A 230,686-nucleotide genomic window follows, 5' to 3' on the forward strand; every position below is an offset into this window, starting at 1 on the left:
ACAATACGCCACCGGATGTCGAAGACAATACGCCACCGGATGTCGAAGACAATACGCCACCGGATGTCGAAGACAATACTCCGCCAGATGTCGAGGATAATACTCCACCGGATGTCGAGGATAATACTTCGCCGGATGTCGAAGACAATAGGCCACCGGATACAGATGATAATACTCCACCCGGTTTAGTAGATAATGATGCACCTGGTTTAATCGATAATCCTGCACCACCCCTGCCTTAATGGGAAGTCCACACAGCCAAGTAGAACAACAAGAGGCTAACTAGAAATTCATTACTGGAATTATATTCAAGGGCTAAATAACAATTTATTTGCCCGCATCTTCAAAGTCTGCTAACGCGTAAGCAAACTCGCTAAAAGCTGTTTTAATTAAAACCTCTTTCATGCTTCTTTCCAAGCGAGAGTTACGGATGAGTTCTGTTAACTCGATAAATAGCAAAGAAAACATATAACGGTCTTGGCGGTCAACTTGTTTTAAGGAAGAGAAAATAAAATCATAAAGTTCAGTCTGTCTGGCTTTGGTTTGTTCGTCCCATATCTGAAAACCAAGCCGGAAAGTTTTTAAGCGGATTTCATTACTGTTGTAGGACGTATCTTTGTAGCGAATTGATACGCGCTGGGGTATGTCCATAAATTTTAGGCGTGGGAGTTTGATATAAAACCTTATTCATTGGTTTCTAGCTTAATCCGGACAAAACACTTTATAGCAAAGTGCTGTAAAGCTCTGCGGGCATAGCTGCGCTTACATCAAGTTTCATGTATTTGAACCACATTTGTCGTCAGGGCGCAAGGCCTTGCGCCCCTACCGCGTGGTTTATGTCCTAACCTCCTTGACGGTTGCTATCAAATTTTTGATGCTGCCAAAGGTGGAAAATATTATTTGTTATTCACTAATCCTACACGTAACGCGACGCGTTTATACTTGCTGGCATCGTAGGGAATACCAGCGTGCATCACTTGCGAATTGTCCCAAACCACAAGATCACCTGGTTGCCAAACATGAGTATAAACTGGTGTACGTTCCAGAACAGTTTCAAACAAATCTTGCCAAAACTGTTTTGCCAAATCTAATTTATCCTCCATACCAACAAGAATAGATGTATCTGAGCCTAGATATAATCCTTTCTTTCCAGTTACCTGATGAGTGGAAACAATAGGATGTCTTTTCATCGGCACATCATGTCCTGGCTGATGGTTTCTTGGTGGCAGATGATACATAGACATTTGCTCTAGTTGCTGCTGATGCTCCGGTTCGAGATTATTGTAAGCTTCTATCATGTCGAGAAAAGCTGTTGTGTGGGGCTGTCCATCGATTCCCTCTGGGGGTATTTCTACGCCATAAAGCATCACCACATACAAAGCATTCATATCCAGACCTGCTGTTGTGGGAAGTAAATCTTTGTCATGATGCCATTGCCAAGCAAACTTACCGACAATTTCCTGAGTATGCGCTTGTGGATTTCCTAAAATAGATACTCCAACACTTTGTAAATCGGGATCAATATTTGGATCAAGGGGCTTAGGTGGATAATTAATATTAGACTCCCCAAAAGTTTTGTAGGCAAATTCTTTTAACTGTAATGCAGTTAAATGTTGATTTTTTACAACAACCACACCATGCTGCCAAAGAGCTTGTTTGAATGTATTTATCTGTTGGTTTGTAACTTCTTTAAGCTGGTATTCTTGTAATATTTCTGTGCCAAGTCGAGAATGTTTCTGCACCGTCTGAAATTGCATAGTCAAAACCCTCTTAAGGTTACTCCTTCTTATTCTCTGCGTCTTTACGCCTCTACGCCTCTGCCTGAAGTCATGCCAAAAAATTGCTCACTAATCATTGCTCAAAGTGAGTATAAGAGTATTGCAAGTGAGTTTTTAACTTTTCAGCCACAACCGCCAACCCAACCGATACCAGAGCAGCAGAAACCAGGATAATAGTACTCAGCCCATCTGTAATGATTGCCAAAGCTGCCAGAGCGATCGATGCCTACTGCGGCAAGCCACGCATCACCCACAAAGGAGCGCTTGTCAAGTGGCTTGTTTGAGGAAGTCATTGTCACCAATACGATTTCCATACCAGAAAGTAATTGCGTTCCGGAATTAGTAGTGCTTTTGGTCGCTAATCTGTTAAGGGAAACCATTTAGCATCTTCATGAAGAGACTTCAGTAAGTAGTATGTTCCACTAGTAAGGACAAGACTGTTTTTGTAGTTATAATTAGGACGCAAAGGAAAAAACAAAGATTATAGCGGGTATCCCTACTAAAATGAAGGTGTGAATTTGAGGTTGTATTACGGCAGATTATTCATGTACAAAAATTAGTCTAGGAGTATTTGCTGATGGCACTTTCGACTCAGGTAAATTACCACCTTTCTCTGACAGAATTTCTGCAATTATCAGAAACTAAACCAGCTAGTGAATATATCAACGGCAGCATCTATCAAAAACCAATGCCCCAGGGAAAACATAGCAGAATTCAAACTTGTTTATCAACCAATATCAATCAGGTGGGTGAACCCCAGCAAAAAGCGTTAGCATTAACCGAGTTACGCTGCACCTTTGAGGGACGTTCTTTAGTTCCAGATATTGCTGTGTTTGAGTGGTCACGCATCCCCACTGATGCAGATGGAGAAATTGCCAATAGGTTTGAAAGTTATCCAGATTGGACTATTGAAATTTTATCCCCTGATCAATCTCCTAATCATGTAATTAATAAAATTATTTTTTGTATTAACCAGGGGACTAAATTAGGTTGGTTTATTGACCCTAACGATAAATCTGTGATGGTATTTCAACCGCATCAATTACCTGAAGTTAAATACAATACTGATAGATTACCTGTTCTCGATGTGTTGACAGATTGGCAGTTACAAGCAAAAGATATATTTAGTTGGTTGAAGGTGAAATAATCAAACTTATATTGAATGGTTTAGAAAAATCAAATAATAAAAGGACTAAAGATTACACTGTCTCACTCTTGAGGCTAAAGCATATACTCGACTCAGATCACCATCCCAATAATTACCAAACCACCCTGACTTCCATACAAAGCCTAAAAATTCTAGATATGCTGGTAAATGTCCTTTTGAAGCATCAAGACTGAAGGTAAATTGAGAGTATTTAATCCATGATTTATTCACACGCCAACCAACACTATTACCAAATTCATTTACATTTCCTTTCACACGCTGCCAAATAAGATTTTGGACACTAAAGCCAAAAAGTCCATTGCTGTAGTGTATCCAAAGTTGATCAATTATACGTAAATCTTCACAGGGAATTCTTTTTATTGATTCCGAGTCAAGCCAGCGTCCGTTTCTGGGACAAGCTATAGAAACCAAGAGATTGCTAGTTTCTATATTTGCACCTATCCAGTTACCATCTGCCAGTAAATTTTGCAGCTTATAATAATCAAAATTCAGCGATGAAATTAATGGAACTGAAGTAGTTTTTGTTGATGATGGTATAGCAGGAATTGTGGGATTCAAATCTAACAATTTCAACCATTCCTGTACTGACTGAGGGCGATTTTCTGGTTTTAACTCCATCCCTTTGAGAATTGCTTGATTTACGCGATCGCTAATACTAAAATTAATCTCTTTTGGTGCTGTTAATTGCGTACCAATCGCCCTAATGGGAGAGATTGTAGGCACTTCTTCCGTTAACATAGAATATAGCGTTGCAGCTAAGGCATAAACATCAGTGTAAGCACCTCGTTTTGCTCGCTGATCATATTGCTCAATTGGCGAAAAACCAGGAGATAAAAGTTCTGTATGTGTCTGTGTCAAATTTGGGCTAAAATCCCGCGCAATGCCAAAATCAATTAACACTGCTTCTGATTTACCAGAACGCAACATAATATTTTGTGGTTTGATATCCCGATGCAGTAAGCCATGATTATGAACTACTATTAGCGCTTCGCCAATTTGCTGAATGTAGCGTAATGCTTCGGCTTCAGACAAAATACCTTGATTCTCAACCAGACTAGCTAAATCTTCCCCATCAATATATTCCATCACCATGCACCACAGCACATCCTCATGAATCACTTCATCCATCCGCACAATATGAGGATGACTGCATTTAGCTAATTTGATGGCTTCATTTAAAAAATCTTGCTGAAACTTGGCAAAATCAGGACGGTGTTGCACTTGCTCATTCAAGGTTTTAATTACAACCAATCGCCCATTATTATCTTTAGCACGATAAGTTATTCCAAATCCACCTTTTCCTAATTCTTGCTCAATGACGTATTTACCACCCTGCAATTGCTGTCCTGATACCCAAGCCATGATTCACTAATTCACAAAATTGGTGTTAATTGTGACACGTTTATAGAAAAAATGCTCAAAAAAAATATTTATTCTGGGATAGCCTGAAGAAAACCCCCCGGAATTGTGTAGATTAGGCTAGAATTGTTAAAGGTTCTTTACAGAAATTGCTAATCATAAACAATTCTGTTAAAGCAACTCAGCATTGAAAATTAAATCTGAAAACCCCCTCTTGAGTTCACTAAAAGCTCCTATGACGCTCCCAATTCGCAACGTCGCCATTATCGCCCACGTTGACCACGGCAAAACTACCCTGGTTGATGCGCTCCTCAAACAATCTGGTATTTTCCGAGAAGGTGAAGACGTTCCGGATTGTGTCATGGATTCCAACACCCTAGAACGGGAGCGGGGTATTACAATTCTCTCGAAAAATACAGCCGTTCGTTACAAAGAAACCTTAATCAATATTGTTGATACCCCAGGACACGCGGACTTCGGCGGCGAAGTTGAACGGGTGCTAGGAATGGTTGATGGTTGTCTGTTAATTGTCGATGCTAACGAAGGCCCTATGCCCCAGACACGCTTTGTCTTGAAAAAAGCGTTGGAAAAAGGATTGCGCCCCATCGTCGTCATTAACAAAATTGACCGAGGTCAAACTGACCCGCACATTGCTGTGGATAAGGTTTTGGATCTGTTCCTGGAATTAGGCGCAGATGAAGATCAGTGTGATTTTACCTACCTGTTTGCTTCCGGTATGGGCGGTTTCGCTAAGGAAAGCTTGGAAGCAGAATCGGTAGATATGCAACCCCTGTTTAATGCGATTCTGCAACACGTTCCACCTCCTGTCGGCGACATCAACAAGCCCCTGCAATTGCAAGTTACTACCTTAGATTATTCTGAATATCTGGGACGAATTGTGATTGGTAGAATCCACAATGGTACAATCCGGGCTGGACAGCAAGCGGCTTTAGTAACAGAAGATGGCACAATTGTCAAGTCCAAAATTACCAAATTAATGGGATTTGAAGGACTGAAGCGGGTGGACATGGAAGAAGCCACCGCCGGATATATTGTGGCTGTGGCTGGTTTCGCGGATGCTTACATTGGGGAAACAATTACTGACCCCAACGAACCCCAAGCTCTACCACTAATTAAAGTGGATGAACCAACCTTACAAATGACCTTCTGGGTAAATGATTCACCTTTTGCTGGTCAGGAAGGTAAACTGGTAACATCAAGACAAGTACGCGATCGCTTGTTCCGTGAATTAGAAACTAACGTCGCCCTCCGAGTCGAAGAAACTGATTCTCCCGATAAATTCCAAGTTTGCGGTCGGGGTGAATTGCACTTGGGGATCTTAATTGAAACCATGCGCCGAGAAGGTTTCGAGTTCCAAGTATCTCAACCACAAGTAATTTACCGCGAAATCAACGGTCAACCTTGCGAACCTTTTGAACTTCTAGCGTTGGATACTCCCGAAGATGGTGTTGGTAGTTGTATTGAACGCCTGGGACAACGCAAAGGCGAAATGCAAGATATGCAAGTTATTGGGAATGGACGGACTCTATTAGAGTTTATTATTCCCGCCCGTGGCTTGATTGGTTTCCGGGGTGAATTCATGCGGATGACTCGTGGTGAAGGAATCATGAACCACAGTTTCCATGATTATCGTCCCCTATCTGGTGACATTGAAGCCCGGAACAAAGGCGTTCTCATTGCTTTTGAAGAAGGTGTTTCGACTTTCTACGCCATGAAAAACTCGGAAGATAGAGGAGCATTCTTTATCACTCCAGGTACTAAAGTCTATAAAGGTATGATTATTGGAGAACATAATCGTCCTCAAGATTTGGAATTGAATGTTTGTAAGACGAAGCAGTTAACCAATCACCGCGCTTCTGGTGGTGAGGAATTGGTACAATTGCAAACACCAATAGACATGAGTCTAGAACGGGCTTTGGAGTATATCGGACCTGATGAATTGGTGGAAGTTACACCGGAATCGATTCGTTTACGGAAAGTAGCGAAGAAGTTCGCTAAACGGTAAGAACCTCACCCCCAACCCCTCCCCGCAAGCGAGGAGGGGAGTTTTTTTTGATAGCTAAACATGGATAAATTATCTGTGTTCATCTGGGGACGAAATTTTCTTAAATAAAAGAACCTCACCCCCAACCCCTCTCCTTACTAAGGAGAGGGGAGTTTTTTTTGCTAAACTTTGGCTGTGGCGGGATTTGGTAAACTGATTTTTAAGCGATGTAACATTGCTGAACGGGCTTGTAAGGCTAGACTATCATCTAAGGGTGATAAGTATATGGCTTGCTGATATTTTAGCCGCAACGCTGTTTGAATTAACCAGTCAGCGACGAAAGGATTTTTGGGTAATAGCGGACCGTGGGAATAAGTGGCGATCGCATTCTGATAAAATGCTCCCTCAGTACCATCTTCACCATTATTACCCAAGCCATAGACTACACGCCCCAAAGCTTCTACTTTCCCTAACTTGGTGCGTCCACCGTGATTTTCAAACCCGACTAAATAAGGTTTACTTCCCGTCATCTCTTCTAGTTCCCGCGCCAGACGAGAAGCTGTAACTTCAATTACCAAGTTACCAATACAGCGCTTAGTATTTTCACCAGGATGCACAGAGACTAAATCAAAAATTCCTAAACCTTCAATGCGTTGTCCCAAAGCAGGTTCATAATATTTTCCTAGCAGTTGGGGAGAACCACAGGTAAAAACTCCTGGTGTGCAATTTTCGATTTTATCACGCATAGCATCAGCTTTTGCGCCTTGCAAATCACGCATGACAATTTCTTGCTGACGGTCTTGTGCGCCACCACCAACTATAATATCTACAGCTTTAATATCAGCCGCTGTGGCATTTTGATCGAGTGCGACCACCTTGACATTATACCCCCGCCACTGGGCGCGACGTTCGATAGTAATTACATTACCGCGATCGCCATAAGTACTCATCAGCGTGGGATATAGCCAACCAATAATTAATTCTAAATTTTCCGAACTCATAAAACCTCACTCATAACTAATAATTTTTATCAACTTATAGTTTAATTATCCGGTGTATATCTCCAACTGTGCCATTGGCTAAAGTATTATACTCTGCCCACATCTAAAACTGTGGAATCACTATCTCATACCTTTGAGGATTTTGTATTTTATATAACAGTTTTCTGGTAACATATTCACCATACTGAAAAAGTATATAATTTATTTTGCATTTGTTTTACACTACTAAAATCAGTAAAACGTTGATTTTACTAATATTTCCTAATTATTAATTTTCCCCAACAACTCTAAATGGAGATGATGTATGCAGGTTATTGAAGCTCCTAATATTGCCGTAATTGCTTCGGAAAATGCGGTTTCTATTTCGGAATTACCTCCTATATGGCAAGATATAGCCGCAGGAATCGCAAATGTAGGAATCGAGAACCCACAAAGTTATGTGGAAATAGCGCAATTGTTCCAATATAAACTGGCGCAGGGTGATGTAGACTTATTTAGTGAACGTCCAGAATTAGCTCATTTTAAATCGGCATTTTCTCAGCTATTTGGACAACTAGGTTATGAAACCTTAGAATTTTATGGACATGATTTTTTAATTGATAGCTATCCCAATTTTGCCCAAATTCTTCGAGATGTGCAATCAAAGGGAATAGAATATGCAGATGAGGTAAAAGTCGCCCTAATTGGGATGGATCTTTTTAATGAATTTGGCTATGAATTACCTGCTAGTTTTTATCATGTACATCTAGCCCCAATTTACCGAGACCATGTATTTGAAGAACGGGCTTTGCGTTTTGATAAACGAGATATAGTACACAAGCGTTCTTGGGATGCTATATTACACGCCGGAAAGGTTTTTGCTATCCAAATGAAAGTGCAAAGCATCGCTTCTAAATACGGTTTTACCTATCATCATGGTTGTGGTTGTAATTCTCATCTATCCTCTATTGATATATCTGAGGGAGAATTTAACTATAAAATCAGTCCTGAAAAATATCAAAGATGGATAAGAAGTTTTATCTGGACTGCTTGGTATGAATATGCTTTCTTTCCCATAGTTCCGAATACGAGTTATTTGGTATAAGGAACCTCACCCCCAACCCCTCTCCTTATCAAGGAGAGGGGAGAATATGAACCCAATATCGTGTTAAAGAATTTTTCTACCTGTGAGGACTTCGCGCACTTCTAACATGGCGGAATAGGTGGGGAGAACGTGGAGGGTTTCATTTTCTGGGGTATGCTTTAACGCAGTAGCGATCGCCTGACGCAAATCTTCTTCTACAATTAAATTGAGGTTACTCTCACCCGCATTTTCACTATACCGCAGACGTAACGCCATATCATAGACGCGATCGCCACTCACAACTAAAGTTCCTCCCCGTTGGACTAACTTTTCTGTATCTACGTCCCAAATCCATGATACATCAGTACCATCAGGCGTGCGATCGTTTAAAACCAATAATGTAGTTGTATCGCTGCTTTCAGTCACCACGCGAATGGTTTCATTTGTTCCTACCGGATTTTTTGATAACAAAATCCGCACCCGTTTATTGTTAATTACCAAATCTTCCGCCCGACCAAAAGCCGCTTGAAAATTGTTAACCGCATCTCGAATTATCGCTTCATCAACGCCTAACTCTTTTGCCGCAGTCACAGCCGCTAAAGTATTATATTTGTTATATAAACCCACCAAAATTTGTGACCATTCGCTGCTTTCTAGAGTCGGTTGACTTTTGCTAAAACCACACTGGGGACAAGTAAAATCTCCCAAATGGGACAAATATACACCTTGATAATCGAGAGAATGTCCACAACTAGGACAATAAATTGAATCCACAGCGTGAGGAATAGCTTCCAAATAATGTTCTGGTTCATTCATCCCAAAGAATGATACCTTTTGCGGTAACTGCTGACCGAGATAAGATAAAGTCGGGTCATCAGCATTGGGAATCACTACCGTTTCCAGTGGAAGAGTAGAAATCACCTTTGTCCAGCGCTTACTAATGCTGTCTACTTCCCCATACCTATCCAATTGGTCACGAAATAAATTTAAACAAAGAATAATTCTCGGCTGGAGAGGCTTTAAAACTCTTGGTACAATATTCTCATCTACTTCCAGAATGGCATAATCAACCTTCAGCGTCCCCAGCAAGCTAGTATTTTCTATCAACGCCGTCATCAAGCCATTTTCCAGGTTTGCGCCTGTAGAATTATGGGCGATACGATAACCTTGGCGTTCTAAAATTGTACATAAAAGCAGCGCTGTAGTAGTTTTGCCATTAGTCCCAGCAATGAGAATTACCCCATTTTTAACTTGCTGACTCAATAATTCCAACAACCGGGGTTCAATACGACGCGCAATTGACCCTGGTAATACACTAGCAGCACCGAGACGCAGCGATCGCACTATAAACGTCACACTTTTAGCCACTGACACCGCGAAACCGAGTCGCAGTCTATCTATAAGTTGAATTTTATTTCCCACATCCGTACCCTAATCTTCTGGCGGTTTCTAATTTATAGTCTTGAATTTACAAATTTAATCGACCTAATACAGCACAGAGTCAATAGCACAATTATCTAAAATTAACGGAAAGCCTATATTATCAGCTTTTTGACTTTTGACCCCTTCGGGGTTCGCCAGTCGCTCATGGGGGAAACCCCCAAGACCGCGCTGGCTCACTTTTGAGTTTTGACTTCCGCCTTGCGGATTCCCCATTCCCATACCTGTAAGCGTTATCTTAAAAGATAGTGCTTGAGTGTAATTACATATCCAGCCCAGTTTGACAAATTCAGCACAAACTGATGACAATTAATAGCTTGCAAGGTTCCGTTTGATGAAAAGCATAAAGTTTCTTTTTTTAGATAAAACAATTGCTGACTGGCGGCGAAAGCTGTCCCAATGCTTGTTGTTGCTTGCTTGTCTATTGATGATAAATATACAACCTGCACTTGCTGGTATTGAAGATGATCTGTACGATGGTAACATTTTCGTGATTTATGCCGGCAATGGTTCGCTGGTTCCGCCCAGACAGAGTTTAGCAAAAGCTTTAGAAGAACATAAGCCTGTATTCTTGGCGTTTTATGTCGATGACAGCAGTGATTGTAAAAAATACGCAATTTCGATTTCACAGGTACAGGAATTCTACGGACGAGCCGCAGAGATTATTCCCATAGATGTGGATACTATCCCTGTTAAAGAAACTTATGAACCCACTGAACCAGGATACTATTATTCTGGCGCTGTGCCTCAAGTTGTAGTCTTTGATAAGTCAGGTCAGGTAGTTTTAAATAAAACCGGTCAAGTACCTTACGAAGAAATAGACGATAAACTCCGGAAAGCGTTTGATTTGTTACCGCGCAAGGAATCTTTGCCATTACAGCGACGTTCATTCAATGAGTTTAGTAGTGAGTTAGCTGAATAACTTTTAGGCAGGACTTACGCAACAATTACCAAAAATCTTGATTTATCGAACCGCCAAGCCGCCAAGAACGCCAAGAAAACGTAGATTATGCGTAAGTCCTATTAGGGTAGGCCAAATTGGTCTACCCTGATTTTTAGTTTGATATGATACTGCATTTCCCTGGAATAAAAGCGATAATATTAAAATTAGTGAACATTAACATTATCAGACCTATAGTACAGTGTGCTACCCAGGGATGAAATTGATAACTGAGAAATTTCTGCCTGAAACATCTACCATCTGATAACAAGTTAGCAGTTAAGTTAATCCCTAGTCCATAGTTCACTGCGAATGACTAATGACTAACGACTAATGATTACTAGAGTGTGTTCTGATGTCAAAGGTTTATACTTCCGAAGAGCTAATTCAAATTTTGGCAGATGAACGCCAAGCTTGCCTTAAAGGTAAACGCCTAAAATTAGAGGTGACTGTTTCTGGTAATCCTGTAATTGACCAGTTTATCCAAACTGATGGGCTGCAAAAGTTCACCGCCTATCAAGATTTTAAAGCTGCCATTCACGATTATCAAAGAGAAAATCAAGTATCAGGTATTGTTTGGCGAGAGATGACTGTCAAGGGTAAAACCTTACGCTATCCAGAAGTTGATACCGAGTTAATTGCACTTAGCACAGACTTGGAAATAATTCAAGCTACAAAAAATTCCATATTAGAATTTTGGTATGAAGTCACTGCGGAGATGGATTTGTACTTGAGTTTTAACAATAATAAACAACACCAAAAAATTCTCCAGCCTGATGTGGAGAGGATTGCTCAAACCACAGAATGGGCAAGTTTGTGGAAGTGGGAAAATTCAAACTTCTTGGAAATGATTTTGCAATTAGGATGGGGTCAACCAGAAGAAGCACGCTACAAACGCGGAAGACCGCAATCAGGTAGTGAGCAAATTCACGCTGTAAATCCCGGAAATCATCCCATTGGTTAATTGCAAAGTGCTGAGTGCTGAGTGGCTAGGGGCGGTTTTACAGATATGCTAAATTCCTAATAATAATTTGAATAAACCCGCCCTTACATCAAGGCTTTCAGTAACCAACAATGTCCTCATCTGGTTGGCGGTTGCTATAACTTGAGTGTTTTCTAGTTTTACGCTTGCAAATCTACCAGAAATATGCTATGGTTTACTTCTGGATATGGGTGACTAGCTCAATGGTAGAGCATCAGACTCTTAATCTGCTGGTTCTGAGTTCGAGTCTCAGGTCACCCACTGCTTTTCACGCTTTTTCAAAATAGCCATTGACTAGATATTGCCTAGATTGGTGATAACCTTCATCAGATATTGTGTCAAAGTAAAGGCATCTACACCTAATTCTGTACGTTCTTGGGCTGCTAAAATTCCAGCTTGGGAATGCCACCAAGCCGCAGTTGCTACAATATTCTCTACAGGAATTTCTTTAGTTGCTGCTTGTGCTAATAATCCGCCGATTAACCCTGTTAACACGTCGCCACTACCACCACGGGCTAAAGCTGGGGTGCTTTCAGGATTAATCCAAATTGCACCTTGGGAGTTAGCGATCGCAGTTCTTGCTCCTTTTAATAATACTACAGCCCCACTCTGCACAGCCGCGTCTTTTACTGCTTTTACTCTGTCTTCTTTGGGGTCAGCAATATCAGGGAATAATCGCTGAAATTCCCCTGTGTGGGGTGTGAGAACCGTTGGCGCTTGACGTTTTTGTAATGTGGGGATGGTTCCCATTTGTGCCAAGATATTCAAGCCATCAGCATCGAGAATTAAAGAAGATTCGCTTAAAATCACTTCTTCGACAATGGGCGTAGCATCTAATGTTAAACCAGGACCACAAGCGATCGCATTAAAGGAACTCAAATCAGTTTTGTCTGGTAATTGCAGATGTGCGATCGCTCCCGTTTCCGTCTCTGGACAACCTATAATTAAAGCCTCCGGTAAATGAGATACTAAAAGCGGCTTTAAAGATTCTGGCACAGCAATTGAAAGCATACCCACACCACTAGCACGCGCACCCAAAGCCGTTAAAATTGCGCCCCCCGCATAACGACGGGAACCACAAATCAGCAGTAAATGACCTTCCTTATATTTGTGGGTGACTGGTGGACGAGGTAAAGGTAAAGTTAATTTTACTGTTCCTGGGGTAATGCGTTTAATTCTGGGTGCATCCCCTAAAACAGCTTCCACATCAGCCACAGGAATATCAAAATCAATTAATTCAGCCTTGCCGATATATTCTAAAGCGTGGTCTTGTAAAAAAGCCAGCTTCCATAAACCGAGGCAAAATGTGTGAGTCGCCCGAATAGCAGTGCCTAATACTTCACCTGTATCGGTGTGAATACCTGAAGGGACATCGATACTAAAAATCGGCTTACGCCATTGATTTAGCTGATTAATTGCCAAAGCGATCGCATCAGTAATTGGTCTTTCTAAACCAAAGCCAAACAACCCATCAATCAAAAAATCACAATCAGGCAATTCTGCGAATTCTTGATAACACCGAATACCTAAACTCTGAGCATATTGTAAATGCTGTGAAGTTAACTCCTTCAACTTGCTAAAAGGAGAATATAGCCACACCTCATAACCACGAAAATGTAACTCACGGGCGACCACCAAAGCATCGCCCCCATTATGACCAGGGCCAACTAAAATCCCGACACGAGATCCTTCTGCTTGCTGAACCCGAACAGCAATAAGTCCCGCCACCTTTTCCATTAAAGCCGCCACAGGCATTCCCGCCGCAAATATCCGGGCTTCAATATCCCGCATTTGCCCAGCCGTGACTATAGCTTGTGAAACTTGTGCTTGTCTATCTGGCATCAGTCTTGAGTCCTCAGCTTCGAGTACAGAAATTTACAGCTATTTTCAGGTCAATAGACCACGTGGTAGGGGCGCAAAAACTTGCGCCCCTACAACTCGAAAACTGCTGTAATTCACCTACCGTAATAAACTCTAGAGTTACCATATCCTAATTTTCGCAGATAGTTGTTCCATTCCTCTGCATCTTTCCGGGTTGGAAATGGACCGACAGCCACGTGTGAACCTAGTGGTTCTTGCCTGACCAATACGACACCATACTGTCCACTAGTGCGCCTAATATTGTCTGCAATTAAAGGTAAACTTCTCGCATCACCAGGAATTACAGCATAATAGCTAGACTCTTGTCTCCGATTGGGGAGAGTTGACATTGACTGTTGTCCAGGAGTGACAAAACCAGTTTCCCGTCCATCACTAAAGTTCATGATTTGTGCATTATTGATGCCGGATGACTGTAATTCTCTGACCCGACTTTCAGCATTAAATAGTTGACTAAAAATTCCTGCCTGAATCACAGAACGTCCTTGATACTGACGAATATAAGCATCAGGTTCAATTCGGCGTATTTGCTGCAAAGTCTGAGTGTTACTACTATTAACCAATACTAAGTAACGCTGAAAATTCTGGCTATATTGATTAATCTGTGTTGGTTGGAAGGGCTGAATGTTTGGCTGATACCCAAATTCCACTCCTCCTATTGATGGAGAATTATTTACTGGCGGTAAACTTCCGAAATCAGTTGGTTGTCCAGTACCAAAGCCAACCATTTGTGGATTAACAATTTGTGCATTATTGATACCGGATGAGCGTAATTCTCTAACCCGATTTTCTGCATTATCTCTTTGACGAAAAGTTCCTGACTGAATCACAGAACGTCCTTGGATCTGACGAATATAAGCTGTAGGTTCAATCCGGCGTACTTGGCTCAAAGTCTGTGTGTTACTACTAATAACCACTACTGAGTAACTCTGAAAATTTTGGGTATATTGATTAACTGGTAATGGTTCGTAGGGTTGAAAATCTTGCTGAGACTGAAATTCCACTGCTGGCATTGATTGAACATTAGGTACTGGCGGTAAAATCTGAGCCACCGTATGATTAACCCGTATTTGTGCCAAACTACTTTGGGGAATCAACGCCAAACAGCTTCCCAAGAATAAGGGCAGAATCCCAAAGGCAGTAAATTTACCTGATATGTGATTGTACATAGTAGTAACAAGATCCCTAGATAATTTCTTTCAGGAAGGAATAAATGCAGTATCGTAGCAGTTATCTTTTTTATAGTGTTAGCTTAAAATGTAGTATGTTCAAGTGGCAACAAATACATTAAAAATTAGGTGAAATTTACGGTTGGTTTACTAACGAACTGAAGTGCTTGATTAGCAAGGCTTTGAAGATATCTGTGCTACAATTGAGCAGTCCCGCAACTGTAGTGTGGCTGGGATTGGATTAAACTGTAGGTAAAAAGTAAAATTAATATTTTGCCATCAAGCTGTTGAAAATGGATTTCTATTAACAGCCAATAGCTTAAGAAGATTTAAGTATATGAAAAAAGTCGTCGTTGGTCTTTCGGGTGGTGTTGACAGTTCCACCGCCGCAGCTATTCTGCATCATCAGGGCTATGAAGTGATTGGTTTGACCCTTTGGCTAATGAAAGGTAAGGGTCAATGTTGCTCTGAAGGAATGATCGACGCGGCTGATATCTGTGAACAGTTGGGGGTTCCCCATGAGGTTGTGGATATTCGTGAGGTGTTTCAAACCCAGATTGTCGATTTCCTGGTGACTGGTTACAGCGCTGGAATTACACCTCTGCCTTGTTCTCAGTGTAATAAAACCGTGAAGTTTGGGCCTATGGTGCAGTATGCTCGTGAAAAGTTAGACTGCGATCGCATTGCTACTGGTCACTATGCTCAAATTAACTATGATGAACTTACTGGGCGTTATCAGTTATTAAGGGCTGTTGACCGTAACAAAGACCAATCTTATTTTCTGTATGATTTGTCTCAAGATTTACTAAAAGCTACAGTATTTCCTCTAGGACAACTAGAAAAAGCCGACACCCGCCGTATTGCTGCTGAATATGGGTTAACCACTGCAAATAAGCCAGAAAGTCAAGATTTGTGTTTGGTGGAAAGCAACGGTTCCATGCGGGCATTTCTGGATAAATATCTTGCACCCAAACCGGGGGATATTGTGGATGTCGCTGGAAAAATTTTGGGACAACATGATGGTGTCCATCATTACACTATTGGACAGCGTAAAGGTTTGGGAATTGCGGCTGCTGAACCTCTGTATGTAATTGAATTAGATGCAGTTAATAATAAAGTGGTAGTAGGCGATCGCACCAAGGTAACTCAGCCAGAATGCACAGTCAATCAAGTAAATTGGGTTTCTATCGCTGAACCATCCACCCCCATTCGCGCCGAAGTGCAAATTCGTTATCGTTCTCACCCCACACCAGTGACAGTGATTCCTCTGGAAAATTCCCGTGTGCATTTGGTGTTTGATGAACCCCAAGTCAGCATCACTCCTGGACAAGCTGCTGTCTGGTACGACGGCGATAAAGTTTTGGGTGGCGGGATTATTGAACAATTTAGTTAAGCAGAGGTAAACAATGAAACAAAATTCATTATTTACTAACCGCATAGCCGTGCTAGCAACAATGCACCAAAAAGAAAAAGCGATCGCTCCTATTTTAGAGGCAGAATTAGGCATTCATGTTACCGTGCCTAAAAATTTTAATACAGATAGTTTCGGTACATTTACGAGAAAAATTAACCGGATAAATACTCAAATTGCCACAGCTAGATTAAAAGCGGAAAAAGCATTAGAATTGACAGGTGAAACTCTAGTAATAGCGAGCGAAGGTAGTTTTGCACCTCACCCTAGTACACCTTTTCTGGCTAGTAATAGAGAAATTGTGATTATGTTAGATAAAAAACATAATTTAGAAATAATTGGAGAAGAATTTTCCATAGAAACTAATCATAATCATATAGTTGTAGAAAGTGTAGAACAAGCATTTGAGTTTGCTGATCAAATATGCTTTCCTGAACATGGTTTGGTAGTTATGTTTAGTGAATATCCGCCATCTAGCCAACAAATTATTCAAGGCATTATTACACCAGAACAACTTGTAGAAACTGTAAATTATGTTCTAGAAAATTCACCAACAGGTAAAGCACATCTGGAAACAGATATGCGGGCAATGTATAACCCTACACGCATGAATAATATCGCCAAAGCTACTCAAGATTTAGTCAGAAAAATTAACAGTCTTTGTCCAAAATGTTCTGCCCCTGGTTTTGCAATTACCCAAAAAATTCCGGGTTTACCTTGTGCAATCTGCCACTCTCCAACTCTTGTAACGCTAACTGTGATTTATCAATGTCAAAAATGCGGTTTTAGTCAAAAAAAACCATTTCCCCATACAAGTCAATATGCTGACCCAGCACAATGTATGTATTGCAATCCTTAATATCATTGGTTTTATAAAATACTTTTATCCACCTGTTCTGCAAACTCTTCTAAAGCTTGCACAGTTCCTACTTGCCAAGACCTTTCCACAGTGGCAGGTATAATTTGTGTTAAAGGAATATGGGGAAAATTAGGACTATGATCAGATTTTATATAATGCCCGTTTTCGAGTAAATAAATAGTCAGCTTACTATTATCGTAAATCCATAACTCAGGAACTGCGATACGGCTTTAGCCGTTAGCTACGCTATCGCCTGATAAGCATCGAGGGTTGTTTTAGAAGTGACATCCATCTCAATTGCTAAATCGGGAGGAGGATCATCAGGTTCCAATTTTCTGCGGCTAATCATGCTTTGGTAATTCTGGATATAAAAGCAAGCATCCGGTTCTACCCCTGCGATATTTTCCCGTTTGAAGGTGGTTGAACCAAAGGGTTCGTATTTTCTCCCAGTCCTCTTGAGTAAAATTTTGACAATATCGGAAAGTAAATCCTTTGGCTTTTCGTGTTCAGGTAGGGGAACCATGATTTCTAAGGTTGACTGACTATAAGCAACTCGTGCTGATCGCTTTTCGCCCAACTCGCCTAAAATGGACTCAAACTCCTCCCAACTTACATCCTGGATAGTCACTGTACTACCAGGTGCTAACCGTAATTGGCTAACTGGTTTCACAACAGGGGATACAGCCGTCATATTTCACAGCCTGTAAATTACATTAACTCCAGCCTAACTTAACCCCTCTTGTACAGACGCGATTCATCGCGTCTCTCCCCTCATCTCCCTATTCTCAAACTCTTTGTCATCTGCGTACCAGCATTTTGGTAAGTTAGTACATAGTTTGAAACAATTGCAGTTAAATCAAAGAGGGGATTACGTTGAGTCAACATCCAGATGCCATTGCACCCCACGGTGGACAATTGGTGAACCGTATCGCTACACCAGAACAAAAGGCAGAATTTCTCTCAAAAGCCGACTTTTTGCCCCGTGTGCAACTTGATGCGCGGGCGGTTTCTGATTTAGAGATGATTGCTATTGGCGGTTTTAGTCCACTCACGGGTTTTATGAACCAGTCAGACTACACCCGTGTCGTCAAAGAAATGCGGCTTGCTAATGGACTGGCATGGTCAATACCGATTACACTATCAGTAACAGAAGAAGTAGCCTCCCCACTCCAGGAAGGCGGCCTCATCCGTTTGGATAACGCCAATGGTGAGTTTATCGGAGTTTTGCAACTGACGCAAAAGTATGTTTACGATAAAACTCAAGAGGCGATTAATGTTTACCGTACTGATGACGCTAAACATCCAGGTGTGCAAGTAGTCTACAATCAAGGTTCTGTAAATCTTGCAGGTGACATTTGGTTATTACAACGTGATCCCCATTCCCAGTTTCCCACCTACCAAATAGATCCCGCCGCTTCACGACAGATGTTTAGAGAAAAGGGTTGGAAAACTATCGTTGGTTTTCAAACTCGTAACCCCATCCATCGCGCCCACGAATATATCCAAAAGTGTGCTATGGAAACCGTCGATGGTTTATTCTTGCACCCGTTGGTAGGAGCGACAAAAGAAGATGATATTCCGGCTGATGTGCGGATGCGCTGCTATGAAATTTTGCTGGAACATCACTATCCCCAAGACCGAGTGATTTTAGCAATTAATCCAGCCGCCATGCGTTATGCTGGCCCAAGAGAGGCCATCTTCCATGCCTTAGTCCGGAAAAACTATGGTTGTACTCACTTTATTGTGGGACGGGATCATGCTGGTGTGGGCGATTATTACGGCACTTATGATGCTCAATACATCTTTGAAGAGTTTGAGCCTGGTGAATTGGGGATCGTGCCAATGAAGTTTGAACACGCTTTCTACTGCACACGCAGCAAACAAATGGCTACAACTAAAACTAGCCCCAGCAAGCCAGAAGAACGCGTTCACCTGTCAGGAACTAAAGTCAGAGAAATGCTGCGCCGGGGTGAATTACCACCACCAGAATTTTCCCGTCCAGAAGTGGCCGCAGAATTGGCACGGGCGATGCAAAATCAGTGAACAGTTAACAGTGAACAGTTATCAAGGCATAAGGTGGGGGATTTAGACCGTGAACAGTTATCACGCTGATATAGTCAGGGATTCAACCCAATTATGTCTCTTAACTGATAACTGATAACTGTTAATCAGCGAATCGTATAAACTTTAACTTTACACTACAGACTTCAGCCCTATAAGCTGTTAGCTGACGGGCTGAGGACTGATGGCTAATTATGAAGCGTCGGACTTTTTTACAACGGATTGGTTCCATACTCGCAGTATTGGGTGTGACTGAAGCTCAGTGGTTGGCTTTAAGCGATCGCTATTCTCAAGCTTTAGCACAGCCTAGTCAACGTAAATTAGCATTATTGATTGGCATTAATCAATACCAAAAAAGTCCTGCATTGGGTGGTTGTCTCACCGATGTAGAACTGCAAAAAGAACTGTTAATTCATCGTTTTGGCTTTCTTTCCTCGGATATTCTGACTTTAACTGAAGAAAAAGCTACCAGAAAATCTATTGAAGAGGCTTTTTCGGCACACCTGGGACAGCAAGTTAAAGCTGGTGATGTGGCTGTATTTCACTTTAGTGGCTATGGCACACGCATCAAATCGGGTAGATTTATCGATACGGTGCAGAATGCTTTAGTTCCAGCTAATCCTCAAGATGCACAAAAAGATGAAATAGTCAACTATATATTAGAAGAAACAGTACGGCTATTATTGCGATCGCTCCCCACAGACCGGGTAACAGCTGTATTGGATACGAGCTATAATGCTCCGACCAAAGTCCAGCCCACAGGTTGGCGAATTCGCGTCCGTCCAGAATCAGCAGAAGCACAACTAGCAATTGAGGAACTGGAGTTTTTACAACAACTCCGAACTCAAAACTCCAACCCGAATAATGCAGTGGTGTTGTCTGCCACTTCTGACACTCAACAGTTGGCTAGGGAAATCTTATTTTCTGGGTTTAGTGCGGGGTTATTTACCTACGCCTTGACGCAATATTTGTGGGAAACGACACCAGCAACAACGATTCAATTTAGCCTTTCCCATGTGGGAAGCTATATGCATAAGCTGGGGAGCAATCAGCAGCCAGCATTGTTGACTGACGAGAAAAATCAACCCAAATCCTTAACGGTTGAGAATTTACTCTTGCCCATCCGCAAAGTTGGGGCGGAGGGAGTAATTCGACTTATTGAAGATGATGGTAGAACAGCCCAGCTATTTTTAGCAGGTTTACCGCCACAAGTATTAGAAAACTATGGAGTGAATTCCCGATTTACCCTATTAACAGGAGAGCAGTTAATATTGCGATCGCGCACTGGGTTAACCGCCAAAGCCCAAATCTCTAAAATTAAACCAGAAATCCCTCTACAAGTGGGGCAACTATGCCAAGAAGCTGTGCGGGTATTACCCAGGAGTGTGAATTTAATCGTTGGTTTAGATACGGGATTAGAAAGAATTGAACGCGTAGATGCAACAAGTGCTTTCGCCGCCATTGACCATGTTTCTACTGTCGTCGCCGGAGAACAACCAGCTGATTGTGTATTTGGCAAACTCTTAGAAACTCCCAGTCGCTATGGTTTATTTACTCCTGGAGGCAAACTTATTCCCAATACATCTGGGGAACCTGGGGAAGCTGTGAAATTGGTAGTGCAAAGGTTAATGCCGATATTACCCACTCTGTTAGCAGCAAAGTTATGGCGACTCACAGAAAATGAAGGTTCTTCCCGCTTACCAGTTAAAGCCACTCTGGAGATCATTAATAACTTGTCACCTCGCGTCGTCATGCAACGCGAAACCACACGCACTTTGAGCATAGAACAACTGCAAAGTAAATCACTGCTCACAGCCCTAAGTAATCCTACAGTACCTATTGGTAGTCGAATGCAGTACAGATTGCAGAATCAGAGCGATCGCCCCGTGTATTTAATGCTGCTAGGATTAAAAAATAATATCAATGCGATCGCTTTCTATCCTTGGGAATCTGCCGAAGAATCTACCTTTTTTAACTCCAAACCCCTGTTTCAACAAGTAGTTATTGCCCCAGGTGAAACCCTGTTATTACCAAAAGGTGTGACTGCTTCAGAATGGATGATACCAGGGCCAGCTTATGAATGCGAACACCAAATGATTCTCAGTACCATCCCCTTTAGGGAAACACTAGGATATCTCGAAAAATCCAAGTATCCCATCACCGATCAAAGACCCTTCGGGGCATTATTGAAACCTTTAGAAATTGCCCAAGTGCTGTTGCAAGATTTGCATAATGCCAGTGCAGTCAAATCAGAGGTTAGCAGTATATCCACTGATTCTTATGTATTAGATGTCAAAAATTGGGCTAGTTTCAACTTTGATTTTCAAGTAGCTTGAGGAGTCCTGAGTGCTGAGTGGGTAGGGGCGGGTTTAAGCAGTCAGTCTGTGGTTCGTCGAAATCCTTAGTAAACCCGCCCGCACAGGAATGAAAAGTGGTGAGTGCTGAGTCAAAAGAATCTCAGTAATTGATCACTTGGTAAATGCCCAATCCGGCTGATATCTCCACCTAACATTCCTATAGGTGGGGACTTATCCCGATTCGGTTACAAATACTTCTGCAACAATAACCCCAATTTTTCTTTCGTCGCCGCAGGGGCTTGATCCAACTGAGTTAAAATCGCATATTTCAACGCCGAATGAGCGTCACTCACAGGGGGATTTTCACTCAAACGCCGCACAGTTTCTTGAATCACCTTTTGAGCATTAACTGCGTTGCGCTGCAAATTACCAATGATCATTTCTACCGTTACACTATCATGATCTGGATGCCAGCAATCATAATCTGTTACCAGCGCTAACGTTGCATAGGCTATTTCCGCTTCCCTGGCTAACTTCGCCTCTGGTAAGTTTGTCATTCCAATCACTGTTGCACCCCAACTGCGGTAAAGATGGGATTCCGCCTTTGTGGAAAAAGCGGGGCCTTCCATGCACACATAAGTGCCGCCACGATGCAGACCCACATCTGGTAAATTTAGAGAAGCGATCGCATCTGCTAACACCCCAGCTAAATTTTGACAAATCGGATCACCAAAGGCAATGTGAGCCACAATTCCTTCACCGAAAAACGTCGAAACCCGATTTTTGGTTCTATCAATAAACTGATTTGGGATCACCATATCCAATGGTTTAGCTTCCGCTTTTAAGGAACCCACCGCACTAGCCGAAATTAAATACTCTACACCCACTTGCTTCATCGCATGGATATTGGCGCGAAACGGCAACTCAGAAGGCAATAAAGTATGATTACGACCATGACGAGCTAAGAATGCTACTTTTGTGTCTGCCAGTGTCCCCAAAATCAAAGCATCAGAAGGTGAACCAAAAGGAGTTTCAATTTGTACCTCTTCCACATCCTTCAGGGCTGCCATTTTGTATAGACCACTACCACCAATAATCCCAATACGAGCTAGTACCATGATCTTTAAATTCTTAATTTGTTCCCAAGTCATTCTACCGGAAAGAAGCAGTAGAAAGGGAGATACAGCACTTCCTTCTGCTATGAGGTACACATAGCGGGCAAGATGCCCGCACCACAAGAGTTTTATCATTAATATCTGTACCTCATAACACCGGGAACTGCTGTAGGACAGTAACAATCAGCTATCGGACATCTGCGACTAAAAATGTAGGCACAATTCATGAGTGATTCCTAGACAGGGTTTGAAACCGACAGATTTCAATTAGATCAATGTCTGTTGTGTATTCTTGAGTAAAGCTATGTATGTGGTGAATACTCATTTATCTAGCTCAGTAAAAATCAGAAATTTGAAAGGATTCAGTAGTGCTACTAAGGGAATATTTGCTGAAAAGTTGTATATTAAAACCCAGAAGTTATAAAGTTTTCAAATTTTTTCATAAAGAATATGCAAAGTACCAGTTCTTCCACCCAAACATCCTTAGATAATCTCTTAAAGCACATCTTTACCATTGGCAGAATTACGCGCTACGATCAGCAGCTACTAATGTCCACACTGCTATCTAAAGAAGGCTTTAATGAAGAAGAACGGCAGCAAATCAGCCGAGTATTTGATTCTGTACAAAGAGGATTATTGAAAGTAGTAGATTAGGATTAGTGCTAATTCTGCTCTTATATTTGGGCGGATTTATCGTGGTTTTTTCGATCATTTTTTTCAAAAAATAATCTATTCAGGGAGTAATACTCAATTATGGCAAATTGCAACTCCAGAACACATCACCAAGTATGATCAAACAGTGGCACAGCCATGTCCTCAGATGACAGGTAAAATCCGCATTCAAAAAAAATAAAAGTCAAAATATCGACATTTTCAACTACAGTAAATAATAAATACTAGTTTATAGCGGTTCTCGGTTGAGTGAGATACAATGTCTTGACCACCAATGCCGTCAGCGAAAACCAAGCTGTATAGGTAAGTATCGCCAGAGAAAGATTTAGGTTTCGGAAAGACTCCTGCCCTTGGAAGGAATGTAAGACCAAAAAACTATGGAGTTTTTCAGGCTGTTAACGATGAATTGGGAAGCTCCGACTCCAGGCGCAGGTAAGTCTGAGTAGTTCACTTAGTCTCTTTAATTTGTAGCCCCACAGAAGTGGGATTGAAATTTTGGGGAAAATGGGTGCTGCGATCGCAATCTGCTTTTTCCAGTTTCGCTCCCTGAAGATTAGCTTGACGCAGATCAGCCGAAAACAACAAAGCACCCCGCAGATCAGCATCTTGTAAATTAGTTTGACTAAGATTTGCAAAACTCAGATCACAGCCTCTGAGATTAGCACCATTGAGATTAGCTTCACTCAAATCAGCATAGCTCAGGTCAGAGCCTTTGAGATCCACACCTTGTAAGTCAGCATCACCCAAGTTGGCGCTACTAAAATTGCGTTTCCCTTCTGCATACTTTTCTAAGAGAGTCACAGCAGTATGAATAATCTCTTGAGAGTTTGTTTCAGACATAGAACCACCTCACAGTTTGCCTCATGATTACTGTACACCCATTAATCATAAGACTGCTGATACCCAAATTGGCAGACAATCAATAATTGGGCGATCGCCTATCCTTTTAGCAGTAATTACCACACTATGGCTGCTCATTTTCAGTATCATTTCCATCGTGTAATTGATGTCCAACCTTAATCGCATTCGCACACATCCAATCACTGGGCATAATTGCCGGCCATCCCCTACGAACTGCTTCGGGACAAATGGTATAAATTGTTAGTTGACAGTCAATTAATTCTAAACCCGACTTATCCACCTGTTTCAATGCTTGCTTAAAGATAGAATTATTTTCAAATTCAATTGTCATATTGCATTGGGCGCAAACCATGTGATGATGATGGTGAGGAGAAGCTGTATTGAGTTCGTAGTGTTTATGTACTTCGGCTAACTCCAACTCCCGCAGAATACCCATGCGTGTCATCAGCTTCAGTGTGCGGTAAATTGTAGACAGACTAATGTTTTCTCCACGTTTTACCAGCAAATCGAAGACATCTTCTGCACTCAAGTGTTTACCACGCGTCAGATTCTGAAACACTTGTAGAATTATTTCTCTCTGGGGAGTTAGCCTCCATCCCTTGGCGTTGAGTTCAGATTTTAAGGAATTTGCATTATACATAGCTACAAGCGGTTTTTTTTGATAATGATAATCTCTATCTTAGAGTCTCTTTTTGAATATAACGAATTTATTGAGAATAAGTTATTGAGAATAATATCATATAACTTGCTATGCTGAAGTTATAATTTTTCGGATATTTTTTGGTTAAAATCTATTTATTCAGCATATTCAGCCATTAGCAAGAAGCTATATTATAGAGAATATTTCTAATTAATATTATTGCGATCGCTAGCCAGCATTGTCTTTATTGAAATCCTGCATTTCTAGCTATAGGGATTGCAGACATTTAAAAAACTTTGACGACTACAGATCCTCATCAATGGGTTCAGTTCCAAACTGCACTTGTCGGTACAAATCAGCAATGGCTATTTCTACATCCACTGATTCCAGTTGCAATTTATCATCTAAATTATACTCAGATAACACCCATTGCCCCTGTTGGTTGCGCCGAAATACTTCCACAAATGGTTGAGTTACTTGTACTAAAACATATTCTTGTAAGGTGGGAGATTGACGATATTTGGCAAACTTTTTGCCTCTATCGGCTGCTTCTGTGGAAGGTGATAGCACTTCGATGATTAAGCAGGGAAATTGTATTAATTGTGGATCGCGATCGCGCTGATCGCAAGTCACTACCACATCGGGATAAAAATACTTCTGCCCCTGTTCTACCTGGACTTTCACATCTACAATGTATACTTCACAGGAGCGGTCTGCTAAGGCATCATCTAGAAGTCTAAAGAAATTTCCGGAAACCCGATTATGGTTGCGTGTACCACCACTCATAGCCACAACTTCGCCATCCCAATACTCGTAGCGTTGCTCTTGGGTGGGTTCCCACAGCAGATACTCCTCTGCACTCATTGAAAGATAATCGGGTAAAGCAACCATCGGAGCAATCGGGGAATGATTTACCTTTCTAGGATAGCGAAAATAGGGCGATAAGCTAATCTGCAATGGCTTGTTTTTTCTCTTTAATGGGTCGCCTTCCCCAAGGCTTTAGAACCGATATTCCAATGATGAGAATAAGAAAGATAACTTGAATTAAAGATCCAATCAATACTCCTCTGGTATCAAACCCATAAATTTGATTTTTCAAGGCTTGTAACCCGGATTGTGCGGAGATATCTTCTGCAACATTTCCCCAAGGAAATAGCCAGAATGTACCAAATACCACTAATCCAGTGGTCAAAATCCACTTGACAATCACCCAGTAAAATTTGGTGAATCCATAGTTGGTTGTCCAGCAAAGAAAAGTTGCTGTAATGACTGAACCAATTGCTGAAGGAATCACAATATAGTCATCAAGCAAATTAATCGCTGAGTTAAGGGCATAGAGCGCATCCCCGTTATCTGCGTTCCTGTTCCTTAGTGACAGGAGAAACATACTTAAGACTGTTCCTGTCCAAAGTGCCGCAAAAGTAACGTGGGCTGAAAGTAACCAGTTTTTCTGTTTGATACTCAGTTTCGGCATTTTTCCTCCTAAATTGATGTGCTGAACTGCAAACTTTACACATGAAAGTAATGCTTCCCAAGAAGCCGCTACGAGATCCCTTAGCTTCCTGTCCATAAATAATTTATGTGTTGATAGTTAACATATTAAGTAATTGCCAAAAAAGCAACCTTGAAAGGTTGGAATTTTTTAAAGAAGGTTGTGGACGATTTGCTCCAATGTTTTCAATACAGCTTCTTGTTCTACCTCTGAGATGCCTTCAGTGGCTTTATTAATCGTTTCTGCACCTACAGACGGTAAGATTTTCATCAGCCGTTTTCCTTCTTCGGTGAGCCAAATTCGGACAATACGGCGATCGCCAGAATCACGCTCTCGATAAACCAGGTGACGCTCCTCCATCCGATCCACTACTCCGGTGAGCGTTGCGCCCAATTGCTTAAGCTTGTCAGCGATTCCAGACGTAGAAAGACCATCCTCTTCCCACAAACAGCACAAGACAAGATAGTGAAATGGAGTCAACCCATAGGGTTCTAGCCGCTCTAGGAAATCCCGATACATCAACTGGGATACCAGTTTGACTTTGTAGCCTAAATTGTAAGGCGCTAGGGCATTTTGCCATTGTTGCAGAAAATCAGCATTTGGGGATGAGCTAGGCATTTCAAAACAGGGTGGATTGCTCAATCAGATGGTTAACATATTAACTATTTTATAACGGATGATTAAGCTTTAATTACTAAAAATACGCCCACAGCAATCATTACACATAAAAACCATGCTAATCAAGTGCATCATATAAGGTCACGGGCATTTGTTAACTTGAATTTAATTGTTATGCATAATTTTTACGCTATTCCAAATCTGCTTCAGTCAGTCGAGCATCTTTCAAGATGCTTTTTAAAGTCCCTTTCGGCAAATCACGATTACTATGAACTGGAATAGAAAGGATGACCTCAACACCCGTTTTTGCATAAATGTGATGGCTGCCAGTAATTCGTTTTAACTCCCAGCCATGTCTTTCCACAATCTTGCAAAGTTCCTTACCAGAAACAGCTTTCATAGAGATATCTCAACCAATTGTTTTTCTGGTTCACTCGTCTCTCGCTCACTGGCAACATCTAACCAACCTTGGACAGCATCTTGTAGCATTTCCAGTAAATGTTCGTAGCTGTCTCCCCAAGTATGACAACCTGGGAGAGCCGGTACAGAACCACACCAAATACCATCTTCCTGCCAAATCAAAGCTTTGATTTTCATAACCTATGCTCAAAATATTGTCATGCCTACATTTTAGTAGATTTGACAGGTTTAAAATAGTGAAAACACTTTTTCTATCTACCACAAGTAAACACTAACGCCCTAGTATTTTATCGCGCAGATGCTTGATGCGATGCCTGCGGCGAGCGAAGCTATCGCCAGTTTTGCAGCCTAGCGGTTTCTATTCCAATAACCTTAACCAGCTAACGAATAATCCAGCAATTTGCAAGTAAATGAAGTACACATCTTAAGAGTGTATTATTCGGTTTTAGCTTGAGTTTTAAACTTTAACCTCATCACCAAAAACTACATTTTTCAAGGTAGACGCGGTTGATGTTAAAAAAATTCATTTTTCAACTCTTTATTAAGAACTTTTTGGACAGTTTGACTCAATGCAGATATCTGTTTTGCTTCTATCCTGCTTTTTATCTTTGCCCTAATAGGAATATCAAGCATTACATAAAATAAATATTTACTTGCAATTACCAATTTTCCATTTTTAATCAGGACAAAAATTTTATAAAACGAAAGAACTGCTTCTTTGTATATCATCTGATTATGGTAACTCAGTTTATCCCCATTATCTTTTAAAGGAAAACATTGAATTATATATATAATTCCTAGCATCAGAGATTTATAATACTCCAAGAGAGAATTATTCTTAACTTTTTCATAAAGATAATTAAGGTCTCCTCCTATACCTCGCAACGGTCTATTTTTATGAAGAGCTTGATAGTGATTTGACTTTGCTGTATCAAGCTTGATAATTTTAATTTGTGCTTTTTGAACTCGTCGCGCAAAATCGTGTTCCTCACATACATAGGTTTTGAAATAACGAATATTAGTGTCAAACTTTAAGTGATTTGCCACTATCCGCCTAAGAGAAAAGAGGCTACCAGAGCCAAATGTGAGTTTATTTCTATCATGCGAACCATGACATTGATACACCCCTCCCCAAATAAAGCCAACTTCTGCATATTGCATATATGCTTTAACAATTTCATCTAAACAATCAGGAAAGAGACTAACATCGTCATCGTTGAATACAATAATTTCTCCTTTAGCATTTTCAAGAACTCGATTTCTTGAATAAAGAACTCCCCGATTTTTTTGATTTCGTAAAATATATAAATTTTCAATTTTATCTTTATATTCATAGAGAATTTGCTGAGTTTTATCAGTTGAGCCATCATCAACAATAATGACTTCATAGTTGGGATAAGTAAGCTTTTCTATGGCAGAAAGGCTGTGTGTAGATAAACTTTCAGCCCTGTTATTTGTGCAAATTCCAATTGTGACTAATGGTTTAGCTATGTTCATCCTCTTCACTCAGATAATCTAACGGTAAGTAAGTTGGTGAGAAAAATTCAATGTAGAAATGTAAATTATTTGTAGTACGCTAACGCACCTTGTACCTGGGATTTTTGACGTTGGGTTGTGCTGCGCGACAACACACCCTACATTTTGTTTATCTTTACATAGTTATCAATATAAATATTTATACTTGCCTAATTAAGTAAATATGAGACATATAAACTACTGATAAATTTTCTGGCAACTTTATAGACAATCCTCAAGTATCTTTATTACCAACAGATCAAGCAATATGACTGTTTATTATACGGAACCTTTCTATATATCAAAATAATAAATTTAGATATATAGAAGATTAGAAGGATTTTAGGGTTAAAATCCAAAAAAAAATTTATTGGATATTATGAATATCCAACTATATGTACACAATTATACTGTATACATATCTTATTTGGTGTATATACATTGATAATTTTTCTATAGGAGGGGGAGAATCAGGGCGAACGCATAATGTCAATAAAAGGTTAAGCACTTGCCTAACTTCCAACCATGGAGCAGTTTCAACTTCGCTGCTTCCTGGAACAGGAAAATCTATATCTGTAAGTTCACGATAAACTTCTTCAGGAATAATGGCTTTATTATAGAGTTGAGACAGAAGTTGTAATGCCAAATGAAAACTTTGATTTTCATAACTGATGCTCAAAATATGTTCATGCCTACATTTTAGTAGATTTGACAGGTTTAAAATAGTGAACACACTAACGTCCTAGCATTTTATCTCGCAGGTGTTTGATGCGATCGCGCAATTTTCCCGCCTCTTCAAATTCCAATTTCTTCGCTGCATCTTTCATTTGTGCTTCTAACTTGCCAATCAACCCTGGAATTTCTTCTAAAGGCAGTTCATCTATATGTTCATCGACCACTTTTAAATCAGTCGCATTTAATCGCCGGGAAACATCTAAAAAAGATAAAATTGCATTACTCGATCTCTTGATAATCGGTTGCGGTGTAATGCCATGCGTCCGGTTGTATGCCATCTGAATTCCCCGCCTTCTATCGGTTTCCTCAATGGCTCTAATCATGCTGCCTGTCATATTATCAGCATACATAATTGCTTGTCCCCGAATGTGCCGTGCTGCTCTCCCAATAGTTTGAATTAAAGAACGTTCGGCGCGTAAAAAGCCTTCTTTATCTGCATCCATAATCGCCACTAAGGAAACTTCTGGTAAATCTAAACCTTCCCGTAGCAAGTTCACACCCACCAAAACATCAAATTCACCTGCACGTAAATCTTGCAAAATCTCGATGCGCTCAATAGAATTAATCTCTGAATGCAAATAGCGGACTTTTATACTGTGGTCTTGCAGATATTCAGTCAAATCTTCCGCCATGCGCTTCGTTAATGTGGTAATTAACACTCGCTCTTGACGGTCTACTCTGTCTTTAATTTCCCCTAATAAATCATCAATTTGTCCTTCTGTGGGACGCACGGAAATTTCTGGATCAATTACCCCAGTCGGTCGAATTATTTGATCAGCAATATGACCTTCAGATATTTCTAATTCCCAATTTCCTGGTGTGGCGGAAACAAAAATGCACTGATTCACCTTTTGCCAGAATTCCTCTGCTTGTAACGGTCGGTTATCAGCAGCACTGGGAAGACGAAATCCATGCTCAATTAAAACTTTTTTCCTGGCTTGGTCGCCGTTATACATTCCGCGAATTTGGGGGACAGTAACGTGAGATTCATCGATAACTAATAGCCAATCTTTAGGAAAATAATCAATTAAACACTCTGGTGGTGCGCCGGCTTCTCTTCCTGCTAAGTGGCGAGAATAGTTTTCTACGCCATTACAGAAACCAACTTCGCGCAACATTTCCAAGTCATAGCGTGTGCGTTGGTCTATGCGTTGTGCTTCTAATAATTTTCCCGCTTGTTCTAGTTTTGCTTGTTGCTGCTTTAATTCGGCTGCAATTTCATCACAAGCTATCTCTAAGCGTTCCTGTGGGGTGACAAAGTGACGCGCTGGGTAAACGTTGACAGCTTCTAAACTGCGGAGAATTTCCCCTGTCACTGGGTCAATATAACGAATCGCGTCTATTTCATCGCCAAAGAATTCTACACGAATAATCCGGTCTTCGTAGGCGGGACCGATTTCTAAGACATCACCCCGGACGCGAAAACGTCCCCGACCCATTTCTATGTCGTTGCGGCTATACTGCACTGATGCCAAATCTCGTAAAATTTGACGTTGGTTGACTTCCATCCCGATCTGGAAAGGAATGGCGGCTTTGAGATATTCTGAGGGAATCCCCAAACCGTAGATGCAGCTAATGGAAGCAACTACAATTACATCACGACGTTCAAACAGCGATCGCGTCGCTGAATGCCGTAACATATCTATTTCATCATTAATCGAAGATGTTTTTTCAATATAAGTATCGCTCACCGGAATATAGGCTTCTGGCTGATAGTAATCGTAATAGCTGACAAAATACTCAACTGCGTTATGAGGGAAGAATTCTCGCAATTCGTTACAAAGTTGGGCTGCCAAAGTTTTATTATGGGCTAGTACCAAAGTCGGTCTACCCACTTTTTCAATGACTGCGGCTATGGAAAATGTTTTACCGGTTCCCGTCGCGCCGAGTAAAGTTTGGTAACGATTGCCAGATTGGATACTGCTGGTTAGTTGTGCGATCGCCTGTGGTTGGTCGCCTGTGGGAATAAAGGGAGCTTGAAGACAAAATCCTGTCATACAGTTCTTTTCAATCTGTTGAAAATACCATATCTCATGGTAACGATACTGTTGCGCCCCTGCTGAAGTTAGGTAATCAAACTAATAAATAGCAATATTATTTTACAAAATTTTACAATTTAAATTTACTTATGTATCAGTTTTAAAGATACTTATATATTTACACGCTTTTTTCAGGTTACACTCTTTATGCGTGGAAAAAAAATTAATTTTTCCTTCATTATTGTAAAATTCAGTTAATAAACCAGAGGTATCGGTTTATGAGTATCAGCAGTACTGGCGAAGAAATCGATCCTCAAGAACAGGATACCAAGCTAAAGGGAGAAAATACAGTGGAAGTTGAAAATAAGCAGGATAATAGTTTGAATACAGATAAAACCGAAAAAAGCTCTGATCTCCCAGTGAAGAAAGACGAAGGGAAGCTAGCCGTTGCAGGAGTTCGTCCCATAGGTAGCAGTGGTCTACAAATTGCTGGGACAGTTCAAATTTCTGGAATTCGCCCTATTGGTATCAGTACTTTGGTAGTAGCGGATACCGTTAATATTATGGGAATTCGCCCCATCGGTGGTCATACATTTGACATTGTTGACACGATGAACTTATCTGGTATTCGTCCCATTGGTTCCAGTACACTAGCAATTTCTGATAGCTATTCCTCCTTCGGGAACCGTCCCACAGCACCCAATGATGTTGATGAGTCAGAAGTTCTGATGGGTTTTCTCGATTAATCTCTCAAAATACTATAGCTACCATTACCCGGTTTGATAACATGACCGGGTTTTTTATGAAATAAAATATTCAACTTACTTTGATAATCACTCTTTTTATATAGATAACTAATGTACCTTATGGCGGAAGAGAATCATGAAAAATTTAACTACAGTATAAGGGTAAGAAAAAACAGTTTTTAAAGCTAAATCATAGTTTTGAAGCTAATTGTTGATCTAATTAGGAGTGCAAAATGAGCATAGAAGATCGCGCCAAAGCTACTGGCAAAAACATTGAAGGTAAAGCTCAAGAAGCACTGGGCAATGTTACTGGAGATCCAGAAGATAAAGCCAAAGGTAAAGCCAAACAAGCCGAAAGTGAAGTGCGTCACGGAATAGAAGACGCGAAAGATAATGTCAAAGAAAAACTAAATTAGATATTGTATTTTTTGGCAAATATCTAGCGATATTACCGGGTTAAATCTGATTCTGCCAAGATGAAAATAGTGGAAAAATCTTGGCTAAATCATTTTTCTTGGTGATTAAAGAGAATTTAGAAGTTATTAATCTTTACTTTGCTTTTTTGCTGGCGCATAGAATGTAGTAGTAATGAGTTTTTTGTAATTCAGCGACCAAATATTTTTTTATAGTTATATCTACACCAAACCCCGTTAATCAATTAAGTGTTTTTTTGGTTCATTTGAATCAAATTTCATAGTTGCTAACTATTTTACTACGAGAGGTAAAACATGAATCTGCTTGAGCAGGGCCGCAAGATTGCGATGGCTTTCATATTGGTTTTAGTGTTAACAATCACTACCGCTTGTGGTGGTGGTACTGTAACCGAAGTTGATCGCACTGCTACCCCACCCATTGGACGTGATGTCACTTATGCACAGCTAGAGCGAGGTAATACCCCATCCGGGCAAAATTTTGGTGACTGGGTTGTACAAACATCTGGCGGACTAATTAAGGATGCTTATGTCCGCGATAACAATAAGTTAGGTGTGGTCATTTCTCCTGAAGTTAGCCCTAAAGATGTGCGACCTCTAGCAAAATCTTTAGTTCAAGGTTTTGAGAAAAACTTTCCAGGACAAAATTTAAGCGTTTTGGTATATGGGCCAGACAAACAGTTAATTTTAACTACTCAGTATGACAGGGCGACTAATCAAATTCAGTATAGCTAATTTGATCAGACTCAACCTTTCAGGTGATGGAAAAAAAAGGAGTTAAGTAAAGTGACAAGTAGCGAAGAGTATAGACGGCAAATCATGAGAGATTTGTCTGAGGGTAATGTAGAATCTCTCGATGATGTTTCCTACGACAACTTCGATGATTTTGCCCAGAGGACAACACCTGATCAACGTCGTCAATTATTTGGTAAGTCTGCAACTCCTGAACGGATACCTGCTAGCCAAATGGAGCCAGAATTACAAAAAGCGATCGCACAAATCAAACCCAATGAACGGGATGATGTCGCCAGGGCTTTTTTCAAAGAATTTAAATCTAGAAATTTAGACGACAAACGCTTAGAACAGCAATTAAATCTTTCGACTCGCAATCCTAACCGCATGAGTGCTGATGATGTGAGTAAACTTGCATCTTTTGCTTATCACAACCACCCTGATATCTTCCGTGAGGTATTAGCGGAACAACCGGCAATTATGAAGTTTCTCAGCAATCCGGTTGTCGCTGGGCTAATTGGGATTGCGGCGGCTAAGTGGTTAGGTAGTCGCAAGTAAGTGGGAAACTTGGGTTACGCTGCGCTTTAGCGCAGCCATGCCCCCTAGGCTATACCCACCTACAATTTTTGGGTAATTTATTTTTTGGTGTTCCCTAATGAGTATGTCCTAAGTTGAAAAAACCTATTCAAGTATATACACTTGTAGTCAAAATTCTACAGGTGTTTTAATGTTTCATCTCGAATTTGCTCAAAAAATTGGTGTCTGTGTTAAAACCTGGCAAAGGTGGGATGTGGGAAATTCCCGACAATCGACAATACGGATAGAGTTCTGCTGATTCCAATGATAGAAACTGGTTATCCTGCAATCTAGTTGAATCTGATATTATGAAATTATTAAGCAATTCTTAACAGTTTTCAGAATTAAGGAGTTAGATCATGAAATTAACTGCCACAAGATTCTTATTTGTCGGTGTTGTCATTCTGGCATCTGTACCAGCAATTGCTCAAAATCAAGGTAATTCCTTTTCTGGTAGAGTTCAGCGAGTTTGGGAAGATGGATTTCGCTTAAACACCAGTGGTCGTTCCATCGCAGTTGATACTTATGATATCTGTGGAGATAATACTACCCGTTATATATCTGCTGGTGATCAAGTAACCATAACCGGTGAATTTGAGGTAGGCGAATTTGATGCCTTCTCTGTTACTAAAGCTAATGGTAAAAGTGTTTGCCAGTAGTTCAAATTACTAATTTTGGATAAAATAATAGAACCTCCCCAATTAAATTGGGAAGGTTTTAAACCTACTTATTTAGCTAGCGAAATAGTTATACCTTTGCGAATTCTTGTGCAGGACGCTTACTGTTACGAATAGATGACACAGCTTCAGCGTAATCTGGGGCTTTAAATACAGCTGAACCAGCCACGATTGCATTAGCACCAGCTTCTAAAACTTGCCAAGTATTATTAGCTTTAAGTCCCCCATCAACTTCAATCCAGGGGTCTAAACCACGTTCATCACACATTTGGCGCAATTGGCGAATTTTTGGCAATACACCGGGAATAAAGCTTTGACCGCCAAAACCGGGGTTAACACTCATAATTAGGATTAAATCACACAGTTCTAAAACGTGTTCAATTAGCACTAAAGGAGTACCGGGGTTAAGCACAACGCCAGCTTGCTTTCCTAGTTCCTTGATTTGTCCTAATGTCCGATGCAGGTGGGGTGAAGCATTATGCTCGCAATGTACGGAAATAATATCAGCACCCGCCTTAGCAAAATCTTCAACATACTTCTCTGGTTCCACAATCATCAAGTGGACATCCAGTGGTTTGGTTGTCACTGGGCGAATCGCCTCCACAACCAGAGGACCGATTGTAATGTTAGGTACGAAACGACCATCCATTACATCAACATGAATCCAATCGGCTCCAGCAGCATCTACAGCCCGAATTTCGTCGCCCAGACGACTAAAATCGGCCGATAAGATAGATGGAGAGATCACAATGGGCTTTTGAGATGGTTTTTGGGTCATGGTTAGTGGGTTTTACAGCGTTCTCTTCTGTAGGCATTGTAACAAAATATTGACCAAATGCTGATAAGTTTGATCCCGTCCTGTTTAGGCTGCAAAAGAAATACTCCTGAACAGGGAAGCAAAAAAAATTATCTTGATAAAGAATAATTAATAACAACTCATTACTAACAACTCAACAATGGGCAAAAAACTCAGCTGGATAGTTTGGGGGTTGAGTGCTTCTTGTTTAAGTGCGCCTGTTTTGGCTTCAGCTTTACAAACTCCTTTAGGCACTAATGGTATTGATGCTTTGAGATTACACCAACCTCCTTATAATTTATTGGGTCGCAAAATTGCTATTGGTCAGGTGGAAATCGGTCGTCCGGGAATGTATGGCTGGGATAAAGCCGTATCTCGAAATCGTGCTATATCGTTAGCGGGTGTGTTTATGCGCGATGGGCCAGCTAAATCTAATACTGGTGTGGACTCTCACGCCTACAATGTTGCTGGCGTTATGGTTAGTCGAGACAAAGCTTTACCAGGAGTCGCCCCCAAGGCGCGATTGTATTCATCTGCGGTGGGTTCTACAAAAAGTATGGGACAGCCAGAGGAGTGTTTGACGGCACAACACATAGCTTTACAAAATGGTAATGATGTCCGTGCGATTAATTTCAGCTTTGGCGAACCTCTGAGCCGTGATCCGCGTCCTGATGCCGTTTTAGATGGTAATGCTTTACTAACTTTATGTCTTGACTGGTCTAGTCGCGTTCATAATGTTTTGTATGCGATCGCTGGAAACCAAGGCAAAGGTGGTATTCCTATTCCTACAGATAATTATAACGGACTCAACGTTGCTTTTTCATCCCCCAGAGGAGGTATTTTTAATAAAGTTGACGTTTCCAATTTGGCGGCTAGTAACCAGGGTGCTACGGCTCGGTTGGCTGGTAAGGAGTTTAATATTGATGGTCGTCGTTCTATTGGTTTGGTTGCACCAGGAAGTAATATTCCCATGCTGAATCCAGATGGTAAGTTGAATAAGGTAACAGGGACAAGTTTTGCAGCTCCTCAAGTTACGGCGACTGTGGCTTTGTTGCAAGAGTTTGGGGATCTACAACTACAGAATCAACAACGCAATTGGAGTGTTGATGCTCGCCGTCATCAAGTGATGAAGGCTGTATTGTTGAATTCCGCCGACAAGCTGCAAGATAGTGGTGATGGTTTGCGCCTGGGAATGACTCGCACGCTGATTGATAAACAAAATCAAAACTGGTTGAAATCTGATGCTTATCAAGACCCCCAAATTCCTTTGGATGCTCAAATGGGAACGGGTCATTTAAATACGTTTCGGGCTTATCAGCAATTTAGCGCTGGTCAATGGCGACCATCCAGTACACTCCCGGCTGTTGGTTGGGATTATGGCACTGTGGCTGTGGGATCTACTGTGGATTATGCCTTAGCTAAACCCTTAGAAAAAGACAGTTTTGTGAATATTACTCTGAGTTGGAATCGCTTAGTCGAGTTAAATGATACAAATAAAAACCAGAAATATGATGTGGGTGAAACTTTTAGCGATCGCGGTTTGAATAACCTTGACCTATACTTAATCAAGGCAGATGCTCAAAATTCAGATGCTGGCGTTGCTTGCTCCTCAGTCAGTGGAATTGACAGTGTAGAGCATATTTTCTGCCCCGTTCCGGCTACTGGTAATTATAAAATCCGTGTCCAGTTTCGCCAAAAAGTCAACGAAGCTACTCAATCCTATGGTTTAGCTTGGTGGAGTGTTGCCAAATCTGCTTCAGATTAAAACGGGAATAATCTCAGTAGCGGACTGACAAAGCTAACTTTGGACACTATGGTGGGATTCTAGCCAGCCCAGAACTGGAAAAATTACCATGTACTATTTTATTCCCGTCATACTACATTGGCTACTGAGTAAGGTTTGGGATGATGAGATCATTTGTGTCCACATGGTCTCTCGGTCACAAAGAGAGTAGAGTTTTAATGGCTACTAAGCACAGTGCATTATTTATAACTAAGGTCAGTTCATAAACTGTCACGAAGAAAATGTTCGATTTTATCCTAGAAGAGCTACTATTGATATAGTGCAAGGAGTGCTACCACTTCACACGATGTTTGTTACAAGTAATTCTGGCAATGCTTATCGTCAAGAAATCTTGCCGTTTTCCAATGTGGCATCAAACAAGTGAACTGGTATATGCTTTTACAAAAAAGTACTTGAGTAATCCAAATTCTCAAGTGCTTTTTTGTGTATAAAAACTCTCATAAAAACATTTGTTATTGTTTGTAGGTTGCTTTGATATCCAGTGTTTCAACGCAAACCAAGTATTGCGAAAAAACCCATTTAAGGTCAAATATCATTCCAACGTCAGCGAACTAATATATTTAAACTAACTTAAAAAACATGGGTGGCAAATTAATTGTATTTGAAGGGGTGGAAGGCTGCGGAAAAACTAGCCAGATGCAGCTTTGTTGTGAATGGTTGCAAAATTTAGGTGTCTCCGTGGTGATGACGCGTGAACCAGGAGGAACAGAGTTAGGCTTACATTTACGCCGTCTGTTACTAGATAAGGTCGAAAATGAACCAATTGCTGAGGTGACAGAATTATTATTGTATGCTGCTGACCGGGCGCACCACGTGGAACAAGAACTGAAACCCAATTTAGCAGCCGGAAAATATATATTGTGCGATCGCTATACTGATTCTACCACTGCCTACCAAGGTTATGGTCGGGGTTTGAACATGAGCTTAATTAATCAACTCAACCATATTGCCACATCTGGGTTAGAAAGCGACTTAACTATTTGGTTAGATGTGGATGTCGAAGTGGGACTAGCTAGGAAACAAGGCGATAAGTTTGATCGTATTGAGCAAGAGACAATGGAATTTCATCGGCGTGTGCAGCAAGGATATGCAGAGTTAGCCGCATCTTATCCATCTAGAATTATACAAGTTGATGGTAGTTTAACTCCAGCAGCAGTGCAAGAAATAATTCAGGGCATTTTGCGGGAAAAGTTGGAATTATGAAATTTACAGGAATATTTGGTCAATTAAACAAATATTTTTGGTTTCACGCAAAGGCGCATCAGCGAAGCGTTCGCGTAGCGTGCCGTAGGCTCTAGCACGAAGTGCGTTAGACGCAAAGGAAGAAATACTCAAAATAAGAGTATGGTTTTATTAACAGCGCTGTAATTGTGTTAGGAGGACGACAATTTCATCCATTGATTGGCGGACAACGCTGGCGGGTTGTTCAGAATGATTGACAATTATACTAAAAGCTAAGGGCTGATAATTGGGTGCATTCACATATCCTGAGAGGGAAACTACACCTGTCATCGTACCTGTTTTTGCTTGGACAATTCCTACAGCCGGGGTATCACGCAAGCGATTTCTTAATGTTCCGCTAACACCCGCAACAGGTAGAGAAGCCCGAAAAATTTCTGCTTGTGGTGATTTTACCATAGCCTGTAAAGTTTGCACCAAAGCTTGGGGACTAATTAAGTTTTTGCGAGATAATCCAGAACCATCTACTAATATGTAGCCTGTGGGATCTACTCCTAATTTAGTTAAACTAGATTTGACAACTTCTAAACCTGCATCAGCCGTAGTTTGATTAGTTTTTATGGGTTGTTTAATCGCTAAAGCCCTTAATAAAGCTTCAGCATACAAATTATTACTATTAATATTGGTCTCTTTTAACAACTCAGATAAAGGTGGTGATTCAATTACTGCTAGTTCTGTTTCATTTTTTCCACTAGTACCGTATGACATCTGACTCACAGTAATTCCTGATTTCACCAAAGTCTGGCGGAAGTGACGCAAGAAATTTTGAACTGGGTCAAAAACAGCGATCGCCCTCATAGTAGAATTAGAATCTACAGCCATCTGTCCTTGAATTCGCAACACAGGCCCTTTTAAACCCCGGCTAACTGCAACAAAACCCGATTCATTTTTTTGAGTAGTTACAGAATTATTTTCCACTAGCCACTGATATGCTTCAACGGGTTCATTCCATTTGAGTTGTAATGGTTTTCCTATAGTTTGGGGCGAAACTGTAAATAGAGAAGCATTTTCATTGACAATTAAACTGTTAACTGGTGCGCCATAATAAGCGGCTAAGTCTTCCCATTCCCAACTGGGATGAACAATTTCTCCTTGAAAATAACTATCATCGGCAATCAATTGGTTAACTTGAGTAATACCTTGCTGGCGTAACTGCTGGGCTAATTCTTGTAGTTGCGGAACCTTTAAACTGGGGTCTCCCCTACCGACTACGCGCAAAATACCATCACTATCTTGATAAACAGAAGTACGAATGCGAAAATCTGCACCCAATTGTTGTAAAGCTGCGGCTGTTGTTAGTAATTTGGTATTAGAAGCTGGATTAAAATATTTTTCAGCATCGCGACTATAAAGAGTTTGTTCATCAGCCATATTTTTGACTAAAATCCCCCAACGCACCCGACTAAATTCCGGGCTGTTTGTGATGGTGTCCACTGCTGATTTTAATTGGGCGGGACAAATTGTTTTTGTGGTGCTTGTCGGTGTAACAGGTATTTGTGCTTTGGCTGTTTGTTGGGTGACAGCGATTTGAGTGCTTAGAAACAGCGACAGTAAGCCAATAGTGATTTTTTTAGACATTAATATAATTCGTAGTTCGTAATTCGTAGTTCGTAATTCGTAATTTTTTTCTATGACAAAAAATGAGAATATTTGTTCCTATGCTGATATCTTTATAAATAGATCCCCGACTTCTTGAAGAAGTCGGGGATCTGAACCTATGCAAAGTTATTTCTGGAAAATTCCCTATAACTTAGTGCCACACTCAGAACAAAAGTTGTGTGTAGGAGGGTTGGTTGTACCGCAATGGCTGCAAGAAACTGGTTCAACTACGACTTTTGGTGGCTGTATGGGTAAACCAATCATTTGAGCGTTGCTTTTACCTGGGGCTACCATTGGGTAACAGTTTTCGTCTCTGGTGACTCGGACATCCATGACAACGGGTCCATTGTGTGCTAGCATTTCGGCGATCGCACCTTGTAATTCCTCACGAGTCCGAACTACCATGCCCTTAATGCCATAAGCTTTAGTCAAATGCTCAATGTCTGGCATCCCTACTTCCATATTTGAGGATGAATAACGCTCACCATAGAAGGCTTGTTGCCATTGGCGCACCATTCCCTGCCAGCCGTTATTCATAATTACGGTCTTGACATTAATACCATACTGTGCTAGGGTTCCCAATTCTTGCAAGCACATTTGGAAACTAGCATCACCACTGATACAGATAACTTCTTCATCAGGGAAAGCTACTTTTGCACCCATAGCCGCCGGGACACCAAAACCCATCGTTCCTAAACCAGCACTAGAAATCCAGCGTCTGGGTCCATTCTTCAGGAATTGCGCTGCCCACATTTGATGTTGACCTACATCTGTGGTGTAAAAAGCGTGGGGGGCTTGGCGACCAACTTCCACAATTACCTCTTGAGGTGAAATGCTGTCAGCATAGTGAGGCACTTCTAGGGGGTAGTTTTGCCGCCAACGGTTAATTAAATGCAACCACTCTTGATTTTTGTGTGGGATGTTCTTAATTCCTGTTTCCTGACAGCGACGCAACAAGTCAACTAAAACATGACGGACATCGCCCACAATTGGAACTTCAGGAACTCGGTTTTTACCAACTTCTGCGGGGTCAATGTCGATGTGAATTACTTTGGCATGAGAAGCGAATTCATCTAATTTACCAGTAACGCGATCGTCAAATCTCGCCCCAACGCAGATTAATAAATCGCAATCTGTCACCGCAAAGTTAGCGTAAGCAGTACCGTGCATCCCCAACATTCCCACAGACAGGGGATGATGTTCATCGAATGCACCGATACCCATTAAGGTTGTGGTGACGGGAATATTAAATAATTCCGCTAGTTCTTTAACTTCTGCGTGGGCGTTAGATGCGATCGCTCCACCACCAACATACAATAAAGGACGGCTACTGTTACGAATTAACTTCATTGCGGCGTTGATTTGCCGAGGGTTTCCCTTAACAGTGGGACGATAACCCCTTAATTTCACAGTTCCCGGTGCAACCGGTACATAGTCACATTCTTCTAAAGCCACATCTTTAGGCACATCAATCAAAACTGGCCCTGGTCGTCCAGTACTGGCGATGTGGAAAGCTTCAGCCACAATACGCGCCATGTCTTTGGGGTCGCGCACTACATAGGAGTGTTTGACTACTGGTAGGGTAATTCCGTAAATATCGGTTTCTTGAAACGCATCCGTACCAATCGATGCCCGTGGCACTTGTCCTGTCACCACAATCATGGGGATTGAGTCCATGTAGGCTGTAGCGATGCCTGTGACTAAATTTGTTGCCCCAGGGCCAGAAGTACCAAAGCATACTCCTACTTTGCCAGTGGCACGGGCATAGCCATCGGCAGCGTGAGCAGCGCCTTGTTCGTGCCGGACTAAAATGTGTTTAATGGCACCAGTTGCTTCTACTTTGTATAGGTCATCGTAAATTGGCAGGATTGCCCCACCAGGATAACCAAAAATATATTCAACTTCATGGCGGACAAGACTGTCAAGCAAGGCAAAACCACCAGTTTCACGCTTGGGCGCGACGACTGGCGATTGAGTCACACCAGACTGATTGTGATTTTCTATTTGTGGGGGATTAGTTAAGGATGGCAAGCGCACGGTCACGGTCAAACCTCAGACGATAGCTAAGTTAACGCGTCAATTCTGTATTTAGTATTCCATTTTAATGGAAAAATTGAATTTAATTCTGCTATTTAAATATAAAGTTTGACATAAACGAAGAATTGCTGTGATTTCGCAATGCAATTGCCTAAGAAAACCAACTTACAGCACTTTTCATGTATTTGAAGCACATCTGTTGTAGGGGCGCAAGGAGTTGCGCCCCTACCGCGTGGTCTATTTGCCTGAAAATAGCTGTAATCCAATCATAGCTAATTATCATCCATGTCTTTCGATAATCTCTGCAAACTGCTATCAGAAAAACATCCAGAAACATTCGCCAGTTGGGTATTAGGAACACCGCAAACAGGTGTCACCGTCCTGAAAACCGAATTGAGTATTGAACCCATCCGCGCCGATTACGTCACCTTTTTACAACTAGAAGGCAGGATTTTACACTTAGAATTTCAAACCAAACTGGAATCCACACCGCCCCTACCTTTGCGAATGTTAGATTATTGGGTGCGGTTGTATCGGTTGTATCGCTTACCGATCACACAAGTGGTAGTATTATTGCTGCCACCCAAAGATGAGATTGAAATTGCTACAGCCTTTACGGTGGAAAACACCCGTCACGAATATCGGGTAATTAAGATGTGGGAAGAAAACCCCGAACCGTTTCTTCAAGACTCAGCCTTGTTACCTCTAGCATCGTTAACAGCCACTAATCAACCCCCAGTCTTGCTAGAACAAATTGTGCAGCGAGTCAACCAAGTCCAGACAACACAACGACCGGAAATTTCCGCTTACACCCAAATCTTAGCGGGGTTAAAATTTAAAAAGGATTTGATTAGAAGATTATTTCGGGAGGGTATGATGCGCGAGTCAGTAATTTACCAAGAAATTCTCGAAGAAGGCGAACAACGAGGGCGACAAGAAGGACGACAAGAAGGGGAACGCAATCTGGTTTTGCGTCAACTAACTCGCAAGTTAGGAGAATTACCCCCAGGGATGCGTGAACAATTGGAAATTCTATCGTTGGAACAATTGGAAAATCTGGGTGAGGCTTTATTGGACTTTAACACTTTGTTGGATTTGGAGGCATGGTTAGCCAATAAGTAAAAACTTAACCCCAAGCAAACTAGGGATTCTTGGGGTTCACTCAGTTATTATCCAGAAAGTTATCGTATAAAGTACGACAAAAAAATCCCAAGGCATATCTTATATTGCCTATCCTCCCATCTATTGCTAAATTATTGCAATAATTATAATTATTTGTTAGATTACTTTTGTATAAATCTATTACCTCCGACATCAGGCTGGCTTGTGGGAAATTTATTCTCCTGCGCCTTTTTCTGATTCGACAAATTTCCACAAATTCCACTAGCTATTGATTTTACTGTCAATAACTAGATTTGATAAATTTCAAATTTAGCAACGCTGATAATTAAATAAAATATGAGTGATTGCCCTTGCTGTAACGGAAAACTACTGCAACATATCGGTAGTAGTAGAATTTACTGGTTTTGTCCCGATTGCCGCCAGGAAATGCCAAATATGAGTTCCGTCGTTCATAGTAATTGTCTATCATCTGCCAGACAGTCAGCGAAAATAGCAGAAAAACCGCTCTAATGCTTGCAGTCACAATACTCGCATCATTAAGCACCCATAAAATATGAGATAATTTCTCAAGAAAGTTGAGAAATATTGTATTAACGAACATGACCAAAATTTATACAGATGCGGACTGGGATGAACTATGGGACGAGGGTTTACAAGCGGGAGAGATTACCCGCCATTCTAATGATGTGGAAATTGTAGAAAACTGGCAGCATCCACTCAGAAAAGGTTTAGTTAGTAACATTCCACTTTCTCAGGGACTCCGTACAGATATCTCAAATTTTGAGTATCCAGAAATTTATGATCATGATTATTATGGTAATGAAGATTACCCCATGACTCTGGTTTTTCGGAGTACAGGAGTTCTCAAAGAGCAAATATTTGGTATAAATGAAGATGCTTGCGAACACCCCGGAGAAAGCTATCTATTCTACTATCCCGCAGGGACGCGAGAAATTGAAACCAGAATGCCGGGACGCAATATAAGTGTCAGAATCCGTTTAGAACCGCATCTGGTGAGATTATTAAGTAAAGGTCAGGAAGAATATTTACCTTGTTTACTTAAACCCTGCTTAGAAACTGATGCACCGCCTCCATTTTATCAATCACTGGGTAAAATGACTCCGGCAATGCACATAGCACTGCATCAACTGCTTAACTGTCCCGTGCAAGGAATGATGCGCCGGACTTATATCGAAGCTAAAACTCTAGAATTAATCACTTTACAATTTGCTCAAATGTTGCAGGATTGTACACCCCAAAGGCAGTTGATTAATTTTAAAGGTGATGATTATGAGCGGATTTATCAAGCAAGAGATATTCTGATAAAAAGTATTTCTAACCCTCCATCACTGATCAATTTAGCTCGGCAAGTAGGATTAAATGATTTTAAATTAAAACAAGGATTTCGGCAGATTTTTGGGGCTACAGTATTTGGATATTTACATAATTATCGCTTAGAACAAGCACGGCAATTATTAGAAAACGGTGAGATAAAAGTGGGTGATGTGATGCACAAAGTAGGATGGCGCGATCGCAAGCATTTTGCCGCAGCTTTCCGAAAAAAGTTTGGACTTAACCCTCGTGACTTCAAAATCAGGGTTTCTTGACACTTTTACAGACCAGACTGAAATTGAGAAAATCCCTCTAGCCTGCAAAAAAAATCCGTTGAGCCTGCAATTCAACTTTAATAATTACTCTCAAAACATATATTCTTCTTGATAGAAGTTCTTATCTGAACTAAGTAAAAGCGGTTTCCGGCTCTAGTCTAGGGGTTTTTTGCAGTGAATCAATTATCAGGTGTGGAAAAGCAGGTACAATTACTGTTAAATTTATGGTTAGTAGGGCTAGTAACGACTATTCAACCTGCACGGGCAGAAGATAAAATCGCTATAGTTCCAAGTCTAAATGAATCAGAACAACCTACAACTATTGCCAGAAATAGGCTATCTCAAACACCTCAAGCTCCGATTATTGTGAATGAGGTGCAGATTAATTCCACCGAGCAAGGTGTGGAAGTGATTTTACAGACAACTCAAGGGGAACAACTGCAAATTACAAATCGCAATACTGAGAATAGTTTTATTGCAGATATTCCCAATGCTCAACTGCGTTTACCTAGTGGGGATGAGTTCACATTCAATTCCCCTAACCCAGTTGCGGGGATTACGGAAATCGTAGTTACTAATTTTGATGCTAATACTATTCGGGTGACAGTGGCGGGTGAGGCGAGTTTACCTGTTGTGCAGTTGTTTGACAGTCCAGAAGAAGGTCTAATTTTTTCGATAGCAGGTGCTATGGCTTCCACACCGTCACCACAGCCTGAACCAGAGGAACCTGAGAGTGAAATTCAAGCAGAACAACCGTTACCTGAAGATAATCAACTGATTGAATTAGTAGTGACAGGTCAGCAAGATGGGTATCGTGTCAGAGAAGGTTCAACAGCGACAAAGACAGATACACCTCTACGGGATATTCCCGCTAATATACAAGTGATTCCGCGTCAAGTGATTGAAGACCAAGGAGCAGTTCGCTTGGATGAAGCGCTGCGTAACGTCGGTGGTGTCAACTTCTCCAGTTCTTTTGGTAATCGCGGACAAGATTTTAGAATCCGGGGGTTTGGTGCTACAAATTACAGAAATGGGTTGAGAGAAGATACTGGGGGTGGCGCTTCTTTTAACAATCGGACTGCTCAAGAAACGGCGGATGTAGAACGGATTGAAGTTCTCAAAGGGCCAGCTTCTGTTTTGTTTGGACAAGGTGAACCGGGAGGTATCATCAACCTAGTTTCTAAAAAACCACTGACTACGCCTTACTACAATATCGGCTTCACGGCAGGAAGTTTTGACTTCTATCGCTCAACATTGGATTTTTCCGGGCCTTTGACTGAGGATGGTTCACTCGCTTATCGCCTGAATATTGCTTATGAAAGTGCAGGTAGTTTTCGAGATTTTACCGATTCCAGGCGTTACTTCATAGCTCCTTCTTTGGCGTGGACAATTAGCCCCAATACAAAGCTGACTCTAGAAGCATCTTATCTTCAAGATAGACGGACATTTGATCGAGGTTTGCTTGTACTCAATGGTGCAGATCGCCCGGCGGATTTGCCCTTGAGTAGAGCTTTGTTTGACCCTAATTTCTCTCAGGCTAATTATGATGAAACACGAGCTTATGTGTACCTTGATCACAATTTTTCTGATGATGTGTCTTTGCGTAGTGCATTCCGCTACACGACGAGCTTTGAATCTGACCGCGAAGGATCATCAAGTGGCAGTTTGCGAAACGATAACCGCACTTTAGATATTGAAGCTTACTTTGGCGATCAATTTTTTGAGACGTATACTTTCCAAAACGATTTAGTTTGGGAGTTTGACACAGGAGCGATCGCTCACAAGCTTTTGTTAGGGTTTGAAGTCAGAAACTCCTTTGCGCGTTATGGTTCTCAAGCCCCGGCGGGACAGCAAGCCTTAACTGGAGGATTGCTCGATATCTTTGAACCAGATTACAATGCCATTACTTATACCGGGGGTTATGATTTCTTCTTTGAAGGCGATCGCAAAGAGGAAAAACTCTTTGGTATCTACTTACAAGACCAAATTACTTTATTGGATAACCTCAAACTGGTGATTGGCGGTAGGTTTGATAGTGTTACCTCCAAGCAGCGTTTTGGAGACTTTCGTGAAGATATAGATGATAGTGCATTTTCTCCCCGTTTTGGTCTGGTTTATCAACCTAGCGAAACTCTATCGCTCTATGCCAACTACTCCCGTTCTTTTGTTCCAGTAGGAGGTCAGAATGCCACAAACACTCCTTTTGAGCCAACCAGGGGAACCCAGTATGAAATTGGCGCTAAAGCTGATTTCCTAGATGGTCGTCTTTCTGCGACTATAGGTGCATACGATATCACCAAAAGTAATATTACGACTGCTGACCCTGACAACCGTAATTTTTCCATTCAAGTTGGCGAACAAAGAGCTAGGGGTATTGATATAGATGTAGCTGGCGAAATTTTACCTGGTTGGAATATTATTGCTTCCTATGCACTCATTGATGCCACCATTACTCAAGACAACCGCTTTGAGGTTGGTAATCGCCTGAATAATATTCCTCAGAATGCAGCTAGTTTGTGGACGACATATACCATGCAATCTGGAAACTTCAGAGGAGTAGGTTTTGGTGCAGGAGCCTTTTTTGTAGGTGAACGAACGGGAGATTTAGACAACAGTTTTACACTACCAGGATATACTCGTTTTGATGCCGCAGTTTATTACAATCGTGATAATTTCCGGGCAGCATTAAACTTCAAGAATTTGTTTGGTACAGAGTATTTTGCAGGTTCACAAAATCGGCGTGCTGTCGTTCCTGGCGCACCTTTTGAGGTACTAGGGACTGTTTCTTGGCAATTTTAGCGATGTGTTAGAGATGATAAACCATTCCCAGGTAGTCCATGAAGATCCCATTGGTACTGGTGTACATAGACAATGCTTTGTATTGATTGAATGTCCACCTCCCTGGAAAGCCAATGAATTTACATCAAAAGCTGTTCCTGAGAATTTGCGATTATTCGAGGAGGAGTTTTACGAAATCCAACCAGATGGGATTTTACTATTCATCCACAACGAAAAATTACGCCGTGAGGGACTGACGCGCATCCTAATTTTTACCCCGGTGTCAGGTTTTACTCAGGGATATGCCAAGCAGGAAATTCATGTTCCTAGTCTTGAGGATGTCGCCACAGTTTTGAAAAATTGGTTAGCGGGTAAAGATGTCGGCGGTACAGAGATAAATCCTCATGTTCGAGATATCTTAATTTGTACCCACGGCGCTCATGACAAACGTTGTGGTAAATGTGGCATTCCTTTTTTTCGCCAAGCTAATGCAGTTGTAGCTGACTTAGGAGTGGAATCTGTTCGCGTTTGGCAATCGAGCCATTTTGGTAGTCATCGTTTTGCCCCTACAGTATTAGATGTGCCGCAATGCAGATACTACGCTTGGCTTGATGCCTCAAGTTTTGCCGCTATTCTTACCTACAATGGCGATATTAACTGCTTACAATACATTTATCGTGGTTGGGCAATTTTACCCTATCCCGCCCAAGCGATGGAGAGAGATTTGATTTTTCAACATGGTTGGGAATGGTTTACTTACAAAGTAACTTGCCGCATAGTTGAAAAAAGTGAAGATGAATGCTTTCACCGTATTAAGTTGAGTGCAGTAATTGCTGACGGTTCTATCAAGTGCTATCAGGCTGATGTCGTCACAGGTGAAAACCTGATTAGAAGTGATGATGGGACTAAATTAGAACCGATTCCCAAGTACACAGTGAGTAATCTTATCGAAGTAAAATAAATGAAGTTTTGGTTCAGGCATATTAAACTGTTGCTACTATCACTGTGTACATTGATTTTAGTTGCAGCTTGTAATAGCAACACACCTCAATTACAGAGTCGTGAAACTCCCGAAAATATAGCATCCGATTGTCGTGTGATTCAGCATGACGGTGGTGAAATTAATATTTGTGGACAGCCGCAAAAAGTTGTTGCCCTAAGTCCACCATTATTAGATATTCTGCTGTCGTTAGGGGTACAACCGGCTGGTTATGCAGAAGTGGATTTGTTAAACACTAAAGTATTTGATAACCCTAGTCAGCAGATTCGGTTTTTGGGCGATCGCATCACGACTCAACCTGTGAATTTAGGCGATCGCCATAATCCCTCTCTAGAAACATTAGTGCAACTTAAACCAGATTTAATTTTAGGTGAAAAATTTCAACTAGAGACAAATTACAAATTATTCTCTAGCATTGCACCAACAGCATTTTTCGACACTGGGGGCAAAACTGGATGGAAATTTGCGATGGAAGCGATCGCACAGGGGTTAAATCGAGAAGAACAGGCAAAACAGGCGATCGCATCCCATAATCAACTGGTGAAAACAGTCAAAAGTCAACTAGCGCCTGTAATATCAGGACAAACCATAATTGTGTTAGGCTGGCAACAGTTTGTCAAGGAATCATTTATCTTTGCGCCTGATTTTATTACCGGATTGTTAGAAGATTTAGGCTTTCAAGTGATTGTCGGAGAAGTAGACAGGCCTAACATTTCAATTGAAGCCGTAGCAAACATTAAAACCGACCACATTTTAGTGATGCCAACTGGAGATAACACCATTGAGAATGCCAAACACCAATGGCAAAATGACCCGATCCTACGTTTAATTCCCGCAGTCCAAGCTGGAAAAATTTATTTTCTAGACTATCAATTAACCCGCATTCGGGGACCAATTGTGGCTGAGATATTTATCAATCAAATTCGGCAATTATTGCAGCCGTAGGTATCAGATTTTTAATTCTCCATGAGATAATAACAAGGCTTGATAAAATAGGTATCTATGATCAATGTCCTTCGACAATCTCTGTAAGCTGCTATCAGAAAAACATCCAGAAAAATTCGCCAGTTGGGTATTAGGAACACCGCAAAAAAGTGCTACAGTTCTGAAAACCGAATTGAGTATTGAACCTATCCGCGCCGATTATGTCACCTTTTTACAACTAGAAGGCAGGATTTTACACTTAGAATTTCAAACTAAATTAGAATCCTCACCACCTCTACCTCTGCGAATGCTAGATTATTGGGTGCGGTTGTATCGGTTGTATCGTTTACCAATCACGCAAGTGGTAGTATTATTGCTGCCACCCAAAGATGACATTGAAATTCCTACAGCCTTTACACTGGAAAACACTAGACACGAATATCGGGTAATTAAGATGTGGGAAGAAAACCCCGAACCGTTTCTTCAGGACTGGACATTATTACCTCTAGCATCCTTAACAGCCACAAATCAACCCCCAGTCCTGCTAGAACAAATTGTGCAGCGAGTCAATCAAGTGGAGACAACCCAACGACCGGAAATTTCCGCCTACACCCAAATCTTGGCAGGGTTAAAATTTAAGAAGGATTTAATTAGAAGATTATTTCGGGAGGGTATGATGCGCGAGTCAGTAATTTACCAAGAAATTCTCGAAGAAGGCGAACAGCGAGGGGAACAGCGAGAACGAAATCTGGTTTTGCGTCAACTCATTCGCAAAGTGGGAGAATTACCCCCAGGGATGCGTAAACAATTTGAAACTCTGACTTTGGAACAATTGGAAAACCTGGGTGAGGCTTTATTGGACTTTACCAGTTTGTTGGATTTGGAGGCATGGTTAACCAATAAGTAGAAACTCAACCCCAAGCAAACTAGGGATTCTTGGGGTTTACTCAGTAACATCCGAGAACAGAGAAAATTGTAGGTTGGGTAGAACGAAGTGAAACCCAACATTTCCATGACTTTGTTGGGTTGCGCTGCGCTTAACCCAACCTACGTAGACGTTGACTTTTAGGTTTAACTGAACTGTATTGGGATTCTTGGGGTTCGCTCGGTTATTTATCATAAAATTATCGTATAAAGGACGACAAGAAGGTTACAAAGCCAGAACGCTGCTCCCTTGCCCATGTATTAAAAATGTACCCAAAAAAGATAAGATAAAGTAACTAAAATGCACCTATCATGCCAAAACGTCTTTTAGTAGTTGAATCCCCCGGTAAAGTCAAAAAACTTAGTCAGATTTTGGGTACGGATTGGATTGTTCGTGCTAGTTGCGGTCACATCCGAGAACTTAGTAATGAGGGTGATGATTCTCTGGGATTTAATATTGATGGTGGCGTAGTAAAGTGTCATTATGTGCCTCGTGATCAACGGGCAAAAGAAACTATCCAGAAACTTAAGTCTGCGGTCAAACAGGTTGATGAGGTGATTCTAGCAACTGACCCAGATAGAGAGGGCGAAACCATTGCTTGGCATCTCAAGGAAGTGCTGGGATTGAAAGAACCCAAACGAGTGGTTTATACAGAGATTACGGCATCGGCGGTCAGAAGTGCGATCGCTCATTCTAGAAAACTTGATTTAAACTTGATAGGTGCGGGATTATGCAGAGATTGTCTAGATAAGTTAGTGGGTTACAAAGGCAGTCCCCTGGTTTGGGCATTAAATAACGGTGCGAAAAGTGTTGGTAGAGTCCAAAGCGCTACATTACATCTGATTTGTCAGCGAGAAAGGGAAATTCAAGCTTTTGTCCCTCAAGATTACTGGAATGTTTGGGTAGATTACGCAGAAGGATTTCGGGCTTTTTACAAAGACACAGCTAATTCTCCCTCAGATATTCCACAGCCAGAAACTGAAACTAATGATGACGCAGCTACGGGTAATAGCAAGGAGAAACCAGAATCTAAACGTGTTTTATCGGAAGCTGAGGCGACACGATTAGTTGCAGAAGCCCGGTTGCATCCTCACAAAATTATCCAGGTGGAAGGGAAAACCGTCAATCGTCAACCACCTCCGCCTTTTATTACTTCCACACTCCAACAAGCCGCAGGTTCCAAGCTGAGGCTTTCTCCAGATAGAACGATGCAGGTTGCCCAAAAGCTCTATGAAGCTGGGTTAATTACATATATGCGAACAGATTCGGTGATGTTGAGTCCGGAATTTTGCGCTAGTGCGCGTCAGTGGTTAGAACAAAATGACCCGCAGAATGTCCCGCAGCAACTAGCCAAACATCGGAGTAGTAAATCGGCGCAAGAAGCCCATGAAGCTATCCGTCCTACAGATGTTTTTCGTCCCTCAGTGGAATTGCGCGCAGAATTGCCACCTGATGAGTTTAACTTGTATGTAATGATTTGGAAACGGGCGATCGCATCTCAATGTAAATCCGCCCAACTCCGCAAAACTCAAATCATCGCCCAGTCAGGAAACCTGTTATGGCAAGCTAGAGGACAGGTAATTGAGTTCTACGGTTACGCTCGTTACTGGAACAATCTCAGTAAAGATTCAGATTTACCTGCTGTAAAACAGGGACAGGTGCTGACGCTAGAAAATGCCGGACATGAGCAAAAGCAAACCCAGCCACCACCACGCTACAGCGAACCAAAGCTAGTACAGGTAATGGAACGCAAAGGTATTGGTCGCCCCAGTACCTACGCCCCCACTGTCGCTACTCTCAAAAAACGGGATTATGTGCAGTTAATTAAAGACAACCTACAGCCTACAGCTTTGGGGTTAGAGGTTGATGATTTTTTACAAAAGGCTTTACCTGATTTACTAGAGGCAGAGTTTACAGCTAAGATGGAAGATGCTTTAGATGCGATCGCTGATGGCAAACAAAGTTGGCAGCAATATCTCAGTGGTTGGAATCAGGATTATTTTATACCTGCATTATCCAAAGCCAAGACCCTGGTTACAGGTGCATCAAATAGTAAAGCTTTTCCCCAGCGTCAGTTGGAAACTTCTAGAACTCGTTGCCCTGAGTGCAACAATTGTATGTCGAAAGTTCCTAGCACTAAAGTGAAGAAGAAATATTTTCTTAAGTGTACCAGTGGCTGTGAGAATGTGGTCATGTTTTGGAGCGATCGCTCTAAATCTTGGTCAGCACCACGCAATCAAGATAATGAACAAAAGCCGCCAGCCAAGATAAGTTCACATCCCTGCCCTGTATGTAAAAAGCCTTTGGAAGAGTACAGTTATACAAAGGATGGACAACAGAAAACAATGCTGCGATGTTCAAATCCTCAATCTCGCCAGGATAAAAAACATAAGGACGTAGCCTATTTTAACACAGCTAAAGGGTGGTGGAGTCCTAAGTTTGGCGACTTAAAAAGCTAGATACTAGAAAATAGTTGCTGAGAGTAATTATATTTATGACTCTCTAGGAGATAATAACAATACTTAATGAAATAGCTATGTATTATCAATGTCCTTCGACAATCTCTGCAAGCTGCTATCAGAAAAACATCCAGAAACATTCGCTAGTTGGGTATTAGGCACACCGCAAACAGGTGTCACCGTCCTGAAAACCGAATTGAGTATTGAACCCATCCGCGCCGATTACGTCACCTTTTTACAACTAGAAGGCAGGATTTTACACTTAGAATTTCAAACCAAACTGGAATCCACACCGCCCCTACCTTTGCGAATGTTAGATTATTGGGTGCGGTTGTATCGGTTGTATCGCTTACCGATCACACAAGTGGTAGTATTATTGCTGCCACCCAAAGATGAGATTGAAATTGCTACAGCCTTTACGGTGGAAAACACCCGTCACGAATATCGGGTAATTAAGATGTGGGAAGAAAACCCCGAACCGTTTCTTCAAGACTCAGCCTTGTTACCTCTAGCATCGTTAACAGCCACTAATCAACCCCCAGTCTTGCTAGAACAAATTGTGCAGCGAGTCAACCAAGTCCAGACAACACAACGACCGGAAATTTCCGCTTACACCCAAATCTTAGCGGGGTTAAAATTTAAAAAGGATTTGATTAGAAGATTATTTCGGGAGGGTATGATGCGCGAGTCAGTAATTTACCAAGAAATTCTCGAAGAAGGTGAACAGCGCGGGGAACAACGAGGAAGACAAGAAGGACGACAAGAAGGGGAACGAAGTCTGGTTTTGCGTCAACTCACTCGCAAAGTGGGAGAATTACCTCCAAGGATGCGTGAACAAGTGGAAACTCTGACTTTAGAACAATTGGAAAATCTGGGTGAGGCTTTGTTGGACTTTACCAGTTTGTTGGATTTGGAGGCATGGTTAGCCAATAAGTAGACACTCAACCCCAGGAAAAATAAGGTTTCTTGGGGTTGGCTGGGTTATTTATCATACAATTATCGTATAAGATTTCAAAAAAATTCGTCAACGCTGATAATTTTGGCTAAATTACGTCTTGTAGAACTCCGCGAGTGTTTTTCCAAGCCCAAATACCAACAGTTGCTACTACTATACTCATTCCTACCAAAACAGTTCTTAAGCCGAGAAAATCTGTTAAAGGACCAGTAATTGCTAAGGGTGCAGATAAGGCAATATTGACGATATGATTTTGAAAGCCAAATACTTTCCCGTGCATGGCGGGTGGTGTGTGCTGTTGAATTAAAGTTTGCATGGGTACGCCAATTAAAGCTGCACCTATGCCTAAAAAGGCACTTAGTCCTAAAGCTAGAATGAGATTATGGGTAAAAGTAAACACTCCTAAAACCAGAGACATAATCAAAAATCCAATTAAGGGTAAGGGTTTGTGATGCAATTTATTACCCCAATGACCCAAAATTGCCGCGCCAAATACCATACCCACACCGGCTGCGGCTAAGAAAAAGCCAAATTGTTTTTCTTTCAAACCAAAGTCTGCGGCTAATCTAATCGTCAACACCATCAAGGCGGCAAACACACAGTATAAAGTGGTGAGTTGCAACATGGCATTTAATATCAAACGATTTTTAGTGAGGTAGCGCAAGCCTGCTTTAAAGTCAACCCAAGGATTAATTCCTGGACAGGAATCATCGCCAGATAATTTGTTTTCAGTACCGAAGTTAATCGGCTGTACGGCTAATCCAGAGAATAGGTATAGTACACCAACCACCACTTCTTGACCATAACCTGCTCCTAACCAAGATTTTGCTAAACTTAATATTGGCTCTCCAATGGCAAAGCCCACAATTAACGCGCCCATCATGGTACTGCTGTACACCGCATTAGCTGCCATAAAATTCTCTCGTTTCACTAAAACGGGAATAGCAGCCTGTTGAGCCGGAGTAAAAAACTGGGCTAAGGTGGAAATACCAAAAGTCAGTACCAATAACATGAAAAAATCCCTGGGTAAAAATGCGAGGCAGAGCATTAATACAGTTTGAATGTAGTTGGAAACAGTTAAAACCAACTTTTTAGAGAAGCGGTCAACAAAGATACCACCCGCAGACCCGAACAAAATTGCCGGTAATGTGAAAGCCAGCATCAAAATTGAGTACATGGAGTTTGGGGCTAACCCCGCAGGGGGTTGATAATTCTCCAGTAGAGCAACCATTAACACAAAGAAAATTTTATCTCCCAACTGGGACAACAGCTGCCCAATCCACAGGAGCATAAAGCCACGATTTTTTAGCAGGGCGCTAAATCCGTTGTTGACAGCAGCTGGTTCAGTGGGAAACATTTAGATACTGGGGATTGGGGAGTAGGGATTCGGTAGGGGCGGGTTGAAGCAAAGAGTCTGTGACTCATCGAAATTTTTCATAACCCCGCCCCTACAGGAGTAGGGAATAAGCAAATTAATATTTTCTCTGATCCTCCTCATCTTCTGATGTTCATAATTTGGCAATGTTTAATTTGGAATTGTTTAATCTTCACTCCCGCTTACTGATGCTGTTTTCCGGATTAATGTTGTTCATAACGTTTTAATAGTAAGTGTAAAAATTCAGTTGCAGTCAAGGAAACTGGAGGTTGAGAAACTTCTACATATCGATCTACCCACCAACCTTTGACTGTTTGGGGCGATCGCCATATTGATAAATGCTCAACTGCTGGTTCTGCATAAAAATTATCATGTCCACTACCCAACAAGGAAGAACTCCAATGGGTAAAATAATCATGACTCAGGCGATGTATGGGAAAGTTTCCCGCTAGTGGTACTCCCCAGCCATCGATCGCAATAAAGGCTTTAATATTACCTCCTAAGAGTTGCCAGGAACAGGCTGCACCGATTGCGCCGACGACACCAGCACTAAAGCTAATGAATACCACTGGCGATTTTAGATCATTTTGCAAGCGATCGCTTAAAAACTGCAAAATATGAAGTGATGATAAAGCTAATAAAGTTTCACCCGGAAAAGTCAGTATATCGCCCCATTTTTCCGCGTTTAAACGATAAAAATCTGAAGATAAGCATTCTGATACAAACTTTTCAGTTAGTGCTGGCTCATGAATTCCAGGGCAAATAATTATACTCATTAGTTTTAAGTAATAACAGTTTTTCCGTTATTTTTAAGAATCCTTGTATTTAATCAGACATCATTAGCAGTAATTTAGAGTAAACAAAGTGCCAACATAAATTTACTCAATAACTCAAGCTTGCCTTTAGGATATATGAAAATTTGACTCTCACACAAATCAGATGTGAAAAAGACAGTCCTAAAAACTTAATTTTTCAATACTCAGTAAGGAGTAATAACCCCAGTATGCCTTTTGATATATTATTGTTAATCTAGTAACAAACCTATCCCCCTGGATGGGATAATAAACTACGAGTTAGCAGACCAATAGAGTTATTCCCTAACTTAATTAGTTCTCAACTCTGGTTTATATAGATTTATATTGAGGAAATCATTGTGGTTGCCACCCCAGAAAAACAGCAACACACTCACGAGCAGTTATCAGGTAAAGACAGAGTTGCCGTCTTACTCATGGGCTACGGTGAAGTTGAAAGCTATGAAGATTTTGCTAACTATAACGAACAGGCTTTAAATCTACTGACTGCAAAATTCGCACCAGTACCAACATGGATTTATCCCCCCTTAGCAAAGCTATTGGCGTTATTTGATCGCCATGAATGGGGACATACGCACCATGATTTTATTTCCCCACACAATGCCATCTTTGAACAGCAGCGCGCTGGTATAGAAAAGAACTTACAAGCCAAGTGGGGCGATCGCATCCAAGTTTTCAAAGCCTTTAACTTCTGTGCGCCTTACCTACCGGATCAGGTTCTCGCAGAAATTAAAAACCAAGGCTTCGAGAAAATCCTCATTTACCCCTTATTGGTGGTTGATTCCATCTTTACCAGTGGAATTGCCGTTGAGCAAGTTAATAATGCTTTAGCTGAGATTCCTGATGGAGAAGAACATTGGGTAAAAGCACAGCGTTACATCCCCTCCTTCTATAACGAACCAGCCTACATCGATTTGATGGCTAATTTAGTTCAGGAGAAGATTAGCGCCGAAGTTGGTGCAGCATACCTACCTTCTCAAATCGGCATTGTCTTGATGAATCATGGCTGTCCCCACAAAGCCAAAGGATTCACCTCTGGAATTACCGAAAGTCAGACACTATATGATTTAGTCCGGGATAAGTTAATTAACCGCTATCCTTTAATTTCTGTAGGTTGGCTGAACCACGATACACCTTTAATTGAATGGACATTGCCAAATGCCGAGCAAGCTGCTAATAACTTGATTCAATTGGGTGCAAAAGCCATCATCTTTATGCCCATTGGCTTTGCGACAGAAAACCACGAAACTTTATTAGATGTACACCACATCATTCATGATTTGGCGAAAAAGCATCCCAATGTGAGTTATGTCCAGATGGCCTGTGTCAACGACAAGCCAGAATTTTTGGAAATGGCGGCTGAATGGGCAAATGCTCATATTGCTGAGTTAATGAATCAGGAAGCTATGGCGGTTAATCCCCAGTTGGCGGGAAGTCACCATCACCATCATCATCATTAGGTATCTCCGACAAAGAATGTAGAGACGTTCAATGGAACGTTTCTACAACGGTTCTGTGATAACGCATATTTTATTTTCACCAGATGTCTATTAGGATCGACCGCATTTAACCCTTGTAGAGAGTATGCAACATCTCTACATTTTTTGTCAATAGATGTAATGTATATTAGGTAAAGGCGTATACCAATGATTTTTGACACCACCATACTCCCTCCTCGCTGGTTGGCGGGGAAGGGTGATGGGTAGGATGTTATAGCAAAGTGCTGTAAAGCCCTGCGGGCATGGCTGCGCTTAAAGCGGTAGAGGGGCGTTTAGCCCGTAGAAACCAAGTAGGGACGGGTTTACAGATATGCTCAATTACTAATAATAATTTTAATAAACCCGCCCTTACATCAAGGCTTTGGGCAATCAACAATGTCCTAAACCCCTTGGCGGTTGCTATATGACACAAAAGAAAATTTCCCGACTTGTGTGTATACGGTGGTTCCTTGCTAGGGAGAAGAATTGAGGATGAGATTCTTAAGAAAATATCTCAAACAAAGCATCATCTAAGTCATAACCAAGCATTTGCGCCATAGACTTTAACCGCGATTGGCTGGGAATCCCTTGTTGCTTTAGCCAATCACCTAAGATAAAAATTTTGTGCATCAGAAATATTTCTAAAGCTTCAGGGTTATATTGAATACCTTCTTTAGCACTGAATTGGTGTGGTACAAGCATGGCAGTATAACGAGCAAATTCTCCAGATTTCCAATCTAGTAAAAATGGCAACCAGGGATATTTAGCATCCAAACGCACAAACCACAGGCGTAACTCTGGAATTTCCGAAAGTTCGCGAGGATCTCCAGGTTCTAAGGTATATTTTATATCAAAGTTCAATTGCTGTTCGTGAGATGCGATGGTCGCGTTCTCATCCAGCAGTTGCGAAATCACCGTTAAGGCAGGTGAAATATCTAGATTGTTAATGCAGTCAGTATCGAGGGTAATTGTGATAGTCATTGATTCGACAGGTACTTTCTCTATGCTTAACAGTAGGGTCGAGAATACAGACTATCAGCTTTCAGGGTTGGATGCGACATTTACTCCATTTATAGCAAAGTGCTGAGTAGAAACCAAGTAGGGGCGGGTTTATTAAAATTATTATTGGTAATTGAACATATCTGTCATAGCTTGCGTGGCGTAGCCATACCCGCCCCTACTTCCAGGCTTTGGGCAATCAACAATGTCCTAATATCCTTGGCGGTTGCTATAACTCCCTAATATATCTGTATTCACCTAAATTTTGCAGACATAACACCTGCCTAGAGATGGACATTTGCCACAATTTTAAGTTAAAGTTGTAATGAGTTTGTTTAAGATTCAGAATGTCATCAAGCAAACGCCCACAAGCACCAGACAATCATCACCTTAAACATTAAATTCCGCAGCAGCACAGTTAGGGGCAAAGTAATTAATGTAATACTAATACTTTTGTCATATCAAAAGAACCAATAAACACTAAAACGGGAAAAACCCCTTAATAGTTAACAAATTTAACTATGCAAAATCAATCGATAACGACTAAATCCATTCGTTCCCTAGAAGATGCCTTAGAACGGTGTCAACAGCTAGGGATGCGCGTCAGCCGCCAGCGTCGCTTTATTTTAGAATTGCTGTGGGCAGCCAATGAACATCTTTCTGCTAGAGAAATTTATGATCGCCTCAGTCAGCAAGGTAAAGATATTGGACATACTTCTGTCTATCAAAATTTAGAAGCTTTATCTACTCAGGGCATCATTGAGTGTATTGAACGCTGCGACGGGCGTTTATATGGTAATATCAGTGATTCTCATAGTCATGTCAACTGTATTGATACTAATCAACTTCTGGATATCCACATAGAACTGCCAGAAGAATTGCTCCGTCAAGTGGAAGAAAAAACAGGAGTACGGATTACAGAATACAGTATTAACTTTTATGGTTATCGCAATTCCCCAGACAAACCATAAGTCTTAAACCATATAAAATCATTGGTTCATCTTCCATATCAATATTTGTGGTGGGTTACGCGATCGCTCTAGCGTAGCCATACCTCCAGGACGATAACCACCCTACTGATTTTATTTTTGATCAGATAAATTATGCAATTGGCGAAAACAGGTGACAATGAGGGGGACTAAGTTTCGCATCACAAAGTCTTTGTGACTGTAAAAAACAGCCGTTGTGTATTTGTTGAGACTATGAGCAATAGACCCCTAAAATTATTGTTAATTGACCAAGACCCCATATTTAGGCTAGGACTAAGGGTAGCATTGTCAGCATTACCTGACATTGAAGTGGTAGCGGAAGCAGAAACAGAGACAACGGCTTTGCAGATATTAGCAGAACTAGCTCAACAAGATCCCCACCAAGTGAATTTGGTAGTTTTAGAATTAGGCAATGGTCGCTCTATTTCTAGTCAGCAGCAAGGGTTACAACTTTGTCAACAACTAAAAATTCAATACCCTCAATTACCAGTCTTGCTACTTAGTGCAGTTCAAGAACCAGGATTACTGTTAGCAGTTCAGGCGGGTGGTGTTAATGGCTATTGTTCTAAAGGTACTCCGATTTCCGAATTAGTCGCTGCAATGAAAGAAGTAGCAGATGGTGGTGCTTATTGGTTTCCCGAAAAGCACAGCGTAGAACCAACTACTCATCACCCCATTGTGTCACCATCTAGTCTACCCTTGGCTAGGTTGCGGAAAAATTGGTATTTGTCAGGAATTGGCTATCTTGAGGCGACTTTAGCTGAAGTTACGGCGCAATTACAAACCCCAGGATTACCATTAATAGATCGAGCCGTTTTTGCGGGACAACGACGAGAACTGTTAGCATCTCGTTGGTTACTGACTCGGTTATTAGTTTCACCACAGGAAAGACAAGAGGAACAAACAATTGCGACTCAGAAACCTTCTGTCCTGCCGTCTTTAAGTAGTGTCATTGTGCCATTAGTGTCACCACAGCCAGAAACTTCGCCGCCTCTACTTAGTCCGCGATCGCTTCAATCTGATTTATTCTCATTATGTGTCACCAAATTGCAATTATCTTTACAAAATGTCACAGATGTAGCCTTGGAAATTGATATTTTTCGTGAAGATAAAAAACGGGAATTACTGTATCTCATATTGCAAAAACTGGCTCAAAAACTGGATGAATTGCGTGTCCCGCAAGTGAGAATTGCTCAACTGGAAACTTTAAAAGACAGCATATTATATGATTTATGGCAAGTAGTAATTACAGATTTCTTTGGTAAATTTTATCGAGTGCAGGTAAGTAAACAGGATATAGAAGTTGTTAATTTACTGCTGCAAAATTATCGAGTTATCCAAACAGAGATTTTCAATAAAATTCCCTTGGTTGTAGAATTATTTTCTTATTTGGTATTTCAGACAGACTTGCACATTGATAATACTTGCTATGATGTCGGTAGCGCTGAAGCGAAATCCCAAGCATTAATAATTTTAGAAAATTTATTAATTCAGGTAGCCAATGGTGTAGTGCAACCACTGCTCAACTCTTTAGCAGATGTGGAAGAAATTAAACAAAATTATTATGACCGCCGATTAATTTCCACCAGAGAAATAGAACGCTTTCGCAATGAATTGTCATGGAAGTACCGTTTAAACAAGTATATCAATGAGCCGAAAGCCATCTTTGAAAGTAGCTACGAACTATTTGTATTAGCACCGCGCGGGATTGCCAAAACTTCACTTTATGCCCCCCGTGGACAGGAATTAGCGCAACTGTCTGGGATTCCCCTATTAGTCACATTAGCACTAGAATTTCGAGATGCGATCGCACCCCGTTTAAAATCATTATTAGCAATTGTTGGTAGCAGTATTGTGTTTCTACTCACAAAAATAGTTGGTCGGGGCTTAGGTTTAATTGGTCGTGGAATCCTCCAAGGAATTGGCAGCGTCTCCTTAACAGAAAAAAATTTCAAGCGCAATGGTGAACGACCAAAGTAAGAAGAGGCAGGGGGGAAGAAACTTACTCAGCACTTTCTTGTCTCAAAACTTTCCCCACTCTCTTGTACAGACGAGATAAATCGCGTCTCCCCACTCAACACTTTTACCGGATGCGGCGTTCAAATAACTCCTTAATTACCAGAGTGAAAGCAGCCAACCCAGCTAGCACCACCGAAGCGGCAAAGGCACTTTGAGAATCGTAATTGCGATAAGCTCCTTCCACATACAAAGTCAAAGTCTGGGTACGGCCAATTAAATTACTAGAAACAACAGCAATAGCACCATACTCTCCCATTGCGCGGGCAGTGGTGAGAATAATTCCATAAAGCAATGCCCAACGAATAGAAGGCAGTGTGACGCGCCAGAAAATCTGCCATTCTTTCGCACCCAAGGTTTTCGCAGCTTCTTCTTCCTGAGTCCCAATTTCTTCCAATACTGGAATTACTTCACGAGCCACAAAGGGCATCCCTCCAAGCATCGTCGCCAAAGCAATGCCAGGGAAAGAAAAGATAATCCTGATATCGAGGAATTGTAGTAAGGGGCCAAGTAGCCCATTGCGTCCATAGAGAGAAACCAGCATTAAACCTGCCACAATGGGTGAAATTGAAAAGGGCAAGTCGATAATACTTAGTAGCAGGGTGCGCCCCCGAAATCGATGGCGGGCAATTACCCAAGCTGCACATAACCCAAAAACGACGTTGAACGGTACAGCTATACCGACCGCCATTGCCGTCAGGCGCAGGGCTTGAGTAAAGTCCCGGCTGGTGAGGGTGGCGAAAAACGGGGCAATACCTTTGCTAAAGGCTCCAATGAACACATAAAGGGTGGGCAGCAGCAAAACTAGTGCTAAATAGGCTGTCACCGCCGCAATCAAGGCAACTTTTCCCCACTCTCCAGCTTGTTTCGGCCTGACCCCACCTGATGCTAGAGACTGGTTAGATTTAACTTCAAGCGGCATAGCGTTGCCTCCAACTTTGTAATACATTCACTGCTAGTAGCAGCACGAGGGAAATCAGCAGCAGCACCGTGCCAATAGCTGTCGCTCCAGCCATGTCGTTTTGTTCGAGGCTCTGGAACACTAAAATGGGTGCAATTAAGTCTTGATAAGGAATATTAGCAGCAATCAAGACCACTGAACCATACTCTCCTACCGCCCTAGCAAAAGCCTGGGTTGTACCGGTGAGGATGGCAGGTACAAGGGGCGGTAGCACCACCCGCCAAAAAGTTTGCCATCGGGAAGCTCCCAGCGACCAGGCCGCCTCTTCGATGTTATAGTCTAGCTCTTGCAATACTGGCTGCACAGTCCGGACAACAAAAGGCACGGAAATAAACACCATTGCCACTGCCACCCCCAACCTAGTAAAAGAAACCCTAATGCCCAGAGGAGTCAGAAATGAACCAATCCAGCCTTGCTCGCTGTAAACTGTGGCGAGGGTGATACCTGCAACTGCTGTGGGTAAGGCAAAGGGCAGGTCAATCACAGCATCTAAAACCCGTTTAAAAGGAAAATCATAGCGCACCAGCACCCAAGCTGTGGCAGTGCCAGCCACGCAGTTAATAGCGGCTGCCAAGAAGGCTGTGCCAAAAGTGATGTTGTAGGTTGAGAGAGCCACGGGGGCAGTAGCCAGCCGCCAGAACTCTTGCGGTGATAGGGTTGCAGCCCGCAGTATCAAGGCAGATACAGGCAACAGTAGGATAATGGAAATATAGGTAATAGTTACCCCCCACGGCAAAGACAAGCGCTTTAGCAAATTTTGGAGCGCGATGGGGAAGGTAGACTGTGTTTTGGAAACTGTCATAGTTCAGGAAAGGGGGCAGGGGGCAGGGGGCAGGGAGCCGGGGAGCGGGGGGGCAGGGAGCCGGGGGGAAGAAACTTACTCAAAACTTTCTTCACTCAAAACTTTCCCCACTCAGCACTCAGCACTTAAGAATCCTAGCGTCGGGCTATATTGGCTTGGATGTCGTCAAAAATTGCGCCGTCGGCAAAGAATTTGGGGCTGACTTGATTCCAACCGCCAAAATCGTCGATGGTGAACAGATTGGAGATTTGGGGATAAGTATCAGCAAATTCCGTCACTACTTCTGGTATTACTGGTCGGAATCCCACTTTGGCGAACTCGCGCTGGGCTTCGGGGGTAAAGAGAAACTGGACAAAGGCTTCTGCTACTTCGCGATTACCTCGCTTATCAACATAGGTATCAACTATCGCTATGGGGTTATCGATGGAAATATTAATTTTGGGAACTACGTAAGGTAGATTCTGCCCCTGCTGTTTAGCTAAAATGACTTCGTTCTCATAGTTAATTAGTGCATCTCCTTGTCTTTGGGCGAAGAATGCATCAGTGGCTTCACGGGCATCTCTTGGTAAAACTGGCACGTTTCTGTAAACCTTAGTTACAAAATCTTTGGCTTGTTCTTCCGTGCCGCCTGTTTTGGTAACATTCCCCCACAAGGCCATGTAATTCCAACGAGCGCCACCGGAGGTTTTGGGATTAGCGGTAATGACGCTGACATCATCACGGGCTAAATCATTCCAGTTTTGAATATTTTTGGGGTTGCCTTCGCGGGTAACAATTACACCTACTGAACGGTGGACAATACCATCACCGTTGGGTGTCTTTTTCTCCCAGCCTGGTTGAATCAGTCCGGCTTCCTGAATTTGCAAAGTGTCTGCTGATAGTGCTAGGGCTACTATGTCGGCATCTAAACCGTCAATCACTGCACGGGTTTGAGAGCCTGAGCCACCATAGCTTTGAGCAAAGTTGACAGTCTGTCCAGTTTTTTCTTCCCACTGTTTAGTGAACAAAGGAATGATGTTTTCATAAGCGGCACGGGTGACGGCGTAGCTCACTAAGGTCAGTTCTTTTGTTTGTGAAGCGCTGCCAGTATTATCAGGAGAAGGAGAGCAGGCAGATATTACTCCAATTAAACTGACTCCTAGCAAAAACAACGAAATAAAGCTTTTTAAAGATGTGCCTTTCCACCGATTCCAATTATTCTGCCACATACCGACCTTATGCTCCTGAATTTAAATCTACTGTTAATCTATCAAGTTATAGTATTTTAGGCTTAGTCCTAGATATTACAGATAATTAGATGAAATAGCAATACATTCACCATATTCTTGATTGAGATTATGGTGATTACGTAGAGTGCTGAGGGCTGAGGGCTGAGTGGGGAGACGTGATAAATCGCGTCTGTACAAGAGAGTGGGGAGAGTGCTGAGTAGAAATTTTTCAATTGTTCGACTTAATCTAGTATTCTGTCAAAAAATAATTGAAGGATATATTTTCTGTAGAGACGGCGATTTATCGCGTCTCTCCAACCGTCAAAATAGTTTTGACAAACTAAACTACTAGTTCTTAGACATTCCAATTGCGGCGGAAGTGAAAAAAGCCTTCGAGAAAGTCTTGTAAAGCAGAATTACTATTTAACTTGTGCTGACCCCACTCTCTGGCTGTATTTTCGATAATCTCTGAAAAACTGGGATAGACAGCAGATAAATTTGCTAACTTTTTAACTGGGATTTTTTGGGACATCGCTAAAGCAATTAAATTAATTAACTCCCCAGCTTCAGCCCCCAGTATTGAACTTCCCAAAATTTCTCCATTGCGTAGAATAATTAATTTACATATACCTGTGGTTTCGTCCCGCAGTTGGGCTGCTGTGACTGATTTATAATATTGTCGCAAAATTAAAACTTCATCTGGTTTAAATTGGCGTTTTGCCTGCGCCTCTGTTAAACCGACTTCAGCTAACCTGGGATGAGAATTTAGCCCCCAAGGAATGCAGCGATAATTGACTGCTAATCTGGGAAAAAACAGGGCATTTTTAACGGCAATTCTAGCTTCATAATTAGCAACATTAGAAAAGTCATAACCACCAATTACATCACCACAGGCGTAAATGCGGTGGTTAGTTGTTTGTAATTTATCATTCACAACTAAGCGACGCTGCCGCCATTTCACGCCCACAGCCGCTAAATTTAGAAACTCAACATTTGGTTGCTGTCCAGTTGCTACTAAAATTTCATCAGTTTCAATTGCCTTATCTCCGGCTTGAACCCACTTTTGACCCTCAATTAGTTTGACTTGAGTAACTGGTTTCTGGGTGAGGACACGCACACCATCAACTTCTAACTGTGCTTGCAGCAGGTGGGATGTCTGTGGGTCAGCGTATGGCAGAATAGATGCAGATTTGACTGCTAAGGTTACATGACATCCCAACCGCGCCAAAGTTTGCGCGATTTCAATATTTTGGGGAACACCGCCAATAATTACCCAATTTTTAGGTAAAGTTGGTTGCTTGAGCGATCGCCAAACATTAGCTAAAGTTAAGTAGTCTGTGGTTTGCAATCCTTCAATTTCTGGAACCGTTGGGACAGAACCACTAGCTAATAAATAGGTACGCCCCCTTAGCAGGCGTTGATTTACTGCAAAGGCTAAATGGGGTGACGATTGAAATTGACCACTGCCAAGAATTACATCGACACCCAGGGCGGCTAAATTGGCGAGTGAGTGCTGTTCTTGGATATTGGAGACAACGCCCTGAGTATACAGATGGGCTTCTTTCCATGTCACGGATACTTGACATTTGTCGGCAGTATCAGCTTGTGTAGGGTGAATTCCCAAACTAGCTACACCATTCATGCTGTGAACAATTTTGCCGATTTCGCTCAAAGCCTGGTGTTGACTAAACCCATAATTTACTTCAGACTCTACTAAAGCCACAGTAGCCTTGAGTTGGGTTGCAAGCAGGGCTGCATAGCGTCCGGCTAAAGTGCCACCAATAATTACTAAATCGTAATCAATTGTCATTGGTCATTGGTCATTGGTCATTGGTCATTGGTCATTAACAATATCAATATGTATCTTCGTTCAACCCTTGTAGAGACGTTGCGTGCAACATCCCTACATTATTTGTGGGATATCAGTCAACCTTCATCAGTTATTGAAGATAAGGCTGTTAATAAACGTTGATTATCTGACTCAGAACGGACGGCTACTCGGAAAAAGCGATCGCCTAATTCTTTAAAACTCAGGCAATCACGGATTAAAATTTGGTGATGCTGGAGTAATTTTTTTTGTAACTGTAAAGTTGATTGTTCTGATTTCACCAGTAAGAAGTTAGCAGCGCCTTCTAGGGGCTGTAAACCTGGAATGGAGGCTAAACCTTGAAAAAGTTGGTTTCGTGCCGGTGCTAACCATTTCCAGGTCAATTCTTGAAACTCTTGGTCTTGGACGGCTGCAATTGCTGCGGCTGCCGCTAAGGTATTTACAGGCCAGGGGTCTCGCCATGATTGCCATAAAGCAAGACGGTCAGGGTGCGCGATCGCATATCCTAATCTCAGTCCTGGTAGACTGTAAAATTTCGTTAGCGATCGCAATACTACTAAATTTGGATATTCCTGCACCACCCCAATTAGACTTTGTTCGGCATCGGGGGGTACAAAATCCATAAACGCCTCATCCACAACCACCAAAGCGTATTCATCCAAATAAGGCAAAATCGCCTCTCGTGAGAATAATCTGCCTGTGGGGTTGTGGGGATTATTCAACAATAATCCAGAACTTACGGCAGGGGGAAGAGGCAGGGGGGCAGGGGGCAGGGGGGGAAGAAACTTCTCCGTCCCATTTTCCATTTCCCAGCTTGCACTGAGCGTAGCCGAAGTGTCCCCAGCGTCTAAAGAAAGGGGAAACTCCAGAATTTTAGCGTTGTATGCCGTGAGTGTACGGTAATAATCGCTAAAGGCTGGAGTAATTAAGGTTGTTGCGGATAATGTTGATAATTCTCTACCTGCTAGAGTAAGTAATTCTGCTGAACCATTGCCCGGCAGAATCCACTCAGAAGATATTTGATGAAAGCGACCTAGAGCTAGTCTTAGGTCACTGTAATCTGGTTCAGGATAGTGTCTAAGATTACCAACTTGAGAATAAATAGCTGCGATCGCACTATCAGGTGGCCCCAATGGACTGATGCTGGCAGAAAAATCCACAATAGCTTCAGGTGGACAGCCAGCTAATGCTGCTGCCCAAACTAAATTTCCGCCGTGAACTGGTTGCCGCATCAATAAGAGGTTCCCTAAAATGTGATCTATTCTTTTACTTCTTTTGGTTCTTTTGGGGGTGCAACCTTTTCTCTAAACAGCTTACCAGCAGAGAAAGCTGGAACCCTGGTGGCAGGGATTTCCATCTTTTCGTTGGTTTTGGGGTTACGACCTTCACGCGCCTTGCGTTCGCGTGATTCAAAAGAGCCAAATCCTACTAGCGTGACTTTATCGCCAGAGGAAACAGCTTCGACAATCGTTTCCAAAGCAGCAGTTAAGACAGCATCGGCTTGTTTTTTGGTAACACTAGCCTTTTCAGACACAGCATCAACTAATTCACCCTTGTTCATATCAAACTCCTTGATGTTTACTTGAGATTCTCTACTGTTACACCCCGTGGCATCTTTAATTAATTCTCCAAACAGAGAATTACAAAAGTCGTCCTTTGGGAGTATTTACATAAAAAATGGCTGTACATCCCATCGGCTCGACTTTTCAATGAATCATTCTAAGGTGTTGTAGCCTGATGTGGATAGATGAAACCATTAATTTATATAGATTTCAGGATTTTTTGTGCTTTTTCAGTGATTTTTTACAACAAATTATACATAAAATTAGAAAAATACTGATAAAATGCCCTAACTGTCAAATTCAAATTTCAAATTTCAAAGTTCAAAAAGAAGAAATCAAATCAGAATTGTCAGCAAAATCAGTAATGAGAAACCGCATCTACACAGACAAGACGCGTAGCGGTTTTCCGGTGGGAAGGCCGCCGACGCGGGTTTAAAATTCTTAATTTTCTCTTAGTGTATGGATGCGACTTCTAATCACCAGGGCTGTTTATCGATTAGGCGCACTCAAACCACGACGCTCAAGCATTTGCCGTACCTCTGGGCTAGGGGTGTAGTTATAGCCATAAGCCGAGTTCTCAGAGTCATCCATAACTTGAGGTGTAAGTAGCACAATCACCTCATTGCGCTGATTCTCTCTGTTTGTTCTTCTAAATAGTGAACCAATTAGAGGAATATCACCCAGAATAGGAATCTTAGAAACAGTTGTGCGATCTGAATCTTGAATAATTCCTGAAAGAATTAACGTTTGACCATCTCGTAGACGAACTACACCAGAATTGAGAGAGCGTTCAGATACTAAAAATATTTGTTGACTACCACCACCACCAACGTTAATACTAGCTGGAGCTACAGGTGCTTTGACTACAGGAGCAACTGAGAGGGAGACAAAACCATTATCGTCAATTCGTTCCACTCTGACCGCTAAAGTTAAACCTACTTGCTCTTTTTCAGCTGAAATTGTTTCTGTAGCCAGATTGGCATCACGAACGATTTCCCTGGTAATGTTACCAACAACTTCCTGTGTCAAGTTCACATTAGCGGTTTGACCTTCTTGCACAATTAAGGTCGGGTCAGTCAAAATCTTCGCATTGCCATTTTGTACCTGAGCCTGTAAATTAGCGAGAAGTCGTTTGGGAAATTGGAATAAACTAGGTAAACCGAAAGTATAGGTATCTGGAGTTGCAGGGGTAGTTTGAGGCACTAACCTAAAGTTAGTAGGTTCACCTGTCACAGGATCAATTGCACTTGGTACAATTTCAAATGTAGTTCTTCCTGGCTGTCCAGGAGTAAAATCTGTGATCCCAGGTTGTGTCGGGTTGCCATTGGGATCTAACGGTGGACTAGCAGATGGCCTGCCAGTTGCTGGGTTGAAAAAACCTTCCCTCAAAAATGGTTCTCCCGTAATCGGATTAGCAATGACTGGCGTATTAGTTACACTATTTCTGGCTTCCGTACTAGTAGCTGGTCTAGAACCACCAAAATTCAATGTAGCAGCACCACCGTCATTGCTAAAGAAGTTATTACCAATCCCAAAGGAAAAACTGGAGTTCTGGTCTTGGGTGTTCAAAAGGTTAACATCGATAATCCTGACGTTAACTGCAACTTGACGACGGCGGATATCAAGCTGACTCATTTGAGCCATTGCCATCTCAACTATCCTGGGTGTGCCAATTAAAGTCAGAGAATTGGTGCGCTCATCTCCTAATGCTTGTAAACCTCTTAGTAACGGCTTTGAATCTGTGAAATTAGCCCGTTGAACTTCTAGTCTAGTTTCTGTGGTTGTCTGTGTTTGGGTGATGGGAGCAGCTCCAGCACCTACAGGTACAGCATTCACACTGGTGACTTGTCGTTCCCGGCTGACGGCTGTTTCAGCCCCCATACCCACCAAGTAGTTGAGGGCAACTCCCACAGTTACCTGATTAAGCCGCAAGCTACGCATTACCACATCGCGGGTGGAATTGGGTAGACTAGCCCCGACAAAAATTGTGCGTCCACTGCGATTAGCTTCTAAACCACTAAGGCGCAAAACGTAGTTAAACACATCTTGCACTGGCTCATTTTCTATATCTAGGGAGATTGTTTGAGAAGTTGCTTGACCTTCAGCAGCAGCACCTCCAGCCGCTTGCTCACCTCCCACATAAGCCAAATTCATCCCAGCCGCACGAGCCAGTAATGATAAAACCTCGCGCACTGGTGCATCTCTTAAAACCAAACGGGGGACACGTTCCTGAGTGCCTAAGTCAATGCTACTGGGAGACGCATCTGTATTAGAAATAGAAATATCTCCTACAGGTGGGGCGACGGCTCTAGGTAAAAAAGGAGGTGCTTGATTTCGAGGTTGACTAGGAGCAGCAGGTGGCGCAGGTCTGCCGTCAATAGAGATTTGTGGGTTAGGAACCAGAACATCTGGAGTCCTTTGGGGTGGGGTAGAAGCAGAGGGTGCTATGGCGGTTGTAGATGGGGTAAAGCTGAGAGTTAATTCATTGGGCTTTCTCACCACAGGTTGATTTGTGGGGATGCTATTACTACCAGTTACTATGACTCGAATACTATTGGCATCAAGTTGCACAACTTCAACTGAGGCAATTCCCGCAGCCGGGTTATCTTGGCGAAAATTATTCCCTTGCGGTAAACGCAATTGAGTATTAATAATATCTGAGACTAAAGCGTTATTTCTTTTCGTTGTAAAAACTTGGGGACGTGACCCTGAAGAAGTTTGCAAAACCACGCTAACCCCTCCATTAACTGGATTGAGCTTCACCCCAGTTACTTGAGCAACTTGGGCTGAGACTGGTTGAGCTGCTATGAACGCAAAAGCAGCAGCACCTAAGATTACACCATTACCGTGAAATTGTTTCACCGTTCATTCCTCACTATATAAAACACCCGGTCACTAATTATTTTTGAGTAGTAGTATTGGTCTTTCCACTCAACACTTTATTTCTTTGTTGCTGTCTGTGTTGCAGCTTCAGCAGCCTTAGCCGCAGCAGCAACTTCCTCTGGATTACGTGGCATTAATGCCTGTATTTCAAAAGATGTAGTAATGGGTGCTGGCCCTACTCTCCTGATTACTTCTTCTCCATCTGATGATTGAGTAGTCGGTTCAGGAGACAATCTGGCTTGATAATCTTTAACTATTAACAAAGGCTGCAAACGCTCAATATTACGCATAATGGATTGCGTTTGTTCAAAAGTTCCCTCAAGTTCGATAGTAATGCTACTGCGTTTCAATTTACCATCGACTATTGGTCCGAGAGAGCCATCATTAATTGGTTCTGATTGCTCTGAAGCCGGGACAAATCTTGTTAGTTTCGCTCTAACTGCATTAGCTGCAACCGGAGAATTAGTAGCCTCAACTAAACGATTAATATCCAGTAATAGGGTATCTAAGGTGTTTTCATTAGCAAACAAACTTAAAACCTGGATATTTTGCCTCTTTGCTTGCGCTAAGTCAGCTTTTACTTGGTCAATTTCTTTAATACTGGCTTTTTTTTGCTCCACTTGGCTTTGCAAATTTTCAGCTTGTCCTTGTTTTTGCTGATAAGTTTCCCATGCTGGCATGACCATGTTGAGCAGCATATATGCTGCTCCAGCAATTCCCAATACACCCACCACAATGCCAATAACTTTGGGTGTAAAAGTAATACCAAAAGCAACCGGGTAGGATGTTTCTGAACTGAATTCCCCACCTTGATCACTAAACTGAAAATCTTGACTCATTGTCATTTTGAAATGACTCCTATTTCTTGGATACTGCGAATTCTAGTTACTAATCCCACTGTGCCTTTTTGCTCTAATTCTCTGATTAACTCAGAAGCTGGAACATCACTTACACTGGATTCAATGGTGTATCTCACTACTTGGGGTAATTTAATTGGCTCACCATTACCAGATTGATTACTACCCGGTGGTAATGGTGCATCTACTAAGGTAGCTGTGGTAATTCTGCTTGTCGATGATGCCAAAAATTTAGATTCTTGCAGAGTTAATAGAAAATCATTGACATCATTAAAAGAACGTGCTATGCCAGTAACTTCCAATGCTCCAGCCCGACTGCTGGCTGTCTGTCCTTGTGCTGCGGTACTGGGTTCAATTTGCTTGACGGTTTCGATTTGTACGGTTGCTGGTATGCGATCGCGCAAATCTTGTAACATAGCAGACCAAGGGCGAATCTGATCAAATACAGTCACTAAACCCTGTGTTTCCGCCTGTACTTGTTTTGTCTGCTCACGGATTTTATTAATATTGCCAATCTCAGCTTCTAACTTCTTGTTTTCTTGGTCTAATTGTGCAATTTCCTGATCTAATTGATTATTTCTCGCCCCTAAGAACCACCAACCAGCCCCAAAGAAAGCTGGTAAACACAGACCAATAGCCAATCCCACATACACTGGTGTAAAATCCCCAGTAGGCAGTTGAAATCGTGGCTTTGTTCCCGGCGTGTTGCTTTGGTAGCCTGAACGATCTTTAAGAAAATTAACATCTAAACTGTACATTCTTTCATACCTCCCGCATTCCAAGACCAAGTATTATCCCTAAGCCAGAACGTTGTGCTAAAGGGTACTTTTCCTCATCAACTTGCAAAGACAAAGCCCCAATGGGATCAATTTGGGTAGTTGGTAAGCCCAATCTTTGAGTCACAAACTCATCTAGTTGTTGCAGTCCGCCTCCTGGACCGGCTAAGAAAATCTGCGCTACTTCCAGATTTTCACTTTGATTTAAGTAAAAATCGATAGAACGGCGCAGTTCATCTGCGAGTTCTCCCAACACTCTCAACAAAGCCGCCATACCGGGATTAACGTCTGTAACCCCAGTTTGTCCGCCATCCATTGGATTGGTGGGAATTACCATTCCCTGTAACAATTCCATGTCTCGTGATGTAGGTAAACTCATAGCCCGACAGAGCGCCATTTGCATTTGATAAGTACCAATAGGAACGCTACGCGAAAATTGTGGCACTCCATTAATTACAATAGCTATCTCTGTACTGTCGAACTCGATGTCAACTAATACAGCCGCTTCTTGCAGTCCGAATTGCCGCAGTTGATCACGAATTGTCCGAATCAGAGCAAAACTGTTAATCTCTAAAATATCGATTTGCAATCCTGCCTGTTCAAAAGTATTAAGATAAGTATCAGTTACCTCCTTACGGGTGGCAACTAATAATACCTGTACTTTCTCAATACCATCCTCATCTACAAAGTACCCAAGTTTTTGATAATCGACATCAGCTTCTTCACGGGGATAGGGTAAATACAACCCTGCTTCATGGTTTAACACCATCTCCCGTAATTCTTTGTCGTCTAACTCAGCTGGTATGGGTATCACACGGACTATAGAATCTCTACCGGGGACACCAGTAGCCACACGAGTAGCTTTGATTTTACTTTCAGCTAGTGCTTGCTGAATTAATTCAGCCATTGTTGAAATGTCAATAATTTGACCATCAACAATTACCCCTTCGGGAACCGGTAACGACGTGAGGGATTCTAATTTCAAGCCTTGGCGCTGCTTGCGTAGCTGAACTACATTCACCCTTTCCGGTGCAAGTTCTATCCCCACTCTTGTATTAGATTTGCCGAACAGATTATTGAAGCTTTTCACCACACTTATGCCTGGTAGACTGCTAAATGAAAAATTTACCTGATACTAAAGAATTTTTTGAGGACACCGCTAGGCGTTCGTCAAAAATCAAAAGTCAAAAATTACCAATCAAAAGGCTTTTATTTGGAAATTTTGAACTTTTTTAAATGAAATGCCTATTTACACTGTGCTGTACTAGGTAACTGATTTAGCCTATAATTTCGACAATTCTCCATAACTTTATCACCCCGATCAAGCGTAATAATACTGCTAAGATGATGCAATTGCGAAAATTCAAACAACTAGCTACTTGGGCATTAATTGGCTTGTTAACCAGTTGGATGGTAAGTTGTAGTGCGGCAAATGTTAGTACAAATACACAACAGTCTGCTTCGGGAGAGGCCACTGTTGAGTTCTGGACAATGCAACTCCAACCTCAATTTACTGATTACTTCCAAAATCTGATTACAAATTTTGAAGCTCAGAATTCTAGTATAAAGGTTAACTGGGTGGATATACCCTGGTCGGCGATGGAGAACAAAATTTTAACAGCTGTTTCAGCGAATACGCCTCCTGATGTTGTCAATCTCAATCCAGTATTTGCTTCTCAACTTGCGGGAAGAAATGCCTGGTTAGATTTAGATCCAAAAGTCTCAAATCAAGAACGTTCCTCCTATCTACCGAATATCTGGAAAGCTAGCACCCTCAATGGCAAGACTTTTGGTATTCCCTGGTACCTCACCACAAGGTTAACTATTTATAACACTGATTTATTAAAACAGGCAGGTATCAGTCAACCACCAACTACCTTCGGAGAATTAGCAAATGTGGCGCAGCAAATTAAAGATAAGACGGGGAAATATGCTTTTTTTGTGACTTTTGCACCGCAAGATTCCGGAGAAGTGTTGGAATCATTTGTGCAAATGGGTGTCACTCTAGTAAATACCGAGGGTAAAGCGGCGTTTAATTCTCCAGAAGGTAAAGCGGCGTTTCAATACTGGGTAGATTTGTATAAAAAAGGGTTACTTCCTAGAGAAGTTTTAACCCAAGGACATCGCCATGCAATTGATTTATATCAATCTGGACAAACGGCTTTTTTAGCTTCTGGGCCAGAGTTTCTCAAAACTATTGCTACTAATGCGCCTCAAATTGCTGAAGCTTCAGCCATAGCACCCCAAATGACTGGTGATACTGGTAAGAAAAATGTGGCGGTGATGAATGTAGTTGTCCCCCGTGCTAGCAAACACCCAGATGCTGCGGTAAAGTTTGCTTTATTTCTCACTAATGATGAAAATCAGTTAGCTTTTGCCAAAGCTGCTAATGTTTTACCATCTACAATTAAAGCCCTGGGAGATAGTTACTTTAAAAATGTTCCTAATACGGCTTCAACGGTAGAAAGGGCGAGAGTTATCAGTGCTGAACAACTGCAACAAGCGGAGATTTTAACCCCAACTTTGAAAGATTCTAAAAGATTGCAAAAGGCAATTTATGAGAATTTGCAAGCAGCAATGTTAGGTCAAAAATCGGTAGATAAAGCCTTGGAAGATGCGGCGCAAGAATGGGATAGTCGAGTGTAAGAACCTCACCCCGAACCCCTCTCCTTACCAAGGCTACGGTGTACACACAAGTGATCTGATCCCCCTAAATCCCCCTAAACCCCTTCGGGGATGCGCCTTCGGCGTAGAAAAAGGGGGACTTTAAGAAATTTCCCCCCTTCTCAAGGCAGGGCTGTTTCATTCCCTCAAAGGCTTATAATGTCAAGGGATATTTAGAGCGATCGCTTTAAATATCCTGAGCAAAATTTGAATTTTTTGGGTTGAAATGTAGGTTTTCCATAAGTTCTGTCCCAAAAATTATCCCTAATGATATTGACAAATCCTCCCTCCTTATCGAATGAAACAGCCCTGCTTCTCAAGGGGGGTTAGGGGGGATCGAAACGCTCTTAGGCAACTTGATAAGACTTGTGTGTACACGGTAGCCTTACCAAGGAGAGGGGAGAAAGAAGGAGAGGGGCGATTTTGAGAATATGATATTACGGTGAAAGTGTGAAAAAATGCCCGATTAAGTAGAGGGAACCACACAAGACAACTTGATTATTTGTTTGATTAAAAGCTGTTTCTAGGGCTGATGATAAGTCTGGACACGTTTCACAGATGGATAATTCTGGACAAATTTCACGCGCTATTTTGGCTAATTCTAGTGGGTTGGCTGAACTATGATCTGGTACTGGTACAAGATATAATTGGTCATGCGATGGGCTATGCCCCGCCTTTGGCGAACGCAACAAAGTTTGAAAAATATCTCTATGCTCTTTGGTCGCCAGCATTCCCATTATCCAAGTTATTTTAGGGGTATCTAAACTATCTATATAATCTCGCAGTACTTGGGCTGCACCTGGGTTATGCGCGCCATCAATTAATAATTTTTGCTGGTTCCAATTCACCCATTGCATTCGCCCCGGCCATTGGGTTTTACTCATCCCATTCACAATAGCCTCTTGACAAATCTCCCATCCTGTATTTTGGAGAATTTCTACAGCAGCTAAAGCCAAAGCGGAATTAGTTAACTGAATTTGCCCATGTAATGGTAAGGGATATTTAATGATGTGGGAGGTTTTAATAGTTTTATACTCAGCCCATCTGGGAGATATTTGATGGGCAGGTTGAGGCTTAATATATGAGCATTGTAATTCTTGAGCGCGCGATCGCACCACATTTTCCGCATCTGGTGGCAGTTGCCCCACCACCACTGGACATCCTGATTTAATAATACCTGCTTTTTCCCTAGCAATATCAGCCACAGTCGGGCCTAATTGCTGCCAATGTTCACGGCTAATTGATGTAATTATGGTCACTAATGGCTGGTCACAAACATTAGTCGCATCTAAACGCCCGCCTAAACCCACCTCTATCACTGCGACATCGACTTTAGCTTGAGCAAAATACAACCAAGCGGCGGCGGTAATCACTTCAAACTGAGTCGGATACTCATCATCAGGTTGAATCGCGTCTTGGACTTGTAAAATTAATTGGCTGAATTCCTCAGAGGAAATGGGCTGTTTGTTGATGCTAATGCGTTCTGTCCAATGGACTAAATGAGGAGAGATATAACATCCTGTACGATAACCAGCCTCAGTCAGTATAGAGTTGAGATAAGCACAAACCGAACCTTTACCATTAGTGCCGGCAACGTGAATTACTGGGACTTGGTGGTGAGGGTTGCCAAGATTTGCCAACAGTTTGATAATGCGTGACAGTCCCAGATTAACGCCGAAATGCTGAAAGGGTTTGAGTAAAGAATTGATATCCACAAGCAGAACAGGCAGGGGGGCAGGGGGCAGGGGAGATGAGGCAGGGGGGCAGGGGGCAGGGGGGAAGAAACTTACTCAGCACTCAGCACGGGCTAAACGCCCCGCTACCGCTTTAAGCGCAGCCATGCCCGCAGGGCTTTACAGCACTTTCCCCACTCAGCCCAATGAATAAAACCGGCTACCCTTGATTAGGGAAACAGCCGGTTTTACATGGATGATTTTAATTAAATTTAGGCTTCTTTGTTAAAAAAGCCTTGGAATTGTCTTAAAGCTGCGGCACCAATGTTAAACACAGCCCAACTAGCAGCAATAGCAATTGGTGCAAGAACAATAGCAATACGGTAATCGATATCCATATTTAGAACCCCTCTTTTAAGTGAAAATTAAAGTTTTATCAACTGTTCTCATTTTTATTTTTAGCTGAATTGGTGAATTTTTCCAATCCATTTGCAAAAAATATGTTACCTCTTACCGACGCTGATTTCCAGCTAAGGTGGATATCCCCATGATGGTGAGCATCTCAACCTTGAGGCTAATTAACAAGATATTGTTATATTACAATATTTTAAGCTATTTCTTGGGGTGAAAGCCGATATCGTTTCCTTTTCCAGCATGAACCAAAGCTAACTTTTTGTAACGTTCAGCGTGTTCAATCAGTTCTGCGGCTTCTGCTGCTGAAATTTGGCGCGAGACTCTACCGGGAACACCCACAACTAAGGACAAAGGAGGGATATTTTTAGTTACGACTGAGCCAGCACCAATAATGCTACCATGACCCACTCTGACCCCATCTAAAATAATTGCACCAATGCCAATCAAGCTGCCATGTTCAATGTGGGCTGAATGAATCACAGCGCCATGCCCGACAGTGACATGATTTTCTAAAATTGTGGGTAAACCTGGATCACCATGTAAAATTGCCCCATCCTGAATATTTGTACATTCGCCAATATCAATTCGTTCCACATCTCCCCGAACTACCGCACCATACCAGATGCTCGCCCCGGCTTGAATGTTTACTGAACCAATGATGACAGCGTTGGCTGCAATGAAAGCAGCTTGAGAAATATCGGGAGATGGCCAGTAAGAAGGTGTAGACACGATAGAATATGAATATGGTACCCAGGAACACTGGAGAAACTCTAAACTTTGAGGCTGGTTGCACAACCAGAATATCACGGTGTCATGTCTCTTAACTGAGTTCGATGCTAATGAAAATTGTTCAATCTGTAACTCCGTTTCTTTGCAGCAACGAGCAAACCTCCAATATAGAGGAGCCGAAGTGTAAAATCCAACTCACTGGTGCTGGTGAAGACGAAACTATGTTTGTACGCACTTCATGATGAATCCAGGCTTGCAGTACCCAATATTTGGCCCTGACATTCAGTGTCCCCACTGTCGTCAGACTATTCCGGCTTTGACATTAACAGATACCTATTTGTGTCCCCGACACGGTGCTTTTGAGGCTGACCCTAAAACTGAAGAGTTAGTTCATCTACAGTCGGGTCGTCATTGGCGACGCTGGAATAATGAATGGTATAGACAGCATACGCATCCTGATGGGATTCGCTTTGAAATCCACGAGGCACTGGATAAACTATATACCCAAGGTTACAGAGCAACACGGGTAATTATTGCTCTACGTTATCAGGAAATGATGAGTGGCTATTTGGAACGCAGTACACCTTGGCGTTCTGGACAGCCGGAAACTACCTATGCACGATTATACGGCTTACCTGTAGATTTTAGCCCAGATGGTGCGGAAGATCCTTGTTGGGATGTGATTAATTTTGATTTGGAAAAAGAGCCTGGTGTCCCTGTACGCTATCCTTATTTCCGATTATTTGAGTAAGTCAAAATTGGTGAGACATATTTGAGCAAAAATGTAGGGACAATTCATGGATTGTCTCTACTAATGACCAATGACTAATGACTAAATTATGCACCATGCTTCGATTCGGACTGCGAACATTCATCAAGCGATCGCCTTTTATGAACAGTTAGGGTTTATAGTTTGTGAACGCTTCACCACAGGTTATACTCTGGCTTGTTGGATGGAAGGGCTAAATGGCAGAATTGAATTAATTCAAATTCCTGAACCAAAACCCGCCCCGGATGCTTTTGGCGATGAACATTATGTGGGCTACTATCATCTATCTTTTGATTTAACTGAAATTACATCAGATTTACCTAGCTGGTTGACAAATTTACAATTACGTGTAGATGCGGTGGCAGATTTACCACCCCTGAAAATACTATTAGAACCCACACAGCAGCAAATAGGCGATCGCATCTGGGAGGTGGCTTTTATTGCTGATACTGATGGTTTACCTTTAGAATTTATTAGGTGTTTGGCTCAACTCGGTTAGTTATATACTCATAAATATTAAGCAAAACTGGCACTAACCGAGGTGGTTTTTGAGCGTAGCTAAACTAGCTCTTCAATATTTTGTTGTACATCTACAGGTGCTTCACTAAAGACTTTTAAATAAAACCATCCTGCCAAAATAGCACCCAAGATAGGAGCTACCCAAAATAGCCATACTTGGGAAAAAATTTGTGTCCCAGCAAATATAGCAACTCCAGTACTACGAGCAGGATTTACAGAAGTATTGGTTACAGGAATGCTAATTAGGTGAATCAAGGTGAGTGCCAACCCAATTGCTAGTGGTGCAAACCCTTTGGGAGCAAGACGGTCAGTAACACCGAGAATAATCAGCAAAAACATGAAAGTCATCACAACTTCGGTTATAAAGCAAGCAAACAGATTGTAACCACCCGGAGAATGAATACCGAAGCCATTAGTTGCCAATGGATTAGAGCCTGTGAGGACAAATCCCGCTTGTCCACTAGCAATAAGATAAGTCACGGCTCCACCGAGAGTTGCACCAAGCACTTGAGAGGCTATGTAAGGTAGTAAGTCTGAACCAGGAAAGCGCTTACCGACCCAAAGTCCAAAGGAAACAGCAGGGTTGAAATGACCACCAGAAATGTGACCGAGTGCATAAGCCCCGGTGAGTACAGTTAGCCCAAATGCCAAAGATACACCCACTAATCCGATACCTAAAGGAAAAGAAGTATTGACACTAATTTTTGCACTTTCGGTTGTGTAAGCTGCGGCTAAAACAGCACTACCACATCCGCCCAATACCAGCCAAAATGTACCAATAAATTCGGCTAAACTACGTTTGATCAGAGACATTAAAAAATCCTCATTCTATTTCAAAAATTTAAATTTTACACAGCAGTAAAAAATCAACTCTGCTAACTTCAATAAAGTTGGAGTTCAATTAGCTTCGACCAGCTTTATATTACGAATGATTGTCATTGATTTTCATCAATCCAAGTAGGTAGGCGGTAAAATTTATTAAAGAAGTATATATGTCGTTGCTGTAAGTGTTTGCGAAGCGTGCCGGAGACTTTAGCCATGCCCAAAAAGCTTTGTAGAACTTTCACAGAGCGTAACGTTGGTCATAGAATAGGCAAGGTGGCTTTTTGTAATTTGTTACCACAATTTTTGTTAGGGCTATTGATAATAATGAAGGCGTTATTTACAAAAGAAAATCATAAATTATACCTTTTTTTACAGGTAAGACTGCGACTAATCTGGAGAACTGTTGTAGCATTTTTGTTGGTATGTATTGGTTTTGGGATTAATGAGCGGGCGATCGCAGCTAATTTTACAGACAATTTATTGAAGCAACCAGCTACAGAAATTACAATTAGTTTAGGTAATTCTGCTAACGAACTTAAGTTTGAACCCGATCATTTAGAATTTGAGCCGGGTAAACGCTATCTACTGCGCCTGCATAATCCCAGCCAATTGAAGCATTATTTCACCGCCAAAGACTTTGCCGATGGTATCTGGACACAAAAAGTCCAAGCAGGCAAAGTAGAAGTTAAAGGCGCAATTCATGAACTCGAACTCAAGCCTGGTGGTGAGGCGGAATGGGTGTTCGTACCGATGAAACCAGGAAGTTATAATTTACACTGTTCCATACAAGGACATACAGAAGCAGGTATGAGTGGTGAAATTGCTATCCGTTAGTCATTGAGAGACATTGAGAGACGCGATTCATCGCGTCTCTACAAGGGAGGTATTTTCTATATCCCATATCCGATGCCCCATCAGCGTGTGGGCAAAAATAAGTTAACTTAAATATAGATATTGTTTTTCAATTAAGAAAGAATATTGCGGCTGTAGTAGTAAAACGCCAGTAATTATTAATTCCCCATGAACATTCTCAGTAACTTGCTTTCTCAAAAAACTCAGGCTCAACCTGCAAAAAAACAACGCCGAGGTATTGAAATTAAATCGCCGCGTGAAATTGACATTATGCGGCAATCAGGAAAAATTGTGGCGACTGTACTCAAAGAAATTTCTGAGCTGGTACAGCCGGGAATGACTACGGCTGATTTGGATGCTTATGCAGAAAAACGTATCCGCGAAATGGATGCGACACCAAGCTTTAAGGGATATCACGGCTTTAAGGGTTCTATTTGCTCCAGTATTAATAATGAAGTGGTGCATGGTATCCCCAATGCTAAGAAAGTAATTCGCACCGGGGATGTATTAAAAGTAGATACTGGCGCTTACTATCAAGGTTTTCATGGTGACTCCTGCATTACAATCGCCGTGGGTGATGTCACACCAGATGCAGCTAAACTGATTCGCATAGCTGAAGAATCTCTTTTTAAAGGTATTGAGCAAGTCAAAGCGGGTGCTTATTTGCTGGACTTGGCAGGAGCAATAGAAGACCATGTAAAAGGTAATGGTTTCAGTGTAGTTGAAGAATTTACCGGACATGGTGTTGGTCGGAATTTACACGAAGAACCTTCTGTTTTCAACTTCCGCACCCGCGAAATGCCCAATGTGAAACTCCGCGCCGGAATGACATTAGCAATTGAACCAATTTTGAATGCAGGTTCTAAGCACACCAGGATATTATCTGACAGATGGACGGCTGTAACTGTAGATAATTCACTATCAGCACAGTTTGAGCATACAGTCTTGGTGACAGAAACAGGTTACGAGATTTTGACAGACCGCACAAAACTTTAACAGTTATCAGTTATCAGTCAAGAGAGATAATTGGGTCTATAGCTCCAACTAAATCGGCTTACAGGTATTTTTAGGTAAATAGACCACACGGTAGGGGCGCAAGGCCTTGCGCCCCGACGACTGATAACTGTTCACTGTTCACTGATAACTGATAGATGAGGTTTTATGACTCAAGCCATAACCAAGCCCAAAGTATTAACTTATGCAGAGTTTGTAGAGTGGAAACCTGAAGGTAGACGCTATGAATTACATGATGGGGAAATTTTTGAAATGCCGCAGCCATTAGGAGAACATGAAGATATTGGCGGATTTTTGACGCTAGAAGTATCTGTGGAGATTAAACGGCTAAATCTTCCCTATACGATTCCTAAACAAGCACTGGTTAAACCACCTGAAAGCGAATCAGCTTACTTACCAGATGTTTTGATATTGAATCGGGCTAATTTGGCAAATGAACCGTTATGGAAAAAACAATCAACTGTTACTCAAGCTGCATCAGTGCCATTGGTAATTGAAGTGGTTAGTAGTAATTGGCGAGATGATTATTACAAAAAGTTAGCTGATTATGAGGAAATGGGTATTCCTGAATATTGGGTAGTGGATTATCTCGCTTTAGGGGGACGGAAATTTATTGGTAATCCCAAACAACCGACTATTTCTATCTACCAACTCATTGAAGGTGAGTATCAAGTTAGCCAGTTTCGGGGAAGCGATTCTATTCAATCGCCAGCGTTCCCAGAGTTAAATCTGACACCAGACCAAATTTTTCATGCAGGAAGTGATGGTAATTCGTAATTCGTAATTTTTTATGCAATCATCAGTTTTCATTGTTTAGAGGATACACAATTAATTTTTCTTAATTAAAATACCTGTATAACTGGTTTTATAATTAGGAATAATTGCTTGAGCTTCTTGGTAAACTGATGTGCTTTTGGGAATATTTTCTAATAAATTAATTGCTTGCTGTAATTTGTCTTTTGCCTGCTTTAAATTTGACGCTGACTGAGGTGAACTTTTTAGAAAAAAAGTAGCTTCTGTTGCTAATTTTTGCGCTAATTGAAAATCTTCTGTTGCTTTCTTTTCACTTGTAGCTCTATCATTGATAGTGCTAAGATTAAGCCGATAGAGAGCTAATCTATCATTTGCTTGAGTATAAACGGATGTTCCTTCAGGGATACTGGCTAACAAGTCTATTGCTTCTTCCCATTTTGTTTCTGCTTGTTGCCAAACTATTAAAGGATGTGGCGGTTCTTTCACTAGAGAGGAAGCTTCTAGACCAAGTTTGAGGGCAGATTTAAAGTTAGTATCTGCTGTCGATTCCTGATTAGAAATCAATGCCCTATCCTGAAAATATGGAACTTGGTTTTTAATCATCCAGCCACTAAAAATTAAGACTACTAAACTTGATGCAATCATGACAGCAGGATGGAATACTTTCTGTGATTTAAGCTTTGGTGCAACCTCTACTTGATGATTAATAACTGGTTCTGGTGGACTTTCTGGTTCAAAATACTTCAGAGATTGTTCAGCCTGTTTTGTTAAAGTTTCAAGTTTAAGAATTAAATGATTAACGGTTTCCTGTAATTCTTCACATTCATTCAGAATATCTGTTAATTCTTGAAATTTACCATTACTAGATATAATTAATTCTTGGTCATCATCTAACCATTCTAAGCTGAAGCCCGATTTTCCACAGAAACATGATACACCTAGCAAAATTGTTAACAAACTAGGAATTTTTTGAATGGTATGGAAAATATAATTTAATTTCGCTTTTACCTCCAAGGCTTCTGCTTGAGAATTTCTCAGTTGCTGGAGTTGTTGCTGTAAAATCTGAGGGACGGCAAATGCTAAGTTAATTTTTAAGCTATCACTAAGTCTTTGAACTTGAGCAGATAAATTTAAATGGTTACTATCAGCATTGATTTGACTAACTAATTCAGCATCACTTAAAATATCTGCGGATATAACATGAAGAAAATCACCCCATTCAATCCAAGAATCAATTTTTGATTGGAGGTCATTAATTGATATTTCTGTGGTGGGATGGCCGAATTTTGCCATCATATATCTTGTTCTAGCAGTTATCGCTGTACTTCCAGAAAAAACATTCGGTATAGATAGACTGGCTAATGCTGCAACATGAGGTAACGTACTAATCGAAGAATTTTGGACTTTGGCAAATCTAAGTTCTTGAATAATTATTTTTTGAGCGTTCCGTAGTTGATCCTGAATATTATTAATCCAGACAACTTGTGGCATAATGTCTTGTGAACTACCAAGATTCAACTTCAGACTAAGAACAAGTTGTGGTAGTTCATTAACAATTTTTTCTAAGTTAGCCATAAATATACCTTGGCGGTTTGTCGAAAGTTTATGCGAAACAATTAAAATAACTATGCAGTGATTTGATGATTGAGCAAAAGTTTAACCCCGCCTCTTGAAGTTCTGTCTCGTGGTTGATTGACAAATTTGAGAATCTATATGATACATGGTTCCCGTAAATTAGATGAAAGTAACAATTTTAATCAAAAAATTCAGTAATACACAAGATAACCATCAACTAACATAATGAACGAAATTGATTTAGCTTTTACCCCAGCACTCGAATTGGCGAACTTGATTCGTCGCCGGGAAGTGTCGCCGTTAGAGTTGGTGGAATTATATTTAAAGCGGATTCAGCTATTGAACCCTCAATTAGGCAGTTACTTTACAGTGACAGCAGAATTGGCGATCGCAGATGCTAAAGTCAAAACAGAGACACTGGCAACCACCTCAGAATTACCACCATTTTTCGGTGTGCCAATTTCCATTAAAGACCTCAATGCTGTGGCAGGTGTTCCCTGTAACTACGGTAATCCGGCATTAATCCAAAATATCCCTGACTACGATGATGGGGTAGTAACTCTGATTAAGCAAGCTGGATTTACTATTCTTGGCAAAACCGCCACCTCAGAATTAGGTTCATTTCCTTACACCGAACCTACAGGTTTTCCCGCAGCTAGAAATCCCTGGAATTTAGAATATACTCCCGGCGGTTCCAGTGGTGGTGCAGCAGCAGCTGTAGCCGCAGGACTATGTGCGATCGCCCAAGGTTCCGATGGTGGCGGTTCAGTGCGGGGGCCTGCGGCTTGCTGTGGTTTAGTAGGTATCAAACCATCACGGGGTAGGGTAACTCACGCACCCGTAGGAAATCGCGTAGCTGGAATTGCCACTAATGGACCAATTGGGCGGACTGTAGCTGATACTGCTGCCCTTTTAGATATCATGTCTGGCTACTTCACCGGTGATCCTTACTGGCTACCCGATCCTGAACCTTCATTTTTGGCTGCTACTACAGAAAAACTCGGTAATCTCCGCATTGCTTTTAGTACAAATATCCCTCCCTTGGGCGAAGCCGACGCTAATTGTCAGCAAGGGGTACTGCAAACAGTCAAATTATTAGCAGAATTAGGTCACACAGTAGAGGAGAAATGCCCTGATTTGACTGATTTAGTTGAACCGTTTCAAACCGTCTGGCAAGGTGCGGTAGCGGCTTCTGGAATCCCCATTGAGGCGTTACAGCCAGTGAATCGTTTGCTGTTTTCGCGCACAGGTTCCGTGGGTGAATACCTCCGCGCTGTTTCTCAAATGCAGATTGTCGCTAGGCAAATTGTGGCGTTTTTCGATACCGTAGATGTACTAGTATTACCCGTTTATCTGCATTCCCCGATTCGGGTGGGAGAATGGGCTAATTTGAGTCCAGAAGAGACATTCCAAAAAATTATCCACTGGGTAGCACCTTGTCCAGCCTTTAACGCTACCGGACAACCTGCGATCGCACTTCCGGTAGGATTTGATAGTAATGGTTTACCCATGAGTGTACAGCTAGTTGGCAAACCTGCGGCAGAAGCAACTTTAATTAGCCTTGCGGCGCAACTAGAAGCAGCAAATCCCTGGATTCAACATCGTCCGGATTTTGCCACCTTAACTTAAATTATGCAGGCATCTTTAGCACAACTCTCAGAAATTATCGTGTTTGCTGGGTTAGAAACCGCAGACAAGGAAAAACTGCAACCTGACACCTTGGTGCAAAGTTACAGCAAAGGAGAGATTATTCTGCATGAAGGCGATCGCCTACCAGCAAAGTTATATGCTGTAGTTAGTGGTTCTATTCAAGTAACTAAGACAGCAACCACAGGCAAAGAAACGATTTTGCGGGGACTGAATGCTGGGGAAATTTTCGCTGCGCCTGCGCTTTTAGGGAATGGGATTTCACCAGCAACAGTGACAGCTGAATGCGATTGTGAAATTCTCACCGTCCAACGTCAAGCATTACTCCAAGCCATCCAAAATCAGCCGGAAATTGCCTTACGAATGTTGATGGTTTTTAACAATCGGATTCAGCAATTACATGAAACAGTACATGGATTAGTTTCGGAAAGAGCAATTATTCGCCTGACTAGATTAATCCAATATTTTGCGAAAGCATCAGGAACCGAAATCAGTTCCCAAGGTGAGATTTTAAAAGTTAAATTATCATACTATCGGATGGCGCGGAGTATTGGCATTACTTACGAAGAATGTGTAAGGTTAATTAAAAGTTTAAATTCCGTAGTTGCCTATAGTCGGGGTGGTAAAATAATTATATTGGATAGTCAGAAATTAGAGGCGATCGCATCTGGAAACATAGATTATTAAATAATAATTGTAGGTTGGGTTGCGCTGCGCTTAACCCAACCTACGTCCAATATACTATTTTAGCTGTGTCAGTCCACCAAGTTATAGCCTTTCCTAATCATATAAGGTATATCATAGCCCCCTCGTCGCTTGCCGGGAGGGGGTTAGGGGTGGGGTTATTGTACTGTTACTAATAGCCATTATTATTCACATTTAATTAAATCTAGTTGTAATGAACCGGCTCATCACAACTAACTTTTATCCCACTTCAGCCAACTGCTAAACTTACCCTCTCTTGTTCACGAGATGCGACAACTAGAACTAAACAAAGTGCAGCCACAGCTTTTTGCCATTCTTGCCTGATTTGCTCATCTTCCACACCTGTAAACAGTCCTACCAAGCGAGGAATAGCAGCTTCTAAAGCCAGACGCGGAACTGGACGATGTAACTCTACTAAATGAGTTAAACTTTCTCGATTATGCACAAAATCGATTACCCATTTTGTCGTATGATCTGGACTATCAGGAACACGTTTGACACCTAACTCATTTTTCAGCCAGTGGTAAAAAGGCGGTAATTCCTTAGCTAAAATGCCTCCGGCTGTAGGTAAAGTTTCTCTGAGCAAATTAGTATCTAAACTATTTAGTTTGGCTTGCAGTTCAGGTGAATTTAACAACTCAATCAGCGATTTTGTCAAGATAGCTTCTAATTGAATTGGAGAAACATCTAAATGTTCTGTGAAGGTTGAAATTAACATTGACATTTGCTAAAAGTCCTATTTATCTATTTTTTCAGAAAGGGTGAGTAAAAAAGCTAAATTTTCTTCTGCTTTTAAAGCATGGGGTGTATTAGCAGGCATCAAGATAAAAACCCCAGGTTCAAGGGTAATATCTTTACCTAATAATGTAAGTACACCTCTACCTTCTAAGACATTAACGGTGGCATTGCGAGTAGACGTATGTTCGGAAATCTCAGTTGTCGCTGCTAGACAAAATAAAGTGTATTGGCACGCTTTATCTTGAGTTATGACTTTGCTGAGAACGCCTGCACTGGGATATTCAATTTGTTCTCGCAGTTGGGTAATTAGAGATTGGTTTTTTGTTGTTTGATTAGTCATATTTTTGAGGTTTTGATTTGAGATATTATTAGGAATAATATCAACTCTGCATGATAGCTGATGTGGTGTAGTCTGGAGGAACTAACCGCATATCGCTAAAGCGAAAGCTCCGCTAACGCGCAGCGTATGCCCCCAGGGCTTTAGTACGCAAAGTACACAAAGAAAGAAGGAAAGAAGGAAAGAATTTATATGGCTAGCTATTGAGCGACAGCGCACAGAATGATATAGCCTAATTCTTGATGGTATTTTTGGAAAATATGGCGCATTTCTAATACTCTTCGGCGGATATATTTCTGCGTCAGGATATTCCACAAAATCTGAATGGTGTTAAAAATACCTTCATCTTGAAACATCTTCCTTAAGTTTAATAAACTCATCTTTCCAGTTTGATGTTTCTCTACTTCTAATCCTGCTTTCGCACAAGCTCCAATCCAGTTATCGGCTGAAAGTGGTGTAGAATTAACTCGAATTATTTTTGCTAAATCAGCACTAATTTTCTCTTCTTTGTCAGTTGCTAATAATTCATGGGAAAGAAACTTACCTCCCGTTTTGAGTCGGTTGTGAATTCCCTGCAAAATCTTGGCTTTCCCGGCTGGAGACTGCATTGTGAGAATGGCTTCAGCTAAAACGTAATCAAACTTTCCTGGTATGACATCCAGATGAAAAATATCACCTTCAATGATTTCAATTTGATTTTCTAACCCAGCAGCGCGGACGTTTTCACGCGCACGAACTACACTCTCAGGATTTTTTTCTATCCCTACTACTTTCACATGGTAGCGTTGCGCCAGAGATATTGCACTGTATCCAAAGCTAGAAGCTAATTCTAAGACTGTTTCACCAGGCTGAAAATTCGCCCATTGGCATAATTTTTCTGTTGCTATTCTTCCACCAGGACGCAGATATTTTTTACCTGCTGCGGCTAAAACTTGGTGTCCAGAAGCTGTTTGGAAATTGAGGATAGCGTTGGTCATCTCTGTAACCCTCCGAACTGCTTATATCCTCAATTTGTCATAAATTTATGCTGCTGTCTCTGAGGTAGCTCAAAGAAGGAAATTATCTTTGGCAGTTTGCACCTTGGGGAGTAGCATCAGGATAGAAGGTAACTATAGCCTGTTGTCTTCGCACAAAAACTTTAGGAAAAGTTTTGCCAGTATCTTGGTCTCGGACATTAAAAATACAGGCTCCTTCAGAATTTCTTTGGAGCTTAAAAATTTGGGTAGCATCTACAAGCAATTCTTGAGCATTACTCAGATAACTATAGCCTTTAATTACATCTGTAAATGTGCGGTTTCCTTGGTTAATTACCACACCCATTGTATAAATGACACCAGGAACCACTTCTTCACGCCTTTGATTATTTGGTAAGCGTCCGCCAATTCCTTCATTTTGTAACTGTAAATATCTACCATAAAAATGCAAGCCACCAATTTTATTATCGCTCTTAAGTTCGCCACAAAAAATATGTTCAAACCCCCGATTTTTAAACCAAACATCGGTTAAATCTTCGATAAATTCGGTTTTATTCCTGCGTCCTGGACGAATTTCGCCGCCGCTAACTGTTTGAAGCTTCTGTAATACACCTGGGTAAGAGGATAACAACTGTTTAAATTTATTCCGGTTAACTCTTGTTCCTATGGAACCACAGATATTGAGAACAGCTTTGTCAAAGGGATTTAGCAGTGGTGCGGGTGGTGTTATGTCTAATCTCTGACCTCTGGGAAAACCTATAGGAATCGGGTTATTGATATTATCGAAAAATGGCAAAAGTTTAGCTGGTGGCTGAGACTGTGCTTGTGCGGTATTTTGCATCCCCAGGAAGCAAGCTAAGAATAATAGACTTATAAGTCTGTGAAGTCGCTGCTTTACCGGCTTAAGGTGTGTTTTGGGCATATTTTTTGATTGGTAAGTTGACTTTGCAGGGAATACTCAAATTATGAGTTAAGTCTTTTATATACCAATATTGATGGAAATTATCGAAGAAACGCGCACTAGATTACGACTCAAGCACCGACCGATTCGTGTATGGTTGTTTGGAGGGTCATTTTTTATTGGCTGTTTGGTTTTCTTAATTTACTTCTTGTGGTTTGAATTTGCAGCCGCTACTCTCACTTGTCAACGCCCTTTACCTAATGAAATTAACTGTGAATTGAGGCGGTCTAGTTTGCTGGGAAGGAAGGAGAGGCTGAGAATTTTTGATATCCAGGACGCATACGTGAAAACTACCAAAAGTAGCAAGAGTACAAGTTATCGTGTGATGATTGTGACTTCCTTGGGAGAACGTGAGATGATATCAAATCAGAGTTATAGAGAAAATCAGCGAGTTTCCCAGGAAATTAACAATTTTCTCTATTCTGGGCAAAAGTATTTATTAGTCAAACAAAATCAACGCAACTTTCTATTTTTCTTAAATTTAGTTCTGTTAATTATCACGGCTGATGGGATTTTTTTAGCAACAAAGCCCGTGACTAATTGTACTTTCTACAAAAGTCTGAATCAGGTATTTATCGAGCGTAAAAGTTTGATGCGTCAGCAAGTTATTGAGGAACCACTAGAAAATATTCTGCGTGTGGATATTCGAGACAAACAATTTAAATATAATAAGCTTTATCGCGCGGTGATTGTGCTGAAATCTTTCGATGAGATTCCTATTAATCCAGAATATACTGATGAAAAAAGCGTCCGCTATGCGGTAGCTAGGATAAATTCTTTTTTGGATTATATGTAGTGAGGGCTGGAGTTTTTAACTGAGAACTGAAGCCCCAAATATTTTCAGTAAATCAAACTAAGTGATTGGTCAGTTGACTTTGAAGGGAATACTTACAGCAGTTTTCATGTATTTAGACCACAAGCTGATATCTGTATTTCTTTCTTCCTTTGCGTCTTTGCGCCTAACGTACTTCGTACTAGAGCCTACGGCACGCTCCGCGAACGCTACGCTAATGCGTGAGATTTTAAACTGTGGTTCATTTACCTGAAAATCGCTGTAAGTTATACAGCATATTTCAAACGAAATAGGCATTATGAATAAAATAGCATTTTATGGAAGTATTTATTCTGGTGATTATAACATAGTTGCTTCTATCTTAAAAAAGTGGCTATTAACAGATAACTTAGACATTAAAATAAGACTCCGTGGCGAAGAAATATTATATGAAAAGGAGAAAATTTACTTGTATTGTTATAATGCAGTCATTGATGAAGTAGAAGAACCAAGTTTTTTGCTGGAAGGTAATATATCCGAAACACTTGACCAAGTAAAAGCACTGCTACAGCAACTCTTACAAAAGTATCGAGAGCAAGATATAAATAGTAATTTTGAATGCGTTGAAATAAATGAAGATGGAAATGAAGTGAGTGAACAATTATATATAAAATAAACTAGGACATAGAATCCAAAAAGTATTAGTAGGCAGTAATTATTAGCATATCAATTAAGTTAGGTAACACCAAAAAATTAATTACCCAAAAATTGTAGTAGCGTGACAAGCCTAAAGCAGTGCATTAGAAGTAGGTTGGGTTGCAATACTGTTCGGTTAAGAAAATTCGTGAGCCGAAAACCCTTGTAGAGACGTTACATGGAACGTCTCTACATCCCTTAACCGAAAGGTATTGGGTTGGGTTGCGCTGCGCTTAACCCAACCTACATTTTTTTCTTTTATTTGTAAATCGCCTGAAGTTTTATTTGAGGGCTGTAGCCCTCACTACAAGCGTTAATTACACTTTCTTTAACCAGCTAAACATGGCGCGTAAATCTTTGCCGACTTCTTCAATGGGATGTTCGGCTTCTTGGCGGCGCATGGCGGTAAATCCTGGTTTACCAGATTGATTTTCTAAGACGAATTCGCGTGCAAATTGCCCAGATTGAATTTCGCTGAGAATCTTCTTCATTTCAGCTTTGGTGTTGGCGTTGACAACACGTGGTCCACGAGTGTAGTCGCCATATTCGGCTGTGTTAGAAATGCTATCACGCATTTCGGCTAGTCCACCTTCTACAACCAAATCAACAATCAGTTTAACTTCGTGGAGACATTCAAAGTAAGCCAATTCTGGTTGATAACCTGCTTCTACTAAGGTTTCAAATCCAGCTTTAATTAAGGCGCTTAAACCACCACACAATACGGCTTGTTCGCCAAATAAATCTGTTTCGGTTTCTTCGCGGAATGTGGTTTCCAGAATTCCGGCGCGTGTACCACCAATACCTCTAGCGTAAGCCATTGCGCGATCGCGTGCCTGACCACTAGCATTTTGATAAACTGCAAACAGGGCTGGTACGCCTTGTCCTTGTTCATAAGTCCGGCGCACCAAATGTCCAGGGCCTTTGGGTGCTACCATTACCACGTCTACGTTAGCAGGTGGTACTACTTGTCCAAAGTGAATATTAAAACCGTGGGCGAAGGCGACAACATTACCTTCTTGCAGATTTGGTTCAATTTCTTCTTTGTAAACTGTCTTTTGGACTTCATCAGGTAACAAAATCATGATGAAATCAGCAGCTTTCGCAGCATCCGCCACAGGTTTCACAGTTAAACCAGCTGCTTCGGCTTTTGCTGCTGACTTACTACCCGGATATAGTCCCACAATCACATTCAAACCACTATCTTTTAGATTCAAAGCGTGGGCATGACCTTGGGAACCATAGCCAATAATGGCAATTGTTTTTCCAGCCAAAAGGTCTAAATTGGCATCTTCGTCATAATACATCCGGGCCATAATATGCATCTCCTGTCAGCAGCATGGTCATTAATTAGCAGCTTTCGATCATACCTTAAATCAGTGGACAGTGAACAGTGAACAGTGATCACGCCGATTTGTCTCTGAACTGATAACTGATAACTGGTCAAGAAGTGGCTTGATCAATTTTTTGTACTTCTGCATCTGATAGTTTGACATTGACAGCAAGTACTGTGTCTTCAATGCTGGAAACTTGACTAGCGCCAGGAATAGGCAAAATACAGGGGGATTTGGAACGCAACCATGCCAAGACGATACAGTATAATGATACGCCTTTTTCTTGGGCTAATTGGGCGACCGCCTGAATATCTGGCAAGTTGGCATGACGACGCATTCCCCCAAAGGGACTCCAAGGTAAAAAGGTGATTTTTTCCTGTTCACAATATTGCAATACGCCATCGGTTTCTGGCTGTCTGTGCCAAGGACTGTATTGATTCTGCACAGAGACAATATCTACTACATCCCGTGCTTGTTTAATTTGCTCTACGGAAAAGTTAGAAACTCCCACAAATCGAATTAAACCGGCTTCTACAGCTTCTTTGGCTGGTGCTAGGGATGCTTCTATGGTGTAATTAGGATCTGGAGAATGGTATTGCCACAAATCAATGGGTTTGTCTCCTCCGAAAATTTCAAAGCTTTCACGAATGGTTTGGCGTAAATGTTCTGGTTTGCCGTTACGTCCCCAACTACCATCAGGTCGCATTAAACCGCCTTTGGTGGCGACAATGACTTGACTAATATCACCTTTGTAAGTTTTCAGGGCTTGGTGAATTAGTCGCTCGTTGTGGTGCTTATCTGATTCATCTTTGCAGTAAGAATCAGCAGTATCAATAAATGTCACCCCCAAATCCAAAGCCCGATGAATGACTGCAATTGATTGGGCTTCAGGAGGGCGATCATAAATTGACATAGGCATTCCACCCAAGCCGATTGTACTCACGTATACACCTGTATTTCCTAGTTGTTTGGTTTCCATGCTTCTAGTTTTAGTTTGCAGTACTATATTTATTAACTGCTGAGGAATTTTTGACAATTCATCTATGGGGTGGTTTATCGAATAGCAAGAAAGATCCCCGACGAATTGAAGGATACATCTGGCGAATAGGGGGTCTAACCCCCTAAAAAGGTTGAGAGCAGCAGGTAAGAAGATACATAGAGTGGAGTATCTGATGGTATTGGCGTATGACACTGCATCCAAAAAATGAATGGGAAATACCCTAATGAAATGGAGAGGACTAAAGTCCCCACTACAAACCTCTTTAACAAGGCATTAACGCATTTTGTCTTCCTAATACTTCCATATCCTCTGCATCTAACTCCACAGGAATACCACTGCGAATTAATTCGGAAAAATCTTCATTGGGAACCATGACAGTTAAAGTATATAAGCGATTCTTCCCTGTATTCTTAATTAAATGAGTGCCAGTTGGAGGTACTAATAAACTATCCCCGGCTTGAATTTGGACACTCTTACCATCACACATAGCTACCCCTTCCCCTTTGAGGACAAAAAACATTTCTACCGCCCATTGATGACGATTTGGTGGTGTTTGTCCACCTACATCAAAAATTTCGATGCAGGAAGTTAAAGAAGTATTAGCATTGATGGAATCAAAAATAATCGCCAACCGATTTGAGTCTTGTGGACTGATACGATATGTTTGATAGTCCTTGGGAGACTTGATAATAGGAATTACACATTTAGTAGCGTCCATAGATTCATCCCCTTACAATTGATAACGGTAAATACTCTCTACTCAGCACTCATCACATCTCTTTCCTTCTTCTTCCCTTCTTCCTTTGTGTACTTTGCGGTTAGTTCCTCATATATTCACACCACCCAATTAAGAAGAAAGCACTTTTAAAATCGCTTCTGAGTCAGTCACAAAACCAAAACATTGATTAACGTTGTATAATGTTGCCTGCCAACAATACTCAGGAGAAGTAGTAGCTGTGCAATTCTTAACTAAAATGCAGTCATATCCTAAAAAATTGGCATCACATAGGGTAGTCATCACACATTGATCAGCATTCACACCCCCAAATAATAGTGTCGTTCTTCCCAAGTTCCGCAGAATACTATCTAAAGGCGTATCCCAAAACCCACTCATCCGGTATTTATCCACACAGATGTCTTCTGGTAGCTGTTGCAGTTCATCTACTACTGCCGCCGCCCAACTACCCGCCATCAGGACTTTAGCACCATTGTTGGGCAGAGGATCACCCAATCCTACGCCGTCTCCTGTAGGGTTATAGACGTGCAGTAAACCAGCACTAATGTTGAGTAAGTCGGGACGATTTCCCCAGTTCAGCCAAATCACCGGCACATCCACAGCACGTAGTTTTGGCAGTAAACTATTTAAAGGTTCTATGGGTTGACGGGCTGGTGTCACATCCACACCAATATGCGCTAACCATCCATCAGGGTGACAGAAATCGTTTTGCATATCAATGATGACGATCGCAGTTTTTGCCAAGTCCAGGCGCAGAGTTTTAGTTTCCGTTGGTAAAATAACGGTTTGTGGGTACTTTGCAGGACGAGTAATATCTGCGAGCGCCTGATTCACAGTCCACGCATTTGGTTCAACTCCCAACGTCCGTAATGGCAGATTCATAAATTACAACACCCAACACAGTTCTTAAATTTGTAACTTGAATTGCTCCTGTTTGTTCGATTACTTAATTAAGGTTAAATAAAGTGGATTTTACGATTCAAAATGTTCTGATTGCCACCAACGACGATTATGCAACTGTAGATGTGCAGGTTGTCGATGGTAAAATAGCGGCGATCGCACCAAATTTAGATGTCATCGGTACTACCTTTGATGGTAGCAATAAACTATTACTCCCTGGTTTCGTTAACGCCCACACCCATTCATCAGAAATGTGGCAACGGGGGATTATGTCAATTTTCCCTTTAGAATTATGGCTAGCCGAATTATATGACTTTGCGCCCTTAGATTTAGAAAAAGTTTATCTGAGTGCTTTGGGAACAGCTGTAGAAACTTTACTTTCCGGTGGAACCAGTGTAGTAGACCATTTGGTGTTGACTCCTGGACAAGAATTAGAAACCATCGCCACTGCGGTACGTGCTTATCGAGAAGTGGGTATTCGGGCTTTTATTGCGCCCCTAATTCAAGATGAATCCCTCACAGCCGGTATCCCATCAGGGGAGTCAGTGCAGAACCATGAACCTTATTTTCGCTCAACTGCGGCGACATTAGAAATTATAGAAGCAGCGGTGGAGAAATTTCATCGTCCCGAAGAAGGTGTGAGTCTATTAGTTGCACCCACGGGGATACAATTGTGTAGTGATGCTTTATTTGAAGGCTGTATTGAATTAAGCGATCGCTATAATCTTTGTCGTCACTCCCATTTATTAGAAACCAAAGCCCAAGAAAAACTCGCCCAAGAAAAATACGGTTGTACTGCGGTTGAACATTTGCAACGGATTGGATATTTAGGCGATCGCACATCATTGGCACATTGTGTCTGGTTAAATGATCATGATATTCAAATTCTCGCCCAAACCCAATCAACAGTTGTCCATAATCCCTTGAGTAACCTGCGTTTAGGCAGTGGAATCGCCCCAATTTTAAAATATATTCAATCTGGCGTAAACGTAACTTTTGGCTGTGATGGAGCTTCTAGTAACGACTCCCAAGACTTGCTAGAAGCCATCAAAATCGGTTCTATCCTGCACAACATTACAGACTCAGACTATCAAAACTGGATCACACCCAGAAAATCTGTGGAAATGGCATCATTAGGAGGAGCAAAAGGACTAAATGTAGCTGACAAAATCGGTTCCCTTACCGTAGGTAAACAAGCCGATTTAGTACTTTATGACCTCAAAAGTTTATCATTACTTCCTCGCACAGATCCCATAGGTTTATTAGTATTAGGTCGCCCCACGAACGTTGTCCATAGTGCTTGGGTAAACGGGAAACAAATAATTAGCAATTATCAAATTGACACCATTGACGTAGATAACTTAAAACAAGAACTATTTAATCGTAGTCAGTGGGAAACAAAACGCAAATCTCAAACCGTCGCCCAAATAGAAACTCATTATCGCCACGTCATGGACTTATAACCCACACAAAAATTTCCTCCGCGCCCCTTTGCGTTAAAATCTTAAACTTGTTAACGCTTAAAATAACCCAACCGCCAATTATCTGGTTTCCGTAACTGATCCAGCTGACCTTCAGCAATTAACTTCAGAGCAATTCGAGTGTTTAAAAATCCCCTAATGATGGTGTAATTTTTTTCTTCATCAACTCCAGATGAAACCTTGCCAATATCCTGAAATCTGCCGCAATAAGTTCGATCTCCAGGGATGGTAACTGTGAATAAACCCTCACTTCGGTACTCACTAGGAATTAAAAATAAAGCGTAGACATTATGTGGACCACGCCAAGGTCGGACGACTAACTTATCAGGATGGGTGTAAGATTTTGCCTCTTGTTGTTTATGAAATCCCCATTGCTGACAGGTAATTAACGGACGTTTTTTCGAGATATAAGCAGAAATCTCAGAAAAACTCAGAACACTGAATAAGCTAAGTAAGAATAAGGTGTAAAGGATGATTTTTCTCACTTGTCAAATACTAAGCTAGTTCTTTAAGATTATATTTTAGCTAGTAAATCAAAAATGTGTCCCTTGTTAGTTACGTCTTTTTTTCTCCACACTCACACCTAAAGCCCTCAGTGATTGATTTTCCCGGCTTTGGCTGTGGGTGATATTTTTATAGACTTTAATACTGTTAATGTATTTTTTGAAGATTGAATAAAAATATTAAATTAAATCGGCTTCTTCAAATACCTGTCTTGTAGTTAATTCTAAACCAGGCAGGAGTGGATTCACAATCAGCATATTATCTGTATACACTTGACTCGAACCATCAGGTAAGAAAACTCTAATACTAACAGCTTCCGGGTCTACAACCCAAACGATGGATACACCCGCAGCTAAATAATCCTTCGCCTTCTCCTCAAATTCCTTTATAGTTTGGTCAGGTGAAATAATTTCAATTACCAATTCTGGAATCGCTGGACAAGCTTCATTGCGCTTCCAACTGGCGGGTAAACGTTCATAGGAAATATAAGTTAAATCAGGAACAGGAACCCAATCTTTACCTTGACGCTTTAAAATAACAGTCCATTCTGTACCTACTCTACCTTTGCCTTTACACCATAAACGAATTAATAACCCTAACGCTAGCTGTAAAGTTGAATGAAAAAATTTTGGAGACACTTTCGGGACGGCCTGACCATCAACAAACTCATAGTTTACATCGTTTTCTGGTAGGTTCAGAAATTCTTCTAGAGTCAGTGTTGTTCGAGTATTAACCATACTTTTATCCTACCCAGAGAAAAAGCGGGGAATGACAATCATTAAAATTTATACGCTATCACAGATGCGTTCGCGGAGCGCTGCTGTAAGCAGATCGCTTGACTGTTGCTAAATTAACAAAGAATATGAGAATTAAGCCAAGCTAGCTAAAATCGCTCATGATATCTAATTCTACTCGTTTCCCGGATGTTAAAAATCATTGGGCCAGCCTATTTATTGAAGAATTAGCGGCGCGTCGCATTTTAAATGGTTATCCTAATGGGACTTTTCGACCTGATAACTCAGTCACTCGTGCTGAATTTGCCGCTATACTTGGATCTGTATTTACAGTATCTGCCAAGCGTCAGTATGTCCCCTTTGCTGATGTTCCGGCTAATCACTGGGCGATAAATGCCATTAAAAAAGCTTACGAAACAGGGTTTCTCATCGGTTATCCTGACGGACGTTTTCGCCCCAATGACAGAATTTTCCGCAGCGATGTTTTAGTGGCTATGGTCAATGGTTTGGAAATGGCTGCTGCTGTCAAACCAGACTTGCTGAGTGAATTACCGGAAATCTATCAAGATGCAGAGAAAATTCCTGGCTATGCTAGAAGTCAAGTGGCGATCGCAACTAGAACTGAATTAGTAGCTAGTTATCCCAATGTCAAATTACTTAACCCCACTATAGCTGCAACTCGTGCAGAAGTGGCAGTTATGGTTTACCAAACTTTAGTTTATTTAGGTCAAGCTGATAAAATTAAATCAGACTATATCATACTTCCGCCAAAAATTGAACCCATTTCTCAAACAATTAGCTTGAATCATCGGCGAGAATTTCGGGGGGCGTGGGTGACAACAGTATGGAATAGTGATTGGCCTTCTAAAGCCGGACTTTCCACAGCAGAACAGCAAGCTGAATTTATCGAAATTGTCACTCGACTCCAAGCGCTGAATTTTAACGCCCTGATTTTACAGGTACGTCCAGAAGGCGATGCTTTGTATGCTTCCCAGTTAGAACCGTGGAGTGCTTGGTTGACAGGAACTCAAGGTACAGCACCACAACCATATTATGATCCTTTGGAGTTTGCGATCGCCGAATGTCACAAACGCAATATTGAACTTCATGCTTGGTTCAACCCCTACCGCGCCAAAACTAGCATCGCCGCCAGACCCAACGCCAGACCCCATATAGCTTTGACTAATCCTGAAGTCGTTTACCAATGGGGTAATCAACTATGGATGGACCCAGGAATCAAATTCGTCCAAGACAGGGCTTACAACGTGATCATGGATGTTGTGCGCCGCTATGATATTGATGCTGTTCACCTCGATGATTATTTTTATCCCTATCCTATCCGGGGTCAAGACTTCCCCGACGATAAAACCTATGCAACATATAGATCCGCAGGTGGTGGACTGAGTTTAGCAGACTGGCGACGGCAAAATGTTGATCAAATGGTATTGCGCCTATTTCAAGGAATTAAAGCCACAAAGCCCCACGTTAAATTCGGCATTAGTCCCTTTGGCATTTACCGACCAGGACAACCACCAGGAATCAATGGCTTAGATGCCTATAATGTCCTGTATGCTGATGCGAAAAAATGGTTAGAACAAGGCTGGGTAGATTACATAGCCCCTCAACTTTATTGGCGCATCGACCAAACAGCACAGAGTTATCCCGTCTTGCTGAAATGGTGGACAGAAATTAATCCTCAGCAGCGACATATATATGTAGGTAACAATCTTAGTCAACTCGATGGCAAAGCTTGGAAAAATGACGAAATTGACAAACAAGTGATCATTAGTCGCAACCTAGCCGCTAACTTGTCACTGGGTAATATTTTCTTTAGCATGAGTTCGATTAATCAAAATCGTCAGGGAATTGCTGACAGTTTCCGCAATTCCCTTTATACCACCCCGGCAATAGTACCCACTATGTCATGGCAAAATGCAACAGCACCAATACCACCCCATAGACTAGAAGTTAATAATCGCCGCCTCAGTTGGGACCCTGGTATTAATCAACCGGTTCGTTCTTGGACACTTTATCGGCAGACTGGTAACACTTGGATACTTCAACGAATATTGTCTGCTGGGACAACCTTCGCCACTGTCCAACAAGCCGGAAACTATGCAGTGTGTACAGTGGATAGGTTAGGGAACGAGAGTCAGGGTTTGATGATTACAGTCAATTAAATCAGTGAACAGTTATCAAGGTATAAGCTGGACATGAAACCAATCATATCTCTTGACTGATAACTTATAACTGTTAAAACTTGGTGTCCCCTGAACAATCAAATAAATGTAAACCTAACCGCCGGGAAAGTTCCTCACACACCTTGACTCCCCGGACACTATTACCACGCACATCTAACAATGGCGAAAATACACCAATGCCCATTTTGTGCGGTGCAACTGCTATAATTCCACCACAAACGCCACTTTTAGCCGGAATACCAACTGTATAAGCCCATTCACCCGAAAAGTTGTACATCCCGCAAGTGTACATGACGCTGAGAATATCTTTGATATGACGACTATCTACCGCTTGTTCGCCTGTAACCGGGTTAATACCTTTGTTAGCCAGAGTCGCCGCCATCATTGCTAAGTCTTGGCAATTCACGATCACAGCGCATTGCTGAAAGTAAAGATCCAAAACTTCTTCAATATTTTGGTCAATCATGCCAAAATTGAGCATTAAATGTGCGATCGCGCGGTTACGATGTCCCGTACTGCGTTCAGAGGTAAAAACAGAGATATCCACCAGTGCATCGCGTCCGGTATATCTCCGAAACATATCCAGCACCCGGTTTAAGCGTTCGGTTGCACCAGATCCTTTAATCAAACTGGTAGTAGCGATCGCACCTGCATTTACCATTGGGTTATAAGGTCGCTTCGATTGTTCATCGAGAATAATGGCGTTAAATGCGTCTCCTGTTGGTTCAACACCAACTCTAGTTAACACATAATCCCGTCCATGATCTTCTAAAGCCAGTCCATAAGCAAATACCTTAGAAATGGACTGGATGGTAAATTGCTGCTGATAATCCCCCACTTGGTAAATCTGTCCATCTACAGTCACAATACAAATGCTGAATAATTCTGGATTTACCTTCGCCAGTTCGGGAATATAGTTGGCTAATTTACCCTCTCTCTGGGACTTGTATTTGGAATACAACTCGTTGAGAACAGCTAAAAATGGTGCTGAGACGATTTCTAAATCTTCTGAATTTACTGGATTTGCCATAAAGCTGATAGGTTACTCTTAAAAATCATATTTGAGTCAATATGGCAAGCGAAAATGCCCGTATTTTTTGCTACACAGTTTTTCATGTACTCCTGCCAGCGTAGCTTTTTAGATTGTCTCATCATTGATTTTAATTTGTTGGCGAAAAATTTTTAGCTACCTAATAAGCTAAGTCTCTACCGTATATATAGTTAGTAAAAAAGCTAATTCTAATACTTAAGAAACTTTACATTTCAATATATTTACGTAAATAAGTTATAATAAATTAACTTCAAGCAAGAGGATAGCTGCTAGCTAATTGAAAATCCATAATTTCTGTAAGTCCTGATACAGAACATTTATAGTAAGACATCAAAGATTCATCAACTAAATTTGATGAAATAATTAGAGAAAATTCCGCGTTAAATATATTGAATTGTTATCTACATCATTTAATAAAATTATATGTACCGTAAACTACATTTAAAGCTCAGAAGTCTTACAGCTAATTAAAAATTGTCAAAATATTAAATTTTCGTATTAAAAATTTTATTAATTGAAAAAAACGTTACATAGTCAAAATCCTCAGTCAAGAACGGTTCTGCCCTAAAAATTGAAATTGAAATTGAATTAATTGATGTATATCTACGCTAAAACCCTGATCCCCAAGCTCAAAGGTTCATGTTAATGTGTTGCAGTTAATAAACAAAAAGTGAGAGCAGAACAAGTTCGAGTTATTAAGAATACGTCACTTTGAGTGGCGAAAATCCTACGAACTTAGACACTCTTGTTCTATAGTCGCTTTAAAAATCGGACGCATGAATCAAAGATATTTGTGGACTATTGTCGCCCTGTTTCTGACTGCTGTGGGTATGCCCTTAGCCGGTCACACTCAAACTACTATGGCAAAAGAAGCTACTCCAGCTTCTCAAAAATCATCGGTTAGTCATGCCGTTAAAGTAGGAGAGTTTCAAACCTCAGCAGGGAAAACTACCTCGGATGTTTTGATTACAAACATTCATTCTCACAACATCGGGGATCGTAAGGCGGCAACCCTGTTTATCAAAAACATTCCAGTTCTCACCTTCTTGAGTTCGCAGCCAGTTGCGAGTGTTGAGACAAAAGTTGGTGTAATTGGAGATAATGAGGGACAACAGTCGTATGCCCTAATTGCGGGTAACTCAGCCGAGTTAACCAATATCGGAAGTTTTACGAATGCAAGAAACCAAAAGAAATCGCTTCATGATGACCCGGTGAAGAGAGCTGGTTTAATCGCCGCTAGTATTAACCAGATAGTCCGAAACAGTGAGGACGCGGAAAAAATTACCGTTAGTTGGAAGGGTGAGGGCAAATCTACAGCCAATCAAGCCCAGAACAAAAGTGCCTCTGTCCAACAACAGCCCAAGGAACGGTATACGATCAAAATTAATGACCAAGAATTGGTAGAAATCAATGCCAAAACCATCCTAGCAGGTACTACCGATAATCTTGCCCAAGACGCATTACAAGCAACCAATCGCTTGCGGAGACTGATTGGCGATGCATCTCCCATCAATGAAATTGCTGGTTTACCAGAACCCACCAGAATTTCTCTACCACCACAGGGACAGCAAATCGCCGGCAATAGAAGACTCAGTTTCCGTGGCATAGCTTCCTTTTACGGTCGCGGTTTCGCTGGCAGACCGACTGCAACTGGTGAGAGATTTAATCCCGAAGCCATGACTGCTGCCCATCGTAGCTTACCCTTTGGTACGCGAGTCCGGGTCACAAACACCCGCAATGGTCGTTCTGTAGTGGTGCGAATCAATGACCGTGGCCCATTCATTCGGGGTCGAGTCATCGATATATCTACTGGTGCAGCTAGAGCAATAGGTATGATCAGCAGTGGTCTTGCACCAGTGAAAATTGAAGTTCTGGGTAGATAATTCTTCAGGCTAGGACAAAGGGGAGTAAAGAAGCAGGGGAGCGGGGAGCAGGGAGCAAGGGGGAGTTAGAAATTACTTTAAACTCCGGTTACTTAACAACCGTTCCTCTTCTCCCCTGCCCCCGTTCCTCTTCTCCCCTGCCTCTTCTCCCCAATTCCCCTAGTTCAATACCCTTTCCCCCTATTTCAGATATAAACTAACGGGTGAGAGGCTTAGAAAGAACTAGGGGAATTTTGTGCGCCTGCTGACAACAGTTGCAGCTTTACGCTGCTATTTAACTAAACGCTGTTCAAAAAATCAGCTGACGGTTCCAGAAGATTTGGGACTAGATGAGATAACTAGCTGGTACCAAACGGCTGTTGGATTGGTGCCAACGATGGGAGGATTACATCAAGGTCATTTGAGCTTGATTAACAGAGCTAGGCAAGAAAATTCTACGGTGATTGTCAGTATTTTTGTCAATCCCTTGCAATTTGGTCCTCATGAGGATTATGAACGTTATCCCCGGACTTTAGAGTTAGACCAACAATTCTGTATACAAGCACGAGTAGATGCGATTTTTGCACCCACTCCGGAAGAAATGGGTGTTCCTCAGAAAAGTCTTCAAGAATCTCAAGTTACACAAGTAACGCCTCCATCTGCTATGATGTTAGGTTTGTGTGGACGTTCTCGGACAGGTCACTTTCAGGGTGTAGCAACGATTGTTACCAAGCTTTTAAATTTGGTACAACCCGACCGAGCCTACTTTGGACAAAAAGATGGTCAACAACTAGCTATTATTAGACGGCTGGTGGCTGATTTGAATTTGCCAGTAGAAATTGTTGCTTGTCCTACGGTGCGGGAAGCTTCGGGTCTGGCTTTAAGTTCTCGTAACGAATATTTGACTGCACAAGAAAAAGAGCAAGCAGCAGTTTTATATCGAGGTTTACGCCAAGGGTCAGCTGCATTCAAGGCTGGTGTTCGTGACAGTAGCGAGCTGATAGCAGTGGTACAGCGAGAACTGGCAAAGGTTAGTAATCTAATCGTGGAATATATTGAATTGGTGGAACCGACTACGTTAATGTCTTTAGAAACAGTTGAGGAAGAAGGAATGCTGGCGATCGCAGCTCGTCTTGGTTCGACACGTTTGATTGATAATATTATCTTGAGCGATCGTCAACCCATCATCGCTATTGATGGACCAGCAGGGGCTGGTAAGTCCACAGTGGCTCGTCAAGTAGCAACAAACCTCGGTCTAGTGTATCTAGATACAGGAGCCATGTACCGCGCTGTGACTTGGCTGGTGCTACAACAGGGTATTGCCATTAATGATGAATGTGCTATTGGGGAATTGGTCAGTCAGTGTAACATTGAACTTACCCCCAGCCATGATCTACAATCTCCTGTCAGGGTTTGGATTAATGGTACTGATGTGACTCAGGCAATTCGGACAATTGAGGTGACATCCCAAGTATCAGCAATAGCTGCACAAAGCGCTGTGCGTCAAGCACTCGTTAAACAACAGCAAAGCTGGGGTAAAAAAGGTGGTTTAGTCGCGGAAGGTCGAGACATTGGGACTCATGTCTTTCCCGATGCTGAAGTTAAAATATTCTTAACTGCTTCAGTCAGTGAACGCGCCCATCGTCGTCAGCAAGACTTCAAAGAACAGGGTCAATCCGACGTGAACTTAGAGCAGCTTAAACAGGATATCGCCGAACGTGACTGGAAAGACAGCACTCGTAAAGTTTCCCCTTTACAAAAAGCAGCAGATGCAGTTGAAATCCAGTCTGATGGTCTTAACGTCTCTGAAGTCACAGCCCAAATCGTTAATTACTACCAACAACGCTTATCTCAGGTGTAGTTACTGTAATTTAATATAGCGGTTTTCATAAGAGTGAGAAAAGTATTGATAGCTTGAGGTCATTGATGTAGGGGCGGGTTTACAGATATGCTCAATTACCAATAATAATTTTCATAAACCCGCCCCTACTTGCTCTATACTCAGCACCCTGCTCAACTCCCCGCTAATAGCACTCAGCACTTTAGATATAATGGTGAGCAGTTCCAACTCACCGTTACAGAAATTTGGCTGAAATACAACAGTATTTTGTCGGAATCCTCCCTTTGGTAGTAGAATAACGGTGTTAAGTTTTATATCCTTTAATACTTGGATATACGACGCATACGCATAAGACCTGTCGTTTCCTAAGTTGCTACAACAGCTTGAAACGGGAAAACACTAAAGAGAGGATTTCATAAAATGGCATTTACACAGCCCCCCTTACCTTACGATTTTAATGCTCTAGAAGCTTATGGCATGAAGGGTGAAACCTTTGAGTATCACTATGGCAAACATCATGCAGCTTATGTTACCAACTTAAATAAGCTAACTGACGGTACAGAACTGGCTGACAAGTCTCTAGAAGAAGTAATCCAAACTGCCTTTAAAGACTCCTCGAAAATGGGAATCTTTAATAATGGCGCTCAAGTTTGGAATCACAGCTTTTTCTGGAATTGCTTAAAGCCCGCAGGTGGTGGCGCGCCCACCGGTGACTTAGCAGCCAAGATCAATCAAGATTTTGGGAGCTTCGACAAATTCAAAGAAGAATTTTCTAACGCGGCTGCAACTCAGTTCGGTAGTGGTTGGGCTTGGTTAATTGATGATTGTGGGACTCTGAAGGTGATGAAGACACCAAATGCAGAAAACCCCTTAGCTCATGGCAAAAAAGCACTCTTAACATTGGATGTCTGGGAACACGCCTACTACATCGATCATAGAAATGCTCGTCCTGCTTTCATCAAGAACTTCTTAGAGCAGTTGGTAAATTGGGACTTTGCTGCTGAAAATTTTGCTAAAGCATAATCATCTGTCAGTCTATCCATGATTTCCATGCTGGCTGATTCCAGATATTTCAAGCGGTAAAAGTTAATTGACAAACACTGCAAGCAGTCACGACTAGATCGTGGCTGTTTTTGCTTACTCATGTATCCTAAAAAGCAAAGCTCTAGATCAAAAATATGGATAGTACAGAACTAGCAAAATACCTAGAATCAACAAACAGCATTGCCAAACCTTGGCTATTGGTGCAGCTGCGGCTCAAAAAGTTACAAGAACGCCAAGCTAGTATTTCTGAAGACACTTACGCCAATGAGTTGGCAGACATTCACGAAGATTTGATGCATTTGGGCGAATGGTGGCGTGGTCTGGAAGAGGAAGTCTTTTAGTGGCTCCTTGACTATGGACTATGAACTATGGACTAATGACTAATGACTCATGACTCATGACTGACGACTATGGATTATCGGGATGCTGGGGTTGATGTTGAGGCAGGTAGAGCCTTTGTAGACCAAATTCGCAATTTAGTTCACAGTACTTTTAGACCGGGAGTAATTGGTGGACTAGGTGGTTTTGGTGGTTGCTTCCAACTACCAGGGGGTTTTAAAGAACCAGTGTTGGTTTCTGGGACGGATGGTGTGGGAACAAAGCTGAAAATTGCTCAGGTTCTCAACCGACATGATACTGTGGGCATTGATTTAGTGGCGATGTGTGTGAATGATGTGTTGACATCAGGTGCAGAACCACTGTTTTTTTTAGATTATGTAGCTACCAGTAAGTTAGAACCAGAACAACTAACTCAGGTAGTAGCGGGGATAGCCTCTGGGTGTAGGTTGGCGGGTTGCGCTTTATTGGGAGGAGAAACCGCAGAAATGCCGGGTTTCTACCAAATGGGTGAGTATGATTTGGCTGGGTTCTGTGTAGGAATTGTGGAAAAAAGCCAGATGTTGGATAGTTCTCAGGTGCAAATTGGAGATGTAGCGATCGCACTTCCTAGCACTGGTGTACACAGCAATGGCTTGAGTTTAGTCCGAAAAATTGTGGAATCCAAATCATTGTCTTGGGATGAACGCCCACAATTATTAGGTGGTGAAAGCATCGCAGAAGCTTTTCTCAAACCGACAAAAATTTATGTCAAGCCTGTTCTCGCAGCGCGTCAAGCTGACTTAGAAATTCATGGTATGGCTCATATTACAGGTGGTGGCTTACCAGAAAATTTACCCAGATGTTTAGGTGAAAATCAAAGCATTCAAATTCACCCCAAGAGTTGGACTATTCCGCCGATATTCCAGTGGCTAGCTGAAGTCAGCTCAGTTAATGCCGAAGCTATGTACAATACTTTCAATATGGGAGTTGGTTTTGTGCTGTTAGTACCACCCCATCAAGTAGAACAGACAATCACCTTTTTTAAATCACAGAATATTTCCGCTTTGGCAATTGGTGAAGTAATTACAGGTTCAGGAGAATTAACAGGTTTGCCCTTTTAGCATAAGTTCTGTTCTCGTGCAATCCACCTACAATTAGATCCAGGATTTTACATACGTATATCCTTGTAGAGACGCGATTCATCGCGTCTAATAAATTTAATGATTCATCGCGTTTGAGCAATTCCGTAGTCCAAGATGTCCAAGAAAATTTTTTACTAGCTTTATATAAGCAATTGGAAATACTCATGACCATCAGCATTGAGATTTGCTAAGGTAGTCTTAACATATTGAAAAATTTGGCTAATAAGGCAGAGCGCATAACTACTGACACTTTTAAGTGCTGGAGTTATTGTCACCTCTAAGTGTGAGGTGTCGGTGTATGGAGAATCAAGTATTTTCATTTATAAAAAATTATGGTTGTAAATTTGGCTCGGACATCTACGAACGTAGACATTTTAAGGCAAGTCTTCCAGAGTGTTGATGCCCAAAGCTGTCCTACTGTATTCAATTTTCATCTGCATACTGTCCACTCAGATGGCAAATTGCAACCAAGTACATTGATGGAACAAGCGATCGCCATCGGATTACAAGGATTAGCGATTACAGACCATCATAGTCTTGGAGGGTATCAAGCAGCACAAAGTTGGTTAGAAAACTGGAAATGGAGAAATTCCAATGACAACACTCCTTACTTATGGAGTGGGGTAGAAATTAATGCCAACCTTTTAGATGTTGAAGTTCATATTTTGGCTTACGCCTTTGAGCCATTCCATCATAGCCTCAAACCCTATTTGCAAAGAAAACCGACTACAGGTAAAGAATATCAAGCACATAACGTCATTGCTGCCATCCAGAAAGCCGGGGGATTAGCAGTTTTAGCTCATCCAGCTCGTTATAAGCGATCGCACTTTGACTTAATTCCGGCGGCGGTGGAACGGGGAATTGACGGTGTAGAAACTTTCTACGCTTACAAAAACCCCAAACCTTGGACACCAAGTGTTTTGGAAACACAACAGGTACAACAGTTAGCCGATGAATATCAACTCTTTAATACCTGTGGTACTGATACTCACGGTTTAAGTCTGCTACAAAGGTTGTAAAGATAAATAAACTTTGATTAACAGTTTGGGTATTAGTAGCCAAAACGCTACGAAGGATTAAAATGGAATATGGTCTAAACAAGCACTGCCCACCAGCAACGCCATACTTATTCCCCATCCTGATAAACTTGTTTAGCAAAGCACTTTTGACAGTCTAAAACAATGGAAGCATCTGCTAATTTCGACTTTGAGGACGATAAATTTAACGCCCCTCCTTCTCAAATCATCCCCTGGTGTCAGATGATTAATCCTCGCTATGGCACAGAGGGTATGCAGCCCCACGGTTTGGCGATTAAATTGGATAATGCCAATGCTGTAGGTTTTAAGCCGGATGACAATTGGCAACAGGTAGAGCATGAATTTAGCTCTGGAGTGGAAACAGTTTTTATTAGTAATACGCCAAAATTAGTCATAGTTCGCCGGGGGCCTTTATCTGTTAAAGACAGGGAAACTGGTAACAAACTTGGTACTCTTAAAGAAAATTACGATGCTTTTTTAGCAGATAAACTTAAATTTAAAACCTTTACTCGCTACCTAATTTACTTAGTAGGAGAAAATAAAAAGTTTCTGCACGACTCTCCATTACAATTAACTCTTAACGGCGCAGCCGGAGCAAGTTTCAGTAAAACTTACTGTGAGTTTCAACAAGGAAGAGTGATCAGTGGATTCGTCGCTGAACTAGAAAGAGCTTATGCGCTATATCGCCAGCAACCTATTTCACCAAAAGGCTCGTTATTTCATGCACATGGCATTTTCTGCCCGATTATTGAGTGCGAAGAACGAGGCATTGAACCAAATACTGTCATGGTAGCTTCCACAGTGGACTACAAGCATCCCACTGTCGGGACATTAACTGAATACCTCATTGCTTCAGATTCTGTTGAATCGGCAATGATCTGCAAGACTTTTGAAGAACACAAAGAATTTGGTAAGGAAGCTATCAAGGTCGAAGCACCTAAATTGGCAGCAGTTGGTGTTTCTAGTTCTTATATTTACGCCGATGAAGACGATTATCCCCCTTACTAGGGCGTAGGGAGAAGAAGCAAGGGGGCAGGAAGAGGAAGCAGGGGGGCAGGGAGAAGAAGCAGGGGGGAGTTAGACATTACTTGAAACTTCCGGTTACTTCACAACCGTTCCTCTTCTCTTCCTGCCCTGTGCCTCTGAATCATTCCCTATCTTTTTAGTAGTAGGGTGTGTTGTCGCGTAGCGCAACGCACCATCTTCAATTCTCAGTGCGTTACAGCGCTTCCGGCTATTATGCAATACAGTTTTCTCCTTGTCCCTCTCCTATCATAGCTTTCAGCTTTTGGTATGTACCTCATAGCTGCCGGAAGTGCGGTATGGACTAGCGTCCATAACGCACCCTACTGGATTGATCATTCCTTATTTCTTCAGTAGTAAATAATACAGTAAACCGTTACCACCTGTAACGCCAGCGCGATCGCCTGCGACTTTACCAGAACCCATGAAATAATCGACCCTACCCGGCCCTCTGATGGCGCTACCTGTATCCTGATCGAGTACAAAGCGGCTCACAGTCCGATATTCCAACTGGCCATTGCTGGTGGCGTAAGGAAGTGAAGTATGAACCAGTGCTAGTGCGCCCGGAGGCATGAGAGACTTATCTGTAGCAATGGAACGCTCTGCTGTAACTGGGACATTAATACTACCAGTAGCTGGTCTACCGGCATTTTCTTGGAAGAAGACAAATCTTTCCCATCTGGGGAGATAATTAGTCATTTCCTGGGGATAACTCTGGAAAAAATTCATGATCCCCGGCATATTTAATTGATTTGCCGCTAACTTGCCATCCTTAGACAGTTGGCCGCCGATACTAGTCCAGGGGTAATCTGTGCCACCCGCAAAGCCCACAGAGGTTTTCGTACCATCAGTTAACTCAATTTGGGCAGAACCTTGGATATGTACCATGTATGCGTCGAAGCGATCGCGGAACCATAGCATTTCTAAACCACGTAACTGGCTTCTCTCCCCTAGTAAACCGTCTTGACCTTCCAAATCAACACGTTTGGGGTGAGGTTTTGCCCATTGATCAAAATCGGGTGGTCTTCTATACAAGGGATATTTATATTCTTCCGTCTTGACACGGCTAGCAGTATAAATAGGCTCAAAATAAGCAGTAAACTTCACAGTCCCCTTACCATCATTGCCCACAGACTGATAAAAGGTGAACTCTCGCCGGACAGCCGCTTGCAATTCGGCTGGAGATTTTGAATTTACCACTAATTGACGGAAACGGATTAAACTACGACGCACCCGATCATGAGTAATTCCCCGAACTGGATACTTTTTATAGGCTTCGATGACGCTATTTCTTGACAAATAACTTAAACTATGGTCAATAGCAGTCAACAAAGCCTGGCGATCGCCACCGCCAGAGTTACCGATTTGATTCCAAAGTTGCTCATCCCAACCCAAGCAAGCGTGTCTGGGAGTACAATTATTGCCCAGATTGAGGGGTTTAAGGGGGACTGGCGGCTGTATTTGAGCTTGGGTGATTACTGATGAAGGTCTAGGAACCTGAGCGACAGCTGACCAGAGAGTATTTATAAAGACAATTCCCAAACTCAGGGAAACCAAAGCAAGGCTTTTTCTCATGATTTAGTTGAATCTTTCAACGCTAGAGCTAAAAACTGGTTCTACCCGGATTGCGACAATCCGACTTGGGCGTACTACTAAGTATTCCTGCTGAATATTCTTGATTGGTACGTTAATTAATTCATTAGAATCAAACTTAGGCATCAGCGAACCGCTATACCACTTTTGAAAATCTTGAAAGGTGGCAAAACGCACTTCTTCCCTGTGACCGCCTTCCAATAAAAGGTGTACTGCAAATTCATTTGGTGTTCTAGGCATAAAATTGAATCATTTAAAACATATCCAACTCATTGTTAACCACCGAACGCCACAATGAAAAGGGTAAGCATACGGGAGCAAGAGTTGCTTTTTGGCATAATTTTCAATTAATCACGCATCACTCCTCGCTTTTGGCCTTTACTTTCACATCTAGACGGCCTTCAGTTTTACCAGTTCCCTAAAAATTCACCAAACTATTTGCGGTTCAAATGCTAGCGCACACAAATTCAACCTAGAAACATATATTTTGACTTCATGTCTCTAAGTTTGTGGTTTTTTGACTGGATTACCCGCAACGCGAATTAATACTGTTGAGGCCCCTTAGCATCACATTCCTTATTCAAACACCGTTCGAGCAGTCCAATTCGCCAGCTATGGGCAAAACGACGAGGATTTAATTCTAATTTGGAATCGGCACTAAATAAGGGTTGGTTCAGATACTGCCAAAAAGGAAATTTAATCTTGTTGTGTTGTGCGGACATAAAAGGAACAAAATAGTATAAATAAAAGCGCTGCGGCAGAGTAGTGGGCAGGTTGTGTGAGAACTGCCAGATACTGATTCCCTAGTTTAAGATGACATGATACATATTCAGTTGTCTTGGTGGCAATTGCGGAATCTTAGTTAAATATTTCTGTCAGGTTGGCTAGACTGGCTATGACACTAAAAGTTCCTCCTAGAGTCTACACAGATTTTTTTTGCCAGGTTAATTCAATTGCTCGAATCTATAATAAATGCAAAAGCAAGCTCCCGCCAAATTTGAAGCTATAGCAGAAGCCTGAAAGTCCTCTTCCTGAAGGCTACGGTGTACACACAAATGATTGAATTACCCCAAATCTCTTGTTGTAGTTGTAGGGTGTGTTGTCGCGTAGCGCAACGCACCATCCTAAATTTCGGTGCGTTAGGACTAAAGTCCATAACGCACCCTACCAAATGAAAGGTTTTTCAGTCTGCTAATAATGAGTGCCTGTTTTACGATGGTTCATGGCAGTAACAGCATCAGGTTTGATTAATTTACCGTTTTCAACAGTGGCATAAACTACCCAGTGATCACCACATTCCATCAGTTCATTGACTGAACATTCTACATAAGCTAGGGCATCAGTGAGAATTGTACAGCCATTATCTGCAACTGTGGTGCTAAAACTGGTAAATCTGTCTTCTCCGGGAGCAAAACTTTTACGGAAATGCTTTGTATACTCTAGATGATTACCTTCCTCTAGGATATTCAAAGCAAATTTACTACCTGGATACATGAGAGATTCTATGGCTCTATCTTTAGCGATCGCCACAGTCAGACCAGGAGGATTAAAGGTAGCCTGAGACACCCAAGTGCCTAGCATCCCCGTAGACACATCACCCTGTTTAGCTGAGACTACACAAACTGAACCCACTATCCGACCTACAGCTTGTTCCATCGGCGTAGCAGATTGCTGTGGTAAGCGGACTTTTTTCGCCTTTCTCAAAGTTTGAGCAAAATCTGTACCAACTTCTTCACAGAACTTGAGTGTTACATCATCAGGCTTAAACTTGACCCTCAGAGTATCAAATCCAAACCGATAACCAGCATCCCGAAGTTTACCTTCAATTAAATCAAAGGCTTCGCCACTCCAGCCGTAAGAACCAAAAACCCCTGCGAGTTTGTTGCTATCACCCACAGTTAACACGATTCCCAAAGCCGTATGAATGGGAGTTGGAGCATGACCCCCAATAGTGGGAGAACCAATCAAAAAGCCATCACACTTTTGAATAGCAGCGTTGATTTCATCAGGAGTGGCAAATTCGCAGTTAATCGAATGCACTGCGGCTCCACCTTTAGTTAATCCCAAAGCCATCGCCTGGGCTAGAATAGCTGTATTTCCGTAGGCTGAAGCATAAAGCAGAGCAACGGATATCTCCCGATCCTTTTGAGCATCGCTCCATTCTGCGTAAGCCTTAGTCAGTTCCATTAAGCCAGTACGTACCAATGGCCCATGACCCGCAGCATACATTCTTACCTGGAAATCTGAGATTTTCTCCAAAGCTGATTCTACGTGCTGAGATTGGGGAGCCATCAGACAGTTGTAGTAGTAGCGTTGGTCTTCTTTCAATGCTTCCCAGTTGTCATCAAACACTTCATCGCCACAGATATGAGCGCCAAAAAGCTTATCTGTGTAGAGAATTTGGGTTTTTTCGTCGTAAGTACAAAGTCCTTCTGGCCAACGAGGACTAGGAATAGGCAAGAATTTTAAAACATGACTCTGACCTAAATCCAGAGTTTCTTTCCCCCGCATCACTAAAATTTTTAGGGCGTTATCTGGAAAAGCATGACGCAAATTAGCCTCACAGGGAAGAGAACAAACAAATGTTACCTGCGGTGCTAGTTCTAAAATTGCCTTGAGTGTGGGTACACGATTGGGGCTAAAATGACCCAGGATCACATAATCCAACTGTTTCAAGTTGATGGTTTGCTGTAATGCCTGGACATAAATTTCTGTGAAGGTTTCAGCAGGTGGGTCAATAATTGCGGATTTATCGCCTTCAATTAAATAACAATTAGAGGTAGTACCTCTTTCTCTGGCGTATTCAATTTCAAACCGCAGGCGTGACCAACTACGCGCTCTAATAAATTTGGTGTTTGTAGCGATGGGGAGAACTTGTACGTCACGGGGTTTGGAATTGCTCATAGATTTTTGGTGAAGAAATTTGGAAAAAACAGGGAAAAACCGGGTATATGTGTCCCAGTTTTTAGCAGATTTAAGAAAGCGATTCAGGAAGTTCATGGAAATTTTTAAATCAGTTACCAGTGAACATTACGCAGGTTGATAACTGTTCACTGATAACTGTTTACTGAATTTATTAGTAGTAGTTACCTACTTTCCGATGGCGAACTGCTGTCAGTGCATCAGATTTAGAAACACGACCTTCTGCAACGGTGCAGTATAAAAGCCAGTGATCGCTGCACTCTATGCTTTTTTGGACTTCACATTCCATGTATGCGAGAGCGTCAGTGAGGATGGGAGAACCGTTTTTGGCGGTTTGGGTTTTGACTCCCGCGAATCTGTCAGCACCGGGGTGTAAGCGCTTGAGGAAATGCTTTTTCAGTTCTTGATAATTGCCTTCTTCGAGGACATTGAGGACGAAGCGATCGCCTACTTGCATCAACGAATCAATGGCGCGGTCTTTGGCGACAGCGATTGTAAATCCTAACGGTTGTAAACTCGCTTGTGCTACCCAGGAGGCTAACATTGCACTGCTGACATCACCTTTTTTGGTGGTGACAATGTATAGTCCGTTGCTAATCCGTCCCAAAGCTTTTTCTAAGTTGACATCAAGAGACTTGATTTGCTTGATGTTACGTTCACGCATCAGCAACTGTCCCAAGTCTGTACCCGCTTCTTGGCACATTTGGAATGTACTGGCGGTGGGAGCTTCTTTAATCCGAATAGCTGGGAAGGCTTCTTTTACACCCAAGTCAATAAACTTTCGCCGCAGGGTATCAATGGGTTCATCATCACCGCCGTAACATTCAAACAAGCCCACCATTTGCTTGTTTTTAACGACGGATAATAAGGAACTAATCCCAGCTTGAGCTGCAACAGCAGTAGATGGAGGCATTCCGATAATCACGCCGGTGGCTCTACCTGCTAGTTCTTGGATTTCTTGCAGTTCGGCTGTGCTGATATCAATGACTTCTATGCCGACTCCGGTTTTTTGGATACCTTCAGCGATCGCTAAACCTAGCTGATCGCTATAGCCATACTCGGAAACATAAAACAAGCCGACGGTGGTTTCTGTTTTGGCTTGTTTTTGACTCCAATTATGGTAGCACTCTTTTAACAAGTCTAAGTTATGGTACAGTAGGGGACCGTGACCGTTGGCGATCATGTTAATTTTGCCCAACTCGCCCATTCTCTTCATGGCGTTCAACAGAGAACGCGCATTTGGCCCCATCAGACAGTCATAGTAAAATCTAAAGTCGGCTTCAATCGCTTCTAAGTCTTCATCAAAGGTGCGATCGTCACAGAAGTGCATCCCAAAAGCATCACAAGTGAAGAGGGTTTGGGTTTTGCGGTCAAAGCTGAAGATTGTATCTGGCCAGTGGAGGTTAGGCGCACTGACAAATTCGATTTCGTGTCCTTTGCCAATGTCGATGCGATCGCCACTTTTTACAATCCGCTTGGAAAAGGGATCGTGTACCAAACCTTCTAAAAACTGAAGGGCAATTTTTGAAGCTAATACAGTCGCTCTCGGTGCTAATTGTAGTACATCTTCAACCAAGCCGCTATGGTCTGGTTCTGTGTGGCTAACGATTATGTAATCAATTGTCTTGGGGTTAACAAGACCTTTCAATGTATCTAAATATAGTTGCCGAAACTTCTGGTGAGAAGTATCGATCAAAATTGTCTGTTCACCCCTAATTAGATATGAATTATATGTCGTACCGTTTTGTAGTCCGAATTCGATATCGAAGCGATCGCGATCCCAATCAAGAGAGCGAATCGCTGTTGTGTTAGGGGCAATTTCTACAGTCTGTATAGTTAATCGATGCTGTACGTTCTCTGCGACCGTTACCATTCTTTGTCTCCGAGCGCAAATTTTTAGTATTCTTTTTCTGCACCCATTGTCGCTGGAATTTATTTGTAAAGTTGTAATGAAGATACTATTTTGATAATTTAAACTTGTATTAATTATTGCGTTTTTTTTGTGGTTTTTATAACTCAAAGAATATACTATTAATTCCCAGGTATTGCTTTTTAATTATTGTTTTTTATTGATTTAATTTCATCATATATATATTGTTTCTCTGACAAGCATTTCGTAATGAAAAACATAGAATGGAGTTTTTAACGCAAAGGTCGCTGAGTACACGCAAAGTTACGCAGAGTCTTGATTAAAACATTTTGTAGTATGATTACCAATCATATAAAATATTTCATAGCCCCCTCCTCGCTTGCGGGGAGGGGGTTGGGGGTGGGGTTCTTTCACTTATGAATGAAGTAAAAGGCAAAGTTTATCTTGTCGGTGCTGGCCCCGGAGATGTGGCTTATCTGACAGTAAAGGCTTACACTCTGTTAGCCAAAGCTCAGGTGTTAATCTATGATGCTCTAGTAGATCAGCAATTGTTACAGTGTGTATCACGTGATTGTTTGCGGCTAGATGTTGGTAAACGTGGTGGTAAACCTAGTACGCCACAAGCGGAAATTAATCAGTTACTTGTGCAGCACTGCTTAGAAGGAAAACAAGTGGTGCGACTAAAATCAGGTGATCCGTTTATTTTTGGGCGCTGTACTGCGGAAATTCAAGCTTTGCAAGGTAATGATTGTGAGTTTGAAGTTGTACCGGGTATTTCTTCGGCTCTTGCGGCTCCATTAATGGCTGGGATTCCTTTGACAGATCCGGTGCTGAGTCGTTGTTTTGCTGTGTTAACAGCCCATGAACCAGATGTTTTAGATTGGGATGCGTTATCTCGGTTGGAAACTTTAGTGATATTGATGGGTGGGCGAAATCTGCCTGAAATTATACACCAATTAGTTAGGCACGGGCGATCGCCTTCTACAGCCATTGCGATTATCCGTTGGGCGGGAACTCCTCAGCAACAAATTTGGACAGCCGAACTGGATAATATTCTCGAACAAACTAGCGGCGTTTCTCTCTCCCCAGTGGTAATTGTGATTGGCGAAGTCGTGAGACTATGCAATTACTTACAACCTGAGAAAATATCTTTAGATCAAGTTTCTCACGCCCAAACAATGCTAAACAAATTTTCTGCATCTCTCCCCCTCACAGGGAAAACTATCCTGGTAACACGTTCTTCTGGACAATCGAGCCAATTTAGCGATCGCCTCACCGCATCTGGTGCGACTGTGATTGAAATGCCAACTTTAGAAATTGTCCCGCCTTCGAGTTGGGATGCTTTGGATCAAGCGATCGCGCATTTAGCTGATTTTCATTGGTTAATTCTCACTTCTACCAATGGTGTAGACTACTTTTTTGAGAGATTAATCGCCCAAGGCAAAGATATTCGGGCTTTAGCTGGAGTTAAAATTGCCGTAGTTGGTGAAAAAACCGCCCAAAGTCTCAGCCAATACCGTCTTTATGCTGATTACATTCCTCCTAATTTTGTCGCTGATTCTTTAGTAGCCAATTTCCCCGCAGCACTACAGGGTAAAAAGGTGTTATTTCCCAGAGTGGAAAGCGGTGGACGAGAAGTTTTAGTGAAAGAATTAACGACTCAAGGTGCAGAGGTGGTAGAAGTGGCTGCATATCAATCTCGTTGTCCTAGTAATATACCAGAATCTGCAAAGTTTGCTCTACAAAATCGCACTGTCGATATAATTACTTTTGCTAGTTCTAAAACTGTAAAATTTTTCTGTCAACTCATAGAAAATATATTTGATTGCAACTCTGATATAACTGATGCTTTAGCGAAAATTTGTATTGCTTCTATTGGTCCCCAAACCTCGAAAACTTGCCATAGTTTATTCGGGCGCGTGAATATTGAAGCTGAGGAATATACTCTCGATGGCTTAACTCACGCACTGATCACATGGGTGGAAAATTCGGAAGTTAATGAATAAACGCATTATCGGCTTAACTGGGGGTATTGCTACAGGTAAAACCACTGTCGCCAATTATTTGGCTAGTGCTTACAATCTGCCAATTTTCGATGCAGATATCTATGCTAGGGATGCAGTGGCTGTGGGTTCGCCAATTCTGAGTGCGATCGCTCACCGTTATGGCGAAGAAATTTTACTCCCAGATGGTAGCCTCAATCGAGAAAAATTAGGTGCAATTATCTTTTCACAACCAGATGAACGCCATTGGGTAGAAAGTTTGATTCATCCTTATGTCGTTGCTCGTTTTGAACAAGTGATCGCTCAATCATCATCAGAAACACTTTTATTAGTTATCCCTCTGCTGTTTGAAGCTCAGATGACTAATTTAGTTACAGAAATCTGGGTTGTCAGCTGCTCTGATTTACAACAACTGCAAAGATTAGTGCAGCGAAATCATTTAACGCCAGAACAAGCCCAATCTCGCATCAATAGCCAGTTATCTCTGTCAGAAAAAGCCGCCCGTGCAACTATTGTACTTGATAACTCTTCTACCCCAGAGTCCCTGCTCAAACAGATAGATATTGCTTTGTCAACCAACTAGAATAAACATATAGGATGCGTTAATTTAATCTAGCCAAATATAAAGGAATGTTAAGTATGTATAACAAAATTTTGGTTGCTGTAGACAAGTCAGAAATGACTCAATATGTGTTTGAACAAGGCGTATTTTTGGCAAAAGCGGCTGAAGCTGAAATGATGTTACTACACACACTATCTCCATTAGAAGACCCCTATATCAGCCCTGTATTTACACAACCAGATTTGATTTATCCATCTGTGCAAACTACACCTATGGATACTTATATACAGGAGTGGGAAACACTGAAAAAAGAAAGACTAGATTGGTTGCGATCGCTTAGTGATACAGCAATTCATGCAGGTGTAAAAACTGGGTTTACCCAAAATCTCGGTGATGCTGGCAAAATGATTTGTGAAGTTGCGCGTAATTGGCCAGCCGACTTAATTATAGTTGGTCGTCGAGGTCGGACTGGAATCAGTGAGTTTTTGCTGGGTAGTGTCAGCAACTATATATTACATCATGCCCCTTGCTCGATTTTAACAGTACAAGGGCGTATTCCTCCTAACACAGAAATTCCTCCTAGTCTGTAGGTGCTGCATACAACAGTTTTTTAGTAAATGAAGTACACATTTTAATTTTATAAATCTTGGCACTTATGGCAAGATGCCCAACCTTGTGTAAATTTTAGGCATATCTCACAAATGGATAATTATCTGAAACCAAATTAAATCTGCATCTTAGGTTAATCTTTTTGGGTAAAATTCATGAATCTATCCCTACGCCTTTAGCTTGGTCTATATCCATTAGACAAAAAATGATTCACCAAGCCTAAATTTTTTGTCAGGTTTTTTACTATTACTGCCAACAAGCTATTTGCTTCATAAATTATACTTCCCAAATATACATATTAATAATTGTAAAAAATATCCGGAATCTCACAACCTGCTAAATATCTAGATAAACACAGATAAAAGTATTTATACTTCTAGATATATTTAACATAAAATTAGTGTTTATACGGATACACTTAAGTCTGAAAGTGTTTAAACTAATAAATGAATACATATAAATTAATGGGAGCATAGAGCAAACTAGTAGAGAATGATGTATTAGATAACGCCTCTACTAGATTAATATTTGTAGATTTGCTAATGTCGTTAGTCTTGCCAATCTTACATTCGGGATCGCTATCAATTACTACATGACAAACAAATGGGCAGCTATTTGTAATCATTGAGATACTTAGCAACAGCTATATAACTAGTTTGGGTATTTAAAGGGCTGAGTTATTAATTAAAGGAAAAAAATATGACCCACCCAGAACTGATGATATCGAATAACATACTTCATGAATTTAAAACTTGTACTCAACTTCAATACAATGGATATTTAAAAGTTAAGAGTACTAAGGGACACCAATGGACTTTTTTCTATCGTCTAGGACGGATAGTTTGGGCGGCCGGCGGAAGTCATCCTTTCCGACGCTGGCGGCGAAATATGGCTCAATACTGCCCCCAGGTTGATATAGATAAGTTAAATTTACGTGGAGAAGACTTAGAAACTAATCACTGGGATTATCGCATCCTGGAAATACTGTATAAAAGACAGAAAATTCAACGAGACCAAATTCACGCTTTTGTAGAAAACACAATCGCAGAACTGTTGTTTGATTTAGCTCAACAAACAAATTTTGTTTCTGCAAGTTGCGATCGCAGCCAGGAGGTTATTCTAGAAACACCAATGAGTTTCACTAGTGCAAATGTATCTATGAAACAAATGCAAGATTCGTGGAAAATTTGGTCAGAAGCTGGTTTAGCTAATTTTTCTCCCGACTTAGCACCAGTTCTGCGAAAACCAGAACAACTCCAGCAGCAGGTAAGCGAATCTGTCTACAAAAACTTTGTAAATTTGATCAATGGCCAATACACTCTGCGAGATTTAGCCGCAAAAATGAAGCAGAGTATTGTCCCTGTCACTCGTTCATTGCTTCCTTATATTCTCAAAGGGATAATTGAACTGGTAGAAGTCCCTGATTTACCTTTGTTAGTGACAGCAGTCCAAAAAAGTCCGGCTTCCAGCCAAGTTAACACGTCAAATGCGCCATTAGTAGCTTGCGTAGATGATAGTCCTCTGATTTGTAATATGCTTGAGGAAATTATCGTCGCCAATGGACTGAGATTTATCAAGATTCAAGATGCTATACAAGCTTTACCAACCCTGATTCAAGATAAGCCAGACCTGATTTTTTTAGATTTAATTATGCCCGTTGCTAATGGTTATGAAATTTGTACTCAGCTGCGCCGAATTTCAGCTTTCAGTAACACACCTGTAATTATTTTAACGGGAAATGATGGTCTTTTGGATCGAGTCCGGGCTAAGGTGGTCGGTGCTACCGATTTTATGACTAAACCCGTAGTATCAGATAAAGTCATGAGTGTAGTACGAAAGTATCTACCTGTAAAGACTCAACCTCAACTCAAAAGGAGACTAGATCAATCTCATTTAAAGGTTTGTCACTAAAACCTTAAAGATGACTATTTTCTCTAGAGATGAATTTTCAAAGTTTAATAATTAAACTTTCTCAGTGAACCAGGATACATTCTACCCAATCAATATTTTTAACATCTGGGGATTATCAAAAATAAGCCCTGATTGTTAATCGAATTAATAAATACTGTTTTTTGCAAATTCAAAATATTAAATGTAAATTTTTGCCAATCATAGTAGTTTCTCTGATCCCAATATAGAAAATATCCATCAAAATTAAAGAGATTCCCACTTCGTATTTGTCTAATCTAGACACAGAGTTGAGTTTTGTGTTTTCGTTCAGAGAAGGAATTTATAGGTAATTGCCATGAATACTGTTTTAGTAGTTGAAGATGGTGTGACTGATATGGAAATTATCAGCCGTTATTTGCAGCAAGCAGGTTACTATGTAGTCAGTGCTACAAGTAGTGAAGAAGTTCAAAACAAAATAGATAACAATAAGCCAGATTTAATCTTTCTGGATGTAATTCTCCCAGGAAAAAGCGGATTTGAAATTTGCAGAGAATTAAAAAATAACCCAGACACTAGCAAAATCCCCATTGTTTTTTGCTCAACTAAAAATAGTGATGTAGATAAAATTTGGGGAAATATGCTGGGTGCTGAAGCTTATCTTGCTAAACCGATAAATCCAGAGGAATTAGCAATTACCCTCAAAAAATTAATTAAGTGACACTGGAGTATTTAGCACAATCTTGTATGAACTTACTCATAGTTGATTAATGGTAAAAACCCCAAATCTATCTGTGAGAACAATCCAAAATTTAAAATTGTCTAACTTAGATTAATTATGTATATCAAAGGACAAACAACTTTGGATAACAAGCAAAAATTTTTAAGTTTGAACTTGGGCGCAAGAGACACAGCTGTAATTTCTTTGCAGGAGATTACGGAAGTGTTTCAAGTTTCCCTCGCCGATATATGTGGTGTTCCCCAAATGCCAAGTTGTGTTTTGGGCATCTATAACTGGCGTGGTGAGATGCTTTGGTTAGTTGATTTAGAGGAAATGCTGGGTTATCCACCAGTTCTGCAAGGAGCAAATTTTCTCTCAAATATGATGGCCGTTGTCCTGGAAAGGGAGGGTAAATATTTAGGTTTATTGGTACGGTCTCTCATGGATATTGAATGGCTAGATACCAATGAAATTAAAACTCCATCTGCGGAATTATTTTATCCAGCTATGTCACCTTTCTTAAAAGGATATTTTATTAATAGTTCTGAGGAGATGGTCTTAAGTTTGGATGCTACGGCGATTATTCAATCTCCCATCTGGGCTATTAATAATTAATTTTATTTTCCGGTTGACTACTATTAACAATCTTTGAGGTTTTTTACAATGACAGTCGCATATCATAACAGTCGAGAAAATGAACCTACAACTTCTGAATTAGAAGAGTTAGAACACCAAAATGTTGGCAAGAGTGAGACTAAATCTGAAGTAAGTGCTGTTTCCCAGGAATTTAAAACTTGGCGGCGACAATTCCAAGAAATTACAACTCGGATGCGCCAAGCCTCAGATATAGATACGTTACTTCAAGTTACTGTGGCACAAGTGAGAGCGAAAATCGGTGGCGATCGCGTGTTGATTTATCGCTTTACTTCTCTTGAGGCTGGTACGGTTTTATCAGAATCTCGCAGCAGAGGTTGGACACCAACTCTAAATGAAAATCTTCCAGGTATTCTGTTTGGTTTATATACCAGTACCGACTATTTAGAAGCTGTCGCAATTAATGATATTGACCAGGGACAACTGACTCCTTATCAAAAGCAACTACTAGAAAAATTTCAAATCAAATCTAGTTTGAGTTTACCGATTATAGTTGGGGGTAAAGTCTGGGGTTTATTAGCCATCAATAATTGTGCTTCCATGCGTCAATGGCAAGAGAGTGAAACTACTCTACTATCTCAAATTTCCACAGAACTTACATACAGATTACAAAGCTTTGAATACCAAAAAGAATCACAACAGCAGATATTAGCAAAGAAATCAGTAGCTAAAGTCATTGATAAAATTTTGCAGGTATCAAGCCTCGATAAAATTTTTCAAACAACTACTCAAGAAATTCGCCAATTATTACGATGCGATCGCGTCGGTGTTTACCGCTTTGAACCTGATTGGAGTGGTAAGTTTGTCGCTGAGTCGGTGGCTGAAGGTTGGATCAAAATGGTGACACCAGACTTTAAAATGGTCTGGGAAGATTCACACCTGCAAGAAACCAAAGGCGGACGTTATGCCAAGGGTGAAAGCTTTGCTGTGAATGACATCTATCAAATGGGTCATGCTCAATGCCACATTGATATTTTAGAACAATTTGATATGAAAGCCTATATGATTGTTCCTATTTTTTCTGGGGAACAATTGTGGGGTTTATTGGCAGCTTATCAAAATACAGGGCCTCGTGAATGGCAATCTTGGCAAGTTAACTTCTTGACTCAAATTGGCTTGCAATTTGGTGTAGCTATTTCCCAAGGTGAATATCTAGAACAAGTGCAGCTAAAGTCTGAGCAATTAGTGCAAATTGTTGACCAAGAAAAGGCGTTAACAAAGACAATTAACCGGATTCGACAAGCTTTAGATGTAGAGAGTTTCTTTAAAACAACTACACAAGAAGTTCGTCAATCATTGCGATGCGATCGCGTCGCCGTTTATCGCTTTAACCCTGATTGGGGTGGTCAATTTATCGCTGAGTCAGTCGGCAATAATTGGATCAAACTGGTAGGGGCTGATTACAAAATGGTTTTGGATGATACCTACTTACAAGAAACTCAGGGAGGTCGTTACGCTAAAAGTGAAAGTTTTGTTGTTAACGATATTTATACAATAGGTCATGCTCCTTGCCACATTGAAATATTGGAGCAGTTAGAAGCCAAAGCTTATATGATCGTCCCAATATTCTTTGGTGATCAATTATGGGGCTTACTGGCAGCTTATCAAAACTCTGGCTCTCGTGAATGGCAACCCTGGGAACTTAACTTTTTAACTCAAATCGGCTTACAATTTAGCCTCGCCAAATCCCAAATAGATTATTTAGACAAACTGCGTCAACAATCAGCGAAAATTGCCCAAAGTGTTGAACAAGAAAAAGCATTTTCTAAGATAGTTAACCAAATTCGTCAATCCTTAACATCAGGGATAGATGAAATTTTTAAATCTACTACTCAGGATATCCGTCAACTCTTCAAATGCGATCGCTGTGCTGTCTATAAATTCACATCTGATTGGGGTGGTCATTTTATCTCCGAATCAGTAGCCACAGGTTGGATAAAACTAGTCACGCCTGAACATAAAACCGCCTTCGATGATCCATGCTTACAAGCACTTAAAGGCGGTGATTATAAGAAGGGTAGCAAATTAATAGTCAGTGACATTTATCAAGCCAGCTTTGATACTTGCTACATTGAAATATTAGAAGGTTTTGAAGCCAAAGCCTATGCGATTGTCCCCATCCTATTTGGTGAAAAACTTTGGGGATTACTAGCAGTTTATCAAAACTCTAGCACCCGCGAGTGGCAAGAATCGGAGACTAACCTGTTAGCACGGATTGGGGATCAATTAGGACTAGCTTTGCAACAAACAGAATTCTTACAACAACTACAAGCACAATCAGCCAAACTATCCGAAGCCGCAGGACGAGAAAAAGCTGCGAAAGAATTACTGCAACAACGCTCAATTCAACTGCTAACAGCCCTCAGACCAGCCTTGGATGGAGATTTAACAGTCCGCGCCCCAATTACCGAAGATGAGCTAGGTACAATTGCGGATGCCTATAACAACACTTTACAAGCACTGCGGCAAATCGTTATCCAAGTACAAAGCACTTCTCAAAAAGTAGCCCAAACTTCCAGTACTAGTGATGCTTCACTAGCGGGACTGACAAATTTAGCAAAACAACAATCTCAAGAAATTACCACAGCCCTCAACGACATTCAACAGATGGTAGATTCTACCCAAGCTGTGGTAGCTAACGCTGATTTAGTGCAAGTGGCGGTACAAAAAGCTAACCAAACTGTAGAGTCTGGTGATGCAGCAATGAACCAAACTGTTCAAGCCATCCAAGCGATTCGTGAAACCGTCGCCCAAACTAGTAAAAAAATTAAACGCCTCACCGAATCTTCGCAAAAAATCTCCAGAGTGGTCAACTTAATCAGCAATTTCGCCACACAGACAAACGTACTGGCGTTGAATGCTGCTATTGAAGCCACTCGTGCAGGTGAATACGGTAAAGGCTTTGCAGTTGTAGCCGATGAAGTTCGTTCCTTGTCTCGCCAGTCAGCCGCAGCAACAATTGAAATTGAGAAATTAGTCCAGGAAATTCAATCGGAAACTGGAGAAGTAGCAGTAGCGATGGAAACAGGGATTCAGCAGGTAGTAGAGGGTACAAACTTTGTTAGTGAAACCCGCCAAAACTTGAATGAAATTGTTTCTGCAACTGCTGACATCAGTCAGCTAATTGAGCAAATTACCGCAGCCACCCAAAAACAAATGGGACAATCTGTAACGGTAACGGCATCAATGAAAGATGTAGCCGCAATTGCCAACCAGACTTTTACCGAATCTCAAGAAATTGCTGCTGTTTTACAAGATTTATCAGGAATGGCACAAGGATTATTAGCAACTGCTAGTAAGTTTAAAGTCAACTAATTAGGGAGTAGGGAGAAGATGCAGGGGATGGGGGGGAGTTCAAAATTACTTTACACTGCCAATTGCTTAATAACCTTTGCTCTTCTCCCCCTGCACCTCACACCCTCCCCTCTACTTCTTCCTAGTAACCAATCCCCAGGATAAAATTATGATTACAGACGCTGAAATTCGCGAACAAGGCTATATATATTTTCTGGCAGAAGCACCAGATTTATTGCAAATAATTGAGCAAGAACTGTTTGCCTTAACAGAAGAATTTAGTATTGCTAAAGTTCATAAGTTAATGCGGGCAACCCATACCCTGAAAGGCGGATCGGCTAACGTTGGGTTAGAGATAATTAAGATGATCTCTCATTCGTTAGAAGATGTGTTTAAAGCTCTTTATAGTCCAGATGTGGTCATTGATACTGAACTACAAACGCTTTTATTCCAAGCTTACGAATGCCTCAGTCTCGCCCTAAATACAGAACTGACAGATAGTACTGTCAATAATGAAGAACTATTGCAAAGAGCCGCTTTAGTTTTTGCTCAATTGCAAGAAAAACTCGGTGATGCTTTTGGTGCTGAAACTCATATTCCTACTTCGGAAGAATTAGGTTTTGATATTGTGCAGTCCATCTTTGAAACTGGTGTAAAGCAGCGTTTACAAAGTATAACTGAAGCTATTATTAATCCACCTGATGATGAAGAATTTCAAAGTTTTTTAGTTTCTCAGGCTGAAGTGTTTTTAGGGTTGGCAGAATCATTAAATTTACCTGGGCTGCAAAAACTTTGCCAAACAATGATCACAGCATTGCAAGCAAACCCCAAAAAAGTATATCAGATTGCAGAACTAGCTTTAGCAGACTTACAGCAGGCACAAACAGATGTCCTAGCAGGCGATCGCACTTCTGGTGGTACACCTTCCCCAGAGTGGCAAAAATTTACAACTGTAATAAATGAAGTAAATCAAGTAAATCAAGTAGATGAAGTAAATCAAGTAGATGAAGTAAATCAAGAGTTATCTGGATCTACTGGTAATTTTCTCATCAATGCCGAAGAATTTTATAAATTTTTAACGGCATCTGGTAATACTAAAAATGAACAGATAAAACCAACAACTGCTAAGTTATATTTGAAAGTAATTTACTATATTTTTGGCTGGTTTAATCACCAGATGGGAATACCAAAAGAAGAACTTGAGTTGTCTTTGTTGATTCCTAAATTAGAGAAAGATGACCAAACAAATTATATTACTAATTGGTTGAATGATTTTTTGTATTTTGTCCAAGGTGAAGAAGATAGCCATAGTCTTTGCCTTTATCGCCACGGAATAATTTTAATCATTCTGCTAGCCGTTGCTAAATTTGAATATATATCTGATAAATCTGAAAACTATACTCTGTTAGTTCAAATATTACAAAATAAAATCCGTACATTAGCAAAAGAATATAAAAATTATCCCCCTGTTAATGCACAAGAAAGAAATTGGCTTGATAGTCCCAAATTAAGACATTTGCTAGTTTTTCAAGAAACATCAATGGCTGAAGAATTACCTATCAATGACAATTTAGTAGAGTCAATATGGGGAGGAGAAGCTGATCAAAGTATCACTGAGGAGAAAGTCGATGAATCATTAGCTATTAGTGATATTGTAGTTGCAGATATTCTCGAAACAGATATTGAAGGTATTGCTGATACAAGCATCCAAAACAACGAACAAATACAAGATAAATTCCAGCCGCCAGAAAGTAAAAATTATCGCAAACCTACATTCATTCGTGTAGATGTAGACAAGCTGCAACACTTGAATTATCTAGCTGGGGAATTATTGATTAATCAAAAACGCCGGACATTATATGATGAAAAAATTCAAGAAATATTAGAACAATTATTGCAACGATTTAGCAAACACCAAGCAAGTTTAAGTAAATTAAGAGATTTGCCTATACAGATACAAAATTTCAACTCCCAATCTACACAAAAATTTTCATCTGTCAACTTCGATTCTTTAGAAATGGATGTATATACAGAATTTCATTTATCGTTGCATGAAGCGATGGAAGAAACTCTGCAATTACAAGAAACTACAGAATCCTTAGAATTACTCCTCAAACAAGCTACTCAAGTTAGCGACAAAAAGCAGAATTTGGCTTTTAGTATCATAGATAATTTGGTGGAGGCGCGTTTATCACCTCTAGGGAATGTCCTCAATCGCTTACCCCAGTTGGTGACAAAACTGGCAAGTGTCTATCACAAACTTGTAGAATTGAAACTCACAGGAACGGGAGTGCTAGTTGATAAAGCGATTGCAGAAAAGCTTTATGAACCCTTATTACACTTAGTCCGTAACGCTTTCGATCACGGGATTGAATCTCCACAGATGCGGAAAGAACGTGGGAAACAAGAACAAGGATTGATTGAAATTTGCGCCTATCATCAGGGTAGTCAAACTGTGATTGAAGTCCGGGATGATGGACAGGGATTAAATTTTGAGCGGATTCGCAAGAAAGCTATTGAACTAGAATTTATTCCTGATGATGACGCTAGAAGCTATTTTTCTCAAGCTGAACAATCGGAATTGCTAGATTTGATGTTTTTCCCTGGATTGTCCACAGCTGATCAGGTAAATGAAATCTCTGGACGTGGTATGGGGTTAGATATTGTGCGTTCTCAGTTACAAGCGCTCAATGGCTCCATTTCAGTTCAATCTTTGCCTAATCAAGGTACAACTTTTACCCTTAAAATACCTTTGTCTATGACCACTGACACATTAATGTTAGTCCAAGCGGGAGGGGTTGTATATGCCCTACTATTGGAAAGCATCGAAAAAATATTGATTCCTGCTAATCAGCAAATCAGGGAATTTGAAGGTAAAAGAGTTTTACATTGGAATACAGATGGCAATGAAACTATAGTTAACCTGCATAAATTTTCTGACTTACTTGACTACCAAGGTTCATTGTTTAATAGTGCTAATTTACTCGATAATATATCACTCAACCATGAAGCCGGAGTCATGAAAAACCCGGTACTACTACTGCGGCGAAATCAAGGTGTTTTTGCTTTAGAAGTTGACCAAATAATTGGTGAACAAGAATTAGTAATTAGACCTTTAGGAAATGCGATCGCTCCCCCAAAATATGTTTATGGTTGTAGTAGTTTAGCCAATGGCAACCTCATCTTAGTAATTGATGGTACACTGCTGCTAGAGTCGAAAGAAAGCCCAATTAAGCTGAATATTGCCGCACTGCCAGCAGCTCATAATTCTGAGCAAAAAGCCTTAGCAATGTCAGGGTATAATGTCTCAGATATGCCTTTATTGGCTGGTTCTGCACCCACAAATACTATAGAAGAACAACCCAGGCGTTCTCTAGAACCAAGTCGCAAAGCTCCAAAAGTGATTTTAGTTGTAGATGATGCCATTAGTCTGAGGCAAACCCTGTCTCTGACGTTGCAAAAATCTGGATATCAAGTCATACAGGCACAAAATGGTGTAGAAGCTTTAGAACAGTTGCAACGCCATTCAGAAATTCAGGTGATTGTCTCCGACTTAGAAATGCCACGCATGAATGGTTTTGAGTTGTTAAGCAATCTCCGTCAAAACCCAAATTTCGCCAATCTACCCATAATAATACTCACTTCCCGCAGTGCCGAAAAACATCGTCAGCTTGCCCAAGAACTCGGCGCAAATGCTTACTTGACTAAGCCTTATTTAGAGCATGAATTTCTCTTGATTATCAATGATTTGATTAATCAAGAAGAGGAAGATTTGGCTTCTTTGTTAATGGTATAGGAAAGTACTGAGATGCGAGCAAACACGTCCTATAAACCAAGTTATTTCAATTCTGACTTGTCACGGGATCTGGAAAACCCGTTTCCATTCCTCTCCCCTGCAAGGCTACGGTGTACACACAAGTCCAAAAACCTTTCATTTGGTAGGGTGCGTTATGGACTTTAGTCCTAACGCACCGAGAATCTAAGATGGTGCGTTGCGCTACGCGACAACACACCCTACAAAAAGAAATTTGGGGTAATTTAATCATTTTTGTGTACACAGTAGCCCCTGCAAGGAGAGAGGCTTTGGGTTGACGTAACTAAACCCAACCTACAATTTTTTGCAACATTTTAAGCTTGCCAGTCCAATACAGTACTTAATTTCTTTCATAAATTAAGTAGGTAGGCACAAATAAACGTAACTATGTAACGAAAAGTAAAAACGCTGAAAACCTCGTGATTGCTTCACTCCACTTCGTTCCGTTCGCAATGACATACCTTGAAATTTTCTCACCCACCTACTTACATCAGTTTTCATGTATTTGAACAACATCTGTCGTAGGGGCGCAAGGCCTTGCGCCCCTACAGTGTGGTCTATTTATCTAAAAATACCTGTAAACCGGATTACTATATTTATATTTTATCGGAATTTAATTCTTTGAGGGTTGATGGAAATAAAATCAAAAATTTTGTCCCCTGATTGTGGGCAGAAATACACTGTAATGTGCCATGATGTATCTCTGTAATAATTTTATAGCTAATAGATAAACCCAATCCTGTGCCTTTTCCTACAGGCTTAGTAGTAAAAAAAGGGTCAAATAATTTCTTTTGGAAATGCTCAGGAATACCAATCCCATTATCAGAAATACTAATACATACTTGGTTGTCTTTGGTCAGTTCAGTACTAATAAAAATTTTTGGTTCTCTAGTAAATTTGTCGCTGCTAATAGCTTCTTCTAAAGCATCAATTGCATTAACTAAAATATTCATAAATACCTGATTAAGTTGTCCCACATAACAACCTATCAACGGTAAGTTACCATATTCTTTAATTACGGCAATTTCTGGACGTTCTGAATTAGTTTTTAAACGATTTTTTAAAATCATGAGTGTGCTATCAAGACCATCATGGATATTCACAGATGTGATTTCTGACTCATCTAACCGAGAAAAATTGCGTAAAGATAGGACAATTTCTTTGATTCTCTGAGATCCTATTTCTATGGAAGATAGTAACTTAGGGAGGTCTGCAACTACAAAATCTAGGCCAATATCTTCTGTAATTTCTTGAATTTCTGGAACAGGATGAGGATAGTACTGCTGATAAACTTGTATCAGTTTGAGCAAATCTTCAATGTATTCCTTTGCGGGAGCAATATTACCATAGATAAAGCTGACTGGGTTGTTAATTTCGTGTGCTACACCTGCAACTAATTGACCTAAACTAGACATTTTTTCACTTTGTATTAGTTGCGTAGCTAATTGTTGCGCCTTATGTTCAACTTCTGCTAAAATCTCAGCTAATTTATCGTTAGTATCAGCCAATTCTACTTCTCGCAATTTGATAGTTGCAAAAGATTTTTCCAAATTTTCTGACATATAGTTAAATGATTCTGCCAATTGACCGATTTCATCATTGGTAATCACTTGTGCTTGGCGATAAAAATTTCCCTTCGCTAATTCTTTAACAACTTTAGTCAGTTCTGTCACTGGCTTAGAAATTGATTTAGCAACTACAATAGCTGCAAAAATTACTAAAATAAGTGTAACTGTAACTAAAATAATAATAATATTTCTCAGTGTTTTTAATGAAGCGAAGGCTTCCAATGTATCTATTTTGACTAATAAACCACTGTTTAAGGAAGGTAAATATCTCCAAGCAGCGATAGTTTCTTGACCTCGATAATCAATGCTAATACCAAAGCCTTTGATTCCTTGAGATGCTTGATAAAGTGGGTGTGATGTCTGCTGCTTAATCTTAATAGTTCTGTTAAAAGCAGCGTTGGCATCATGACGTATGGGTGAGGTAAAAACTATGTTTCGATCAATTCTAGAAACTACAATTGTTTCACCTGTTTTACCTAAACCAATATAATTATTAACAACTTTATTAAATTCGTGATTATTTAGTTTTAATACTAATACACCAATAACTATATTATTCCTAAAAATAGGAGCAGCAATAAAAGCAACAGGTTCTTTAGTATCCAGATGATAGCCAAAGTTTGATATTTCTACTTGCATTAATGTTTTAGCTCGGTCAAAAACTTTGGCTAGCTCATAATTTTTGTATCTTCCTGTATAAAAATTTGTACCCAGTTCTTGATGACGTTTTACCGAAAAAATAGCATCACCTGCCTGAGATATTAAGATAATATCAGAATAACCAAATATTTCTAAATAATTAGAGAGAAAGTTTCTATACTGTTCATCTAATTGTTTATATGCTGTAGAATTTAAACCAAATTGTTCAAACACCTGTTGATATCTTTGGACGGCATCAATTATATTGGGGATTTGTGTAATAGCTGTGGCATTATTCTTGCGTTCATTAATATAATTTTCTAGCCGTTGGGCTTTGTTATCTGCCACAGCAATCAAATTATTTTCAGCTTCTTTTTTCTGAGAACTACTGGCAATGTAATAGTTTAAGCAAGTAATGGTCGTCAGAGGCAATAAGGCAATTATTAAAAACCACAATATTAATTTGTTAACAATTTTGCTGTTTTTCACATTCCATTCCAAATTGATATTTATATAGATTCGTCAATAGCTGAAAATTCCCTAAAAATTGCCTGAAAGATATTGCTTGCATGACTAACCAGGATTTGCCCAATTATTATTCCAGCGTTCATAAAGAGATTGCAGAAAACTGTCCCATTTGGCTTTAGAACGAGAAAGAGGATAAGGCCGGGGTCGAATTGGTTTTTCTGAGTTCCACACAATTTCAAATTGTCCGTCTGCTTTGATTTTACCAACGCGCACAGTCTTCCAGGTATGTTGATTATTAGGGTCTATATATACAATACCCTCTGGTGCTAAAAAACTCTGATCTTTGATATTTTCCCGAATAGCATTGACATCATCTGTACCGGCATCTTGAATTGCTTGCGCCCAAAGGTAAACACCGAAATATGCTGCTTCAATGGGGTCAGATGTGACTCTATCTTTACCATATCTTTTCTGAAACTTCTTGATAAATTCATCATTTCTAGGGTTATCAATACTCTGGAAATAATTCCAGACTGCGTAGTTGCCTACCATATCTTGAATAGAGAAATGACTTAGTTCTTCTTCAGCGAGGCTAAAGGAAATAGTGGGAATTTTTTCGGAGGTAATTCCAGCTTGTTTCAAAGCTTGGAAAAAATAAATGTTACTGTCACCATTAATAGTGTTTAAAATAATATCTGGTTGAGTTTCTACAATTTTTTGGATGACTGAGGATACATTTTTACTACCCAACAAGATATATTCTTCTCCGATTATTTCACCTTGTAATGCTGTTACTTGGTCTGTAATAATGGCGTTGGCTGTGCGGGGGAAAATATAGTCTGAACCTACCAAAAAGAATCTTTTACCTAAATTATCAAAAGACCATTTGACTCCCGGAATAATTTGTTGATTAGGTGCAGCACCTGTATAGACTATATTGGGTGATTCTTCCAGTCCTTCGTACTGCACTGGATAAATTAGTAAATGATTATATTTATTAAATATAGGATTAACTGTTTTACGACTAGCGGAAGTCCAGCAACCAAAGACGGTAACGACTTTTTCTTGTACAATCAATTCTTCAGCTTTTTGTGCGAAGGTCTGCCAATTGGATTCGCCATCAACAACGATTGGTTGAATTTGTCTGCCTAGTACACCACCTTGATGATTAATTTCTTCAATAGCGAGTAAGGTGGCATCGACAACAGATTTTTCGCTAATTGCCATTGTGCCAGTCAAAGAGTGTAGAATTCCGACTTTAATCGGTTGCTTGGTAAGTTGAAATTGAGCATGAGCTAGCAAAAATATGATGATTGTTAATCCAAAAGTTAATAATAAAAGAATATTTTTTCTATTCATTAGTTTGGTGAATGGAGTATATAGAGCAAAGTGCTGTAAAGCCCTGCGGGCATGGCTGCGCTTAAAGCGGTAGCGGGGCGTTAGCCCGTAGAAACCAAGTAGGGGCGGGTTTATTAAAATTATTATTAGTAATTGAGGATATGTGTAAACCCGCCCCTACATCAAGGCTTTCAGCAATCAACAATGTCCTAATGTTCTTGGCGGTTGCTATATATACTTCAACTACAGCATTAGCCATTATCTTTAACTTCACCAAACTTAATTACCAGCGCGATCGCCATACTAACAGCTAAGATTAAGGTCATACTCAAAGCTGAACCAAAGCCCCAATTTTGGGTAACTCCGAGAAATTGGTTATAAACTAACCGCGCTGCTGTCATACTAGAAGCCCCACCCAGCAATTCTGGGTTGATAAAATCCCCTAATCCGGTGATTAAGACCAGCATGGAACCAGCCGTAATTCCTGGCAAAATTTGGGGTACGGTGACTTTGCAAAAAGTTTCTATGTCATTTGCACCTAAATCGGCTGCTGCTTCTAATAAACGCTTATCTAGCTTTTCTAAAGAGGCATAGAGAATTAAGACCATATAGGGTAATAAACTATAGCTCATGCCAATTAAAACGGCTGGAATCCGATGCAGTAATTCTAAAGTTGGTAAGCCTAAACTACTGAGTAAGCTGTTCAATAAACCAGTAGGACGTAAAATAGTAATCCAAGCGTAGGAACGCAGCAGAGAAGATGTCCATAAAGGTAGAACAAAGCCGAGAAGCAGCAAATTTCGCCAGCGTTGCGGGGCTATTTGAGCAATCCAATAGGCGACTGGTAAGCCTAATATTAGGCAAATTATGGTTGTAGCGATCGCTAACCACAGAGATCGCCCAATTACTTGCAGATATAAAGGATCAAGTATCCGAATATAGTTATCTAATCCACTGGGATTGACCATCCCCCCTGGTCTAATATTGGGTACTAAGCTTAACTGCAAAATTAACAGTGTTGGTAGTACCAGCAAAAGTAATAACCACAACCCAGATGGGGCAAGTAATACTAAGGGTTGGAGCCATTTTAACTGAGGACGAAGCGATTTGTTGATCTCTGGTTCTTCGCTTGATAAATTTATTTGAGATGAGCGCTTTTTTTTGGACATCATAATTAAAAAAGTTATATATTTCCTGGTTTAATTACTAGTCAACCGAGTCCAGTAACGCTCATAAATATCTTCCAACTCACCTAAAGGAGTAATACGTTCGCATTTTTCTAGCACTGCGGTAGGTGGAAATAAATTTTGATTATTTTTGATTTCATCGGGCAATTTTTCAAAACCAGCACTATTAGGAGTTGCAATATTCATGCGTTGACTAATCATAGCTGCTACTTGTGGTTGTAAAATAAAGTTAATCCAAGCATACGCTTCATCTATATGGGGTGCTGATTTCGGGATGACAATTGTATCTGTCCATAGTGAAGAACCACTGCGAGGAATGACATATTTGAGTTGGGGATTTTCTCTGGTAACTTTGATAGCATCCACCGAATAACACATTGCTAATGTTAAATCTCCTGCTAACATTTGGTTTTGCCAAGCATCGGTGTCAAACGAAGCAATAGCTGGTTTCAATTCTACTAATTTTTCATAAGCTGCTTTAATTTGGTTTTCGTCTTTTGAGTTATATGAATAACCCAACATTCGTAAAGTTGCACCCATTACCTCTCGGACATCATTTAATAATGTCATACGTTTATTGAGTATGGACTGATTTTGCCATAGATAGTCCCAATCTTCTGGTGCGTCTTTGAGGATTTCCGAATTGTAAATTAAACCTGTTGTTCCCCAATTAAAGGGGATGCTATGGCGATTATTAGGGTCATAGCTAGGATTTTGGAACTGGGGAAATAGTTGACCGAGACCACTTAAGCGATCATGATTTAATTCGATTAATAAACCTTGTGCTTCCATCTTCTGCACCATATAGTCAGAGGGATAGATCAGGCTGTAAGCACCACCACCTCCAGCCAACAGTTTAGCTAGCATCACTTCATTAGAATCATAGACATCGACCACGACTTTTAGACCTGACTCAGCAGTAAAAGCTTGGACTAATTCTTGATCGACATATTGTGTCCAAGTGTAAATATATAGGTTCCTGCTACCAGAATTTCTGGCTGAATTGATATTACCTAGCTGCCAGCCACAACTAGCTAGGGAAAAGCCAGAAAGTGCCGCTATCCCTTGTACAAATTGCCGTCTTTTCGTCATAACTAACTATTTAATAAAGCTATACAGTCACTTTCTGTCCACCAAGCGTATATGGGTGTGTTACGGTCTGGTAAATTGCCAAAGGTATTGGGTTGCAAAACATTGATACTTACACCCGATGTTAATTCCACAACATAATTAACGTGGGTTCCTAAATACATCACATTACCCAGTCGTCCTTCAAAGCAGTTAGTTGAGACACTAGGCTGATAAAGGGAAAGTTGGATTTTTTCTGGGCGCACACTCACCACTACTGCTTGAGATAATTCCGTTGGTGTCTCTTCAGTACGGGCGACTGTAATTTTTAGTCCCGTTTTGGTAGCGATTTGCACCGATGAAGATTCTACGCTAGTGATTTCACCACTGAATAAATTAGTATCACCAATAAAATCAGCAACAAAGGGCGTAAGGGGGTGTTCGTAAATTTGTCTAGGAGTACCGATTTGCTCAATTTTGCCTTGATTCATCACGGCGATGCGATCGCTTAAAGACATGGCCTCTTCTTGGTCGTGTGTCACCATGATAAAGGTCAATCCTAACTCTTGGTGTAAATTCGACAGTTCCACCTGCATATCTTTACGCAGTTTTAAATCTAAAGCCCCCAAGGGTTCGTCAAGCAATAAGACCGTGGGACGATTGACTAAAGCCCTGGCTAAAGCCACCCGTTGCTGCTGACCACCAGAGAGTTGATTGGGAAAGCGCGATCGCAAACTTTCCATTTTTACCAGTATTAAAGCTTCTTGAACTCTGGTTTCAATTTCTGATTTGTGGATTTTCTGGTGGAGGCGCAATCCAAAAGCGATGTTATCCCACACATTCAGATGGTTAAACAGAGCATAACTTTGAAAGACAGTATTTACTGGTCGGCGATAAGCAGGGACATTAGTCATCGGCTGGCCTTGAATCAATACTTTGCCAGCATCAGTCATTTCAAACCCAGCTATTAAGCGTAATATAGTTGTCTTACCACAACCAGAAGGACCTAAAATACTAAAGAATTCTCCCTTTCTGACATCCAAATCGACTCCATGTACTGCCGGTTCTTTGTTAAAAAACTTGAACACGTGACGCAGTTCAACATCCAGAGGCTGATATGTTGTGATTTTATTTTGATTTTGCGTGGCAATTTGAGTCATAATCTTCAGTAAAATGCCCTGATATTAGGAGATTCTTTCAGTTAATGTGGTTTATTGCAACTGATATTTTAGTAGCTATGTGTAGATGTAAACCCTTGACATTTTGTGTAGGGTAGGGGTGCTAGACCCTTTCCTTTTTCATAAATTATGCGGTATAAGAGTTGGTTGAAAGTTCATAGGTCAGATAAGAGGAAAAGAGCAAGGGGTTAGGGGCAAAGGCGATGAGGAAAGGTGTTTAAGCAGCCGAGAGTGCAAATTTATTTTTAACTCCCCCGGCTTCCCGGCCTCTGCTGTCAAGGCGATCGCTTTAGCGCTAAACTCCCGGTAGGTTTTTAGCATCATCGTATACATATTAATACTAGTTTAGAAATTTTTTTTGTCTTATGACTTTATGGCAATCATCTCCACTTGGTGAAAAAAAAAATACACGTACAGTTGGACAAAATTTTCAACCCGTATTTTTAATTGCATTTACCTTATTAATGACCACTGGAATCGGCGTTAGGTTGGCATACTTGCAAATCGTCGAAGGAGCGCGACATCGTTCTCAAGCAGAAGCTAACCGGGTGCGGATAATTCCCAAACAACCAGAAAGAGGTAATATTTTTGATCGGTATGGCAAACTTTTAGCTAGTACGCGTTCTCCTCGTTCTGTATATCTGTGGCCAATGGCACATACCAAAGCTGGGTGGTTAGTTGTTGGTTCACGTTTAGAGAAAATTCTGGATATCCCCAAAGCGGAAATAGAACAAAAATTAGAAGAAGCAGGCCCCAACTCTTCTTCACTCATTCGCATTGCTCGTGATCTGAATGAAGCCCAAATCACTGGTCTCAAAGAGTATGAAAACGAATTAAATGGTGTAGAAATTCATACAGAAGCCGTTCGCTACTACCCCCACGGTAAAGAATTAGCCCATGTCCTGGGCTATACACGAGAACTAACTGCTGAACAGTTAAAACAGAGGCGGCCGGAAGGCTATCGATTAGGGGATGTAATTGGTCAGATGGGGGCTGAAAAGGTTTACGAAAATGTTCTCCGGGGCGAATGGGGCGGTCAGCAAGTAGAAGTAGATGGTGCAGGTCGTCCAATTCGGGTATTGGGAGAGAAACAGGCCAAAGCTGGTAATGATTTAAAGTTAACGATAGATTTAAATCTACAACTAGCTGCAAACAAAGCTTTAGGTAATTACAACGGTGCTATTGTGGCACTTGACCCCAAAAATGGTGCAGTCTTAGCAATGGTATCCCGCCCCACCTTTGACCCCAATATCTTCTCTAAACAAAAACTCTCACAAAACGATTGGGAAACTGTCCAAGGTGCAAACCATCCTTTAGTTAATCGCGCACTGAGTGCTTTTCCGCCTGCCAGTACCTTCAAAATTGTGACGACGGCGGCTGCGTTGGAATCAGGTAAATTTGCGCCTAACACAGTCCTACAAACCTACCCTTCTTTAACGATTGGTGGTACTAGATTTGGTGAATGGAACCACGCCGGATTTGGTCCTTTAGGTTTTGTGGGTGCAATGAAGTGGAGTAGTGATACTTTCTTCTATCAAACTGCAAAGGCAGTGGGTGGCCCCACTTTGATTGAATGGACTCGTAAATTTGGATTTGGCGAAAAAACTGGCTTTGAGTTTGAATCGGAGGAAACCAGAGGTTTAGTACCAGACGACGAGTGGAAACGCAGAATTCGGAAAATGCCTTGGACTGTAGGAGACAGCATTAATATGTCAATTGGCCAAGGTGCTTTATTAGCTACTCCTTTGCAAGTAGCAGTCATGTTTGCAGTACCAGCTAATGGCGGCTATCGAGTCCAACCCCATCTGCTCAAAGATAATGAAGAAGCCAGAAGCTGGCGAGAACCTGTGAAGATGAAACCGACAACCATTAAAATTCTCCAAGACGGACTCAGGAAGGTGATAACTGAGGGTACTGGTAAAGTTTTGGATAAACCCACACTTCCCCCAGTAGCGGGTAAAACAGGCACAGCTGAAGCGTGGCAGCGTGGGGTGAAGAAAAATCATGCTTGGTTTGGTGCTTACGCCCCGGCAGACAAACCAGAAATCCTGATTGTCGCTTTTACTGAACATTCTGGTGGTGGTGGTGGTAGTCTGGCTGGCCCGATGCTTTTAGAAATTATGGAAGACTATTTTCAACGCAAGTACCCTGGTAAGTATCAAAAACCCAACTAAATAATTTATAGGACTTACGCGTTGACAATAAGTACCAAATATGTACAAAACTAAAACGCACATATTTCGTAGGGGTTTAGCACTGCTAAACCCCTACCACACTTTAGCCCGGAGGTGCGATTCTGGGATTTCCTTACCTGACACCAGATGAATCTGAATAGCCACCAGGGGGTATTTGATCTGACGGTGGCTGATATCCCTTTGCTAGAGTATATTCCAGAGACAGTGTCACGGTTAAAACACAAACAGTTAAAATTTTGGCACTAAAAATTTGGTGCAAGAGCCTATTAATACGAGTCATAATCTTTATGCGTGCGGCATTGCACTAGCGAAATGAACAAAAAATTGACAAGCTTTAGTTGTTATTTAAGCAATATCCTTTGTCTATTTACTTTGTTTGCTCAATACCTTCGCCAATTTACGAAGGTGAGTTGATTATCAATTAACCATTAATGCCCATTTCTTTGAGGCTTGGTAAAAATAAGCGGTCATACAAATTTCTTCAAGGTTTCCCACAAGAGGTTTTTAACGTATTAACGGCAGTAGAAAGGTTTGAGATGAAAAACTACCTTTTTAGCGAACGCATAGTGTATAAGTGATTTTGCCAGTTTTGCAAAAATCCTTGTAGCCTCTTATGTTGGCAAAGGTATTGTTGCTTATACATTTGAAGCACATTTTTTAGTTAGGAGTACAGTGATTGATGTATTTCAAGTAAGTGTTCAGATTAATACAGGATTCAGCCAGCCCGAAGTAGTGAAATGGGATGTCTTGTCTATTATGACACTAATTGTTGCACAGAGATTGTACTTGTAATTAGCTACGCACAAGTGATTATTAGAGAATTTGAAATAATACAGAATAGTCGGTTTTTCAAGTAACTTTTAATCTAAATAAAGTTAAAATCTTACCAAAACTCTAACCTTAGATATATGACATAATTAATTTTTAATAGTTTTTGTAGTCTTAAGGAGTAAAAATTAAAAAATACATAGCACTCAATTTATATCGTTTAAGGACAATGCTGATTGCTCAAAACTTTTTTGAATCAACTGGGTTTACACTCAGCACGGGCTAAACGCCCCGCTACCGCTTTAAGCGCAGCCATGCCCGCAGGGCTTTACAGCACTTTTCATCGCCACCAAAACTTAGATGTAGTCCAAGATAATTCACACAGAGAACCTTTAGGAGACAGGGCCACTCGCCGAAACTTACCCTTTAGTTGTCGAGCTAAATTTCTAAATTGTTGAGTTCCCCGACCTTCTTTGGGCGAGTTGATACCTAGCCCGTCATCTACAATGCTCAAGGTGTACCAGCCTTCAGATGCAGAGCAAGTCACTTCCAGACGGGTTACTCCTGTGGCGTGTTTACCGACATTACACAAAGCTTCTTCTAGAAATCGGCACAGTCCTCGCTTGTGTTCCATATTTAAGAATTTTTCATCAATAGGCTCAAAAGTGCGGATTTTCACCCTGATTGTTTTAAAACAGGGAAAGTGTCGCTCTAAGGTATGGCTGTAAACTTGATAAAGAATTTCATGCACAGGATCTTTTAAATTGAGGATGAGACTGTTACCTAAATAAAGGCTAGTATCTTGAGTGGGGGGTTCACGTTGTAAATATTCATAAATTCCCCGTAGTTCGTGGTTCAATTTCTCAATTTCTTTTTCTAGTTCTGGTAGTAACTCGTCTATAGGCAAATCTTTGCTGCGAACTAGCTTTGAGACTTTAGCCAGGCTTTGTAGTGGCCCATTATGAATAGTTTCAAATGTGCGCTCGATGATGGCTTGGCGAACTTTGATACCAGACCTCAAGGCGAAATCATATTGATATAAAGCTGTGAGTTCTATACTATTTAAAGCTAAAACCAGCATTGCTGGGATGACTGGAACCCACCAACCCCAAATCAGCAGAAAATAACTCAAGGTGACTAGGATAGAAGCAGCCAGACTAAAAAATACCAGATTTGTCAACGGTGATTTAGTTAGTCCAGCAATGATAATTCCTAAAACACCCCAAGCCACAATCCACAGATATTCCCAGATATCATGCCAAGTTTTTAAGAGTGGTCGAGAATCTAGGACAGCACTGATAATTTGACTCACAGCATGAGCTTGAATTTCTACTCCATACACCCGCCCTTTTGCAGGTTTGATTGATCTGACCGCAGCCGTAGTGATAAAGTCTTTACGGCTAGGAGCAGTTACGCCAATAATTACGATGCGATCGCGTATCCACTCCGGATTAAAATTATTACTGTTGATATCTGCCAAAGATACCATCCGAAATCTTTCTTGACCACTGCGAAAATTCAGTAGTTTCTGAATTCCACCTGCATCAGTTCGCACATATCCCCCAGTGTTGGGTAAAAATCTGGGTAGTTCAGTATCGCCAAATCTCATCGTAGCGCGATCGCGTATCCCATTTCCTAAGTTCAGACCTTCATCAGCTAAGTAAATCTTTGCTAGACGTAAAGATAAAGATAACTTGTATGCTTCAGGCGTTGGTGTCCCTAATAAAATACGTCTTAATTTGCCATCACTATCGAGAATCTGGTCGGCAAAACCTAATTGTTCCGGTGGTAATGCTGGTGGTGGCGCAATTTTTTCAGGTAAGACTTTTTCAATGGCAATTAAATTGGGAAATCTTTGGAAAACTGCACCCAGTTCATTATGTCCAGGTTCCACTGGTAAATCTCGATAAATATCTAGACCAATAACTCTGGGGTTGTAACTTTGGAATTTCAATAACAGTGCGGCCAAATTCTGATCTGGTATTGGATAATTTTGAAGATTGCGAATATCATCTTCATTAATACCCACCAGAAGAATCCGATCATCTATAGGTTCTTCAGGGCGGATACGCAGAAAGTTATCAAATGCTAGCCATTCTAATGATTGCATTGAACCTGTAAGTCTGAGGATAATTACTAGAGCAATCATCACCATTCCTGGTACAGTGCCTACACGCCAAATGGCAATGTCCTCTTTGATTTTTCTCCAAATTCCAGGATGCATAAGCTGTTGCCATAGACTATAAATTTCAGCTTTTGCTCAAGCTTTATTAATCAGTAACTAGATTTAAATCTTGCTCATGGCTCTCTATACTGAAATTAATCTATCTGCTTGATTTTAACAACCTACCTATTAAAGATAATACATCCTATTAAGTTACTTAATGCATGATCCGATGATTTAACCCTGATGTGAGTGTTGTGCTAGCACAAGTCAGCATCAATAAACAGACTGTTCAAAGTCAATGCAAAGCCAGGCTAATCAATCAAACCTTTTTCTCTCGCCCGCATTTCCGTTTGAATACGAATATTTCTCCCCTCTTCAGGATAAACGTCTAAAGCATCTTGCAACTTACTCCAGTAATGACGTACCATCCGTTCAGATATACAAATACGTTCGGCAATAGTCTTGTCTTGTAATCCTTCTTCAAATGCTAGAGTTAGCACTCGCAGCCACTCTGGCTTTACCTCCAATCCAGAATGAATTCCTTTAATGTCTTTGGTATGAGTTAATCCCTGTAATGCCCAATCTGCCCTTGTTAACATTTCTTTGGTAGTCAGGCTTTTGTCGGCGACTGTAAAACCTCCTTTATGACTGTCAATGTCAGGTCGAATCCTTACCAATGTTCTGACATGGGCGCTTTGAACAACTAAATTTAAGTTTTGATAGTCTTTCATTAGAGTCCTGAGCAGTTGTATACCTGTATCCGGTCGTGCAGTAGTGCCTGCGTGTTCTGGGATAGAAAGATCCATCACCACCAAATCGGGTTGCGATTCGGTAATTTGATTGAGAGCATTTTCAGCGTTCACCGCAGTTATAAATTCAGCATCAGAGTAGTGCTTTCTCAGTAATTCAACTGTTCCACCTAATACTAATTCGTGATCATCGATGACTAAAATTTTGATTAATGACTGTTCGGATAATGCTGGTTTCATAATTAACACTCTGCAAATTTTCCCTGAAATAACTATTTTTTATCATTTTTAATTAATCAAAATTTAATACTATAGATAATAGTAATTTCACTGTTGCATATCAGTTATATAGTTTAAAACATATATAAGATTTTTACCAACTTTTAGCGTTTTTTAGTGATGATAATTACCAGCAAAAGTACCAAGTAGCATTGAATTGCTGACTCATATAAAAGCATTTACCTCCAGTGAGAATATGAAAACTTTTGTAAAGGTAATTTAATTCAGGTAGTTGGGAATAAAAAATAAGTGTGGATACATCTGGATAACTAATTTTTACTATTAATTGAGTTAATTTTTCCTGTTGCTTTAAAGTAATATATATAGATGTTTGGGTAATAGCTTCTGGTATGCTTGTGATTAGCAGTTCCTCTAAAGCACGTAAAACGATCATGCTGCGCTCCGCAGGCTCATGTCGCCAAGAGGCTGGCATATCGATGTAAAAAGATAGGCGGGGATGGGATATTAACCACGGTTTTAATAAGGACTCAATAGCTAAAGGTAGGCTATCTTGTAGTGATGCTGGAAATAAGCAATCACTTAGTGCTGCTAAAGAGTCATGAAAATTATCAATTCTGTGCAAACATTCTTGAGTCTCTTGCGTTAATAAGTTTGGGTTTTTTACGGTCAGTAAATCCAAGCTACGGCGGATAATAAATGATTCTTGTAATAAACCGTCCCTAATTTTTTCAGATTCCAAAAACAGCTTAATAGACTGTCTCGAAGACCACCATTGTAATGCTTGCTGAATTTTATGATAAGACTTCAGAAAATACACAATAGTGATTATATAGGCAGCTACAAGTATAATTTGCGTACATAATTTTAGGCTCATGTGAGATTCGCAGACTATTTGTTTTACTAGCATAAGAGAAAAATGCTAGTAAATGTTTTGTCAAGTTTACAAGGATCTTCATAAAATACACCATAGTAATTTCCGAAATCTGTGTAGTGGATAACTAACTAGTACAAGTCGGCGGAAGCTACGGAGCGTCTCTCAGTCAGCACCGTACTATAAATCAGTGATTAATCTGGCTCTTCTCAGGATAAATTGCAGCGCTGTCTCCTCTTGGGAAAGAATATCAGCTTTGCTATTCATGCCTGATTGGATTCGACATTGGCGATCGCCATTACCAAATGTTAGACTTTCTGGTTGTACCGTGGCTTCAAAGTAACTACCTGCTGTAGTACCAATTGAACCTGCGCTCATATTATTACCGGAATTTGTCATTATGTCTGGAGATATGTGACTAACCACAGCTTTGAGAGTGCCATAATCAGGATATGGACAAGCATCAACACGTAGTAGTACATCTTGACCAACTTCGACCTTTTTAATATCTGCGCTGGGAATCATCGCTTTAATTACCAAAGGTGCATTTTGAGGTACGATTTCCGCCACAGGTTCGCTAGCACGTACAACTTGGCCAGGGTTGCGTAAATTGAGCTTGAGAATAATCCCGTCACTAGTAGCACGAATAATGGTATTTTGCAGTTGATTCTGTATTTGTTGAATTTCTTTTCGCAGTTGGTTAAGTTGATTTTGCATATCAACTCGCCGTTGAATTAAAGCTTGTTTTTCCTTTTTTAAGGTGGCGATGCTTGCTTCACCCCTAGCAGTTTCTTGAGCAATCCTTTGTTCAGCAATGTCTACGGTCGCCTGAGAAGGATTGATCGCCGCTTCAGCTACGCGCACTTTACTTTCAGCAATTTCTACCGCTTGCTGTCCGGCTTTGAGGATGGCTGTGGTTTGCTCAACCAGGAGCTTTTTTTGCTCATACTCACGTTGACCAATGGCTCCAGTTCCTGACAATTGTTCGTAGCGATCGCGATCCAATTCGGCAAATTTTAAATCAGCACGAGCTTTTTGGACTTCTGCGTGTGTTCTTTGCAATTCAGCTTTTGCTGCTTGTAACTCGCTTTGAGTCCCAATTTGTCGTTCTTGATAATCTCTTTGATTACGTGATAAATCAGATTGAGCAGCAGCAACAGTCCGATCTATAAATCTTTGTTCAGCGATAATCTGAGTATCTAAAGAGTCAATTTGGGCATTAATTTGAATTAGTTGTAAATTATTTTGTTGGAAATTTCCTTGTAATTGACTTATTTTAATTTTCAAGTCCTCAGAATCAAGGCGAGCAATTATATCTCCTTCTTTGACAACCTCATTTTCATTAACTAAAATTTGTTCAACAGTTCCTTCGATTGGTGGCTGTACTAGTCGAACTTCTCCTGTAGGACGAACAGTTGCCGCAGCTTTGACTGTTACGTTATATTTTACCCAAGAAGAGAGAGCGATCGCGCACATAACCGTTCCCACCAAAGCCACTCCACTTAAAGACATCCAGATGCTAATAGGAGGCAAAAAATCCTCAGTTTTAACGCTGGGAAGGATTTTTTCATTCTGAGTATAGAGCATATTATTATAGGCAGATTCTTACTAATCATGAAATTAAAAAATCCAGATGTTCTCCCGGTTTTTCTCTTAATTCTGCCAAACTTCCTTGCTGTCTCAACTTGCCATTGTCCAACAATACAACCCAATCAGCCCGATTAATTACTTTGGGACGATGAGTAATTAAAATTGTGGTTTTTCCTCGACGATGCTTAAACAATTGCTCTAAAACTTGCGCCTCACTCACCGGATCAAGTCCACCAGTTGACTCATCTAAAATTAAAATTGGTGGTTCCGTAAGTATAGCTCTAGCAATAGCTAGTCTTTGGCGTTGTCCCCCGGAAATATTAGCCCCAAATTCGCCTAAAACAGTTTGATATTTATCTGGAAGTTTACAAATAAATTCATCAGCCTCAGCAATTTTACAAGCTCTAACAATCTGTTCAAAAGAAGCATGGGGCGCTCCTAAGCGAAAATTTTCTACTATAGAACGACTCCAAAAGTGAGCATCTTGAGGAACCAGCACTATCTGTTGTCGTAAACAATCTAGAGCCAAGTCTTGGAGATTATATAAACCTATCTGGATGTTACCAGATTGTAGAGGATATAACCCAGCAATGAGTTTTGCTAAACTGCTTTTACCACAACCAGATTTACCAATGATCGCCGTAACTTTACCACCAGGAATAGTTAAAGAGAAGTTTTCTAAAAGGTCAAGCCTACCAGCATAGTGAAAGTTAACATTATGGCAAACAATATCCGTTTCACCCGGAATTTGAGCATAAGGCTTCTTCCCATCCTTTTCATTTTCTGGGGTAGCATCAATAACTTCTGTTAGACGTTGTGTAGCGGTTTTAACACGAGTGAATTCTTGAACGAAACTAATAATCATAGCAATTAATCCCAGAAAATTAGCATTCATGGCATTAAATGCTAGTAGCTGCCCGATGCTGAGATTTTCTACGGGATTAATCACCAAATAACCACCAAACCAGAGTAAAAGCACAGTACCAATAGAAGAAACAAAACTAGAAAAAGTATTGTTAATAATTCCTATTTGCATGGTGCGGAATGCTAAGTTACTCAGAACTCCAAATTTACCTTGTAATTCATCTTTAAATTGTGGCCCTGCTGTAGTGGTTTTGAGAGTCAGAGCGCCTTTAAAGGTTTCTACTAAGACCCCCTGAGCTTCTGCATCTTTAACTAACAATTCACGGGTTTTTTGCTGTAAACTTGGTTGAAAGATGATTGTCGATAAAGTCATGAATACAGCAATAATTGCTGCTAATGCAGTCAGCTTCCAACTATAGAAAATCATTAAGCAAAGAGAAATTACCGCAATAAAAAAGCGGCTGGGTAAGCTGACAACTAGTTGAGATATTAATTGATTAATTTGGTCAATATCCTGTAGCCGACTGACAATTTCTCCACTGCGCCGAGCTTCGTAGTAAGAAAGCGGTAATTGCAAAATTTGTCGCCCAAAATCTAAAACTAATCCTAATTTAAGACGTTGGGCAAAGTGGGCGATTAAGTTAGACTGGACATAAGAAAGGCTAGTAGAAATAAGATTCATCACCACTACAGCAATGACTACAGTAGTGAGTAAACTTGTATCACCCCTAACTAGCACATCATCTGTCAGGATTTGCAACAAGAAAGGAGAAGCCAAAGACAGCAACCCCAACATCAAGTTGAGAGGTAAAGCTTGAACAAGAATTGCCCGATAAATCCAAATGCGCTTAAAGAAACGCAAAAACCCACCAATTTGATCATCTTCTTGAGCAAAAAAGCGGATCGGATCTGGTTCTAGTAGAAGCATTAACCAGTCTGTCCAACCCTCGGCTAAATCTTGGGGAGACAGATAACGAATTCCCACAGCCGGATCAGCAATTAGACATTTTTTGCCTTTTTTGCCATACAAAACAACCCAATGATTGCCTTTCCAGTGAATAATTGCTGGTAAAGGAGCTTCATTCAATCGCTCAAGCAACTCTGCTGAAGTTTGCACAGGACGAGTGTTGAAACCTAAAGTTTCTGCACCTCGCCTTAGTCCCAACAACGTTGTGCCAAATTGTCCAGTACCTACGGTTTCGCGGATATGGCTGAGAGTAAAATTGCGCCCGTGATATTTAGAAACTGCTGCTAGACAAGCTGCGCCACAGTCTTCTTGACTATGCTGGCGAACAAATTGGTATTTCATAAATGACTTAGAGTTTTTACTGTGCAAGGATTTTATATTTCCTAGTTTCAGAAAAACCTATTATGCTAGCTAAACAAGTTATTTAGTAAGTTAATGCCTTTACTTTGGAAATTACTAGGAGGATTAAAACTGCTACTAAGGGAAGCGAGGATTAAGGTTTTTTGAGAAAACTGATATAGCGCTTGATTACTGACAGAAATTCCTAGACTTCCTTCAACAATATTAATTGCACTGTTGGCAAAACTCAGAATATCTGTCTGTTGGAAAAACATAAATTCAAAATTTCCACCAGAAACTTTTTCTTGTTGTTGGTTGCTCAAATCTAGAAATAGTTCAGACTCTTTTGATTTTATATTATTAGTCACAGTTTCACCCATTTCATTCAATTAATTAATGTATTATTTTAACCCTAGCACCTTATAAATCAAGTAAATATTCAATCATTTTTAAATGATTTTCCAGTGATAAAAATCACTGGAAAATCATCGATATACAAGAAGAACAGTATCTTACTCGATTCTATTGTACCCGAATTTGAGTTTCTCCCAGATTTGGGTGCAGATCAAATCATTATGATTTAAGGAAGAATAGCAAGACGGTCTTGTTCAGCAGTTGCAATTCTAAATGCATCAAAGAATGAAAATGTATTAGCGCCAAATCTATTAGCTTCTGTCGATGAAATACTTGTGAAGCCTTCGGCGAAGGTGCTTTTGCTCTTTTCTGCAAGAACAGTGAAAAATCCACCAGCTACGATTTCTTGTTGCTCAACGGATACTTCGGTAAATAATTGGTTAGACATGGTTTTAATCTCTTGGTATTGGGAATAATTACCTGAGTTAGTAGTTGTTTGGACGACTCAACTCTTGGATTGTTATTAATCTAACCCCCTTGAATTACTAAGTCATTTACATTTTCTGCAAAGTTAATTACTTAATTTAGAAATTGTTGTTGCATAATCAAGCCAGGGTAATTACCGAAAACTACATCAAAACATTACACTTTTCGGTAATTAGATGTCTTTGGCAAATAGGAACAAGCCTTGAATTGTCCCTACAAGCATTCAATTGCCGTAATCATAGCGGATTTAATAAAATACAGAACCTCACCCCCAACCCCTCTCCTTACCAAGGAGAGGGGAGACTTTGATGTAAGTCAAAGGCGGGGTGAGGTCAAGGTGAATTTAATTAATTAAGTTCTAGTTCTTAGGGTTTTTGGGTAGAAATCGCTAACTTCGCCCCTTTTACTTGACGCACCCGATCCATAATTGCCACTACCTGACCATGCCCTACTTTTTCATCAGCATTAATAATCACCAACGCTTCTGAGTTAGAACCAATGGTAGTCCGTAGCTGCTCTGCTAATGAATCCACTGTACTCGGTTCCTTGTTAACGCTAATTACTCCGTTTTCCTCGACGGTGACGGTAATTTTCATGGGAATTTGCTGTTGTGTGGCTGTGGTTGCCGTAGGTAAATTCACTGGCAAGCCTTCAGACCTAGTTAAAAACAGCGTTGACATGATAAAAAAGGTTAATATGGCAAAGATCACATCAATCATCGGTAAAATGTTGATCTGTGCTGGTAAATCTGCTTCATCGGGTAGACGCATAGCTTCTCTCTCCTCGTTCGTAACGTCGGCGGTAAAGTAACTCTAATTGTCCCCCGTACTCTTGAATGAGTGCTATTTGACGGACATATAAACCTCGAAAAGAGTTGGCAAATAAAAGGGTGAATATTGCAACTACTAAGCCCGTGGCTGTGGAAACCAACGCTTCACTGATACCAGCCGTTACACCTGCGGTTTTTGTTCCTCCCACATCACCTATATCTAGGGAAGCAAAGGACGCAATTAACCCTAATACAGTCCCTAGTAGACCTAATAGTGGTGCTAAACCAATTATTGTCTCAAAAATGTTTTGAAAGCGTTTTAGTAAGGGTATCTCAGCTTGGGCTTCACTTTCTAACGCCAAACGAAATTCTTCAGGATTTGGTTCTTCCAATTCCAACGCCGCCAAAAAAATCCGTGCTAAGGGCAAATCGGCATTTTTCCGGAGTTTATCTATTGCACCAACTACGTTATCTAGCCGATAAAGCTTCAACACGTCTCTAATTACGCTGCTTTGACGGTTATTGATTCTCACCCAAAATCGGATACGTTCAAAAATTAGCGCCACGGCTAAAACTGAAAACCCGAACAGCGGCCACATTACTACACCGCCAGCCGTAAACAGATTATTAATTCCCATCTAATGCCTCGTCACAAATAATTAATACACAGCCAGATGTGTAGAATCTTCAGGCAAATTGATACTTTTTGTCAAGAGAGTACAAACAAGTCCCAATTAAACAGCACCCAAAAGACAAGCATAGCAGTCCTGAATCCGATCAGGTATATTTCTCTAACGCTGATTCTCTGAGCCTTTATTTGCGCCTCTGTGTGAGGTAAATTCATTGTGATGCAACTTCGCGTAATTGCTTGGTGACTTGTTCCACTGTATCGATACTGGTGGGACTCACTAAGCCATCATGATGAAAGATAGACACTTGATTATTTTTCGCAGCCTTGCAATTTATGCCAAAACGGTAACTGCTGAAAAACTTCTGGGTTAACAGTATCGGACTCCATGATAAAAATCTGATCGGGATTATTGACTAATATTTTTTCTTGGGAAAGAGATAAAATTATTTCAGGATTTTTTTGCACCACTATAGAGCAACCAAATAAACATGGGTGAACCGAGTAAAGCGGTAATTGCACCTACGGGTAACTCCACAGCACCTAAGCGAGAAAGTAAGTCAGCAAAGGTGAGTAACCAAGCACCCGCCACAGCTGAGAAGGGTAAACATATCCGGTTGTCGGTTCCGACTAACATCCTTACGCCGTGGGGAACTACTAAACCGACAAAACCAACTAAGCCGGCGACACTGACAGCACCTGCGGCTAAGAGAGTTGCAACTGCACCGATGAGTATACGCGATCGCATTAACGAAAAGCCTAAACCAACGGCTAAATCATCGCCCAATGACAGGACATTTACTGAACGCGCCAGTAAACACCCAGCTATTAATCCTACAAACATATAGGGTGCAGCCATTTGGACTTGTGTCCAACCCCGACCGTTCAGACTTCCCACTAACCAATTTAAGGCTAACTGGATTTGTCCATCTTCAGCCGTCAGTAATAGCACTGATTGTAAGGAACCAAACAACGAACTAACTGCAACCCCTCCTAAAATTAGCCTTTCAACTCTAATTCCCCCAGAGGTGCGACCGAGAAAAATCACAATTCCGGCTGTGATAATTGCGCCTAACCAAGCTGCTAGGGGAATCCAAGCTACGAATACTTGTAAGACGATCATGGCGATCGCCACTAATCCAGCACCCGCAGAAATACCGAGAATAAACGGGTCAGCCAGACTATTTCGTAACATTCCTTGCAACAAAGCCCCAGACATCCCTAACCCAGCCCCTACCAGCATGGCTGCGGCGATTCTAGGCATTCGCAAATCCCACAGAATCGTTTGTTTAATGGGGTCGCCCTGGTGTAATAATGCTTGCCCAATATCTGATATACTAAACGGGACAGCGCCTTGAGAGATGGAAAGTGCCAAGGTGACAGCGATCGCCACACTCAAAAGAATAATTGCGACTAACAGACGATTATTTAGCCATGTTTTCTGAATTCTGCTGGTGAATTGCATTGTTTTTTGAGTGCAATAGATAATTGCCGTAATCTTTCACTAACTTCTAAATTAGATGCTTGTGATTTCAAATTATGCGGTATTTCCGCAAAAAGAAGGGTATTTCCTTCCAACCATTCATTCAGAGCAACTCCATTCCAAGTACCCCCCTTATCTCTAAATCTATCAACTAATCCCTTGAGTTCTTGAATACAATAAGACTCGAAACCCGCAGCGTCAAAAATTGCATAACGCAAATATTCTTCAAAGGCATTTATATCATTTTCAACTTCAAATGTTACAGCTTGTTGTGGTGGGATAAATTCACTACCAACATCTATTGCTATTTGCGTCGCTACTCCTGTTACTCCTAATACTTGTTGGCGAACTTCCGGGTTGAAGAGTAAATCAGAACCATACTTTATATATCTTTTGAGAACAGTATAGGCAGGTTCCACACCATTATAATAGTTATCAACAATTTCAATATCTACTCCCAGACTTTTGATAATTTTGCTCCACATAACAAATTAACTAGAGTGCTTTTACCGCTACTTGTAGTTCCTGTAGTTGCAAGAGTGAGCGTAGGATGGCGAAGTTCATCAACCAGTTGACTTAAAGCTTTTTCTAAGTTGTGGGAAAGTTCTTGGATTTCTGGCTGATATGTTTCGGGTAAGTGCAGGGATATTTCCGTGTGAAAATTATTCCAATATTGAGCAAGTAGCTTGGCTTTAAATTCGACCTCTTCAAATACCTTATAAACTTGATTGCTCATATTATTTGTATTTATTTGTACTTATATATTTTATACCTTGTATAAGCACGTTGTCCTGAAATCTGGAAACTGTTACTAGCTTCTTTTTTTATGATTCCCATTTGGTTTGACATCAAAAGCGATGCCTGCGGCGGATATTAAGCATGAAAAATTTCCCGCCAGACATAACCGTAGGGCAGGTTGGCGGGTTTTTCTTTATTTTCACCTTACCCTACGGTACTAGGGGGAATTTAGATTATGGTTGTGCAGGTTTTAAATTTCTAGCTTTGTAGAATAATTCTAGACTATGGCGATCGCCTACAAAACGCCAGTGCCAAGGTTCATAACTCACACCTTGAGGATTATTCTCTGGAAAGGAGATTTCAAAGCCAAAACGCGCCGCATTTGCTTCTAACCATTTGAACGCCTTCGTATTTTCAAAGTTGGTTTGCAGATTAGTCGCTGGTACTGACCCATCTCCTATATCCACAGCGTAGCCTGTATGATGTTCACTGTGTCCAGGAGGCGCACTCACCGCAGCCCTTTGGGATGGGGTTTGATTGCGTCTAGCACCAATCCCAAAAAATAACTGTTCCTGATCTTTTACCGAACGAAAACCAGAAATTGCCACTAAAATCACACCCTCACGTCGCGCCGCTTGCGTCATCGCCTGATACCTTTGAGCCGCAACTTTTTTCAGTCTAATGCGCCCATCTGCGGTAATTGGTAATAACTCTGACTCTGGTGCTTCTGGGTATGTCAAATGACCCAACAGGGCATCAATATTTTCTTGCCTATTGACAGAATCATTAGTTTGTGTATCGGTGGGAGTTGTGGCATTAGGTGCAGGTTCAGGGACAACTGTGTTTCTGGGGGCGATGACAAAGAACCAAAAACTAGCAATTAAACCCAGGATGATTAACCCGGATACTCCAGTGATTAGTAAAGTTAGACTTGGTGAAAGTCTTTTAGGTGCTGCTTCAGGGCTATCGCGTAAAGCTACGGGAATATCTTCTTCGCTAGAGTCACCTGATAAGTTATGCGGTTGTCCAGAAAACCGGGCTTTATTCAAGGATCAACTCCTGCTTGTGTGCAATATTCTTCAAAGATTGTAGACTGGACAGAAATAAACATCTTCAGTAGTATTCACATCTATATATTCCTAGACACAATCTTGGCTAACCTCCTAGAACTATACGTCAAACTGGTGGGATTAGTCCTAGTAGGCTTTATTCTGGGACGCAAACTACCTAACTCCGTTCCTACCCGTCTGGCTCAAGGGCTATTTTGGGTGGGAGTACCGATAAGCATAGTAGCTTTTTTACGTCGATCTGATTTGTCAGGACAGATTTGGATTGCTCCGGCGATCGCCTATTTAGCCATTTTACTAGGAGCATTTTTGGCTTGGTGGGGAATGAAAGGTCAAGCCTATTTCACAAAAACCATTCACCAAAAATCAACCCAAGGTAGTTTGCTTCTAGCGGCAATGGTGGGTAACACAGGTTATCTTGGTTATCCCATCACCCTAGCATTAGTCGGGCAAGAATACTTTGCCTGGGCTTTATTCTACGATATGTTGGGATCATTATTCGGTGCTTATGGCTTCGGAATAGTCTTAGCATCTCATTTCGGCGGCAATGTCAGGAATTATGGGCAAATCATCAAGTCTATTTTCATAAATCCTGCCCTGTGGAGTTTCGGCTTTGGCTTGCTATTTCGAGACGTGACCCTCTCCCCTATCTGGGAATCTAGCCTAGAAAAATTAGGTTGGCTGGTTATTGCGTTAACTCTGATGTTAATTGGGATGCGACTTTCCCAGCTTAATTCTTGGCACAGGCTACCAGAAGCCGGAATCAGCTTAACAATTAAAATGTTGGTAGTTCCATTATTTATCGGCAGTACGTTACCACTTTTTGGCGTAACTGGTGAAGCAGCACAGGTAATTGTGCTACAAATGTCAATGCCTCCAGCATTCGCCACATTGGTAATTGCTGAAACCTTTAATCTTGATCGTGACCTGGCTGTTACTTCTTTAGCTGTGGGGTCTATGGGATTACTGATTACTCTACCGCTTTGGTTATGGCTATTTTAATTAATTAATAGACATCTCCGACAAAGAATGTAGAGACGTTTCATGGAACGTCTCTACAACGGTTCTGTGATAACGCATATTTTATTTTCACTAGATGTCTAATAATAAAGCGCCTGGGGTTGGGACTTTTCCCACCCTAAAACGCGCAAGACTGTAGAGAATAGGTGGCTGATGTTTATCGGGGAACAGCCCAGGGATAAACGCCTGTAGAAACTATTACAGGTTTGTTGCTGTACTCAACTTCTAGCTGTCGCTGCATATCTAAATCCCAAGTCAGGTTGTAATCTCGCTCTAGTTCAGCAACAACAAACGGACGCAGCACACCTGTCACCACGACACTTTGTTCATCACTGATCATTGGTAGTGAATCAGTACGCAATACAAGTAACTCTTCTCCACCCAGTAATTGGCCTTCATTCAAGCTAAATAAAACCTCATTTTTTTTGTCTGCTACTTCACCGGCTACCGCTAGAGTTTGGTTGTAGTATGGAGTGGGGTTAGAAATGATTTCCCCTGGTTTTGGTGCTAGTGCCATTGACTGAGCAACAATCACAGTCCGACCTTCGTATTCACTATACAAATCTGGCTGCAACTTCAGATTATAATCTCTATTAATTTCTGGCAGTACAAATCTGCGAACCTCTCCTGTAGCTTGAATATCCATATTCTGCTGATCAGGCAGATTCAAAGCTTGACCTGTAGCATTAACCACTAAAATGGTCTCACTGCCAAATAATTCCTCATTTGTGACTGTAAAGCTGGTGGGACTGACTGAGGTAATTGGCTGACTTCTAATGGTTACAGTTTGACCAATCAGTTGATCTGTTCTGTCTGAAACTTCCTGGCTGACCATATCTCCAGGAGATTCCGGTGCAATTGCTTCTCGAAATCCATTATTACAACCAGAAAGCAGCAAACTTCCCAGAACTAAAACAGTGATACCTTTGGACTTCCACAGCTTTTGCATCAAACCACTATCGGCACAATTTACACCACTCCTTAAGTGATTTGTGTTGAATCTATTAATCATGGAAAAGCTCCTCATACTTGTTGTTCTCTTTTTTGAATAAGAGACACAATTTCTGCTCATCACTAGTTGATTTATTTACATCAATGATTTGTGAAATCAACCAGGAGCATAAATTACAATTTTTGTAGACAAGGCTATTTTACAAACTTAAATTTTTATTTTCTTCCATCCTGGGAATTATTTATTTTTTCTTACTTATGAAAGATGAAAACTTAATTAAAAATCATCAAGAGGTTGAGAATGAATCAGCAAAGTAATCATGAATCTGAGGAAACACAGCCTAGTTTATCAGCTCGATTGCTAGAACTTGCTCAACTTTTCCTGAAGTTAGGCTTAATTGGTTTTGGTGGACCGCAAGCCCACATTGCCATGATTAATGATGAAGCGGTAGTGAGGCGAGGCTGGTTTACTCAAGAACAATTTTTAGAAGGAGTAGCAATTTGCGAGATGTTACCTGGCCCCGCTTCTACCCAGATGGGAATTTATACTGGGTATGTGCGGGCGGGACAATTGGGTGCTTTAGTGGCAGGTATTTGTTTTATTTTGCCTGCTTTTTTAATTGTGCTGAGTCTATCTTGGGCATATTTTCGCTTTCAAGGTATACCGCAGATTGAAGATTTATTTTTGGGGGTGACACCTGTGGTGATTGCGATCATCTTTGGATTTTGCTGGAAGTTAGCCAAACGGGGAATTAGGGATGTCAAAGGTGTAGCTATCGCTTTAGCTGTTCTACTTGTTACCTGGCTATTTCAAGTCAATATTCTGTTGCAATTTGTCTTAGCTGGTATTGTCGGGTTAATCCTTTACAGTCCATCAAATCGCACCAGTACTTGGTTAGTTCCCCTTTTACCCATGATGCAGGTACTGCCCAAAACCTTGGCGACTGTAACTACTGATACATTGGCATTGTCCAGCTTTTGGGGACTAGAACGGATTCAGGAGTACTATTTAACCTTGACGTTCTTCTTTTTGAAAGTTGGTAGTTTCATCTTTGGGGGTGGGTTAGTGATTATCCCCTTGCTGGAGTCGGAAGTAGTAACTCAATTTCATTGGTTAACCCGCAGTGAATTTCTGGACGGTGTTGCTATTGGTGAATTTACTCCGGGGCCTGTGGTGATTACGGCGGCTTTTGTCGGTTATAAGGTGGCTGGTGCAATGGGTGCTTTAACTTCGGCGATCGCCATTTTTATCCCATCGTTTCTATTTATTATGGGAGCTGCACCGCTTTTAGTTCGCATTCGTCAAAACCCCTGGATTCGCAGCTTTTTGAAAGGCGTTACTCCGGCGGTTTTGGGTGCGATCGCATCTGCTGCCATTCCCCTAGCACAAACTGCTATCATCCAAGATACTCTTGGGCGCTCTATTTTAGCCGCTATGATCAGCATTCTGGCTTTAGTTGCTCTGATCCGCTTCAAACGTCCCACATGGCAATTAGTCCCCGCAGGTGCAGTTATAGGCTTAATTGCTGGCACTTTTTAACAGTTATCAGTTATCAGTCAAGAGACATAATACTCTTCACTCGTCAACACGGTTGACTTATTTTACCTGTAAGTTCTGCGGGGTTCATGTTTTCGTAGTGTTCAAAGGGTTGATGAATCCAGGGGTTATCAGGTAGATAATCGACATAATAATCCGGTTTGATGGTAGAACAGGCTTTATACCACAATACTGCCGTGCGAATTTCTGCAACGGCGAAGTTACTATTTTGCTTTAACCAAGGTATAGTTTGTTCCAGGGTGATTCCCGAATCTACCAAGTCATCAACTAGGAGAATGTGCGAACCTAAATGTTCTGTTGTCATCGTTAAATGGCGAGAAAAGGTTAAATTGCCTCTTTCTTGCTTACCGGAACCACTGTAAGAAGATGTTGCTAAAATTGCCAACGGCTGCTGATATATCCGGGAAATGATATCTCCCACTCGCAGTCCTCCTCTAGCAAGACAGACAATCTGGTTAAACTCCCAGCCTGACTGATATATCTGAGCCGCTAGGTGTTCAATTTTTTGGTGATAATCTGACCAAGAAACGTAAAGGTCTGCCATAAATGAAGTATTTTTTAGGTGATACTTAAGCAACTACAAACTTTTTATTTTAGTATGAGCATAAACGATTCTGTTGATGACTTTTCCCCAATTAATCCAGAAAATCCCAAACTGGATTTAAAAACTAAACTAGCTTATGGGGCTGGAGATTTTGGCCCGGCTATTACTGGCAATATTTCTATATTTTTTCTGCTGATTTTCTTTACCAATGTGGCTGGGATTCCGGCTGGTTTAGCTGGTAGCGTTTTAATGATTGGGAAAGTTTGGGATGCTATCAACGATCCGATTATCGGGGTTTTGTCAGATAGAACTAAATCTCGTCGCTGGGGTCGTCGTTTACCTTGGATGCTTTACGGGGCAATTCCTTTTGGCATTATCTTTTTTTTGCAGTGGATTGTACCGCGTTTTAGTGCCGACCCAAGTGCTAATATGTGGCCATTGTTTTGGTATTACGTGGTCATTGGGTTACTCTCTCAGGTGGTTTACACCGTTGTGAGTTTGCCTTATACGGCAATGACTCCAGAATTAACTCAAGATTATGATGAACGCACTAGTTTAAATAGCTTCCGCTTCGCTTTTTCGATTAGTGGCAGTATTTTATCGTTGATTTTAGTGCAAATTGTTTTTTCTTACATAGGCGATCGCGAACAACAATATTTAGTTTTAGCCGCAGTTTGTGCTGTAATTGCGGTTTCGGCTTTATATGTGTGCATTTTTGGAGTGCGCGATCGCGTCTTGGCTTTTGAAGCTAAACGCAACCAAACCGAACAACCCCCATCCATGCCTTTATTTGAGCAGTTAAAAATCGTTTTTAACAATCGACCTTTTCTATTTGTCATTGGTATATATCTTTTTTCTTGGCTGGGTGTACAAGTGACAGCCACCACTCTTCCTTACTTTGTCCTCAACTGTATGGGTTTGACAGATTCAGATGTCCCTGGTGTGATTATTGCAGTCCAAGGAACAGCCTTAATTATGTTATTTGTCTGGAGTGCTTTGAGCAAAAAAATCGGTAAAAAAAAGGTCTATTTTTTGGGGATGAGTTCATGGATTATCGCCGCAGGAGGACTGTTTTTTTTACAGCCTAGTCAAATAGGTTTAATGTATTTTATGGCTGTGATGGCTGGTGTTGGCGTATCTACAGCTTATCTGGTTCCTTGGTCACTGATTCCCGATGTGATTGACTTAGATGAACTCCAAACCGGACAGCGCCGAGAAGGAATATTCTATGGTTTTATGGTTTTGCTGCAAAAATTAGGGTTAGCTTTAGGAATATTTTTAGTAGGAAACGCCTTACAAGCCTCCGGTTTCCAAGCAACCACAGCCGGACAACCTCTACCCATACAACCGGAATCAGCCTTACTAGCTATCCGCTTTAGTGTTGGTCCATTACCCACGATTTTCTTGATTTTTGGTTTATTTATGGCGTATTTTTACCCAATTACTCGTGAGATGCACGCAGAAATTATGATGAAACTCAAAGCCCGTCAGGAGAATAGCGGTGCTTAGACTTTTGGCGAAAGTTTGGCACATTACAGGTATTTTCAGATAAATAGACCACTGGGTAGGGGCGCAAAGCCTTGCGCCCTTACGACTACTGCCAAAAATCAAAGACATAAAACCATATATAATCACATTTGTCGGTACTTGTGTCAATTTGAAATATTTGGATTTTTAAAACTCTATGACTAAAGTGACATCGCAGGAAATTGCCCTGTTTCGTTCTCAATTAGTTGATGACTCTAACGCTATGGAAGCACTTGATTTAATTGAGGATTGTGATGGAGATTTAGAAGATGCAGCCATGAGTCTGGCTATTCGGGCGGGACAAGAACCAGGTATGACTAATTCCGAATGGTTGGATGCTATGGCGAGAAAATGGCGTGCGGTTATATGTGAACAAGAATATCGCGAAGATTTACTCAATAACTCCTTGGTCAGTATCATGGAACGGCTCAAAAAAATGCCATCATTCCCTCAGATTCTCGCTACACCAGTTCTGATATATATTCTCAAGCAAGGGGTGAACGATTTTTGTGAGCCAATTGATTTGCTCAAGTGATATCTGAACCAAGAAAATGGGATAATAGGGAGATGCGAAAAATAATTCCACATTTCCCGTACCACCGTAGTGATTCTTGTCTGTTCTACCCTGTCGATTTCTAAATTTCTGAAATTAGACACAAGATTGATTCGACTAGCACTGTTACGCTGTTAATTAAGAACTTTTATTAGACAATTATTATTTAATCAATGAATTACGTTGTTGCTGTATTACCAGACCGTATCCAAGCTGAAGGCGCTTACTTAGCTCTAGAAGCCGAAGGCATTAAAAGTACTATCCTGGGTAGGGGTTATAAAACTGCTGACGAGTTTGGCTTGGTTGACCCCAAGGAACAAGCCATAAAGCAAGCAAAGCTGATGTCATATTGGCTGATCCCATTTGGCTTTTTTGCAGGTTGTGCTTTCAGCCTGGCTACAGGTTTAAATACCTTTGCTTGGGCGGGGGAAATTGGGAATCACATCATTGGGGGACTGCTGGGCGCTGTTGGTGGCGCTATGGGTAGTGTGTTTGTCGGTGGTGGTGTGGGTTTAGTCCTGGGTGGTGGTGATGCTTTACCCTACCGCAATCGGTTAGATATGGGTAAATACATAGTTGTCGTTCAGGTTTCGGAAGCGATTAGTCGCCAAGTAACTCGGATATTACGGAAATTTGAGCCGGAAAATATCCAGGGTTATGCTGATACAACTAACACATAAAAATTCAAAATTTGGATCATGTTACCAAGAGAAGAACTTTTAAAAGGTGTTGAAAATCGAGACAGTGTAGCTCGTGTGATTGATCAGGCTGAACAAGCGATTAAAACTTGGGAAGTTGTTTTGACTGATTTTTTGTCTCCGCCGGAATTGGCAGAAATTAACCGGGTGTTCAGTCGGTTAACAGATGTGCAATTAGTCGCCTGGGGCGGTTATCCCCAAGCGGAACGTCAAAGAATGGCGATCGCTCGCTCGGAACTTCCCCTAGATCAATCTCAAGTTGACCTCGTAGCTTTAGAAATTGCTGGCAATTTCCTGTTTGATACCGCCACTCACCGCGACTTTTTAGGCGCAATGCTGGGGACAGGAATCATCCGTGAAAAGACAGGAGATATTATTGTTCTGGGCGAACGGGGAGCGCAAGCCATTGTCGCGCCGGAATTGGCGGAATTTTTAGAGATGAGTCTGCAACAGGTGCGATCAGTGCCGGTAAAAACTCAGCGTATTGATATCAATGAATTAAAAGTTAGGGAACCCAAGAAGAAAGAATTAACTACAGTCGAAGCTTCATTGAGGTTAGATGCGATCGCCTCGGCTGGTTTTGGGATGTCCCGCAGCAAAATGGTTAATTTCATTGAGGGTGGTGATGTCCGCGTCAATTGGAAAGACGTTAGTCAAGCTAGTTCTCAAGTCAAATCAGGCGACTTAATCGCTATTCGTGGTAAAGGACGTTTAGAAGTCGGGGAAATTGCCGTTACGAAAAAAGAACGTTACCGAGTTCAATTAACACGATTTATGTAGACAGTTATCAGTTATCAATTTTTCTAATTAACCTGTTATTTTTTCATTTCCAACTAATCACTCCTTTTTATTTAATTTACAAAGTTATCTAAAACACATTTTATTGCTGCATAGGTGACATTAACAGGAGATCAACTAGTTGCAAGTGTGCCTCTACAACGGGGAGATTTTTGAAAGCAAAGGCTTGCAAGTCTGGGTCTTGACCTAGCTGTAACTGACGGGTATGAATAATTAAATTTTGCAGGTTTGCGTTAATCCCACCTTCATTGGTATATGCTAGGTCAAAATTTTCGCCAGAAAGTTCTGATAGTTGCGTTTTAAAGGCTTGATATTTGGGGTTAAGATTGCTTGGCAAAGTCATTCCCTTCTGTTGAGCCAATTGCATTAATTCCTGATTCAACGGCGTATGATCCTGAATCATTTGTTGGGCATATTGTTTGATATTTTCGTTATTTGACTTTTCTAGTGCTAGTTTTGCCATTTCAACTTCTGCCATTCCAGCTTGTGCGGCTTCTTGCAGATATATTTTGTCAATCTCACTCAGGCTATTTTGTAAAATTTTAGTTTCCAGAGTGGTAGAACTATTGGGTGTTGTTTGTGCTATCGCTCTTTGATTAATTTGGGCATAACTAGTAATCGCGATAGTGCTGCTTACCAAAAGCATCGCGGCACTAATTTCTACAATTCCCATGAAATAATTAAACTTTTTCGCCAATTTTCTAGGAAATAAATTCATTTATTTCAGTTTCCTATATAGCGCTAATTTTTATGAATTTTGAGCTTGAGAAGAATCATAAATGCCCAAATTTTTAATATTTTGATTGCGTAAAATTGCTGTAGCACTATCAATCTCTTGATCTGTGCCATTGAGGATGAGTAAATAATAACTTTGTTGGAGGCGATCGCTATAAATTCTGGCTTGGTTTTCGGGTATACCTAAATCAGCCAGCGCCTTCACTAAATTCTGATTTGCGACTGTTCCCACAGCAACACCCGCTATACTAGCCAGTAGCGCCAGACCTACAGAACCTGCTGCTAGTAAAATTCCTAAACTGGGAATTGCCAAACTACTTAAACCGACTAACACACTACCCCAACTAGTAGCTGTAAGTGTTTCACCTACTGGACTGGTGACGTTAACACCTTGCTCACCAATGCGATCGCTAACGGTGGGACTTTGCCCATCGCTCATCTGCGCTTCACCCAATCGCTCGTCTGGTTCTACATCTTTAGCAATGATTGACACTTGCTCCATCGGAAAGCCTGACACTTTCAATTCATTAATTGTAGACTCTACTTCTTGATGTCTGACAAAGACTCCGACAGCATATTTATGATTTTGATTAACCATATTTCCTCATGGGTAATGATTAGCAAATTCTCAGTTATATTTTGATTTGAGAAAAATAATTAAAGAGTTATAACCATCCCAACCAAATAAACGCACAGATAAATCTGGAGATAACAGAAGAGTAAATTATCTGCAAAATATTTGTTATTCTCATTACTCAGCTTGAGGAGAATTAAGATATTGACTATAATTTGCCTTAAAGTAATATCGATCCCTGATTTGAATCAAAAAACTCTGTTCAAGAGCCACAGCATATCCTATTAAACTTAAACAACAAATATATACTGCGGCTCAGAATACTTTACTTTTGTTCAGTACCTGGTTGACCAGGCTGACCTGTTTGATCTTCTGGCTGACCTGGTTGACCTGGTTGACCTGGCTGACCTGGTTGACCTGTTTGATCTCCTGGCTGACCTGGTTGACCAGGCTGATCTCCTGGCTGACCTGGTTGAGGTTGACCTGGTTTATCTTGTGACTGACCTGGCTGTGTTCCAGGAACAGTCTCATTGCTGGGTGTTACTGCTTGTGAGTGTATAGTACCTGTAGATCGGGTTAAATTGGTTAATGCAAATGCTGGGACATTGATCAAAGCACTCACACCAGCAACTCCCACAAGGCTAGCAAGCATTTTGAGGAAACTTGTATTCTTGTTTACTTTCATTGGTATTTCCTGAGATTACAGCAGCAAATCTTTGCGATTGCTAAATCATTTATTCATAGACATTGCACAAAATGTGACAGTTTTCTGAACTCTGATTAAGCCTTTTTTTGTCAGAAATACTGCACTTCATTTTTGCATTCATGCTTCGACATTAATTCCGCTAAACATCTAAAACGTCCGTCCAAAGCATAAGATTATGTTAAACAGAAAAGTGATGGAAAACACGAAATAGCAATCTCAATAAATTATGCAGACAGATATCCCCGAATTATTGAATAAATCGGGGATTTGAACACTTTCATCTTTGCCAATCAAACAGAAATGCTGTATGGTTTATGAAATATACATCACTACTAAGGTTGATAATTAAAAACCAACTTGAAGTTTACGTACAACTAACTATGGATAATAATTACAGCACTCTTTCTAAAAAAATCACTATTTCTTGAACATTTGTAGTATCAACTAATTCTAAAACTTCTATTGCTTTTTCAGAAGGTATATAATCTTCTGGTATGCCAACAATTGTTGTGCCTAAATTTTGGGCTAAATGATACCAAAAACTCATTTTACATTCAATATTCATTGAGATGTAATTTTCAGTAGAAATTATCTTTTCTTCTTGTTCCTCTTGGCTTAACAACTGGCGTAAAGCAAATATCTGTTCGGTTGTGGACAATTGTTGAATTTGTGATAACAATTGTTGATCTTTATCTTTTGGCACACAAGCAGAAGTAATGGCTGGTATTTCATACGCGATTCCATGATAGATTAATGCCAAAACTATCAGCCGATCATCTCTATCTAGCGTTTGAAATTTAGATACGGCTTGCTCAACAAAATTGATATTACTCGTAGAAGTCATAATATCCTCAAATCAAAAAATCAAATAGTATTCCTATATCTATTAAGTGTATGGAGTTTAGCTGGAGCTTTAGCACTATAAAAAGATATAAATTTTCTAGAAAATCAATATATTTGAATCAGTCAAAAGACAGACTATCATCGATTGTGAAATTATTCCGCAAACGCAGAGGTCAGGCTGTGTATTGGCAATCTCAGTATTCCATTCTTCAAACATGATTGGGAAAAATTGAGAGGTTTTGGAAGCCCAGCACATTCCGACTAAAAACTACTGTTTACAGTGTTTTTGGGTAAGTCATACCTGTAACCGATGGCAAATAAGACAAAAAGCTGCTCAAATAGAAGTTAGTGTTGCCTATACTGGAGTAATGACAGACCACGTTTTGATACTTGGTGGAAGAGGGCGGATCGGTAGCCATGTTGCTGCGGATTTAGCCACCCACACACAGGCACAAATTACCATTACTGGACGTTCCCCAGAGACACACAGGAGCGTCACTTCGCCTTTGGGCAAGAAAATTGAGTTTTTAGTCTTGGACTTGGCAGAAGTTGATAAATTGAGAGAAGCGATCGCTAACTCCAATTTAGTTATACATTGTGCCGGACCATTTCACTACCGAGACGCTAATGTTCTCAAAATTTGCATTGAACAAGGCGTTAACTATATAGATGTTAGTGACCATCGCTCTTATACTAGCAAGGCTCTAAATTACCATGAACAAGCCGTTGCTGCTGGTGTGACGGCAATTATTAATACTGGCATTTTCCCCGGAATCTCTAACAGCATGGTACGTCAGTGTGCCGAGCAATTTGATCAGCCAGAAAAAATACATTTAAGTTATCTAGTCTCTGGTTCGGGTGGTGCAGGAGTTACAGTCATGCGGACAACCTTTTTAGGCTTGCAATATCCTTTTGAAGCTTGGGTAGACAGAAAATGGCAAAAAATCCAGCCTTATAGTCAAAGAGAAGTTGTTGATTTTCCCTCTCCTTATGGACGCAGTGGCGTTTACTGGTTTGATATGCCAGAAACCTTTACAATGCCCCAAGCCTTCCCCTCAGTGAAAACTGTAGTTACTAAGTTTGGTTCTATTCCCGACTTTTATAACCATCTTACTTGGATGGCCGCACATATATTTCCTAAGTGGTTAATGCAGCGTCGTTACATGATTGAATTTTTGTCGCGCGTCAGTCATTTGATGACAGATTTCACCAATAATTTTAGTGGGATTGGTGTAGCGGTGCGTTCAGAAGTTACAGGTAAAAAAAATGGTGAGACAGCCGTCTATTGTTCTACTGTAGTGCATGACAATACAGCAGCAGCTTCTGGTTGTGGTACAGGTAGCATTGCCCAACTTTTATTAGAGGGTAAACTCAAAACACCAGGTGTTTCACCTGTGGAAGCAGCACTACCAACGGATTTATTTATCCAAGCTATGCACAACCGAGGAATTAAAATAAATCATAATTGGACTCAAAGCAACTTTGCAGGTCAAACAAAAATCTAAAAACAACTCACTCCCGTTCGGCTACGCTCACGGCAAGCCCATTCCCTATAGTGGATGCTGAAAATGACTCACCCTGATGACTTTGATGATGATGACTTTGACTTTGATGACGAAGAGGTATTTAAAATTAAGCGCATTAGCCAAATGACAGAAGGGGAGAAGTTACAGCGATTTAAGCGATTTTTCGACAGTAGTAGTCGTGCGATGTTGCAAAATTGCCTATTTCGCATCATCAACGATGCAGATGGTAAAGGCACTTTAGAAATTCTTTGCCCTAATGAAGCTGTTAAACAACGCTTGTACAGAAAGAAACGCAAAATTACCAACAATATCAACACTTGTTGGAGCCATATCAGATGGTTCTCACTATGTATTGAGGAAGATGGTAAACTATGTTGCCATAAGTATACACGTAATGGTGATTTAGTTGAGACTCATGCGTAGTTCGTAGTCCGTAGTTCGTAATTCGTAGTGCCTCCTTCGGAGGAGCTTCGCTAACGTAATTCGTAATTGAGACAATTTTTACCTAGATTTCCAGAATTATTGGGCAATAGAAAGATTTTTACGCCCGTGTCCTTTGTTCCATGCCTAATTCCCGATGTTCAATGCCTAAGAAACAAAAATTTCCTCACTTAGTTGGTTCTAAGTGGACAACACATAAAAAAATAGATGGCTGGCGGCACTTTCAAGTAGTCAACCGTAAGAATCAGAGTAAGTGGGTTTATGCTGAAATGGTTGCGGCTTGTGACCCGAATGTACGCTTTTGGTTAAATGCAAAATTGTTACAAGATAACTCTCAGTGGCAAGCTGGCTGGCAATCTTTACAGGAAATTGAAGCAGTAGAATCTGAACTTTGAGTCAATTTTGTAAAATTAATAATTTATTACAAACAAATTAGCAACGGTCAAAAAGTACAACTTAGAGAGTCTTAGCAGTGACTTGGCTTTGCCAATATACCTGCTATGGAAATTTTCAGTGGTATTTTCAGGACTGAATGGCGAATATCGGTCTTTAACTTTCCCACTCAGCCCATTTTGCTGGTTATCAGCCTATTTAAAGGTAGTTTGAATCAATGAAATCTATATACAAAAGTACATAGAGTTATTTTGTCTTTTGTAACTATTTTATAAAAATATTAAACAAAAAACTTAATAAATTGCTTTTTTAGGCTGTTTAATAGTATTTTGTGGCCAAAAAATTAACCATAATCTTTTTAAATTATTAAGAAAGCGAATTTTGGCGTTTTTCATATTTAAACCCCCTTTCCTTTCTGTGTAATTTCGACAATAATGACAATCACACAGATCAGACATCGCTATGTGCGGCTAGGTGAAGGCAAAAGCTTGAACCACGAGTTTGACAGAAAATTATAAGAGGCAAACAACAGTGAAACTAGCAGTTTACGGAAAAGGTGGTATTGGTAAATCCACAACTAGCTGTAATATATCCGTCGCCCTAGCCAAACGCGGCAAGAAAGTTCTGCAAATTGGTTGTGACCCCAAACACGACAGCACATTTACTCTCACCGGGTTTTTGATTCCCACAATTATTGATACTCTCCAAGAAAAGGACTACCACTACGAAGACGTTTGGCCAGAAGATGTTATTTATAAAGGCTATGGCGGTGTAGATTGTGTAGAAGCAGGTGGACCACCTGCGGGCGCAGGCTGTGGAGGTTACGTAGTTGGCGAAACCGTAAAATTACTGAAAGAACTCAACGCTTTTGATGAGTACGATGTGATTTTGTTTGATGTACTAGGTGACGTTGTTTGTGGTGGTTTTGCAGCTCCACTCAACTATGCTGATTACTGCATGATTGTGACTGACAATGGCTTTGATGCCCTGTTTGCTGCCAATCGGATTGCGGCTTCAGTACGGGAAAAAGCCCGAACTCACCCACTGCGTTTAGCTGGTTTAATTGGCAACCGCACCTCCAAGCGGGACTTGATAGATAAATATATAGAAACTGTTCCTATGCCAGTGTTGGAAGTCTTACCTTTAATTGAAGATATCCGTGTGTCTCGCGTCAAAGGTAAAACTTTGTTTGAAATGGCAGAACACGACCCTTCTCTGAACTACGTTTGCGATTATTATCTCAATATCGCTGACCAAATTCTGGCGCGTCCAGAAGGCGTTGTACCAAATGATACTCCAGACCGTGAATTGTTCTCCTTGTTGTCTGATTTTTATCTAAATCCGGGTAAACCCCAGGTTCCTAATGCAGAAGAAGCACTAGACTTGATGATTGTATAACAACATCAATATCAGGATGAGGAAAAATATGGCTTTCTTTGATAGCTTTACGGATTCAATCAGACAGAAGTGGTTGCAATTCTTTCAGGCCAACCATGAATGGATTACTCTGCACATGAAAGCAGAGTCGGTTTACACTCCTGATGGTGGAAAACGCCCACCTTCATACCTCATCCTGGGCGTTGTCAACGCGCTGGAACCAAAACTGGCACAGTTAATGATGCCCTTTTCCCGGCTTAATCCTGACGCTGATACTCTGATTGAAGTGCTGGATTTGCATTTTGACCCAGACATTGCTCTCGGTAATCGTTTCATTCCTCCAGTCGAAATAGAAGAGTCAGAAGATATCAATGAATACGAGTCAGATGTTACCGTAGAGGAAAATACTGACGATGAAACTCTGGCCATGTCTTATACAAATGGTTTTGAGATGGATTCTGACCTGCAAAATCTAGTAATGGACGAATCCCAGTCAAGGGAAAATGAACTGGGTGATGAGTTCAATGAAACACTGGCACTCAGTACAGAAGCAGATGATTTTGGCGAGATTTCCTTCGATGCACCCACTGCGTCTGAAGAAACGCTGGATGACGAAATGCTGGAGGAACTGAATACACCAGACGAGAACGCTTTTAAAGACGTGTTGTCAGATGTCTGGGGCGATGAAACAGCACTGCACAACAGTGAAGAAAACAGTGAAGAAAATAACGATTTATTAGGGGAAGAACTGCCATCAGGAGTTTTTGATGAATCAGAGATTGCCCGTCTCTTCCCCAACGCTTAATTATTGCCGTTCCTGTTGAATATAGGGACTGTTAACTGGTCTTATGTGCCACAAACTAAGGTATTCAGGGGGAAACTTGATATCTCCCTAATGCCTGCCCTATATTCATCTGCCATTAAATCTCAAGGGGAGAAAAATTAAAATGACGATCGCTCAACAACCAGAAGCTTTAAACTTTGAGTGCGAAACTGGTAATTACCACACCTTCTGCCCCATCAGCTGCGTGGCGTGGTTGTACCAAAAAATCGAAGATAGCTTCTTTTTGGTAATTGGTACTAAGACTTGTGGGTATTTCCTACAAAACGCGATGGGGGTCATGATTTTTGCTGAACCTCGCTATGCAATGGCAGAGTTGGAAGAGGGTGATATTTCGGCACAGTTGAATGATTATGAAGAGTTAAAGCGGTTGTGTTTGCAAATTAAGCGCGATCGCAACCCTAGTGTTATTGTCTGGATTGGTACTTGCACCACAGAAATTATTAAAACTGATTTGGAAGGTTTAGCACCGAAGCTAGAATCAGATATTGGTATTCCTATTGTTGTTGCCCGTGCAAATGGTCTAGATTACGCCTTTACACAGGGGGAAGATACTGTTTTGGCGGCAATGGCTCATCGTTGTCCTACTAAGGCTCCTGCGGCGGAAACGGAAACGGAAAAGGGCGATCGCAATGCTATTCAAAAGCTGCTAAATTTCGGTAAGAAGAAAGAAGAAGTGATTCAAGATGAATCTGAGTATGTAGATCATCCACCTTTAGTTCTCTTCGGTTCTCTTCCTGATCCTGTAGTGACTCAGTTAACCTTGGAACTGAAGAAACAAGGAATTAGAGTTTCTGGCTGGCTACCTGCAAAGCGCTTCACTGAATTGCCAGTAATTGAAGAAGGGTATTATGTCGCTGGTGTCAACCCCTTTCTCAGCCGGACTGCGACTACTTTAATGCGTCGCCGCAAGTGTAAACTGATTGGCGCACCTTTCCCCATTGGCCCTGATGGAACTCGCGCCTGGGTGGAGAAAATCTGCTCTGTGTTTGGTATTACACCTAAAGGTTTGGATGAGCGCGAAGCCCAAATTTGGGAAAACGTGGAAGATTACGTGAAACTGATTCGCGGTAAGTCTGTGTTCTTCATGGGTGATAACTTACTGGAAATTTCCCAAGCGCGGTTCTTGGTACGCTGTGGAATGACAGTGCAAGAAATCGGTATTCCCTACATGGATAAGCGCTATCAAGCTGCTGAGTTGGCGCTGTTAGAAAAGACTTGTCACGAGATGGGTGTACCTTTGCCCAGAATTGTGGAAAAGCCGGATAATTACAATCAATTGCAACGGATTTATGAATCTAAGCCAGATTTGGTAATTACTGGTATGGCTCACGCTAATCCTTTGGAAGCTAGAGGGATTAATACTAAGTGGTCTGTGGAGTTCACTTTTGCTCAAATTCACGGTTTTACTAATACCCGTGACATTCTGGAATTGGTAACTCGTCCGTTACGTCGCAATACTAATTTGCAGGATATGGGTTGGGATAAGTTGGTGAAGGAAGAAGCGAAGATTTAAAGTTTGGGTTTGAATCGATTAACACCATAACAGGATGATGATTAGGCGAACATTTGTTCGCCTTTTTTTAACGAACCGCAGAGGCGCAGAGGACACGGAGGAAGAGAGGGAAATTAATTCAAATAGCAGATTGTAAGTTTAGGGGTTGAGAGGGAATAATGTACATTAATTCTGCACCGTCTGGTTTAATTTCTGTAGACGGTGTTAATTTCAGCCAGTCATGGAAGCTGATTCCTAGTTGGGATACGGCTTGTATTTCTGTCTGGTAAGATTCAAATCGGTGATTGGTTTCAATCATCGATTCCATTACTTCAAACACTTGGGGAAGACGTTTGTAAGCTTCTTTTTCAAATCTCCCTGTTAATGGAGTTGGATTACCTCCAAATAATCCCCATTTAATTTCACTACGATCTACAATTGCTGATGGAAGGGATGAGAGCCACTCATCATGATTTTGAGCCAATTTTAATATATTCTCTCGGTGCATCTCGAAAACTGTATTTTCATTGAAATTTGGATCAATCCATTGGTAAATCTTGGTTAGTTTACGCAAATCAATCTGACCTTTAAACTGAGGATGTAAATATGCTGCCGGATTAGAAGTAAGCATGATTTCAATATATTTATTGAGCAGCAATCTAATAAATTTTGACCCTTCCTGAAAACGACGAATTGCTGTTTCATGTTCTTCTAGTTCTAAATGACAACGTGCTTCTGCAATATACGCTAAACATAACGTCAGTATATATTTGTCAATCATTTGGCTTTTCTGGGAAAATTCATTAACTGTCAAATCTTTGTAAATATGTTCTGCTTCTAAAAATCGGTTAATAGCCTGTAGGGCGCTACTTCTACGATTTTCAGGTTTAGTCATAGTGAAGGCATTAATTGCCAATTCGATTCCAGCATGGAAGTTAGCATAGAAACTCAAATCAATTTTGCGGTTAATTTTGTTTAACAGTTCTTGTGCTTGTTTTAGTTGTTGTTCTATTTCCTGGAGGCGTTGTGCAATGACGGCAAAACCCATCACTGAGACACCAAGATTAAGTACACTAGCAGCAGTAGTTATCTGCAAAATTCCTTGATTTCGCAGTATATTTTGTCCAATTTCCCCTATTTGAGTTTCCATACTACCTAAACGCCCATTAACATCAGCTAATCCTTTTCCTGAAATAGCTGCATTAGCAACTGATGCTACCAAGCCAGCACCTGAGAGAGCGATATTTCCCAAACTTGCTTGTTCCACTCCTCCCAAACGCTGGTTGACATCAGCAAATCCTTGTGTAGTCACAGCAGTATTAGCTCCTGAAGTCAGAAGATTTGCCCCTGAGACTACAAGGTTTAGTAAATTTTGAGGCGAACCACTTGGCGTTAGTACTGGTGAACTATTTAATCCATATTCACGTAACCAGGTGACAACTTGTTTGTTGCCTACTTCTCGAATTACACCGCCGACTCTTTCAAAAGTTCCATCCGCCAAGCCTTTCGCAATCCAATCTGCAAGCGCAAAAGTTACTGTAAGTGCTAAACTCATAATTTTTATTCTTTGGTAAACCCTCAGCAGCGCGATGTCCCGTGAAAAGCTGCAAATACTCGCGCTTTAATCAGTATTCCCAATTAAAGTTCTAATATCTCTACTAAACCCGGATTTCTCTGTGTTCTCAGCGCCTCTGTGGTTCGTTAAAAAGAGTGATAGTGGCGTATACCCCTCTACTTGGTTTCTACTCAGCACTCTCCCCACTCAGTATTTTGCTATTATACTTACATCTAAGTCCTATAATTATCTATATCTTTAAAATCAGATAAGTATTTATACGGTTATGATTAAATCTATTAATTGTTTACAATAGTTAATATAAGTTTTTACACTCCCTCTACTTCTCAACGATAAATGACCATTTTTGAGTATTTAGCAACAGCTATATAGCTAGTTTGAGGGTTTGGCGGGATGATTTGTTGATTACAGGAACAAACTACGTATGACCTACCCAGAACTGATGATATCGAATCATATACTTGATGAGTTGAAAACTTGTACTCAACTGCAATACAATGGCTGTTTAAACTTTAGAAGTACCAAGGGATATCAGTGGACTTTTTTCTATCGTCTAGGACGGATAGTTTGGGCTAACGGAGGAAGTCATCCTTTCCGGCGCTGGCGGCGCAATATGGCTCAATACTGCCCACAAATTGATCTAGATAAGTTAAATTTACGTAGAGAAGACCTAGAAATAAATGACTGGGACTATCGCATACTGGAAGTTTTGTATAAAAAACAACAAATAAAGCGAGAACAAATCCACGCTATTATAGAAAACACAATAGCAGAACTTCTGTTTGATTTAGCTCAACAAACAAATTTTGTTTCTGCAAGTTGCGATCGCAACCAGGAATTTATCATAGAAACACCAGTGAGTTTTACAAGTGCAAATGTCTTTATCACACAGATGCAAGACGCGTGTAAAATTTGGTCAGATGCTGGTTTGGCTAATTTTTCTCCCAACTTAGCGCCAGTTTTGCGGAAACCAGAAGAACTCGCGCACCATGTCAGTGAATCTGTTTACAAAAAGTTTGTAAATTTGCTTAACGGTAAATACACTCTGCGAGATTTAGCAGCAAAAGTAAAACAGAGTATTTTTCCTCTAACTCGTTCATTGCTTCCCTATATTCACACAGGGATTATTGAACTGGTAGAAGTACCGGATTTGCCTTTCTCATTGATAGCAGCCAAAAACAATTCTGTTTCTAACCAAGCGAGAACATCAACAGCGCCATTGATAGCTTGCGTAGATGATAGTCCTCAAATTTGTAATATGGTAGAGGAAATTATCGTCTCAAATGGTCTGAGATTTATCAAAATTCAAGATGCTATAGAAACTTTACCAATCTTGATTCAAAATAAGCCAGACCTGATTTTCTTAGATTTGATGATGCCTATTGCTAATGGTTATGAAATTTGTACTCAGTTGCGCCGAATTTCAGCTTTTAGCAACACACCTATAGTTATTTTAACGGGAAACGATGGTCTTTTAGATCGAGTCCGAGCTAAGGTGGTCGGTGCAACAGACTTTATGTCTAAACCCGTAGCAGCAGATAAAATCATGGCGGTAGTACGAAAATATTTACCCGTACAGACTCAACATCAAATCAAGAAGAAACTAGTACAGCATGGCGTAAATAATCCGACTATGATTTGGAATAATTAATTTAAAATGTTGCAAAAATTGTAGGTTGGGTTGACGTAAGGAAACCCAACATCATTGGTAGCTTTGGGTTGCGCTGCGCTTAACCCAACCTACGTCTAATGCACTATTGCTTGTCAGTCCACAACGTGTTTGTAAGCGCAAAGCGCAGGCTACGCCAACAATAATCAAATAGTAGTCCTATATAAATTCATACTTAGTTTCAGGAAAGCCAAAAATTGAAAGGGTGGTTTTATAACCACCCCTATATTCCCCTCATATTTAGAATTTAGTTGCAAATCCCTGATTGGTATTTTATTTACTCTGAGATATTCACTAAAGTATCAACTTGAGATGAAGCTAAGGTTGGTGCAGTGAAGATAGTCGAGTAAAGACTTGCGGGTTGCTGACGGGCGAAAACTGGTAGAACTTGACGCGCATGGGCTGCTAATTCGACTGCCTTGACATCGTAAGTCTGCGTAACTAATTTGGGATAGAAACCAATACCGATGATGGGAATTATCAAACAAGCGGTGATAAACAATTCACGGGGTTTGATGTCAGAGATTACAGCATCTAAAGGTAATTCTGCGTTTTGTTCACCGTAGAACACTTGGCGCAGCATTGATAGTAAGTAAATTGGAGTTAAAATCACGCCAACCGCTGACAACACGATGACTACAATTTTGAAGCTGGAACTGTAAACATCGCTGGAGGCGATACCGAGGAACACCATCAACTCACCCACAAAGCCACTCATTCCAGGTAAAGCTAGAGAAGCCATTGCACCAATTGTAAATACTGCGAAGGTTCTGGGCATTACCTTAGCCATACCGCCCATTTTGTCCATGATCAAGGTGTGGGTACGTTCGTAAGTTACACCAGATAAGAAGAACAAGCTAGCGGCAATCAAACCGTGGGAAACCATCTGTAATACAGCACCGCTAATCCCAATCTCTGTATAAGAGGCAATGCCGATTAAGACAAATCCCATGTGGGCAATTGAAGAGTAAGCCAAGCGGCGTTTAAGATTTGTTTGGGCAAAGGCGCAGCAAGCACCGTAGACAATATTTACTACACCTAAAACTGCTAAAACTGGGGCAAAGTAAACATGGGCATTAGGCAACATTTCAACGTTGAAGCGGATGAGTGCATAACCACCCATTTTTAACAATACACCAGCCAAAATCATGGAACCAGGTGCAGATGCTTCTCCGTGGGCATCAGGTAGCCAAGTGTGTAAGGGGAATATGGGCATCTTCACACCGAAGGCGATTAAGAATCCTGCATAAGTTAATAATTCTAAGGCTTTGGGGTATTGCTTCATTCCCAGAGTCGCCATGTCGAATGTGACGGTATCTCCTGAGAATGCCATTGCAAAACCAGCTACCAAGATAAATATTGAGGCTGCGGCTGTATAGAGAATAAATTTAGTCGCTGCGTAACGGCGGTTTTGTCCTCCCCAGATGGAAATTAGCAGGTACACAGGTACTAGCTCGATTTCCCACATTAAGAAGAATAATAGCAAGTCTTGGGCGACAAATACGCCAATCTGGGCGCTGTACATCACCAACATCAAGGCATAAAACAATCGCGGCTTATTGGTTACTTTCCAAGCCGCGAAGATTGCCAGTGTGTTAATTAAGCCGGTTAATAAGAGTAAGGGCATTGATAAACCATCAACACCAACAGACCAGTTTAAACCTAACTGTGGAACCCAAGCATAGTTTTCTACGAGTTGCAGTGTGGGGTTTTGGAAGTCGTAGCTATACCAAAAGGCAGAAATTATCAGGGCAAAATCGGCGATCGCCACTCCCAAACCATACCAGCGAACGGTTTTGCCTTCTTTATCTGGGATTAAAGGGATGGCTAAGGCAGCCACCAGAGGCAATAAAATTATGGCTGTCAGCCAGGGAAATTCAATAGCATTCATTAGTTCTGACAATCAATTTACCTTTTTGGTTATGATTTGATTATATTAAGGAATATGTAGTTTTGTAACTGTTATTTATCCCTAATCTTGACTTTTTGAGTAAATTTTAGGAATAAATACTTACCAATTCCTGTCAAAACCATTCTATATGTAAACTTTTGCAACGTCAATACAAAAATATATATAAAAAAAGTGACCAAAGTCACCAATTCAAGTTATGATATTTAACATTTTGGACAGATACGAACAATTTCAGACAATTCGATTCACAATTGACCAGACTTCCCCATCTGAGCGCACATAAGGCACTGATATGGTCTTAAACCCAGTAATAAAGGGCTTGTAGTAGACGTGCCAATACATGGGACTCAAATAATCAGCACAAGATTTCAGCAGACGGATTTCTGTGGATAGTTCCGCCGCGAGTTGATTAATGCGTTCGGCATGAACCTGAGCTACTTCTCTGGCTTGTTCTAATTCTTGCTCTTGGGTAAGCTGCTGGGATTGTTTTTGCCAATGTTCTAATTCAGCTTGTTTGTATTGTCGCTGTATTTCCAGCGCAGCGATCGCATCGTCGATGCCTTTGAGTTCTACAGACAATTGGGCATTTTCTCTGGCTTGGCGGCGACAAGCTTCCACCATTGCTGAAGGTGAATCATTCTTGCCAGATAAGACATTATTAATAGTCAGCGTCGCCCGTTCTTGCTGGAGTGCCTGAATTTCTGAGTTGAGGGTGGTGATGTCTGTATGAATTTGGTTAATCATTACGGTTTATCCTTGGTAGCTTGCACCTTGGGTATCCAGAGAAAGCGATCGCACTATGGCTGTAATTCCGGTTTCTTGCCAAGCTGATAACATCGCCGCTTCTACAGCCTGGGAATGTAACTGATCTACTAAAGCTAACAGTGTCGGACCTGCACCACTAATTACCATGCCATAAGCACCAGCTTTGATTGCAGCTGCATTTACAGCATCGTAACCAGGAATCAAAGCTTGGCGATATGGTTGATGCAATCTATCTTGTAAAGCTGTGCTTAACCATTCTCCCTTACCTGTTTGCAAACCGCGCAATAATAACCCCAAATGTGCTGTGTTGAATATTGCATCTGCACGACTCACTTGAGTAGGTAAAACTTGTCGTGCTTCACTGGTGGAAAGCTCAAAATCAGGAATAGCTAGCACTGGGACAATATTTTCATTCCAGGGAATATCACAAATTGACCAATTCTCGGCACTGGTAGCAGCCAGACGACATCCCCCCAATAGGGCTGGAACTACATTATCAGGATGTCCTTCCATTGCGATCGCTAATTCCATCACCTGTAATTGAGTCAAAGGCGCACCCGCTAATTGATTAGCACCCACTAACCCGCCGACAATGGCTGTAGCTGAACTACCCAAACCTCTGGCTAAGGGTACACCAAGCTGAATTTCCATTTTTACCGATGGCGGTGTCTGTCCTATATATTGATATAACTTGACAAAAGCCTGATAGAGCAGATTACTTTCATCGGTTTGCACCCGTTCAGCTTCTGCACCTGTGACATCAATAATTAATCCACCCTCATCGAGACGAGTGAATTTAAACTTGTTGTACAGCGTTAAAGCTGCACCGATACAGTCAAAACCAGGCCCCAAGTTAGCTGTAGTGGCAGGAACGGTAACAGTGATACTAGAAATAACAGACATCTGCAAATACTCTCCAATCATCAACCAGCATCTCATGTAAAGGGTTGATTTGCTCAAGAGTCTTGCTAATTGCGGCTAGGTATGGTTTGCAAAAGTCGTATATGAGTGAGCGTTTAGTAGCAGGTTTACAAAAGGCTAAAGCAACCTTCCCAAACTCCGCATACCTCACACAATTGAGCAAGTTCAAAGTTATTAGGACTTACGCATTGTACAAATTCATCATGGTATGCAGTTACCAAAATAGCCAATTTCCGGCTTTGAAAAATGATTATGTTGATAGTAAATATACCCGTGTTGTAGGGGTTTAGCAATGCTAAACCCCTACGCAATATGTGCTTTTTAGTGTTACACATATTTGGTATTTATTGTCAATGCGTAAGCCCTAGTTATTTAATAATTTTTTTATATTTTATCAAATAGATATCTATTATTTGTATGTTATATTAGCTACATATATTTAATTAATCTATTAACTTTCTATATAAAAATGAATTATTTACAACGCTGGGAGCAATATGCTCCTGAAGCATATAATGCTATTCGGTGCAATTCTGATGATGTAGCGCAAATAGCAAAGAATACGGGTTGGGATGAGTTTCGTATTAAACGAATAAAAGATCACCTGTTCTATATTCAGCATGAATTGGATGACAGATTTGATTGCTTTGACCCTTCCCCAGATATAGCTGATAGTTGGATGAGGTTACAACAAGGTAATTTTAACCAAGAAGATTTACGCTTACTCGATCATGAGTATTTTGAGTCAAGGTTTGAGAGTATATTCCATACCAACTATCGTACTGCTCATGAAGCAACTGAACTTTCTGGTCGCATATGGAGTCCACCATTAACATAAAGGTAACTCAAATGAGTTACAAATAAGGTAAATAACCACTACAGAACACATCATCTATTATGGCTTTTTACGTATTGATTTTAAAAGAAAGGGAGGATGAAAACGGCGTTACTTACCGCTTCGGTCCAAATGAAGATCATTTAGGATCTTTGTGGCTAGATAAATTAAGTGGAGAAGTTCAAGAAATCCAAAAAACACCTGCTGACAACGCGCAGACATTTTTCCAAGGGGCAGCGGTAAAGGTTAGGCAACACTGGAAAAAAGGATTGTTTCCTGAAAAAACTTGCTGGGCATCTTGAGAAGATTTTGGCATTGATAGTATCTTTATTCAAGATAGACTATCAATGCTCTGTTTTTTTGCGGAAAGATAGCTAGAAGTTCTCAATCTGAGCGATCCCTTCCGCTTGCGAGGAAGGAGAAACCGCAGGTAGCGCCATAATTGAATTAGTTACCACAATCATGGTTTACAAGTTTGAAAAATTAAGCCGCAGAGAGGTTGAAGCGATGCTAGGAATAACACTCAAAGAAACGCGAGTTTACAGGGAAATCAAGGAAGAAGGTCGAGAAGAAGGATTACAAAGAGAAAGATCGCTTATCCTGCGTCAACTAACTCGACGAGTGGGAGAATTACCTCAAGATGTGCGCCAGCGTGTTGAAACTCTCTCTTTAGAACAATTAGAAAATCTGGGCGAAGCGTTGCTCGATTTTACCAGTATGGCTGATTTGCAGTCGTGGTTAGGCTAGGGCGTGTTTTCAAACTCTAGAAGTAGGTTGGGTTAAGCGCAGCGCAACCCAACGCAGCAAACCAAATATGGGGTAAAGTTGGGTTTCCCAAAAGCATAAACTTGAGTTAATTTTTGTTAATATTGGAGACGGTGTTAGTACTTCGTCCTTAACTACCCATACCCTACCTGAGAGAAACTTGATGCTGCGACTAGAACATATCAGTAAAATTTATCCTACAGGCGAGGTTCTCAAAGATATCAACTGGGAAGTCAAACCAGGTGAGCGCATTGGCTTAGTCGGTGTCAACGGTGCGGGAAAATCCACCCAGCTAAAAATTATCACTGGGGAAATTGAACCCACCGCCGGCGAAATCATTCGTCCCACAAGTTTGCACATAGCCTACCTCAACCAAGAGTTTGAAGTAGATCCCGGCCGCACAGTTAGAGAAGAATTTTGGATCGTCTTTGAAGAAGCCAACCAAGTACAAATGTCGCTGGCGCAAGTACAGCGCGATATGGAAACGGCTACTCCAGAAGAACTGGATAAACTGATTGATAAACTAGATCGCTTACAGCGTCAGTTTGAGGCCCTTGATGGCTATAACTTAGACGCACGCATCGGGAAAATCTTACCAGAAATGGGGTTTGATTCCGAAGATGGCGATCGCCTCGTCAGTGCTTTCTCCGGTGGTTGGCAAATGCGGATGAGTTTAGGTAAAATTCTGCTGCAAAAACCCGACTTATTACTACTGGACGAACCGACAAACCATTTAGACTTAGAAACTATTGAGTGGCTTGAGAATTACCTCAAAAATCTCAATACTCCAATGGTGATAGTTTCCCATGACCGGGAGTTTCTTGACCGCCTCTGCACCAACATTGTAGAAACTGAACGTGGTGTTTCTACGAGCTACCTGGGTAACTATTCAGCATATTTAGCACAAAAAGCTGAAAATCAACTAGCCCAACTCAGCGCCTACGAACGCCAGCAGAAAGAATTAGAGAAACAGCAAACATTTGTAGACCGATTTCGCGCCAGTGCGACTCGCAGTACCCAGGCGAAAAGCCGGGAAAAACAATTAGAAAAAATCGAGCGCATTGACGCACCTGTGGCGGGGATGAAAACCCTGCACTTCCGCTTTCCGCCTGCACCCCGTAGTGGCAGAGAAGTAGTAGAAATTAAAGATTTAACTCATGTGTATGATGATAAAATCTTATTCTTAGCCACAAATTTATTAATTGAAAGAGGCGATCGCATTGCCTTTCTCGGTCCCAATGGTGCGGGTAAATCTACGCTTTTACGCGTGATTATGGGTATGGAACCACCCACAGAAGGCATTGTCAAATTAGGCGATCATAATGTGCTTCCCGGCTACTTTGAGCAAAATCAAGCCGAAGCTTTAGATTTAAAGAAAACAGTCATGGAAACCATCCATGATGAAGTCCCCGACTGGACAAACGAAGAAGTCCGCAGACTTTTGGGACGGTTTTTGTTCACAGGTGAGACAGCATTTAAGTCAGTCGGTGCATTAAGTGGAGGAGAAAAAGCTCGTTTAGCATTGGCGAAAATGCTGTTACGTCCAGCCAATCTGCTGATTTTAGATGAGCCGACAAACCACTTAGATATTCCAGCTAAAGAAATGTTGGAAGAATCGTTACAGAACTATGATGGCACTGCCATTGTAGTTTCCCACGACCGTTATTTTATCTCCCAAGTAGCTAACAAAATCGTCGAAATCCGCGACGGTGAATTTCGTGTCTACTTAGGAGATTATCATTACTACCTGGATAAAATTGCCGAAGAAAAGGAACAAGCTAAATTAGCTGCAATAGCCGCCGAAAAAGCCGCTAAGAAAGCTGCTAAAGCTGCCAAATCTTCTGGAAAAGGGAAATGATCAACTGCCTAGTAGTGGCTTAGGGACTTACAAATAAAAAAATACGAAATCACCTAACCCAAAAAACCTCTCAAACCCTCATAACTCTGTGTTCTCTGTGTCTCTGTGGTAGCCTTCGGCAAGCCCTTCGGTCTACGTTTATTTGGATAATTTATTTCTTGGAAGTCCCTTATAAGGCCACTACTAACTATGAAAAAGAATGTAAATAAAATCAGCTAATCAGCATAAATTCACTTGCGCTGATGATTAGCAGTGGTATCATTCGGATATTACAAAAAGTAAAGGGCAATTTTACTATGACCAAAGCACCTGTTGCGCCTGTGGTGCTAGTCATTTTAGACGGGTGGGGCTACTGCGAGGAGAAGCGAGGAAACGCAATTGTCGCTGCTAAAACTCCCATTGTGGAAAGCTTATGGACAGCTTACCCGCACACCCTCATCAGCACATCAGGAAAAGCCGTAGGGTTGCCAGAAGGTCAGATGGGCAACTCGGAAGTGGGTCATTTGAACATTGGCGCTGGGCGAGTAGTACCTCAAGAATTGGTACGCATCTCGGATGCCGTGGAAGATGGTTCTATCCTCAAAAACCCCGCACTTGTCAAAATTTGCCAGCAAGTTCGCTCTGGGAATGGCAAGCTGCATCTGGTGGGACTTTGTTCGGAGGGAGGGGTACACTCTCATCTCAGCCATCTCTTCGGACTACTGGACTTAGCCAAGGAACAGGAAATTTCACAAGTGTGTATCCACGCCATCACTGATGGTCGTGATACTGCCCCCACTGAGGGTATAAAAGCAATCCAGCTATTGCAGGATCAGATAGATGAGAAAGGCATTGGTCGCATAGTCACCTTAAGTGGTCGTTACTACGCGATGGATCGAGATCACCGTTGGGATCGGGTGCAACGTGCATACAACGTGATGACACAAGATACTGCGGTTGATGGTCGTCAGGCTGGGGAAATTCTGGAAGCATCTTATGCTGAAGGTGTGAAGGATGAGTTTATCAATCCAGTCCGTATTGCCTCTGGCGCGATAGAACCAGGGGACGGTGTGATATTCTTCAACTTCCGCCCAGACCGTGCTAGACAGTTGACTCAAGCTTTTGTCAGCCCTAAATTTACAGGCTTTGAAAGAAAGCAAATTCAGCCGTTGTTTTTTGCTAGTTTTACTCAATACGATTCAGAACTACCAGTAGATGTAGCTTTTGAACCGCAAAATTTGAGTAATATTTTAGGTGAAGTAATTGCTAATCATGGTTTGCAGCAATTCCGCACGGCTGAAACGGAGAAATACGCCCATGTCACCTATTTCTTTAATGGGGGACTAGAGGAACCTTTACCTGGGGAAGACCGTGAACTCGTAAGTAGTCCAATGGTAGCAACTTACGACAAAGCCCCTACGATGTCAGCCGAAGCAGTTACAGATGTGGCGATCGCAGCGATCAAAAAGGGTGTGTATACTTTAGTAGTGATTAACTATGCTAACCCAGACATGGTAGGGCATACTGGTCAAATAGAAGCCACGGTGACAGCGATTGAAACGGTGGATCGCTGTTTGGGTAGATTACTCACCAGCATTAGCAAAGCCGGCGGTACAGCCATGATTACTGCTGACCACGGTAACGCTGAGTATATGCTAGATGAAGAAGGTAATCCCTGGACAGCTCACACGACTAATCCCGTCCCCTTTATTTTAGTGGAAGGAGAGACTGTAAAAATCCCTGGACATGGTACAAATGTGGAACTGCGCAGCGATGGCAAGTTAGCCGACATTGCACCCACCATACTAGAGATTTTACAGCTGCCGCAACCGTCAGAAATGACAGGGCGATCGCTATTAACACCAGCCGGATATGACGTGGAACGCACTCGGACTCCCGTCAAAGCTGGAATGTAACATAGCTGAGGAGTGAAGAGTCTTTTCACTCCTCGCTTTCGACTTTTGATTCAAATTTGAAATTTGTTATAAGAGAGATTCTTAATTATGACAGCTACGACTATTGTGCAAATTGTGTGGGCCGTTTCAGCCTTTGGTGTAATTGTTTTAGTGCTGCTACATAGCCCCAAAGGTGATGGTATTGCCATTGGTGGACAAACCCAATTATTCAGCAGCACCAAAAGTGCAGAAGACACCTTAAACCGAGTTACCTGGGCGCTGACGGTCATCTTTATGGGCTTAACAGTGGTTTTGAGTGCTGGTTGGCTACCTAAGTAAAAATAAGGGCATAGGATAATGGGAAATAAAAATCAATACCCAAAACCTAAAACCCGCAAAAGTTTCAATAGACGACGGTTACTAGCAGTTCTGTCCTTATTAATTGGCGCAGGGCTGCTAGTTATTTTTACTAATCTGTCTTCTAATGCTGTTATAGCAAGCACCTCAATTTCCCCATCATCCCATCCCCTACCGCTTACACTGGCGCAATGGCAAGATCATACAAACAGTGATGATTACTTTTCCCAAGTGGAAAAAACACAGGTAGGTTATTTAGTCTGGTCGCAATTTCCGGTTAAAGTATACGTAGAGATATCACAAGCAGGGAATAATAGCCAGGCTCAAGCATGGTTTAGTAGTGTCTTAGAGACTGTGCAAGAGTGGAGTGCTTATTTACCTTTGGTGGTAGTGGAACAACCAGATATTGCTGATATTACGATTTTGCGAAAAGCGCCACCTTTGCAATTTTCCCGTGGCGGTAATTTTCCTCGTGCGCGTTCGGCACAAGCCACTTATCAGTTATACAATAGCAATAATATTTTATCCCACCGCTTCACCATTTTATTGAGTCCTACTCAAACAGGTGTATTTCTCAAAGCAGCCTCCCGCCACGAACTCGGTCATGCTTTAGGAATTTGGGGACATAGTGATTTACCAACTGATGCTTTATACTTTTCCCAAGTTCGCAACCCTCCTCCTATTTCTCCCAGAGATGTGAATACTCTGAAGCGGGTTTATGAACAACCTACCAATTTGGGATGGTTTGTAAACAAATTTTTGTAGCTGGCTTTAGAGGATGTTTGAAAAATTTTGGGCGAATATAATTCGCTACTACACAGGCAAAGTCCACCTCCGTGGACTAATGAAGAAATGGGATTTTTAACCCGCGCAGGCGGGTTTTGTTTGTATAGCCGCGACTTCTAGTCGCCAGGGCTGTAATAAATTAGACTTTTCAAACAACCTCTTATAGTGTAACGCCAAAAATATTATTGTATTTATATTTTTTCTTTTCTGGAATACACAGATATTAAACGATGTCGAACCAAGTAGTCAATTTGGTAAATAAGCGCTCCTTGAATTAACCACATAAAACCAAATATTACTATTATTGTCTGTTGAAATGGTGTGTAGCTTTCAACAGCCGTTGCATAACTAAGTTGAAATAAAGGTAAAACCATAGTGCCAACTAAAAAACTTGTCAGCGTAGATAAAGTAATTACAACCCAAGCATATATTCCTTCCCACCAACTCATTAATTTTGGGATTAATCCTTTTACAATACCTATTTCTGGTGCTTGAATTTCCGGAATAAAACGACTGAAAATTAAATGCAAAAAGTTATGGCTAAAGGCAATAATTGGAATTGGACAGAGAAGAGTTATTATTATGAATATAGCCAGTATCTCTGGACTACTTGTAAAATTAGAAACATTGTAGCCTACTTTTACTAAAATCTCAGCTACAAATATAATCACTCGGAGAAATATTATCAAAACCAATGATTTTAGCCAACAGCTAGGGTAAGGTAGCCATGCCGGCCAACGAGACTTTTTGGATTTTTGCTTTTCAGGTTCCACAATATTTGGTTTCGTCATATCAATAAGGGTAAGATTAAAGAAAATAAATTTCTAACCTTAATATTCCCTTTTTATAACCATAAATATCATTTTTAAATGCTTATATTTTAATGCTGCTTAATATATTAGATGTTTTCAACAAAAAAAGTAGGGACATTTCATAGAATGTCCCTATAAGGGTTTTAGAAAAAGCATATTTAAATGTGGTCAATGTCTGGCAAATTTGAGAAATATTGTATTAGGATAGGCAAGGCCTACCCTGTGGGATTAAACGCGACGCAGACTTAGTAGTTCTTCAGGAGAAGCCAGCATATCAATTGCTACGAAGAAAATTTTGCCTTCGGGATTGATTAAGAACCGCCAAGCAATGTTCATACCCACAGTTACACCGAACCAAGGAGTTTGGACAACACCTGTAATTTTAAGTTGCTTAGAACCATCAGGCTGATTTTCACAGATACCTTGTTTTGGCATCATGTTCAGTCCTTGGGCTTCTTCGCGCATATATTTAGCGATCGCTTCATGCCCTACAATTGGTTTTTGGAATGGTGGTTGTAGCGCACCTTCAGCAGTAAACAGACTAATAGCTTTATCAAAGTCGTCAGCATTCATCGCTTCAATATAGCTCAGTACAGCAGGTTCTGTAACCCCATCAATTTTGACTGAGGAGATAGATGGAGCAGTACGAGCAAATGCAGGTTCCTCAACGGCTTTGGGATAGCTACTTGGTCCCAAATCAGAGGTATCAAAACCCATATTTACTACAGTGTTCCGTAGCACTGTAATTTGCTGACCTGGATCAAGTTTCTTCGTTGCGTCTAGCACTACCTGCACACCAGGACTCATTTGATAACCACTGGGGATAGGAGCAACTACACCCTGCTTCATCAATTCGCCCAACTCGTACCAAAAAGCCAACTTGGTATTAACACTGAAAAAGCCATAAGAACGGCTGATAGGAGCGTCAGCACGATTAGCAAGATCCCGCATTACTTGGGTTTGCTCTTCAGGAGACATTTTCTTAATTTGGGTGAGCAAACTTTCTGCTAGTTGCAAGCGTGCGGCTCCAGGAGCGGCGGGAGTAATGGTCTTACCCATTTCAGTGTAGGCGTACCAAAGATATGCCAATTGGTCATCCACGCCGAGTTGGTCGAACAGCGCTATGGTAGCGGGAATCGGGCTGGGAACTTGAGTATTAGAGAAGATATTCTGAGCGGACTGAATAGTTAAAGCCATATTCAAAATTAATCAGAGGTTTAGCTGCTATGTAAAAAATTGTAAAATAAATCTTAAAGTTTGTAAAGTTATTTAATTAAATCTTGACATCCTCCTGTAAAAGTAGCCTCTCATACAGTATTACAGGGAAAAAACACAATAAATCTAGGCGATTAACAAGCGATCGCCTAGATGAACTATATCAATAATTGGTTAGTGAGAATTAATCTCGATGATATTTTACGCCCTGCGACCCAGAGGTACAGGCCACTGTGCTAAAACTTCTTTGTATAATTCTTCTAAATGAGTAATATTTTTACTGAGGGTATAGCGGTCTAATACACGCTGTCTAGCTTTTTGTCCCAGTAGGGTAGTTAACTCAGGATGGTCTTGAAATAATGGTAACAGGGTTCTTAATTGCGATCGCGCCGTCTTAGTCTTCAATACTACACCCGCACCTTGCTCTAAAACTTCTCCATCTGCACCCACATCTGTAGCTAAACAAGCTATTCCACAAGACATTGCTTCTAACAAAGACAAAGACAAACCCTCAACCAACGAAGGCAAAATAAATACATCAGCCCCTCGTAATATTTCTATCCGGCGCTGTTCATCAGCCACAAATCCCAACCAAATAATGCCAGATTCCGAACCATAAAATGGTTCCAAAGAAGACTTCAAAGGCCCATCACCCACAATCAGCAACTTACTCCCAGTCCTCATTTGTGATTGCTTCCAAGCCCGGAGAAGGGATTCTACGTTTTTTTCTGGGGCGATGCGACCTTGATAAACAAACAAACGTTCCGCTTTGAACTCCGCCTTGATTTTCGACTCTCCCGGAGAAAACTTGTCAATATCAACTCCATTGGGAATCACAGCGATTTTCTTTTTCTTGACACCCAGACTTGCTAATAACTCGCGCTGAATTTGGGAAAACACAATTACGCGATCGTAATTCCCCAAACAAGGAGCGTACAGTTGATAAGCTAACATCTGTGTTCCCGATACGAACTTTGCTCCCTTCCCCGCAAATGCTGTGTGAAAAGTAGCAATCAGAGGCAAATTTAATTGCTCGCAGATTTCCGGTAGCATAAAGTCCAAGGGAGATAAACTCAGAGAAGCATGGACTATATCCGGCTGGATTTTCCTGAGCGAATCAGTTAATACTTTGGTCGCTTTAAAACTGGGAATTGTGTAAACCTGGGATTTATAAATAAAAGGTAGGGAAACTTCTTGGAAATTTGGCCAATTGTCAGGTTCAGATTCTTCTTGGGCGAAGTGGAGAAAACTAACTTCGTGTTCCCGGTGTAAGGCATTTGTAACTTCGCGACTGTAGGTGACGTTACCACAAAAGGGTGATTTCTTTCCAATCCAGGCTATACGCATTCTTTGTTAGCTATTTTGAAAATCGGGTTTGATATATCAATTTTTTAGTTGCTTGTCTTTTATCCTGTGGCAATTTTTGGCTGTTTAGGTTGCATAAAACTCCACAGTACTTCAGTCAAGAAGCCAAGCTTTATTACTATTAAACCAGTGGATTGCCGGATTTGCTCTATAAATATTGAGTTGTTAATAACGAGATTTTAATAAAAAGTTGTTCTTGCTAAATCAAATTGATACTCAGCAAGTCTAGGATAGATTTTATTTGGATTTAGTGTAGCACAAAAGCACAATTTTTCAGGAAACTGCTGTTGCTAGGAATGTATGGAATTATATCTCCTTTCAGTCCGATCACTACTAATGAGAATTATAAAAAGTTAAGATACCTCCTGAGAACACAGTCACAGCTAATACTAAGAAAACAGCTTGTAATCCGACAAAGGTTTCCGCAACGCCTGCTAATGCTAAGGGTAGAGTTAAGGCAATATTAATTACATTATTTTGCAGACCAAAGACCTTACCCCGCATCTCTGGAGGGGTTTCGGTTTGAATAGCGGTTTGCATCGGGATACCAACTAGCGACCCAAACACACCCAAAAAGGCTATTAACAGCAGTATAATCCAGAGTTGTGTGGTGAATATCGACAGACCAATTAGACATCCTGCCATCCCTAAGCAACCGCACAGACTCAGTTCAGAATAGGAAAATCGCTGACCAAACTGACCGAGAATTGTCGCGCCAACCGCCATCCCAATTCCACCAAATGCCAGTAAAAAGCCAAATTGAGATGCTTTTAAATTAGGAATGATTTCTGCCATCCGCACAGCGAGAACAGTTAAAGCCGCAAACACAGAAAATAAAATAGTCAGTTGTAGTAAGGCATTGCGGACACGAGAATTAGCTTTGAGGTAAGAGAAACCATCGCGCAAGTCTGAGAAGACGTGGGGGAATTCTGTATCGGGGTGGTGGGGTTTTTCTTTAGTCGCCAATAGCAGTAAAATGAATCCAGCGATCGCATAACTACCACCTACCAAAAGTTCCTTACCTAAGCCATCATTACCACCAATCTGTAGCCAAAGTGTATCAGCGATCGCCAACAGTGGTTCACCAATGGCAAAGCCCACAATCACCGAAGCCATCATGGTTGTTGTATACAGAGAATTAGCCGAAAGTAAATGCTGTTCTTCCACAACCAAAGGAATTGCCGTTTGTTCAGCTGGGGCAAAAAACTGAGTCAGAGTAGAGACGAAAAAAGTCACCCCCAAAATAATCGCAAAACCCACAGGTAACATCCCACCAATGGGTTGCCAACCATCAGTTAACCACAGCAAAAACGGAATTGACAAAACCAGAACACCGCGCCAAGCATTGGTTGTTACTAGTACAGTCTTTTTCGACCACCGATCCACAAATACACCAGCCACAGAACCGAACAATACAGCCGGAATTGTAAAAGCCATCATTAAAGCTGATACCCAACCGCTAATGCTTTGATCAGTTCCTTGAAACTGAGTATTAATCAAGCCAATCATCAACACCAGATATACTTTATCTGCGATTTGGCAGAAAACTTGACCACCCCAGAGAGCAAGAAAATTGGGATTTTTTAATACAGGCAAAAACCCCTGCTGTTCCCCATTTTCAACACCATACTCATCTAATTGTGGTGATTCGGGTTCTGAAGCACTGGCTACAGACAAACTGCGGCCATTACCGTTGACGACGGCTGCGGATTCTGGGAAAACCTCAGTTTTTGGGCTTGACGATGTATTTTTTTGCACATTTTCCGAAACATCTGGTGTCTGTTCTGGGCTATTTGTAGACTTAGGAACAGCACTTAAGTGATTCTTGACTGTAGGATCTGATGCCCTATTCTGTTTTTTGGCGTTTGGTGATAAAGGTAGGATTTTTCTATCCAATTCAGACGGTTGCATCATGGTTAGGGGCAAAATAAGAGTCAATCAAGGTAGCAGAGAGAATTGGGCGACCTAAATGATATTGAGCATACTGGCGCAAAATCTTCTCAACAGATAACCAGCCATAATTTTTGGCAGTATCCATTCGCATTATCTCTGGTTGTGACAGATTTTGGAGCATAGATAGTTCTGTAGCATCCAAGCGACAAGAAATTACTGGTATGTCTTGGCGATGAACAACTGTTTGGTAAGCTAAGTTTGGGTCATGGGCTGATGGATTCAGACGGTGCTGATCTCTATCTTTACGCAAATTTTCCCAAGCCTGTAAACAGACTGTACCACCAGCCGTAACACTAAATCCCACGCGCCAATTAGGGTTGGTAAAGTCTGGCTTTAAAGTTTTCTGAGTTAAGCAACAGACTTGTACTTGAGGTGACAACCCTGCTAGATCAAAAAAATGAAACACTCCATGAGCTAAGTGAGCATAAATACCAGATGTATCAGTTTTGGGCAATCCTTCCAATCGATTAAGATATTCATTGAGTAACTGATACAGCTCCTCTTGGGGTTGTTCACTCAAAGCCTGACACAGGACTATTTCGGCTAAATACTGACCAGCAGCAAGTTTGCCCAAATCTTTAGCCAAATCTGGATAGGTTTTGACAGTTTGTGCTTGTGTAATTCTATCGAGCGATCGCCCTTTTGCAATCAGTAATTCATTGACCACAAACATACCACTCCTACCACCAAGGCTAGAGTTTTGCTTGCGCGCCCCTGGTGCAACTGCTTGAATCAAACCGAACTCTCGTGTCAAAATTGTCACTATCCTGTCTGATTCTCCCAGCACTTGGGCTTTGAGATTAATTCCAGTGGCTTTATAGGTTCTACTCATTAGTCATTAGTTATTAGTCATTAGTCATTAGTCATTGGCTATTCTTTGAGGACAAACAACCCACGACAAAAGACATGAAAATCATGACTATTCTTTATTCAGGTTATCGCGCTGGTGGAGCAAATCAATACTCCGAGACGTACCTAATCTAGTAGCACCGGCTAGGATTAGCTCTATAGCTTCATTGTAGGTGCGAATACCCCCAGAAGCTTTAATTCCCAAGCTGTCTTTAGTAATTTCCTTCAACAGCCGCACATCCGCCAAAGTAGCACCACCATTCCAACCTGTACTGGTTTTTAAGAAAGCCGCCCCAGCTTCCATACATACTTCCGCAGCCAACTTTTTTTCAGCATCAGTCAGTAGATTAGTTTCCAAAATCGCCTTGACAGTTTGCCCAGTTTCTTCACAAATTTCCGCAATTTCGCGATGAACAGCTTCAGTTCTGCCCGCCTTTAACCAACCTAAATTGATTACCACATCTAGCTCAGTCGCGCCATTTTCCGCAGCTTCCTGAGCTTCATAGAGCTTAACGGCTGAAGTTGTCGCCCCCATAGGAAAGCCAATCACCGCACAAACTTGAGGCTTTCTACCGTGGAGGAGTTCTGCTGCTTGCTTCACATAGGAGGGATGAAGACAAACCGCCGCAAAATTAAACCTGTCCGCTTCTGCACACCATTGCTCAACCTGCTCTGGAGTAGCCGTTGGCATCAGCAGAGAATGATCGATAAATGGCGCAATATCAATATAGTCTGCTGCCATCGTGTGTTTTACCAGTAATTGATTATTAAAGTTTATGAAAAATTAAGACATTTCTTAATACATATATTAAAACACATATCTTCTGGGTTGATCCCGAAAATAACCTGCTGACGAGGTTTTCTCTGCCAACCTATAAATCTGTCAGCAAGATCAATTCAACACCCCGCCATTGACGCAGGAAGTCAAACTCCCTCCTCTCCTTAGTAAGGAGAGGGGCTGGGGGTGAGGTTCTGTATTTTATTCAAACCGCATTCCTAAGTATTAAACTTGACATAAGGCAGTTGTTAATTATAGAACCCATTTGACAATTGATGCAGTCCATGAACCGGATCGGGCTTATTCTCCATAAACAGAGGCCGACAGTAAATTTTCCCATCACAGTTGTACTACTTCCAGAGTTATGATTTCTAAGTAATCAGATGCTTAGTAAATCTGTTCACTAAATTTTATTTTAGGTTAGTTGCATGACAGTCCAAACACAACAATGGCTTCAAATAGCTCTTCAGGTAAAAGGCTCAGTAATTTTCGCGATTTATAAACGCGTTATTGGGTGTGGTTTATTTGGTGTTTTTGTTTCTATACTTTATTATTTTAAATTATCTGTATCCCAACCAATTTTAGGAAGTGTTATTCCTAGTATTGTTTTAGGTTTATTATTAGTTTTTCGTACTAATACAGCTTATGAACGCTTTTGGGAAGGCAGAAAATGTTGGGGTTCCATTGTAAACAATGTGCGAAATTTAGCAAGACAAATTTGGGTTTCCATTGATGAAAGAACCGCAGAAAATAGAAAAAGTAAAATTGCTGCATTGCATTTATTAGTAGCCTTTGCTGTCGCGACTAAATTACATCTGCGCGGAGAGTTGGTAACAGATGAGTTAGAAGAACTCATACCAAAGTCTAAGTATATAAAACTTAAGAATATGAATAATCCACCTCTAGAAGTTGCTTTCTGGATTGGAGATTATTTACAGCAGCAGTATAATCAAAATTGCCTTAATAGCTACCAGTTAACAGCAATGCAGGAGTTATTAAATAATTTAGTAGATAATTTAGGCGCGTGCGAACGGATTTTAAAAACACCAATACCTTTAGCATACGCTATTCATCTCAAGCAGTTATTATTACTGTATTGCTGCCTATTACCTTTTCAATTAGTGGAAAGTCTGGGTTGGTGGACAGGATTAATTGTGGCGTTGATTAGTTTTACTTTATTTGGCATTGAAGCCATCGGTTTGGAAATAGAAAATCCTTTTGGTTACGATGCTAATGATTTGCCATTAGATGCAATTTGCAACACTATGAAACGTAATATTGATGATTTAATTAGTCTGAGTCCTAGCATGGAATTATATAATTGAAACTCACAAAATTTTTCACCCCAGTTGCTAAGAAGTCGAGAATAGTTTGAGCTAAAGCCTTTGATGCCAAATAAGGTACACCATTACCAATAGTTTTAAACATATTAGTCAGTGACATATCCTCTGGAAGTACAAAATTTGCAGGTAAAGATTGAATAGCTAAAGCTTCTGCTACAGAAATTCGCCGGACTTTGTAGGGATGTAAATGTACTTCATTATTACCATAGCAAGCTGTCGGTGAATAACGCCATCTGTGCAGACGTTTGAAAGATTTTTTAGAAACATCACCTTCATCAACAGCAGCAAATCTGACAATACCTGCTCTGGGTTTAAAATAGTGTTGAGTATTGGGATGATGCACAACATCATTTTCTCTAAACCAATATTCAACTGTTAGTTCTTGAGGTATGCTTTCAGGGCAAGATGTTATAGAATTTTCTTGAAACGTTTCGCACTTTTGCCAAGGGTAATTAAAAACCTGTTCTTGAGGATATAAAATTTGCTTTTGCCAATTAAAATCTCCCTCAGATATTAATTTGCTAATCCCAATATCTTTAAGAAAATTATCTTTAAAACCAACAAGAATAATTCTTTCTCTATCCTGCGGTACACCGTATTCAATAGCATTAATTAACCGTTCTGTTAATATATAACCTGCTTGGCTTAATTTCTGCTTGAGAGATTCAAAGAATAAACGGTGTTTTCTCGTCCGCCATAAACCTTTGACATTTTCAAATAAAAAGAAATCTGGTAAATTTTGACAAATTAATTCTACATAGTCAGCCGAAAGTTTACCATGATCTCCTAATTTTCCTTTATTTTTTCCCCCAACAGAAAAGTCAGGACATGGAGGACCACCAATAAAGCCAATTATATGATCAGACTTGCGACAATCTTTTACTAATTCGCACAGGCGTTGTGCTTCTACCCCTGCTATAAGTTTTCTTACGTCTGCTGCTTCCCCTTCGTGATATCCATACTCTGGCTGTGGGAGTTTAAGAATTTCCCGTGAATAGCGATATGCTTTCATGAAGGGTTTAAATATTTCATTCACGTAGACAATATTAAAACCGCTATTTTCAAAGCCTAAATCGAGGAAGCCTGAGCCAGAAAAAAAGGAAAAAATACAAGGAGAAACACTCATTTAAAAACTAAATATATTTTAAATATTATTCTCACGCAAAGGCGCAAAGGCGCAAAGTTTGTATTATGCGTCTTAACGGCTTTGCGCGAAATTATCCGACAGTTTCAGGTTGTGGTTGTGGCGATAAACGCTTTACGCCTTGCTGAACAAAGGCTGATAAAAAGCCCATCTGCTGGTTTTTCTGGAAGACGTTTTGCAAAGTTTGGCGTAATTTGTCTAAATTCAAAGCGTTTCCTGAATCTAACGCGACTTCCTGCTGTGCAAAATATTCCACTAAACTTAAGCCGGCTACTCTGGTTAGATAAGCTGCACTGACACCCTGCACTACACCACCTGCAACGAAGGTGACAGCGTTAGTTTTGAGAACTATACTCACAGCTTTTGTAGAAAGTTCTACTAAACCTAGTTTCAGCATCAAGCTTCCCATTGTTCCGGCTACAGTTTGCGCCTGTTCCCAAGAAAACTTCTGCTGATAGATATTACCTAAATCCATGACCATCTGAGCATTAATTGCCGCAGTGGCGAGAATATCCAAAGCTGGGACTGGGTTAGCAAAAGCAGCAGCCGCAGTTATCCATTGATATTGTTCAATAATTGGGGTGGCGCGATCGCATCTAGTTTCATTTAACCAGTTTTTCGCTTCGACTTTCAACAACTTGGCTGTTCTCAAAGTCGTTGTCCATACCAGTTGTTGTCTTTGCTGTGTCAGAACTTCACTCAATTGCTGTGTTAACTGCTGGATATCTGCGGCTGGTTGTTCCATCCACTCTTGCACAGTACCATCAGCTTCATGCTTCCTGACTTTAAGCGGAATGGGAGAAGCCGCCGTTGCAACTACATTTTCCGCCATTCGCTGTTTTAATGACAGCAAAACACTAGCACGTTCATCTGCTAAATACTGGTCTTGTTTGTTGAAAATTAAAATCGCAGGTTGATTTGCAGCTTTTAACTGCTGTAAGGTTTGAAATTCTGAGTCTGTCAAATCACCGTTAGTCAGGAACAGCACAAAATCAGATTCTTGAATTTCTGCTAAAACAGCCGCATCTGAGTTTTCACTCGCTTCTCTAAACAAAGGTGATGTTTCAGAGAAAGTGACTTTTGGCTGTGTAGCTTCCCAACTGCTAGACTCCAGCACTTGAATTAAAGTGCTTTTACCCACAGATTTACCACCAGTCACAGCCACTTTAATTTCTTCTCTGTCTAATTCCGGCAGCAATTGGTCAACTTCTGCTCGTAATGTCTCTAAGGCTATGTGATTCTCTGCTTCTATTGCCAGTTGGTTAATGACGGTTTGTGTTGTTGCGATCGCACTTTCTACAATTCCTCGATCTACAACAATACCATCTAGCGGCTCTAAACTATTTTTCGGGCGATTTTTCTGGAATAACCACAAACCACCACCCACAGCCAAAGCACTAAATAAACCAAACTCACTCAGCTGCACTATGGAATCATGCCAGCTTTGTAATATCCACAGGGAAAAGGATAGTCCCAATCCTCCCACCAAAATCGGTCGCTGCAACTTCACAACCATGATTCTCCGCGCTTTTTGTCAAGTTTCTCTTTCAGAATAGATCAAAATTCTGCCTTTCCATCTTCAACAGGCGAACAGACACACTTTTCTTCATCTAAAACATCTGGTAAGATTAACTCCCAAGCTTGACGATATTGTGTAGAACGACGTTGGCGCTGTCGTTTGTTCGTCTCGACAAGGTGGATCTCACTACCATAATCGATAAATACATTGACTGGAAAAATATAGAATAAGTCGAGTTTTTCTATATATACCAGTGCAAAATCAAAATCTGATTGCTGATATGCTGCTCGAATCATGCTCCGCCGATTCGTTTTAGTGCGGCGGTTATCCACAACATAATTGCCAGAAGATTCATCAAACCAAGCGTACTTGACTTGAATTTTAACTAGATTTCCTTCTACATCAAATACTAAATCGTAGGGTAGCCGATCTCCCACAGGTTTTAAAACTCCCCAACCACGCTTGAGGGCGTGAAAAATAGCAGCCTGTTCTGCTATGTCTCCTTTGAGCTTTGTGTCCATTTGCTCATAGCTGATATCAGCATAAAACAAAACCCTGAAAACTCTAAGGTTAACAGGGTCTTGCTTTTTCTTTCATTTGGTGGCGGGAAGTGGATTTGAACCACTGACCTTCGGGTTATGCCTACCAACTACAGTTTTCACTGCCCGGACATTCCGGTTTGTGGTCTGGACTGTCCCTTCGCCCTCGTCTATCATTTCTGATTCCGTTAGGGTGCCTGCCTTCCAGTCTCTACACCTTCTCCATTTCTGGAGCTTGGTTCGGGATTACCGCGCTAGTGGCTTCCCCGAGTTTGACAGGTAATCATACGCAAGTTTCTTCGCGTACCGCCCACTACAAGACTAACTAATAAGCGCTTAGTTGAATCTTGCGAATCGAGCCCGACGAGCTACCAGACTGCTCTATCCCGCGTCGCCTCTTGACTTCTATAGTATAACCACAAGGTTTCAAGTTTGTCAACTATAAAAAAGACAATTCTCCAATTACTTCTAAACGCTTGTATTTTCCTATAGACATAAACTTTTCAGAGAGGCTGTCGGCGGCGCTGGGACTAATCCAACCCATCTGCTGAAGTAAGTGGATCGCCACGGCATATTTTGCGCGTTTGGCTCCATCCATGACTTTAATCGTCAGTCCCATACCTTCACCTAGTCGGCCAATACATTGGACTCCTTCAGCACCAGATTTACTTACCAGTTCCCCTGGAGCTAAACGCATCAGTTCTGTGTCAAATTCGCCAACTCCTGCTACCATAGCCGCATGATGAGTCATGGCGCGGACAATCCGCTCCATATCAACATTAGTACTAGAGGCTAAGAGCGCATACAAAGAAGCCATTTGACTGATTTGCATCAAATAGGTGGGTGCGCCGCAGTCGTCGTGAGCGCTGAGAAATTCCTCGGCTGGCATTCGCAACAATTCTGCGACTTTGCCCAAAATTAACTTTTGTACTGGGTGCTTGCGTTCCAGGTAGTTATTTAAAGGCCAATGTCGTTGTTGACAAACAGCTAACATTCCGGCGTGTTTACCAGAGCAATTATATTCCAGAGGGCTTTTTTTACCTTCAGGAATCGGACATTGGAGTGCGGTCGGGTCAAGGTCGGCTCGCCATAGAATATTAAATGCCTGTCTGACCTGTTCGATTGTGCCTTTGTGAGAACTGGTAATAATGGCTAAATCGCGATCGCTCAAATTATAGCGTTCGAGTGTGCCTGTGGTGGTGACTGCGAGTGCCTGAAATGGTTTGAGTGCTGAACGGACAAATGCAGCAGTTTCAGAGTTGCCGGCAACGGATAGAACCCGTCCCCGTTCGTCGCAAACAACAGCCTCAACTATATGTCTCGATTCAGTAATCCCTTCCCGCAGTAGCCGGACTTCTAGGGGTTTGGCTTGAGTTCGTTTTCCCATTGTCATGGGTTAATATTTATCACCTTTTTTATGAATTAGTACAGCACGGCGGCTAGAAAACGACCGTGCAGAACCGCAATCCCGCCGAAAATCCCAATTTTTTGAGTTTTGACGGACGAGGTAGCGGTTTGATTTCCTGTTCATTGGTGATTAGTCGTTGATTACTAAACACCAATGAGGATTTATGACAATTGCCAAACTATAGTACCAATAAGAAACATTCCCGCCAAGCCAGCAGAGGTAAATTTTAACCTCTGGAGAATGGGTTTGATTTCATAAGTCACAATTAGGCGATCGCGCATGATCACTTCCTGCGGTTTCGTCCAAGTTTGGCCATCGTACCAACCTGACTCTTCGTAAAATACGGTCGGATTGTAAAGGCGATCGCGTATATAAAGCCAACCCAAGAACAACCGCGCTAGTACTAAAATCACCCCTACACTCGCTCCGGCTGCACCACAGAGGATAAAGTGGGCGAGTTGTTTGTGTGGGGGAAAACTAGCTGCTGCTATGGGACCGGCTACCAACCACGATAAACTCCAAATCCAAAGCATTTTCGTGATGTAGTCGCGCCAATTTAAGATGCAATCACAAAATAGCCAGGAAGTTTTTAACTCTTCGTATTCATTCAGAGGTTGTTGGTCTGTGGGAACTGGACAATTAGAAACCGAAGGCCTAATCATTGTGGCTTACCCCCGCCCTCATCAGAATTTGTCAGAGAAATGCGTTCTGCATGAACCCAGAATGCTTCTAAATTATAAAATTCTCTCTCTGTTGGCATCATGATGTGAACAATCACTTCGCCATAATCTAGTAGCACCCAACTACTATCGGCTTTGCCTTCTGTTTGAAAGGGTCGCCGTTGCCAGTCTGTTTGTACCTTAGCTTCAATTGATTCCGCGATCGCCCTAACTTGTACCCTAGAGTACCCAGTCATGATCACAAAGTAATCTGCCAGATAAGATACATCTGCTACCCTAAGAACTAAAATATCATCTGCTTTGCGGTCTGAAGCTGCTTCGGCGACAGTCAAAGCTAAATTATCACTCACCTCTTTGGTTTGGGCCTCTAGTCCTCTAGGCGCACTCTTGATCTCCGAGACAGACTGTAATGGGAAATTTCCTTGGAAATAATCAGACATTAAACCTCAGGTGTTTTATCCCTTGTGTTACAATTTCCTCCAATCACTTACTTGCAAACCCAGAAATTGAATAGCAAGTTTATGTGTTGGTTTTTTTGAATACTAACAAAAAAACAGGTGTCTATGGGTTAGATCAAAACTAATAGCGGATATATCTGCTGAGATATTCGTTTATCCCAGCCGTCTCATTATAAATATTTATATTTCATTGAATGTGGGATTTGGGATTAACCCACAAATATATTACTTCTCAGCACTCAGCACTCAGCACGCTGCTCAACGCCCCGCTACCGCTTTCAGCGCAGCCATGCCCGCAGGGCTTTACAGCACTCTTCCCATTCAGTACTCGGTGTCCGGGCGGGTTTACTAAGGATTTTGACGAATTATAGACTAACTGCTTAAACCCGCCCCTACCCACTCAGCACTCAGCTCTCAGCATTGCTCAAACTTCCTGCTTTCTCACTATTGGAGACTCAATTCCTTGACGATGTGCAACCACTGAGTAAAATAAATCTTCATAGTGACTTAAGGCTTGCTCAAAGGCATAATGCTCCATAGCATATTGGCGACTGTGAACACCTAAATCTTTAACTTTTTCGGGGTGCTGGTATAAATCTAAAATAGCTGCTGCTAAGGCGTTAGAGTCTTCTGGAGGGATAATCACTCCCCCACCACTTTGTCTAACAGCTTTTGCCGCCGTCCCGTTTTCTGGTACAGATGCAACCAATGCCCGACCACTGGCAAGTAGGGATTGAATTTTGGATGGCATATTGAAAGACACCACATTTTTCTTCTGCACTACCAAACCAACATCCGCAGCTGCTAACATTTTTGGCAATTGTTTACGGGGTTGAAACGGTAGCAGCAAAACGTTATCTGCACCGCACTCTAAACAATACTTTTGTAATCGCTGCAAACCTTTCGCCTCACCCACAATCACAAAAGCGATATCTGGAACGTGGCGCAACTGGGAAGCGGCTTTCACAACAGTTTCTAAACCTTGTGTCAGACCAATATTGCCAGAATATAGGGCGACAAATTTGCCATTCAGGTTATGTGCCTCACGAAAAGAATTATTTTCTTTCGAGGAGGGGCGAATAAAATTCACATCTACCCAGTTAGGAATTTGCTCAATTTTTTCAGGTGCTACACCCTTAGATATCAAATTTTCGACAAATCCATCAGTAATAACGCTAATTTTCGAGGCTGTGTGATAAGCAAATTTTTCTAATGCAGTAAATACCTTGATCAATAATTTATTTTTTAGTAGTCCAACATGAATCGCTGCTTCCGGTAAGATATCTTGAAGGTTTAACACCACAGGGCAGGCGCGTAACCATCCTAAAAGGGCTGCGGGGACACAAACAGGTAGTGATGGCGATGTTGAGAGAATTACATCTGGCCGCCAGCCAAACAGGGCAGGTAAAAAGCTACTAACAACAAAACTCGCATCTAATAATACTCGATCTAACAGATTCGGTTGGGGACGAACCCAGATATAACTGCGTTGGATTTGAACATCGTTTTTGTATTCATTCAAATACCACTTACCCCGGAAACCCTCGTAAACTTGACGTTCAGGATAGTTGGGCATAGCGGTGATGACGCGCACTTGATGCCCACGTTTAGCCAATCCCTCTGCTAACTCTGTCATCAGTGGGGCTATACCAATTGGTTCTGGATAGTAGTTGTAGGAGTAAATTAAAATACGCATAAAAAAATTATTGAGATGTGCCCTGTCGTTTTTAATGAAAGTTTGTTAAGGACTATTACGGTTTCTCATTTTTATCGTGCTACATTTTATTCTGTCTTGAGAGTCTCTTAAATAGGGGAGGTTTTGTTTAAAGATTCAGTAAATTTTGCATTACATACGTAAGTAAGGTTGCTGTATTTTTTGCTATACGCATATTCTTTTCAACAGATAATTATCACTTTTTTTATAAGTATCGTACGGAGTAGATTTGTGTAAACTATATTGTAAACAATAATTAACACAGATTTATCAAGAGTATAAAAATATAGAGTAAAGTTTTGTTTTTATCTTTATTGATATGTTGAATATCTAACAAATATCTTATCAAGACTGGCTTAACAAGATCATCGCTTGATAAAGTTGAAATTTTACAGGTAAATTTTAGATGCAGTAAATACATACATAAAACACCTGAGTACAGTATATACGTATGTATTTAATTAAGTTGACATAAAGTGAGCAATTGAGCAGTGGGATTATAACTCCTGCGGCCAGACTAGGCAATTTGCACTAACGATGTATTTTATTCTGTTGCACGATAGCTCAGACCTCTGAAGTTTATGTAAACAATAGGCATGGTACAGAGCAAAGAAGCTGCGATCGCTCTCCCAACATCCACCGCGATATGACTATAATTATCTGCCATTCCCAAAGGAAGTTTTCCCCATGAATGAGGCGAATCATCACTGAAATAGCTATACTCCAAAGTGATACCCTCACTATATACTGAAGTTTTCTAGGGCTGGATTTTATGACATCCTACGCAACCTCCTTTGCCAAGGCGGAAATGAGTGAACTCCGGCGGTTAAAAGGCTTACTACCGCCAGAATTGCAGAGCTGGGTCACGGTTGAAGGTACGACCGAGGTGAATCCACCGATGATCCGTTGTGAAGAAATTGGTAAAGACCAAGTAGAAATTCAAATTGACTTGGTGAAATGGGATGCTCTGGCAATGGATCAGCGTAATTTGCTGTTCTGGCATGAAGTGGCTCGCATTCAAAATGATACTATTCCCAAAGATGGCTGGGAAATGGCAGCATTGGCTATTGGTTTAGGCGGTGCTGTAGGCGAATTGTGGGTACAGGATGGATTATTGCTGGTATTAGCTTTGGCACTATCTGGTGTCTCTGGCTGGCGATTGTATCAAAAGAATAATGGGGAAAAGCAAATCAGAGAATTGCTAGTGGCTGACGAAAAAGCGATCGCTCTCGCAACTCGTTTTGGTTATAGTCTCCCTAACGCCTACAAGAGTCTGGGTAGTGCCTTAAAAACAATGATTGACAACACACCTAGCAAGCGCCAACGGTCTCGCTACGAAGCACGACTTTCTGCTCTCAAACGCAGCGCCAACAAAGCCAAAGCTAAATCCAGAACTACAGATGAAGCTGGACTGTAAAATGCAGTCAGTAGATGGGGTGGGAAATCCCCACCCCCAAAAAATATTTAATGTTGACCCACTGGGACAAGGTAGACTCAGAGCTATTTGAGAGCCATCTGTACAGACATTAAACTGCTCGCCACTGCCAGTCTGAGTCACCGTTCTTGGTGAACACAATAGTCTCCAATAGATTGAAATTACCGATAGCGCCTGTGTTGGGGTCAAAGTTGATTTAACATTTTATGAGTTTGAGGTATGACCCGGACGTGTGGTATAAACTGCTTCATTAAAGCCTGCCAGGTCAAGACTTGTTCTGGGGTAGGTGCGAGTACAGGTGTTTCAGTCAGTTGTTCAGAGGCTGGTAAAGGTGTCACAGGTTGTAAAAATACAGGAATATCTGGGCTGACATCTGCCACCATAACTGCTGCACGTTCCAACTCGGCTAAATCTGTATGATCAGAAATAATTATCTTGACAAAAACCTCTAAATGTGGATCTAAACATAATTGTAAAAATTCTGTATGTTCTTGCCAGAGACTTTCGCCACTTACACTAGGCAGTTTTAAATCCATGCCCACAGAGTCCAGGTAGGGTAAAATCATCGCTAATTGTTCTGGGCGATGTCCGCCGGACTCTAGATATATAGGTAAATTGGTAAGGGATCGCACTTGGGGCAGAAATTCCTTTAAGAAAGCTGCATGAAGCAGGGGTTCGCCGCCAGTTAAGCTAATGCTATCGTGTAGACAAGGTAGATTTTGCCTTTCAACCCATTGGATTAAGATGGGTAGTGGGACAGGATTAGAGTGAATTTCAAAGTCGCGTAATCCAGGCGATCGCTCTATCCGACAGGTAGCGGGTGCATTCCAAGTGTGGGCGCTATCGCAAAAGTGGCAGCGCAAGTCACAAAAAGCAAAGCGAATAAAAAGTTGACGTGTCCCGACATTCAGTCCTTCCCCTTGAATAGCAGAAAAGACCTCAATCAGGCGTGCTGTAGGTTGAACCGTAGTTTTCACAGTCATGGGATAGTAGCAAGGCGATCGCGTTGCGTCGGCACAAAAGAGGGGATGTTTTTTACTTCTTGTTCTATTGTGAATCGTCGTTGGCAATCTCCGCCGTCATTCTGAGAAAATAACTATTAGTGTTTATGCCTACCAATAAACTATCAGCTTAGTACGAGGTTAAGTAAATTCCCAGGATAAAATAATTTTTGGCAGCTTAAATTTACATGGCAACGAAAGTGCAGAGCTTCATGACTAGCCAACCCACACAGGAAGACTTTCCAGTTATTTCTACCCAGGAAACTGTGATAGTGCAGGTACCATCGCGGTTAAGCGTACTTGAGGCAGTAGGCTTTAAGCAGACCTGCCAAGATTTAATTCAAGAGAATACACCTCTCAAGCAAATCATTATTGATTTTCACCAAACTACTTTTATGGATAGTAGTGGTTTGGGTGCGCTGGTGAGTAATTTCAAAAATGCCCAGGAAAAGGGGATTGCTTTGACTTTGCGGAATGTTACACCTCAAGTCATGGCAGTGCTAAACCTCACAGGATTAGATGAAGTTTTCACCATTGAGTGTAGCAGCGAAACCCCACCAATAGAAACTGATACACCCACAGACACCCAAAAAACTAATTCTCGCAAAGCAGAGCCACTACCCGCCACTCATCCCTCAGTAGCATCTTGGATGAAACGGTTCATAGACATTGTAGGCGCACTAGTGGGTTTGGTAATTACCGGATTTTTGTTGATTCCCATTGTAGTGGCTATCCAAATTGATGATCCCGGTCCCATTTTATTTGGTCAAATTCGCTGCGGTTGGATGGGCAAACGTTTTAAAATTTGGAAATTTCGTTCCATGTGTGTAGACGCTGAAGCGAAGAAATCCCAAGTTAAAAATGAAGTCCAAGGTGCGTTTTTCAAGAACGAAAAAGATCCCAGAGTCACACGAGTAGGGCGGTTTTTGCGGCGAACCAGCTTGGATGAATTACCGCAATTTTGGAACGTCCTCAAAGGAGATATGAGCTTAGTTGGTACTAGACCACCCACACCTGATGAAGTAGAACGCTATGAAGTACCGGAATGGCAACGTTTAGACGTTAAACCTGGTATGACTGGAGAATGGCAAGTTAATGGGCGATCCAAAGTCCGCAGTTTTGAGGATGTCATTCGTCTAGATTTAGAGTATCAAAAAAATTGGACTTTATTATACGATTTGAAATTAATTTTCAAAACTGTAGCAATTCTATTTAATAGAAATAGTGGTGCTGTTTAGCTAATTGCTCTAATTGCTAATTTGTTGGTAACTTACAACCTATAGCAAAGTGCTGAGTGCTGAGTGCTGAGTGCTGAGTAGAAACCAATTTAAATCAAGGCTTTCAGCAATTAACAATGTCCTAACCTCCTTAACGGTTGCTATATTTTCATCTTTAGTAATACCCAAGCTTTTATTAAGTTTGGGTATTGCTTTTTTGAGATTTATTCACGAACTTTGGAATTAGAGAAACACGAAACCGCACTTCGCCAACCTATTGTCCAACAAGGGTTCCAAGCTTATTTCCATACGTATTTATAGCGGTTATCAGTCTAGTGCCGTACACAGTGACTAAAGAGAATTTTCTGAGTTGGTTTACTCACTGGTACTAGTGTACTTCGGAAGACTGATAATCGCCATAGCATAACAGGTACAGAAAAGCCTAATTTTTTACTTCACACCGCATCACCGACTATGAAGCCAAAGACCTCCACTCGCTGAAGGAATGATTGAAAAAGCAGGCAATTTGCTTGACTCAGCCTAGCAAACACCATAAATTCAATGGTGTCTCTTGCTACTTCTAACCTTCAAGGAGCCATTATATTAGACATATCCGCAAATGAGCATCAAAGCCTTGTACAGCAAGGGTCAAAACCTAATTTTATGTTTGGGATATAAACAGAGCCTCTAAGTTAATTGAATCAATAATATTAGGGCTACCAATTCCACAAATTTTTCTCTACGAAGAAGGGAAAAACAAGTTTCTGATTATTGACGGGCAGCAACGTCTAATGTCAATATACTATTTTATGAAACGTAGATTTCCTCTGAAGGATAAACGTGTTGAGCTAAGAAGAATATTTGAAATACATGGCTCTATTCCTAATGAAATATTAAATAATGATAATTATTTTAGCAATTTCGATCTAAGTCTTCCACAAAAACTACCCAGACAACCTAACAAATTTAAAGGACTTAACTATTACACTTTAGGTGACTACAAAACACAGTTCGAGCTTAGACCAATTCGGAATGTAATAGTGAAACAAAACGTCCCTAAAGATGATGATTCTTCAATATATGAAATATTTAATCGTTTAAATTCAGGTGGTGTTAATTTGTACCCACAAGAGATAAGAGCCAGTTTATATCATTCTGCTTTTTATGAAATGCTTAATCGTATAAATATGGAGGAAGGATGGCGAAAATTATTGCAAATGAATGATCCAGACATTCACATGAAAGATATCGAGCTTTTGCTGCGAGCTTTTGCCATGCTTATTGATGGAGAAGAGTACACCCCTTCACTGCCAAAATTTCTAAATAGCTTTTCCCGAAAGAGCAGAAGTAACAACCCAGAACAAAATAAATATCTTGAGAACTTATTTAAATCATTTCTTAAGCAATTTGAAACTTTACCACAAGATCCATTTATTGGAAAACGTAATAAACGCTTTCATATAGCACTTTTTGAAGCTGTATTTACGGCAGTATGTAAGCCAATTTTTCGAGACCATCAGTTGTTAGATTCTCCTATAGATATTAGTAAAATTAGGCAGATAGCTGAGGACGAAAAGTTTACTAAGGCTTCCTCCGAAGGCACAACCAAGAAATCAAATGTTGAAATTCGTTTGACACGAGCCAAAGAAATTTTAGGTGATTAAGGGGATAAAAGTGTTAGAAGAAACAGGAGTTGATAGACTCTATAAAGAGTTTAAAACTTTAATTGAGTACATTGAAAAAGGTGATGAAATATCGCTCCGAAACACAGTAGATGAAAATTTTAGAAAAGCTTTACTGTTAGCCGCAGCCAGTTATTTTGAACACCGTATAACTAATGATATTCTCGAATATATGGGTGAAATTTCCAAAAAAAACGAGCTTTTAGTTTCATTTGTGAATAATAAGGCTATAAGTAAGTAGGCAGTATCATACCTATTTCAATTGGAAAGAAACAAATGCAAATAGTTTCTTTGGACTTTTTGGTGAGATATTTTCAAGTTTTATCAAACAAGAGGTAAAAAATAGTGAAGAGCTTAACTTCTCTATCAAAGCATTTTTGGAAATAGGGCGTGAAAGAAATAGATTAGTTCATCAAGATTTTAGTACATTTTCACTAGAAAAAACCTCCGATGAAATCTATAAACTCTACCGGGATGCATTAGTATTTGTGAATGCTTTACCTAAAAAACTTCGCGAATGCTTAGAAAAAAATGAACTATAAAAATTTGGAACCAAGAAATAAATCCCAGCCCCAGCATAAAAAAGCGGGCTAACCGCTAATGAAGTGGTTAACCCGTTCAGCTTTGGGAACGCGCTGAGAAAATTCTATTGCAATACCAACTTGACATTGGCGTTTTGCAGACCGCGCTGTTTTACTTCAGACAAGGTTTTGTTAACAGCATACTTTTGGTTGATGGAGTTGATCAACTCGGTCTGATTGTGCTTCTTAGCAACGCCCCACAGGTCAGCGATGAGGTCAAAGGAACCATCGCTATTGCGAGACCAACCTAGATCATATTCACCTTCCAAAACAGCTACGATGTCGGATCGAACGCGCTGACCATTGTAACCACGAACATCCGCTTCAGTCTTCACGCTTATACCTAAGTCGCGCAAAGAAGACTTGAGGATCTCAGCATCGGTGATTTTGGTACGCAGTGTGCTAAAATGAGACATTTGGGTTTCCTCCAGTGAGAAGAGTAAGAAAAAAGACAACGGTTTTTTTCGGTAAGCCGCGCTGATGGAAATGCGGCTTTTTCTCTTAGCTGCTAGCTTTTGGGGCTAGCCTTTGCCCCTGGTATTAGCAGGGGAAAGCTTTTAAAACTCCATGCGCTGATATTCAGCGACGGAGGCTGCGGCGGGTCGTGCGCGCTGTCTGGCCCAATCTCTTAGGGCTGTTACCTGTTCTTGCATGGTACGTGACAACGGCAGAGTTGCTTTTAGTGCAGCAATAATATCTAATTGTGTGAACTCGCGGTCTTGGGCGAAGGCTTCATACATTGCCGCCACAAGTGCTTGTTCAATTTCTGCCCCAGAGAAGCCGTCAGACATCTTGGCTAATTGCTCAAGGTCGAATCGGGAAATGTCTTCACGACGTTTGGTGAGGTGGATATTATAGATATCCTGCCTTTCTTCGGCTGTGGGCAGATCCACAAAGAAAATTTCGTCAAAGCGGCCTTTCCTCAGAAACTCTCCAGGCAAGCGTTCCACTCGGTTCGCGGTTGCCATGACAAATACGGGAGATTTCTTGTCTTGCATCCAAGTCAGGAAAGAACCAAAGATTCTACTTGATGTACCACCATCGGAATCAGATGAACCTGAGCTACCTGCAAAGGATTTATCTAATTCGTCTATGAACAGAATCGCTGGAGAGATGGATTCTGCTGTTTTTAGGGCGTTACGTAGATTCGCTTCACTTCGTCCCACCATTGAGCCGTCATATACTCGTCCCATGTCTAGGCGTAGTAATGGCAAACCCCACAGTCGGGAGGTAGTTTTGGCAATTAGTGACTTACCACAACCAGGAACACCAAGTATTAACATTCCTTTGGGTTGAGGCAAACCATACTCTCTCGCCCTTTCGGTAAAGGCATTAGAGCGCTGTTTTAGCCACCTTTTTAGTTCTTCTAAGCCACCTACAGCATCAATGGTTGCATCTTCTTCGATGTATTCTAAAATACCATTGCGCCGAATGAGTTGCTTTTTCTCAGATAGAACTATATCTACTTCATCCTCCGTTAAGCGTCCAGTTGTTACCTGTGCTTTACGGTATACTTTCTCGGATTCATCTTTAGTTAAACCTAAAGCTGCTCTGAGAAGTTTTTCTCGCGCCTCGGTTGTCAGACGTCTGCCCCGATTTTGCTCTAAATGGTAGGTTAAAACTTTGTTTAACTCTGCCATGTCTGGCAATTGGAAGTCAAGAACGACAACTTCTTTTTCTAATTCAATGGGAACTTGCTGCATGGGTGACATCAAAATGATGTTTTTCTGCATTCCCTTAAAACTAGCGATCGCATCACGTAAGGATCTCGTTGTAGCAGGCGCATCAATAAACGGATGTAAATCTTTAAGAATAAATATACCAGGTTCTTTCTGCCGGATGATCCACTCAATCGCAGCCTCCGGCGAAACAGTATTGTGTTGGGTGACGTTCCGGGGTTGCCCGTGTTCCACGATGCCGTGAGTTACTGTCCAGACGTAAACGCGGCGTTGGGGCTTTAATAATTGGGCGATTGTGGAAATTGCCTGTTCCGCCCGTTCTTCCTCGGAGGTCACAAGGTAGATTAGAGGATATTGAGCTTGAATTAAGATATTGAGCTCTTCTTTCATACAATCGACCTACTTGAGACCTTATACAGTAAAGACATCGTTTGTTGGTTGTGGCAACCGAATCATGAACTGTTCATTCATCATTCTTACCTAGCAAGGAACCAATTCTTCCTCACCCTTGGGATGAGTTTCATCTTTTTCCATCTCGTCAATGGATAGATGCTCTGGGATTATTCCTGCTTGACTGCTCATGGCAATCAGTTCCCCATCACGTAAGACTAATGAACTCTCACACTCTGGACAGGAGTAAATTCGATGCGTTCGTCCATAGGCAGAAGCTTCAACTTCCTCAACTAGTTCTGAGTTAGCTAGGTAGAAGACTAGGGCGCGTTCGGCAAGCTCTGACATCGGTTCTGAATCAATAGCTGAACGAATCTTCAGTTTTTTGTGAAGTTCTGGCGACAGATATAAAGTAACCTTTTGCTTAGTTTGCATATAACTCTTTGACGGCCTTACCCGGGTATGTATATTACGTTATCGGTTCCTTTCTCAGATGTCAAGACATTAAAGCGTTTTGACATCAAATTTGTTACATTCCTTTACATTACTCAATGACATAGTTATTGAACTGAGTTATTTATCAAACATTTACCTATTTCTGCTCATGCAACTAACCAGTGTAAAAAATTCGGTAATTTATTGATATAAATCGGCTTATCTGGTAAATTTGAAACATAAGTGACTTGAGAATAAATATAATTATGTCTACCACTACAGTAAAAACCTGTAGTTTAAAACAGCGAATTTATACTAAAATTATCAGCCTTAGCAGCAAGACTGCCTTGTTATTGAGTCTATGGAGTTGTACAGGCGGCAGTTTCCTCGCTCCTAAAGTCACATGGAATACTTATACTAATTCGCGTTATGATTTTGAATTTCCATATCCCAGTAATTGGAATACCTTGCCAGATCAAGCAAACAATGATGGAACTGTTTTGGTATCACCAATAAATAATTATGTAGAAATTCGGGCATGGGCTGGTTATCAGATACCTGAGTCAATCGAACAAAATAGTAAAATAACGCATAATCCCAACTTTGAAACAGCTCAAGGTGTATCTGGAGTGCTACTTGTAGAAGTTGACCAGCAAATAACCTCAATGTCATTGAGTCTCACTAAAGATGAAGTCCAATATTACTGGCAGGCGCGCAGCCAGAATGAAGAATTTTCAGCTTACTATCATTTGTTTTACTACATCGCCTACCAGTACAGGATTCAGGAGTAGGAGAAAGTAAAAAAATGGGGAAGCATAACCAAAATTTTTATTCCTCTTCATCCCCGCCATCATCTTTATCTGCCTGATTTTCTCACCCAAAATCACCTATTTTTACAAGAATGATGGTTGAGAGGGTACAGAAACCTGATAGATTTAGCTATCAGCGAGTAAAAACTGGTGAAGTTCACCAACCTCACCCTTTAAGGGTGACGATTGCCCAAACCAGTTTGGGTGACGTAAGAGGTGAATACCGCATTGAGACAAGGTTTGGTACACACGGCTCAATACTTCCCTAGTTGAGCCTCCTGTAAGCTTAATTGGTTAAGCGTTGGGTCAAGCCAAGACATTCTAACCTTGTTGCACCGAAGGGACTTAAACTGGTTTGCTGGTTCCTGGGCTTATCGCCATTTAAAAACCAGTATTTAAAAAGCCGTGCTAAAAGCACGGGGTTTCTACCCATTTTTCTGATGAAAGTCCTGGTAATTGGTGGTGATGGATATTGCGGTTGGGCAACTGCACTTTACCTTTCCAACCGAGGTTACGAAGTTGGAATTTTAGATAGTTTGGTGCGGCGGCACTGGGATAATGAATTGGGTATCGAAACTCTTACTCCCATAGCACCAATTCAGCAACGCCTCCAGCGCTGGCAAGATTTGACTGGTAAATGTATCGACCTATTCGTTGGCGATATTACTAATTACGAATTTCTCAAGCAAGTTTTACACCAATTTGAGCCGAACGCCCTCGTGCATTTTGGTGAACAACGTTCAGCGCCCTTTTCGATGATTGACCGAGAACACGCCGTTCTCACTCAGGTTAATAATGTCGTCGGCACTTTAAACTTGCTGTACGCCATGCGAGAAGATTTCCCAGATTGCCACATGGTGAAACTGGGAACAATGGGTGAATATGGTACACCCAACATTGATATTGAAGAAGGGTTCATCACAATTGAACACAATGGCCGCAAAGATACCCTACCGTATCCGAAGCAGCCTGGTTCGATGTACCACTTGAGCAAAGTTCATGATAGTCACAATATCAACTTTGCTTGCCGCACTTGGGGACTGCGGGCTACAGACCTAAATCAAGGGATAGTTTATGGCGTTCTGACCGAAGAAACGGGAATGGACGAAATGTTAATTAATCGCCTTGATTATGATGGAGTATTTGGTACAGCCCTGAACCGTTTCTGTATTCAAGCTGCGATCGCTCACCCGCTAACCGTCTACGGTACAGGTGGACAAACTCGCGGCTTCTTGGATATTCGGGATACAGTGCGATGTATTGAACTAGCGATCGCTAACCCAGCTGCACCGGGCGAATTCCGAGTATTTAACCAATTTACTGAACTATTCAGCATTGGTGACTTGGCATTAATGGTCAAAAAAGCGGGGAATGCGATTGGACTAAATGTGGATATCAATCACCTGGATAACCCCAGAGTTGAAAGAGAAGAACATTACTTCAACGCCAAAAATACAAAATTGCTGGATCTCGGTTTACAGCCGCACTATCTCTCTGATTCCTTACTTGATTCGCTGCTAAACTTTGCAGTCAAGTATCAAACACGAGTTGATCACAAGCAAATTCTGCCCAAGGTTTCTTGGCACAGAAAGTAGATTCAAGCCTGTTGGAAACTGTTCGTCATGTCTTAGCAAAACATGATGGACAGTTAATTTTTAGTGCTGAGTTCGGAGTGCTGAGTGCTGAGTTTTGAGTATTAACCAGCAAGGCGGACTTACCATAAAGTCGGCACAGTCAGGATTTGTACGTATAGCCTCAGACTTCCAATCTGCGGGTAATTGACGCAATGTAAAAGAATCTGGGATTATCTGCTTATCTAGTTTTTTATGAGAATCGCTTTATTTACTGAAACCTTTCTGCCCAAAATTGACGGCATAGTAACGCGCCTACGCCATACCGTTGACCATCTACAACGCAATGGCGACCAAGTACTAGTATTTGCCCCTGATGGTGGGATTACTGAACACAAGGGAGCAAAAGTTTACGGTGTGACTGGTTTTCCTCTGCCATTGTATCCAGAGTTGAAAATGGCTTTACCCCGTCCTGCCATTGGTTATGCTTTAGAAGAATTTCAGCCAGATATTATTCATGTGGTGAATCCAGCTGTTTTAGGATTGGCTGGGATTTTTTATAGCAAGATGCTGAAAATTCCGCTAGTTGCATCTTACCATACCCATTTACCTCAATATCTCCAGCATTACGGTTTGGGAATGCTCGAAGGGTTTCTGTGGGAATTACTCAAAGGCGCTCATAATCAAGCCGCTTTAAATCTTTGTACCTCCACAGTGATGAAGGAAGAACTCACTGGACACGGTATTGAACGGGTAAAGGTGTGGCAAAGAGGTGTGGATACAGAATTCTTTCATCCTGATTTAGCTAATTTGGAGATGCGATCGCGTCTATCCCAAAATCACCCAGAGAGTCCCTTATTACTTTATGTTGGCCGTCTTTCCGCCGAAAAAGAAATTGAGCGCATCAAGCCCATTTTAGAGGCAATTCCCGATGCACGATTAGCATTGGTGGGAGATGGTCCCCACCGTCAAGAATTAGAGAAACATTTTGCAGACACTGACACTCATTTTGTCGGGTATCTTACAGGACAAGAATTAGGTTCTGCCTTTGCTAGCGCTGATGCCTTTATTTTTCCTTCTCGGACAGAAACACTAGGCTTAGTTCTCCTAGAAGCAATGGCCGCTGGCTGTCCAGTCGTCGCAGCCCGTTCTGGGGGGATTCCTGATATTGTGACAGACGGTGTAAATGGCTATCTTTTTGAGCCGACAGCAGATATTCAAGATGCCATTAATGCTACTGTTAACCTCCTGGAACACAAACAAGAACGAGAAGTAATTCGTCAAAACGCCCGCAAAGAAGCAGAAAATTGGGGATGGTCAGCTGCTACTTATCAGTTGCAAGACTACTATCAAAAAGTGGTATTTGCAGAAAAACTGACAACAGTAGCTTGAATCGGTCAACAGTGAACAGTTACCAGTAATCAAGGCGTATGGTGGGAGACTCATAACTCATACCAAAATTCTGAGTGCTGTAAAGCCCTGTGGGCATGGCTGCGCTTAGAGCGGGAGCGAGGCGTTGAGCAGCGTGCTGAGTAAAGACCAAGTAGGGGCGGGTTTACAGATATGCTCAATTACTAATAACAATTTTCATAAACCCGCCCCTACATCAAGGCTTTCAGTAATCAAGAATGTCCTAACCTCCTTGGTGGTTGCTATAACTGATCACTGATCACTGGTAAAAAATACTTTTCCTTATTTATGGTTTCTCAGGTGGTAGTTTCTTCACCATCACTTTGAAAGGGGCTTTCGCCAATTTGCAGTTGTTTTTTCGTTTTTTTCAACTGTTTCCACAAAGCCTTGATTTGTTCGTAAGCTTCATCCGGAGCTAATTTTCCACCTGTTTCTAAATTACAGATGTAACTAATACGTTGAGCAAATTCCTGCAAATTGGCATTAAAAACCAAATTTTCAGGCTTTACATGACCATAGTAGCGTCCGCGAGGATAGAGAAAATCATCTTTATTCATTATTTTTTCGCTTTAATCTAAATATTGCTTCGTTTTGGGGATTTGCCAGAAATAAATTCTCCAACTTTCAGATCCCACACAACTTATTTGTCCTGATTTTCCTTGTCTCAAATGATTGGGTATTTTTTACTGAGAAATCCCTTAATATAGCTAAATAATTAAATACCTTAATCTTTTTTATCTCCGAGCAGAGAAGTTGATCTCAACAATTTCATTGTGACAGGGATTATACAAAAAATAGTTAATTGCGATTTTCAAGTTCCAGGATCAGGATAAAACGCGAAATGCTTTAACAACAAGCGGTATAAAAAATTGAATTACTTAATTGGCAAAATATGATACTTTTTTCTTTTTACTCTTGCTAATTAATTTCATTAAATGATACTCTATTCTCTTGGCACTGCCAATATATTTTATGGTTTATACACATATACTATTGAATGTGCTAAAAATTTCCATTCATACTGTATAAATATGTACTTTTTGAATGATTTTAAAGTTTACCTGCACCCAAATGATTATACGCAAGTAAGAAAAAATACCATAAACTAAATATAATCGTCTTCCATCAAAGGTTAGAGTTCAGTTTTACTTTTTTCTACAACTTACCCTGACTCTCGCTCTGCTAAGGTGTAGGTGCTTGACATCAGCTGATCAAGGATAGTCAACTCACCACCAATAGCGGATCTGGAATAACTAAAGATAAAATAGTTAAGCCTGACAGGGTGAACGCTGCCCACTTCCTCAAACTTTACCTTATATCATGTCTGTTTATTCCCAGTTATACGAAGGCAAAGCTAAAATTCTCTATGCAACAGACGATCCAGAAGTCTTGTTAGCTGACTTTAAAGACGATGCCACTGCTTTTAATGCCCAGAAACGTGGCAGTATTATCGACAAGGGAAAAATTAATTGTACTATTTCTAGCCAGCTATTTCAGCAATTAGAAATATATGGTATAAAAACCCACTATATTGATAGCCCTAATCCGCATCAAATGCGAGTTAAGGCTGTAAAAATTGTGCCAATAGAAGTAGTAGTAAGAAATATTGCGGCTGGTAGTCTATGTCAGCAAACAGGATTAACGGTTGGTACAGTGCTGAAACAACCTTTGGTAGAGTTTTATTACAAAAACGACCAATTGGGAGATCCACTATTAACACGCGATCGCCTATTTCTGCTAGAACTAGCAACACCGGAACAAGTAGATACAATTAACAATCTAGCATTGCAAGTCAACAAGTTTCTGCGTGATTTTTGGCAGCAATGCGGCATTACCCTAGTAGACTTCAAATTAGAATTTGGTTTGGACTCACAACAGCAAATACTTTTGGCAGATGAAATTAGCCCTGATACTTGCCGCTTGTGGAACACAACTGAAGCAGATCCTAACCTGCGGGTAATGGATAAAGACCGCTTCCGGCGTGACTTGGGGAATGTCGAGAATGCCTACCAGGAAGTTTTACAACGAGTGCTACAAGCAGTAGAAAGTAAAGCTTGAATTGTTTTTGACTGATGCCTTACGACTTATAAAGTAAAGAGGCAATAGTAAACAACTTTATTTTGACTTGATATCTTTTGCATAAGAGCATGATTGCCAAGGGAATGGTGTGTGGACGTGAAGAGGAATTTAAATAAAATGCGTTTATCTCCCGTATGGGTAGCAATGGTAGCAATGGCAACGCCATTAGGCGGTTCACTTAGTGCCAATGCCCAAACCATTAATAATAGTTCAGAACCAACAGCAGAGGTTTTCACACCAGAGATTAATCAAACGGTTCCAGCTAGTGAAACCGTCAACTTAGACTCCAACTCCACAGAAGTTCCGTCTTTTGTCACAATTCTCCCACTGACATCAGCCGAGAAGACGACCTCAGATGTCATAATTCCTACTTGGGTAACGCCACAAGTAAGTGAAACCTCTGAAGCAAGTGCGAATCTTCTCCCCCAATCGCCCAATTCGGTGACAGAAATTATCCCCCCAATACTGAGCCAATCAGTACCATCACCCACGCCCGAAACTACCCCAAGTCCGGGAAATTTAAATACTCCCAACGCCACCCCAGATGCTGAGGAACCTCGCGTACTAGTATCAGAAGTAGTTGTGAGACCTGAGACAGGACAACTAACATCAGAACTAGAAGATCAAGTTTTTAGAGTCATTCGGACTCAACCAGGCCGGACAACAACCCGATCTCAACTGCAAGAAGATATCAACGCTATCTTTGGCACTGGCTTCTTCGCCAATGTTCAAGCTGTGCCAGAAGATACACCTTTGGGTGTGCGGGTGAGCTTTGTCGTCCAACCCAACCCAGTCCTCAGTAAAGTAGAAGTGCAAGCCAATCCGGGAACTGATGTTCCTTCGGTATTGCCTCCGAGTACGGTGGATGAAGTCTTTAGCCCACAATATGGCCAAGTTCTTAACCTGCGGGAATTGCAAGAAGGGATCAAGCAGTTAACCGAGAAGTATCAAGAACAAGGCTACGTACTAGCAAATGTTATCGGTTCGCCTCAAATCTCAGAAACTGGCGTTGTTACCCTGCAAGTAGCCGAAGGGGTAGTAGAAAATCTCAAAGTCCGGTTCCGCGATCGCGAAGGTCAGGAGACAGACGCGACGGGAGAACCAATTCGGGGTCGGACACAGGAATATATAATTACACGGGAACTGGAATTAAAACCAGGTGATGTATTTAACCGCGACATAGTACAAAGAGACTTACAGAGAGTATTTGGGCTAGGGCTATTTGAAGATGTTAATGTCTCCCTTGACCCTGGGACAGACCCTAGTAAAGTTGATGTTGTGGTGAATGTAGCTGAACGTAGTACTGGTTCCATTGCTGCTGGGGCTGGGTTTAGTTCTGCTAGTGGACTATTTGGTACTGTTAGCTATCAGCAGCAAAACCTGGCGGGAAGAAACCAAAACCTGGGCGCAGAAGTACAGGTGGGACAACGGGAACTGTTGTTTGACCTCCGGTTTACAGACCCCTGGATTGCCGGTGATCCTTACAGAACTTCTTATACAGCCAATCTGTTTCGCCGCAGTTCCATTTCATTGATTTTTGATGGACAAGATGGTGATATTAGGACATTTCAACCAGAAGGTACAGATGGCGAAGGCACAGATGGCGATCGCCCCCGTGTTCTCAGATTAGGTGGTGGTATTACTTTTAACCGTCCCCTATCTCCCAACCCTTACAAAAGATCAGAATGGACTGCTTCAGCTGGATTGCAGTATCAACGCATTTCTACCCGTGATGCCGATGGTAACGTCAGACCAGAAGGAGCCGTGTTCCAAGATGGAGTACCCGGAGAATTAGTCCCCCTCAGCTTCTCAGGACAAGGGGAAGATGATTTACTGCTATTACAACTAGGCGCACAGCGCGACCTGCGGAATAATCCCTTACAACCAACCAGAGGTTCCTTTCTGCGCGTTGGAGTCGATCAGTCTGTACCAGTAGGACTAGGTAGTATCTTTCTCACTAGACTCCGAGGAAACTACAGTCAATACTTACCTGTGAACTTTACTAACTTCGCTCCAGGACCACAAACCCTAGCCTTTAACCTCCAAGGCGGTACAGTTCTGGGTGACTTACCTCCTTACGAAGCTTTTACCCTGGGTGGTAGTAACTCTGTTCGGGGTTACGAAGAAGGAGCATTAACAAGTGGACGCACTTATGTACAAGCATCTGTGGAGTATCGCTTCCCTGTTTTCTCCGTAGTTAGCGGCGCACTGTTTTTTGATGTTGGTAGTGATTTAGGAACTACAACTAGAGCAGCTGAAGCATTGAACAAAAACGGCACTGGCTACGGTTATGGACTAGGTGTGCGTGTACAATCCCCACTAGGCCCCATTCGTATTGACTACGGCATTAACGACGACGGCGATAGTCGCATCAATTTTGGCATTGGGGAAAGATTTTAAGTAGTCATTAGTCATTAGTCAATGAACTTTTGACTTTTGACTGTTGATTTTTGACTTCCGCGCAGCGGTGCTAGGCACTTGCTAATTGTGACATTTGCCTGAATACTGTTTCCATAAAGGGTTTTTTGCAAACTTCAGATGAATCATAAAAATCAAAATATATTAACTTTTCGCTCATGCAACAGCACACTATAGCAGCAGAAATCACCCAAACTGGAGTGGGACTGCATAGTGGTGTGAGTACCCATGTACGGATATTACCGTCAGAAGCAGGCAGTGGGCGCTACTTTGTCCGGGTAGATTTACCAGATTTACCAATCATTCCCGCCCAAGTTGCAGCCGTAAATCAAACTCTACTCTCAACTCAATTGGGTAAGGGTGAAGCCTGCATTCGGACAGTGGAACATTTATTGGCGGCGCTGGCGGGTATGTCGGTGGATAACGCCAGAATTGAAATTGATGGCTCAGAAGTCCCACTATTAGACGGTTCAGCCCAGATTTGGACTGAAAGTATTGCGGAAGTTGGCTTAGTCTCACAATCAATGAGCAACCCAGATCCTTTGGTGGTGCAAGAACCAATCTGGATTCATGAAAATGATGCTTTTGCTTGCGCCCTCCCTGCATCAAAAACTCGTTTTAGTTACGAGATTGATTTTGATGTAGCGGCTATTGGTAATCAATGGCACAGTTGGTCATTGAATTCGAGTTTTGCGGCAGAAATTGCCCCGGCTCGGACTTTTGGCTTACTGCACCAAATTGAACACTTACAAAAAACAGGGTTAATCAAAGGTGGTAGCTTAGATAATGCCCTGGTTTTTGGGTCTGAAGGTTTGGTAAATCCACCATTAAGATTTGCAAATGAACCAGTTCGTCATAAAATATTAGATTTAGTAGGAGATTTGAGTTTATTGGGAACTTTTCCGCAAGCTCATTTTTTAGCTTATAAAGCCAGCCATAATTTACACATTCAACTGGCTCGGAAAATTTTAGCATTGCAATTGGCTCAAGTCTAAAATCTCAATTCCTTACAGGTTTTCATCCCTGCCTACTTAAGTGATCAATTAAAAATCAACATAGCGCTAATGGCAATCGTCACTGAAGTGAATAGTCCCGATACTACTTTACCCACATCTACCCCAGAACAGATTACGGAAATTAAAACCACATTTTCATCTGAAGAAATTCAGAAATTGCTCCCCCACCGATATCCATTTTTACTTGTAGATAAAATAATTGACTATGTGCCAGGAAAATTGGCTGTAGGCGTGAAAAATGTCACTGTCAACGAACCCCAGTTTCAAGGACATTTTCCAGAACGACCACTGATGCCTGGAGTGCTAATTGTTGAGGCTATGGCACAGGTGGGAGGTATTGTTCTCAAGCAATTACCTGGGTTTGAAGATGGATTATTTGTTTTTGCTGGTATCGATAAAGTACGCTTCCGTCGCCAAGTCGTTCCCGGAGATCAGCTAGTGATGACAGTGGAACTGTTGTGGATAAAACAACGTCGTTTCGGTAAGATGCAAGCCCGTGCTGAGGTTGACGGTCAACTCGCTGCTGAAGGCGAACTAATGTTTTCTTTAATTAACTAAGAATTCTTTGTATTGCTGGTGGTTCAAGCCGTGATTTCCTCGGAAATTAAAACCTAAATAAATAAAATAGCAGTAAAAAACAATCCACAAAAGCATTTTAGAATTTCTAGAATTTCATCGCCCTTACACATAACTTGCTTTGCTCGACACTTTCGGCAACTGATTGTACAGACGCGATTAATCGCGTCTCTAGGCTTAAAAAAAAGTTCTGGAGATTCACCCTTGAAGACGCTTATTCATCCCACTGCTGTAATTCATCCTAAATCGGAACTCCACCCTACAGTGCAAGTTGGTGCCTATGCTGTGATTGGAGCGCACGTCAAAGTCGGAATGGAAACGATTATTGGCGCTCATGTAGTCCTAGAAGGGCCTTGTGAGATTGGGGCGCGAAATCAAATTTTTCCAGGCGCAGCTATTGGTATGGAACCCCAGGATCTGAAGTTTGTCGGAGAACCGACTTGGGTCAAAATTGGTGACAATAACTTAATTCGTGAGTATGTCACTATTAATCGCGCCACTGGTGCTGGGGAAGCTACGGTGATTGGCAACAATAACCTGTTAATGGCTTATGTCCACGTAGCTCATAACTGCATAATTGAAGACAATGTAATTATTCCTAACTCAGTGGCATTGGCTGGTCATGTTCACATAGAGTCACGCGCTAGGCTCGGCGGAGTTTTAGGCGTGCATCAATTTGTCCGCATTGGTCAACACGCAATGGTCGGGGGTATGGCACGTATTGACCGGGATGTGCCGCCTTATATGTTGGTGGAGGGAAATCCAGCACGGGTCAGAACCCTGAATCTAGTGGGACTAAAACGTTCTGGAATGAATTCAAACGACCTGCAAGTTCTGAAAAAAGCGTTTCGGATTCTCTATCGCTCTGGCTTAACTTTTAAGGACGCTTTAGAACAGCTTGAACAACTGGGCGAAACCGAACAATTACAATCCCTGCGTCGTTTTTTACTCCTTTCTCAAATGCCAGGAAGACGTGGCTTAATTCCGGGAAGGAAAAAACCAGGCGCGAGTGATGAGTCTTAAATTATGTAGAGACGCGATTAATCGTGTCTCTACAAGAAGTTTTTAAATCTTAATTTTTACTATTTATCAAATGCGGATATTTATCAGCACTGGCGAGGTATCTGGCGATTTGCAAGGTTCATTGCTGATTACAGCGATCCAGCGTCAAGCTGCTGCTGCGGGTTTGCAATTAGAAATTGTGGCGCTGGGTGGCGAAAAAATGGCAGCAGCTGGAGCCACTATTTTGGGGAAAACTAGTGGTATTGGTTCAATGGGTTTGATAGAATCTTTGCCTTATGTTTTCCCTACTCTTCAGGTACAACGCCAAGCGATCGCCTTTCTTAAAGACAATCCCCCTGATTTAGTGGTACTTATTGACTATATGGGGCCCAATTTGGGTATTGGTACTTATATGCAAAAGCATTTACCACAAGTACCAGTGGTTTATTACATCGCTCCTCAAGAGTGGGCTTGGTCAATTGGTTTACGTAATACATCCCGAATTGTCGGTTTTACAGATAAACTTTTAGCTATTTTCCCGGAAGAAGCCCGTTATTTTCGCGAGAACGGCGCAGAAGTTAGCTGGGTTGGTCATCCCCTCGTTGACCGGATGCAAGATGCTCCCAGTCGCCAAACAGCCCGCGCTCAATTGCAAATTCCACCAGAACAAAAGGCGATCGCACTGCTTCCCGCTTCTCGTCGTCAAGAATTAAAATATCTTTTACCAGTCATTTTTCAAGCTGCTCAAACTATTCAAGCTAAATTACCAGAAGTTCATTTTTGGATTCCTCTATCCCTAGAGGCTTATAGAGAGCCAATTGTAGCCGCAATTCAAAGTTATGGTTTACGAGCGACAATTTTATCTGGTCAACAAAAAGAACTATTTGCCGCAGCTGATTTTGCCATCACTAAATCTGGTACGGTCAACTTGGAACTGGCTTTATTAAATGTGCCGCAAGTTGTGGTTTATCGCCTCAATCCCATTACTGTGTGGATTGCGCGGAAAGTTCTCAGAGGGTCTATAGTTTTTGCTTCCCCACCTAATTTAGTGGTAATGAGGGAAATTATACCGGAGTTATTACAAGAGCAAGCCACAGCCGAGAATATTGTGCAAGCATCGATGGAATTACTGCTAAATCCTGAGCTTAGAGCGCAAACTTTGGCTGATTATGCTGAAATGCGGCAACTTTTGGGTGAAGTGGGAGTATGCGATCGCGTTGCACAAGAAATTTTGCAAATGCTACCAACTAAAGTTTAAATTTGACTTGAGGCAAGTGATTCAAATTCAGGTCAGTTTAAAGGTGTCATGGCTCATATAAAAAAAAATCCCCAAAAACGACCTATCGCCGTCGATTTATTTGCTGGTGCTGGTGGAATGACCCTTGGCTTTGAACAAGCTGGCTTTGATGTACTTGCATCTGTAGAAATAGACCCTATCCACTGTGCTACACACGAGTTTAATTTTCCTTTTTGGTCTATTTTGTGTAAATCTGTTGAAGAAATTACCAGTCAAGAAATTAGACAAAATTCAGCTATTGGCGATCGCGAAATTGATGTAGTGTTTGGCGGTCCACCATGTCAAGGTTTTTCATTAATAGGTAAACGTTCTTTTGAAGATCCTCGAAATTCTCTGGTATTTCATTACATTAAACTAGTATTAGAACTCAGCCCCAAGTTTTTTGTTATGGAAAATGTCAAGGGAATGACAGCAGGGAAACATAAAGAACTTATTGCAGAAATAATTCATAAATTTGAAATTAACGGTTATAAAGTTAGACAAAAATATCAGGTTTTAAATGCTGCTCATTTTGGAGTTCCACAAAACCGTGAAAGATTATTTATTTTGGGTTGTCGTCATGACTTAGAATTACCAAATTATCCACAACCAATTACTCAATCTGCTAAACCAAAGAAATCTGTCCTAACGAATGAATTAAACTTAACTCCTACAGTTTGGGATGCACTTCAAGACTTACCCGAAATAGAAAAATATAGTGAATTATATCAACGTGATTGGGTAGTTGCAGATTTTGGTAAACCTAGTGATTATGCTCGGCTACTTCGTGGACTTATTTCTACAAATAATGACTATTCATATCCACGTCAGTATGACTCTAGAATATTGACATCAAGTTTAAGAACAAAGCATAATTTAGAATCTATTACCAGATTTTCCGCTACACCTCATGGTAAAACGGAAAAAATTAGCCGTTTCCATAAACTTGACCCTCAAGGGATTTGTAATACTCTCAGAGCCGGAACACCTAGTAATCTAGGAGCTTTTACTTCCCCTAGACCTATACATCCCTTCATACCCAGATGTATTACTGTGCGTGAAGCAGCGCGGTTACATTCTTATCCAGATTGGTTTCGGTTACACATCACAAAATGGCATGGATTTAGACAAATAGGAAATTCTGTTCCCCCTTTATTAGCTAAAGCAGTCGCCTCGAAAATAATGGAAAAACTGAATGTTTCTCCGTGTAAACCCGAAGAAATAAAAATATTAGATAATGATAGTTTATTGATGTACGATATGTCGAAAGCTGCTCAACATTACGGTGTTGATTCCCGGATAATAGAGCCGAGAGTTAGAAAAATAGTTAATAAAAAAAAGTTATGTCAAACTAATAATTTTGATATGGAGTGTATTGAGCTTTGACTTTAAAATCTTAAAAGGATTAGCCCTGATGCTACTGGGTTGCGACTTCACTATCTCGTCGGAGCTAATTTAATTTTAAGTTGGGTGATTATCCAACCAATTGCGTAAATCATCAACTGTGGAAAAATCCCATAACTCCTCACCTAAACTTTCCACAATATCCAAGTCATAAGACCTAATACGATTTTCTAAGTCTCTATCAATTTCTCCCAACTTACGTTTGATTTGACGGATAATCAAATCTTTCTCCCGTTCAATCCCTCGTTCAATCCCTTGCTCAATCCCTTGTTCAATTCCTTGTCTCATCCAACTGGTAACAATTTGCATAACTTCCATGATTTATCATCATACTTAAATGAGGTTATCCAACCAATTGCGTAAATCATCAACTGTGGAAAAATCCCATAACTCCTCACCTAAACTTTCCACAATATCCAAGTCATAAGACCTAATACGATTTTCTAAGTCTCTATCAATTTCTCCCAACTTACGTTTGATTTGACGGATAATCAAATCTTTCTCCCGTTCAATCCCTCGTTCAATCCCTTGCTCAATCCCTTGTTCAATTCCTTGTTCGATACCTTGCTCAATTCCTTGTCTCATCCAACTGGTAACAATTTGCATAACTTCCTCCTGTTCTTGTGACTCTAATAACCCCAATTCTGACTTAAATACTGTTTCTTCCTGCGGATTTAAACTTAAATATGTATCAATAAACCCAGAAATTAACTGCATTTTAGCTGGGTTTAATTTTAATGTTACCAACAAGCGTAAACATTCGGCTTTGACTTTTGGTCTGTCTGCTGGGGCTATATTCATTTTAGCCATCAATGCTGATGCTACGGGATTGGGACGACTTAAAAAGTCTCGCCAGTTATATTGATTTAACTGAATTACCCGATAATTAAACTCTAATACCTGGAAATCTGGGAATCCTACTTTGTATTGATTGACTGCTGCTTTTTTGGGGCGGTCGTATGAGAAAATAACTATGGGATATATTGGTAAGTTGAATTTTTCGTGTAATCGGGCAAAATAACGAAACATTCGCCGATTAAAGTTGGCTTTGGCGGTGGATTCGTTTTCAATGTGAATTAAAAAATAAGCTGATTTGTGAGCAAATTTGACTTGCGCGACTAAATCAGTTTCATATTGTTTACCTTCTGTGACATCAGTAAATAGTTCTTTATCTAGAAATTTTACTGATTCTGGTTCTATATATTCTCTGAGTTCGGGGAAAAATAACTCAATGAATTCTAGAAAGAAGTTCGAGATTAATTCTTTAAATAAACGGTCATGATCTATCATTATATCACAGCTTTTTTATCAAAGATTATGGCGATCGCCTGCTACTAGAGCAGCTACCCCATATTTGAGTATTTAAGGACTAAAGTCCTTACTACAAACCTTTCATGATTTACGCTGTTCTGCTTAGTTATGGCGATCGCTAACAACTACTTTTGCTGATTTCCACTTGATAAACTACTAGGATTAATATTAATTAAAGGTAAAGCACCATTACCACTCATGACTGTGGGAAAACGACCATCCCATTTTTCTATGGCTTGCTTTTGTAACAAATCTGGCGTTAAAGTTAGCCGTTGTAATCTTTGCGCTTCCGCTTGACCTTTGGCGCGGTTGATATCTGCTTGGGCTTCTTGAGTCGCTTTCTGAGCAATAAACTCAGCCTGTTTAGCCTCTTGTTCTGCGATTTGTTTAGATTCAATTGCTCTACTAAACTCTGGAGAAAAAGAGAAATTCACTAAAGAGACATCATCTATAATAATACCGTAAGATGCTAAACGCTTTTCAAGATGATTATCAATTTCTTCCTTTAATTCTGTCCTTTTCGTAATCACTTCTTCGGCTGTTTTTTTAGCAGTAGCTGCTTTTAAAACTTCGGATACCGCAGGGGTAATAATGCCATCAATAATTAGTCTCTCATCTCCAACTTGTTGAAAAATTTTATTGACCTGCAACGGGTCAAGATGCCAGTTTACAGCCAGTTCTGTCGTGATTGTCTGGAGGTCTTTAGACGCTGCATCAGATTTAAAAGTATTCTGCTGAACGCGAACGTTGAGCCTTTTAACTGATGTGACAATGGGCATAATCGGATGTAGACCTTCGCCTAAAACTTTATCCTGAACTTTGCCAAACTGCATAACCACACCCCGTTCACCAGCATTTACAATGGCAAAAGGACGGATTGTCATTGCCAAAAATAAGAACAATATTCCTCCGGCAATATAAAATCCATACTGAGATTTATTTTCAAAACTGTTGGCCAAATTACGCATATTCTTCACCGTAAGATAAGTTAATATGATTGTTAATTATTTATACATCAATAGCTCTAATTTTCTCACAAGCTACAAAAATTTTAAAATTAATGTAACCGTTATATACATATATACATCATGATTAATTAAAATTGCGGTAACAGCTTAGTTGTTAATTCCCTCTTTAAATATGAAGATTAATCAACATCATGCTTGGCCTCTGACCGTGGAAGAAGCGATCGCTATCCAAGAAAGTTTACGAAATCAGGTAACTCGGTCAGATAAACTTAAAGAACCTGTCCAATATGTGGCTGGTGTAGATATGGGTTTTGAGTCCAATGGTACTATTAGCCGTGCAGCAGTTGCAGTCCTGAGTTTTCCTGATTTGCAAGTTGTAGAAACCTCATTAGCTTACAGGCCGACATCATTTCCTTACATCCCCGGTTTTCTCTCTTTTCGGGAAATACCAGCCGTACTTGATGCACTAGAAAAAATTAAAACTATACCAGATATTATTTTGTGTGATGGTCAAGGAATCGCCCATCCGCGCAGATTGGGTATAGCTAGTCATCTAGGAGTTATCTTGGATATGCCGACAATTGGTGTAGCAAAATCATTGCTAATTGGTAAGCATGAAAAATTGCCAGACACTAAGGGTAGCTGGCAACCATTAATACATAAAGGTGAAACTATTGGGGCAGTTTTAAGAACTCGTACAGGAGTAAAGCCTGTATATGTCTCTATTGGTCATCAAATCTGTTTAAATACGGCAATTGACTATGTATTAAGTTGTACCCCAAAATATCGCTTACCCGAAACTACACGCATTGCTGATAAATTAGCATCAGCGAGATAACGTGATTGTTGAAGTTTGTGCTAAACGCTTGCTTGCTTTGGCTGAATCATGTTAGGAATCGCACAGAGAGAAGTTGAAGTAATTAATAATAATTATTTAATTTAGAAAGATGAACACACTAACTTTACAGTGGCACGATACAGGCCAAGATAGAGTTCAGAACATTTATGAACAACAGCCCAGTAAAAATAATCACACCGTCCGTATCGGTCGCGATCCAATGCAGTGTGACATTGTTTTAAGTCACCCAACTGTATCCGGTTTACACGTAGAAATATTTTTTCACAATCAGCAGCAATGCTTTTATATCAGAAATTTGCGATCGCCTAATCCCCCAATCATCGATGGACAGCAATTAGTCCAAGGTGAAATGCCTTTACACGAAGGCAGTATGATTTATTTGGGTCAAGTAAAACTGCAAGTAACCGCCGTTACTATTAACAACATTCCCCCCACAATTTTAATACCACCACAACCACTCAATCATCATCACCATCCACCCACACCCCCAGCACAAGCACAAGCACAAGGGGTTTATGGTTTAGAGTGTCCTAATTGTCATAAAGTTTCCCCTGTGGAAAATCTGCAAATTGGCTGTCCTTGGTGTGGTACATCTTTAGCAGCATCAGTAAGCGTCTTAGTTGCACCCAATCATTAGAGAAATGGGGAGCAGAAGAGGCAGGGGAGCAGGGAGGAGAAGACGGTAGCTTCACAATGACCAATGAGCAATGACTAATGAGCAATGACTAATCCACAAATTCAATTAAGTTGGGAAGATCCAGCCACGGGGGAACGGCGAGAACCAAGTTTGAGTGCGCCAATTGCTTTTGGTCGTGAATTTGCCCGTTTACCTGCTGAACTTCAAGGACGGCGTGTAGCGAGGATGCTACTTAACAGTAATGAAATTTCCCGTTATCATGCCCTCATTGACTGGGAACAAAATCAGCTAGTAGTAATTGACCAAGGCAGTATTAACGGTGTATTTGTCAATGGTCAACGGCAAAATCGTGGTGTTCTAACCAATGGCGATACATTACAAATTGGCCCCTACATAATGACGGTGATGTTTGGTGTCAACGCCACCAGCCAAGCTACGAGTGCGCCGTCAATGATTCAATTTAACCCCAATACTAATATTCCTGAGCCTGGCTTGCCTCCATCTCGTCCAATAACACCTTTAGGAAGTAATTTTCCCCCACCAGCATTTCAGGCTGAATTGGTTCCAGTACAAGCACTTCACGCCACAGGTTTACCCGTAGATGAATGCGATTATTTAGCAGTTGGGGCGGGATTAGGTAGTTTTATTTGGGTTGATTTGCTGCGACTTAGTGGTGTCCGGGCTGACAAAATCGTAGCTTTGGGACTAGACGCAGAACCTTATGCGCGTTATAAACGCCTCTGTCTAAACTCGCAAATCCCCTTACATGAAAGATTGCGATCTAATTCTGATTCGTGTCCTGATAATATTTGGGGTTGGCCTAGTTATGCTTTACGAGAAGCTGGGCGGGATGTGACTAAAGGTAAGATAAATTCAGCATTCCAATATTTATGGCAAGTGTTTGCTGAACCCACCTTAGCCGAAACTTATACACCTCGTGCGGGTAATGTCTTCGATTCCATAGACCGGGAAGTTAAGCGCATTGGCTGGAATCAAATTTATCGTTATGGGCGCGTTAGGGCTATTCGCAAAACCGATGATGGCAGATATTGTGTAGCCTATTCTCGCAGTCCGGGAAATTACGCTTTTATCGTTAGTCGTTATTTACATTTAGCTACTGGGTATCCCGCAATTCAATTTCTCCCAGATTTGCAAGCTTATAGAGCCAAATATCAAGATTTTAAGTCTGTTGTCAATGCTTATGAAGCCCACGACCATGTTTATCAGCAACTAGAACAACAGGGTGGGACTGTGTTGATTCGTGGTAGGGGAATTGTAGCTTCGCGGATTATCCAAAGAATTTATGAGGCGAGAAAGCACAATCGTAATATTACAGTTTTGCATTTAATGCGATCGCCTAAACCCCAAGGCAACAAATTTCAAAAAGCCCAGCGACAAGTTAAAAATCATTACGAATTCCAGCCTTTTAACTGGCCTAAAGCTTGTTGGGGCGGAGAACTCCGCGTTATGCTCGAAAAAGCTACCCCCGACGAACGCCAACGCCTACTAGCAGACTGGGGCGGGACTACCACCGCCGACCGCCAAGACTGGCAACAAATGACTGACCAAGGGCTAAGTGAAGGCTGGTATCAAATAAGCTTTGGTGAAGTCACAGGTGTGGAACGGGATACTCAAAACCGGACTATTACCCATATCCAGGAAAAAGGCTTGGGAGAAATGAAACTGGCCGCGGACTTTATTATTGATGCTACCGGATTGGATGCCAAGGTGGAAGCAAGCCCGTTACTGGAAGATATTGTTAAACATTACAACTTACCCCTAAATTATCTAGGGCGCTTAGTTGTCACAAATAATTTTGAAATCCCAGAAATGCGGAATGGCAAAGGACAGATATATGCAGCAGGAGCAATTACCTTGGGTGGTCCTTATGCAGCCGTTGATAGTTTCCTGGGTTTGCAATATTCCGCATTAGTCGCCGTTGATGGACTCGCCGCCTCCCGTGCGCCCGGACTTCACAGTTTAAATATGCTCACTTCTTCTGCACAGTGGTTAAAGTGGGTTTTTAATCAATCACCATAATTCGTAATTCGTAATTCGTAATTCGTAATTAATGAATGAGCAGATATTTTTTGCCGCTTGCAGGATTAAGGTCAAGGAAGATACGCTTTAATGGTGTAGAAATGTGTAGAATCTTGTAAAGATATAAAATATAACCTTTAAAATGCAAACATTCGAGCTTTCTTCCTCAATGCAGCTGGTAGAACCACCCAAGCAATGTCAGCCTTTGAAGATTATCGCCCTGGGGGATAGCTTAGTATATGGCTTTGGCGACCCAGAAACAGGCGGTTGGGTTGAGCAATTACGGCGATGGTGGATGTTACCAGATAGTTCTGGTCATGTATTATATAATCTGGGAGTTAGAGGCGATCGCACACAACAAGTAGCACAAAGGCTAGAAGTAGAATTTCGTCATCGGGGTGAATTACGCAATCGTCTTCCCGACATGATTATCCTCTCTGTAGGTGTCAATGATTCCGCTAAATTAAAACGCCCCAACGGACGAAATTATACAGATTTTGACCTATTTCAATCACAAATTAGTGCTTTACTAGAACAAGCACAACAACTCTGTCCCGTGTTATTTGTCGGCATAGTTCCCGTAGATGAAGCCAAAATGCCGTTTCTAGATTGCTTTTATTATAATCACAACGACCAGTACCGTTATAAAGAAGCTACTAAACTTGCTTGCAGTCAACGGCAAATTCCCTATTTAGATATCTTCGATGAATGGATGGCGCATGATGAATTTTGGCGGTTACAACGCTTAAGTGCAGATGGTCTTCATCCCAATACGCTAGGCTATCAAACTTTGTTAGAAAACGTGATTAATTGGCAACCACTAGCAGCCTATAATACTAAATTTAATAGCGAGATAAAAGCCTTCGCAGAAAAATAAGTAAGTAGATCACATCATCTCTTTTACTCAGCACTCAGCACTCAATCATGACACCAACTTTATTTGGGCGTTGGCAAACTCGATTACTACTACTTATAACTGTAGGCGTATTGGTATCATTACCTTTTGCAATGGGTTTAATTGGCCCTGGCGCAAACTCGGTTTATTTCTGGATACTTGGCTATGTCGCCATCTTTGGCTTAATTTGGGATGTGCTTTATAACTATCTGCAAAAATCCCGTTGGGATAGAGACTGGCCAGCTGCTTATCAGTTTGGTGCCGGTATTTGGGAATTAGCGTTTATCTTCTGTGGGATAAAACTTTTTGGATTCTTACCAATACCTATACCAAAAACAGAATTATCATTAGGAGCTTTTTTACTCCACTATAGCCTTGTTTGGCTAGCAGTTTTTATGGCCTCGCAAAGCCTAATGCGAATTATTTTTCCCCGTTGGCGTTTCCGTGGGGGTCAGTGGTTTTGAAACTCTCCAGGCTAAAACCACAGAGATTCTTGATTCAACGAGTAGGGGCGGGTTTAGAGATATGATTTATGATTAACCAAAATATTGGTAAACCCACCTCTACAACTAGACGAATTGCGGTATCTCACCCAGAGGTGCTTCTCTCCTCAAGCGATAAGTTTTCCAGTCATTTCACTTTTAACTGAGTAGTAAAAATCAAAATAATTAAATTTTTATTAATATAAATGAATTATTTTTGCTTCTTCGAGAAACTTGCAAGACAATTGTCACATTCAGACATCTGGTGACAAAGTGCTGGATGTGAACGCAGATTTATAAAATATAATATGTCTGCATTATTTAAATTTTTTACCTTTAGTTGAGCCGTAAATACTAATGTATTGGCCATGAATATTAACGCAATAGGGAACTAGGTAACTTATCGCCGCAGATATCCAGCGTTCACGACTCATTTTGCCTTGCCACAAAGCACTTCCATGATTGATCATAAATAAGATAGAGCCAACTATTAATGCAAGTTTTACGGCTGTTTTCGCCAATTTTGGCTCAACTAAACTGGCAAAATATCCTTTAACAAACTTAGACATTACAAAATTATTGAACTTCACGTAACGTACTATAGCAATCCTAAATAACTTAGGAACCCAAAGCTCCCCCATTTCTACCATAATTTGGGTATCTGAGTCTCTCGATGTTGGTAAGTTGTATTTAGTAATAGGATGATAAATAGTAAATTTAATTCATTCAATTGTTGCCAATTTTCTCTCGTTCGCGTAACGTGTCCATAGGACTGATCATTAAAGAATATTATACATAACAGTAATTAATAAAATATGCCTCATGGCTCAAGATTAAAGGAATAAAAATTCATGTACAAGAGACTAACAATTAGGCAACTTTGTCCCAGTCGCTGGTTGCTTTTGGGTTTGTATACAGTAATTTCCCTGGAAACTGGTAGTAGCGTCGCCGCACCAGTAGCCAGATTAGATAATTGGCGCTTTTACCCAGAAACTGTACAACTAGAAATCAACCTTTCAGCCAGCACAATTCCCAAGTATTTCTACTTATCCGAACCGCCTCGCCTAGTTGTGGATTTGCCAAATACTAAGTTAGGTGACGTTCCCACTATACAAAATTATCTGGGCGCAATTGAAAGAATTCGTGTTTCCCAATTAAATGACACAGTAACTCGAATTGTTTTGGATTTGACAGCCGGAAGTTTTGTAGATTCTAACCAAGTACAGCTGCAACTAGCTTCTCGACAAAACCCGACGCGCTGGGTGTTAAGTCCGATGATTACTAGTTATACTCCCTCTACACAACCGGGAAATTTTCAGTCTTTACCCAACCAAGCTCCTAGTAATTATCTTCAATTACCTAGCACCTTATCTCCCTTAACTCCTAACTCACAACAACCCTTCGTAACTGTACCTCCCCTGAATCTTAACAACTCTTCTCAATCGCCCGGTTCTATTCTTCCTCCACCTAGTTTTCCCCAACAACCTAGTAATTTTAATAACATTCCCGTTGGAACAAGCCCTGATTTCCCAGTTCCGACAATGCCCAACTATCAACCCGATATGTCAAATATAAAGGTGATTGAGTTTGGTCAACCTCTTCCCAAACCCAATTATTAAATTTACACTCAATCCGCAATTAAACTAAAATCTATCTGTTTCTTGAGGTTGTGTAACTGCTCCTGGTTGAGATGTAAAGAAGTTTTGAGCCGCCTGATTTTGGTAGATACATCTAATATCAGGGTTTTCGCTTTCCAAAGTACCTGTAAAGCCAAAGGTGTTTAGGCGATTCTTACATTCTCTAACTTGATTAGATGTCACAAGGTTACGCTGCTCTAAAATTGCCCAGTTATTTTGGCGCAGAACGCACCCAGGACGCATACTTGGTTGACTCACATAGACATTAAATGGGTTGAGCGTCACGAACAGTCTCGCGTCCATAACCATTGCACTAGCTCCATTCTGCACGCAAATCTCAGGGTTTGGCGCTCTATTGTCAATGAATTCACGAGAAGCCACATTTGATGGCGTTAAAGTGGTTGTGGAGCTAAAGGCAATCCCAATTCCAATACCCAACACCAGCACCCCTGCCAAAATGGCGATAGTAGAGATGTTGAACAAAGATGGTTGTGAAGCCGAAGATTTAGAAGTAGTAGCCGATCTACCAGTAGATTTACGTCTCATTTTGCTCTGTTCACCTTCACGCCTGAGAAAGTAGGGAGTGGTCTAAACTGTTCTCCCTTTTACAGTATGCCGATTCTTAATTGTAGTTGTCTGTAATTGAGGCGATCGCACCTCCCGGAAATTTGAGAAGTAGCGATCGCCCAGCTAAATCATTACACAGCTAGATAGCTGGCAGAATATGTATCTTTGAGAGATTTCCAACGGAAAGCGCGATCGCCTCCTCTCTCAACTACTACTTTGACTCGTGGTTCCAAACTAGGCAAAGTTGTTAGAAACTCAACCTCCTGATCCGCCAGAATCTGCCCTTCAATAATCCACAACACCAAACCCTTAGACTTTGGTGGTAGCTGTTCCAGATTATAAGTAACAATCGGTGGTATGTAATACACATAACCTACCGCCGCACCACTACCAGTGCTTTTTTTACCCAGGTGAGGTGGTCTTACACCATGAACTCCTGTGAGATAGGCGGCTACGTCGCCCAGTCCCCTAGCAGTAATATGAAGATTCCCATAGCCAGCAGCCCGCAGTCGGCGGCGATATCGACCTTCAAAACCTCCTTCGAGAGGTACATAAACACCAAGGGAACCAAATTTCTCCAAATCGCGGATGAAAGCGTTGCCAGTGGTAATCAGTGCCATAAATTTTCGTCCTATCCCACTTAGATATCTCTATTATTCACCCTCAACCAAGATTAGGTTAAAGTATTGAGGCTAGAAAGCCCAACTCATCATCTTTCATCAAAAACTATTTTAAAGATTTATAGACAAATT

Annotated in this window: 206 protein-coding genes, 1 tRNA gene and 5 pseudogenes; 102 read left to right on the plus strand and 110 right to left on the minus strand. The window is 41.1% G+C overall.

The genetic code is table 11. The annotated features are described in order from the left end of the window. Nucleotides 1-242: pseudogene (locus ACM0OW_RS10615) on the plus strand (hypothetical protein); the annotation flags it as partial. A gap of 85 nt (nucleotides 243-327) precedes the next feature. On the opposite strand, the gene ACM0OW_RS10620 reads toward ACM0OW_RS10615, so the two are convergent. Both ACM0OW_RS10620 and ACM0OW_RS10625 read right to left on the minus strand, forming a co-directional pair. Further along, nucleotides 328-651, minus strand: coding sequence for a hypothetical protein (locus ACM0OW_RS10620; protein WP_414550026.1), 324 nt, complete (start codon nucleotides 649-651; stop codon nucleotides 328-330). Nucleotides 652-896: 245 nt separating this feature from the next. Next, nucleotides 897-1,757, minus strand: coding sequence for a TauD/TfdA dioxygenase family protein (locus ACM0OW_RS10625; RefSeq protein WP_414550028.1), 861 nt, complete (start codon nucleotides 1,755-1,757; stop codon nucleotides 897-899). A gap of 237 nt (nucleotides 1,758-1,994) precedes the next feature. Between ACM0OW_RS10625 and ACM0OW_RS10630 the strand changes: the two are divergent. Together ACM0OW_RS10630 and ACM0OW_RS10635 are read left to right on the plus strand one after the other, a co-directional pair. After that, nucleotides 1,995-2,162 (plus strand): annotated as a pseudogene (locus ACM0OW_RS10630) (phosphoribosylpyrophosphate synthetase); the annotation flags it as partial. Between the two features lie 193 nt (nucleotides 2,163-2,355). Beyond that, nucleotides 2,356-2,925 carry a Uma2 family endonuclease gene (locus ACM0OW_RS10635; protein WP_414550029.1) on the plus strand — a complete coding sequence of 190 codons (570 nt, stop codon included), beginning with the start codon at nucleotides 2,356-2,358 and terminating at the stop codon, nucleotides 2,923-2,925. Between the two features lie 45 nt (nucleotides 2,926-2,970). Here the strand turns inward: ACM0OW_RS10635 and ACM0OW_RS10640 are convergent, their stop codons facing one another. Continuing rightward, a complete protein-coding gene (locus tag ACM0OW_RS10640) occupies nucleotides 2,971-4,308 on the minus strand; it encodes a protein kinase domain-containing protein (RefSeq protein ID WP_414550031.1) in 1,338 nt (445 codons plus the stop codon). 232 nt (nucleotides 4,309-4,540) lie between these two features. On the opposite strand from ACM0OW_RS10640, the gene typA reads away from it, so the two are divergent. Next, nucleotides 4,541-6,331 carry a translational GTPase TypA gene (gene typA / locus ACM0OW_RS10645; protein WP_414550032.1) on the plus strand — a complete coding sequence of 597 codons (1,791 nt, stop codon included), beginning with the start codon at nucleotides 4,541-4,543 and terminating at the stop codon, nucleotides 6,329-6,331. A 161-nt stretch (nucleotides 6,332-6,492) separates the two neighbouring features. On the opposite strand, the gene ACM0OW_RS10650 is transcribed toward typA, so the two are convergent. Then, nucleotides 6,493-7,311 carry a type 1 glutamine amidotransferase gene (locus ACM0OW_RS10650; protein ID WP_414550033.1) on the minus strand — a complete coding sequence of 273 codons (819 nt, stop codon included), beginning with the start codon at nucleotides 7,309-7,311 and terminating at the stop codon, nucleotides 6,493-6,495. 304 nt (nucleotides 7,312-7,615) lie between these two features. On the opposite strand from ACM0OW_RS10650, the gene ACM0OW_RS10655 reads away from it, so the two are divergent. Further along, on the plus strand, nucleotides 7,616-8,395 hold the full coding sequence (locus tag ACM0OW_RS10655) for a hypothetical protein (protein WP_414550034.1): 780 nt from the start codon (nucleotides 7,616-7,618) through the stop codon (nucleotides 8,393-8,395). Nucleotides 8,396-8,458: 63 nt separating this feature from the next. Here the strand turns inward: ACM0OW_RS10655 and ACM0OW_RS10660 are convergent, their stop codons facing one another. After that, entirely contained in the window at nucleotides 8,459-9,796 is a 1,338-nt protein-coding gene (locus ACM0OW_RS10660; protein WP_414550035.1) for a MurT ligase domain-containing protein, read from the minus strand. Nucleotides 9,797-10,148: 352 nt separating this feature from the next. On the opposite strand from ACM0OW_RS10660, the gene ACM0OW_RS10665 reads away from it, so the two are divergent. The 3 genes from ACM0OW_RS10665 to ACM0OW_RS10675 all read left to right on the plus strand — a co-directional run bounded on the left by ACM0OW_RS10665 (nucleotide 10,149) and on the right by ACM0OW_RS10675 (nucleotide 11,997). Then, nucleotides 10,149-10,736 (plus strand): thylakoid membrane photosystem I accumulation factor, encoded by a 588-nt coding sequence (locus ACM0OW_RS10665; protein ID WP_414550036.1) that lies wholly within the window; start codon nucleotides 10,149-10,151, stop codon nucleotides 10,734-10,736. A gap of 373 nt (nucleotides 10,737-11,109) precedes the next feature. Beyond that, nucleotides 11,110-11,718: a hypothetical protein gene (locus ACM0OW_RS10670; protein ID WP_414550037.1), complete on the plus strand. Its 609-nt coding sequence runs from the start codon at nucleotides 11,110-11,112 to the stop codon at nucleotides 11,716-11,718. A 207-nt stretch (nucleotides 11,719-11,925) separates the two neighbouring features. Beyond that, nucleotides 11,926-11,997: transfer RNA gene (locus ACM0OW_RS10675), tRNA-Lys, on the plus strand. 33 nt (nucleotides 11,998-12,030) lie between these two features. Here ACM0OW_RS10675 and ACM0OW_RS10680 read toward each other — a convergent pair. Further along, the gene (locus tag ACM0OW_RS10680; protein ID WP_414550038.1) at nucleotides 12,031-13,578 is read right to left on the minus strand and encodes an NAD(P)H-hydrate dehydratase; all 1,548 of its coding nucleotides are present in this window, start codon (nucleotides 13,576-13,578) and stop codon (nucleotides 12,031-12,033) included. Between the two features lie 113 nt (nucleotides 13,579-13,691). Then, nucleotides 13,692-14,783 (minus strand): hypothetical protein, encoded by a 1,092-nt coding sequence (locus tag ACM0OW_RS10685; protein WP_414550039.1) that lies wholly within the window; start codon nucleotides 14,781-14,783, stop codon nucleotides 13,692-13,694. Nucleotides 14,784-15,120: 337 nt separating this feature from the next. On the opposite strand from ACM0OW_RS10685, the gene mnmA reads away from it, so the two are divergent. Further along, the gene (gene mnmA / locus ACM0OW_RS10690; protein WP_414550040.1) at nucleotides 15,121-16,176 is read left to right on the plus strand and encodes a tRNA 2-thiouridine(34) synthase MnmA; all 1,056 of its coding nucleotides are present in this window, start codon (nucleotides 15,121-15,123) and stop codon (nucleotides 16,174-16,176) included. A 13-nt stretch (nucleotides 16,177-16,189) separates the two neighbouring features. After that, a complete protein-coding gene (locus tag ACM0OW_RS10695; protein ID WP_414550041.1) occupies nucleotides 16,190-17,053 on the plus strand; it encodes a DUF6671 family protein in 864 nt (287 codons plus the stop codon). Between the two features lie 11 nt (nucleotides 17,054-17,064). Here the strand turns inward: ACM0OW_RS10695 and ACM0OW_RS10700 are convergent. Further along, nucleotides 17,065-17,744, minus strand: a pseudogene (locus ACM0OW_RS10700) (Uma2 family endonuclease). A gap of 182 nt (nucleotides 17,745-17,926) precedes the next feature. Here ACM0OW_RS10700 and sat point away from each other — a divergent pair. Both sat and ACM0OW_RS10710 read left to right on the plus strand, forming a co-directional pair. Next, nucleotides 17,927-19,096 (plus strand): sulfate adenylyltransferase, encoded by a 1,170-nt coding sequence (gene sat / locus ACM0OW_RS10705; RefSeq protein WP_414550042.1) that lies wholly within the window; start codon nucleotides 17,927-17,929, stop codon nucleotides 19,094-19,096. Between the two features lie 212 nt (nucleotides 19,097-19,308). Then, nucleotides 19,309-21,450, plus strand: coding sequence for a caspase family protein (locus ACM0OW_RS10710; RefSeq protein WP_414550043.1), 2,142 nt, complete (start codon nucleotides 19,309-19,311; stop codon nucleotides 21,448-21,450). Nucleotides 21,451-21,656: 206 nt separating this feature from the next. Here ACM0OW_RS10710 and ACM0OW_RS10715 read toward each other — a convergent pair whose 3' ends face one another. Then, nucleotides 21,657-22,529, minus strand: a complete 873-nt coding sequence (locus ACM0OW_RS10715) for an S-methyl-5'-thioadenosine phosphorylase (protein ID WP_414550044.1) — start codon at nucleotides 22,527-22,529, stop codon at nucleotides 21,657-21,659. A gap of 447 nt (nucleotides 22,530-22,976) precedes the next feature. On the opposite strand from ACM0OW_RS10715, the gene ACM0OW_RS10720 reads away from it, so the two are divergent. Beyond that, on the plus strand, nucleotides 22,977-23,180 hold the full coding sequence (locus tag ACM0OW_RS10720; protein WP_414550045.1) for a hypothetical protein: 204 nt from the start codon (nucleotides 22,977-22,979) through the stop codon (nucleotides 23,178-23,180). A 465-nt stretch (nucleotides 23,181-23,645) separates the two neighbouring features. Here ACM0OW_RS10720 and ACM0OW_RS10725 read toward each other — a convergent pair whose 3' ends face one another. The 9 genes from ACM0OW_RS10725 to uvrB form a co-directional block, all read right to left on the minus strand. Next, the gene (locus ACM0OW_RS10725) at nucleotides 23,646-24,038 is read right to left on the minus strand and encodes a pentapeptide repeat-containing protein (protein WP_414550046.1); all 393 of its coding nucleotides are present in this window, start codon (nucleotides 24,036-24,038) and stop codon (nucleotides 23,646-23,648) included. Nucleotides 24,039-24,162: 124 nt separating this feature from the next. Continuing rightward, nucleotides 24,163-24,699, minus strand: a complete 537-nt coding sequence (locus tag ACM0OW_RS10730) for a Fur family transcriptional regulator (protein ID WP_414550047.1) — start codon at nucleotides 24,697-24,699, stop codon at nucleotides 24,163-24,165. Nucleotides 24,700-25,002: 303 nt separating this feature from the next. Beyond that, a complete protein-coding gene (locus tag ACM0OW_RS10735) occupies nucleotides 25,003-25,590 on the minus strand; it encodes a Uma2 family endonuclease (RefSeq protein ID WP_414550325.1) in 588 nt (195 codons plus the stop codon). A gap of 55 nt (nucleotides 25,591-25,645) precedes the next feature. Then, entirely contained in the window at nucleotides 25,646-26,269 is a 624-nt protein-coding gene (locus tag ACM0OW_RS10740; protein WP_414550048.1) for a hypothetical protein, read from the minus strand. A 72-nt stretch (nucleotides 26,270-26,341) separates the two neighbouring features. Beyond that, on the minus strand, nucleotides 26,342-26,809 hold the full coding sequence (locus tag ACM0OW_RS10745) for a MarR family winged helix-turn-helix transcriptional regulator (protein WP_414550049.1): 468 nt from the start codon (nucleotides 26,807-26,809) through the stop codon (nucleotides 26,342-26,344). A 190-nt stretch (nucleotides 26,810-26,999) separates the two neighbouring features. Continuing rightward, complete coding sequence (locus ACM0OW_RS10750; RefSeq protein ID WP_414550050.1) at nucleotides 27,000-27,209, minus strand: type II toxin-antitoxin system HicA family toxin; 210 nt, start codon at nucleotides 27,207-27,209, stop codon at nucleotides 27,000-27,002. Next, complete coding sequence (locus ACM0OW_RS10755) at nucleotides 27,206-27,406, minus strand: type II toxin-antitoxin system HicB family antitoxin (RefSeq protein WP_414550051.1); 201 nt, start codon at nucleotides 27,404-27,406, stop codon at nucleotides 27,206-27,208. Before ACM0OW_RS10755 ends, ACM0OW_RS10750 begins: the two co-directional genes overlap by 4 nt. Before the next feature lie 336 nt (nucleotides 27,407-27,742). Further along, a complete protein-coding gene (locus tag ACM0OW_RS10760) occupies nucleotides 27,743-28,726 on the minus strand; it encodes a glycosyltransferase family 2 protein (protein WP_414550052.1) in 984 nt (327 codons plus the stop codon). Nucleotides 28,727-29,478: 752 nt separating this feature from the next. Beyond that, nucleotides 29,479-31,476, minus strand: a complete 1,998-nt coding sequence (gene uvrB, locus ACM0OW_RS10765) for an excinuclease ABC subunit UvrB (protein WP_414550053.1) — start codon at nucleotides 31,474-31,476, stop codon at nucleotides 29,479-29,481. 260 nt (nucleotides 31,477-31,736) lie between these two features. On the opposite strand from uvrB, the gene ACM0OW_RS10770 reads away from it, so the two are divergent. From ACM0OW_RS10770 to ACM0OW_RS10790, 5 genes are all read left to right on the plus strand, one after another. Next, on the plus strand, nucleotides 31,737-32,204 hold the full coding sequence (locus ACM0OW_RS10770; protein ID WP_414550054.1) for a hypothetical protein: 468 nt from the start codon (nucleotides 31,737-31,739) through the stop codon (nucleotides 32,202-32,204). Between the two features lie 233 nt (nucleotides 32,205-32,437). Beyond that, the gene (locus ACM0OW_RS10775; RefSeq protein WP_414550055.1) at nucleotides 32,438-32,620 is read left to right on the plus strand and encodes a CsbD family protein; all 183 of its coding nucleotides are present in this window, start codon (nucleotides 32,438-32,440) and stop codon (nucleotides 32,618-32,620) included. Nucleotides 32,621-32,932: 312 nt separating this feature from the next. Further along, on the plus strand, nucleotides 32,933-33,370 hold the full coding sequence (locus tag ACM0OW_RS10780; RefSeq protein ID WP_414550056.1) for a hypothetical protein: 438 nt from the start codon (nucleotides 32,933-32,935) through the stop codon (nucleotides 33,368-33,370). 51 nt (nucleotides 33,371-33,421) lie between these two features. Next, on the plus strand, nucleotides 33,422-33,925 hold the full coding sequence (locus tag ACM0OW_RS10785) for a hypothetical protein (protein ID WP_414550057.1): 504 nt from the start codon (nucleotides 33,422-33,424) through the stop codon (nucleotides 33,923-33,925). A 377-nt stretch (nucleotides 33,926-34,302) separates the two neighbouring features. Continuing rightward, nucleotides 34,303-34,602 (plus strand): hypothetical protein, encoded by a 300-nt coding sequence (locus ACM0OW_RS10790; protein WP_414550058.1) that lies wholly within the window; start codon nucleotides 34,303-34,305, stop codon nucleotides 34,600-34,602. 88 nt (nucleotides 34,603-34,690) lie between these two features. Here the strand turns inward: ACM0OW_RS10790 and rpe are convergent, their stop codons facing one another. Next, nucleotides 34,691-35,398: a ribulose-phosphate 3-epimerase gene (gene rpe, locus ACM0OW_RS10795; protein WP_089093358.1), complete on the minus strand. Its 708-nt coding sequence runs from the start codon at nucleotides 35,396-35,398 to the stop codon at nucleotides 34,691-34,693. Between the two features lie 178 nt (nucleotides 35,399-35,576). On the opposite strand from rpe, the gene ACM0OW_RS10800 reads away from it, so the two are divergent. Together ACM0OW_RS10800 and tmk are read left to right on the plus strand one after the other, a co-directional pair. Next, nucleotides 35,577-37,181: a S8 family serine peptidase gene (locus ACM0OW_RS10800; protein ID WP_414550059.1), complete on the plus strand. Its 1,605-nt coding sequence runs from the start codon at nucleotides 35,577-35,579 to the stop codon at nucleotides 37,179-37,181. Nucleotides 37,182-37,799: 618 nt separating this feature from the next. After that, on the plus strand, nucleotides 37,800-38,423 hold the full coding sequence (gene tmk, locus ACM0OW_RS10805) for a dTMP kinase (protein WP_414550060.1): 624 nt from the start codon (nucleotides 37,800-37,802) through the stop codon (nucleotides 38,421-38,423). Between the two features lie 150 nt (nucleotides 38,424-38,573). Here tmk and dacB read toward each other — a convergent pair whose 3' ends face one another. Both dacB and ilvB read right to left on the minus strand, forming a co-directional pair. After that, complete coding sequence (gene dacB, locus ACM0OW_RS10810; RefSeq protein ID WP_414550061.1) at nucleotides 38,574-40,037, minus strand: D-alanyl-D-alanine carboxypeptidase/D-alanyl-D-alanine-endopeptidase; 1,464 nt, start codon at nucleotides 40,035-40,037, stop codon at nucleotides 38,574-38,576. Between the two features lie 165 nt (nucleotides 40,038-40,202). Beyond that, on the minus strand, nucleotides 40,203-42,101 hold the full coding sequence (gene ilvB, locus ACM0OW_RS10815; RefSeq protein WP_414550062.1) for a biosynthetic-type acetolactate synthase large subunit: 1,899 nt from the start codon (nucleotides 42,099-42,101) through the stop codon (nucleotides 40,203-40,205). A gap of 279 nt (nucleotides 42,102-42,380) precedes the next feature. On the opposite strand from ilvB, the gene ACM0OW_RS10820 reads away from it, so the two are divergent. The 8 genes from ACM0OW_RS10820 to ACM0OW_RS10855 all read left to right on the plus strand — a co-directional run bounded on the left by ACM0OW_RS10820 (nucleotide 42,381) and on the right by ACM0OW_RS10855 (nucleotide 53,847). Next, entirely contained in the window at nucleotides 42,381-43,217 is an 837-nt protein-coding gene (locus ACM0OW_RS10820; protein ID WP_414550063.1) for an Rpn family recombination-promoting nuclease/putative transposase, read from the plus strand. A 599-nt stretch (nucleotides 43,218-43,816) separates the two neighbouring features. Next, nucleotides 43,817-44,824 carry a helix-turn-helix transcriptional regulator gene (locus ACM0OW_RS10825; protein WP_414550064.1) on the plus strand — a complete coding sequence of 336 codons (1,008 nt, stop codon included), beginning with the start codon at nucleotides 43,817-43,819 and terminating at the stop codon, nucleotides 44,822-44,824. A gap of 174 nt (nucleotides 44,825-44,998) precedes the next feature. Further along, on the plus strand, nucleotides 44,999-47,623 hold the full coding sequence (locus ACM0OW_RS10830) for a TonB-dependent siderophore receptor (RefSeq protein WP_414550065.1): 2,625 nt from the start codon (nucleotides 44,999-45,001) through the stop codon (nucleotides 47,621-47,623). Nucleotides 47,624-47,636: 13 nt separating this feature from the next. Continuing rightward, complete coding sequence (locus ACM0OW_RS10835; protein ID WP_414550066.1) at nucleotides 47,637-48,563, plus strand: sucrase ferredoxin; 927 nt, start codon at nucleotides 47,637-47,639, stop codon at nucleotides 48,561-48,563. Further along, nucleotides 48,564-49,547 (plus strand): ABC transporter substrate-binding protein, encoded by a 984-nt coding sequence (locus ACM0OW_RS10840; RefSeq protein ID WP_414550067.1) that lies wholly within the window; start codon nucleotides 48,564-48,566, stop codon nucleotides 49,545-49,547. Nucleotides 49,548-49,611: 64 nt separating this feature from the next. Then, complete coding sequence (locus ACM0OW_RS10845) at nucleotides 49,612-50,433, plus strand: Rpn family recombination-promoting nuclease/putative transposase (RefSeq protein WP_414550068.1); 822 nt, start codon at nucleotides 49,612-49,614, stop codon at nucleotides 50,431-50,433. A 329-nt stretch (nucleotides 50,434-50,762) separates the two neighbouring features. Continuing rightward, nucleotides 50,763-52,910 (plus strand): type I DNA topoisomerase, encoded by a 2,148-nt coding sequence (gene topA, locus ACM0OW_RS10850; RefSeq protein ID WP_414550069.1) that lies wholly within the window; start codon nucleotides 50,763-50,765, stop codon nucleotides 52,908-52,910. 88 nt (nucleotides 52,911-52,998) lie between these two features. Beyond that, nucleotides 52,999-53,847, plus strand: coding sequence for an Rpn family recombination-promoting nuclease/putative transposase (locus ACM0OW_RS10855; RefSeq protein ID WP_414550070.1), 849 nt, complete (start codon nucleotides 52,999-53,001; stop codon nucleotides 53,845-53,847). Nucleotides 53,848-53,953: 106 nt separating this feature from the next. Here ACM0OW_RS10855 and ACM0OW_RS10860 read toward each other — a convergent pair whose 3' ends face one another. Continuing rightward, nucleotides 53,954-55,222, minus strand: a complete 1,269-nt coding sequence (locus ACM0OW_RS10860; protein WP_414550071.1) for an MFS transporter — start codon at nucleotides 55,220-55,222, stop codon at nucleotides 53,954-53,956. Between the two features lie 221 nt (nucleotides 55,223-55,443). After that, nucleotides 55,444-56,016, minus strand: coding sequence for a hypothetical protein (locus ACM0OW_RS10865; RefSeq protein WP_414550072.1), 573 nt, complete (start codon nucleotides 56,014-56,016; stop codon nucleotides 55,444-55,446). A gap of 377 nt (nucleotides 56,017-56,393) precedes the next feature. Between ACM0OW_RS10865 and ACM0OW_RS10870 the strand changes: the two genes are divergently transcribed. Further along, nucleotides 56,394-57,512 (plus strand): ferrochelatase, encoded by a 1,119-nt coding sequence (locus ACM0OW_RS10870; protein WP_414550073.1) that lies wholly within the window; start codon nucleotides 56,394-56,396, stop codon nucleotides 57,510-57,512. A 519-nt stretch (nucleotides 57,513-58,031) separates the two neighbouring features. Here the strand turns inward: ACM0OW_RS10870 and ACM0OW_RS10875 are convergent. Beyond that, nucleotides 58,032-58,511: a CRR6 family NdhI maturation factor gene (locus ACM0OW_RS10875; RefSeq protein ID WP_414550074.1), complete on the minus strand. Its 480-nt coding sequence runs from the start codon at nucleotides 58,509-58,511 to the stop codon at nucleotides 58,032-58,034. Nucleotides 58,512-59,050: 539 nt separating this feature from the next. Between ACM0OW_RS10875 and ACM0OW_RS10880 the strand changes: the two genes are divergently transcribed. Next, nucleotides 59,051-59,500 carry a Fur family transcriptional regulator gene (locus tag ACM0OW_RS10880; protein WP_414550075.1) on the plus strand — a complete coding sequence of 150 codons (450 nt, stop codon included), beginning with the start codon at nucleotides 59,051-59,053 and terminating at the stop codon, nucleotides 59,498-59,500. Between the two features lie 231 nt (nucleotides 59,501-59,731). Then, nucleotides 59,732-61,498 carry a DUF3685 domain-containing protein gene (locus tag ACM0OW_RS10885; RefSeq protein WP_414550076.1) on the plus strand — a complete coding sequence of 589 codons (1,767 nt, stop codon included), beginning with the start codon at nucleotides 59,732-59,734 and terminating at the stop codon, nucleotides 61,496-61,498. Between the two features lie 103 nt (nucleotides 61,499-61,601). On the opposite strand, the gene cysW is transcribed toward ACM0OW_RS10885, so the two are convergent. The 10 genes from cysW to pilM form a co-directional block, all read right to left on the minus strand. After that, nucleotides 61,602-62,456, minus strand: a complete 855-nt coding sequence (gene cysW, locus ACM0OW_RS10890; protein ID WP_414550077.1) for a sulfate ABC transporter permease subunit CysW — start codon at nucleotides 62,454-62,456, stop codon at nucleotides 61,602-61,604. Continuing rightward, nucleotides 62,446-63,297, minus strand: coding sequence for a sulfate ABC transporter permease subunit CysT (gene cysT / locus ACM0OW_RS10895; protein ID WP_414550078.1), 852 nt, complete (start codon nucleotides 63,295-63,297; stop codon nucleotides 62,446-62,448). Before cysT ends, cysW begins: the two co-directional genes overlap by 11 nt. A gap of 134 nt (nucleotides 63,298-63,431) precedes the next feature. Then, nucleotides 63,432-64,505: a sulfate ABC transporter substrate-binding protein gene (locus ACM0OW_RS10900; protein ID WP_414550079.1), complete on the minus strand. Its 1,074-nt coding sequence runs from the start codon at nucleotides 64,503-64,505 to the stop codon at nucleotides 63,432-63,434. A gap of 355 nt (nucleotides 64,506-64,860) precedes the next feature. Beyond that, nucleotides 64,861-66,315, minus strand: coding sequence for a dihydrolipoyl dehydrogenase family protein (locus ACM0OW_RS10905; RefSeq protein WP_414550080.1), 1,455 nt, complete (start codon nucleotides 66,313-66,315; stop codon nucleotides 64,861-64,863). A gap of 116 nt (nucleotides 66,316-66,431) precedes the next feature. Beyond that, nucleotides 66,432-67,565, minus strand: coding sequence for a threonine-phosphate decarboxylase CobD (gene cobD, locus ACM0OW_RS10910; protein WP_414550081.1), 1,134 nt, complete (start codon nucleotides 67,563-67,565; stop codon nucleotides 66,432-66,434). Between the two features lie 26 nt (nucleotides 67,566-67,591). Further along, nucleotides 67,592-67,894 carry an HU family DNA-binding protein gene (locus ACM0OW_RS10915; RefSeq protein ID WP_414550082.1) on the minus strand — a complete coding sequence of 101 codons (303 nt, stop codon included), beginning with the start codon at nucleotides 67,892-67,894 and terminating at the stop codon, nucleotides 67,592-67,594. A gap of 490 nt (nucleotides 67,895-68,384) precedes the next feature. After that, nucleotides 68,385-70,757: an AMIN domain-containing protein gene (locus tag ACM0OW_RS10920; RefSeq protein WP_414550083.1), complete on the minus strand. Its 2,373-nt coding sequence runs from the start codon at nucleotides 70,755-70,757 to the stop codon at nucleotides 68,385-68,387. Nucleotides 70,758-70,834: 77 nt separating this feature from the next. Continuing rightward, a complete protein-coding gene (locus tag ACM0OW_RS10925) occupies nucleotides 70,835-71,623 on the minus strand; it encodes a pilus assembly protein PilO (protein ID WP_414550084.1) in 789 nt (262 codons plus the stop codon). Further along, complete coding sequence (locus tag ACM0OW_RS10930; RefSeq protein ID WP_414550085.1) at nucleotides 71,620-72,393, minus strand: PilN domain-containing protein; 774 nt, start codon at nucleotides 72,391-72,393, stop codon at nucleotides 71,620-71,622. Before ACM0OW_RS10930 ends, ACM0OW_RS10925 begins: the two co-directional genes overlap by 4 nt. 4 nt (nucleotides 72,394-72,397) lie before the next feature. Then, nucleotides 72,398-73,504, minus strand: coding sequence for a type IV pilus assembly protein PilM (gene pilM / locus ACM0OW_RS10935; protein ID WP_414550086.1), 1,107 nt, complete (start codon nucleotides 73,502-73,504; stop codon nucleotides 72,398-72,400). Nucleotides 73,505-73,755: 251 nt separating this feature from the next. Here pilM and ACM0OW_RS10940 point away from each other — a divergent pair, with 251 nt between their 5' ends. Continuing rightward, nucleotides 73,756-75,057: an ABC transporter substrate-binding protein gene (locus ACM0OW_RS10940; RefSeq protein WP_414550087.1), complete on the plus strand. Its 1,302-nt coding sequence runs from the start codon at nucleotides 73,756-73,758 to the stop codon at nucleotides 75,055-75,057. 455 nt (nucleotides 75,058-75,512) lie between these two features. Here the strand turns inward: ACM0OW_RS10940 and ACM0OW_RS10945 are convergent, their stop codons facing one another. The 3 genes from ACM0OW_RS10945 to ACM0OW_RS10955 all read right to left on the minus strand — a co-directional run bounded on the left by ACM0OW_RS10945 (nucleotide 75,513) and on the right by ACM0OW_RS10955 (nucleotide 77,891). Then, complete coding sequence (locus tag ACM0OW_RS10945; protein WP_414550088.1) at nucleotides 75,513-76,790, minus strand: bifunctional folylpolyglutamate synthase/dihydrofolate synthase; 1,278 nt, start codon at nucleotides 76,788-76,790, stop codon at nucleotides 75,513-75,515. Nucleotides 76,791-77,020: 230 nt separating this feature from the next. Next, nucleotides 77,021-77,146, minus strand: a complete 126-nt coding sequence (locus ACM0OW_RS10950; protein WP_414550089.1) for a photosystem II protein Y — start codon at nucleotides 77,144-77,146, stop codon at nucleotides 77,021-77,023. Between the two features lie 214 nt (nucleotides 77,147-77,360). Then, a complete protein-coding gene (locus ACM0OW_RS10955; protein ID WP_414550090.1) occupies nucleotides 77,361-77,891 on the minus strand; it encodes a gamma carbonic anhydrase family protein in 531 nt (176 codons plus the stop codon). 238 nt (nucleotides 77,892-78,129) lie between these two features. On the opposite strand from ACM0OW_RS10955, the gene ACM0OW_RS10960 reads away from it, so the two are divergent. Next, a complete protein-coding gene (locus tag ACM0OW_RS10960) occupies nucleotides 78,130-78,642 on the plus strand; it encodes a TIGR02652 family protein (RefSeq protein WP_414550091.1) in 513 nt (170 codons plus the stop codon). 88 nt (nucleotides 78,643-78,730) lie between these two features. Beyond that, complete coding sequence (locus tag ACM0OW_RS10965) at nucleotides 78,731-79,159, plus strand: VOC family protein (RefSeq protein WP_414550092.1); 429 nt, start codon at nucleotides 78,731-78,733, stop codon at nucleotides 79,157-79,159. Between the two features lie 59 nt (nucleotides 79,160-79,218). Here ACM0OW_RS10965 and aqpZ read toward each other — a convergent pair whose 3' ends face one another. Continuing rightward, a complete protein-coding gene (gene aqpZ, locus ACM0OW_RS10970; RefSeq protein WP_414550093.1) occupies nucleotides 79,219-79,992 on the minus strand; it encodes an aquaporin Z in 774 nt (257 codons plus the stop codon). 336 nt (nucleotides 79,993-80,328) lie between these two features. Between aqpZ and ACM0OW_RS10975 the strand changes: the two genes are divergently transcribed. The 3 genes from ACM0OW_RS10975 (at nucleotide 80,329) to ACM0OW_RS10985 (ending at nucleotide 82,647) form a co-directional block, all read left to right on the plus strand. Next, entirely contained in the window at nucleotides 80,329-80,838 is a 510-nt protein-coding gene (locus tag ACM0OW_RS10975; RefSeq protein WP_414550326.1) for a multicopper oxidase domain-containing protein, read from the plus strand. Nucleotides 80,839-81,024: 186 nt separating this feature from the next. Then, complete coding sequence (gene map, locus ACM0OW_RS10980; RefSeq protein WP_414550094.1) at nucleotides 81,025-81,852, plus strand: type I methionyl aminopeptidase; 828 nt, start codon at nucleotides 81,025-81,027, stop codon at nucleotides 81,850-81,852. A 165-nt stretch (nucleotides 81,853-82,017) separates the two neighbouring features. After that, nucleotides 82,018-82,647 carry a Uma2 family endonuclease gene (locus ACM0OW_RS10985; protein ID WP_414550095.1) on the plus strand — a complete coding sequence of 210 codons (630 nt, stop codon included), beginning with the start codon at nucleotides 82,018-82,020 and terminating at the stop codon, nucleotides 82,645-82,647. 51 nt (nucleotides 82,648-82,698) lie between these two features. On the opposite strand, the gene ACM0OW_RS10990 is transcribed toward ACM0OW_RS10985, so the two are convergent. Then, nucleotides 82,699-84,198 carry a hypothetical protein gene (locus ACM0OW_RS10990; RefSeq protein ID WP_414550096.1) on the minus strand — a complete coding sequence of 500 codons (1,500 nt, stop codon included), beginning with the start codon at nucleotides 84,196-84,198 and terminating at the stop codon, nucleotides 82,699-82,701. Between the two features lie 225 nt (nucleotides 84,199-84,423). Between ACM0OW_RS10990 and ACM0OW_RS10995 the strand changes: the two genes are divergently transcribed. Further along, nucleotides 84,424-85,827 (plus strand): amidase, encoded by a 1,404-nt coding sequence (locus tag ACM0OW_RS10995; protein ID WP_414550097.1) that lies wholly within the window; start codon nucleotides 84,424-84,426, stop codon nucleotides 85,825-85,827. A 3-nt stretch (nucleotides 85,828-85,830) separates the two neighbouring features. Beyond that, nucleotides 85,831-86,532 carry a Crp/Fnr family transcriptional regulator gene (locus ACM0OW_RS11000; protein WP_414550098.1) on the plus strand — a complete coding sequence of 234 codons (702 nt, stop codon included), beginning with the start codon at nucleotides 85,831-85,833 and terminating at the stop codon, nucleotides 86,530-86,532. A gap of 247 nt (nucleotides 86,533-86,779) precedes the next feature. Here ACM0OW_RS11000 and ACM0OW_RS11005 read toward each other — a convergent pair whose 3' ends face one another. From ACM0OW_RS11005 to ACM0OW_RS11020, 4 genes are all read right to left on the minus strand, one after another. Continuing rightward, entirely contained in the window at nucleotides 86,780-87,274 is a 495-nt protein-coding gene (locus tag ACM0OW_RS11005; RefSeq protein ID WP_414550099.1) for a hypothetical protein, read from the minus strand. A gap of 12 nt (nucleotides 87,275-87,286) precedes the next feature. Beyond that, the gene (locus tag ACM0OW_RS11010; RefSeq protein ID WP_414550100.1) at nucleotides 87,287-87,628 is read right to left on the minus strand and encodes a cupin domain-containing protein; all 342 of its coding nucleotides are present in this window, start codon (nucleotides 87,626-87,628) and stop codon (nucleotides 87,287-87,289) included. Nucleotides 87,629-87,825: 197 nt separating this feature from the next. Beyond that, the gene (locus tag ACM0OW_RS11015; RefSeq protein ID WP_414550101.1) at nucleotides 87,826-88,602 is read right to left on the minus strand and encodes an SAM-dependent methyltransferase; all 777 of its coding nucleotides are present in this window, start codon (nucleotides 88,600-88,602) and stop codon (nucleotides 87,826-87,828) included. An 82-nt stretch (nucleotides 88,603-88,684) separates the two neighbouring features. Then, nucleotides 88,685-89,440 carry an EndoU domain-containing protein gene (locus ACM0OW_RS11020; protein WP_414550327.1) on the minus strand — a complete coding sequence of 252 codons (756 nt, stop codon included), beginning with the start codon at nucleotides 89,438-89,440 and terminating at the stop codon, nucleotides 88,685-88,687. Nucleotides 89,441-89,594: 154 nt separating this feature from the next. Between ACM0OW_RS11020 and ACM0OW_RS11025 the strand changes: the two genes are divergently transcribed. Together ACM0OW_RS11025 and ACM0OW_RS11030 are read left to right on the plus strand one after the other, a co-directional pair. Further along, the gene (locus ACM0OW_RS11025; protein ID WP_414550102.1) at nucleotides 89,595-90,356 is read left to right on the plus strand and encodes a hypothetical protein; all 762 of its coding nucleotides are present in this window, start codon (nucleotides 89,595-89,597) and stop codon (nucleotides 90,354-90,356) included. A 295-nt stretch (nucleotides 90,357-90,651) separates the two neighbouring features. Then, nucleotides 90,652-91,008 carry a hypothetical protein gene (locus tag ACM0OW_RS11030; protein WP_414550103.1) on the plus strand — a complete coding sequence of 119 codons (357 nt, stop codon included), beginning with the start codon at nucleotides 90,652-90,654 and terminating at the stop codon, nucleotides 91,006-91,008. Nucleotides 91,009-91,345: 337 nt separating this feature from the next. On the opposite strand, the gene ilvC is transcribed toward ACM0OW_RS11030, so the two are convergent. The 4 genes from ilvC to ACM0OW_RS11050 form a co-directional block, all read right to left on the minus strand. Beyond that, nucleotides 91,346-92,341, minus strand: coding sequence for a ketol-acid reductoisomerase (gene ilvC, locus ACM0OW_RS11035; RefSeq protein WP_414550104.1), 996 nt, complete (start codon nucleotides 92,339-92,341; stop codon nucleotides 91,346-91,348). Between the two features lie 127 nt (nucleotides 92,342-92,468). Further along, complete coding sequence (locus ACM0OW_RS11040) at nucleotides 92,469-93,338, minus strand: aldo/keto reductase (protein ID WP_414550105.1); 870 nt, start codon at nucleotides 93,336-93,338, stop codon at nucleotides 92,469-92,471. A 283-nt stretch (nucleotides 93,339-93,621) separates the two neighbouring features. Next, the gene (locus ACM0OW_RS11045) at nucleotides 93,622-94,077 is read right to left on the minus strand and encodes a cupin domain-containing protein (protein WP_414550106.1); all 456 of its coding nucleotides are present in this window, start codon (nucleotides 94,075-94,077) and stop codon (nucleotides 93,622-93,624) included. Between the two features lie 129 nt (nucleotides 94,078-94,206). After that, entirely contained in the window at nucleotides 94,207-94,977 is a 771-nt protein-coding gene (locus tag ACM0OW_RS11050) for a cysteine hydrolase family protein (protein ID WP_414550107.1), read from the minus strand. Between the two features lie 83 nt (nucleotides 94,978-95,060). On the opposite strand from ACM0OW_RS11050, the gene ACM0OW_RS11055 reads away from it, so the two are divergent. Next, on the plus strand, nucleotides 95,061-96,458 hold the full coding sequence (locus ACM0OW_RS11055) for an amidohydrolase (protein WP_414550108.1): 1,398 nt from the start codon (nucleotides 95,061-95,063) through the stop codon (nucleotides 96,456-96,458). 50 nt (nucleotides 96,459-96,508) lie between these two features. Here the strand turns inward: ACM0OW_RS11055 and ACM0OW_RS11060 are convergent, their stop codons facing one another. Together ACM0OW_RS11060 and ACM0OW_RS11065 are read right to left on the minus strand one after the other, a co-directional pair. After that, nucleotides 96,509-96,961, minus strand: a complete 453-nt coding sequence (locus ACM0OW_RS11060) for a hypothetical protein (protein WP_414550109.1) — start codon at nucleotides 96,959-96,961, stop codon at nucleotides 96,509-96,511. Between the two features lie 198 nt (nucleotides 96,962-97,159). Beyond that, a complete protein-coding gene (locus ACM0OW_RS11065; RefSeq protein ID WP_414550110.1) occupies nucleotides 97,160-97,717 on the minus strand; it encodes a Uma2 family endonuclease in 558 nt (185 codons plus the stop codon). Nucleotides 97,718-97,875: 158 nt separating this feature from the next. Between ACM0OW_RS11065 and ACM0OW_RS11070 the strand changes: the two genes are divergently transcribed. Next, nucleotides 97,876-99,894 carry a glycoside hydrolase family 10 protein gene (locus ACM0OW_RS11070; RefSeq protein ID WP_414550112.1) on the plus strand — a complete coding sequence of 673 codons (2,019 nt, stop codon included), beginning with the start codon at nucleotides 97,876-97,878 and terminating at the stop codon, nucleotides 99,892-99,894. 73 nt (nucleotides 99,895-99,967) lie between these two features. Here the strand turns inward: ACM0OW_RS11070 and glsA are convergent, their stop codons facing one another. Beyond that, nucleotides 99,968-100,945: a glutaminase A gene (glsA, locus tag ACM0OW_RS11075; protein ID WP_414550113.1), complete on the minus strand. Its 978-nt coding sequence runs from the start codon at nucleotides 100,943-100,945 to the stop codon at nucleotides 99,968-99,970. Between the two features lie 797 nt (nucleotides 100,946-101,742). Here glsA and ACM0OW_RS11080 point away from each other — a divergent pair. The 7 genes from ACM0OW_RS11080 to ACM0OW_RS11110 all read left to right on the plus strand — a co-directional run bounded on the left by ACM0OW_RS11080 (nucleotide 101,743) and on the right by ACM0OW_RS11110 (nucleotide 109,217). After that, entirely contained in the window at nucleotides 101,743-102,849 is a 1,107-nt protein-coding gene (locus ACM0OW_RS11080; protein WP_414550114.1) for a septal ring lytic transglycosylase RlpA family protein, read from the plus strand. Nucleotides 102,850-103,084: 235 nt separating this feature from the next. Then, complete coding sequence (locus ACM0OW_RS11085; protein ID WP_414550115.1) at nucleotides 103,085-104,689, plus strand: bifunctional pantoate--beta-alanine ligase/(d)CMP kinase; 1,605 nt, start codon at nucleotides 103,085-103,087, stop codon at nucleotides 104,687-104,689. A gap of 399 nt (nucleotides 104,690-105,088) precedes the next feature. Then, complete coding sequence (locus tag ACM0OW_RS11090; RefSeq protein WP_414550116.1) at nucleotides 105,089-105,691, plus strand: superoxide dismutase; 603 nt, start codon at nucleotides 105,089-105,091, stop codon at nucleotides 105,689-105,691. 155 nt (nucleotides 105,692-105,846) lie between these two features. Beyond that, nucleotides 105,847-106,053, plus strand: a complete 207-nt coding sequence (locus ACM0OW_RS11095; protein WP_414550117.1) for a hypothetical protein — start codon at nucleotides 105,847-105,849, stop codon at nucleotides 106,051-106,053. 69 nt (nucleotides 106,054-106,122) lie between these two features. Next, nucleotides 106,123-107,151 (plus strand): phosphoribosylformylglycinamidine cyclo-ligase, encoded by a 1,029-nt coding sequence (gene purM, locus ACM0OW_RS11100; protein WP_414550118.1) that lies wholly within the window; start codon nucleotides 106,123-106,125, stop codon nucleotides 107,149-107,151. Between the two features lie 353 nt (nucleotides 107,152-107,504). Further along, on the plus strand, nucleotides 107,505-108,191 hold the full coding sequence (locus tag ACM0OW_RS11105; RefSeq protein WP_414550119.1) for a PHP domain-containing protein: 687 nt from the start codon (nucleotides 107,505-107,507) through the stop codon (nucleotides 108,189-108,191). 162 nt (nucleotides 108,192-108,353) lie between these two features. Then, nucleotides 108,354-109,217, plus strand: coding sequence for a DUF5895 domain-containing protein (locus ACM0OW_RS11110; protein ID WP_414550120.1), 864 nt, complete (start codon nucleotides 108,354-108,356; stop codon nucleotides 109,215-109,217). A 357-nt stretch (nucleotides 109,218-109,574) separates the two neighbouring features. On the opposite strand, the gene ACM0OW_RS11115 is transcribed toward ACM0OW_RS11110, so the two are convergent. From ACM0OW_RS11115 to ACM0OW_RS11135, 5 genes are all read right to left on the minus strand, one after another. Further along, nucleotides 109,575-110,807, minus strand: coding sequence for a murein transglycosylase A (locus tag ACM0OW_RS11115; protein ID WP_414550121.1), 1,233 nt, complete (start codon nucleotides 110,805-110,807; stop codon nucleotides 109,575-109,577). 3 nt (nucleotides 110,808-110,810) lie between these two features. Beyond that, entirely contained in the window at nucleotides 110,811-111,065 is a 255-nt protein-coding gene (locus ACM0OW_RS11120) for a hypothetical protein (RefSeq protein WP_414550122.1), read from the minus strand. A 302-nt stretch (nucleotides 111,066-111,367) separates the two neighbouring features. After that, entirely contained in the window at nucleotides 111,368-111,547 is a 180-nt protein-coding gene (locus tag ACM0OW_RS11125) for a hypothetical protein (RefSeq protein ID WP_414550123.1), read from the minus strand. 469 nt (nucleotides 111,548-112,016) lie between these two features. Then, nucleotides 112,017-113,729 (minus strand): diflavin flavoprotein, encoded by a 1,713-nt coding sequence (locus ACM0OW_RS11130; protein ID WP_414550124.1) that lies wholly within the window; start codon nucleotides 113,727-113,729, stop codon nucleotides 112,017-112,019. A gap of 172 nt (nucleotides 113,730-113,901) precedes the next feature. Then, entirely contained in the window at nucleotides 113,902-115,620 is a 1,719-nt protein-coding gene (locus ACM0OW_RS11135) for a diflavin flavoprotein (protein WP_414550125.1), read from the minus strand. Between the two features lie 413 nt (nucleotides 115,621-116,033). Here ACM0OW_RS11135 and cobA point away from each other — a divergent pair, with 413 nt between their 5' ends. The 8 genes from cobA to ACM0OW_RS11175 all read left to right on the plus strand — a co-directional run bounded on the left by cobA (nucleotide 116,034) and on the right by ACM0OW_RS11175 (nucleotide 129,143). Then, a complete protein-coding gene (gene cobA / locus ACM0OW_RS11140) occupies nucleotides 116,034-117,623 on the plus strand; it encodes a uroporphyrinogen-III C-methyltransferase (protein WP_414550126.1) in 1,590 nt (529 codons plus the stop codon). Further along, the gene (coaE, locus tag ACM0OW_RS11145; protein WP_414550127.1) at nucleotides 117,616-118,203 is read left to right on the plus strand and encodes a dephospho-CoA kinase; all 588 of its coding nucleotides are present in this window, start codon (nucleotides 117,616-117,618) and stop codon (nucleotides 118,201-118,203) included. The genes cobA and coaE overlap by 8 nt, the downstream gene beginning before the upstream one ends. A gap of 56 nt (nucleotides 118,204-118,259) precedes the next feature. After that, the gene (locus ACM0OW_RS11150) at nucleotides 118,260-118,772 is read left to right on the plus strand and encodes a universal stress protein (protein WP_414550128.1); all 513 of its coding nucleotides are present in this window, start codon (nucleotides 118,260-118,262) and stop codon (nucleotides 118,770-118,772) included. Between the two features lie 718 nt (nucleotides 118,773-119,490). Then, complete coding sequence (locus tag ACM0OW_RS11155) at nucleotides 119,491-120,702, plus strand: response regulator (RefSeq protein WP_414550129.1); 1,212 nt, start codon at nucleotides 119,491-119,493, stop codon at nucleotides 120,700-120,702. A 334-nt stretch (nucleotides 120,703-121,036) separates the two neighbouring features. After that, a complete protein-coding gene (locus ACM0OW_RS11160; protein ID WP_414550130.1) occupies nucleotides 121,037-121,399 on the plus strand; it encodes a response regulator transcription factor in 363 nt (120 codons plus the stop codon). A gap of 141 nt (nucleotides 121,400-121,540) precedes the next feature. Further along, on the plus strand, nucleotides 121,541-122,014 hold the full coding sequence (locus ACM0OW_RS11165) for a chemotaxis protein CheW (RefSeq protein WP_414550131.1): 474 nt from the start codon (nucleotides 121,541-121,543) through the stop codon (nucleotides 122,012-122,014). Nucleotides 122,015-122,062: 48 nt separating this feature from the next. Further along, nucleotides 122,063-125,368 (plus strand): GAF domain-containing protein, encoded by a 3,306-nt coding sequence (locus ACM0OW_RS11170; protein ID WP_414550132.1) that lies wholly within the window; start codon nucleotides 122,063-122,065, stop codon nucleotides 125,366-125,368. Between the two features lie 148 nt (nucleotides 125,369-125,516). Continuing rightward, nucleotides 125,517-129,143, plus strand: a complete 3,627-nt coding sequence (locus ACM0OW_RS11175) for a response regulator (RefSeq protein ID WP_414550133.1) — start codon at nucleotides 125,517-125,519, stop codon at nucleotides 129,141-129,143. Nucleotides 129,144-129,757: 614 nt separating this feature from the next. On the opposite strand, the gene ACM0OW_RS11180 is transcribed toward ACM0OW_RS11175, so the two are convergent. From ACM0OW_RS11180 to ACM0OW_RS11205, 6 genes are all read right to left on the minus strand, one after another. After that, entirely contained in the window at nucleotides 129,758-131,857 is a 2,100-nt protein-coding gene (locus ACM0OW_RS11180; protein WP_414550135.1) for a sensor histidine kinase, read from the minus strand. An 84-nt stretch (nucleotides 131,858-131,941) separates the two neighbouring features. Further along, nucleotides 131,942-133,195 carry an urea ABC transporter substrate-binding protein gene (gene urtA / locus ACM0OW_RS11185; RefSeq protein WP_414550136.1) on the minus strand — a complete coding sequence of 418 codons (1,254 nt, stop codon included), beginning with the start codon at nucleotides 133,193-133,195 and terminating at the stop codon, nucleotides 131,942-131,944. Nucleotides 133,196-133,256: 61 nt separating this feature from the next. After that, a complete protein-coding gene (locus ACM0OW_RS11190) occupies nucleotides 133,257-133,433 on the minus strand; it encodes a hypothetical protein (protein ID WP_414550137.1) in 177 nt (58 codons plus the stop codon). Next, entirely contained in the window at nucleotides 133,426-134,343 is a 918-nt protein-coding gene (locus tag ACM0OW_RS11195) for an ABC transporter permease (protein ID WP_414550328.1), read from the minus strand. Before ACM0OW_RS11195 ends, ACM0OW_RS11190 begins: the two co-directional genes overlap by 8 nt. Nucleotides 134,344-134,373: 30 nt before the next feature. Continuing rightward, nucleotides 134,374-135,453, minus strand: a complete 1,080-nt coding sequence (locus ACM0OW_RS11200) for a spermidine/putrescine ABC transporter substrate-binding protein (RefSeq protein ID WP_414550138.1) — start codon at nucleotides 135,451-135,453, stop codon at nucleotides 134,374-134,376. A gap of 2 nt (nucleotides 135,454-135,455) precedes the next feature. Further along, a complete protein-coding gene (locus tag ACM0OW_RS11205; RefSeq protein ID WP_414550139.1) occupies nucleotides 135,456-136,589 on the minus strand; it encodes an ABC transporter ATP-binding protein in 1,134 nt (377 codons plus the stop codon). Between the two features lie 383 nt (nucleotides 136,590-136,972). On the opposite strand from ACM0OW_RS11205, the gene mrdA reads away from it, so the two are divergent. Next, complete coding sequence (mrdA, locus tag ACM0OW_RS11210; RefSeq protein WP_414550140.1) at nucleotides 136,973-138,781, plus strand: penicillin-binding protein 2; 1,809 nt, start codon at nucleotides 136,973-136,975, stop codon at nucleotides 138,779-138,781. Between the two features lie 1,129 nt (nucleotides 138,782-139,910). Here mrdA and ACM0OW_RS11215 read toward each other — a convergent pair. From ACM0OW_RS11215 to ACM0OW_RS11275, 13 genes are all read right to left on the minus strand, one after another. Next, entirely contained in the window at nucleotides 139,911-141,794 is a 1,884-nt protein-coding gene (locus tag ACM0OW_RS11215; protein ID WP_414550141.1) for a CHASE2 domain-containing protein, read from the minus strand. A gap of 254 nt (nucleotides 141,795-142,048) precedes the next feature. Continuing rightward, complete coding sequence (locus ACM0OW_RS11220; protein ID WP_414550142.1) at nucleotides 142,049-142,726, minus strand: response regulator; 678 nt, start codon at nucleotides 142,724-142,726, stop codon at nucleotides 142,049-142,051. Nucleotides 142,727-142,892: 166 nt separating this feature from the next. Beyond that, nucleotides 142,893-143,600: a hypothetical protein gene (locus ACM0OW_RS11225; RefSeq protein ID WP_414550143.1), complete on the minus strand. Its 708-nt coding sequence runs from the start codon at nucleotides 143,598-143,600 to the stop codon at nucleotides 142,893-142,895. 177 nt (nucleotides 143,601-143,777) lie between these two features. Beyond that, nucleotides 143,778-145,184 (minus strand): HlyD family efflux transporter periplasmic adaptor subunit, encoded by a 1,407-nt coding sequence (locus ACM0OW_RS11230; protein ID WP_414550144.1) that lies wholly within the window; start codon nucleotides 145,182-145,184, stop codon nucleotides 143,778-143,780. Nucleotides 145,185-145,209: 25 nt separating this feature from the next. Then, the gene (locus tag ACM0OW_RS11235) at nucleotides 145,210-147,360 is read right to left on the minus strand and encodes a peptidase domain-containing ABC transporter (protein ID WP_414550145.1); all 2,151 of its coding nucleotides are present in this window, start codon (nucleotides 147,358-147,360) and stop codon (nucleotides 145,210-145,212) included. A 65-nt stretch (nucleotides 147,361-147,425) separates the two neighbouring features. After that, complete coding sequence (locus tag ACM0OW_RS11240) at nucleotides 147,426-147,725, minus strand: hypothetical protein (RefSeq protein WP_414550147.1); 300 nt, start codon at nucleotides 147,723-147,725, stop codon at nucleotides 147,426-147,428. Between the two features lie 212 nt (nucleotides 147,726-147,937). Continuing rightward, nucleotides 147,938-148,159, minus strand: coding sequence for a CTB family bacteriocin (locus ACM0OW_RS11245; protein WP_414550149.1), 222 nt, complete (start codon nucleotides 148,157-148,159; stop codon nucleotides 147,938-147,940). A gap of 403 nt (nucleotides 148,160-148,562) precedes the next feature. After that, nucleotides 148,563-148,967, minus strand: coding sequence for an ExbD/TolR family protein (locus tag ACM0OW_RS11250; protein ID WP_414550151.1), 405 nt, complete (start codon nucleotides 148,965-148,967; stop codon nucleotides 148,563-148,565). Continuing rightward, nucleotides 148,951-149,604, minus strand: a complete 654-nt coding sequence (locus ACM0OW_RS11255; RefSeq protein WP_414550153.1) for a MotA/TolQ/ExbB proton channel family protein — start codon at nucleotides 149,602-149,604, stop codon at nucleotides 148,951-148,953. Before ACM0OW_RS11255 ends, ACM0OW_RS11250 begins: the two co-directional genes overlap by 17 nt. 441 nt (nucleotides 149,605-150,045) lie before the next feature. Continuing rightward, nucleotides 150,046-151,059, minus strand: a complete 1,014-nt coding sequence (locus tag ACM0OW_RS11260) for a FecCD family ABC transporter permease (RefSeq protein WP_414550158.1) — start codon at nucleotides 151,057-151,059, stop codon at nucleotides 150,046-150,048. Next, on the minus strand, nucleotides 151,023-151,562 hold the full coding sequence (locus ACM0OW_RS11265) for a hypothetical protein (RefSeq protein WP_414550160.1): 540 nt from the start codon (nucleotides 151,560-151,562) through the stop codon (nucleotides 151,023-151,025). The genes ACM0OW_RS11260 and ACM0OW_RS11265 overlap by 37 nt, the downstream gene beginning before the upstream one ends. After that, nucleotides 151,529-151,813, minus strand: a complete 285-nt coding sequence (locus ACM0OW_RS11270; RefSeq protein ID WP_414550162.1) for a hypothetical protein — start codon at nucleotides 151,811-151,813, stop codon at nucleotides 151,529-151,531. The genes ACM0OW_RS11265 and ACM0OW_RS11270 overlap by 34 nt, the downstream gene beginning before the upstream one ends. Nucleotides 151,814-152,048: 235 nt before the next feature. Beyond that, entirely contained in the window at nucleotides 152,049-152,864 is an 816-nt protein-coding gene (locus tag ACM0OW_RS11275) for a D-alanyl-D-alanine carboxypeptidase family protein (protein WP_414550164.1), read from the minus strand. Between the two features lie 102 nt (nucleotides 152,865-152,966). Between ACM0OW_RS11275 and ACM0OW_RS11280 the strand changes: the two genes are divergently transcribed. Beyond that, nucleotides 152,967-153,884 (plus strand): AEC family transporter, encoded by a 918-nt coding sequence (locus ACM0OW_RS11280; protein ID WP_414550166.1) that lies wholly within the window; start codon nucleotides 152,967-152,969, stop codon nucleotides 153,882-153,884. A gap of 175 nt (nucleotides 153,885-154,059) precedes the next feature. Here ACM0OW_RS11280 and ACM0OW_RS11285 read toward each other — a convergent pair whose 3' ends face one another. Next, nucleotides 154,060-154,914 (minus strand): hypothetical protein, encoded by an 855-nt coding sequence (locus ACM0OW_RS11285; protein ID WP_414550168.1) that lies wholly within the window; start codon nucleotides 154,912-154,914, stop codon nucleotides 154,060-154,062. Nucleotides 154,915-155,154: 240 nt separating this feature from the next. Here ACM0OW_RS11285 and chrA point away from each other — a divergent pair, with 240 nt between their 5' ends. Further along, nucleotides 155,155-156,393: a chromate efflux transporter gene (gene chrA / locus ACM0OW_RS11290; protein ID WP_414550170.1), complete on the plus strand. Its 1,239-nt coding sequence runs from the start codon at nucleotides 155,155-155,157 to the stop codon at nucleotides 156,391-156,393. A 43-nt stretch (nucleotides 156,394-156,436) separates the two neighbouring features. Here chrA and ACM0OW_RS11295 read toward each other — a convergent pair whose 3' ends face one another. Further along, a complete protein-coding gene (locus tag ACM0OW_RS11295; protein ID WP_414550172.1) occupies nucleotides 156,437-156,955 on the minus strand; it encodes a phosphoribosyltransferase in 519 nt (172 codons plus the stop codon). Nucleotides 156,956-157,015: 60 nt separating this feature from the next. On the opposite strand from ACM0OW_RS11295, the gene ACM0OW_RS11300 reads away from it, so the two are divergent. The 4 genes from ACM0OW_RS11300 (at nucleotide 157,016) to ACM0OW_RS11315 (ending at nucleotide 160,513) form a co-directional block, all read left to right on the plus strand. Further along, nucleotides 157,016-158,464, plus strand: coding sequence for an MFS transporter (locus ACM0OW_RS11300; protein ID WP_414550329.1), 1,449 nt, complete (start codon nucleotides 157,016-157,018; stop codon nucleotides 158,462-158,464). 175 nt (nucleotides 158,465-158,639) lie between these two features. Then, nucleotides 158,640-159,017 carry a hypothetical protein gene (locus ACM0OW_RS11305; RefSeq protein ID WP_414550174.1) on the plus strand — a complete coding sequence of 126 codons (378 nt, stop codon included), beginning with the start codon at nucleotides 158,640-158,642 and terminating at the stop codon, nucleotides 159,015-159,017. A gap of 191 nt (nucleotides 159,018-159,208) precedes the next feature. Further along, a complete protein-coding gene (locus ACM0OW_RS11310; RefSeq protein WP_414550176.1) occupies nucleotides 159,209-159,715 on the plus strand; it encodes a hypothetical protein in 507 nt (168 codons plus the stop codon). An 18-nt stretch (nucleotides 159,716-159,733) separates the two neighbouring features. Further along, complete coding sequence (locus ACM0OW_RS11315; protein ID WP_414550178.1) at nucleotides 159,734-160,513, plus strand: photosystem II S4 domain protein; 780 nt, start codon at nucleotides 159,734-159,736, stop codon at nucleotides 160,511-160,513. A 100-nt stretch (nucleotides 160,514-160,613) separates the two neighbouring features. On the opposite strand, the gene ACM0OW_RS11320 is transcribed toward ACM0OW_RS11315, so the two are convergent. The 4 genes from ACM0OW_RS11320 to ACM0OW_RS11335 form a co-directional block, all read right to left on the minus strand. Further along, nucleotides 160,614-161,249, minus strand: coding sequence for a DUF4142 domain-containing protein (locus tag ACM0OW_RS11320; RefSeq protein ID WP_414550180.1), 636 nt, complete (start codon nucleotides 161,247-161,249; stop codon nucleotides 160,614-160,616). Between the two features lie 30 nt (nucleotides 161,250-161,279). Then, entirely contained in the window at nucleotides 161,280-161,864 is a 585-nt protein-coding gene (locus tag ACM0OW_RS11325) for a hypothetical protein (protein ID WP_414550182.1), read from the minus strand. A 301-nt stretch (nucleotides 161,865-162,165) separates the two neighbouring features. After that, nucleotides 162,166-162,525, minus strand: a complete 360-nt coding sequence (locus ACM0OW_RS11330; protein WP_414550184.1) for a hypothetical protein — start codon at nucleotides 162,523-162,525, stop codon at nucleotides 162,166-162,168. A 412-nt stretch (nucleotides 162,526-162,937) separates the two neighbouring features. Continuing rightward, the gene (locus ACM0OW_RS11335) at nucleotides 162,938-163,390 is read right to left on the minus strand and encodes an orange carotenoid protein N-terminal domain-containing protein (RefSeq protein ID WP_414550186.1); all 453 of its coding nucleotides are present in this window, start codon (nucleotides 163,388-163,390) and stop codon (nucleotides 162,938-162,940) included. A gap of 367 nt (nucleotides 163,391-163,757) precedes the next feature. Between ACM0OW_RS11335 and ACM0OW_RS11340 the strand changes: the two genes are divergently transcribed. From ACM0OW_RS11340 to ACM0OW_RS11365, 6 genes are all read left to right on the plus strand, one after another. Then, on the plus strand, nucleotides 163,758-164,894 hold the full coding sequence (locus tag ACM0OW_RS11340) for a saccharopine dehydrogenase family protein (RefSeq protein WP_414550330.1): 1,137 nt from the start codon (nucleotides 163,758-163,760) through the stop codon (nucleotides 164,892-164,894). 63 nt (nucleotides 164,895-164,957) lie between these two features. After that, complete coding sequence (locus ACM0OW_RS11345) at nucleotides 164,958-165,338, plus strand: hypothetical protein (RefSeq protein ID WP_414550188.1); 381 nt, start codon at nucleotides 164,958-164,960, stop codon at nucleotides 165,336-165,338. A gap of 161 nt (nucleotides 165,339-165,499) precedes the next feature. Continuing rightward, nucleotides 165,500-165,751, plus strand: coding sequence for a TIGR02450 family Trp-rich protein (locus ACM0OW_RS11350; RefSeq protein ID WP_414550190.1), 252 nt, complete (start codon nucleotides 165,500-165,502; stop codon nucleotides 165,749-165,751). Nucleotides 165,752-166,280: 529 nt separating this feature from the next. Then, nucleotides 166,281-167,147: a ferredoxin:protochlorophyllide reductase (ATP-dependent) iron-sulfur ATP-binding protein gene (gene bchL, locus ACM0OW_RS11355; protein WP_089090513.1), complete on the plus strand. Its 867-nt coding sequence runs from the start codon at nucleotides 166,281-166,283 to the stop codon at nucleotides 167,145-167,147. 28 nt (nucleotides 167,148-167,175) lie between these two features. Next, nucleotides 167,176-167,931, plus strand: coding sequence for a DUF5331 domain-containing protein (locus ACM0OW_RS11360; protein ID WP_414550192.1), 756 nt, complete (start codon nucleotides 167,176-167,178; stop codon nucleotides 167,929-167,931). Nucleotides 167,932-168,073: 142 nt separating this feature from the next. Continuing rightward, nucleotides 168,074-169,483 (plus strand): ferredoxin:protochlorophyllide reductase (ATP-dependent) subunit N, encoded by a 1,410-nt coding sequence (locus ACM0OW_RS11365; RefSeq protein ID WP_414550194.1) that lies wholly within the window; start codon nucleotides 168,074-168,076, stop codon nucleotides 169,481-169,483. A gap of 118 nt (nucleotides 169,484-169,601) precedes the next feature. On the opposite strand, the gene ACM0OW_RS11370 is transcribed toward ACM0OW_RS11365, so the two are convergent. Beyond that, nucleotides 169,602-171,017, minus strand: a complete 1,416-nt coding sequence (locus ACM0OW_RS11370; protein WP_414550196.1) for a hypothetical protein — start codon at nucleotides 171,015-171,017, stop codon at nucleotides 169,602-169,604. Between the two features lie 445 nt (nucleotides 171,018-171,462). Between ACM0OW_RS11370 and ACM0OW_RS11375 the strand changes: the two genes are divergently transcribed. Then, nucleotides 171,463-172,689, plus strand: coding sequence for a response regulator (locus ACM0OW_RS11375; RefSeq protein ID WP_414550197.1), 1,227 nt, complete (start codon nucleotides 171,463-171,465; stop codon nucleotides 172,687-172,689). Nucleotides 172,690-172,984: 295 nt separating this feature from the next. On the opposite strand, the gene ACM0OW_RS11380 is transcribed toward ACM0OW_RS11375, so the two are convergent. From ACM0OW_RS11380 to thrB, 3 genes are all read right to left on the minus strand, one after another. Next, nucleotides 172,985-174,598 (minus strand): NAD(P)H-quinone oxidoreductase subunit 4, encoded by a 1,614-nt coding sequence (locus ACM0OW_RS11380; protein WP_414550199.1) that lies wholly within the window; start codon nucleotides 174,596-174,598, stop codon nucleotides 172,985-172,987. A gap of 252 nt (nucleotides 174,599-174,850) precedes the next feature. After that, nucleotides 174,851-175,363: a hypothetical protein gene (locus tag ACM0OW_RS11385; RefSeq protein ID WP_414550201.1), complete on the minus strand. Its 513-nt coding sequence runs from the start codon at nucleotides 175,361-175,363 to the stop codon at nucleotides 174,851-174,853. A 6-nt stretch (nucleotides 175,364-175,369) separates the two neighbouring features. Next, nucleotides 175,370-176,287, minus strand: a complete 918-nt coding sequence (gene thrB / locus ACM0OW_RS11390; RefSeq protein ID WP_414550202.1) for a homoserine kinase — start codon at nucleotides 176,285-176,287, stop codon at nucleotides 175,370-175,372. 487 nt (nucleotides 176,288-176,774) lie between these two features. On the opposite strand from thrB, the gene ACM0OW_RS11395 reads away from it, so the two are divergent. The 7 genes and pseudogenes from ACM0OW_RS11395 (at nucleotide 176,775) to ACM0OW_RS11425 (ending at nucleotide 182,759) form a co-directional block, all read left to right on the plus strand. After that, complete coding sequence (locus ACM0OW_RS11395) at nucleotides 176,775-177,143, plus strand: hypothetical protein (protein ID WP_414550204.1); 369 nt, start codon at nucleotides 176,775-176,777, stop codon at nucleotides 177,141-177,143. 59 nt (nucleotides 177,144-177,202) lie between these two features. Then, the gene (locus ACM0OW_RS11400) at nucleotides 177,203-177,442 is read left to right on the plus strand and encodes a hypothetical protein (protein WP_414550206.1); all 240 of its coding nucleotides are present in this window, start codon (nucleotides 177,203-177,205) and stop codon (nucleotides 177,440-177,442) included. Nucleotides 177,443-177,551: 109 nt separating this feature from the next. Further along, nucleotides 177,552-177,887, plus strand: a pseudogene (locus tag ACM0OW_RS11405) (DUF4351 domain-containing protein); the annotation flags it as partial. A gap of 181 nt (nucleotides 177,888-178,068) precedes the next feature. After that, nucleotides 178,069-179,763, plus strand: coding sequence for an ABC-F family ATP-binding cassette domain-containing protein (locus tag ACM0OW_RS11410; protein WP_414550208.1), 1,695 nt, complete (start codon nucleotides 178,069-178,071; stop codon nucleotides 179,761-179,763). A gap of 242 nt (nucleotides 179,764-180,005) precedes the next feature. Beyond that, on the plus strand, nucleotides 180,006-181,658 hold the full coding sequence (gene gpmI, locus ACM0OW_RS11415; RefSeq protein WP_414550210.1) for a 2,3-bisphosphoglycerate-independent phosphoglycerate mutase: 1,653 nt from the start codon (nucleotides 180,006-180,008) through the stop codon (nucleotides 181,656-181,658). 87 nt (nucleotides 181,659-181,745) lie between these two features. Further along, entirely contained in the window at nucleotides 181,746-181,976 is a 231-nt protein-coding gene (secG, locus tag ACM0OW_RS11420) for a preprotein translocase subunit SecG (protein ID WP_006199009.1), read from the plus strand. Nucleotides 181,977-181,994: 18 nt separating this feature from the next. Next, entirely contained in the window at nucleotides 181,995-182,759 is a 765-nt protein-coding gene (locus ACM0OW_RS11425; RefSeq protein ID WP_414550212.1) for a peptidase, read from the plus strand. Nucleotides 182,760-182,971: 212 nt separating this feature from the next. Here the strand turns inward: ACM0OW_RS11425 and ACM0OW_RS11430 are convergent, their stop codons facing one another. From ACM0OW_RS11430 to deoC, 6 genes are all read right to left on the minus strand, one after another. Beyond that, nucleotides 182,972-183,571, minus strand: coding sequence for a hypothetical protein (locus tag ACM0OW_RS11430; protein WP_414550213.1), 600 nt, complete (start codon nucleotides 183,569-183,571; stop codon nucleotides 182,972-182,974). A 249-nt stretch (nucleotides 183,572-183,820) separates the two neighbouring features. Continuing rightward, nucleotides 183,821-184,789, minus strand: coding sequence for an orange carotenoid protein N-terminal domain-containing protein (locus tag ACM0OW_RS11435; RefSeq protein WP_414550215.1), 969 nt, complete (start codon nucleotides 184,787-184,789; stop codon nucleotides 183,821-183,823). Between the two features lie 219 nt (nucleotides 184,790-185,008). Beyond that, nucleotides 185,009-186,154 carry a glycosyltransferase family 4 protein gene (locus ACM0OW_RS11440; protein WP_414550217.1) on the minus strand — a complete coding sequence of 382 codons (1,146 nt, stop codon included), beginning with the start codon at nucleotides 186,152-186,154 and terminating at the stop codon, nucleotides 185,009-185,011. Nucleotides 186,155-186,505: 351 nt separating this feature from the next. Continuing rightward, complete coding sequence (locus ACM0OW_RS11445; protein ID WP_414550331.1) at nucleotides 186,506-188,083, minus strand: MFS transporter; 1,578 nt, start codon at nucleotides 188,081-188,083, stop codon at nucleotides 186,506-186,508. Next, on the minus strand, nucleotides 188,070-188,957 hold the full coding sequence (recO, locus tag ACM0OW_RS11450) for a DNA repair protein RecO (protein WP_414550219.1): 888 nt from the start codon (nucleotides 188,955-188,957) through the stop codon (nucleotides 188,070-188,072). The genes ACM0OW_RS11445 and recO overlap by 14 nt, the downstream gene beginning before the upstream one ends. A gap of 87 nt (nucleotides 188,958-189,044) precedes the next feature. Continuing rightward, a complete protein-coding gene (gene deoC / locus ACM0OW_RS11455; protein ID WP_414550221.1) occupies nucleotides 189,045-189,716 on the minus strand; it encodes a deoxyribose-phosphate aldolase in 672 nt (223 codons plus the stop codon). A 464-nt stretch (nucleotides 189,717-190,180) separates the two neighbouring features. Here deoC and ACM0OW_RS11460 point away from each other — a divergent pair, with 464 nt between their 5' ends. Beyond that, the gene (locus ACM0OW_RS11460) at nucleotides 190,181-191,077 is read left to right on the plus strand and encodes a bestrophin family protein (protein ID WP_414550223.1); all 897 of its coding nucleotides are present in this window, start codon (nucleotides 190,181-190,183) and stop codon (nucleotides 191,075-191,077) included. Here the strand turns inward: ACM0OW_RS11460 and ACM0OW_RS11465 are convergent. The 9 genes from ACM0OW_RS11465 to ACM0OW_RS11505 all read right to left on the minus strand — a co-directional run bounded on the left by ACM0OW_RS11465 (nucleotide 191,055) and on the right by ACM0OW_RS11505 (nucleotide 199,284). Further along, nucleotides 191,055-192,221, minus strand: coding sequence for a DNA cytosine methyltransferase (locus ACM0OW_RS11465; RefSeq protein ID WP_414550224.1), 1,167 nt, complete (start codon nucleotides 192,219-192,221; stop codon nucleotides 191,055-191,057). The two genes, ACM0OW_RS11460 and ACM0OW_RS11465, sit on opposite strands and share 23 nt — an antisense overlap. Nucleotides 192,222-192,312: 91 nt before the next feature. Further along, nucleotides 192,313-193,755 carry a YcjF family protein gene (locus ACM0OW_RS11470; protein ID WP_414550225.1) on the minus strand — a complete coding sequence of 481 codons (1,443 nt, stop codon included), beginning with the start codon at nucleotides 193,753-193,755 and terminating at the stop codon, nucleotides 192,313-192,315. Between the two features lie 41 nt (nucleotides 193,756-193,796). After that, nucleotides 193,797-194,279, minus strand: coding sequence for a group I intron-associated PD-(D/E)XK endonuclease (locus ACM0OW_RS11475; RefSeq protein ID WP_414550226.1), 483 nt, complete (start codon nucleotides 194,277-194,279; stop codon nucleotides 193,797-193,799). Between the two features lie 457 nt (nucleotides 194,280-194,736). Continuing rightward, complete coding sequence (locus tag ACM0OW_RS11480; RefSeq protein WP_414550227.1) at nucleotides 194,737-195,690, minus strand: asparaginase; 954 nt, start codon at nucleotides 195,688-195,690, stop codon at nucleotides 194,737-194,739. A gap of 3 nt (nucleotides 195,691-195,693) precedes the next feature. Then, nucleotides 195,694-195,828: a hypothetical protein gene (locus ACM0OW_RS11485; protein WP_414550228.1), complete on the minus strand. Its 135-nt coding sequence runs from the start codon at nucleotides 195,826-195,828 to the stop codon at nucleotides 195,694-195,696. 38 nt (nucleotides 195,829-195,866) lie between these two features. After that, a complete protein-coding gene (locus tag ACM0OW_RS11490; RefSeq protein ID WP_414550229.1) occupies nucleotides 195,867-196,367 on the minus strand; it encodes a CGLD27 family protein in 501 nt (166 codons plus the stop codon). Further along, entirely contained in the window at nucleotides 196,364-196,825 is a 462-nt protein-coding gene (rsfS, locus tag ACM0OW_RS11495; RefSeq protein WP_414550230.1) for a ribosome silencing factor, read from the minus strand. The genes ACM0OW_RS11490 and rsfS overlap by 4 nt, the downstream gene beginning before the upstream one ends. 442 nt (nucleotides 196,826-197,267) lie before the next feature. Further along, complete coding sequence (locus tag ACM0OW_RS11500; protein WP_414550231.1) at nucleotides 197,268-198,539, minus strand: WcaI family glycosyltransferase; 1,272 nt, start codon at nucleotides 198,537-198,539, stop codon at nucleotides 197,268-197,270. Between the two features lie 562 nt (nucleotides 198,540-199,101). Further along, nucleotides 199,102-199,284 carry a hypothetical protein gene (locus tag ACM0OW_RS11505; protein WP_414550233.1) on the minus strand — a complete coding sequence of 61 codons (183 nt, stop codon included), beginning with the start codon at nucleotides 199,282-199,284 and terminating at the stop codon, nucleotides 199,102-199,104. 45 nt (nucleotides 199,285-199,329) lie between these two features. On the opposite strand from ACM0OW_RS11505, the gene ACM0OW_RS11510 reads away from it, so the two are divergent. Then, nucleotides 199,330-199,974, plus strand: coding sequence for a DUF3318 domain-containing protein (locus ACM0OW_RS11510; protein WP_414550234.1), 645 nt, complete (start codon nucleotides 199,330-199,332; stop codon nucleotides 199,972-199,974). Between the two features lie 203 nt (nucleotides 199,975-200,177). Here ACM0OW_RS11510 and ACM0OW_RS11515 read toward each other — a convergent pair whose 3' ends face one another. Then, nucleotides 200,178-200,975: a 7-carboxy-7-deazaguanine synthase QueE gene (locus ACM0OW_RS11515; protein ID WP_414550332.1), complete on the minus strand. Its 798-nt coding sequence runs from the start codon at nucleotides 200,973-200,975 to the stop codon at nucleotides 200,178-200,180. Between the two features lie 206 nt (nucleotides 200,976-201,181). Here ACM0OW_RS11515 and ACM0OW_RS11520 point away from each other — a divergent pair, with 206 nt between their 5' ends. The 4 genes and pseudogenes from ACM0OW_RS11520 to ACM0OW_RS11535 form a co-directional block, all read left to right on the plus strand. Beyond that, nucleotides 201,182-202,231 (plus strand): anti-sigma factor antagonist, encoded by a 1,050-nt coding sequence (locus ACM0OW_RS11520; RefSeq protein WP_414550235.1) that lies wholly within the window; start codon nucleotides 201,182-201,184, stop codon nucleotides 202,229-202,231. Nucleotides 202,232-202,884: 653 nt separating this feature from the next. Further along, the gene (locus tag ACM0OW_RS11525) at nucleotides 202,885-203,874 is read left to right on the plus strand and encodes a DUF262 domain-containing protein (protein WP_414550333.1); all 990 of its coding nucleotides are present in this window, start codon (nucleotides 202,885-202,887) and stop codon (nucleotides 203,872-203,874) included. Between the two features lie 10 nt (nucleotides 203,875-203,884). Continuing rightward, nucleotides 203,885-204,133: a HEPN domain-containing protein gene (locus tag ACM0OW_RS11530; RefSeq protein WP_414550236.1), complete on the plus strand. Its 249-nt coding sequence runs from the start codon at nucleotides 203,885-203,887 to the stop codon at nucleotides 204,131-204,133. 58 nt (nucleotides 204,134-204,191) lie between these two features. After that, nucleotides 204,192-204,434 (plus strand): annotated as a pseudogene (locus tag ACM0OW_RS11535) (HEPN domain-containing protein); the annotation flags it as partial. A 104-nt stretch (nucleotides 204,435-204,538) separates the two neighbouring features. Here the strand turns inward: ACM0OW_RS11535 and ACM0OW_RS11540 are convergent. The 3 genes from ACM0OW_RS11540 to ACM0OW_RS11550 all read right to left on the minus strand — a co-directional run bounded on the left by ACM0OW_RS11540 (nucleotide 204,539) and on the right by ACM0OW_RS11550 (nucleotide 206,977). After that, the gene (locus ACM0OW_RS11540) at nucleotides 204,539-204,889 is read right to left on the minus strand and encodes a DUF1257 domain-containing protein (RefSeq protein WP_089090590.1); all 351 of its coding nucleotides are present in this window, start codon (nucleotides 204,887-204,889) and stop codon (nucleotides 204,539-204,541) included. A gap of 141 nt (nucleotides 204,890-205,030) precedes the next feature. Beyond that, nucleotides 205,031-206,542: an AAA family ATPase gene (locus tag ACM0OW_RS11545; RefSeq protein ID WP_414550237.1), complete on the minus strand. Its 1,512-nt coding sequence runs from the start codon at nucleotides 206,540-206,542 to the stop codon at nucleotides 205,031-205,033. A gap of 90 nt (nucleotides 206,543-206,632) precedes the next feature. Continuing rightward, complete coding sequence (locus tag ACM0OW_RS11550; protein WP_414550238.1) at nucleotides 206,633-206,977, minus strand: hypothetical protein; 345 nt, start codon at nucleotides 206,975-206,977, stop codon at nucleotides 206,633-206,635. Nucleotides 206,978-207,243: 266 nt separating this feature from the next. Here ACM0OW_RS11550 and ACM0OW_RS11555 point away from each other — a divergent pair, with 266 nt between their 5' ends. From ACM0OW_RS11555 to ACM0OW_RS11570, 4 genes are all read left to right on the plus strand, one after another. Beyond that, complete coding sequence (locus tag ACM0OW_RS11555) at nucleotides 207,244-207,768, plus strand: hypothetical protein (protein ID WP_414550239.1); 525 nt, start codon at nucleotides 207,244-207,246, stop codon at nucleotides 207,766-207,768. Nucleotides 207,769-207,878: 110 nt separating this feature from the next. Then, on the plus strand, nucleotides 207,879-208,055 hold the full coding sequence (locus ACM0OW_RS11560) for a hypothetical protein (protein WP_414550241.1): 177 nt from the start codon (nucleotides 207,879-207,881) through the stop codon (nucleotides 208,053-208,055). A gap of 171 nt (nucleotides 208,056-208,226) precedes the next feature. Beyond that, nucleotides 208,227-209,381 carry an NAD-dependent epimerase/dehydratase family protein gene (locus tag ACM0OW_RS11565; protein WP_414550242.1) on the plus strand — a complete coding sequence of 385 codons (1,155 nt, stop codon included), beginning with the start codon at nucleotides 208,227-208,229 and terminating at the stop codon, nucleotides 209,379-209,381. 231 nt (nucleotides 209,382-209,612) lie between these two features. Beyond that, entirely contained in the window at nucleotides 209,613-210,749 is a 1,137-nt protein-coding gene (locus ACM0OW_RS11570; protein WP_414550243.1) for a glycosyltransferase family 4 protein, read from the plus strand. A gap of 314 nt (nucleotides 210,750-211,063) precedes the next feature. Here ACM0OW_RS11570 and ACM0OW_RS11575 read toward each other — a convergent pair whose 3' ends face one another. Further along, the gene (locus ACM0OW_RS11575; RefSeq protein ID WP_414550245.1) at nucleotides 211,064-211,324 is read right to left on the minus strand and encodes a hypothetical protein; all 261 of its coding nucleotides are present in this window, start codon (nucleotides 211,322-211,324) and stop codon (nucleotides 211,064-211,066) included. A gap of 763 nt (nucleotides 211,325-212,087) precedes the next feature. Between ACM0OW_RS11575 and purC the strand changes: the two genes are divergently transcribed. From purC to ACM0OW_RS11610, 7 genes are all read left to right on the plus strand, one after another. Further along, on the plus strand, nucleotides 212,088-212,825 hold the full coding sequence (gene purC, locus ACM0OW_RS11580; RefSeq protein WP_414550246.1) for a phosphoribosylaminoimidazolesuccinocarboxamide synthase: 738 nt from the start codon (nucleotides 212,088-212,090) through the stop codon (nucleotides 212,823-212,825). A gap of 138 nt (nucleotides 212,826-212,963) precedes the next feature. After that, nucleotides 212,964-215,246, plus strand: coding sequence for a BamA/TamA family outer membrane protein (locus ACM0OW_RS11585; protein WP_414550247.1), 2,283 nt, complete (start codon nucleotides 212,964-212,966; stop codon nucleotides 215,244-215,246). A gap of 176 nt (nucleotides 215,247-215,422) precedes the next feature. Then, nucleotides 215,423-216,259 carry a UDP-3-O-acyl-N-acetylglucosamine deacetylase gene (gene lpxC, locus ACM0OW_RS11590; protein ID WP_414550248.1) on the plus strand — a complete coding sequence of 279 codons (837 nt, stop codon included), beginning with the start codon at nucleotides 215,423-215,425 and terminating at the stop codon, nucleotides 216,257-216,259. A 69-nt stretch (nucleotides 216,260-216,328) separates the two neighbouring features. After that, complete coding sequence (gene fabZ / locus ACM0OW_RS11595) at nucleotides 216,329-216,838, plus strand: 3-hydroxyacyl-ACP dehydratase FabZ (protein WP_414550249.1); 510 nt, start codon at nucleotides 216,329-216,331, stop codon at nucleotides 216,836-216,838. Between the two features lie 222 nt (nucleotides 216,839-217,060). Then, nucleotides 217,061-217,879, plus strand: coding sequence for an acyl-ACP--UDP-N-acetylglucosamine O-acyltransferase (gene lpxA, locus ACM0OW_RS11600; RefSeq protein WP_414550250.1), 819 nt, complete (start codon nucleotides 217,061-217,063; stop codon nucleotides 217,877-217,879). Between the two features lie 70 nt (nucleotides 217,880-217,949). Further along, nucleotides 217,950-219,116 (plus strand): lipid-A-disaccharide synthase, encoded by a 1,167-nt coding sequence (gene lpxB, locus ACM0OW_RS11605; RefSeq protein WP_414550251.1) that lies wholly within the window; start codon nucleotides 217,950-217,952, stop codon nucleotides 219,114-219,116. Between the two features lie 48 nt (nucleotides 219,117-219,164). Then, nucleotides 219,165-220,520, plus strand: a complete 1,356-nt coding sequence (locus ACM0OW_RS11610) for a DNA cytosine methyltransferase (RefSeq protein ID WP_414550252.1) — start codon at nucleotides 219,165-219,167, stop codon at nucleotides 220,518-220,520. Between the two features lie 75 nt (nucleotides 220,521-220,595). Here ACM0OW_RS11610 and ACM0OW_RS11615 read toward each other — a convergent pair whose 3' ends face one another. From ACM0OW_RS11615 to ACM0OW_RS11625, 3 genes are all read right to left on the minus strand, one after another. Continuing rightward, complete coding sequence (locus tag ACM0OW_RS11615) at nucleotides 220,596-220,856, minus strand: DUF4351 domain-containing protein (protein ID WP_414550253.1); 261 nt, start codon at nucleotides 220,854-220,856, stop codon at nucleotides 220,596-220,598. A 15-nt stretch (nucleotides 220,857-220,871) separates the two neighbouring features. Further along, nucleotides 220,872-221,828 (minus strand): Rpn family recombination-promoting nuclease/putative transposase, encoded by a 957-nt coding sequence (locus ACM0OW_RS11620; RefSeq protein WP_414550254.1) that lies wholly within the window; start codon nucleotides 221,826-221,828, stop codon nucleotides 220,872-220,874. A 146-nt stretch (nucleotides 221,829-221,974) separates the two neighbouring features. Next, entirely contained in the window at nucleotides 221,975-222,817 is an 843-nt protein-coding gene (locus ACM0OW_RS11625) for a prohibitin family protein (RefSeq protein ID WP_414550255.1), read from the minus strand. A gap of 172 nt (nucleotides 222,818-222,989) precedes the next feature. Here ACM0OW_RS11625 and nfi point away from each other — a divergent pair, with 172 nt between their 5' ends. The 5 genes from nfi to ACM0OW_RS11650 all read left to right on the plus strand — a co-directional run bounded on the left by nfi (nucleotide 222,990) and on the right by ACM0OW_RS11650 (nucleotide 227,712). Continuing rightward, nucleotides 222,990-223,655, plus strand: a complete 666-nt coding sequence (gene nfi, locus ACM0OW_RS11630; RefSeq protein WP_414550256.1) for a deoxyribonuclease V — start codon at nucleotides 222,990-222,992, stop codon at nucleotides 223,653-223,655. 109 nt (nucleotides 223,656-223,764) lie between these two features. Beyond that, nucleotides 223,765-224,313 (plus strand): FHA domain-containing protein, encoded by a 549-nt coding sequence (locus tag ACM0OW_RS11635; protein ID WP_414550257.1) that lies wholly within the window; start codon nucleotides 223,765-223,767, stop codon nucleotides 224,311-224,313. Nucleotides 224,314-224,397: 84 nt separating this feature from the next. After that, nucleotides 224,398-226,353: an FHA domain-containing protein gene (locus tag ACM0OW_RS11640; protein WP_414550258.1), complete on the plus strand. Its 1,956-nt coding sequence runs from the start codon at nucleotides 224,398-224,400 to the stop codon at nucleotides 226,351-226,353. Between the two features lie 142 nt (nucleotides 226,354-226,495). Next, nucleotides 226,496-227,230 carry a GDSL-type esterase/lipase family protein gene (locus ACM0OW_RS11645; protein WP_414550259.1) on the plus strand — a complete coding sequence of 245 codons (735 nt, stop codon included), beginning with the start codon at nucleotides 226,496-226,498 and terminating at the stop codon, nucleotides 227,228-227,230. 47 nt (nucleotides 227,231-227,277) lie between these two features. After that, entirely contained in the window at nucleotides 227,278-227,712 is a 435-nt protein-coding gene (locus ACM0OW_RS11650; protein ID WP_414550260.1) for a hypothetical protein, read from the plus strand. A 335-nt stretch (nucleotides 227,713-228,047) separates the two neighbouring features. On the opposite strand, the gene nrtS is transcribed toward ACM0OW_RS11650, so the two are convergent. Continuing rightward, nucleotides 228,048-228,299, minus strand: coding sequence for a nitrate/nitrite transporter NrtS (nrtS, locus tag ACM0OW_RS11655; RefSeq protein ID WP_414550261.1), 252 nt, complete (start codon nucleotides 228,297-228,299; stop codon nucleotides 228,048-228,050). Between the two features lie 282 nt (nucleotides 228,300-228,581). On the opposite strand from nrtS, the gene ACM0OW_RS11660 reads away from it, so the two are divergent. Continuing rightward, entirely contained in the window at nucleotides 228,582-229,349 is a 768-nt protein-coding gene (locus ACM0OW_RS11660; protein WP_414550262.1) for an AMIN domain-containing protein, read from the plus strand. Nucleotides 229,350-229,373: 24 nt separating this feature from the next. Here the strand turns inward: ACM0OW_RS11660 and ACM0OW_RS11665 are convergent, their stop codons facing one another. Further along, nucleotides 229,374-229,913 carry a DUF3172 domain-containing protein gene (locus ACM0OW_RS11665; RefSeq protein WP_323215192.1) on the minus strand — a complete coding sequence of 180 codons (540 nt, stop codon included), beginning with the start codon at nucleotides 229,911-229,913 and terminating at the stop codon, nucleotides 229,374-229,376. A gap of 152 nt (nucleotides 229,914-230,065) precedes the next feature. Continuing rightward, nucleotides 230,066-230,554: an NAD(P)H-quinone oxidoreductase subunit N gene (locus ACM0OW_RS11670; RefSeq protein ID WP_006196746.1), complete on the minus strand. Its 489-nt coding sequence runs from the start codon at nucleotides 230,552-230,554 to the stop codon at nucleotides 230,066-230,068. Nucleotides 230,555-230,686 lie beyond the last annotated feature (132 nt).

This window comes from Anabaena sp. CCY 0017 (genome assembly GCF_963920885.1).
Classification (GTDB): Bacteria; Cyanobacteriota; Cyanobacteriia; order Cyanobacteriales; family Nostocaceae; genus Nodularia.

Coding starts and splice junctions, on each gene's coding strand:
- ACM0OW_RS10620 (WP_414550026.1), bottom strand. CDS start 651: ATGGACATACCCCAGCGCGTATCAATTCGCTACAAAGATACGTCCTAC.
- ACM0OW_RS10625 (WP_414550028.1), bottom strand. CDS start 1,757: ATGCAATTTCAGACGGTGCAGAAACATTCTCGACTTGGCACAGAAATA.
- ACM0OW_RS10635 (WP_414550029.1), top strand. CDS start 2,356: ATGGCACTTTCGACTCAGGTAAATTACCACCTTTCTCTGACAGAATTT.
- ACM0OW_RS10640 (WP_414550031.1), bottom strand. CDS start 4,308: ATGGCTTGGGTATCAGGACAGCAATTGCAGGGTGGTAAATACGTCATT.
- typA (WP_414550032.1), top strand. CDS start 4,541: ATGACGCTCCCAATTCGCAACGTCGCCATTATCGCCCACGTTGACCAC.
- ACM0OW_RS10650 (WP_414550033.1), bottom strand. CDS start 7,311: ATGAGTTCGGAAAATTTAGAATTAATTATTGGTTGGCTATATCCCACG.
- ACM0OW_RS10655 (WP_414550034.1), top strand. CDS start 7,616: ATGCAGGTTATTGAAGCTCCTAATATTGCCGTAATTGCTTCGGAAAAT.
- ACM0OW_RS10665 (WP_414550036.1), top strand. CDS start 10,149: ATGAAAAGCATAAAGTTTCTTTTTTTAGATAAAACAATTGCTGACTGG.
- ACM0OW_RS10670 (WP_414550037.1), top strand. CDS start 11,110: ATGTCAAAGGTTTATACTTCCGAAGAGCTAATTCAAATTTTGGCAGAT.
- ACM0OW_RS10680 (WP_414550038.1), bottom strand. CDS start 13,578: ATGCCAGATAGACAAGCACAAGTTTCACAAGCTATAGTCACGGCTGGG.
- ACM0OW_RS10685 (WP_414550039.1), bottom strand. CDS start 14,783: ATGTACAATCACATATCAGGTAAATTTACTGCCTTTGGGATTCTGCCC.
- mnmA (WP_414550040.1), top strand. CDS start 15,121: ATGAAAAAAGTCGTCGTTGGTCTTTCGGGTGGTGTTGACAGTTCCACC.
- ACM0OW_RS10695 (WP_414550041.1), top strand. CDS start 16,190: ATGAAACAAAATTCATTATTTACTAACCGCATAGCCGTGCTAGCAACA.
- ACM0OW_RS10710 (WP_414550043.1), top strand. CDS start 19,309: ATGAAGCGTCGGACTTTTTTACAACGGATTGGTTCCATACTCGCAGTA.
- ACM0OW_RS10715 (WP_414550044.1), bottom strand. CDS start 22,529: ATGGTACTAGCTCGTATTGGGATTATTGGTGGTAGTGGTCTATACAAA.
- ACM0OW_RS10720 (WP_414550045.1), top strand. CDS start 22,977: ATGCAAAGTACCAGTTCTTCCACCCAAACATCCTTAGATAATCTCTTA.
- ACM0OW_RS10725 (WP_414550046.1), bottom strand. CDS start 24,038: ATGTCTGAAACAAACTCTCAAGAGATTATTCATACTGCTGTGACTCTC.
- ACM0OW_RS10730 (WP_414550047.1), bottom strand. CDS start 24,699: ATGTATAATGCAAATTCCTTAAAATCTGAACTCAACGCCAAGGGATGG.
- ACM0OW_RS10735 (WP_414550325.1), bottom strand. CDS start 25,590: ATGGTTGCTTTACCCGATTATCTTTCAATGAGTGCAGAGGAGTATCTG.
- ACM0OW_RS10740 (WP_414550048.1), bottom strand. CDS start 26,269: ATGGACAGGAAGCTAAGGGATCTCGTAGCGGCTTCTTGGGAAGCATTA.
- ACM0OW_RS10745 (WP_414550049.1), bottom strand. CDS start 26,809: ATGCCTAGCTCATCCCCAAATGCTGATTTTCTGCAACAATGGCAAAAT.
- ACM0OW_RS10750 (WP_414550050.1), bottom strand. CDS start 27,209: ATGAAAGCTGTTTCTGGTAAGGAACTTTGCAAGATTGTGGAAAGACAT.
- ACM0OW_RS10755 (WP_414550051.1), bottom strand. CDS start 27,406: ATGAAAATCAAAGCTTTGATTTGGCAGGAAGATGGTATTTGGTGTGGT.
- ACM0OW_RS10760 (WP_414550052.1), bottom strand. CDS start 28,726: ATGAACATAGCTAAACCATTAGTCACAATTGGAATTTGCACAAATAAC.
- uvrB (WP_414550053.1), bottom strand. CDS start 31,476: ATGACAGGATTTTGTCTTCAAGCTCCCTTTATTCCCACAGGCGACCAA.
- ACM0OW_RS10770 (WP_414550054.1), top strand. CDS start 31,737: ATGAGTATCAGCAGTACTGGCGAAGAAATCGATCCTCAAGAACAGGAT.
- ACM0OW_RS10775 (WP_414550055.1), top strand. CDS start 32,438: ATGAGCATAGAAGATCGCGCCAAAGCTACTGGCAAAAACATTGAAGGT.
- ACM0OW_RS10780 (WP_414550056.1), top strand. CDS start 32,933: ATGAATCTGCTTGAGCAGGGCCGCAAGATTGCGATGGCTTTCATATTG.
- ACM0OW_RS10790 (WP_414550058.1), top strand. CDS start 34,303: ATGAAATTAACTGCCACAAGATTCTTATTTGTCGGTGTTGTCATTCTG.
- rpe (WP_089093358.1), bottom strand. CDS start 35,398: ATGACCCAAAAACCATCTCAAAAGCCCATTGTGATCTCTCCATCTATC.
- ACM0OW_RS10800 (WP_414550059.1), top strand. CDS start 35,577: ATGGGCAAAAAACTCAGCTGGATAGTTTGGGGGTTGAGTGCTTCTTGT.
- tmk (WP_414550060.1), top strand. CDS start 37,800: ATGGGTGGCAAATTAATTGTATTTGAAGGGGTGGAAGGCTGCGGAAAA.
- dacB (WP_414550061.1), bottom strand. CDS start 40,037: ATGTCTAAAAAAATCACTATTGGCTTACTGTCGCTGTTTCTAAGCACT.
- ACM0OW_RS10820 (WP_414550063.1), top strand. CDS start 42,381: ATGTCTTTCGATAATCTCTGCAAACTGCTATCAGAAAAACATCCAGAA.
- ACM0OW_RS10825 (WP_414550064.1), top strand. CDS start 43,817: ATGACCAAAATTTATACAGATGCGGACTGGGATGAACTATGGGACGAG.
- ACM0OW_RS10835 (WP_414550066.1), top strand. CDS start 47,637: ATGATAAACCATTCCCAGGTAGTCCATGAAGATCCCATTGGTACTGGT.
- ACM0OW_RS10840 (WP_414550067.1), top strand. CDS start 48,564: ATGAAGTTTTGGTTCAGGCATATTAAACTGTTGCTACTATCACTGTGT.
- ACM0OW_RS10845 (WP_414550068.1), top strand. CDS start 49,612: ATGTCCTTCGACAATCTCTGTAAGCTGCTATCAGAAAAACATCCAGAA.
- topA (WP_414550069.1), top strand. CDS start 50,763: ATGCCAAAACGTCTTTTAGTAGTTGAATCCCCCGGTAAAGTCAAAAAA.
- ACM0OW_RS10855 (WP_414550070.1), top strand. CDS start 52,999: ATGTCCTTCGACAATCTCTGCAAGCTGCTATCAGAAAAACATCCAGAA.
- ACM0OW_RS10860 (WP_414550071.1), bottom strand. CDS start 55,222: ATGTTTCCCACTGAACCAGCTGCTGTCAACAACGGATTTAGCGCCCTG.
- ACM0OW_RS10865 (WP_414550072.1), bottom strand. CDS start 56,016: ATGAGTATAATTATTTGCCCTGGAATTCATGAGCCAGCACTAACTGAA.
- ACM0OW_RS10875 (WP_414550074.1), bottom strand. CDS start 58,511: ATGACTATCACAATTACCCTCGATACTGACTGCATTAACAATCTAGAT.
- ACM0OW_RS10880 (WP_414550075.1), top strand. CDS start 59,051: ATGCAAAATCAATCGATAACGACTAAATCCATTCGTTCCCTAGAAGAT.
- ACM0OW_RS10885 (WP_414550076.1), top strand. CDS start 59,732: ATGAGCAATAGACCCCTAAAATTATTGTTAATTGACCAAGACCCCATA.
- cysW (WP_414550077.1), bottom strand. CDS start 62,456: ATGCCGCTTGAAGTTAAATCTAACCAGTCTCTAGCATCAGGTGGGGTC.
- cysT (WP_414550078.1), bottom strand. CDS start 63,297: ATGACAGTTTCCAAAACACAGTCTACCTTCCCCATCGCGCTCCAAAAT.
- ACM0OW_RS10900 (WP_414550079.1), bottom strand. CDS start 64,505: ATGTGGCAGAATAATTGGAATCGGTGGAAAGGCACATCTTTAAAAAGC.
- ACM0OW_RS10905 (WP_414550080.1), bottom strand. CDS start 66,315: ATGACAATTGATTACGATTTAGTAATTATTGGTGGCACTTTAGCCGGA.
- cobD (WP_414550081.1), bottom strand. CDS start 67,565: ATGCGGCAACCAGTTCACGGCGGAAATTTAGTTTGGGCAGCAGCATTA.
- ACM0OW_RS10915 (WP_414550082.1), bottom strand. CDS start 67,894: ATGAACAAGGGTGAATTAGTTGATGCTGTGTCTGAAAAGGCTAGTGTT.
- ACM0OW_RS10925 (WP_414550084.1), bottom strand. CDS start 71,623: ATGACAATGAGTCAAGATTTTCAGTTTAGTGATCAAGGTGGGGAATTC.
- ACM0OW_RS10930 (WP_414550085.1), bottom strand. CDS start 72,393: ATGTACAGTTTAGATGTTAATTTTCTTAAAGATCGTTCAGGCTACCAA.
- ACM0OW_RS10940 (WP_414550087.1), top strand. CDS start 73,756: ATGATGCAATTGCGAAAATTCAAACAACTAGCTACTTGGGCATTAATT.
- ACM0OW_RS10950 (WP_414550089.1), bottom strand. CDS start 77,146: ATGGATATCGATTACCGTATTGCTATTGTTCTTGCACCAATTGCTATT.
- ACM0OW_RS10960 (WP_414550091.1), top strand. CDS start 78,130: ATGATGAATCCAGGCTTGCAGTACCCAATATTTGGCCCTGACATTCAG.
- ACM0OW_RS10965 (WP_414550092.1), top strand. CDS start 78,731: ATGCACCATGCTTCGATTCGGACTGCGAACATTCATCAAGCGATCGCC.
- aqpZ (WP_414550093.1), bottom strand. CDS start 79,992: ATGTCTCTGATCAAACGTAGTTTAGCCGAATTTATTGGTACATTTTGG.
- ACM0OW_RS10975 (WP_414550326.1), top strand. CDS start 80,329: ATGAAGGCGTTATTTACAAAAGAAAATCATAAATTATACCTTTTTTTA.
- map (WP_414550094.1), top strand. CDS start 81,025: ATGAACATTCTCAGTAACTTGCTTTCTCAAAAAACTCAGGCTCAACCT.
- ACM0OW_RS10985 (WP_414550095.1), top strand. CDS start 82,018: ATGACTCAAGCCATAACCAAGCCCAAAGTATTAACTTATGCAGAGTTT.
- ACM0OW_RS10990 (WP_414550096.1), bottom strand. CDS start 84,198: ATGGCTAACTTAGAAAAAATTGTTAATGAACTACCACAACTTGTTCTT.
- ACM0OW_RS10995 (WP_414550097.1), top strand. CDS start 84,424: ATGAACGAAATTGATTTAGCTTTTACCCCAGCACTCGAATTGGCGAAC.
- ACM0OW_RS11000 (WP_414550098.1), top strand. CDS start 85,831: ATGCAGGCATCTTTAGCACAACTCTCAGAAATTATCGTGTTTGCTGGG.
- ACM0OW_RS11005 (WP_414550099.1), bottom strand. CDS start 87,274: ATGTCAATGTTAATTTCAACCTTCACAGAACATTTAGATGTTTCTCCA.
- ACM0OW_RS11010 (WP_414550100.1), bottom strand. CDS start 87,628: ATGACTAATCAAACAACAAAAAACCAATCTCTAATTACCCAACTGCGA.
- ACM0OW_RS11015 (WP_414550101.1), bottom strand. CDS start 88,602: ATGACCAACGCTATCCTCAATTTCCAAACAGCTTCTGGACACCAAGTT.
- ACM0OW_RS11020 (WP_414550327.1), bottom strand. CDS start 89,440: ATGCAAAATACCGCACAAGCACAGTCTCAGCCACCAGCTAAACTTTTG.
- ACM0OW_RS11025 (WP_414550102.1), top strand. CDS start 89,595: ATGGAAATTATCGAAGAAACGCGCACTAGATTACGACTCAAGCACCGA.
- ACM0OW_RS11030 (WP_414550103.1), top strand. CDS start 90,652: ATGAATAAAATAGCATTTTATGGAAGTATTTATTCTGGTGATTATAAC.
- ilvC (WP_414550104.1), bottom strand. CDS start 92,341: ATGGCCCGGATGTATTATGACGAAGATGCCAATTTAGACCTTTTGGCT.
- ACM0OW_RS11040 (WP_414550105.1), bottom strand. CDS start 93,338: ATGGAAACCAAACAACTAGGAAATACAGGTGTATACGTGAGTACAATC.
- ACM0OW_RS11045 (WP_414550106.1), bottom strand. CDS start 94,077: ATGGACGCTACTAAATGTGTAATTCCTATTATCAAGTCTCCCAAGGAC.
- ACM0OW_RS11050 (WP_414550107.1), bottom strand. CDS start 94,977: ATGAATCTGCCATTACGGACGTTGGGAGTTGAACCAAATGCGTGGACT.
- ACM0OW_RS11065 (WP_414550110.1), bottom strand. CDS start 97,717: ATGGTTAATACTCGAACAACACTGACTCTAGAAGAATTTCTGAACCTA.
- ACM0OW_RS11070 (WP_414550112.1), top strand. CDS start 97,876: ATGATATCTAATTCTACTCGTTTCCCGGATGTTAAAAATCATTGGGCC.
- glsA (WP_414550113.1), bottom strand. CDS start 100,945: ATGGCAAATCCAGTAAATTCAGAAGATTTAGAAATCGTCTCAGCACCA.
- ACM0OW_RS11080 (WP_414550114.1), top strand. CDS start 101,743: ATGAATCAAAGATATTTGTGGACTATTGTCGCCCTGTTTCTGACTGCT.
- ACM0OW_RS11090 (WP_414550116.1), top strand. CDS start 105,089: ATGGCATTTACACAGCCCCCCTTACCTTACGATTTTAATGCTCTAGAA.
- ACM0OW_RS11095 (WP_414550117.1), top strand. CDS start 105,847: ATGGATAGTACAGAACTAGCAAAATACCTAGAATCAACAAACAGCATT.
- purM (WP_414550118.1), top strand. CDS start 106,123: ATGGATTATCGGGATGCTGGGGTTGATGTTGAGGCAGGTAGAGCCTTT.
- ACM0OW_RS11105 (WP_414550119.1), top strand. CDS start 107,505: ATGGTTGTAAATTTGGCTCGGACATCTACGAACGTAGACATTTTAAGG.
- ACM0OW_RS11110 (WP_414550120.1), top strand. CDS start 108,354: ATGGAAGCATCTGCTAATTTCGACTTTGAGGACGATAAATTTAACGCC.
- ACM0OW_RS11115 (WP_414550121.1), bottom strand. CDS start 110,807: ATGAGAAAAAGCCTTGCTTTGGTTTCCCTGAGTTTGGGAATTGTCTTT.
- ACM0OW_RS11120 (WP_414550122.1), bottom strand. CDS start 111,065: ATGCCTAGAACACCAAATGAATTTGCAGTACACCTTTTATTGGAAGGC.
- ACM0OW_RS11125 (WP_414550123.1), bottom strand. CDS start 111,547: ATGTCCGCACAACACAACAAGATTAAATTTCCTTTTTGGCAGTATCTG.
- ACM0OW_RS11130 (WP_414550124.1), bottom strand. CDS start 113,729: ATGAGCAATTCCAAACCCCGTGACGTACAAGTTCTCCCCATCGCTACA.
- ACM0OW_RS11135 (WP_414550125.1), bottom strand. CDS start 115,620: ATGGTAACGGTCGCAGAGAACGTACAGCATCGATTAACTATACAGACT.
- cobA (WP_414550126.1), top strand. CDS start 116,034: ATGAATGAAGTAAAAGGCAAAGTTTATCTTGTCGGTGCTGGCCCCGGA.
- coaE (WP_414550127.1), top strand. CDS start 117,616: ATGAATAAACGCATTATCGGCTTAACTGGGGGTATTGCTACAGGTAAA.
- ACM0OW_RS11150 (WP_414550128.1), top strand. CDS start 118,260: ATGTATAACAAAATTTTGGTTGCTGTAGACAAGTCAGAAATGACTCAA.
- ACM0OW_RS11155 (WP_414550129.1), top strand. CDS start 119,491: ATGACCCACCCAGAACTGATGATATCGAATAACATACTTCATGAATTT.
- ACM0OW_RS11160 (WP_414550130.1), top strand. CDS start 121,037: ATGAATACTGTTTTAGTAGTTGAAGATGGTGTGACTGATATGGAAATT.
- ACM0OW_RS11170 (WP_414550132.1), top strand. CDS start 122,063: ATGACAGTCGCATATCATAACAGTCGAGAAAATGAACCTACAACTTCT.
- ACM0OW_RS11175 (WP_414550133.1), top strand. CDS start 125,517: ATGATTACAGACGCTGAAATTCGCGAACAAGGCTATATATATTTTCTG.
- urtA (WP_414550136.1), bottom strand. CDS start 133,195: ATGAATAGAAAAAATATTCTTTTATTATTAACTTTTGGATTAACAATC.
- ACM0OW_RS11190 (WP_414550137.1), bottom strand. CDS start 133,433: ATGGCTAATGCTGTAGTTGAAGTATATATAGCAACCGCCAAGAACATT.
- ACM0OW_RS11195 (WP_414550328.1), bottom strand. CDS start 134,343: ATGTCCAAAAAAAAGCGCTCATCTCAAATAAATTTATCAAGCGAAGAA.
- ACM0OW_RS11200 (WP_414550138.1), bottom strand. CDS start 135,453: ATGACGAAAAGACGGCAATTTGTACAAGGGATAGCGGCACTTTCTGGC.
- ACM0OW_RS11205 (WP_414550139.1), bottom strand. CDS start 136,589: ATGACTCAAATTGCCACGCAAAATCAAAATAAAATCACAACATATCAG.
- mrdA (WP_414550140.1), top strand. CDS start 136,973: ATGACTTTATGGCAATCATCTCCACTTGGTGAAAAAAAAAATACACGT.
- ACM0OW_RS11215 (WP_414550141.1), bottom strand. CDS start 141,794: ATGCATCCTGGAATTTGGAGAAAAATCAAAGAGGACATTGCCATTTGG.
- ACM0OW_RS11220 (WP_414550142.1), bottom strand. CDS start 142,726: ATGAAACCAGCATTATCCGAACAGTCATTAATCAAAATTTTAGTCATC.
- ACM0OW_RS11225 (WP_414550143.1), bottom strand. CDS start 143,600: ATGAGCCTAAAATTATGTACGCAAATTATACTTGTAGCTGCCTATATA.
- ACM0OW_RS11230 (WP_414550144.1), bottom strand. CDS start 145,184: ATGCTCTATACTCAGAATGAAAAAATCCTTCCCAGCGTTAAAACTGAG.
- ACM0OW_RS11235 (WP_414550145.1), bottom strand. CDS start 147,360: ATGAAATACCAATTTGTTCGCCAGCATAGTCAAGAAGACTGTGGCGCA.
- ACM0OW_RS11245 (WP_414550149.1), bottom strand. CDS start 148,159: ATGTCTAACCAATTATTTACCGAAGTATCCGTTGAGCAACAAGAAATC.
- ACM0OW_RS11250 (WP_414550151.1), bottom strand. CDS start 148,967: ATGCGTCTACCCGATGAAGCAGATTTACCAGCACAGATCAACATTTTA.
- ACM0OW_RS11255 (WP_414550153.1), bottom strand. CDS start 149,604: ATGGGAATTAATAATCTGTTTACGGCTGGCGGTGTAGTAATGTGGCCG.
- ACM0OW_RS11260 (WP_414550158.1), bottom strand. CDS start 151,059: ATGCAATTCACCAGCAGAATTCAGAAAACATGGCTAAATAATCGTCTG.
- ACM0OW_RS11265 (WP_414550160.1), bottom strand. CDS start 151,562: ATGTGGAGCAAAATTATCAAAAGTCTGGGAGTAGATATTGAAATTGTT.
- ACM0OW_RS11270 (WP_414550162.1), bottom strand. CDS start 151,813: ATGAGCAATCAAGTTTATAAGGTATTTGAAGAGGTCGAATTTAAAGCC.
- ACM0OW_RS11285 (WP_414550168.1), bottom strand. CDS start 154,914: ATGATTAATAGATTCAACACAAATCACTTAAGGAGTGGTGTAAATTGT.
- chrA (WP_414550170.1), top strand. CDS start 155,155: ATGAATCAGCAAAGTAATCATGAATCTGAGGAAACACAGCCTAGTTTA.
- ACM0OW_RS11295 (WP_414550172.1), bottom strand. CDS start 156,955: ATGGCAGACCTTTACGTTTCTTGGTCAGATTATCACCAAAAAATTGAA.
- ACM0OW_RS11305 (WP_414550174.1), top strand. CDS start 158,640: ATGACTAAAGTGACATCGCAGGAAATTGCCCTGTTTCGTTCTCAATTA.
- ACM0OW_RS11310 (WP_414550176.1), top strand. CDS start 159,209: ATGAATTACGTTGTTGCTGTATTACCAGACCGTATCCAAGCTGAAGGC.
- ACM0OW_RS11315 (WP_414550178.1), top strand. CDS start 159,734: ATGTTACCAAGAGAAGAACTTTTAAAAGGTGTTGAAAATCGAGACAGT.
- ACM0OW_RS11320 (WP_414550180.1), bottom strand. CDS start 161,249: ATGAATTTATTTCCTAGAAAATTGGCGAAAAAGTTTAATTATTTCATG.
- ACM0OW_RS11325 (WP_414550182.1), bottom strand. CDS start 161,864: ATGGTTAATCAAAATCATAAATATGCTGTCGGAGTCTTTGTCAGACAT.
- ACM0OW_RS11330 (WP_414550184.1), bottom strand. CDS start 162,525: ATGAAAGTAAACAAGAATACAAGTTTCCTCAAAATGCTTGCTAGCCTT.
- ACM0OW_RS11335 (WP_414550186.1), bottom strand. CDS start 163,390: ATGACTTCTACGAGTAATATCAATTTTGTTGAGCAAGCCGTATCTAAA.
- ACM0OW_RS11340 (WP_414550330.1), top strand. CDS start 163,758: ATGACAGACCACGTTTTGATACTTGGTGGAAGAGGGCGGATCGGTAGC.
- ACM0OW_RS11345 (WP_414550188.1), top strand. CDS start 164,958: ATGACTCACCCTGATGACTTTGATGATGATGACTTTGACTTTGATGAC.
- ACM0OW_RS11350 (WP_414550190.1), top strand. CDS start 165,500: ATGCCTAAGAAACAAAAATTTCCTCACTTAGTTGGTTCTAAGTGGACA.
- ACM0OW_RS11360 (WP_414550192.1), top strand. CDS start 167,176: ATGGCTTTCTTTGATAGCTTTACGGATTCAATCAGACAGAAGTGGTTG.
- ACM0OW_RS11365 (WP_414550194.1), top strand. CDS start 168,074: ATGACGATCGCTCAACAACCAGAAGCTTTAAACTTTGAGTGCGAAACT.
- ACM0OW_RS11370 (WP_414550196.1), bottom strand. CDS start 171,017: ATGAGTTTAGCACTTACAGTAACTTTTGCGCTTGCAGATTGGATTGCG.
- ACM0OW_RS11375 (WP_414550197.1), top strand. CDS start 171,463: ATGACCTACCCAGAACTGATGATATCGAATCATATACTTGATGAGTTG.
- ACM0OW_RS11380 (WP_414550199.1), bottom strand. CDS start 174,598: ATGAATGCTATTGAATTTCCCTGGCTGACAGCCATAATTTTATTGCCT.
- ACM0OW_RS11385 (WP_414550201.1), bottom strand. CDS start 175,363: ATGATTAACCAAATTCATACAGACATCACCACCCTCAACTCAGAAATT.
- thrB (WP_414550202.1), bottom strand. CDS start 176,287: ATGTCTGTTATTTCTAGTATCACTGTTACCGTTCCTGCCACTACAGCT.
- ACM0OW_RS11395 (WP_414550204.1), top strand. CDS start 176,775: ATGAATTATTTACAACGCTGGGAGCAATATGCTCCTGAAGCATATAAT.
- ACM0OW_RS11400 (WP_414550206.1), top strand. CDS start 177,203: ATGGCTTTTTACGTATTGATTTTAAAAGAAAGGGAGGATGAAAACGGC.
- ACM0OW_RS11410 (WP_414550208.1), top strand. CDS start 178,069: ATGCTGCGACTAGAACATATCAGTAAAATTTATCCTACAGGCGAGGTT.
- gpmI (WP_414550210.1), top strand. CDS start 180,006: ATGATTAGCAGTGGTATCATTCGGATATTACAAAAAGTAAAGGGCAAT.
- secG (WP_006199009.1), top strand. CDS start 181,746: ATGACAGCTACGACTATTGTGCAAATTGTGTGGGCCGTTTCAGCCTTT.
- ACM0OW_RS11425 (WP_414550212.1), top strand. CDS start 181,995: ATGGGAAATAAAAATCAATACCCAAAACCTAAAACCCGCAAAAGTTTC.
- ACM0OW_RS11430 (WP_414550213.1), bottom strand. CDS start 183,571: ATGACGAAACCAAATATTGTGGAACCTGAAAAGCAAAAATCCAAAAAG.
- ACM0OW_RS11435 (WP_414550215.1), bottom strand. CDS start 184,789: ATGGCTTTAACTATTCAGTCCGCTCAGAATATCTTCTCTAATACTCAA.
- ACM0OW_RS11440 (WP_414550217.1), bottom strand. CDS start 186,154: ATGCGTATAGCCTGGATTGGAAAGAAATCACCCTTTTGTGGTAACGTC.
- ACM0OW_RS11445 (WP_414550331.1), bottom strand. CDS start 188,083: ATGCAACCGTCTGAATTGGATAGAAAAATCCTACCTTTATCACCAAAC.
- recO (WP_414550219.1), bottom strand. CDS start 188,957: ATGAGTAGAACCTATAAAGCCACTGGAATTAATCTCAAAGCCCAAGTG.
- deoC (WP_414550221.1), bottom strand. CDS start 189,716: ATGGCAGCAGACTATATTGATATTGCGCCATTTATCGATCATTCTCTG.
- ACM0OW_RS11460 (WP_414550223.1), top strand. CDS start 190,181: ATGACAGTCCAAACACAACAATGGCTTCAAATAGCTCTTCAGGTAAAA.
- ACM0OW_RS11465 (WP_414550224.1), bottom strand. CDS start 192,221: ATGAGTGTTTCTCCTTGTATTTTTTCCTTTTTTTCTGGCTCAGGCTTC.
- ACM0OW_RS11470 (WP_414550225.1), bottom strand. CDS start 193,755: ATGGTTGTGAAGTTGCAGCGACCGATTTTGGTGGGAGGATTGGGACTA.
- ACM0OW_RS11475 (WP_414550226.1), bottom strand. CDS start 194,279: ATGGACACAAAGCTCAAAGGAGACATAGCAGAACAGGCTGCTATTTTT.
- ACM0OW_RS11480 (WP_414550227.1), bottom strand. CDS start 195,690: ATGACAATGGGAAAACGAACTCAAGCCAAACCCCTAGAAGTCCGGCTA.
- ACM0OW_RS11485 (WP_414550228.1), bottom strand. CDS start 195,828: ATGAACAGGAAATCAAACCGCTACCTCGTCCGTCAAAACTCAAAAAAT.
- ACM0OW_RS11490 (WP_414550229.1), bottom strand. CDS start 196,367: ATGATTAGGCCTTCGGTTTCTAATTGTCCAGTTCCCACAGACCAACAA.
- rsfS (WP_414550230.1), bottom strand. CDS start 196,825: ATGTCTGATTATTTCCAAGGAAATTTCCCATTACAGTCTGTCTCGGAG.
- ACM0OW_RS11500 (WP_414550231.1), bottom strand. CDS start 198,539: ATGCGTATTTTAATTTACTCCTACAACTACTATCCAGAACCAATTGGT.
- ACM0OW_RS11510 (WP_414550234.1), top strand. CDS start 199,330: ATGACATCCTACGCAACCTCCTTTGCCAAGGCGGAAATGAGTGAACTC.
- ACM0OW_RS11515 (WP_414550332.1), bottom strand. CDS start 200,975: ATGACTGTGAAAACTACGGTTCAACCTACAGCACGCCTGATTGAGGTC.
- ACM0OW_RS11520 (WP_414550235.1), top strand. CDS start 201,182: ATGGCAACGAAAGTGCAGAGCTTCATGACTAGCCAACCCACACAGGAA.
- ACM0OW_RS11540 (WP_089090590.1), bottom strand. CDS start 204,889: ATGTCTCATTTTAGCACACTGCGTACCAAAATCACCGATGCTGAGATC.
- ACM0OW_RS11545 (WP_414550237.1), bottom strand. CDS start 206,542: ATGAAAGAAGAGCTCAATATCTTAATTCAAGCTCAATATCCTCTAATC.
- ACM0OW_RS11550 (WP_414550238.1), bottom strand. CDS start 206,977: ATGCAAACTAAGCAAAAGGTTACTTTATATCTGTCGCCAGAACTTCAC.
- ACM0OW_RS11555 (WP_414550239.1), top strand. CDS start 207,244: ATGTCTACCACTACAGTAAAAACCTGTAGTTTAAAACAGCGAATTTAT.
- ACM0OW_RS11560 (WP_414550241.1), top strand. CDS start 207,879: ATGATGGTTGAGAGGGTACAGAAACCTGATAGATTTAGCTATCAGCGA.
- ACM0OW_RS11565 (WP_414550242.1), top strand. CDS start 208,227: ATGAAAGTCCTGGTAATTGGTGGTGATGGATATTGCGGTTGGGCAACT.
- ACM0OW_RS11570 (WP_414550243.1), top strand. CDS start 209,613: ATGAGAATCGCTTTATTTACTGAAACCTTTCTGCCCAAAATTGACGGC.
- ACM0OW_RS11575 (WP_414550245.1), bottom strand. CDS start 211,324: ATGAATAAAGATGATTTTCTCTATCCTCGCGGACGCTACTATGGTCAT.
- purC (WP_414550246.1), top strand. CDS start 212,088: ATGTCTGTTTATTCCCAGTTATACGAAGGCAAAGCTAAAATTCTCTAT.
- ACM0OW_RS11585 (WP_414550247.1), top strand. CDS start 212,964: ATGCGTTTATCTCCCGTATGGGTAGCAATGGTAGCAATGGCAACGCCA.
- lpxC (WP_414550248.1), top strand. CDS start 215,423: ATGCAACAGCACACTATAGCAGCAGAAATCACCCAAACTGGAGTGGGA.
- fabZ (WP_414550249.1), top strand. CDS start 216,329: ATGGCAATCGTCACTGAAGTGAATAGTCCCGATACTACTTTACCCACA.
- lpxB (WP_414550251.1), top strand. CDS start 217,950: ATGCGGATATTTATCAGCACTGGCGAGGTATCTGGCGATTTGCAAGGT.
- ACM0OW_RS11610 (WP_414550252.1), top strand. CDS start 219,165: ATGGCTCATATAAAAAAAAATCCCCAAAAACGACCTATCGCCGTCGAT.
- ACM0OW_RS11615 (WP_414550253.1), bottom strand. CDS start 220,856: ATGGAAGTTATGCAAATTGTTACCAGTTGGATGAGACAAGGAATTGAA.
- ACM0OW_RS11620 (WP_414550254.1), bottom strand. CDS start 221,828: ATGATAGATCATGACCGTTTATTTAAAGAATTAATCTCGAACTTCTTT.
- ACM0OW_RS11625 (WP_414550255.1), bottom strand. CDS start 222,817: ATGCGTAATTTGGCCAACAGTTTTGAAAATAAATCTCAGTATGGATTT.
- nfi (WP_414550256.1), top strand. CDS start 222,990: ATGAAGATTAATCAACATCATGCTTGGCCTCTGACCGTGGAAGAAGCG.
- ACM0OW_RS11635 (WP_414550257.1), top strand. CDS start 223,765: ATGAACACACTAACTTTACAGTGGCACGATACAGGCCAAGATAGAGTT.
- ACM0OW_RS11640 (WP_414550258.1), top strand. CDS start 224,398: ATGACTAATCCACAAATTCAATTAAGTTGGGAAGATCCAGCCACGGGG.
- ACM0OW_RS11645 (WP_414550259.1), top strand. CDS start 226,496: ATGCAAACATTCGAGCTTTCTTCCTCAATGCAGCTGGTAGAACCACCC.
- ACM0OW_RS11650 (WP_414550260.1), top strand. CDS start 227,278: ATGACACCAACTTTATTTGGGCGTTGGCAAACTCGATTACTACTACTT.
- nrtS (WP_414550261.1), bottom strand. CDS start 228,299: ATGTCTAAGTTTGTTAAAGGATATTTTGCCAGTTTAGTTGAGCCAAAA.
- ACM0OW_RS11660 (WP_414550262.1), top strand. CDS start 228,582: ATGTACAAGAGACTAACAATTAGGCAACTTTGTCCCAGTCGCTGGTTG.
- ACM0OW_RS11665 (WP_323215192.1), bottom strand. CDS start 229,913: ATGAGACGTAAATCTACTGGTAGATCGGCTACTACTTCTAAATCTTCG.
- ACM0OW_RS11670 (WP_006196746.1), bottom strand. CDS start 230,554: ATGGCACTGATTACCACTGGCAACGCTTTCATCCGCGATTTGGAGAAA.